Source organism: Vibrio frigidus (genome assembly GCF_042465995.1).
In the GTDB taxonomy this organism is placed as follows: domain Bacteria; phylum Pseudomonadota; class Gammaproteobacteria; order Enterobacterales; family Vibrionaceae; genus Vibrio.
In genome coordinates this window covers 1-230,686 of record NZ_JBCDMC010000004.1, presented here as the reverse complement: position 1 = coordinate 230,686, position 230,686 = coordinate 1, and the positions used below count along the sequence as shown (strand labels likewise).

General features: G+C 41.4%; 214 protein-coding genes and 1 tRNA gene (1 of these 215 cut by a window edge). 85 read left to right on the top strand and 130 right to left on the bottom strand.

Features of this window, described 5'->3' with window-relative positions:
• Positions 1 to 1,332 carry the end of a ribonuclease E gene (gene rne, locus AACW90_RS08730; RefSeq protein ID WP_390233262.1) on the top strand. It extends 1,782 nt beyond the left edge of the window, so only the last 1,332 of its 3,114 coding nucleotides appear in the window; the start codon falls outside the window, past its left edge; the stop codon is at positions 1,330 to 1,332.
• 96 nt (positions 1,333 to 1,428) lie between these two features.
• Here the strand turns inward: rne and AACW90_RS08725 are convergent, their stop codons facing one another.
• From AACW90_RS08725 to hutW, 5 genes are all read right to left on the bottom strand, one after another.
• On the bottom strand, positions 1,429 to 3,219 hold the full coding sequence (locus AACW90_RS08725; protein WP_390233260.1) for an ABC transporter ATP-binding protein: 1,791 nt from the start codon (positions 3,217 to 3,219) through the stop codon (positions 1,429 to 1,431).
• 78 nt (positions 3,220 to 3,297) lie between these two features.
• On the bottom strand, positions 3,298 to 5,436 hold the full coding sequence (locus AACW90_RS08720) for a TonB-dependent hemoglobin/transferrin/lactoferrin family receptor (RefSeq protein WP_390233258.1): 2,139 nt from the start codon (positions 5,434 to 5,436) through the stop codon (positions 3,298 to 3,300).
• Between the two features lie 122 nt (positions 5,437 to 5,558).
• Positions 5,559 to 6,077 carry a heme utilization protein HutZ gene (gene hutZ / locus AACW90_RS08715; RefSeq protein WP_390233256.1) on the bottom strand — a complete coding sequence of 173 codons (519 nt, stop codon included), beginning with the start codon at positions 6,075 to 6,077 and terminating at the stop codon, positions 5,559 to 5,561.
• The gene (gene hutX / locus AACW90_RS08710) at positions 6,067 to 6,597 is read right to left on the bottom strand and encodes a heme utilization cystosolic carrier protein HutX (protein WP_390233254.1); all 531 of its coding nucleotides are present in this window, start codon (positions 6,595 to 6,597) and stop codon (positions 6,067 to 6,069) included. Before hutX ends, hutZ begins: the two co-directional genes overlap by 11 nt.
• A gap of 15 nt (positions 6,598 to 6,612) precedes the next feature.
• The gene (gene hutW / locus AACW90_RS08705) at positions 6,613 to 7,965 is read right to left on the bottom strand and encodes a heme anaerobic degradation radical SAM methyltransferase ChuW/HutW (protein WP_390233252.1); all 1,353 of its coding nucleotides are present in this window, start codon (positions 7,963 to 7,965) and stop codon (positions 6,613 to 6,615) included.
• Between the two features lie 173 nt (positions 7,966 to 8,138).
• On the opposite strand from hutW, the gene AACW90_RS08700 reads away from it, so the two are divergent.
• The 7 genes from AACW90_RS08700 to AACW90_RS08670 all read left to right on the top strand — a co-directional run bounded on the left by AACW90_RS08700 (position 8,139) and on the right by AACW90_RS08670 (position 14,534).
• Positions 8,139 to 8,894, top strand: coding sequence for an energy transducer TonB (locus AACW90_RS08700; RefSeq protein WP_390233250.1), 756 nt, complete (start codon positions 8,139 to 8,141; stop codon positions 8,892 to 8,894).
• Positions 8,895 to 9,617, top strand: coding sequence for a MotA/TolQ/ExbB proton channel family protein (locus AACW90_RS08695; protein ID WP_390233249.1), 723 nt, complete (start codon positions 8,895 to 8,897; stop codon positions 9,615 to 9,617). It abuts the gene before it with no gap.
• On the top strand, positions 9,614 to 10,033 hold the full coding sequence (locus AACW90_RS08690; RefSeq protein ID WP_390233247.1) for an ExbD/TolR family protein: 420 nt from the start codon (positions 9,614 to 9,616) through the stop codon (positions 10,031 to 10,033). Before AACW90_RS08695 ends, AACW90_RS08690 begins: the two co-directional genes overlap by 4 nt.
• Positions 10,030 to 10,866 carry a heme/hemin ABC transporter substrate-binding protein gene (locus AACW90_RS08685; RefSeq protein WP_390233245.1) on the top strand — a complete coding sequence of 279 codons (837 nt, stop codon included), beginning with the start codon at positions 10,030 to 10,032 and terminating at the stop codon, positions 10,864 to 10,866. Before AACW90_RS08690 ends, AACW90_RS08685 begins: the two co-directional genes overlap by 4 nt.
• Positions 10,867 to 10,894: 28 nt before the next feature.
• The gene (locus AACW90_RS08680) at positions 10,895 to 11,950 is read left to right on the top strand and encodes a FecCD family ABC transporter permease (RefSeq protein ID WP_390233243.1); all 1,056 of its coding nucleotides are present in this window, start codon (positions 10,895 to 10,897) and stop codon (positions 11,948 to 11,950) included.
• On the top strand, positions 11,950 to 12,723 hold the full coding sequence (locus AACW90_RS08675; protein WP_390233241.1) for a heme ABC transporter ATP-binding protein: 774 nt from the start codon (positions 11,950 to 11,952) through the stop codon (positions 12,721 to 12,723). Before AACW90_RS08680 ends, AACW90_RS08675 begins: the two co-directional genes overlap by 1 nt.
• Before the next feature lie 251 nt (positions 12,724 to 12,974).
• On the top strand, positions 12,975 to 14,534 hold the full coding sequence (locus AACW90_RS08670) for a SulP family inorganic anion transporter (RefSeq protein WP_390233239.1): 1,560 nt from the start codon (positions 12,975 to 12,977) through the stop codon (positions 14,532 to 14,534).
• Positions 14,535 to 14,610: 76 nt separating this feature from the next.
• Here AACW90_RS08670 and AACW90_RS08665 read toward each other — a convergent pair whose 3' ends face one another.
• Positions 14,611 to 15,060, bottom strand: a complete 450-nt coding sequence (locus AACW90_RS08665; RefSeq protein WP_390233237.1) for a low molecular weight protein-tyrosine-phosphatase — start codon at positions 15,058 to 15,060, stop codon at positions 14,611 to 14,613.
• Positions 15,061 to 15,143: 83 nt separating this feature from the next.
• Here AACW90_RS08665 and cobO point away from each other — a divergent pair, with 83 nt between their 5' ends.
• Positions 15,144 to 15,749 (top strand): cob(I)yrinic acid a,c-diamide adenosyltransferase, encoded by a 606-nt coding sequence (gene cobO, locus AACW90_RS08660; protein ID WP_195702739.1) that lies wholly within the window; start codon positions 15,144 to 15,146, stop codon positions 15,747 to 15,749.
• Between the two features lie 147 nt (positions 15,750 to 15,896).
• On the opposite strand, the gene AACW90_RS08655 is transcribed toward cobO, so the two are convergent.
• The 3 genes from AACW90_RS08655 to apbC form a co-directional block, all read right to left on the bottom strand.
• Positions 15,897 to 18,053 carry an AsmA family protein gene (locus tag AACW90_RS08655; protein WP_390233234.1) on the bottom strand — a complete coding sequence of 719 codons (2,157 nt, stop codon included), beginning with the start codon at positions 18,051 to 18,053 and terminating at the stop codon, positions 15,897 to 15,899.
• Between the two features lie 172 nt (positions 18,054 to 18,225).
• Complete coding sequence (gene udk, locus AACW90_RS08650) at positions 18,226 to 18,867, bottom strand: uridine kinase (RefSeq protein WP_195702737.1); 642 nt, start codon at positions 18,865 to 18,867, stop codon at positions 18,226 to 18,228.
• Between the two features lie 159 nt (positions 18,868 to 19,026).
• A complete protein-coding gene (gene apbC / locus AACW90_RS08645) occupies positions 19,027 to 20,091 on the bottom strand; it encodes an iron-sulfur cluster carrier protein ApbC (RefSeq protein WP_390233232.1) in 1,065 nt (354 codons plus the stop codon).
• Positions 20,092 to 20,310: 219 nt separating this feature from the next.
• Here apbC and metG point away from each other — a divergent pair, with 219 nt between their 5' ends.
• Complete coding sequence (metG, locus tag AACW90_RS08640; protein WP_390233230.1) at positions 20,311 to 22,356, top strand: methionine--tRNA ligase; 2,046 nt, start codon at positions 20,311 to 20,313, stop codon at positions 22,354 to 22,356.
• 178 nt (positions 22,357 to 22,534) lie between these two features.
• On the opposite strand, the gene AACW90_RS08635 is transcribed toward metG, so the two are convergent.
• The 5 genes from AACW90_RS08635 to AACW90_RS08615 form a co-directional block, all read right to left on the bottom strand.
• Positions 22,535 to 25,087: a cadherin repeat domain-containing protein gene (locus tag AACW90_RS08635; RefSeq protein WP_390233228.1), complete on the bottom strand. Its 2,553-nt coding sequence runs from the start codon at positions 25,085 to 25,087 to the stop codon at positions 22,535 to 22,537.
• A gap of 255 nt (positions 25,088 to 25,342) precedes the next feature.
• The gene (locus tag AACW90_RS08630; RefSeq protein ID WP_390233226.1) at positions 25,343 to 25,642 is read right to left on the bottom strand and encodes a Dabb family protein; all 300 of its coding nucleotides are present in this window, start codon (positions 25,640 to 25,642) and stop codon (positions 25,343 to 25,345) included.
• A gap of 55 nt (positions 25,643 to 25,697) precedes the next feature.
• Positions 25,698 to 26,183, bottom strand: coding sequence for a GNAT family N-acetyltransferase (locus AACW90_RS08625; RefSeq protein WP_390233224.1), 486 nt, complete (start codon positions 26,181 to 26,183; stop codon positions 25,698 to 25,700).
• A 37-nt stretch (positions 26,184 to 26,220) separates the two neighbouring features.
• Positions 26,221 to 26,661: a hypothetical protein gene (locus AACW90_RS08620; protein WP_390233222.1), complete on the bottom strand. Its 441-nt coding sequence runs from the start codon at positions 26,659 to 26,661 to the stop codon at positions 26,221 to 26,223.
• 63 nt (positions 26,662 to 26,724) lie between these two features.
• Positions 26,725 to 27,627 (bottom strand): DMT family transporter, encoded by a 903-nt coding sequence (locus AACW90_RS08615; RefSeq protein ID WP_390233221.1) that lies wholly within the window; start codon positions 27,625 to 27,627, stop codon positions 26,725 to 26,727.
• A 175-nt stretch (positions 27,628 to 27,802) separates the two neighbouring features.
• Here AACW90_RS08615 and AACW90_RS08610 point away from each other — a divergent pair, with 175 nt between their 5' ends.
• Positions 27,803 to 28,699: a helix-turn-helix domain-containing protein gene (locus tag AACW90_RS08610; RefSeq protein WP_390233219.1), complete on the top strand. Its 897-nt coding sequence runs from the start codon at positions 27,803 to 27,805 to the stop codon at positions 28,697 to 28,699.
• 71 nt (positions 28,700 to 28,770) lie between these two features.
• Here AACW90_RS08610 and AACW90_RS08605 read toward each other — a convergent pair whose 3' ends face one another.
• Positions 28,771 to 29,688: a LysR family transcriptional regulator gene (locus AACW90_RS08605; RefSeq protein WP_390233217.1), complete on the bottom strand. Its 918-nt coding sequence runs from the start codon at positions 29,686 to 29,688 to the stop codon at positions 28,771 to 28,773.
• A gap of 163 nt (positions 29,689 to 29,851) precedes the next feature.
• Here AACW90_RS08605 and AACW90_RS08600 point away from each other — a divergent pair, with 163 nt between their 5' ends.
• On the top strand, positions 29,852 to 30,952 hold the full coding sequence (locus AACW90_RS08600) for an alkene reductase (protein ID WP_390233215.1): 1,101 nt from the start codon (positions 29,852 to 29,854) through the stop codon (positions 30,950 to 30,952).
• A gap of 164 nt (positions 30,953 to 31,116) precedes the next feature.
• A complete protein-coding gene (locus tag AACW90_RS08595) occupies positions 31,117 to 31,329 on the top strand; it encodes a YwbE family protein (RefSeq protein ID WP_390233213.1) in 213 nt (70 codons plus the stop codon).
• 63 nt (positions 31,330 to 31,392) lie between these two features.
• On the opposite strand, the gene AACW90_RS08590 is transcribed toward AACW90_RS08595, so the two are convergent.
• The 3 genes from AACW90_RS08590 to AACW90_RS08580 all read right to left on the bottom strand — a co-directional run bounded on the left by AACW90_RS08590 (position 31,393) and on the right by AACW90_RS08580 (position 36,789).
• Positions 31,393 to 31,659, bottom strand: a complete 267-nt coding sequence (locus tag AACW90_RS08590) for a DUF5062 family protein (protein ID WP_390233211.1) — start codon at positions 31,657 to 31,659, stop codon at positions 31,393 to 31,395.
• 188 nt (positions 31,660 to 31,847) lie between these two features.
• Positions 31,848 to 34,787, bottom strand: coding sequence for an EAL domain-containing protein (locus AACW90_RS08585; protein ID WP_390233209.1), 2,940 nt, complete (start codon positions 34,785 to 34,787; stop codon positions 31,848 to 31,850).
• A gap of 46 nt (positions 34,788 to 34,833) precedes the next feature.
• Positions 34,834 to 36,789, bottom strand: a complete 1,956-nt coding sequence (locus AACW90_RS08580) for a methyl-accepting chemotaxis protein (protein ID WP_390233207.1) — start codon at positions 36,787 to 36,789, stop codon at positions 34,834 to 34,836.
• 111 nt (positions 36,790 to 36,900) lie between these two features.
• On the opposite strand from AACW90_RS08580, the gene AACW90_RS08575 reads away from it, so the two are divergent.
• A complete protein-coding gene (locus tag AACW90_RS08575; protein WP_390233205.1) occupies positions 36,901 to 37,065 on the top strand; it encodes a hypothetical protein in 165 nt (54 codons plus the stop codon).
• A gap of 43 nt (positions 37,066 to 37,108) precedes the next feature.
• Here the strand turns inward: AACW90_RS08575 and AACW90_RS08570 are convergent, their stop codons facing one another.
• The 4 genes from AACW90_RS08570 to AACW90_RS08555 all read right to left on the bottom strand — a co-directional run bounded on the left by AACW90_RS08570 (position 37,109) and on the right by AACW90_RS08555 (position 42,142).
• Entirely contained in the window at positions 37,109 to 38,635 is a 1,527-nt protein-coding gene (locus AACW90_RS08570; protein ID WP_390233203.1) for a PTS transporter subunit EIIC, read from the bottom strand.
• 129 nt (positions 38,636 to 38,764) lie between these two features.
• A complete protein-coding gene (locus tag AACW90_RS08565) occupies positions 38,765 to 40,009 on the bottom strand; it encodes an ABC transporter substrate-binding protein (RefSeq protein ID WP_390233201.1) in 1,245 nt (414 codons plus the stop codon).
• A 2-nt stretch (positions 40,010 to 40,011) separates the two neighbouring features.
• Positions 40,012 to 41,448, bottom strand: coding sequence for an ATP-binding protein (locus tag AACW90_RS08560; protein WP_390233199.1), 1,437 nt, complete (start codon positions 41,446 to 41,448; stop codon positions 40,012 to 40,014).
• Entirely contained in the window at positions 41,438 to 42,142 is a 705-nt protein-coding gene (locus tag AACW90_RS08555) for a response regulator transcription factor (RefSeq protein WP_390233197.1), read from the bottom strand. The genes AACW90_RS08560 and AACW90_RS08555 overlap by 11 nt, the downstream gene beginning before the upstream one ends.
• A 288-nt stretch (positions 42,143 to 42,430) precedes the next feature.
• On the opposite strand from AACW90_RS08555, the gene nagB reads away from it, so the two are divergent.
• From nagB to AACW90_RS08520, 7 genes are all read left to right on the top strand, one after another.
• Positions 42,431 to 43,225 (top strand): glucosamine-6-phosphate deaminase, encoded by a 795-nt coding sequence (gene nagB / locus AACW90_RS08550; protein WP_390233195.1) that lies wholly within the window; start codon positions 42,431 to 42,433, stop codon positions 43,223 to 43,225.
• Positions 43,226 to 43,577: 352 nt separating this feature from the next.
• Positions 43,578 to 44,387 (top strand): hypothetical protein, encoded by an 810-nt coding sequence (locus tag AACW90_RS08545; protein ID WP_390233193.1) that lies wholly within the window; start codon positions 43,578 to 43,580, stop codon positions 44,385 to 44,387.
• A 204-nt stretch (positions 44,388 to 44,591) separates the two neighbouring features.
• Positions 44,592 to 45,992 carry an ATP-binding protein gene (locus AACW90_RS08540; protein WP_390233191.1) on the top strand — a complete coding sequence of 467 codons (1,401 nt, stop codon included), beginning with the start codon at positions 44,592 to 44,594 and terminating at the stop codon, positions 45,990 to 45,992.
• Complete coding sequence (locus tag AACW90_RS08535) at positions 45,970 to 46,620, top strand: response regulator transcription factor (RefSeq protein ID WP_390233189.1); 651 nt, start codon at positions 45,970 to 45,972, stop codon at positions 46,618 to 46,620. Before AACW90_RS08540 ends, AACW90_RS08535 begins: the two co-directional genes overlap by 23 nt.
• Entirely contained in the window at positions 46,617 to 47,447 is an 831-nt protein-coding gene (locus tag AACW90_RS08530; protein ID WP_390233187.1) for a DUF2861 family protein, read from the top strand. The genes AACW90_RS08535 and AACW90_RS08530 overlap by 4 nt, the downstream gene beginning before the upstream one ends.
• Before the next feature lie 75 nt (positions 47,448 to 47,522).
• Positions 47,523 to 49,799 (top strand): glycoside hydrolase, encoded by a 2,277-nt coding sequence (locus AACW90_RS08525; protein ID WP_390233185.1) that lies wholly within the window; start codon positions 47,523 to 47,525, stop codon positions 49,797 to 49,799.
• Positions 49,800 to 50,035: 236 nt separating this feature from the next.
• The gene (locus tag AACW90_RS08520) at positions 50,036 to 50,488 is read left to right on the top strand and encodes a DUF302 domain-containing protein (protein WP_390233183.1); all 453 of its coding nucleotides are present in this window, start codon (positions 50,036 to 50,038) and stop codon (positions 50,486 to 50,488) included.
• A gap of 141 nt (positions 50,489 to 50,629) precedes the next feature.
• On the opposite strand, the gene AACW90_RS08515 is transcribed toward AACW90_RS08520, so the two are convergent.
• Both AACW90_RS08515 and AACW90_RS08510 read right to left on the bottom strand, forming a co-directional pair.
• Entirely contained in the window at positions 50,630 to 51,109 is a 480-nt protein-coding gene (locus AACW90_RS08515) for a GNAT family N-acetyltransferase (protein ID WP_390233181.1), read from the bottom strand.
• A 62-nt stretch (positions 51,110 to 51,171) separates the two neighbouring features.
• The gene (locus AACW90_RS08510) at positions 51,172 to 51,780 is read right to left on the bottom strand and encodes a LysE family translocator (RefSeq protein ID WP_390233179.1); all 609 of its coding nucleotides are present in this window, start codon (positions 51,778 to 51,780) and stop codon (positions 51,172 to 51,174) included.
• A gap of 193 nt (positions 51,781 to 51,973) precedes the next feature.
• On the opposite strand from AACW90_RS08510, the gene AACW90_RS08505 reads away from it, so the two are divergent.
• The 3 genes from AACW90_RS08505 (at position 51,974) to map (ending at position 53,668) form a co-directional block, all read left to right on the top strand.
• A complete protein-coding gene (locus AACW90_RS08505) occupies positions 51,974 to 52,531 on the top strand; it encodes a helix-turn-helix domain-containing protein (protein WP_390233177.1) in 558 nt (185 codons plus the stop codon).
• Between the two features lie 134 nt (positions 52,532 to 52,665).
• Positions 52,666 to 52,890, top strand: a complete 225-nt coding sequence (locus AACW90_RS08500) for a ParD-like family protein (protein ID WP_390233175.1) — start codon at positions 52,666 to 52,668, stop codon at positions 52,888 to 52,890.
• Positions 52,883 to 53,668 (top strand): type I methionyl aminopeptidase, encoded by a 786-nt coding sequence (gene map / locus AACW90_RS08495; protein WP_390233173.1) that lies wholly within the window; start codon positions 52,883 to 52,885, stop codon positions 53,666 to 53,668. Before AACW90_RS08500 ends, map begins: the two co-directional genes overlap by 8 nt.
• 89 nt (positions 53,669 to 53,757) lie before the next feature.
• Here the strand turns inward: map and AACW90_RS08490 are convergent, their stop codons facing one another.
• Positions 53,758 to 54,231: a cupin domain-containing protein gene (locus AACW90_RS08490; RefSeq protein ID WP_390233171.1), complete on the bottom strand. Its 474-nt coding sequence runs from the start codon at positions 54,229 to 54,231 to the stop codon at positions 53,758 to 53,760.
• Positions 54,232 to 54,487: 256 nt separating this feature from the next.
• On the opposite strand from AACW90_RS08490, the gene AACW90_RS08485 reads away from it, so the two are divergent.
• Both AACW90_RS08485 and AACW90_RS08480 read left to right on the top strand, forming a co-directional pair.
• On the top strand, positions 54,488 to 55,195 hold the full coding sequence (locus AACW90_RS08485; RefSeq protein ID WP_390233169.1) for a COG3650 family protein: 708 nt from the start codon (positions 54,488 to 54,490) through the stop codon (positions 55,193 to 55,195).
• Positions 55,196 to 55,276: 81 nt separating this feature from the next.
• The gene (locus tag AACW90_RS08480; RefSeq protein WP_390233167.1) at positions 55,277 to 56,965 is read left to right on the top strand and encodes an amidohydrolase; all 1,689 of its coding nucleotides are present in this window, start codon (positions 55,277 to 55,279) and stop codon (positions 56,963 to 56,965) included.
• Positions 56,966 to 57,324: 359 nt separating this feature from the next.
• Here the strand turns inward: AACW90_RS08480 and AACW90_RS08475 are convergent, their stop codons facing one another.
• From AACW90_RS08475 to AACW90_RS08460, 4 genes are all read right to left on the bottom strand, one after another.
• Positions 57,325 to 58,884, bottom strand: a complete 1,560-nt coding sequence (locus AACW90_RS08475; RefSeq protein WP_390233166.1) for a putative bifunctional diguanylate cyclase/phosphodiesterase — start codon at positions 58,882 to 58,884, stop codon at positions 57,325 to 57,327.
• Positions 58,885 to 59,117: 233 nt separating this feature from the next.
• Positions 59,118 to 59,462 carry a DUF3316 domain-containing protein gene (locus AACW90_RS08470; RefSeq protein ID WP_390233164.1) on the bottom strand — a complete coding sequence of 115 codons (345 nt, stop codon included), beginning with the start codon at positions 59,460 to 59,462 and terminating at the stop codon, positions 59,118 to 59,120.
• 199 nt (positions 59,463 to 59,661) lie between these two features.
• Positions 59,662 to 60,174, bottom strand: coding sequence for a GNAT family N-acetyltransferase (locus AACW90_RS08465; RefSeq protein WP_390233162.1), 513 nt, complete (start codon positions 60,172 to 60,174; stop codon positions 59,662 to 59,664).
• Between the two features lie 74 nt (positions 60,175 to 60,248).
• Positions 60,249 to 61,274 carry a helix-turn-helix domain-containing protein gene (locus tag AACW90_RS08460; RefSeq protein WP_390233160.1) on the bottom strand — a complete coding sequence of 342 codons (1,026 nt, stop codon included), beginning with the start codon at positions 61,272 to 61,274 and terminating at the stop codon, positions 60,249 to 60,251.
• A gap of 188 nt (positions 61,275 to 61,462) precedes the next feature.
• On the opposite strand from AACW90_RS08460, the gene AACW90_RS08455 reads away from it, so the two are divergent.
• Positions 61,463 to 61,816, top strand: a complete 354-nt coding sequence (locus AACW90_RS08455; RefSeq protein WP_390233158.1) for a DUF805 domain-containing protein — start codon at positions 61,463 to 61,465, stop codon at positions 61,814 to 61,816.
• The gene (locus tag AACW90_RS08450) at positions 61,813 to 62,295 is read left to right on the top strand and encodes a hypothetical protein (RefSeq protein WP_390233156.1); all 483 of its coding nucleotides are present in this window, start codon (positions 61,813 to 61,815) and stop codon (positions 62,293 to 62,295) included. Before AACW90_RS08455 ends, AACW90_RS08450 begins: the two co-directional genes overlap by 4 nt.
• Positions 62,296 to 62,412: 117 nt before the next feature.
• Here AACW90_RS08450 and AACW90_RS08445 read toward each other — a convergent pair whose 3' ends face one another.
• Positions 62,413 to 62,955 carry a DUF3332 family protein gene (locus AACW90_RS08445; RefSeq protein WP_390233154.1) on the bottom strand — a complete coding sequence of 181 codons (543 nt, stop codon included), beginning with the start codon at positions 62,953 to 62,955 and terminating at the stop codon, positions 62,413 to 62,415.
• Between the two features lie 407 nt (positions 62,956 to 63,362).
• On the opposite strand from AACW90_RS08445, the gene AACW90_RS08440 reads away from it, so the two are divergent.
• The gene (locus tag AACW90_RS08440) at positions 63,363 to 63,692 is read left to right on the top strand and encodes an EF-hand domain-containing protein (RefSeq protein ID WP_195702701.1); all 330 of its coding nucleotides are present in this window, start codon (positions 63,363 to 63,365) and stop codon (positions 63,690 to 63,692) included.
• Between the two features lie 142 nt (positions 63,693 to 63,834).
• On the opposite strand, the gene AACW90_RS08435 is transcribed toward AACW90_RS08440, so the two are convergent.
• Positions 63,835 to 64,938, bottom strand: coding sequence for a methylated-DNA--[protein]-cysteine S-methyltransferase (locus AACW90_RS08435; RefSeq protein WP_390233152.1), 1,104 nt, complete (start codon positions 64,936 to 64,938; stop codon positions 63,835 to 63,837).
• A gap of 473 nt (positions 64,939 to 65,411) precedes the next feature.
• Between AACW90_RS08435 and AACW90_RS08430 the strand changes: the two genes are divergently transcribed.
• Positions 65,412 to 65,717: a hypothetical protein gene (locus AACW90_RS08430; protein WP_275136015.1), complete on the top strand. Its 306-nt coding sequence runs from the start codon at positions 65,412 to 65,414 to the stop codon at positions 65,715 to 65,717.
• Positions 65,718 to 65,813: 96 nt separating this feature from the next.
• Positions 65,814 to 66,503, top strand: a complete 690-nt coding sequence (locus AACW90_RS08425) for an MOSC domain-containing protein (RefSeq protein ID WP_390233150.1) — start codon at positions 65,814 to 65,816, stop codon at positions 66,501 to 66,503.
• Between the two features lie 131 nt (positions 66,504 to 66,634).
• Here AACW90_RS08425 and AACW90_RS08420 read toward each other — a convergent pair whose 3' ends face one another.
• Positions 66,635 to 67,429, bottom strand: coding sequence for a TSUP family transporter (locus AACW90_RS08420; RefSeq protein WP_390233148.1), 795 nt, complete (start codon positions 67,427 to 67,429; stop codon positions 66,635 to 66,637).
• 97 nt (positions 67,430 to 67,526) lie between these two features.
• Between AACW90_RS08420 and AACW90_RS08415 the strand changes: the two genes are divergently transcribed.
• Together AACW90_RS08415 and AACW90_RS08410 are read left to right on the top strand one after the other, a co-directional pair.
• A complete protein-coding gene (locus AACW90_RS08415) occupies positions 67,527 to 68,438 on the top strand; it encodes a LysR substrate-binding domain-containing protein (protein ID WP_390233146.1) in 912 nt (303 codons plus the stop codon).
• Positions 68,439 to 68,525: 87 nt separating this feature from the next.
• Positions 68,526 to 68,789 carry a hypothetical protein gene (locus AACW90_RS08410; RefSeq protein ID WP_390233145.1) on the top strand — a complete coding sequence of 88 codons (264 nt, stop codon included), beginning with the start codon at positions 68,526 to 68,528 and terminating at the stop codon, positions 68,787 to 68,789.
• Between the two features lie 44 nt (positions 68,790 to 68,833).
• Here AACW90_RS08410 and AACW90_RS08405 read toward each other — a convergent pair whose 3' ends face one another.
• Both AACW90_RS08405 and AACW90_RS08400 read right to left on the bottom strand, forming a co-directional pair.
• Positions 68,834 to 69,211 carry a VOC family protein gene (locus tag AACW90_RS08405; RefSeq protein ID WP_390233143.1) on the bottom strand — a complete coding sequence of 126 codons (378 nt, stop codon included), beginning with the start codon at positions 69,209 to 69,211 and terminating at the stop codon, positions 68,834 to 68,836.
• A 153-nt stretch (positions 69,212 to 69,364) separates the two neighbouring features.
• Positions 69,365 to 71,032, bottom strand: coding sequence for a methyl-accepting chemotaxis protein (locus tag AACW90_RS08400; protein WP_390233141.1), 1,668 nt, complete (start codon positions 71,030 to 71,032; stop codon positions 69,365 to 69,367).
• A 332-nt stretch (positions 71,033 to 71,364) separates the two neighbouring features.
• Here AACW90_RS08400 and AACW90_RS08395 point away from each other — a divergent pair, with 332 nt between their 5' ends.
• Entirely contained in the window at positions 71,365 to 71,685 is a 321-nt protein-coding gene (locus AACW90_RS08395; protein ID WP_390233139.1) for a DUF1840 domain-containing protein, read from the top strand.
• A gap of 303 nt (positions 71,686 to 71,988) precedes the next feature.
• Here the strand turns inward: AACW90_RS08395 and AACW90_RS08390 are convergent, their stop codons facing one another.
• From AACW90_RS08390 to AACW90_RS08380, 3 genes are all read right to left on the bottom strand, one after another.
• The gene (locus tag AACW90_RS08390; RefSeq protein ID WP_390233137.1) at positions 71,989 to 72,333 is read right to left on the bottom strand and encodes a DUF3316 domain-containing protein; all 345 of its coding nucleotides are present in this window, start codon (positions 72,331 to 72,333) and stop codon (positions 71,989 to 71,991) included.
• Positions 72,334 to 72,577: 244 nt separating this feature from the next.
• Positions 72,578 to 73,951 carry an MATE family efflux transporter gene (locus AACW90_RS08385; RefSeq protein ID WP_390233135.1) on the bottom strand — a complete coding sequence of 458 codons (1,374 nt, stop codon included), beginning with the start codon at positions 73,949 to 73,951 and terminating at the stop codon, positions 72,578 to 72,580.
• 177 nt (positions 73,952 to 74,128) lie between these two features.
• A complete protein-coding gene (locus AACW90_RS08380) occupies positions 74,129 to 74,746 on the bottom strand; it encodes a LysE family translocator (protein ID WP_390233133.1) in 618 nt (205 codons plus the stop codon).
• Between the two features lie 220 nt (positions 74,747 to 74,966).
• Here AACW90_RS08380 and AACW90_RS08375 point away from each other — a divergent pair, with 220 nt between their 5' ends.
• From AACW90_RS08375 to AACW90_RS08365, 3 genes are read left to right on the top strand one after another with little or no spacing between them, the layout of a single operon-like run.
• The gene (locus AACW90_RS08375) at positions 74,967 to 75,857 is read left to right on the top strand and encodes an AraC family transcriptional regulator (RefSeq protein WP_390233132.1); all 891 of its coding nucleotides are present in this window, start codon (positions 74,967 to 74,969) and stop codon (positions 75,855 to 75,857) included.
• A 47-nt stretch (positions 75,858 to 75,904) separates the two neighbouring features.
• Positions 75,905 to 77,308 carry an amidase gene (locus AACW90_RS08370; protein ID WP_390233130.1) on the top strand — a complete coding sequence of 468 codons (1,404 nt, stop codon included), beginning with the start codon at positions 75,905 to 75,907 and terminating at the stop codon, positions 77,306 to 77,308.
• A gap of 56 nt (positions 77,309 to 77,364) precedes the next feature.
• Positions 77,365 to 77,691, top strand: a complete 327-nt coding sequence (locus AACW90_RS08365; RefSeq protein WP_390233129.1) for a hypothetical protein — start codon at positions 77,365 to 77,367, stop codon at positions 77,689 to 77,691.
• Between the two features lie 130 nt (positions 77,692 to 77,821).
• Here AACW90_RS08365 and AACW90_RS08360 read toward each other — a convergent pair whose 3' ends face one another.
• The 12 genes from AACW90_RS08360 to AACW90_RS08305 all read right to left on the bottom strand — a co-directional run bounded on the left by AACW90_RS08360 (position 77,822) and on the right by AACW90_RS08305 (position 88,538).
• Positions 77,822 to 78,163 (bottom strand): hypothetical protein, encoded by a 342-nt coding sequence (locus AACW90_RS08360; protein ID WP_390233127.1) that lies wholly within the window; start codon positions 78,161 to 78,163, stop codon positions 77,822 to 77,824.
• Between the two features lie 61 nt (positions 78,164 to 78,224).
• Positions 78,225 to 78,887 (bottom strand): alpha/beta hydrolase, encoded by a 663-nt coding sequence (locus tag AACW90_RS08355; protein ID WP_390233125.1) that lies wholly within the window; start codon positions 78,885 to 78,887, stop codon positions 78,225 to 78,227.
• 82 nt (positions 78,888 to 78,969) lie between these two features.
• Positions 78,970 to 79,350, bottom strand: a complete 381-nt coding sequence (locus AACW90_RS08350; RefSeq protein WP_390233123.1) for a cupin domain-containing protein — start codon at positions 79,348 to 79,350, stop codon at positions 78,970 to 78,972.
• A gap of 69 nt (positions 79,351 to 79,419) precedes the next feature.
• The gene (locus AACW90_RS08345; RefSeq protein ID WP_390233121.1) at positions 79,420 to 79,614 is read right to left on the bottom strand and encodes a hypothetical protein; all 195 of its coding nucleotides are present in this window, start codon (positions 79,612 to 79,614) and stop codon (positions 79,420 to 79,422) included.
• 72 nt (positions 79,615 to 79,686) lie between these two features.
• The gene (locus AACW90_RS08340) at positions 79,687 to 80,475 is read right to left on the bottom strand and encodes a substrate-binding periplasmic protein (protein ID WP_390233119.1); all 789 of its coding nucleotides are present in this window, start codon (positions 80,473 to 80,475) and stop codon (positions 79,687 to 79,689) included.
• A gap of 219 nt (positions 80,476 to 80,694) precedes the next feature.
• Positions 80,695 to 81,624, bottom strand: coding sequence for a Gfo/Idh/MocA family protein (locus tag AACW90_RS08335; protein WP_390233117.1), 930 nt, complete (start codon positions 81,622 to 81,624; stop codon positions 80,695 to 80,697).
• 497 nt (positions 81,625 to 82,121) lie between these two features.
• Positions 82,122 to 82,730, bottom strand: coding sequence for a HutD/Ves family protein (locus AACW90_RS08330; protein WP_390233115.1), 609 nt, complete (start codon positions 82,728 to 82,730; stop codon positions 82,122 to 82,124).
• 96 nt (positions 82,731 to 82,826) lie between these two features.
• Positions 82,827 to 83,945 carry a DNA alkylation repair protein gene (locus AACW90_RS08325; RefSeq protein ID WP_390233113.1) on the bottom strand — a complete coding sequence of 373 codons (1,119 nt, stop codon included), beginning with the start codon at positions 83,943 to 83,945 and terminating at the stop codon, positions 82,827 to 82,829.
• Positions 83,946 to 84,008: 63 nt separating this feature from the next.
• The gene (locus tag AACW90_RS08320; protein ID WP_390233111.1) at positions 84,009 to 84,917 is read right to left on the bottom strand and encodes an RNA polymerase sigma factor; all 909 of its coding nucleotides are present in this window, start codon (positions 84,915 to 84,917) and stop codon (positions 84,009 to 84,011) included.
• Complete coding sequence (locus tag AACW90_RS08315; RefSeq protein WP_390233109.1) at positions 84,914 to 85,585, bottom strand: hypothetical protein; 672 nt, start codon at positions 85,583 to 85,585, stop codon at positions 84,914 to 84,916. Before AACW90_RS08315 ends, AACW90_RS08320 begins: the two co-directional genes overlap by 4 nt.
• 235 nt (positions 85,586 to 85,820) lie before the next feature.
• Positions 85,821 to 86,915 carry a glycerophosphodiester phosphodiesterase gene (gene glpQ, locus AACW90_RS08310; protein ID WP_390233107.1) on the bottom strand — a complete coding sequence of 365 codons (1,095 nt, stop codon included), beginning with the start codon at positions 86,913 to 86,915 and terminating at the stop codon, positions 85,821 to 85,823.
• 564 nt (positions 86,916 to 87,479) lie between these two features.
• Entirely contained in the window at positions 87,480 to 88,538 is a 1,059-nt protein-coding gene (locus AACW90_RS08305) for a bifunctional transcriptional activator/DNA repair enzyme AdaA (protein WP_390233105.1), read from the bottom strand.
• A gap of 194 nt (positions 88,539 to 88,732) precedes the next feature.
• Between AACW90_RS08305 and AACW90_RS08300 the strand changes: the two genes are divergently transcribed.
• Both AACW90_RS08300 and AACW90_RS08295 read left to right on the top strand, forming a co-directional pair.
• Complete coding sequence (locus tag AACW90_RS08300) at positions 88,733 to 89,362, top strand: DMT family transporter (RefSeq protein WP_390233103.1); 630 nt, start codon at positions 88,733 to 88,735, stop codon at positions 89,360 to 89,362.
• A gap of 16 nt (positions 89,363 to 89,378) precedes the next feature.
• Positions 89,379 to 89,657: an EamA family transporter gene (locus AACW90_RS08295; RefSeq protein ID WP_390233102.1), complete on the top strand. Its 279-nt coding sequence runs from the start codon at positions 89,379 to 89,381 to the stop codon at positions 89,655 to 89,657.
• Positions 89,658 to 89,837: 180 nt separating this feature from the next.
• Here AACW90_RS08295 and AACW90_RS08290 read toward each other — a convergent pair whose 3' ends face one another.
• The 5 genes from AACW90_RS08290 to AACW90_RS08270 form a co-directional block, all read right to left on the bottom strand.
• Positions 89,838 to 91,748, bottom strand: coding sequence for a methyl-accepting chemotaxis protein (locus tag AACW90_RS08290; protein ID WP_390233100.1), 1,911 nt, complete (start codon positions 91,746 to 91,748; stop codon positions 89,838 to 89,840).
• Between the two features lie 268 nt (positions 91,749 to 92,016).
• Positions 92,017 to 92,268: a DUF2999 family protein gene (locus AACW90_RS08285; RefSeq protein ID WP_390233098.1), complete on the bottom strand. Its 252-nt coding sequence runs from the start codon at positions 92,266 to 92,268 to the stop codon at positions 92,017 to 92,019.
• A 258-nt stretch (positions 92,269 to 92,526) separates the two neighbouring features.
• Positions 92,527 to 92,871, bottom strand: coding sequence for a DUF3316 domain-containing protein (locus AACW90_RS08280; protein ID WP_390233096.1), 345 nt, complete (start codon positions 92,869 to 92,871; stop codon positions 92,527 to 92,529).
• A gap of 293 nt (positions 92,872 to 93,164) precedes the next feature.
• A complete protein-coding gene (locus AACW90_RS08275) occupies positions 93,165 to 93,509 on the bottom strand; it encodes a DUF3316 domain-containing protein (RefSeq protein WP_390233096.1) in 345 nt (114 codons plus the stop codon).
• A gap of 257 nt (positions 93,510 to 93,766) precedes the next feature.
• Complete coding sequence (locus AACW90_RS08270; protein WP_390233094.1) at positions 93,767 to 94,669, bottom strand: LysR family transcriptional regulator; 903 nt, start codon at positions 94,667 to 94,669, stop codon at positions 93,767 to 93,769.
• A 93-nt stretch (positions 94,670 to 94,762) separates the two neighbouring features.
• On the opposite strand from AACW90_RS08270, the gene AACW90_RS08265 reads away from it, so the two are divergent.
• On the top strand, positions 94,763 to 95,038 hold the full coding sequence (locus tag AACW90_RS08265) for a DUF1330 domain-containing protein (protein WP_275135973.1): 276 nt from the start codon (positions 94,763 to 94,765) through the stop codon (positions 95,036 to 95,038).
• A gap of 142 nt (positions 95,039 to 95,180) precedes the next feature.
• Here the strand turns inward: AACW90_RS08265 and AACW90_RS08260 are convergent, their stop codons facing one another.
• The 4 genes from AACW90_RS08260 to AACW90_RS08245 form a co-directional block, all read right to left on the bottom strand.
• On the bottom strand, positions 95,181 to 95,636 hold the full coding sequence (locus tag AACW90_RS08260; RefSeq protein ID WP_390233092.1) for a GAF domain-containing protein: 456 nt from the start codon (positions 95,634 to 95,636) through the stop codon (positions 95,181 to 95,183).
• Between the two features lie 28 nt (positions 95,637 to 95,664).
• A complete protein-coding gene (locus AACW90_RS08255; RefSeq protein ID WP_390233090.1) occupies positions 95,665 to 96,117 on the bottom strand; it encodes a hypothetical protein in 453 nt (150 codons plus the stop codon).
• A gap of 15 nt (positions 96,118 to 96,132) precedes the next feature.
• Positions 96,133 to 96,570: a YHS domain-containing (seleno)protein gene (locus tag AACW90_RS08250; RefSeq protein WP_390233089.1), complete on the bottom strand. Its 438-nt coding sequence runs from the start codon at positions 96,568 to 96,570 to the stop codon at positions 96,133 to 96,135.
• A gap of 189 nt (positions 96,571 to 96,759) precedes the next feature.
• Positions 96,760 to 98,526 carry a methyl-accepting chemotaxis protein gene (locus tag AACW90_RS08245; protein WP_390233087.1) on the bottom strand — a complete coding sequence of 589 codons (1,767 nt, stop codon included), beginning with the start codon at positions 98,524 to 98,526 and terminating at the stop codon, positions 96,760 to 96,762.
• A 296-nt stretch (positions 98,527 to 98,822) separates the two neighbouring features.
• On the opposite strand from AACW90_RS08245, the gene AACW90_RS08240 reads away from it, so the two are divergent.
• From AACW90_RS08240 to ompV, 3 genes are all read left to right on the top strand, one after another.
• Complete coding sequence (locus AACW90_RS08240; RefSeq protein WP_390233085.1) at positions 98,823 to 99,536, top strand: response regulator; 714 nt, start codon at positions 98,823 to 98,825, stop codon at positions 99,534 to 99,536.
• Between the two features lie 24 nt (positions 99,537 to 99,560).
• Complete coding sequence (locus AACW90_RS08235) at positions 99,561 to 100,868, top strand: ATP-binding protein (RefSeq protein WP_390233084.1); 1,308 nt, start codon at positions 99,561 to 99,563, stop codon at positions 100,866 to 100,868.
• 82 nt (positions 100,869 to 100,950) lie between these two features.
• Complete coding sequence (gene ompV, locus AACW90_RS08230) at positions 100,951 to 101,727, top strand: outer membrane protein OmpV (protein ID WP_390233083.1); 777 nt, start codon at positions 100,951 to 100,953, stop codon at positions 101,725 to 101,727.
• A 90-nt stretch (positions 101,728 to 101,817) separates the two neighbouring features.
• Here the strand turns inward: ompV and AACW90_RS08225 are convergent, their stop codons facing one another.
• Positions 101,818 to 102,162: a DUF3316 domain-containing protein gene (locus AACW90_RS08225; protein WP_390233081.1), complete on the bottom strand. Its 345-nt coding sequence runs from the start codon at positions 102,160 to 102,162 to the stop codon at positions 101,818 to 101,820.
• 408 nt (positions 102,163 to 102,570) lie between these two features.
• Here AACW90_RS08225 and AACW90_RS08220 point away from each other — a divergent pair, with 408 nt between their 5' ends.
• Positions 102,571 to 102,954 carry a hypothetical protein gene (locus tag AACW90_RS08220; protein ID WP_390233079.1) on the top strand — a complete coding sequence of 128 codons (384 nt, stop codon included), beginning with the start codon at positions 102,571 to 102,573 and terminating at the stop codon, positions 102,952 to 102,954.
• Positions 102,955 to 103,069: 115 nt separating this feature from the next.
• Here the strand turns inward: AACW90_RS08220 and AACW90_RS08215 are convergent, their stop codons facing one another.
• From AACW90_RS08215 to AACW90_RS08205, 3 genes are all read right to left on the bottom strand, one after another.
• Positions 103,070 to 103,501: a DUF3010 family protein gene (locus AACW90_RS08215; RefSeq protein ID WP_390233077.1), complete on the bottom strand. Its 432-nt coding sequence runs from the start codon at positions 103,499 to 103,501 to the stop codon at positions 103,070 to 103,072.
• A 122-nt stretch (positions 103,502 to 103,623) separates the two neighbouring features.
• Positions 103,624 to 104,847 (bottom strand): hypothetical protein, encoded by a 1,224-nt coding sequence (locus AACW90_RS08210; protein WP_390233075.1) that lies wholly within the window; start codon positions 104,845 to 104,847, stop codon positions 103,624 to 103,626.
• 500 nt (positions 104,848 to 105,347) lie between these two features.
• Positions 105,348 to 106,262: a DMT family transporter gene (locus tag AACW90_RS08205; RefSeq protein ID WP_390233073.1), complete on the bottom strand. Its 915-nt coding sequence runs from the start codon at positions 106,260 to 106,262 to the stop codon at positions 105,348 to 105,350.
• Between the two features lie 150 nt (positions 106,263 to 106,412).
• Between AACW90_RS08205 and AACW90_RS08200 the strand changes: the two genes are divergently transcribed.
• The gene (locus AACW90_RS08200) at positions 106,413 to 106,868 is read left to right on the top strand and encodes an Lrp/AsnC family transcriptional regulator (protein WP_390233071.1); all 456 of its coding nucleotides are present in this window, start codon (positions 106,413 to 106,415) and stop codon (positions 106,866 to 106,868) included.
• Positions 106,869 to 107,176: 308 nt separating this feature from the next.
• On the opposite strand, the gene AACW90_RS08195 is transcribed toward AACW90_RS08200, so the two are convergent.
• The 3 genes from AACW90_RS08195 to AACW90_RS08185 all read right to left on the bottom strand — a co-directional run bounded on the left by AACW90_RS08195 (position 107,177) and on the right by AACW90_RS08185 (position 109,441).
• The gene (locus AACW90_RS08195) at positions 107,177 to 107,329 is read right to left on the bottom strand and encodes a hypothetical protein (protein ID WP_390233070.1); all 153 of its coding nucleotides are present in this window, start codon (positions 107,327 to 107,329) and stop codon (positions 107,177 to 107,179) included.
• A 566-nt stretch (positions 107,330 to 107,895) separates the two neighbouring features.
• Positions 107,896 to 108,240: a DUF3316 domain-containing protein gene (locus tag AACW90_RS08190; protein ID WP_390233069.1), complete on the bottom strand. Its 345-nt coding sequence runs from the start codon at positions 108,238 to 108,240 to the stop codon at positions 107,896 to 107,898.
• Positions 108,241 to 108,529: 289 nt separating this feature from the next.
• A complete protein-coding gene (locus AACW90_RS08185; RefSeq protein ID WP_390233067.1) occupies positions 108,530 to 109,441 on the bottom strand; it encodes a LysR family transcriptional regulator in 912 nt (303 codons plus the stop codon).
• Positions 109,442 to 109,542: 101 nt separating this feature from the next.
• Here AACW90_RS08185 and AACW90_RS08180 point away from each other — a divergent pair, with 101 nt between their 5' ends.
• On the top strand, positions 109,543 to 109,911 hold the full coding sequence (locus AACW90_RS08180; protein ID WP_390233066.1) for a DoxX family protein: 369 nt from the start codon (positions 109,543 to 109,545) through the stop codon (positions 109,909 to 109,911).
• A gap of 179 nt (positions 109,912 to 110,090) precedes the next feature.
• Positions 110,091 to 110,543, top strand: coding sequence for an AraC family transcriptional regulator (locus AACW90_RS08175; protein WP_390233064.1), 453 nt, complete (start codon positions 110,091 to 110,093; stop codon positions 110,541 to 110,543).
• Positions 110,544 to 110,680: 137 nt separating this feature from the next.
• Here the strand turns inward: AACW90_RS08175 and AACW90_RS08170 are convergent, their stop codons facing one another.
• Positions 110,681 to 111,316, bottom strand: coding sequence for an alternative oxidase (locus tag AACW90_RS08170; RefSeq protein ID WP_390233062.1), 636 nt, complete (start codon positions 111,314 to 111,316; stop codon positions 110,681 to 110,683).
• A 308-nt stretch (positions 111,317 to 111,624) separates the two neighbouring features.
• On the opposite strand from AACW90_RS08170, the gene ohr reads away from it, so the two are divergent.
• Both ohr and AACW90_RS08160 read left to right on the top strand, forming a co-directional pair.
• Positions 111,625 to 112,047 carry an organic hydroperoxide reductase Ohr gene (gene ohr, locus AACW90_RS08165; protein ID WP_390233061.1) on the top strand — a complete coding sequence of 141 codons (423 nt, stop codon included), beginning with the start codon at positions 111,625 to 111,627 and terminating at the stop codon, positions 112,045 to 112,047.
• A 38-nt stretch (positions 112,048 to 112,085) separates the two neighbouring features.
• The gene (locus AACW90_RS08160; protein WP_390233059.1) at positions 112,086 to 112,475 is read left to right on the top strand and encodes a DoxX family protein; all 390 of its coding nucleotides are present in this window, start codon (positions 112,086 to 112,088) and stop codon (positions 112,473 to 112,475) included.
• A 388-nt stretch (positions 112,476 to 112,863) separates the two neighbouring features.
• Here the strand turns inward: AACW90_RS08160 and AACW90_RS08155 are convergent, their stop codons facing one another.
• Both AACW90_RS08155 and AACW90_RS08150 read right to left on the bottom strand, forming a co-directional pair.
• Positions 112,864 to 113,103, bottom strand: a complete 240-nt coding sequence (locus AACW90_RS08155) for a hypothetical protein (RefSeq protein ID WP_390233058.1) — start codon at positions 113,101 to 113,103, stop codon at positions 112,864 to 112,866.
• Positions 113,104 to 113,236: 133 nt separating this feature from the next.
• A complete protein-coding gene (locus AACW90_RS08150) occupies positions 113,237 to 113,905 on the bottom strand; it encodes a hypothetical protein (protein WP_390233056.1) in 669 nt (222 codons plus the stop codon).
• A 226-nt stretch (positions 113,906 to 114,131) separates the two neighbouring features.
• Here AACW90_RS08150 and AACW90_RS08145 point away from each other — a divergent pair, with 226 nt between their 5' ends.
• Positions 114,132 to 115,322 carry a helix-turn-helix domain-containing protein gene (locus AACW90_RS08145; RefSeq protein WP_390233054.1) on the top strand — a complete coding sequence of 397 codons (1,191 nt, stop codon included), beginning with the start codon at positions 114,132 to 114,134 and terminating at the stop codon, positions 115,320 to 115,322.
• Between the two features lie 323 nt (positions 115,323 to 115,645).
• Here AACW90_RS08145 and AACW90_RS08140 read toward each other — a convergent pair whose 3' ends face one another.
• The 3 genes from AACW90_RS08140 to fadR form a co-directional block, all read right to left on the bottom strand.
• On the bottom strand, positions 115,646 to 115,795 hold the full coding sequence (locus AACW90_RS08140; RefSeq protein ID WP_390233052.1) for a hypothetical protein: 150 nt from the start codon (positions 115,793 to 115,795) through the stop codon (positions 115,646 to 115,648).
• Between the two features lie 285 nt (positions 115,796 to 116,080).
• Positions 116,081 to 119,416 (bottom strand): autotransporter outer membrane beta-barrel domain-containing protein, encoded by a 3,336-nt coding sequence (locus AACW90_RS08135; protein ID WP_390233050.1) that lies wholly within the window; start codon positions 119,414 to 119,416, stop codon positions 116,081 to 116,083.
• Between the two features lie 322 nt (positions 119,417 to 119,738).
• Positions 119,739 to 120,578 (bottom strand): fatty acid metabolism transcriptional regulator FadR, encoded by an 840-nt coding sequence (gene fadR / locus AACW90_RS08130; RefSeq protein ID WP_195704996.1) that lies wholly within the window; start codon positions 120,576 to 120,578, stop codon positions 119,739 to 119,741.
• A gap of 592 nt (positions 120,579 to 121,170) precedes the next feature.
• Between fadR and nhaB the strand changes: the two genes are divergently transcribed.
• Complete coding sequence (nhaB, locus tag AACW90_RS08125; RefSeq protein ID WP_390233048.1) at positions 121,171 to 122,760, top strand: Na(+)/H(+) antiporter NhaB; 1,590 nt, start codon at positions 121,171 to 121,173, stop codon at positions 122,758 to 122,760.
• 44 nt (positions 122,761 to 122,804) lie between these two features.
• Entirely contained in the window at positions 122,805 to 123,350 is a 546-nt protein-coding gene (gene dsbB / locus AACW90_RS08120; protein WP_390233046.1) for a disulfide bond formation protein DsbB, read from the top strand.
• A 194-nt stretch (positions 123,351 to 123,544) separates the two neighbouring features.
• Here dsbB and AACW90_RS08115 read toward each other — a convergent pair whose 3' ends face one another.
• Positions 123,545 to 124,141 (bottom strand): SEC-C metal-binding domain-containing protein, encoded by a 597-nt coding sequence (locus tag AACW90_RS08115; protein ID WP_390233542.1) that lies wholly within the window; start codon positions 124,139 to 124,141, stop codon positions 123,545 to 123,547.
• Positions 124,142 to 124,291: 150 nt separating this feature from the next.
• On the opposite strand from AACW90_RS08115, the gene dusC reads away from it, so the two are divergent.
• The gene (gene dusC, locus AACW90_RS08110) at positions 124,292 to 125,239 is read left to right on the top strand and encodes a tRNA dihydrouridine(16) synthase DusC (protein ID WP_390233044.1); all 948 of its coding nucleotides are present in this window, start codon (positions 124,292 to 124,294) and stop codon (positions 125,237 to 125,239) included.
• On the opposite strand, the gene malZ is transcribed toward dusC, so the two are convergent.
• From malZ to yfbV, 5 genes are all read right to left on the bottom strand, one after another.
• Complete coding sequence (gene malZ, locus AACW90_RS08105; RefSeq protein WP_390233042.1) at positions 125,231 to 127,090, bottom strand: maltodextrin glucosidase; 1,860 nt, start codon at positions 127,088 to 127,090, stop codon at positions 125,231 to 125,233. The genes dusC and malZ overlap by 9 nt on opposite strands.
• A 112-nt stretch (positions 127,091 to 127,202) precedes the next feature.
• On the bottom strand, positions 127,203 to 127,997 hold the full coding sequence (locus tag AACW90_RS08100; RefSeq protein ID WP_390233040.1) for an ABC transporter ATP-binding protein: 795 nt from the start codon (positions 127,995 to 127,997) through the stop codon (positions 127,203 to 127,205).
• A complete protein-coding gene (locus AACW90_RS08095; protein ID WP_390233038.1) occupies positions 127,994 to 128,938 on the bottom strand; it encodes an ABC transporter permease in 945 nt (314 codons plus the stop codon). Before AACW90_RS08095 ends, AACW90_RS08100 begins: the two co-directional genes overlap by 4 nt.
• 131 nt (positions 128,939 to 129,069) lie before the next feature.
• On the bottom strand, positions 129,070 to 130,035 hold the full coding sequence (locus AACW90_RS08090) for an ABC transporter substrate-binding protein (protein ID WP_390233036.1): 966 nt from the start codon (positions 130,033 to 130,035) through the stop codon (positions 129,070 to 129,072).
• Positions 130,036 to 130,274: 239 nt separating this feature from the next.
• Positions 130,275 to 130,727 carry a terminus macrodomain insulation protein YfbV gene (yfbV, locus tag AACW90_RS08085; protein ID WP_390233035.1) on the bottom strand — a complete coding sequence of 151 codons (453 nt, stop codon included), beginning with the start codon at positions 130,725 to 130,727 and terminating at the stop codon, positions 130,275 to 130,277.
• A gap of 339 nt (positions 130,728 to 131,066) precedes the next feature.
• Here yfbV and AACW90_RS08080 point away from each other — a divergent pair, with 339 nt between their 5' ends.
• Together AACW90_RS08080 and pta are read left to right on the top strand one after the other, a co-directional pair.
• On the top strand, positions 131,067 to 132,263 hold the full coding sequence (locus AACW90_RS08080) for an acetate kinase (RefSeq protein WP_390233033.1): 1,197 nt from the start codon (positions 131,067 to 131,069) through the stop codon (positions 132,261 to 132,263).
• A gap of 131 nt (positions 132,264 to 132,394) precedes the next feature.
• Positions 132,395 to 134,566: a phosphate acetyltransferase gene (pta, locus tag AACW90_RS08075; protein ID WP_390233031.1), complete on the top strand. Its 2,172-nt coding sequence runs from the start codon at positions 132,395 to 132,397 to the stop codon at positions 134,564 to 134,566.
• 107 nt (positions 134,567 to 134,673) lie between these two features.
• On the opposite strand, the gene AACW90_RS08070 is transcribed toward pta, so the two are convergent.
• A complete protein-coding gene (locus tag AACW90_RS08070) occupies positions 134,674 to 135,534 on the bottom strand; it encodes a Tim44 domain-containing protein (protein WP_390233029.1) in 861 nt (286 codons plus the stop codon).
• 267 nt (positions 135,535 to 135,801) lie between these two features.
• Between AACW90_RS08070 and AACW90_RS08065 the strand changes: the two genes are divergently transcribed.
• The 3 genes from AACW90_RS08065 to AACW90_RS08055 all read left to right on the top strand — a co-directional run bounded on the left by AACW90_RS08065 (position 135,802) and on the right by AACW90_RS08055 (position 139,395).
• Entirely contained in the window at positions 135,802 to 136,404 is a 603-nt protein-coding gene (locus AACW90_RS08065) for a TetR/AcrR family transcriptional regulator (RefSeq protein ID WP_390233027.1), read from the top strand.
• Between the two features lie 8 nt (positions 136,405 to 136,412).
• On the top strand, positions 136,413 to 138,302 hold the full coding sequence (locus AACW90_RS08060; protein WP_390233025.1) for an MFS transporter: 1,890 nt from the start codon (positions 136,413 to 136,415) through the stop codon (positions 138,300 to 138,302).
• 175 nt (positions 138,303 to 138,477) lie between these two features.
• Positions 138,478 to 139,395, top strand: coding sequence for a YeiH family protein (locus AACW90_RS08055; RefSeq protein WP_390233024.1), 918 nt, complete (start codon positions 138,478 to 138,480; stop codon positions 139,393 to 139,395).
• On the opposite strand, the gene AACW90_RS08050 is transcribed toward AACW90_RS08055, so the two are convergent.
• The 7 genes from AACW90_RS08050 to AACW90_RS08020 all read right to left on the bottom strand — a co-directional run bounded on the left by AACW90_RS08050 (position 139,369) and on the right by AACW90_RS08020 (position 146,914).
• The gene (locus AACW90_RS08050; protein WP_390233022.1) at positions 139,369 to 139,515 is read right to left on the bottom strand and encodes a hypothetical protein; all 147 of its coding nucleotides are present in this window, start codon (positions 139,513 to 139,515) and stop codon (positions 139,369 to 139,371) included. The genes AACW90_RS08055 and AACW90_RS08050 overlap by 27 nt on opposite strands.
• Before the next feature lie 95 nt (positions 139,516 to 139,610).
• Entirely contained in the window at positions 139,611 to 141,041 is a 1,431-nt protein-coding gene (menE, locus tag AACW90_RS08045) for an o-succinylbenzoate--CoA ligase (RefSeq protein WP_390233020.1), read from the bottom strand.
• A gap of 30 nt (positions 141,042 to 141,071) precedes the next feature.
• A complete protein-coding gene (gene menC, locus AACW90_RS08040) occupies positions 141,072 to 142,064 on the bottom strand; it encodes an o-succinylbenzoate synthase (protein WP_390233018.1) in 993 nt (330 codons plus the stop codon).
• Positions 142,065 to 142,204: 140 nt separating this feature from the next.
• Positions 142,205 to 143,071, bottom strand: coding sequence for a 1,4-dihydroxy-2-naphthoyl-CoA synthase (gene menB, locus AACW90_RS08035; protein ID WP_275135936.1), 867 nt, complete (start codon positions 143,069 to 143,071; stop codon positions 142,205 to 142,207).
• A gap of 30 nt (positions 143,072 to 143,101) precedes the next feature.
• Complete coding sequence (gene menH, locus AACW90_RS08030; protein WP_390233015.1) at positions 143,102 to 143,896, bottom strand: 2-succinyl-6-hydroxy-2,4-cyclohexadiene-1-carboxylate synthase; 795 nt, start codon at positions 143,894 to 143,896, stop codon at positions 143,102 to 143,104.
• Positions 143,883 to 145,610, bottom strand: a complete 1,728-nt coding sequence (menD, locus tag AACW90_RS08025) for a 2-succinyl-5-enolpyruvyl-6-hydroxy-3-cyclohexene-1-carboxylic-acid synthase (protein ID WP_390233013.1) — start codon at positions 145,608 to 145,610, stop codon at positions 143,883 to 143,885. Before menD ends, menH begins: the two co-directional genes overlap by 14 nt.
• Positions 145,607 to 146,914: an isochorismate synthase gene (locus tag AACW90_RS08020; RefSeq protein ID WP_390233539.1), complete on the bottom strand. Its 1,308-nt coding sequence runs from the start codon at positions 146,912 to 146,914 to the stop codon at positions 145,607 to 145,609. Before AACW90_RS08020 ends, menD begins: the two co-directional genes overlap by 4 nt.
• Positions 146,915 to 147,135: 221 nt before the next feature.
• On the opposite strand from AACW90_RS08020, the gene AACW90_RS08015 reads away from it, so the two are divergent.
• The 3 genes from AACW90_RS08015 to AACW90_RS08005 all read left to right on the top strand — a co-directional run bounded on the left by AACW90_RS08015 (position 147,136) and on the right by AACW90_RS08005 (position 150,223).
• Positions 147,136 to 148,350 (top strand): pyridoxal phosphate-dependent aminotransferase, encoded by a 1,215-nt coding sequence (locus AACW90_RS08015; RefSeq protein ID WP_390233011.1) that lies wholly within the window; start codon positions 147,136 to 147,138, stop codon positions 148,348 to 148,350.
• A gap of 161 nt (positions 148,351 to 148,511) precedes the next feature.
• The gene (gene yfbR, locus AACW90_RS08010) at positions 148,512 to 149,111 is read left to right on the top strand and encodes a 5'-deoxynucleotidase (protein WP_195702626.1); all 600 of its coding nucleotides are present in this window, start codon (positions 148,512 to 148,514) and stop codon (positions 149,109 to 149,111) included.
• A 146-nt stretch (positions 149,112 to 149,257) separates the two neighbouring features.
• Positions 149,258 to 150,223, top strand: a complete 966-nt coding sequence (locus AACW90_RS08005; RefSeq protein WP_390233009.1) for a transposase — start codon at positions 149,258 to 149,260, stop codon at positions 150,221 to 150,223.
• Between the two features lie 242 nt (positions 150,224 to 150,465).
• On the opposite strand, the gene AACW90_RS08000 is transcribed toward AACW90_RS08005, so the two are convergent.
• The gene (locus AACW90_RS08000; protein ID WP_390233537.1) at positions 150,466 to 152,952 is read right to left on the bottom strand and encodes a molybdopterin oxidoreductase family protein; all 2,487 of its coding nucleotides are present in this window, start codon (positions 152,950 to 152,952) and stop codon (positions 150,466 to 150,468) included.
• 409 nt (positions 152,953 to 153,361) lie between these two features.
• Between AACW90_RS08000 and cobA the strand changes: the two genes are divergently transcribed.
• From cobA to AACW90_RS07970, 6 genes are all read left to right on the top strand, one after another.
• The gene (gene cobA / locus AACW90_RS07995; RefSeq protein WP_390233008.1) at positions 153,362 to 154,174 is read left to right on the top strand and encodes a uroporphyrinogen-III C-methyltransferase; all 813 of its coding nucleotides are present in this window, start codon (positions 153,362 to 153,364) and stop codon (positions 154,172 to 154,174) included.
• Positions 154,175 to 154,231: 57 nt separating this feature from the next.
• A complete protein-coding gene (gene nirB, locus AACW90_RS07990; RefSeq protein ID WP_390233006.1) occupies positions 154,232 to 156,772 on the top strand; it encodes a nitrite reductase large subunit NirB in 2,541 nt (846 codons plus the stop codon).
• Between the two features lie 45 nt (positions 156,773 to 156,817).
• Positions 156,818 to 157,156 carry a nitrite reductase small subunit NirD gene (gene nirD, locus AACW90_RS07985; protein ID WP_390233004.1) on the top strand — a complete coding sequence of 113 codons (339 nt, stop codon included), beginning with the start codon at positions 156,818 to 156,820 and terminating at the stop codon, positions 157,154 to 157,156.
• Positions 157,157 to 157,408: 252 nt separating this feature from the next.
• Positions 157,409 to 158,311: a LysR family transcriptional regulator gene (locus tag AACW90_RS07980; protein WP_390233002.1), complete on the top strand. Its 903-nt coding sequence runs from the start codon at positions 157,409 to 157,411 to the stop codon at positions 158,309 to 158,311.
• Between the two features lie 170 nt (positions 158,312 to 158,481).
• Positions 158,482 to 159,201: an SDR family oxidoreductase gene (locus AACW90_RS07975; RefSeq protein ID WP_390233000.1), complete on the top strand. Its 720-nt coding sequence runs from the start codon at positions 158,482 to 158,484 to the stop codon at positions 159,199 to 159,201.
• A gap of 141 nt (positions 159,202 to 159,342) precedes the next feature.
• A complete protein-coding gene (locus AACW90_RS07970) occupies positions 159,343 to 160,002 on the top strand; it encodes a nitroreductase family protein (RefSeq protein ID WP_390232998.1) in 660 nt (219 codons plus the stop codon).
• 391 nt (positions 160,003 to 160,393) lie between these two features.
• On the opposite strand, the gene xylB is transcribed toward AACW90_RS07970, so the two are convergent.
• On the bottom strand, positions 160,394 to 161,845 hold the full coding sequence (gene xylB, locus AACW90_RS07965) for a xylulokinase (protein WP_390232996.1): 1,452 nt from the start codon (positions 161,843 to 161,845) through the stop codon (positions 160,394 to 160,396).
• A 240-nt stretch (positions 161,846 to 162,085) separates the two neighbouring features.
• Between xylB and AACW90_RS07960 the strand changes: the two genes are divergently transcribed.
• Positions 162,086 to 163,282 carry a XylR family transcriptional regulator gene (locus tag AACW90_RS07960; RefSeq protein ID WP_390232994.1) on the top strand — a complete coding sequence of 399 codons (1,197 nt, stop codon included), beginning with the start codon at positions 162,086 to 162,088 and terminating at the stop codon, positions 163,280 to 163,282.
• 223 nt (positions 163,283 to 163,505) lie between these two features.
• Here AACW90_RS07960 and AACW90_RS07955 read toward each other — a convergent pair whose 3' ends face one another.
• From AACW90_RS07955 to xylF, 3 genes are read right to left on the bottom strand one after another with little or no spacing between them, the layout of a single operon-like run.
• Positions 163,506 to 164,681 (bottom strand): sugar ABC transporter permease, encoded by a 1,176-nt coding sequence (locus AACW90_RS07955; protein WP_390232992.1) that lies wholly within the window; start codon positions 164,679 to 164,681, stop codon positions 163,506 to 163,508.
• Complete coding sequence (locus tag AACW90_RS07950) at positions 164,678 to 166,204, bottom strand: xylose ABC transporter ATP-binding protein (protein WP_390232990.1); 1,527 nt, start codon at positions 166,202 to 166,204, stop codon at positions 164,678 to 164,680. The genes AACW90_RS07955 and AACW90_RS07950 overlap by 4 nt, the downstream gene beginning before the upstream one ends.
• A gap of 54 nt (positions 166,205 to 166,258) precedes the next feature.
• Positions 166,259 to 167,251, bottom strand: a complete 993-nt coding sequence (gene xylF, locus AACW90_RS07945; RefSeq protein ID WP_390232988.1) for a D-xylose ABC transporter substrate-binding protein — start codon at positions 167,249 to 167,251, stop codon at positions 166,259 to 166,261.
• 821 nt (positions 167,252 to 168,072) lie between these two features.
• On the opposite strand from xylF, the gene xylA reads away from it, so the two are divergent.
• Together xylA and AACW90_RS07935 are read left to right on the top strand one after the other, a co-directional pair.
• Positions 168,073 to 169,392, top strand: coding sequence for a xylose isomerase (gene xylA / locus AACW90_RS07940; protein ID WP_390232986.1), 1,320 nt, complete (start codon positions 168,073 to 168,075; stop codon positions 169,390 to 169,392).
• A 197-nt stretch (positions 169,393 to 169,589) separates the two neighbouring features.
• Entirely contained in the window at positions 169,590 to 170,915 is a 1,326-nt protein-coding gene (locus AACW90_RS07935) for an anti-phage deoxyguanosine triphosphatase (protein ID WP_390232984.1), read from the top strand.
• Positions 170,916 to 170,922: 7 nt separating this feature from the next.
• On the opposite strand, the gene AACW90_RS07930 is transcribed toward AACW90_RS07935, so the two are convergent.
• Positions 170,923 to 171,552 carry a tRNA-uridine aminocarboxypropyltransferase gene (locus AACW90_RS07930; RefSeq protein ID WP_390232982.1) on the bottom strand — a complete coding sequence of 210 codons (630 nt, stop codon included), beginning with the start codon at positions 171,550 to 171,552 and terminating at the stop codon, positions 170,923 to 170,925.
• Between the two features lie 3 nt (positions 171,553 to 171,555).
• Here AACW90_RS07930 and rrtA point away from each other — a divergent pair, with 3 nt between their 5' ends.
• The gene (gene rrtA / locus AACW90_RS07925; RefSeq protein WP_390232980.1) at positions 171,556 to 172,116 is read left to right on the top strand and encodes a rhombosortase; all 561 of its coding nucleotides are present in this window, start codon (positions 171,556 to 171,558) and stop codon (positions 172,114 to 172,116) included.
• A gap of 154 nt (positions 172,117 to 172,270) precedes the next feature.
• Here the strand turns inward: rrtA and AACW90_RS07920 are convergent, their stop codons facing one another.
• The 7 genes from AACW90_RS07920 to tig form a co-directional block, all read right to left on the bottom strand.
• Positions 172,271 to 172,615: a ComEA family DNA-binding protein gene (locus AACW90_RS07920; protein ID WP_390232978.1), complete on the bottom strand. Its 345-nt coding sequence runs from the start codon at positions 172,613 to 172,615 to the stop codon at positions 172,271 to 172,273.
• A 129-nt stretch (positions 172,616 to 172,744) separates the two neighbouring features.
• The gene (gene ppiD / locus AACW90_RS07915; protein WP_390232976.1) at positions 172,745 to 174,610 is read right to left on the bottom strand and encodes a peptidylprolyl isomerase; all 1,866 of its coding nucleotides are present in this window, start codon (positions 174,608 to 174,610) and stop codon (positions 172,745 to 172,747) included.
• Positions 174,611 to 174,762: 152 nt separating this feature from the next.
• Positions 174,763 to 175,053: an HU family DNA-binding protein gene (locus AACW90_RS07910; RefSeq protein WP_322107880.1), complete on the bottom strand. Its 291-nt coding sequence runs from the start codon at positions 175,051 to 175,053 to the stop codon at positions 174,763 to 174,765.
• Positions 175,054 to 175,237: 184 nt separating this feature from the next.
• Positions 175,238 to 177,589 carry an endopeptidase La gene (gene lon / locus AACW90_RS07905; RefSeq protein WP_390232974.1) on the bottom strand — a complete coding sequence of 784 codons (2,352 nt, stop codon included), beginning with the start codon at positions 177,587 to 177,589 and terminating at the stop codon, positions 175,238 to 175,240.
• 194 nt (positions 177,590 to 177,783) lie between these two features.
• Positions 177,784 to 179,067 (bottom strand): ATP-dependent protease ATP-binding subunit ClpX, encoded by a 1,284-nt coding sequence (clpX, locus tag AACW90_RS07900; protein WP_390232972.1) that lies wholly within the window; start codon positions 179,065 to 179,067, stop codon positions 177,784 to 177,786.
• 99 nt (positions 179,068 to 179,166) lie between these two features.
• Complete coding sequence (gene clpP / locus AACW90_RS07895; RefSeq protein WP_195702606.1) at positions 179,167 to 179,793, bottom strand: ATP-dependent Clp endopeptidase proteolytic subunit ClpP; 627 nt, start codon at positions 179,791 to 179,793, stop codon at positions 179,167 to 179,169.
• A gap of 274 nt (positions 179,794 to 180,067) precedes the next feature.
• Entirely contained in the window at positions 180,068 to 181,372 is a 1,305-nt protein-coding gene (gene tig, locus AACW90_RS07890; RefSeq protein ID WP_275135909.1) for a trigger factor, read from the bottom strand.
• Positions 181,373 to 181,888: 516 nt separating this feature from the next.
• Here tig and AACW90_RS07885 point away from each other — a divergent pair.
• Both AACW90_RS07885 and AACW90_RS07880 read left to right on the top strand, forming a co-directional pair.
• A complete protein-coding gene (locus tag AACW90_RS07885; RefSeq protein ID WP_390232969.1) occupies positions 181,889 to 183,691 on the top strand; it encodes a sensor histidine kinase in 1,803 nt (600 codons plus the stop codon).
• A gap of 14 nt (positions 183,692 to 183,705) precedes the next feature.
• Entirely contained in the window at positions 183,706 to 185,049 is a 1,344-nt protein-coding gene (locus AACW90_RS07880; protein WP_390232967.1) for a sigma-54-dependent transcriptional regulator, read from the top strand.
• Positions 185,050 to 185,106: 57 nt separating this feature from the next.
• Here the strand turns inward: AACW90_RS07880 and AACW90_RS07875 are convergent, their stop codons facing one another.
• The 5 genes from AACW90_RS07875 to AACW90_RS07855 form a co-directional block, all read right to left on the bottom strand.
• Complete coding sequence (locus AACW90_RS07875) at positions 185,107 to 186,468, bottom strand: TRAP transporter large permease (RefSeq protein ID WP_390232965.1); 1,362 nt, start codon at positions 186,466 to 186,468, stop codon at positions 185,107 to 185,109.
• 3 nt (positions 186,469 to 186,471) lie between these two features.
• On the bottom strand, positions 186,472 to 187,110 hold the full coding sequence (locus AACW90_RS07870; protein WP_195702601.1) for a TRAP transporter small permease: 639 nt from the start codon (positions 187,108 to 187,110) through the stop codon (positions 186,472 to 186,474).
• A 65-nt stretch (positions 187,111 to 187,175) separates the two neighbouring features.
• Positions 187,176 to 188,171, bottom strand: a complete 996-nt coding sequence (locus tag AACW90_RS07865; protein WP_195702600.1) for a TRAP transporter substrate-binding protein — start codon at positions 188,169 to 188,171, stop codon at positions 187,176 to 187,178.
• Between the two features lie 252 nt (positions 188,172 to 188,423).
• On the bottom strand, positions 188,424 to 189,329 hold the full coding sequence (locus AACW90_RS07860; RefSeq protein ID WP_390232962.1) for a LysR substrate-binding domain-containing protein: 906 nt from the start codon (positions 189,327 to 189,329) through the stop codon (positions 188,424 to 188,426).
• Positions 189,330 to 189,475: 146 nt separating this feature from the next.
• Positions 189,476 to 191,101 carry a methyl-accepting chemotaxis protein gene (locus tag AACW90_RS07855; RefSeq protein ID WP_390232960.1) on the bottom strand — a complete coding sequence of 542 codons (1,626 nt, stop codon included), beginning with the start codon at positions 191,099 to 191,101 and terminating at the stop codon, positions 189,476 to 189,478.
• Between the two features lie 296 nt (positions 191,102 to 191,397).
• Between AACW90_RS07855 and AACW90_RS07850 the strand changes: the two genes are divergently transcribed.
• Complete coding sequence (locus AACW90_RS07850; protein ID WP_390233535.1) at positions 191,398 to 191,997, top strand: sugar O-acetyltransferase; 600 nt, start codon at positions 191,398 to 191,400, stop codon at positions 191,995 to 191,997.
• A gap of 26 nt (positions 191,998 to 192,023) precedes the next feature.
• Here the strand turns inward: AACW90_RS07850 and AACW90_RS07845 are convergent, their stop codons facing one another.
• Positions 192,024 to 193,253 (bottom strand): sensor domain-containing diguanylate cyclase, encoded by a 1,230-nt coding sequence (locus AACW90_RS07845; RefSeq protein ID WP_390232958.1) that lies wholly within the window; start codon positions 193,251 to 193,253, stop codon positions 192,024 to 192,026.
• Positions 193,254 to 193,474: 221 nt separating this feature from the next.
• Positions 193,475 to 193,551: transfer RNA gene (locus AACW90_RS07840), tRNA-Arg, on the bottom strand.
• Positions 193,552 to 193,738: 187 nt separating this feature from the next.
• On the opposite strand from AACW90_RS07840, the gene folD reads away from it, so the two are divergent.
• Entirely contained in the window at positions 193,739 to 194,596 is an 858-nt protein-coding gene (gene folD, locus AACW90_RS07835) for a bifunctional methylenetetrahydrofolate dehydrogenase/methenyltetrahydrofolate cyclohydrolase FolD (RefSeq protein WP_390232956.1), read from the top strand.
• A gap of 93 nt (positions 194,597 to 194,689) precedes the next feature.
• Here folD and AACW90_RS07830 read toward each other — a convergent pair whose 3' ends face one another.
• From AACW90_RS07830 to AACW90_RS07785, 10 genes are all read right to left on the bottom strand, one after another.
• On the bottom strand, positions 194,690 to 195,661 hold the full coding sequence (locus tag AACW90_RS07830; RefSeq protein WP_390232954.1) for a lytic murein transglycosylase: 972 nt from the start codon (positions 195,659 to 195,661) through the stop codon (positions 194,690 to 194,692).
• A gap of 45 nt (positions 195,662 to 195,706) precedes the next feature.
• The gene (locus AACW90_RS07825; protein WP_390232952.1) at positions 195,707 to 195,982 is read right to left on the bottom strand and encodes a YcgL domain-containing protein; all 276 of its coding nucleotides are present in this window, start codon (positions 195,980 to 195,982) and stop codon (positions 195,707 to 195,709) included.
• Positions 195,983 to 195,990: 8 nt separating this feature from the next.
• Positions 195,991 to 197,112 carry a ribonuclease D gene (gene rnd, locus AACW90_RS07820; RefSeq protein WP_390232950.1) on the bottom strand — a complete coding sequence of 374 codons (1,122 nt, stop codon included), beginning with the start codon at positions 197,110 to 197,112 and terminating at the stop codon, positions 195,991 to 195,993.
• Between the two features lie 123 nt (positions 197,113 to 197,235).
• Positions 197,236 to 198,951, bottom strand: coding sequence for a long-chain-fatty-acid--CoA ligase FadD (gene fadD, locus AACW90_RS07815; RefSeq protein WP_390232948.1), 1,716 nt, complete (start codon positions 198,949 to 198,951; stop codon positions 197,236 to 197,238).
• A gap of 176 nt (positions 198,952 to 199,127) precedes the next feature.
• Entirely contained in the window at positions 199,128 to 200,006 is an 879-nt protein-coding gene (locus AACW90_RS07810) for an alpha/beta fold hydrolase (protein WP_390232947.1), read from the bottom strand.
• Complete coding sequence (locus AACW90_RS07805) at positions 200,007 to 200,555, bottom strand: Slp family lipoprotein (RefSeq protein ID WP_195702589.1); 549 nt, start codon at positions 200,553 to 200,555, stop codon at positions 200,007 to 200,009.
• 33 nt (positions 200,556 to 200,588) lie between these two features.
• A complete protein-coding gene (locus tag AACW90_RS07800) occupies positions 200,589 to 200,885 on the bottom strand; it encodes a chromosome partitioning protein ParA (protein ID WP_195702588.1) in 297 nt (98 codons plus the stop codon).
• A 25-nt stretch (positions 200,886 to 200,910) separates the two neighbouring features.
• The gene (tsaB, locus tag AACW90_RS07795) at positions 200,911 to 201,612 is read right to left on the bottom strand and encodes a tRNA (adenosine(37)-N6)-threonylcarbamoyltransferase complex dimerization subunit type 1 TsaB (protein ID WP_390232944.1); all 702 of its coding nucleotides are present in this window, start codon (positions 201,610 to 201,612) and stop codon (positions 200,911 to 200,913) included.
• A 26-nt stretch (positions 201,613 to 201,638) separates the two neighbouring features.
• A complete protein-coding gene (gene yoaA, locus AACW90_RS07790; protein WP_390232942.1) occupies positions 201,639 to 203,552 on the bottom strand; it encodes a DNA repair helicase YoaA in 1,914 nt (637 codons plus the stop codon).
• A 109-nt stretch (positions 203,553 to 203,661) separates the two neighbouring features.
• Positions 203,662 to 203,862 (bottom strand): hypothetical protein, encoded by a 201-nt coding sequence (locus AACW90_RS07785; RefSeq protein ID WP_390232941.1) that lies wholly within the window; start codon positions 203,860 to 203,862, stop codon positions 203,662 to 203,664.
• Between the two features lie 220 nt (positions 203,863 to 204,082).
• On the opposite strand from AACW90_RS07785, the gene purU reads away from it, so the two are divergent.
• On the top strand, positions 204,083 to 204,916 hold the full coding sequence (purU, locus tag AACW90_RS07780) for a formyltetrahydrofolate deformylase (RefSeq protein WP_390232939.1): 834 nt from the start codon (positions 204,083 to 204,085) through the stop codon (positions 204,914 to 204,916).
• A 60-nt stretch (positions 204,917 to 204,976) separates the two neighbouring features.
• On the opposite strand, the gene motY is transcribed toward purU, so the two are convergent.
• Positions 204,977 to 205,858: a flagellar protein MotY gene (motY, locus tag AACW90_RS07775; protein ID WP_390232937.1), complete on the bottom strand. Its 882-nt coding sequence runs from the start codon at positions 205,856 to 205,858 to the stop codon at positions 204,977 to 204,979.
• Positions 205,859 to 206,077: 219 nt separating this feature from the next.
• On the opposite strand from motY, the gene rnt reads away from it, so the two are divergent.
• Both rnt and AACW90_RS07765 read left to right on the top strand, forming a co-directional pair.
• On the top strand, positions 206,078 to 206,734 hold the full coding sequence (rnt, locus tag AACW90_RS07770; RefSeq protein WP_390232935.1) for a ribonuclease T: 657 nt from the start codon (positions 206,078 to 206,080) through the stop codon (positions 206,732 to 206,734).
• Positions 206,735 to 206,761: 27 nt separating this feature from the next.
• Positions 206,762 to 208,084: a Na+/H+ antiporter family protein gene (locus AACW90_RS07765; protein WP_390232933.1), complete on the top strand. Its 1,323-nt coding sequence runs from the start codon at positions 206,762 to 206,764 to the stop codon at positions 208,082 to 208,084.
• A 106-nt stretch (positions 208,085 to 208,190) separates the two neighbouring features.
• On the opposite strand, the gene grxD is transcribed toward AACW90_RS07765, so the two are convergent.
• A complete protein-coding gene (gene grxD / locus AACW90_RS07760) occupies positions 208,191 to 208,514 on the bottom strand; it encodes a Grx4 family monothiol glutaredoxin (RefSeq protein ID WP_195702580.1) in 324 nt (107 codons plus the stop codon).
• 278 nt (positions 208,515 to 208,792) lie between these two features.
• On the opposite strand from grxD, the gene sodB reads away from it, so the two are divergent.
• Positions 208,793 to 209,377: a superoxide dismutase [Fe] gene (gene sodB / locus AACW90_RS07755; RefSeq protein ID WP_390232931.1), complete on the top strand. Its 585-nt coding sequence runs from the start codon at positions 208,793 to 208,795 to the stop codon at positions 209,375 to 209,377.
• A 280-nt stretch (positions 209,378 to 209,657) separates the two neighbouring features.
• Positions 209,658 to 210,833: a multidrug effflux MFS transporter gene (locus AACW90_RS07750; RefSeq protein WP_390232929.1), complete on the top strand. Its 1,176-nt coding sequence runs from the start codon at positions 209,658 to 209,660 to the stop codon at positions 210,831 to 210,833.
• 200 nt (positions 210,834 to 211,033) lie between these two features.
• Here the strand turns inward: AACW90_RS07750 and AACW90_RS07745 are convergent, their stop codons facing one another.
• From AACW90_RS07745 to sdhC, 10 genes are all read right to left on the bottom strand, one after another.
• Entirely contained in the window at positions 211,034 to 212,101 is a 1,068-nt protein-coding gene (locus AACW90_RS07745) for a TRAP transporter substrate-binding protein (protein ID WP_390233532.1), read from the bottom strand.
• Positions 212,102 to 212,260: 159 nt separating this feature from the next.
• Positions 212,261 to 212,827: an NnrU family protein gene (locus AACW90_RS07740; protein WP_390232927.1), complete on the bottom strand. Its 567-nt coding sequence runs from the start codon at positions 212,825 to 212,827 to the stop codon at positions 212,261 to 212,263.
• 182 nt (positions 212,828 to 213,009) lie between these two features.
• Positions 213,010 to 213,882 carry a succinate--CoA ligase subunit alpha gene (gene sucD, locus AACW90_RS07735; protein ID WP_390232926.1) on the bottom strand — a complete coding sequence of 291 codons (873 nt, stop codon included), beginning with the start codon at positions 213,880 to 213,882 and terminating at the stop codon, positions 213,010 to 213,012.
• Positions 213,882 to 215,048, bottom strand: coding sequence for an ADP-forming succinate--CoA ligase subunit beta (gene sucC, locus AACW90_RS07730; protein ID WP_390232924.1), 1,167 nt, complete (start codon positions 215,046 to 215,048; stop codon positions 213,882 to 213,884). Before sucC ends, sucD begins: the two co-directional genes overlap by 1 nt.
• Before the next feature lie 246 nt (positions 215,049 to 215,294).
• Positions 215,295 to 216,500: a 2-oxoglutarate dehydrogenase complex dihydrolipoyllysine-residue succinyltransferase gene (odhB, locus tag AACW90_RS07725; protein ID WP_390232922.1), complete on the bottom strand. Its 1,206-nt coding sequence runs from the start codon at positions 216,498 to 216,500 to the stop codon at positions 215,295 to 215,297.
• Between the two features lie 28 nt (positions 216,501 to 216,528).
• On the bottom strand, positions 216,529 to 219,348 hold the full coding sequence (gene sucA, locus AACW90_RS07720) for a 2-oxoglutarate dehydrogenase E1 component (RefSeq protein WP_275135882.1): 2,820 nt from the start codon (positions 219,346 to 219,348) through the stop codon (positions 216,529 to 216,531).
• A 119-nt stretch (positions 219,349 to 219,467) separates the two neighbouring features.
• Positions 219,468 to 220,181, bottom strand: coding sequence for a succinate dehydrogenase iron-sulfur subunit (locus AACW90_RS07715; RefSeq protein ID WP_390232920.1), 714 nt, complete (start codon positions 220,179 to 220,181; stop codon positions 219,468 to 219,470).
• Positions 220,182 to 220,196: 15 nt separating this feature from the next.
• Entirely contained in the window at positions 220,197 to 221,963 is a 1,767-nt protein-coding gene (sdhA, locus tag AACW90_RS07710; protein ID WP_195702570.1) for a succinate dehydrogenase flavoprotein subunit, read from the bottom strand.
• Positions 221,964 to 222,311, bottom strand: a complete 348-nt coding sequence (gene sdhD, locus AACW90_RS07705; protein WP_347997565.1) for a succinate dehydrogenase, hydrophobic membrane anchor protein — start codon at positions 222,309 to 222,311, stop codon at positions 221,964 to 221,966.
• Positions 222,305 to 222,697, bottom strand: a complete 393-nt coding sequence (gene sdhC / locus AACW90_RS07700; RefSeq protein ID WP_390232918.1) for a succinate dehydrogenase cytochrome b556 subunit — start codon at positions 222,695 to 222,697, stop codon at positions 222,305 to 222,307. Before sdhC ends, sdhD begins: the two co-directional genes overlap by 7 nt.
• Positions 222,698 to 223,108: 411 nt before the next feature.
• Here sdhC and AACW90_RS07695 point away from each other — a divergent pair, with 411 nt between their 5' ends.
• Positions 223,109 to 224,398: a citrate synthase gene (locus AACW90_RS07695; protein ID WP_390232916.1), complete on the top strand. Its 1,290-nt coding sequence runs from the start codon at positions 223,109 to 223,111 to the stop codon at positions 224,396 to 224,398.
• Between the two features lie 191 nt (positions 224,399 to 224,589).
• Here the strand turns inward: AACW90_RS07695 and AACW90_RS07690 are convergent, their stop codons facing one another.
• Positions 224,590 to 225,345: a Nif3-like dinuclear metal center hexameric protein gene (locus AACW90_RS07690; RefSeq protein WP_390232914.1), complete on the bottom strand. Its 756-nt coding sequence runs from the start codon at positions 225,343 to 225,345 to the stop codon at positions 224,590 to 224,592.
• A 60-nt stretch (positions 225,346 to 225,405) separates the two neighbouring features.
• Between AACW90_RS07690 and AACW90_RS07685 the strand changes: the two genes are divergently transcribed.
• Complete coding sequence (locus AACW90_RS07685) at positions 225,406 to 226,167, top strand: DUF1853 family protein (RefSeq protein WP_390232912.1); 762 nt, start codon at positions 225,406 to 225,408, stop codon at positions 226,165 to 226,167.
• 81 nt (positions 226,168 to 226,248) lie between these two features.
• Here the strand turns inward: AACW90_RS07685 and pgm are convergent, their stop codons facing one another.
• Both pgm and seqA read right to left on the bottom strand, forming a co-directional pair.
• Entirely contained in the window at positions 226,249 to 227,889 is a 1,641-nt protein-coding gene (gene pgm / locus AACW90_RS07680; RefSeq protein ID WP_390232910.1) for a phosphoglucomutase (alpha-D-glucose-1,6-bisphosphate-dependent), read from the bottom strand.
• 117 nt (positions 227,890 to 228,006) lie between these two features.
• A complete protein-coding gene (seqA, locus tag AACW90_RS07675; protein WP_390232909.1) occupies positions 228,007 to 228,585 on the bottom strand; it encodes a replication initiation negative regulator SeqA in 579 nt (192 codons plus the stop codon).
• A 164-nt stretch (positions 228,586 to 228,749) separates the two neighbouring features.
• Between seqA and AACW90_RS07670 the strand changes: the two genes are divergently transcribed.
• The 3 genes from AACW90_RS07670 to fldA all read left to right on the top strand — a co-directional run bounded on the left by AACW90_RS07670 (position 228,750) and on the right by fldA (position 230,440).
• Positions 228,750 to 229,514 carry an alpha/beta fold hydrolase gene (locus tag AACW90_RS07670; RefSeq protein ID WP_390232907.1) on the top strand — a complete coding sequence of 255 codons (765 nt, stop codon included), beginning with the start codon at positions 228,750 to 228,752 and terminating at the stop codon, positions 229,512 to 229,514.
• An 89-nt stretch (positions 229,515 to 229,603) separates the two neighbouring features.
• Positions 229,604 to 229,825, top strand: coding sequence for a DUF2788 domain-containing protein (locus AACW90_RS07665; protein ID WP_195702561.1), 222 nt, complete (start codon positions 229,604 to 229,606; stop codon positions 229,823 to 229,825).
• Between the two features lie 87 nt (positions 229,826 to 229,912).
• On the top strand, positions 229,913 to 230,440 hold the full coding sequence (gene fldA, locus AACW90_RS07660; protein WP_390232905.1) for a flavodoxin FldA: 528 nt from the start codon (positions 229,913 to 229,915) through the stop codon (positions 230,438 to 230,440).
• Positions 230,441 to 230,686: the final 246 nt, after the last annotated feature.

Genomic DNA, 230,686 nt, shown 5'->3' with positions numbered 1-230,686 from the left:
CGTAATACTCGTAATAATCGCAATAATCGCAATGACAACCGTCGTCGCAATCCTCGTGATGGTAATCGTGATCAACAAGGCACCCGCGATCAAAACAAAAATCGTAACAAGCCTGTTCGCAATGACCAGCAAGAAGAACAAGCAGAGACTAAACCAAATCAACGCAGAGATAACCGACGTCCTAAGCAAGACAAAAAGGTTATCAAGTCTAACGCTAAAGTCGCAGAGCAAGGCCAACAAATTGCTGCTGAAGCACAAGTTGAGGTTGCTGTTCCTGTTGTAGAGGAGAAGCAAACACAGGTTATTAAGCAACGTCGTCAACGTCGTCAGCTTAAGAAGCAGGTTAGAGTTAAAGACCAACAAGATACTGCCGCTCAACAAGAGAAAGTGACTCAAGTTGAAGCGAAGGTAGAGCAAGACGTTAAGGTGGCTCAAGAGGTTGTTGAGGCTAACATGCCCGTTGTTGCTGAAGGCGAAAACAAAGAAGAGACGAAACGCCGTAACCGTCGTACTCCTCGTCATTTACGTGCCAGTGGACAACGTCGCCGTCGTGGTCGTGACCGCAGACCTAACCCTTTCCGCCTACGTAAAGGTGGGGTTGCCTCTCCTGAAATGGCAATGGGTAAAGTGATGCCTAAGTACGATCTTGCGAAGCCAAGATATAAAGAAAGAACACGCATTACGCCTGAAGTAGAGCAAATCGCTCTGAATGGTTTCGCGTGCCCTGAAATGGCAATGGGTAAAGTCATTATCCTTCGCGATATTGTTGAAGACAAAGCGCCTACGATTGAAACTGCACCAGTTATTGAGCAAGCACCAATCGAAGCACCTGTTCAAAACGAAGCTGCTCCAGCGAACGATATAGCAGAAACAATCGTCACTGATGCACCTATTCAGAAGACGACTGAAATAGAAGCACCCGTTGTCGAAGAGTCAGTTGTTGAAACGGCGATGATGGAAACTCCGGTCACTGTAGAGCCAATCGTTGAAGCAGAGGCTGTGGAAACATCAGTCGTTGAAGAACCCATTGTTGAAGCATCTGTGATTGAAACGCCAGTCGTTGAAGATAATGCGGCGCCAGTGGAAGTGGCTACTCAGCAAACTGAAGTTGAAGTTAAGCAAAAGGCGGTTGTCGTCGCGAAAACTAAAGCGACCACTAAAAAGCTAAAAGCTCATGCAACATCAGTAATGACGAAAGCACCTGGACCTCAAGATATTAAAGAGATTGAAGTCAAGGCAGCGCCATTAAAAGAAGCGCGCTATAAACCTAAAGGTGCAGGTAGCCAATCAGCGACCAGTCAAGCATCGTCAGGTATGTCTAAGACACTGTAGTTTGTTTATATTACAACCTTAGCGTCCGTTGCTAGATAAAGCATAAATAAAAAGGTAAGACTTCAAAAGTCTTACCTTTTTTATTGTTTTTTGGTCCTACACTTGCGTGCCATAAAGCGTCTGATACAACCCTTCTTTTTGAACAAGCTCATGATGATTCCCAGATTGAATAACTTTTCCATCTTCCAGTACATAGATCAAATCAGCTTGTTTTACAGCCGATAATCGATGCGCTACTATCAACGTTGTTTTACCATCGAGAAACGTATTCAAGGCATAGTGTAAAGCAGATTCTGTCGACGTATCTAACGCCGATGTAGCTTCATCCAGCACCACGAAATCAGGGTTAACCAATACCATTCTTGCTATCGCTAAACGCTGTCTTTGCCCCCCCGACAACTTAACACCTTGGCGGCCGAGTTCGGAACTCAATTGTTCTGGTAGCGCAATCACAAACTCATACAGTTGAGCAACCTTAAGCGCGCTCCAAAGTTCTTCATCACTGTAATTCTCACCCAAAGTAAGGTTTTCTCTTAAGCTATCGTTGAAGATCATAGGATGCTGTAACACAACAGCTAACCTATCTCTTAAGCTTTCATAACCGACATCCTCTATAGGATGACCATTGATTAAAATATCCCCGCTGGTTTTTTGATAAATACCAAGCAACAGCTGAATTAGTGTCGATTTACCCCCTCCAGACGCACCGACCAAAGCAACTCGTTTTCCTCTAGGAATACATAAGCTCAGGTCATCGATAACCCGTCTTTCTGAGTCATAGGCAAATTCAATGTTCTTAAACTCTATATCAAACGACTGGTTTTTCTCAAAAGGAACAAGTTTTGGTAGGTATACCTTCTCCTCTTCCAGCATTAATAAACCATTTAAACGCTTCATTGCTGCTGATGCACTAAACCAAGAATATTGTATGCTAAGCAAATCCTGTATAGGTGAAAGCAGATACCAAAGGTAACCAAAGACGGCAAATATTTGGCCCACAGTAAGATCCCCCATCAGCACCATCACCATCGCTACTGCTCGAAATATTTCAAAACCAACGAGAAATAATAAAAAAGAAATTCGATTAGCTGCATCTGATTGCCACGCATAATTATCAGCGTCTTGCCTGATGCCATCGGCATCTTGCATTAATCTTTCTAGGTATTCTCGCTCTCGATTTGACGCTCTCAACTGATACAGGCCATCCAGTGTTTCGACTAATCGTTGCTGAAACCTTTCAAAGGAATGATTCTCTTTTTTCTTTAGTTCTTTTACTTTATGCCCCATCTTTTTGGACAACAGTACAATGACTGGATTAAGTAAAATGATGAAAAGCGCCAGTTTCCAATCTAACCAAAACAAGACCATCGAAATTCCGATAATCGATAGAATACTGACCACAAATCGACTCATAGTCGAACCGATAAACTTATCAACAGTTTCGATATCCGTGACGAGATAAGAAGTCAGAGCCCCACTTCCCCTCTCTTCGTACTGACGCATATTGATTTTGCCGAGTTTTTCTAAAAGTCTTTTTCGTAATGTGCAAGTGAGCGACTTAGACACTAAAGTAAACTGACGAGCTTGTAATATATTCAGCCCCTGACTGACTAGGCGCATCATAATAATAAGCAGTAAAACCATCGCTATGTAGCCTTGAGGACTATGTAATGATGGTGGTATTAATCGATTAAGGAATGCAATGCCAGAACCTGGTTGTTGCAGCAGTACTTCATCGACTAACAATGGAAGCATTAAAGGTATCGGTACACTGATAACCGCAGCCAAAACAGCAACACAATTTGCCACAACCAGTTTCTTCTTATGTTGTATGGCATGGCCATATAGCCATTCTATATTGATTTCTTTTATTGCTTGATTTGACACTATTTGATCCAAATTTAAAAAAACCGCCTTTTAGTGCAAAGGCGGCTTTTGGTTAAAAGAGTATAAGATAAGGGAAACCTAGAATTGGTAATCCACCGCTACACCCCAATTACGCCCAGGTTGCGATTTTATATCTTTGTTAAAGCTGTTCGTCGCTGTTCGTCCAGCGATGTCATCGTATAACCAATACTTTTTATCCAAAACATTAAACAAACCTGCTGATACTCTTACATCTTGGGCAGGTTGATAATACGTCGTAAAATCGACTAACGTATAACCCGAGACATTTTCATTATCATCCGTTTGCCAATCATTTTTAGCCGCAACCATTTTTACATTCAGCGCTGCACCATAAACATCTCTATCCAAACCCAAACCGATAACGCCAGTTAACGGTGCAACTGAATCTAATGCGTCACCTGTTTTCTTATCTTCGCCGTCTAAATAGGAAACACTGACACGGCTATACATCCCTTGAGGGGCGGCAAACATCTGGTCAAGGTAAATGGTTGAACTAAATTCAACACCATATATTTCAACCTCATCAAGATTCTTTTTGGTAATAACATCTTTACCGCCTCGTTCGCCCGTAACCTCTTGAGTAATAAAGTCTGTGTAATCATTGTAGAACATCGCGAACTCAAAGCGCGCTGAACTATTTTCACCACGTAATCCAAGCTCATAGGCCGTACTTCTTTCCGCTTTTAAGTCGGGGTTTGCTTCTATAATCGCCCCTTGATTATAGAAGTAATACAGATCGTAGACGGTTGGTGCTTTAAAGCCTTGGCTCACTTGACCAAATAACGAAAGTTGATCATTCAAATGATAAACCGATCCAAGCTTCCCTGTCACTGCACTGTCGCTATTTTTTGCATATTCTGTTGTATAGCCCGAGTCAGTACTTGGGTCAGCAGAAAAAGAATCAAAACGAAGGCCGGCGGTGACGATTAAGCGCTCTTGCATAAAGAAAGCCTGATCTTGAACAAATACACCCCACTGAATGACATTCGCATCAGGAATCCCCGTGCTTCCGGGCGTAACAGTGCCAAAATCATATTTATAGTCTGTATTGTCTAACGCAAAATCATTATTTAAAAACATAGCCCCATAGGTAAACTCATGTGCATTGCCATCAATCATCGTAATTTTAGACAATTGGGTATCCACCTGAATCGATTTGTCTGAAGCGTCTCGCTCCCGCATACGTTGACCAGAAAAGCCCGTCGTATCATAGTTTTTCGACAATGAACTCGAATCTTGATAATTGATTGACCAATCTAAAGAGTCCGCGAGCAATGCATTCATAAACATTTGATGCTCTAAACCGATACGAAAACGCTCATTTACATCCTTGTTATAACTATCAGTGTAGGTAAACCCCGGCATAATGCTATAACCGTTATAGTTCAATTCGTCTTCATCGTACTGCTGATTATAGTATTCAACTGTGAGGCCGATTCGATTGTCTTGATTGACTTGATAAAAGGCTTTTCCAAGAAGATTGCCTAGCTCTTTGTCTGCTGGGTTCGCAGCACCACGATCAGGGCCTTCAATCGCATCACCTGAACCGTGCGTTTCAGTTTCATGTCCATTGGCATAGGTTGCCATCAATAAGGTTTCGAGCTTATCCTTGCGCATCGCCCAGTTAACCGTTGTTTTAAATTCATCACTCGCCGAGGCGTAACCACTTTTTATACCAAATCGATGTTCGTCACCCGATGTGGTGAGGTAGTCTTGAGGAGATTTGGTACGCATTAATACGACACCACCCAAGGCATCAGAACCATATAGGGTAGAAGAAGGGCCTTTATTCACCTCTATTGATTGCAGTGTATCGACTTCAATCGTATTAGGGTATTTACGCTGTTCGCTTGAACCAGGGTTATAAGGCGTTGGTTGTTGAACACCATCCACCATCATTTTAACTCGGCTCTCCTCAACACCTCTGATATTGACACCTGAAACACCAAAACGACCCGAACCTTGAGCATCAACCCCGGGGGTATATTGAAACACCTCTTTCAAATCATTCACTACATTTTTGTTCATATCCTCTACGGAAATCACTTCGATCGAGGACGATACATCTTTCTTACTTTGTTCCGTACGTGTCCCCGAAACCACTACTTCGTCAAGAGAGTATATTTCTGCATTCGTCGTTGCTGGTAGCGAAAGCACACCCGCTATCGCCACCGCTATTCTTGTTTTATTAAGCATTTTTCATTCCTTTATCCATTTTTTAGGCGAACAAACTCACAGACGAGTTCTGATGTCTCATCCGGTCCTTTATATTTATCTGATTATTTTTTGATATTTAAATCGCGTACGATGATGCAGCTCTATTTATTATTTATATGGCCTCCATCTAAATGAACGATATCCACTCTATCACTTCCAGAGATATCAAACGCTTTGCCAAAACCTTTCACAAAACGCCCTTTTTCTGGGATAAGTTGATACATGTGGAAATCGCCTAGTTTGCTCAAATTACTAACAATTTCTCCAAATCGTTGTTCAAGTGCACTGATCGCCGTTAGCCAAGAATCAGACTCTCTGTGAACGAGATTTGCTTTGGTATCAAAACTCAAACGCTTTCGAGCATAGATACTTTTGCAATCTTGTTCGTCCTCTATCATCATGATTGAAACCTGTTGATGATTTTTTATATTCTGCCCATGCTTAGCGATATCACTGATTAAGATGTAGTAACCGTCAGGCAAATAAACAAATGGTGTATAACTGACATGCGGACGACCGCCATGGGTAAGTGTGGCTAATTGCAGTGTTTTTTGATGCTGGCGAAACTCTAAAATATCATTTCCAATCCGATTCTGTATTCGGAGTTGTTTATTTTCCATTGCTCAGATCCCTCTGTAAGCTTCTAAATAATTCTATTTGACCTGATAATATCTGGCGTTTTTTATCTCTACCTAAGTAGACTTTAAATACACAGTTTCCCGCTTGTTCATAGAAACCGATGAAATGGCTTTCCATTCCGCGAAATGGCTTAGACACAAGCGCAACGTCAGTAACAAGATCAATTTTCAAATGGCCATTCAATTCACCCTCTCTCCTGCCCATAAGGTTATAGTAACCATGCGAGATCTTCCCTTTAGGAAACGGGGCTTTAACCTCAAAAATTGACCCGTGGGAATGAACGATAGTGGTCACATTCCCCCAAGATGGTAATGCCTGCAAAATAGTGTTGGTACAACCTCCGTCAAACGAATAAACATAATGACTCGGCAGCGCTAGTGTCGCTTCTCCTTCCGATACCTCCAATTTACTTGCCATCTCCGCGACGGAAATGTTCGGTTCTTGTTCATTAAGTTCAAATATCCTTTTTCTGATCTCTTCTATTGGGCAAGATAGATTCATTGTTTTCTCTCCAGACTACGCAGCACGTACTAAATTATGATTATTTTCGATGACTTCAATAAGATTTTGAGCCAATGTGACGGACCAAAACTGCCCCGCGACCGTTAAAGTAAGGTATTCTTTTTCTAGGTTAACGAGACCATTGTTTTGCCATGCGTTAAACAAGGGTAGTAGCGCCTCAAATAACGTTTCACCATAGAGCGAGTCAAGGCGGTGTTTTGCTAATACACCTTGATCAAAAGCCGATTTTATTTCTGCACTAATACCTCGGGTAATGGGGGCCTCAAACGCCATCCCTGTTGGAAACTTCTGGTTGGTCACCGCCTCAATATAAGCGCCCATATCTCTCGTATGCATCATCTGAATCCCACCAACATTCCCTCCTGCGCCCGCACCTAGAGGTAATACTTCTGCGGTTGTTTTTGCCAGACTGTTATAAATACTTCTTTCTCTGTTAGAAGAAGCCCAATGGTTTACGCTCAATCTCTTCTGGTGATGTTGCCCCATGAATTGAACACCAAGTTGATACATTCTGGCTTTCAATGCGGTATCAGCAGGTGCGGGTAATTTACCTTTTTCGACCAGTTGAGCCATCGGGAATCCCTTCATTTCAATCAGCTGATATAAGTCGACTCCATGAGCCCCTGATACCACGTAGTCATTCAGGTCTTGTTCCCAAATATCTAATGTTTGATGAGGCAACCCATAAAGAAGATCAAGAACAATAGGCGCGGCGTTATAACGGACCAACTCTTGAACTCTGTTTAGTACGTATTCTCTATCATCCAGTCGCTTTGCTGCTCGTCTAACTTTTGAGTTAAATGATTGGATACCAAAAGAAAAACGATTGAATCCACCTTCTAACGCACGCTCGAATTTTTCTGAGTTAAACCCGTTCAATCTACCTTCAAGCGTAAGTTCACAATCCGATGTTAATGGGAATAAACGTCTAATTGTTTTGCCTAATATTTCTAGCTGCTCAGCACTCAAATCTGTGGGTGTACCTCCACCTATATATACCGCGTGAAACGGTTGCGATTGCGTCCAAACGAATTGAGATTTCCAATGAAGCTCTGCTATTAGCGCCTGGAAATAATTCTCTATCAAATTTTTGCTAGAGGCATATTGGAAAAAATTACAGAACGTACAACGAACTCGGCAGAAGGGAATGTGTACATACAGGCAACGAGAACGATTATTTTCCCCCTGCTGTTTTAACCTATGTGTTAACTCAAACTGAACGTTTGCTTCACTAATGGGCGTAGATTGCCCTCCTGCATGAGCACCAGTTTTTCTAACAAATGCCGTGCTTATCGGGTCAGGAGAATGGCATCCAACCAAATTAACATCGTCTAAATCAATAATCATGAGTGAGCATTAACCTTACTAAATATCTTATTTTAAAGCGTTCTTCGATTTCTAAGAATACTACCGTCAATTTCTACAAATGTAAATACGAATTGATCTCATTCGTATTTACATTTACAATCTACTCGGAAATTGATTATCTAGATGTAATGACATCATTCTAAGGGTCTACTTTGAACGGTAAACGATATGTGATATTTGGAAGTGTTTCTCTTGCACTGCATAGCCTTATGTTATTGGCTCAGCCGGCACAGAATGCGTTGACTGTCTCTCTGGATTCGACAACAGCAAACATGCATTTGCAATTCGTCGCGGCGCCTAAAAAAGCAGTGTCTATCCCACAGGAGAAACACGTTGAACCGCAAAATTCGCAGCCGACTATTGTCGAAAAACAAGAGCACTCGGTAAAAAAGGATACTGAATTAAAGAAACCTAGTGATCAAAAAAAACCAATCGTTCCTAACAAACCAATAGCAGAAACGGTGACAACCAAAAACAAAATGACGAAGAGTAGTGATACTAAAAATGAACGAGCGTTAACGGTTGATAAAAAACCAACCATTAAAGAAACGACAACCTCAACACGGGCTGACATACCGAGCAAACCCGTAGAGAGTGCCGTAAGTACACCTAGAGCATCCACACCCAAGCTCATAAAAAAGCCAACCTTTAAAGCAAGGCCAACTCCTGTCAGCTATCCACGCGTAGCAAAAAGACGCGGTCAACAAGGCAAAGTACTGATAGAGGTTTGGATCGACGATAAAGGGAAACAGATCAAGCAGTTTATCGTCGATTCTTCTGGTTTTTCGACGTTAGACGGTGCCGCATTAACCGCGATATCAAACTGGAAATTCGACGTTTCAACCGACCGGGGTCATGCTATCGCTCATCGAGTACAGATACCCGTAAACTTTAAATTGGATAGATAAATGAACACCTTAACGACGATTCATAGCCAGTTGGGCTTGATGGCTTTGCCGCTAACTCTACTCTCACTCCTAACGCTAATGCTGTTAATAGAACGCATTGTTTTTCTCAGTATAAATAGCAGAACATCCAGCCTTTACCTGATTCGAAAAATTAGAAGCATCGATATAAACAATAACGACGCACTCAATGAACTGATCCAAGAACAATCGGCGAAAAAAAATACATTATCAAAAGGGATCGCGCTGCTCCTCACACACAAAAACTTTGCTCAATCCTTAAGAGAACAAACCGTGAGTATTTGGTTAGCTAACATTCGCCAAGAGTACACATCAGGGTTGCGTTTTCTTTCAATTATCGGAGCAATCAGCCCTTTAATCGGCCTACTTGGTACAGTGCTCGGGTTAATAGAAATGTTTAAAGACCTTGCGGTGACAACGGGTCCTATTGCGCCTTCTTCACTGGCTAAAGGCCTAGGTCTTGCGATGTCGACTACCGCCGCCGGATTGATCATTGCGGTCCCCGCTATTTTGGGTAGTCAAATCCTTCAGTTATGGGCGGGACGTTCTATCGCAAAAATAGAACATGCATTGAATCATTGCAGCCTTTACCTCGAAGGCATCTCGTTAGAAAAATCGACCGCTGAAGTCATCCATTGCCAATCGTCTACCAAGTTGCACAGCACCACAAAGCCAACCAATGAATGTAAGGTCAGGACCGTATGATCACTTCAGGCGATCAACAACAAAATGCATTAACACCAGATTTAACCCCACTACTAGACCTTATTTTTATCGTTTTAGTATTCCTATTATTGTCGACCAACATTCAGATTAAAACGATGGAAGTGAACCTTCCTCAGACGCTAGACCACGAAATACTGGAAAGCCCTGATAAAGAAGTCATTACTATCAATATACACGCAAAGGATTCTCTTTGGGCTATAGAAGGAAATCGGTACTCGGATTGGGCTCGATTCACGCACGACCTTATGTCAGTAATCAAAAAACACCCGAACAAAACACTTGTCATCGCCGCGGATAAGTCCGCATCCGTAGAAGCCATGCTAAAGCTTTTGGCTTTTTTACAAAAAAACCAAATCAACGCCACCAATATAATTATGGATAACCAAGAATCATGAGAGTCTATTTAATCGGTTTGAGCTTACTTTTGTCCCATTTATCAGCTGCAGCGGAGGAGCGAATTATCAGTGCAGGTTCTGTTGTCACTGAATTAATTTATGCTCTTGGAGCCGAGCAACAACTTATTGCGGTAGATTCTACGAGTAAACATTTATTAACTGGCAGTAGCATCCCTCAGGTTGGCTACCACAGAAAGTTATCTTCTGAAGGATTATTGGCTCTGAATCCGAGCTATCTAATCGGTTCTAATGAAATGGGGCCTGATACAACATTAGCTCAGCTAAGATCAAGCAATGTGAACGTTTTGGTTGTCCCTTCAGGCGATTCAATCGAAGATTTATTTCATCGAATTGATATTCTTGCAGAACTCACAGATACAATCCATAGAGCGGTAAAACTGAAGCAAACGGTAAAACAAGATGTCGATAACTTGAATTCAACCGAATTGACACGCAGCCCTAAAGTCATCTTTTTAATGCTAAAAAAAGGCCGACCTGCTACGGTGGGTGGTAGAGAGACGACGGTCGATAAGATCATTGCATTGTCCGGCGCAACTAACCCAGCAAACAAAGCTGTGCGCTCTTATAAACCGCTTTCTATAGAGTCCGTAGTCGCATTGCAACCTGACTATATATTGGTTAGCGAACGTGCATGGAATAACCTTGAAGGCTATGACGGTATATTGGCTACTTTCCCTTTATTGGCCGCCACACCAGCGGGCCAACCGGGAAAAATCATATCTATTCCAAGCCATGCATTAATCGGTGGATTTGGTATAGCAAGCATTCGACTTGCTCAAAAGCTGCATGGTAAGTTCAAACAAAACGAATAATAAAACTATCGAGACGACATAATACAAAATGAATAATATGATCTCAGGGCGAATTTCCGTCCGATTATTAACACCTATAGGATTATCACTTCTATTTATCGCTGTGATTGCTTCGGTGTCCATAGGGCCGATGGATATTAGTTTTATAGACAGCATGCTCGCTATTCTGCCGGGACACTTCTCGTCGCAAAGCGCTGATGCAGCCTATATCGAATTAATTATTCAGCAGATCAGGTTACCAAGAACCTTGTTGGCTGTCGCGGTTGGCGCGATCTTGGCGTTATGTGGCACAGTAATGCAGGGCCTGTTCCGAAACCCTCTTGCCGACCCTGGGATTATTGGTGTGTCCGCTGGCGCCGCTTTAGGTGCGGCAATTGCCATCGTCCTTTTCGGAAGCCTTGCTGAACAATATCCCGGTCTATTATTATTTGGAACCGTGCCTTTATTATCTTTTATAGGCGGCACCATCACAACTCTACTTGTCTATCGTCTAGGGACCTCTCCAACAGGAACGTCTGTAACTATGATGCTTTTAGCGGGAGTCGCCATCAGTGCTCTAGCGGGAGCTGGCCTCGGTTTGATGAACTATTTTGCGGATGATAAAGCATTAAGAGATCTCTCCTTATGGACAATGGGGTCACTGGCCGGAGCAAACTTACAAGGTTTGGGCATGGCTTTTTCAAGTCTAATTATTCTCTTTATACTTTTTTATCGTGATGCAAATAAACTCAATGTTTTGCTACTAGGTGAGCCAGAGGCCAAACATATGGGCATAGAAACTCAAGCGCTAAAACGCCGACTTATTTTGCTTACCGCCGCAGGTGTCGGCGTGACAGTGTCTCTTGCAGGAATGATCGGTTTTATCGGATTAATCGTGCCTCATTTAGGTCGAATGGTCACCGGCCCCAACCATCGCACACTGCTCCCTCTCTCAATGATAATTGGGGCCTTATTATTACTCGTTGCCGATATGCTCGCCAGAACGGTAGTCGCACCACTCGATATGCCAGTAGGTATTGTTACTGCGTTAATTGGTTCTCCTTTCTTTATCTGGTTATTGGTGAAACAAAAGGGGCGCATTTAATGACGACAACCGCGATTTCTCTCAAAAATTTACATCTCAAGCTTGGTGGGAAAACTATTCTAGATGACGTCTCCGTTGATTTTCATACATCGGAGTTAACTATCTTATTAGGACCTAACGGAACCGGAAAGAGCAGTTTATTGAAACTGATCACTAAGGAGTGGCCTCTTAAAGGTAAAGTAAGTTATTTCGGCATCGACTCCGACAGTTGGAAAGCATCCACATTAGCAAGGCACATGGGCGTATTACCCCAGTCCAGTACACTCTCTTTTAATTTTTCTGTTAAAGAGGTCATTGAACTTGGAGGATTAACCTTACGTGCATCGCAGAAAGAGATTGCGTCTATCGCAGAACAATATATGCGAGAAACCGATGTGCTTCATCTCGCTGACCGTCTATACCCTAGCCTATCTGGTGGTGAAAAACAGCGTGTACATTTAGCGAGAGTATTGACCCAATTGGCACAGAGCCAAGACAAAAAAGTATTACTTTTGGATGAACCTACTTCTGCTCTGGATTTGTCACACCAACATAAAACGTTACAGCTAGCAAAATCATTAACCGATGAAGGGGCATCTGTCATCACCGTTATTCACGACTTAAACCTTGCTGCGCAATATGCCGACCGAGTATTGATTTTGAATGAAGGTAAACTTGTCGCCGATGGGACGCCATGGGAAACCCTAACAAAGGAAAACATTGCAGATGTCTACCATTGGCCTGTACAAGTTGTCCCGCATCCTGAACGGGGCCACCCCATCATCTTGACATGATAAAAAACGCCTCTGCTACGATGACGGTCAACAACAAGTTGTATGACCCAGGAATTGTTAAAAAATCATTAATTTCCGGGGTCAAAATAACAATTATTCTTGAAGTCAGTCACACTATTCTGTACGATTCGCCAGTCAAATTAGAATCCGATCACAATTGCATTTAAAGCACGCTTCTTGCTTAACCATTTGGCTTTAGTCGCAATATAGATTGGTACCACTTTATCTATCCGCAAATATACTGAGCTAAAATGTTTGAATTTCCACAATTTTCAGGGCAATCCATTAAAAATGATACGCTCTCGGGCCTTACTGTTGCTCTCGCCCTTGTGCCTGAAGCAGTCGCCTTCGCTTTTGTTGCCGGTGTTGACCCTATGGTTGGCCTTTATGCTGCCTTTATTGTTGGGTTAATCACATCTATCTTCGGCGGTCGTCCAGGTATGATCTCTGGCGCAACAGGCGCAATGGCCGTTGTTATGGTGAGCCTCGTTGCCACTCATGGTGTGCAATACCTATTCGCAGCAATACTACTTGCTGGTGTTTTACAGGTTTCCGCTGGTATATTCCGTTTGGGTAAATTTATCCGTATGGTGCCGCATCCCGTTATGATCGGTTTTGTAAATGGCCTTGCTATCGTTATTTTCTTAGCCCAGCTTGGTCAATTTAAAGCCCCCAACATTGATGGTGTGATGAGTTGGCTACCCGTCGACCAAATGTCCATCATGGCAGGGCTTATTCTGCTGACGATGGCAATTATTCATTTCCTGCCTAAGTTCACTACAGCAGTACCTTCGTCTTTAGTGGCGATTGTTTCTGTTACCTTATTAGTGCAACTTTTTGGTCTAGATACACGCACCGTTGTCGATTTCCTTAGGTCCATGTCAGGTGATGAAGCGGCAACGCTAGCAGGAAGCTTACCAAGCTTCTCAATCCCAATGGTTCCGTTCAACTTGGAAACACTTCAAGTTATTCTGCCTTACGCGATTATTCTAGCCGCAGTAGGCTTAATTGAGTCACTACTAACGTTAACCGTCATTGATGAAATGACGAATACCCGTGGTCAAGCCAACCGTGAATGTGTCGGTCAAGGTATTGCGAATATGACTTGCTCGGTATTTGGTGCGATGGGTGGTTGTGCGATGATTGGTCAGTCGATGATCAACGTTAACTCGGGCGGTCGTGGTCGACTTTCCGGGATCATGGCAGCATTAGCCCTACTGTTCTTTATATTGTTCGGCTCTTCATTAATTGAGATGATCCCATTATCAGCGCTTGTTGGTGTTATGTTTATGGTGGTTATCGGTACATTTGAGTGGGCAACGTTTAAGCTTGCTCGTCGCGTTCCGAAACAAGATTTCTTCGTTATTGTGTTGGTTACTATTGTTACGGTATTGACAGATTTAGCGGTAGCGGTAGCCGTTGGCGTTATTGCCTCTGCACTCATGTTTGCATGGCAACACGCGAAGCATATCTACGCGAGCAGCCGTCTAAATGAAGAAGGTTCAAAAGAATATCATATCAATGGTCCTATCTTCTTTGGGTCAGCAGCGAACTTCTTAGAGATATTTGACTCGAAAAATGACCCTGTTGATGTCATCGTGGATTTTGCTAATTCACGTGTCGCAGACCACTCGGCTATCGAAGCCATTGAAACAATTGCAGAGCGTTATACTTCAGTAGGCAAAACATTGCACTTGCGTCACTTAAGCCCTGATTGCCGTAACCTACTTGAAAAAGCAGGTAGCCTTGTAGAAATTAACGTAAAAGAAGATCCAAGCTACAAAGTAGCGACGGATTTATTGGCCGGTTAATTTACTCATCATTCGCTAAACATCAAAAAGCCCAGCGCCTATTACGCTGGGCTTTTTTACATTAATCACCGGTTAATTAAAGTTTCTTCAATAACCCTACGCTTGCTTCTTCGATTAAATCTAACACCAGCTCAAAACCACTTCCTCCGCCATAGAACGGGTCGGGAATTTCATTGTATTCAGACTCAGAGTGGCTGAGAAACAGACTGATCTTATGGGTATATTCTGTGGGACACATACCAAGCAGGTTACTCATATTGTCCATATCGGCAGCCAAAATAAGATCAAAGTATTCAAAATCTTTTTCTGTCACTTGGCGAGCGACAATATTGTCAAACGAGTAGCCCCTAAACTCCCCAGCCGTCCTCGCTCGATGATCAGGTTTATCTCCCGAGTGAAAATCAAGTGTTCCAGCAGAGTCAACCTCAACTGACAATTTCATCTTTTCGGCTGTCGCTCTCAATACGGCTTCACCTGTAGGGGAGCGACATATATTACCCATGCAGACCACGAGAATTTTCTTCATACTACCCTCCATAAATTAAGGTTTTTCCGTTGCCCTTATTCCTTTATCATAGTCGTTAACTCAGCATAATTAAAAGGGATACCATGAGTTCTAATCAATCAAAAGATGACCGATATAAAGCACGCCAAGAAAAGGTGAAGCAACATATCGATGAAAAGATAGAAAAAGCTCAAATAGAGAAAGGATTGCTGCTAGTTATTACTGGAAACGGTAAAGGTAAAACCACCGCTGGATTTGGTACTATCGCGCGCGCGGTTGGGCACGATTTAACCTGTTCTGTTGCTCAATTCATTAAAGGAACATGGGACAATGGCGAGAAAAATCTGCTCGAAAAGCTTGGGGTTGAATTTCAGGTGATGGCAACCGGGTTTACTTGGAATACCCAAGATAAAGAAACCGACACAATAGCCGCTCAAAGAGTCTGGCAAGAGTGTAAGCGCATGCTCAAAGATGATTCCATTGATGTCATTCTATTCGACGAACTCACTTACATGGTGACATATGGCTACATCGACCTTGATGAAGTGTTAGATGCTCTCCAGTCACGACCTAAAATGCAATCTGTTGTTATCACTGGCAGAGCGGCCCATCGCTCATTAATAGAGCTTGCAGACACGGTGTCTGAGGTTAAGAACGTAAAGCACGCCTTTGAATCAGGCGTAAAAGCGTTACGTGGCGTTGATTGGTAAACCTGTTGCCGTTTTTATTGTTTGGTTAACATCGGCCGAGTTTTTGGCCCTTCAAGGGTGGATAATAAAAAAGCCAACAGATTGATGATCATTCTCAATCGTTGGCTTTTTACTTAAATTACCGTTTCAAATTGCATTTATAGAGAATTAATTAAACAACCCTTTTAGCAACTTATCAGCAAGCTCTTTTGTCTTACCATCTTTTATCTTATCACCTAGAACGCGATTTAGTTCTTTCTCGGCTTTTTTCTCTAGCTCTTTCTTTTTCTCAGATTCTAGTTGTTTCCACAACTGGTCGAACTCAATTTTATACTTAGGATCTAACCACTTATTGTAAACACGAACAGGAATAGTGATGTCTTTCAAGTCATTGATATCTTTACCGCCTTGTCCTTTTAAGCTACCAACAACAGACGTATTTAGTAAGAAATCCATCGTCTCTTTAATGTAGTTCGCGTTCCCTTCACCATGGATTCGCAGCAGAGGCGATGAAATAGCCAAGTCATTCGTCGTCATCACACCTTGGTTCAGCTTCAACGTTGCTTTCATGGCGCTAAAGTCCGTTTTCTTCTCTTCTTTCTCTGGCTCATCCACCTTTTGGCCTTTGATCTTGGCATAGTTAACACGGATAAGTTGGGCTACATTTACGCCGTTAACGGCGCCATCAGCAAAATTGATTTTCACAGTGCCCGCAAGATTTTGCTTGATGCCTGTTGGTGTTAAACTTTTACCTTTAACGTCCACATCAATATTACCCGTGCCTTCTAACATATCGTTATCTGCCACATCTTTAAGTAACGATTGAACCTTAACGCCTTTGATCTGCTTTTTAGCCCAGTAACTTGCTGGTGTTTTTCGTGCATCTAACTGAGCGGAAGCCTTTATCGAACCCTGATATAGGTTAGAAGTAAACGAGTTAAGGTCCGCAACGCCACGATTTACCGTAAAGCTTGTCACAACAGCCTGCATCTTCGCATTGCTCGCTTTAAATCTGTCAATGGTGATTTTACCCTTCACATCCAAGGTCTTAAGGGCACTTAAATCTGGTTCAACTTCTTTCTGCACCCCACTGGATGTTGAAGCGGTTGACGTTTCGGTTGTTGCTGTTTTTTCAGTTGCAGATTTGTCTGTCGGTGATGATTTGTTCAAGCCTAAGAACTCATCTAAATCTATATTAGGGCTATGCAAGTTAAACCGAATCTGAGGGATATCCGTTAGCTTAACGGTACTTTTGCCGTCCAATTGAATCGCATTTAAGTTTAGCTTCTGTAGATCAAGAGATATAAGCGACTGCTTTATATCGAAACCAAACTCAGACTGACCCGTTACCTTCATTGGAGACTGAGGTAAAGTGTCACCGATAAAGGTTGAATTCAAGTCCATATTTTTAAGTAGCACCTGGCTAATCTCTTTATCAATAAACAGAGCAGAGGTCAGTTTTAGATCAATATCTAAGTCTGCAGCACGGCCTTTCACGCTCACTGAAAGTGGATTTTCTTTATCGAAGGCAAATGTACTCAGTTCAATTTTAGCTGCTGAAATCGTCGTCGAAGGATCACTAAAAGTAGAATCTAGTACTATGTCTCGTAATTCGTATGTCGCAAGGTCTTGCAAGAGCTTAAGTTCTGCTTGCCCTTCAGCTGAGAAGTTTTGCTGATTATTCTTGCCTTTCGCCGCGAATGTGGCCGTTGTCCATTGTCCAAAAGCGAATTCAGATACCGTTAAACCCACATCATATAGCTTGGTATAAGAACCTGTAGAGTCATCTTGTATTTCAAGCAGTGCATTAGTGATCGATACACCCGCAAGGTTGATTGTCCATGACGTCTGTTGCTCTGAAGGTACCGAAGGCGTAGTTTCCGATGTAGTTGGAGTGGATGAAGCCGTCGAATCAACAGGCTTCCCCTTATTTGACTGTGTTAGCGCATCAAGGTTACTCGCCCCGTCTTTTTTCGTTTCAAGATGGATTTCCGCGCCATCGAGAGACACATTCCCAATGTATAGCTCTTTGCTGAACAGAGGCATAACGGAAACATCGACACCAATACCTTCAATTTTCAATAGATTTTCATTTTTGAACCCTTCAGGGTTCTTAAGTTCTGTTTTTCCCAAACTTAACCCTAAAGACGGAAAAAGCTGCCAACCGATATCTCCATCTATTACAAGGTCCATTCCTGTCTGTTTTTTAGTCTGTTCAACAATCAGTGGCTTAAACTGATTAGGGTTAACAAACAAAAGCAATGCGGCTATCGCCAAGATAATAATCAGAACTGGGATGCCAACAATTAATAGAAGTTTTTTCATTCACTTTTCCTTTGCAAAAAAATGAGGCAGCAGCCTCGTCCTAGCAATAATAAATTATAGGTATAACAATATTGTTTTCTTAAGACAGAAAATGGCACATAAAGTGCCATTTATTCAACTACATATTATCATTTTAATGCAATAAGCCTGTTAACTGCTCATTATCTTAAAATTAAGAAGTCAGCAACTTACCAATATGAGCTTTCAATACATCAATAGCGATTCTGTTTTTTCCACCACGAGGAACGATGATATCTGCATATTGTTTCGATGGTTCAATAAACTGCATAAACATAGGTCGAACCGTCTTTTGATATTGTTTCAAAACTGATTCCATCGTTCTGCCACGCTCTTGCACATCGCGAGTCACTCGTCGAAGTAAGCATATGTCTAATGGCGTATCCATGAAGATAGAAGCATGCATTAAACTACGTAACCTTGGCTCTGTTAATAGCAAAATGCCTTCTAAAATAATTACTTTTTTCGGGGTAAACTTTGTTGTTTGCTTTACACGAGTATGCTCGGTATAGCTATATTCAGGAATCTCAACCGTTTCCCCTTTCATCAACGCTTCTAAGTGATCGCACAGCAAGTCATGATCGAGAGCATTCGGATGGTCATAGTTTGTTTTTACTCGATCCTCCATACTCAAGTCGCTTTGATCTTGATAGTAGCAATCCTCTGTTATCACACCAATTTGGTGATCGCCGACCTTGGCTTTCAATTCATTATAAATTGTACTTGCGATTAAACTCTTTCCGGACGCAGACGCGCCAGCAATACCTACGATGACGCAATTATTATTTTCAGACATGATCTACACTTGGGACAATGGAATAAACCGTATAATTATAGAGATTACTCTGGCCAGATACTAGGATTTGTATCAAGAGAATGCAGCTATACGATAATAAAGAAGCAAAACCGTACAGCTACCTATCAAAATTACTTAATTTTATTTACAAACGTCGCTTTAACTTAGATTTGTAAAAGGAATGCTTTTTGGTTTCGCACTCCCCGACCAATACATGCTGCTCGCTATTTTTTCCGCCAGTTGCAGGTATATTTGGGCGTGCTCACTATCTGGACGTGAATAAACGGTCGGTTTACCAGTATCGATATCTTCACGCATCGAAATATGCAGTGGTATCTGAGCCAATAAACTCGCACCAAACTCTTGTGCCACTTTTACTGCTCCATTTTGACCGAATATATGCTCTTTTTCACCACAATGGCTACAGATGTGATAACTCATATTCTCAATAACCCCAATGACAGGAACATCGACTTTCTCAAACATTGCCAACCCTTTGCGGACATCGGCTAATGCGAGATCTTGCGGTGTGGTAACAATCACAGCGCCGGTAACTGGGATACTCTGTGAAAGCGTCAGTTGGACATCACCCGTGCCTGGAGGCATATCGATAACAAGATAGTCTAGTGGTGGCCAATCGGTCTCATTCAACAGCTGTGCTAGCGCCTTAGAAGCCATTGGTCCGCGCCAAATAGCCGCCTCTGCCTTATCAACCAAATAGCCTATCGAATTGGTGTAAATACCACATGACTCAACCGGGATCATGAATTGGTTATCACGAACTTCCGGTGACTCATCTTCTTTACCAAGCATCATTGGTACCGATGGCCCATAGATATCAGCATCAAGTAAACCCACTTGGGCGCCTTGGGTACTTAAAGCCAACGCTAGGTTTACCGCCGTAGTTGACTTACCGACGCCTCCTTTCGCTGAGGTGACGGCGATGATGTTCTTTATGTTAGAGAGCTCCGATTTAACCACTGTTTCCAATGCGGCAACATTGATAGAAATGGACACTCTTTGCGCATCAACATCTTGGTTCTCAACCCAACGAATGAGTGAACGATGTAAATCTAATGAATAGAATGGTAATTCTATGCTCACGCTGCCATTTTTTAGCCGCTTTACAATGGACGAGTCTTCGGCCCAACGTTCGATGAGCAGAGGATGCTGAAATTGATTTAGCCAACCGACAAGTTCTTCTTTTGAATCGAATATAGACATGCATTTGCTCCTAGTAATACCCATCATGACAAACAAATTATTCGTTCTATTTGGATATCGAATTGAATTTTATTCATTTCTTACATGCTAACACTCGAACCTCCACAGCTAAACCCCAAAAACTTCGTGGAATAAATGTTTACATTCTTGGAGTAAAGCCTTGTATAAGGTAGTATTACAACCTGATTTTTATCTCCTAATTAAAGTGAATTATTAAGTATGGCAACTGATCCAAGAAAACTTTTGGTAACTTGTGCCCTTCCGTACGCTAACGGTTCAATCCACCTTGGTCATATGCTTGAGCATATCCAAGCAGATATCTGGGTTCGATACCAAAGGCTACGAGGCAACACAGTAAACTTCATCTGTGCTGACGATGCTCATGGCACACCAATCATGCTAAAAGCACAGCAGATGGGAATATCACCAGAAGAAATGATCGCTGCTGTAAGTGAAGAGCATCAAAAAGATTTTGCTGGCTTCGATATTAGCTTTGACAATTATCACAGTACTCATAGCGATGAGAACCGCGAGTTAGCAGGTTTGATATACACTCGACTTAAAGAGAGTGGCTTCATTTCTAGTCGAACTATTTCTCAGTTATTTGACCCTGAAAAAGAGATGTTCCTACCAGACCGTTTCGTAAAGGGAACCTGTCCGAAGTGTAAATCTGAAGACCAATATGGCGACAACTGCGATAACTGTGGCGAAACCTACAGCCCAACAGATTTGATAAACCCGAAATCAGCGGTATCTGGCGCGACTCCAGTGATGAAAGATTCTGAACACTTCTTTTTTGATCTGCCACAGTTTGAAAGCATGCTTAAAACGTGGACTCGTTCTGGTTCTCTTCAAACTGAAACCGCCAATAAAATGCAAGAGTGGTTTGAATCTGGACTGAAACAGTGGGATATCTCTCGCGATGCACCTTATTTTGGATTTGAAATTCCAGGTGAAAAGAACAAATTTTTCTATGTCTGGCTTGATGCTCCAATCGGTTATATGGGTTCATTTAAGAATCTGTGTGATAAAAGAGATGACCTTAACTTTGATGAGTATTGGGCCGAAGATAGCACGACCGAGCTTTATCACTTTATCGGTAAAGACATCGTCTATTTCCACAGCCTTTTCTGGCCTGCGATGCTAGACGGAGCAGGGTTCCGTAAGCCGAATAATGTATTCGTACACGGTTATGTCACAGTTAATGGTGCGAAAATGTCCAAGTCAAAAGGGACGTTTATTAAAGCAGCGACTTACCTGAAGCACTTAGACCCTGAATGTTTACGTTATTATTATGCCGCTAAGTTAAATAACCGTATTGATGATCTAGACCTTAACTTAGACGATTTCACACAGCGAGTTAACGCAGATGTCGTCAATAAGATTGTTAATCTAGCGTCACGAAATGCAGGCTTTATTACCAAGCGATTTGAAGGAAAATTGTCCGCTCAATTTGCAGAACCTGAATTGTACGCTGAGTTTGTCGCTGCTGCTGAGAAAATCGCGGGGTTATATGAATCACGTGAGTTTAGTCGTGCTATTCGAGAAATAACCGCGCTAGCAGATAAAGCCAATCAATATGTGGACGAAAAGGCCCCTTGGGTCGTGGCTAAAACAGAAGGTCAAGACCAAGAATTGCAAGATATCTGTTCTGTTGGTATCAACTTATTCCGCGTGCTTATTACGTATCTCAAACCTGTGATGCCGGACCTAGCCGCAAGAACAGAGGCGTTCTTAAACCAAGAACTGACTTGGGATGGCATTGCTGAACCTCTTGTTGACCATGACATCACAAAATTTAAAGCCTTATTCAATCGTATCGACCCTAAAAATGTTGAGGCGATGACCGAGGCGTCAAAAGAAGACGCCGCCGCGGAACAAGCAGCGAAAGAAAAAGCAGCCGCACCTGAGACCGAGCTCAGCAAAGACCCCGTCGCCGATGAGATAGAATTTGATGATTTTGCTAAAGTTGATCTACGAATCGCTAAGATAGTGTCTTGCGAAGCCGTACCAAAAGCCAACAAATTACTCAAGCTTGAGCTTGATATTGGTGGGGAGACGCGTCAAGTATTCGCAGGTATCAAGTCGGCTTATAAGCCTGAAGACCTTATCGGAAAACATACTGTTATGGTGGCGAACCTAAAACCACGTAAGATGAAATTCGGTATGTCAGAAGGTATGGTTTTAGCCGCAGGGCCGGGTGGAAATGACCTTTGGATATTAGAGCCGCATGAAGGTGCTCAACCAGGCATGCGTGTGATGTAATACCATCACTGGTTAATTGACATTGGTTAGCTAGTTAAATTTAACTACTCGTAAAAAGAGGTAGCCCATTTCCGGACTGCCTCTTTTTTTAGTTACGAAACTACGTATTTTTCTTGACCACAAACTTATATCAATCTAAGTAAATTTGTGACCAATATTAATGCTCGCCTACAGATCGTTATTCGTAAAATAATTCTATTGCTCTTATATAACGGTTTCCTGCGTATTGTTGAACATGAAACCGAATTTTTTCGACAGTATTAATATTGGAAATAGTTTTACCAGAGGTATTCATACCAACGGTGCCATCATTCCCTACTATCTCATATGATGTAGAATCATCTTTGTACTCCCATATGATTTTTTGTAGATTTAGTTGATACTCCACAGCTTGGAAACCAGATCGTCGAACATAACCTTGAATTTTATTCAGTTTTGTTAGGTCTATATGAGCACTCACAAAATTACCATTTGTCCCACCGGCTAATAATCCACCGTTTTCATAGACGCCATCAAGAATGGTATTCATATGTAGGTCAATTCCACCATTTGCCAAGTCGGTAACCAGTATCTCTACGCCACATTGCAGCGTATTACTGTACTCAATTTCACTTGGACACGGTCCTAAACTATTATTACCGGTACCAATAATGCCGCTTTTAAATTGATTGATGACGGTGATCGTCATTACTTTTGACTGGTTATTTCCATCGATATCGGTAGCTTTTACCGTAATGTCGTAAACATTATTTTTGTCACTGTCTAGTGGGTTTTCATAATCCATTGCCACCATACTGACTGCGCCTGTTGAGCTATTAATATCGACGTTTTTCGAATCGTCACCGCTTACTGACCATGTAATAGTGCCAAAGCCACCACTGAGTGACGGAATGGTTGATGTGAAGGCATTACCTTCCTCCACAGAACCATTCACGACATCCATTATCAACTCTGGTTTGTTTATAATAAATATATCCTTGGTTGCGATGAGCTTGTTGGTATGGTTGACCGTTTTAATAGTTGCCGTTCCCTCAGAATTCCCTTCTGCTTGGTCACCAATCAAGGTCACATAAGCATCACCGGCAGTAATAGACCATGTTAACGGTTTATTATAAGGATACTTGAGACCCAGAGAGGTTTCGAAAGATGCGCTGAGTGTGGAGCTAACATCGATATAGACGCGCTCATTATCTATCGACAAACTGACTGGCGTCATGTCAACACAAGAAACATAACCTAATGCGTTTTGGACGCTAGTTTGTGTGCTTAACGCCGGAAGACCGAAGGAATGGAAGGTGTACATATAGGTATTATCACCTGATACACTTTGCGTAAAATACGCTTTGCCAATTGGCCACTGCTTTTTGGTCTCACTCCATAGTTTATTTGTCGTCTCTTGTGTTACAAAGGCTTCCATCTCCTGCACATTAGGCAGTCGCCCTCCTTTAGATTTACAAATCGCATCAGCGATATCATACGTCACGAGCGCCATAACAAAACCTTCGGGGCCAGTGGCTTTCGTTTCTTTGTAACTCCCCGTATAAGCAAAGCCTGAATACTGCGCTTCAACAAAGGAAATAGGTGGCAAAAATAAGGTTTTGTCTACTGAGATAGGTGAAAACATATTGTTAACATTTATCTTTACAATACCGGTGGTATACCCACCATGATGGTCGGTAATCGTCACAGAGACATAATAAACACCCTCAAGATTAACCTTAAAATCAAATTTGGTTGGACTAGAAGGATCAGAAGCGGCGCTACTCAAGATAATGTTAAACCCTCTGTAGCCAATAATTTGAAGTGACTGTCCGCTGTCAGGATCTGAGATATAAGGCGCGACATCAATAGTGCCAGTCAATTCACTCTTTTCAAGATTGATACTCATCGTGCCGCTATACTCAAAATCAGTGAACACAGGATGAACATTGGCCGTCTGTGTCGAAGTCGTAATATCAATGACACCCAAATAAACCGACCCATCAGATGCAGTTAGGGAATAGATCAATCGCGTGATGCCCGCATTACCACCAGAAAATATAATGGTGTTATCCGTTGTATCAACACTGGCTACGCCAGTACCGAGTACCGTCACAGCCACATTTAGCTCGGCACCTGATGGGAAACTCGACCCAAGATCGTCTTCAATATCTATTACAAGTTCACCCGAGTCTGCGACAACGGAAAGAATAGGGAGAAGACTTGAACTTGTCACCGAAGCACCTTCAGGTTGAACAACAATATAGGCGTGTGCCGATGCCTTTGTATCTATTGAATCTGCTAGAGCTGCATCGGAATAAGGCGTGTCTGAATGTGTAGATGATCGGCTAAGCGAAGAGATTGGAGCACTAACTGAGTACTCATAAACACATACGCCACCAACGTGTGCGTTGAATTGCATTTCATCATCGGTAAAACTGACGTCATTACAATAGAGGCTATCGCTACCCACCACTTTAACATCATGTATTTTTACCGAGCCACCATCTGAACGAAATACACGCTGTCCAATGGGAATAGAGGTTTCATAATCTTGTAAAAGTTCAACAAAAATATCTTCGGCATAGATCTGCGTACTTGGAGAGGTAATCGTCGATCCACCTCCCAAGCTGGAACTTTGATCGCTACTGTCTGACCCACCATTACAACCAACGAGCAAAGTTAAGCCCACATATAAGCATACCAATGGTAACCACTTACATCGACTTAGTATGAATCTATCTACGCACATATTTGCCCCAATTAACCGACTAAAATCAGCCTAGCATCTTAGTTAATCGCTTTGTTTTAGCCATAGCATCGAGAGGGCATTAAAATTATAAAAATGCTAATTTCATGCTTTAAGGTACAGGTAACACCTGCTCTGAGGAAAGCGAAGAAGAGAGAACATATTATTTTGTAGCAAACCGTTAAGTGCCTTTGCTATAGATGAGTAAAGACACATTTAAATCTATCAACGTTATCGACCATATCGTAGATTAGCGACCTAACACACCGTATAGTCTAGAACAACGATGTCTTGGATTATCTTCCTAAAATGAACCTTAAGGGCATCATGCTCTCGATGAGTAAGATAAATATTGCGAGCACTTTCGCCCGTAAATGTCATCACAATCGCTAAATCGTAGGCCTTATTTTTACCTTCTGGGCTATTATTCATACCCCACTCTACGGCCTCAATACCGGCGATCTTAGTCGGAATATCGATAAAAGCCTGCTTTGCTACCTCAATGTCATTGGTCGTGGCTTCTGGTTTCATTTCCACCAGCATTAGATGACGAATCATTTTTCTCTCATTTCCTTATATCCTTTACTCTTCTCCGGCTGAAGGAACAGTCTTGTTACGCTTCAGGTATAATGTTTAATTGCCATAATTCTAGTTCTTCACCTTCTTCGTCGATTATCAATTTTTTATATGAAAAACCATTTTTTCGAACGACACTTAACGACGCTTTGTTGTCTGAGGAAATCGATGCAACGACCGTATTAACTAAGCCAGAGTCAAATGCTATTTGGGACATCTGTTGCACGGCAAAAGTAGCAGACCCCAACCCTCTTGCTTCAGGAGCTACATTGTAGCCAATCTCGATTTGGTTGTTCTTAGGCAGACCTTTAAATCCACAACATCCAATTATGTGTGATGCTTTTTGCATAAAATAAGGCAATGCCCAAAGCTCCTCTACCGCGTTGTGACAAAGATAAAGAGAACGATTCAAAACATGAGTTGGTGGAACTGAACCTTCAATAAAGATCAAATCTTTACAGCTTGTATCATGTTGGAATAGCGATTCAATCTGAAATCTATTCAATTGGATAAGTTTTATCATATTCTAACTGGCTCTTGTTATGCTCTAGGGTACTTCATTATTTTTTCTTGTGCGTTCTGGATGTACTGGGCAGTATAGCGGCCAATAAAATTCCGATGAAAGCACCTATAGCGATACCCATACCATGGTTATCAAACAGAAATTCACCAAATGTAACGCCTAATCCAGCGCCAAGCGCAATACCCAGACCCATTCTATTATTCTTGGTCATACACCCTCCATTCTTTGCCTCAATACGAGTAATACCGTAGCATTTAGTCAAACTAATTTCATAAGAAAAAGTATCATCCAAAATTTTCATTTCCGTTACCAAGGTTGAGAGTTCGTCTATAGTGAAAATGCACTCTAAAGCCGCGTTGGAAAAAGGTGAAACTTCTGAGCGGTTATTCTCCCTACCGGATTGGAAAGAGTCACCACTATTCACACCATAAGAACGAGCAGTACTCGCCTTAACAGAAGAAATTACACAGATCTCCAATTACGGTGTCAGCGATAGCACATATAGGCAACTGACTAAGTACTTTGAACAAGCACAAATTGCTTAGGTGAGGTTAGCATTATACCAACGTTTAATTGGCTCAGGTATTCCAAACACACGTAGATTACCCGCTAACACCAAGGTGACACCAAATGCCGATAGCCATGTCCATTCATAGCTTTCAAATAATGTAGATAATGATAGTGCAACGAGAGGGAATAGAACCGTACAATAGGCGGCCTTCGCGGCGCCGATCCTCCCCACCAAAGCTAGGTAAGTATTAAACCCAATGACTGACCCAATGATGGCGAGGTAAGCCAGTGCTGAAAGATACATTGGCGTCATAGTAATACCCAGAGGTAACCCGAACATTAGAGCGATAGCAAATAAATAAACTGAACCATAGCCCATAGCCCATGCAGTAGTTGGTAGCAATGGCATCTTCTTTTTTTGAGCTTGTGCAGAGACCATATTGCCTACTGAAAACAGACACGTCCCTACAAAGCTAAGAAGTAAACCTAACAAAATTGTCCAGTCCATCTCAGTACCTAAAAATTGAGAGACAAAAAGAAGGACAACGCCAATAAACCCCATCAATGCGCCTTGTAAAAACGGACCCGATGGGCGATGACTTTCCAAAACCCAGAGATTAAGGGCATTCAAAATGGGCGCGAGTGAGAACACAACTGCATTCAACCCACTAGGCAGATATTGTGTTGCAGCATAAAAGCAAAGAAAGTTGTTCGAAAATAAACATAGACCCAATAACGCCGCGATTTTATGATTTTCTATAGACAGTTTTGGTAATGCATTACGAAAAATCAAAATGGAAAATAAAATGATCGAAGCAAGACCAAATCTCCACGCCACAGACACCACAACAGGTGTATCACCAAGTTGATATGAAATAGCCAACCAAGTCGACCCCCATATAAAGACCGTTATAGTGTATAAAATGCTGTTCATCGTTTTACTAACCTTAGTTAAATTATTATCGTACCGATTCATCGTATCGGTCTGAAGTTAGGTATGCGTTTAGATTCCTGTTATTTTTATAGATTCTTGCGGTTTTCTTTTTTCATCTGTTTTTATAGAGAGCCCCAACCTGTATATTAAATTACAGATAGGTCAAGGAGTGTTGATGTACAAGGGATTGCCTTTAAGGCCAAAAAGCAAACAGGTCTTCAATGTGTTGACAAAAAATACCGCGACTCTGCATAAGGAGTTATGGCTAGACAATGGCATGGGGTCGGCTGTCTGGAGTAATAGTCATGGCAAGGCTAGTTATGACAAACCTGAACACCATACGTTAAGCTACTATTTGGAAGGCGGTCAAAATACCCAACGAATTATGAGTTCAGGTAACGCATTTGGAGGTGCAGATAAGTTGTGTTTAATGCCGAAAGGTCACCGGTCGAGTTGGTCGTTTTCCGATCCTTTTCGTTTTTTTCATTTCTATTTTGAACAAGATCATCTACGTAATTTTTCTGAACAGGTATTCGACAAAGAAGGTCGTCATATAGAATTAAAAGAACTTACCTATGTTGATGACCCATTTACTAATCAGCTGATCCGTGAGTCCATGCTAAAACTTAATTGGGAAAGTCCAACAGATAAACTGATGGTGTCTCATTTACAACAAGTATTGCTGCTTCATCTCGTTCGTCAGCATTGCCACCAACCAATAAAAACACCACTCAGCACCAGTGGTTTATCGCCTATAAATCAACAACGAGCAATAGATTTTATTGAAGAAAATGTGTCGCACTCTTTCACATTAAGTGGTTTGGCTAAACTCACTCAATTAAGTGATTTTCACTTCGCTAGAATGTTCAAAATAAGCTTTGGATGTTCCCCACATCAATATGTTCTATCTCGCCGTATTGTGTTGGCTAAACAATTACTTTCTCGTCAGACGATGTCTTTAATCGATATCGCGTTCGCATGTGGCTTTTCATCGCAACAACACCTATCTCAGCAATTCAAATTACGAGTTGGAATAACGCCCGCCGCGTATCGGCGAGAGCAATGCAAATAAACCAGAAATACGTCACTCTAGAGCGTACTCAATGATATATATCATCACCTGTAGCCTCATCTATCGCGCCACTACACTAACTCACTAAATCTCTCAAAAAGAAAATCCAAAAATAGTCTAATCCGTTTTGGTTGATATTTTTTGCTTACATACACAGCATGCAAGTCGGCACTTGACGCCAAAGTCGATGCACTGAAATTGGTCATATACCCATTGAGTACAACAACAAGACGCTGTTTATTAATATCATCTTGTACATCTAAAAGTGATTTAAGTGCTATCCCCGCGCCATCCAACGCCCATTGTCTAATGACCTCACCATCATCTGAGAATCTTTTTGCAACAACGGTCATTGACTCCTTTGTGTTTTGCTCCCGGAAGTGCCATGTCTTCAATTCTTCTCCATTGCGAACCATTGCTAGACAGTTATGATTGATCAGATCCTGTGGCTTTATAGGGGTTCCATGTTCAGCGAGATAAGCTGGTGACGCGCACAGAACTCTTTGGCTTGGTGATAGCCTTCTGGATATGAGGCTACTATCATCAAGCTCACCATAGCGAATGACAATATCGATACCAGATTCTGCAATATTTGATATATGGTCACTCAAGTACAGGTATGGCACGACCTCTGGATACTTTTCCGAGAACTCAGACAATATTTTCAAAATATATTGCTTTCCAATATCCTTCGGCGCAACTATTTTTAGTGGACCTTTAACATCATTAACGCCGTTTTGTATAAGATTCTCTATATCGCCTACACTATCGAGTATTTCTAGGCACGCCTTATGATAAAGCGCTCCCTCGTCCGTTAGCGACAAATGCCTTGTGCTCCGATTAAGAAATTTTACACCATACCGTTCTTCGAGCGCCTGAAGTCTTGCCGTCATCGTAGCTGGAGAAAGACCAAGACCTCGTCCAGCAACCGCTAACCCTTGATACTTAACGATGCTGACGAACATTTCCATATCAGAAAATTTATCCACCTCTGCCCCCATTATTCAGTTAAATAGAATTATAATTTCATATATTACTCAATTATCAAAATGAAGCGAATTATTATAATGTGAATAATTAAGCAGGTAACAGCACAAATTGTGAGTTTCTAAGAAACAATTTGTATTTAATTACTCAATAAAAGAGAACGACATGAGCAAATTATTCCAGAACACAACCCTAAAGAACTTGGACCTACAAAACTGTGTCGTGATGGCTCCGATGACGCGGGCCCGATCTAGCCAACCGGGGAATGTTCCAAATGAAATGATGGCCACATATTACGAACAACGTGCTACCGCTGGGTTGATCATTTCTGAAGCAACTCAAATTTCAGACGACTCACAAGGGTATTCATTTACACCTGGCGTTTATACTGATGACCAAGTGAATGGTTGGCAACGGGTAACAAGAGCAGCACAAAAACAAGGAGCGGCAATGTTCTGTCAGCTATGGCATGTAGGCCGTGTTTCTCACCCAACATTTCAAAAAGGAGAACGACCTATCGCGCCGTCTGCCTTAGCGCCAGTAGAGACGAAGGTTTGGATTTCCGATATCGAAGGCAACGGCAATATGGTTGAATGTATCCAACCACGTGAGATGAATAAAGCAGATATAGACCGAGTAATTAAAGACTTTGCCTACTCTGCACAACGTGCTGTGGAAGCCGGTTTCAATGGCGTTGAGATTCATGGCGGTAATGGCTATCTGATCGACCAATTTCTTCGTACAAACTCAAACAAACGCACCGACAATTATGGTGGCACCCGAACGAATCGAATTCGATTTCTTCTAGACGTTGTTGACGCCGTAATTGATGCGATTGGCGCAGATAAAGTTGGTGTCCGACTTGCACCATTCATTACATTTAAGGATATGGATTGTCCAGACATCGTGCCTACCATCTTAGAGGTGTCAAAAGAGCTACAAGCACGTGATATTGCTTACCTGCATTTATCAGAAGCGGATTGGGACGATGCACCCGTCATTCCTGAAAGTTTCCGCATAAAATTGCGGGAAAACTTTATTAACACCATTATTGTTGCTGGCAGTTATACACAAGAACGCGCTGATGAAATGCTGGATAAAGGCTACGCTGATCTTATTGCTTTCGGTCGTCCATTCGTTTCGAATCCAGATCTCATCTCGCGCTTAAAGAATGGAGATGAGCTCGCAGATCTGAATGCGGCAACTTTATTTGGTGGCAACGAATTGGGCTACATTGATTATCCAATATTAGATGAACATCAGTAAGTTCTATTACCCCTCACGAGGTTAATGCTAAGAGACGAATGGAAACTGATGAATTCGATAACCGAAGTTATCCATCTGATCTTAGATTGAAAGCCTAAGCCGGTTCGACTACCTCTCTATTTAGGTGTATCTTCAAGCAAAATCGGTACATTAAGGTAGAGACAATGAGTGGAACTAAACGCGCCAATATACATCCAGGGTTAGAAGTGCAAATAGTACTTAAAAAAGATCAACGTAGCGGTACACTAACCTCAGGGATTGTGAAGGATCTCTTAACCAAATCACCAAACCACTCTCACGGCATTAAAGTTCGTTTAGAAAATGGGGATGTCGGTCGAGTGAAAGTCATATCAAATGCAGCAAGTTTAGAATCATAATCCATCGTTAATTGATGGCGTTGAACCCAAATCAACCACACGTTGATTTGGGTTCAATTAAGATTATTTCAAAGGGTCTTCTTCTGGCAGTGCGTTGTGCATCCACAGTGCTATTCGCTTTTTAATATTTTGCCCATCTAATTTATCGGCAGGCAGAGGGGTAATTTGACGCACTTTGACTAAGAATAAGTAAAGCGCTTTAATCTTAATTGATTGAGATGCACTTGGGCTAGTAAGTTCGTATCCCTGCATTTCGGCAATCTTACTACCAACTTCCAGAGCTTTTTTGAGTAGTTTATCTTCATTTTTTATCTTAGCTATTTTCGACATAGGATTCCCATCGTTCACACTAAACCGTTCAGTTAGTATATATCAAACAAGGTACACAACTTCCCGAGCTTGAATACTCTCTAATGTATAATGAAAAGTACCACCTTTTTTGTATTCAAACCAACCACCATTGACAACACCTACCCAACTTCACGTTTATATGTGATGCAAGAAGTGAAGAAGAACCCTTATTGCTTTCTATTGATAGCGACGACGTTTTCAAGAGAATTATTACTCTCAATAACTTGCTCTAGAGGTTTTGGTTTGGAGAAATAGTATCCTTGAAGAAAGTTACATCCCATATCAAATAAAGCATCCGCCTGCTCACGCGTTTCGACACCTTCTGCAACCACTAAGATATCAAGAGTGCGGGCCATTTTGATTATCGCTTCAATAAAGGTTCTATCTTGATGATTAAACTCTATATCGTCCACAAATGCCTTATCAATTTTTAGAATATCAACCGGAAAATGCTTTAGATAACTCAAACTTGAGTAACCTGTACCAAAATCGTCTATCGCAATTAAAATACCAAACTTTTTTAAACGACTTAACACTTTCAAACTCTCGTCGGGATTTAGCATCAAACTTGTCTCTGTAATTTCAAAGATAAATTTATCTGGTTTCACACTCTCTTCACGCATGATGCTAATTGTGTTTTCAACAAAGTTGGGTTTGGATAGTTGAACGGCACTAATATTGACAGATAACTTTCCAAAAACACCAGACAACAAAGACATAGATTGGCACGCCTGCCGCAGCAACATATAGCCCATATCAACAATGATTTGGGTCTCTTCTGCAATCGGGATAAACTTGTCAGGAGCAGTCATGACACCGTCTGATGAGATCCAGCGGCACAGCCCTTCAGCATAAACGACACGTTGATTACCCGCTTCAACAATTGGTTGATAGAAAAACACAATCTCTTTATTCTCTACCGCATATCTAAGTTTTTGCTCTAAATGTAATCGCTCAGTTAGCTCTACTTCCATTTTCCGGGAATAAAGACTGAACGCGTTACGTCCAAGATTTTTGGCCCGATACATTGCGACATCAGCTCTACGAAGCAAGGTTTCAGGATCTTTCGCATCTCGTGGGCACGATGATACACCCACGCTCCCCGTTATTCTAAACTCACGGTCCCTTACTATTATTGGGGTCGCTATGCTCACCAAAAATTCAGTACACCATTTTGATAATTGAACCAAATTAAGGTCACCTTCCAAAATAATGACGAACTCATCACCACCTATTCGTGAAACGGTATCGGTTTCTCTTGTGACTGATTTGATTCTTTTAGCAATGCATTTTAATACATCGTCACCAAAGCTATGACCTAAGGAATCGTTGATAGTCTTAAAGTTATCTAAATCCAAAAACAGCAAAGAAAAGCCAATTTTATGTCTGTTGTAATTCGCACATGCTATGGTTAACCGATCCATTAATAACACTCGATTGGGTAAATCTGTGAGCATATCGTGTTGTGCGAGATAGGACATTCTTTCAGATATTGCCCGCGTTTCGGTGACATCTTGAAAAACCATTACCGCGCCACGAACATTCCCTTGTTTATCAATTATCGGTGAAACAGAATCTTGAATCAGGAATTTGTCGCCAGTCGTGCTTTTCAAATAGGCGGTCTCAGGGATCCCCATACGACAATTATTTTCGATCGCTAGTTCCGCTGGATTGTATAAAGACTTACCAGAACTGTCGGCATAGAGGTGAACCACATCTTCAAACGGTTTACCTTTTGCATCAGCAAACATCACTCCAGTTAGCAATTCAGCGACTGGATTCAGATACGTAATATACCCATGTTCGTCTGTCGCGATCATGCCGTCGCCCATGGATTGAAGTGTAATTTCTAGTAACTCTTTCTCTTCATACAATTGTTTCGTTAGAATTTTCTCCTTAGATACGTCATATAATACCGCATAAGATCGACTCTCAGATTCATCTTTAATGAGTATTGCGGATAATTCGATATCTAATGTTTCATTGTCAGATCTAACGAATTCGTAATTAACCTTATCAATTCGTCCTGTTTTAAAAAACTGTGGGAGGGTCTCATTGATGGCTATCTCCGCAGAAGCTCGAGTCAAAAAATCACTGGATTTTTTACCAATGACGTCGTCTCTGTTATAACCAAGTAACTCCAACCATTTATCACTGACAGCAACAATCACACCTTCATTATTAATTGAATGCATTGCTGCGGGTGTTTTTTCATACAATTGTGTTGCTTTAAACGAGACACTTTCTAATGTTCTGTTATCGATTCTTGCTTTCCTCAATGTGATTGAGTAAAGCAATGAACAGAGAATAATCATCAATAGATAACCATAAAGATAAACCAGATCATTGCTTTTAGAGTACGGAAACTGCTCGAAATAAATTAAAACGGGGATGAGTAAACTCAGATTAAATATGGTAAATGAGAGCCTGAAAAATGACTTGGACGCAATAAGGATAAGTAATATAAGCACAATGACAAATGGTTCGGTCGAGTATCTACTCGCGGTATATGTCACAATAATTGAAATGGCAAAATATAATAACGAAGTTGGTGTCAAAGATAACTCAAGTATCTTTTTCCTATCAAAAGCCATTAGGCACAATGATATTGGTAGAATACTCACACTTCCTAACATACTGCTTATTGTCCAATGAAACCAAAGTGAAGGAATACTGACTTGCCCCATTAGGAAAAAAACGAAAGAACTGACTATTGCACCTATTGTTGGCGGAATAAAACACACGTAGATTAGAACTTTTAAGAATTCATGTCTCGATTCAAGTGCTTTGTTGATATTACAATGATACTTACATAAATAAGCCACTAACATAACCTCTATTATGTTAGAAGGAAGGTAGGCCATGGTCTGAATAAAGCTAAAAGAATGAGGTAAATTCGCGGACAAATTTGCTAGCACTAAAGTAATCGAAAGTGAGCCCCAATGCTTAACAAGTTGTGTCGTTAATAAAAGGCCATAAACGACATTTGGGTACCAAATCAATGCAATAGAATGGCTATCTCTCGTTAATAATATTGAAAGGCTCGCTAAGAAATAGTAAAGAACAAAAGCGAATACGTGCCATTTAATTCTATCTAGATTATCCATTCGAACCCCTAACAATATATTCAAAAAGTAGCCATTGATGTCCTTTTTATACTTTAAACATACTTATCGCATCACTTAGGCGATTCGCCATGACTTGTAGGGAATCCGCTGTTCTCACGTTCTCTTGAACATCCTCAGCTGTACTTGCCGCTAAGTCATTAACATTCACGACATTTTCATTGATCTCTGCTGCTACACTCGACTGTTCTTCTGCTGCCGTTGCAATTTGATTGTTCATGTCTTGAATAGTACGTATCTCACGTTCAATCAATACAAGGGCACTACTCGCTTCATCCGATTTGCTTAATGTTAGTTCTGCACTTCTCGAGTTCTCACTCATTAAGCTCACGGATTGAGAAGCTTGCTCTTGAAGAACCTGTATCATCGATTGTATTTCATTGGTACTTTCTTGTGTTTTTGTTGCCAGAGTACGAACTTCATCGGCAACAACGGCAAAGCCTCTACCATGCTCACCCGCTCTCGCTGCCTCAATAGCGGCATTCAAAGCCAATAGGTTTGTTTGATCGGCTATCCCGCGGATAACATCCAATATGCCGCCAACATTTTTTGTTTCATTTTGCACGTTAGTGATAGCAGAATGGACGCGACTAATATCACTGACCAACTGATTTATATCTTTATTCATTTCACTTACCACGTGCAAGCCTCTCCCTGACTTGTCGCTTGCGTCATTCGATGAATTTGATGCTTCAACTGCGTTTTGAGCCACTTCAGAAACGGTTGCCGTCATTTCATTCATCGCTGTTGCTACCTGCTCTAATTGCATCATCTGAGATTTAGAAGAGTTATCTACTTTAGTCGATGAACTCCCTAACTGGTTCGATAAATCTAATAGTTGATTAGACGACTGATTAATGTCAAAAATAATTTCTTTAAAATTATTTGCCATTACTAATGTGGAACGATAGACACCCACACTATTATTATCTAATTGAGGAACGTTGGTTAAATCGCCATTAGCAATGGTATTTACAAGTTCTTCTATCTCTTTGGGTTCCCCACCAATAGGTTTCTTTATTATTCTAGGCATTACAACTGAAATAATAACCCCTAAAACAACCGCTATTAAGGCAACGACTATAATAATAGTCAACCCAGTTTCAGTATCGCTTTGAACTTTGGGCCCTAATGTATCTTGATCTTTTTTAACCGATAATTTTACTTTCTCAATCTGCTGTGCAACACGAGGTCCTATTGTATTTAAGGTATTTTCAATATAGTCATTTCTTTGCGTTATAACCAATTCCACATTATTAAATGCGGCCACATACAAAGTATGCCCTTTATTAATACTTTCTAGTAACTCTATTCTCGTTTTATTATTTAATCTTTTATCCAGCTCTTCTAAAAATAAAGGCATTTTTTCCGTTAACTCATTCTTTGCTCTTTCCGCATCTTCAGAATTGTTGGAAACCAAAAATTTATTCACATATAGGCGAGCAAGCAATAAGTGCTCTTGCAGTTGTGCCGCTAGAAATGCAGCCTCGTTATCCTTGTCCTCATATGCTGATACAATAATACTTGACAACGCCTCCCGCATTTCCAAGCCATTAGGATTAAGCTCTTCTTCAACTATCTGATTTCTTTGATTGAAAAGGCTACGAACCTGTTCAAATCCTTCTTCATAGTCTCTAATCTCAGAAACTATGCTACTCACAGCGGCCGCTCTTTCTGGCTGTTGAATTTCCTTTTTAGCCTCATCTAAAAATTCTTTCATCTTGTTACGACGTTCATTGTATTGTGTAACAGACTCATCAGACTGTGTATTAATATAGCTAAGGACTGACAACCTCATTGTCAACATATTGGCTTGAACGCGCCCAACAAGGTTTGTATCTCTTGCTAACCCTCTATAATCCACAAAACCATCGTGCGTCCTATTGAATCCGACGTATGACGCTATAGATATAACTGATAATAAGAGCAATATAAGCCCAAAAGAGACATACAGTTGAGTATTAAGCTTCAACTTACTTATCATAAAAACCTTCTTAATATTGTTGGTATTGAACTTTACAATTATTTAACCTTTGATTAAAGATTAAACCAAAAATATTAAAAATAACACACCAAATCCCAAATATATTCTCAGATGATATCATTTCTTGCTGATACGTTAGACATCACAAGGGACGGTAGACGTCGCTATCAATTTTGGGATGCGGGCATTGAAGCACCTCTATCACCTCAAGATGTTTACAATAGGCCACTTAACAAAAAAGGCGCACCAACTGTTGTTGGTGCGCCTTTATATTAGTAATAACTGGTTAACGACGTTATCTATTCGTGGTAAACGTTAACTAGTGTTGGTTGATACGCTCAGCTATAAATTGTGCTTTTGCACCATACACAATCTGTATTCCGTTTGAGCCAACCTTAATAACGCCCATTGCTCCGATATCTGATAATCCTTTTTCATTAATTAACGATGTATCTTTAACTTCAAGGCGAAGTCTCGTGATGCACGATGTGACGGATGTTAGGTTGTCGTGGCCACCGACGAAATCAAGCGTTAATTTGGTAAGCTGTTCATCACTTAGGGTAATTTCTTCTTTTATTTCATCAGTGCGACCGGGTGTTTGCACATCAAATTTCCGAATCACGAAACGGAAGACGAAGTAGTACATAAACGCCATTGGTACACCAACAAACACTGCTGCGAGGTAGTTTGTCTCGAAACCATTAAATGAAGGGATGATACCCAAAGTAATATAATCGATAAACCCAGCAGAAAATGATTTGGCTAGGTGAGCGTCAAGTAAATACATAAACATGTACGCAAAACCGGTACTGACGGCATTAAAAATGTATAGCAGTGGGGATACAAAGATAAAGGTGAATTCAACAGGTTCGGTTATACCTGTGATAAAACAAGTGAGGGCAGCGGAGAATAAGATACCAGCCGCGTACTTTCTGTTTTGTGTTTTAGCTTCATGATACATCGCTAGACAGGCTGCTGGTAAAGCAAATAGCATCAGAGGGAACTCACCTTGCATGAATTTCCCTGCACCCTGATAGGTATCAGAGCTAAAGTCTTTTACACCTTCCGCAAACATTTTGAACCAAATTGTCTGATCACCATTAATGACAGCCCCTGCTTCATTCGTATATTCACCAAATGAAAACCAGAATGAAGGGTACCAAATGTGATGAAGACCAAGAGGAATCAACGCCCTTTCTGTGAAACCAAAAATGAAGGTAGAAAGTGCTTGGTTATCACCATTTACGATATTTGATAGTGCATCAATCCCTGCCTGAACATGCATCCATATACTCGGTAGAATAAGACCAAGTAAAAAAGCACTAACTGCGGTAACAATAGGGACAAATCTCTTTCCAGAAAAGAAGCCTAAAAAAGCAGGGAGCTGGATTTGGTGAAAACGGTTATACATGGTTGCCGCAAGAATACCGGCAATTAACCCACCAAAAACACCCATTTGAAGGCTAGGAATACCTAACACCAAGGCGTAAGCTCCTCCAGCGAGCGCCATTTCCTGAGTTACCCCAGCATGAACACCAATTGTCATGTTCATAACCAGCATCGCGACGACGGCGGCCAATCCTGCAATACCAGATTCTTTCGTTAGACCTACTGCGGCGCCGACGGCAAATAATAAAGGTAGATTGCTAAAAATAACATCACCGGCACCAACCATTAACGGAATATCTAATTTGTCCCCGAACGCCAACAAAAGTCCAGCGGCTGGCAATATCGAGATAGGTAACATTAGCGCCCGACCAACGGTTGAGAGCTTTGTTATGCCTTTCTTCAGAATAGAGAATAAAGACGTACCTTGTTTCGGCAACGTCGAAGTTTTTGTGCTCATAAGAATACCTCATAGCTATGTTATATATGGAAGATGAATCTCTTCCATATATAAGCTACAGAGTTTGGTATCGCTTAAGGTTAAATAATGTTGGCTTTTTGTAAGTGTTCTATTACAAATAGAATACAGTTAATTGTATCCAGAGCGGCTACTTGATATAGCAATTAATCGAGAGATCAACTGCTCAGGCGTTTTCGTAGAATCATTAAAGAAGCGATAAAGCTCTTCAATTATGGCGTTCTGAACAATAGGAGCGACGGCCATCGAGTCAGTCATACTGGGAACTAGAGCGTCATTTCTTTCAGATATATCGAAGTCTCGTCGAGATTGTTGCGAACAGATATTGAAGTCATTTAGTGGTATATCTCCTCGGGCAGGAATGGACCCTTTCTTTTTACTAAATTCTTTCTGGAATAAAACGCTAGACAACGTTTTGCCAAGGCCATCAGTCTCTGATTTTTGAAACCCAAAACTCTGGTTAAATATGACAAAGCTATCCATATTGTATATATAAACCCCCTCTGTTTGAGGCGATACAAAGCAAGAAATATGATCGGGTATTTGCGCATCATCAGAGATTAATTCACCTATAACCCAGTCACCCAATATTTGAAAAGCAGCTTCATTATTTATTAACTCATTGGTTGCTTCATCCCAACGTTGCTTAGTCAGGCTACCTTTAGTGATATCCCCTATTTGACGAAACACATTAAGGATATCGACCATTTCTTGACTATTTAATGCCTCAGGAGACATCTCTACTAACGCTTTTTGATAGTAATCTTGACCTCCTATTCCGAGAGCAATGTTTTCAAACAACATAGATATCTGCCATGGTGAGTTCCCCAACGCAAGCGGTTTAATCTCTTTTGTTTTGAGAACTTTTAACGCTGCAATAAACTCCGACCACGTTTGTGGCACTTCTAAACCCGCCTTCGCCAATACCAAGTTATTAACCCACATCCAATTTACGCGATGGATTGTAATGGGCACAGCAACATAATGCCCTTCAAACTTATTGATGCTGCGTGCCGTGGGCAGCATTACTTCATCCCACTTTTCAACTTGAGCGACGGTGTCTAATGAGGATAAAAACCCCAGTTTAGCCCATGACTTAATCGCCATGCCTTCAATTTGCGCAAGCGTTGGAGGGTTTCCGGCTATCGCCCTTGCTTGCAATACCGCCATAGCGGTATCGCCGCCGCCCCCTTTGACCGGTGTACTCTTCCATATGTGGTCTTGAGCGACTAATGCATCTTCCATCACTTTTAGCGCGGCGACTTCTCCCTTTGATGTCCACCAGTGAAGGAATTCTACTTCCTTAGATTGCGACTCAAAACTGAGTAGCGCGATACAAATCATTAATAATTTCATTCTTAATCTCTACTTAGTGTTAAGCAGACCTCAAAAGTTTGACTTTCTGGTTGGTTAATGAGTACAACATCTCCACCGTGGGCCCTAGCGATACTCCGTGCGATGGTTAAACCTAACCCACTGCCACTGCTGTCAGAGGCTTCTCTAAAATAGGGTTCAAATACCTTCTCCGTTAGTTTTTTATCGATTCCCGGCCCTTTATCAACAAATGAAATAACGACTTCTTCGGAGCTATCTTTCACTGTAATTGAAACGGATTTTCCATATTTAATGCCGTTATCTACGAGGTTCTGAATACAGCGTTTAATGGCTAAAGGTTTGCCGTAATACAGTTTTATATTGGGCCCATATACCGTTACCTTTTTCGCATAACGATTATATAATTCTGTACTCATTCCCAGTATTTCTATTATGTCTATCGCCTCAATTTCTTCATGGATATCCGTATCCCGAATACACTGAAGCGCCCCCTTTACCATCAGATCGATTTCATTTGTGAGTTTTTCAAATTTCGCTCGCGTATCATCATCATCTAGCATTTCTGTCCGCAATTTCAAGCATGCTAATGGCGTTTTTAAATCATGCGAAATAGCGCCAAATAACATTTCTCGTTCTCGTAAATACGATTTCACACGACGATTCATTTTGTTAAAAGCGTGCACCGCGGCCTTAAGTTCCGAACTTCCTTCTTCCTTGACTTCAGGAATAGAAAGCTTGTTACCCATTAACGTTGCGGCTTTGGCAAGGTTTTTGATTGGTCTGAGTTCTGATCGAACAACAAGCCAGGTAAAAACAAGCAATACGATGGCGGATAATGCCAAAAAGAAAAGCTGCTTACTGTCCATAAAGGAACTTTCAAGATTGACATAAGGGGCCGGTAATACCGCCGCCAAATAGAACCATTCTTGCGGCGACACTTCAATTTGAATGACTAATATCGGCGGACTAATTTCACCAAAAGATAAGCTATAGTGAGCCCAAAGTAGTGGTAACTCGTCTATGCTGATACCGGTACTAAATACCTTAAGCTCCTCTCTGGTAGTAAACTCAACAACAATGTTATTATCGCTACCAAGCTCCTGATTCAATATCCTTTTCGCTTCATTTAGTACGAGTTGCTTTCTTGAAGAATCCGCTATTGGAACGACCGGAAGTTCCCGGTTATTTAGCGACACGAAGAATCGCGTACCTCCCATACTTCTCAATTGGTCGAGTACGAGATGTCGATAATCCAGAGGAAGTGTACTAAAAAAAGAGATGGTGGATGAGGCACTTAACACTAAGCTGCGTACCGTGCTTTTTAACCCCTGCTCTTCATTCTCAGAGCTGTGAGAAAACCATATTAAACCGGCAAGTAATTGTGATGCGATGATAACAATGAGTAGCATAGTGCTGGTACGTGCGGCTAAAGATTGAGGGACAAACCTCTTAAATTTCATGCAATGTTTCCACCGCTAGCATATAACCTTTATTACGAACGGTAATGATGGTATTTCTCTGTTTATCATCTAAGTGGTGGCGTAACCGGCTGATCTGTACATCAATCCCTCTTTCTAGCGGTTCAGAATCTCGCCCCCATATCGCCTGTGCAATGGCGTCTCTAGAAAGTATCTCATTGGGCTGACGTAAAAAAAGAGCGAGCAGAGAAAAGTCCGCACCAGAAAGCTGTTTTGCTGGTTTATCATGGCACAATAATTGTCGAGTTATTGTATCTAACGTCCAACCAGAAAAGGTGACTTTTCTAGCAAATGGGGCTTCTGGGCTGTGGGTCGCCCGCCTTAAGATAGCTTTTATTCTCGCAAGAAGCTCCCGGGGGCTAAACGACTTGGTGATATAATCATCGGCGCCCATTTCTAATCCTGCGACACGATCAGCCTCTTCTGTTACTGCTGTTAGCATGATAATTGGCACACTAGAATTACGTCGAATTTGTGAGCACAACGTAAATCCATCATCTCCAGGCATCATGATATCCAGTATTATCAAATTTGGCTCATGGGTTTCGAGTACCCTCCACATATCTTCACCATCGCTAGCCGTGAGTACAGTGAAATTGCTACGCCCCAAGTATTCACTAAGAGCATCTCTTAACTCCTTGTTATCATCGACGACCAATATAGTTTTATTGTTCAATTCTAAGCGCCTTTACTTAATAACGATTTCAATGATAATTTCGATCTTAACTATGTATCCATTTGACAATAATCACAATAGTCGTGTTCTCTATTTAGCCACTTTTCCTTGTTCTTTTTGTAAGTAATCACTTACAAATTAATTACCAATAGCAACCTTCGCCAATACCCAATGAATTAATATCAATCGTGATCAATTTACGGACAACATTAATAATTATCGAGTTCGCACAGATATCAAACATATCGTTATTAACTAATTAAATTAAAAGGTTGAAGGGTACTAAACATGAGGCTGATTCCGCTTGAAAGTAGTTCAGATGTGGGTATTTGGAGTGCTCACCACATAGCAAAAAGAATAAAAGCATTTGAGCCAACAGAGGATGACCCATTTGTACTTGGGTTACCGACTGGTAGTACACCATTGTCTACCTACCAAGAGTTGGTAAAACTGCACAAACAAGGAGAGATTAGTTTTAATAATGTGGTTACTTTTAATATGGATGAATACGTAGGAATTAACCCTGAACACCCCGAGTCTTATCGTTCTTTTATGTATAAGCATTTTTTTGACCATATCGACATCCAAGAAAAAAATATCAACCTTCTTAACGGTAATGCCAAAGATTTAGTCAAAGAATGTAAAGATTATGAAGAAAAAATAGTGTCGTATGGAAAAATACATTTGTTCATGGGTGGTGTGGGTAGTGATGGTCATATTGCCTTTAATGAACCCGCGTCTTCTCTTTCATCTCGAACACGAGTAAAAGTGCTCACAGAGGAAACTCGTCGAGCAAACTCTCGATTTTTTAACAACGCGATTGATCAGGTGCCTAAAAACGCGATGACGATCGGTGTCGGAACGCTACTAGATGCAAAAGAGGTGATGATACTTGCCATTGGTCATGGTAAGTCGCAAGCCGTACAAGCCGCTGTTGAAGGCGCAATAAACCACCTTTGGACAGTAAGTGCTCTTCAACTGCATCCAAAAGCTGTCATTGTCTGTGATGAAGAAGCCACTTATGATCTCAAAGTAAAAACCTTGAAATATTTTACAGAATTAGAACAGAACAACGCAGGATAGCGCCTATTTAACCCTTTCCTTTACGACCACACTCATTCCTTCGCCGTCTATATTTAGTGTGGTCGTACGCCAAACACACATTTTTCGACCTTTGTACCTAGCGTGTAGAACCGTTCATCGCTTTATTCGCGTAACAATGACAATAACAGCAATGACACATTCAAATTGAAGCGTGTCCTCCCTCTATTACTCTCTTTTATTCTATTTAGCCTCACCATCCCGGTGCGGCTCGCACCATTTTACACACAAAACTCAGAGTAATAGTTCGTAACAAATTGAATTTAAAGTATTTTACATATGGCACTATCCCTGCTTACTACTTAAGAGCCAAAACAAATTAGAGGGGGCTTTTATGTTTGTATTCATCGCTGTTTTATTATCGCTTTTTATCTGTTTAGTCATGCTATATATATCTTCAAAGCGTAAATCAAGTTACCAACAAAAATATGAGCTCATCACTGATTTGAGAAACCTCATAACGTTATATCGGCAACATCGAAGTGTTAGTCATTATCTACTCTACTACGGTACCCCCAAAAGCAATGAAGTTCTTCTGCTAGAAAAAGGCATGTCGTCCACAATAAAGGCACTAATTAGCAAAGCCCATTTCGACAATAAACCCCTCTATCGAATATTGAGTTCAAAGATAACCCAATTGATTGATGAATGGGAACATATGACGATCAGTCAGAATCAGATGAATCACGGGAGAGGAATTCGGCACTGCGTATTTTTGATTGACGAGGTCATTCTTGCGTGGCTAGTCGAGTCTCAACGCGTTGACTTAGTAGATGAATATAACCTGAGCTGGCATCAGATAAATGATAGCTTGGAATCATTGACTCAATTAAGAGTAGCAATTCAAGATGTAAATACAGACGACGGCATTGTAAAGCTAAAACCTCACGCTAAATTAATGGTCAGTCGACTCAATCAACTCGCACTTATTAATCCTTTAGCCGTTGCTTCACCTGCCTGTTCACTACTTTGCAGACAGCTAGAAGACATATCCGAATCAAAGGAACTCGAATTCACTCAAGAACAACTTTATAAAATGTCGACAGAGGCATCGCTTATCATCTTCAACACCTATGATTTTCTGCTCTCAAACATTGCTGAATCTATCTATGTGCCTTTACCTACACTCGTGGTTTCTATTTAGCCTCGTTAATAATAAAATGCGCGTTTAATCTATACTGAAAGTATAATATAAATACGGTCTGTATTTTTATTGGATAACACAATGTGTCGATTAAATAAGCTATCAGAATTCTCTAAACCGCTCTTAATTTGTTGACATATAGGTTACAAATCTTCACGAAAAACCTCTAGAATGTGCCTGACTACCTTCTACGAGAACAATTAGATGCGCCGATTCACCTTCGCCCTCTGTTTTATATTGTTGTTTCCCGCAGTGGTCTACGCCAAAAATTTAGAGAGTAAATGGCAATCCCTATATCAACAAAGCTGGCACACTTCTCCGCTCACTGTCTCGCAACAAGCGTTAAGTCAGTACCCTATCAAGCTATTAATCGACAGCTCACGCTATCCAAATTTCAAACAATTCCGTTGGCAAGACATCGCATTACTGTCTTCAATAAAGCGAAACTGTCAGGCTTATGAGACGGAAAACACAAACTTGTCCGATGCGATAGCGTTTGAACTGGCGCTGTGCAACGGAAAGACTCTGGATTATGGCTGGTTTTCCACACACTCCTTATTGCATGTCGCCGGAGGAAGTTTTGCTGATCGTTATCTCGAAAGGTTCCCATCGGAATACAATAAAATCAAAGACTATCTGACTATAGCGAACCCACAACATCCGCTCTATCCAACGCTTTCAAACTTGTCATCGGAAGGGCGACAGGCTCTGCTCGATGGTTACCGCGCATGGCAGGAAGGAGACACATTGTGGCTTAGTGGAGAACAAGGATGGAAGGCAATTACATCCTCAAATTGGTTACCTATAGCGGGCAGAATGAACATCACTCTTCAGGGTGATAGTTGCGTACTTCGATACAGTAACCTATGTATTAATGAGCGAACTGAATACCAAACAATATTACGTACTCTGATAGCAACCTTATTGATGATATTAATCACAGTTTTAGTTAGAGGGAGGTACTTAAAGCGTAAACAGGGAGAAGAGAAGAAATTCATTTTACAGTTGCTTACGCACGAACTCCGAACGCCAATCACCAGTATTGGACTCACAGTCGAAATGTTCCGAGACGAGTATGATAATCTTTCTAAGGAAGTTCAAAGTGCGGTATGGCGCTTAATATCCGACTATCAGAGGCTGTCTCAGTTGACTGAAAACAGCAAAATCTATTTAAGTTCGGATAAGTCACAACCTTTGTTAAAACAAAGAGCATCGCTAGAAGAGTGGCTCAGCTATATATGTACAAAACATCGTGTGACTTATGAACTTGATCAAGATATTGAACTTAATCAGCCCTATTACTGGCTATCAATTTGTCTCGATAACCTAATTAAGAATGCTAAGCAGCATGGTGAAGGCGATATTACTGTCAGAGCAAAACTGACGGATAAATTAATCATTGAAGTAATAGACTGTGGGGAATTCCCATCTCCACTACATCAGTTTATCTCTCGCTTAAAACCAAAGAACAATGATACCAATATGGGCATTGGATTGAGTATCGTAGAGCATCTTATGAAAAAAGCAGATGGGAAATTGATCATTTTACGCAACCCTACTCGATGTATTCTGGAGCTTCCATATGAACACAATTCTGCTGATTGAAGATGATGCGTTATTGGGACAAGGCTTAATTGTTTTCTTTCAGACAAAAGGATACCAATGCCTTTGGGCACAAAGCACCTCTTCTGCTGAATCGTTATGGTTTAAAGCTGATCTCGTTATCCTAGATCGTCAGTTGGATGATGGCGACAGCTTACAGCATCTCCCCCACTGGCTTTTACTAAAAGCACTTCCCGTTATTGTACTGACTGCCAAAGTTGATGTTAACCAACGAATCGAAGGTCTGATGGCTGGCGCTAAAGATTATATGACTAAACCTTTCTCTAACGAAGAGCTACTAGCACGAGTAGTCACTCAGCTCCGCCCTCTCGGCATTTGCAATCTCCATTACTCTAAGATCAAGATTCATATGGCTGAACGCCAAGCTCTCTCAGAAGACACGCTAGTAGCGCTAAAACCAAAGGAGTTTAAGCTACTGGTTCTGTTTGTACAGAATCAGGGCCGTGTTTTTCACCGAGATGAACTACTAAACAAAATATGGGGTTATCAAGCATTCCCAAGTACACGCACGGTGGACAATCACGTGTTGCGCCTGCGTCAGAAATTGCCTCTATTGAAAATAGAAACACATCGGGGTGTAGGTTATCGCTTAATTGAGGAAAAAAATTGAACATCAGACCACTCTTTTTTATTATTGCCATCGCTTTTCCTAGCGTATCTCAAGCCGCTTGGTTCACAGATACTCCATTACAGCGTACCTATCAGGCACTTATTGACCAGCAACCAATATTGGCATGGCAGGAGCTAAAAATTGCACTGAATCAGAATCAGCTAGACAGTCAATTTTGGGTCCCAGTAAAACAAGAGGTCCTTAGCCAAACTGAATGTGGCCAAGACCTATCAAATGACTTCAATTCTATTTCGAACATTCAGGTTAGTTTTATTCGCCGTTTTGGCCTCTCATCACAAGGCTATCAACTCAAGATATCTTCAAGGAGAAACACCTCCGATCAAGATATTGCTCTGGTGTCTCCTAGCGGCAAAAGGCTACTCAGTGGAAAGCTCATCGCACACGCCCAGTATCAAGAAATTGAAACTGAAGAAATGCTTCTTAAACCACCGTCTGGAGTGTATCAATTAGAGATTGGTCAAAACAGCTATCCAATTATCGCTTCTATGGACAATAACAAGCGCTGGCTTAAGCTGGAACACAAACTTCATTCTCCAAGTATACTGATCACACCACCAAGAAACGTAATAGGCTGCCCAGAGGTAAACGCAAGTTGGCAATGGTTTGATGAACAATACAACATGCTAGGAAACAGAGTACCAATTCAAAATAGTAACCTTTCGGTGCCAAAGGAAAGTCCATACTCGTACAAGGCAAAACATCTGAGCGCCGCTGTTGAGTTAACAGAATATCAGAATGGTACTAAAATTAATTATATTCAAAGAGTTGCAATTCCATTCTCCCCAGAAAATGAAGCCAAACAATAATGGATACAAATAGGTGACAAACCATGAGCAGAAATTAGATGTAATAGCTGAAAACGTTATTCATGGAGTCTAAAAATGCTTAATAAAAGTACAAAGTCTAATCAGAGTTTCCTCTTCGCCATATCGCTAACCTTGCTTTCAACAGCAACACATGCAACGGTCGTAAAGTTAAACTCCCCTAATAATCATGTCACCATTTCTCCTCAAAGCTTTGAAATTAAGTGGAATAATCTGATGGTTAATTCACCCTCTCTCAGAGTGAATAACCAAGATCAAACACTCACTGATCTTAAGGTTAATTCTGTTACTAATGCAAGTTGGTTGCTGAGCCCCAGTAAAATATCCGTCAATGCAACGTTACAAAAGAATGCGCTCACCGTCAGCTTTGCTGCCTCGTCTGATATGAAAATCAAACGAAATCAGCCTGTTGTTTTAGAGTGGTTCAATCTAGATGAAGAGCGTACAGATACGTTATTTCTTCCTTTCAGTGAGGGGATGCGCGTTCCTGTGAAAGATGAAGTTTGGGCCAGCTACTTAATGACTAATTATTCTGGTGCTAATACCACTCAAGATCTAAAAATGCCTTTTTGGACCGCACAACAAGAAAATGCATATATCAGTTACCAACTAATTGAAGCGACGAACAATCAACTTAACTTCTTAAATTCAAAATCTAAAGTGGACATGTATGCAGCGCATCGCTTTACTGTTTTAAATCAGCTACAACCATTTACAGTGCGTATTACAATTGGAGATAACTGGCTTGACGGCGCAAAAAGCTATCGTCAGTGGAGAGTTGAAAATAACATTTCTGATCCACTCTCCCAAAAAGTCCAACGTAATCCAAACGTAAGAAAACTAATAGGTGCAAGTCAAGTCTACCTATTCGGCAAGGATCTTATCAGTACTGAGGATGTGATTGACTGGTGGGGCCTAAAAGGCTGGTACCTCCAACAAACCAAACTCTCTCTACCAAAAGAAGCAAAAAAAGAACTTCAACCCTTGTCTAAAGGTAAGGACTGGTTCAGCCAGTATCATAAACAGCTATTACTCGATTCGATTAGCACTTCTTTAAGCATTAAATATAAAGTACCTAACCCTACGCTGTCGGATAATACTATTGCTTCTCAGTATCTGGCGGCTCAAAACAGAAAAAGCTGGCTTGAAGAAAACGCCTCACCTTTTTTAAAACCTTCCGAAAGTTGGGGGCAAGCCTTGTCATTAGATATGATCACTAGCTTAAAAAAAGCAGGTCTCGATAAATTATGGTTGGGTTTTGATAACTGGATGCCCGCTTTTTATCAGCCTGACGTGGTAGATATGGCTAAGCGCGCAGGATACTTGGTTGCGACTTACGACTCATACAATACTGCCATTCCCGCCGGAACAAATGATGGTTGGTTAACCGCTAACCTACCCGAATCAATGCGCAATAAGTGTGCAATTGAGCTCGCCGACAAAAGTAAGAAAAAAGGGTTCAGAGGAAATGGTTATTACCTAAATCCTAACTGTCATCTGGGTTACGTAAAGAAACGCGTTCTTGATATAGTAAAGTATGGTCATTTCAATAGTTTATTTATTGATGTTGATGCTACAGCCATGAGTAGAGAAGACTATCGAGATAAAAGTACAGAGACTGACATGCTTGATGCTTTCAACGAAAGAATGGAATGGATATCTAAACAGGATCAACTGGTACTTGGGTCTGAAGATGGTAACAGCCTCACAACTCGAGGAATCGCATTTGCTCATGGGCTAGAGTCTGTTGGATTTGGTTGGACAGATAAGGACATGAAGTCAAACCGGCAGTCACCATATTACCTCGGCCGTTGGTATCCAGATCACAAGCCCGATTTTTTCTTCAAACCAGCAAAGGTGAAAGAACCGTACAAATCTCTGCTCTTTTCTCCTCAGTATAGAGTTCCGCTATATCAAACGGTATTCCACGATGAAGTGATTAACAGCCATCACTGGCATACCGACAGTCTCAAGTTTACCGACGTAAAAGCTTATAGAGACCTAACGGCCATGCTTTACAATACACCGTCAATGGTCCATCTCACTAGAGACGAGGCGTCGTCGAATCAAAGCTCACGGGTTCAAGCCTTAAAGCACTATCAGGATGGTTTTCAACCCATTCACGAACAGCTTTGGGACAAAAAATTAATCGACTTTAATTGGCTTGATAAGAGGGGACATATCCAACAGACCAGCTTTGATGATGGTAGTAAAATAGTTGCAAATTTCTCAAACAATCTATTTAAAAAGAATGGCGTTGAGGTAGAACCATTATCGATAAAGGCAATCCTCAGTAACGGTAACGTCGTTCTGTGGCGTTCAATAACCGAGTAAAAACCGCCACATTAAATAAGAGCCGCACACGCTGCTCATATTTAATGTCCAATCAACCTCACCACTCAGACAACTATTAAAATCGAGATATTACAGGGAATTTTACTATCAGGTGAATATTAACCGAAGATTCAATTAAGACCATATCTCATGATTCAATTTGCAAATAGTGAATGTAAAAACTACGCTTTTATGACGTGCTACACCTCAACCTCAACTACGTAAGGATCAATACCATGACACTTAAGACTCTGGGATTAATAGTGATTTTTTGCATAACATCAACCGCTTATGCAGAAAATGGATTAATAAGTGTCAAGAGCACATTCGATGTTAATACCACGACGGATCGATTGGAAAACGCTTTGACAGCAAAAGGAATGACTGTTTTCTCACGTATACGCCATTCTGATGCAGCTATGAAAATTGGCGTCACCATTCGCCCTACTCAACTTCTTATTTTTGGTAACCCAAAGGTAGGTTCCCCTTTAATCGCCTGCAAACAAAGCATTGCGATTGACTTGCCTCAAAAAGCGCTCATTAGTCAAGACGAAAACAATGTCGTTTGGCTTACCTATAACGATCCAAAATACCTCGCTACACGCCATAACATTTCAGAATGCAAAGATAACGTTATGAAAATCGAAAAAGCGTTGGCTAATTTTGCTCAGAAAGCAACGCAACCTTAATGTCCATAAGATCGCGCTTATCATTGATATCAAGGTTTAGTCTCGACATCAATGCCTTGAATCAAGAGAGCGCCGATGTAAAAAAACACAGCGATCCCATTTGGGACTTCAGCTTCGGCCGTATACGTGTAGATATTGAGGCTATTCATCACCAACATCTTTGGACATGTTAATACCCGTTATTACGAAACCAACGTCCTGATACAGTTTTAGAGCGCGCTTGTTTTGATATGCCACTCTTAGCTTTATCTGCTTAATACCAACAGAATGTAATTGTCTTTCTAACGCTGACATTGCTTGCTTACCAAGTCCTTTGCCTCTGTACTCATCAGCAATGAAAAAATCGTAAATAAAGGTCGATCCATCCGCAGTATTGATTGAGTGCCATAGATACCCAACTAAGCATGGCGTTCCGTTAATATCGGCATCAATACATAGCAATGATTGATTATTATTATCTAACCCTGTGGGGAAGTTTTTATTTAAATCTTTTTTGGCTAGTTCAATGGAGACATCCATCGAATGACCATAATTGAGCGCAATTTCTTGACTATAATCGTCAATGAAATACTCGCAATATACCGGGTATTCCTCTTGGCGCATTTCCCTAAGTACCACCATTTTTCTTTCCTTATACGATGAACATTTTTGCACAAAAAGATTCTAGTGTTTTCGTTACCAATTTAAAACTGATACCAAATATCTTTGACGACAGGCAACACCGATCCCACCAACAGAAGCGACATCGTGATGTTAAACCAACGTAAGTAAGCAGCATTATCTAAGAATTGACGTAATATGGACCCAAACATCAACCAGATACCAACACAAGGGAAAGAAACAATAAAAAAGGTGGTTGCTATCGTCATATTCTGTGAGAAAAAGCTTTCTCCAATTGTGGTAAATGCTGATATAGCCCCAATGGATACGACCCAAGCTTTAGCATTCACCCATTGAAACAAAGCACCTTTTATGAACCCTATCGGCTTAACTTGCTGGTTAGTTACCCCTACGTTACTGGACCTAGCAATCAACCACGCCAAATAAAGCAAGTAGGCGGTACCAACAACTTTAATGATCAAACTTAATTGAGGGAATAATGTAAATAACTGACCAAAACCTAGCCCGACCAACAATAACATCGCCGTAAAACCGACACAAATCCCTATAAGCAATGGCATACTTCTGCGTATACCAAAGTTAAGCCCAGACGTCATCACCATGATGTTATTTGGACCTGGTGTTACAGAGGATGAAATTGCAAATAATACAACAGATATCAAGTAATCCAAGTTCTGTCTCCCTTAGTGCTATTGATGTAATTCCGAAGGGTTCTTAAACCAAGATTTGCCTTCCATATCGCCGACAACTAAATAATATATTGAACGATTGGTTTTTATATTGAACGATCATTTTTAGTTTGTCAAAAAAATCGATCGTATTATATAATGAACAAGTTATTCATAGAAAAGACGTCCATTCATCATGACCAAAAATAAACCACCTATCGCACAAATCGCCACAACATTGAATGCTGAAAGACGGCGTTCAAATCTCAGCATCGCCGAAGTTGCCCGACGTGCAAATATCGCCAAGTCAACCTTATCGCAGTTAGAAAATGGGGTCGGTAATCCAAGTATCGAAACGTTATGGTCCATCTGTGTGGTACTGGATATTCCCTTCTCGCGTCTAATCGAGACACCAAAACCAAAGACCAATATCATTCGCCAAGGTGAGGGAGTATCTGTACTTACTGAACGCAAAGACTATCAAGCGACTCTGCTGGCTGCATGTCCACCTAATAGCCGCCGTGATATCTACTGGATCGAAGTTAGCCCAGGAGAACCTGTTCACTCTAAGCCTCACAACTCTGGAGTGATAGAACACGTAATCATCACCAAGGGACGAGCCAATCTTGGTTTAATATCAGAACCTTACGAGCTCAACGAAGGAGACTATATTTGCTACCCCGGAGACTTGCCACACGTTTTTGAAGCGCTTCAAGAAGGCACGTCAGCCATTTTAATTTCGGAATACCGTTGAGCCATTTAAAAGCTAAGAATTTTTTCAGATTGAGCGACATCAAATAACAACGATGATTTCCAAATTATTTATCTTGACTATTCACTCTCTGCAAATACAATGCGCATACGAAACATGTATGGAACATATATAAAATGGGTATTGTGAAAATTTCCGAAGAACTTCATGAAGAGATAAGAAAAGCAAGTTCTGTTATGTCACGCTCTATCAATTCACAAGCTGAATTCTGGATAAAAATTGGTATGTTAGCCGAGCTTCATCCACAACTGTCATTCAATCAAATAGTCGCAGATCTTATGAAGTCAGCCGATGTATCGGCAGCGAAAATAACGGTAGTAGAAGGAAGTACCAATGAATAAGAGCGTCAATATAAAATCTGCTTCTGAAATTGAACTGATGCGCAATGCTGGGAAATTACTTGCGCAGGTCTTTCATATGTTGGACTCATATGTAAAACCGGGCGTATCAACCATGGATATTAACAACAAAGTTGAACACTTTATTGTTAATGAGCTGAACGCTAGACCAGCAAGCAAAGGTCAATATGACTATCAGTATGTTTTAAACTCGTCGATTAATGAAGTCGTGTGTCATGGTGTACCCAACACAAATCAATTATTAAAAATCAAAGACATTATTAACCTAGATATTACTTTGGAAAAAGAAGGGTTTATTGCTGACTCTAGCAAAATGTATGTCATGTCAGAAGCCTCACCTTTGGCTAAAAAGTTGGTTGACGTCACGTATGACGCTATGTGGGCTGGAATTAAACAAGTCAAACCTGGCGCTAGACTTGGAGATATAGGTCATGCAATCCAGAAACACGCTGAGAGCTATGGCTACAGTATCGTAAAAGAATACTGCGGCCACGGTATTGGTCGAGAAATGCATGAAGAGCCACACGTGCTTCATTACGGATCACGAGGAAAAGGTCTTAAGCTAGAAGAAGGGATGGTGTTTACGATAGAGCCGATGATTAACCAAGGTACTGCAAAAATCAAAACAAAAAAAGATGGTTGGACCGTCATTACACGGGACAGAAAATTATCAGCTCAATCAGAACATACTATATTGGTTACAACATCTGGATATGAAGTACTTACACTTCGCAAAGATGAGAAACACAATCATCACTAGTTCATAACCCATTAATAGGCGTAAACACAGGGGGTATGGTTTATTACTGCCTAAGTAAGGTGAAGTGATAAACACTTACTTTTCATGTATTAATAAGTAGAGCCATCCTTATGTAGGACAGACCAAGACCCATTTATTTCTTGAGTTAACGCTAAATCATCGTCCGGATACGTAACGCTTTCGTTAGGGCTTCTATCACCAACTTCGATAAATATGACATCCTCTGACGTATTGTTCACTAGTTGATGCCCGACACCACTATTGGCTTTAAAACCCATACAGTCGCCAGGGTTCATTTGAATTTCATCTTCACCATAAATGAGCGTTGGGTTGCCCGCAATGACATAGATAAACTCATCCTGCATTATGTGGTGATGCTTTAGTGCAGACATCGAATTTGGCGCTAAAACCGTATAATTCACACCAAAGTTTTCTAACTGAAAAAAGTCACCTAACTTTCGCTTAGTACGATCCTTTACTCTATCGGCAAACGGTTCCGGATAAATTGATTTCGACATATTTACTGGAACGAGCTCAACGTTTATTGGGGGTATTTTTTTCATTCTTTTCACTCTCTATACAAGTAACAACGTAACTATCGATATGAACACACTTTGCCAAATACATACTCAGTATTTATCGCGATGATATTTATTGCAAATAACAACCTTCATCTAGTCAATTTATAATGAAGAAAAACAAGTTTATTTGAATTTAAAATGACAGGCACTTTACTGATTTTAATCATTTTATTACATCATCGCTTCCGGTAGTGCGTATACTAATAGACAACAAATAAATACAGCAGAGTAAGATAAAATGAATAATCGCACACTAGGTGGACTTTTTCTTCTCAGTTCACTCACTTTAGTCGGCTGCTCAACTTCCGAGAATATACCTAAAAGCACCTCATCTTCCAGTCCAACTGTTAGCACCAGCGCAAACACGATCGCCACTTGGGTAGACGCTAATATTTTGGCACCCGAAGGGCTTTCCTTAGCACAAGATAAAGTAGGTTACTTAACAGGTAGCGCCGATCTGAATGGCGATGGCATCGCCGAACATATCGTCTTAATGCAAGATCTCTATTTCTGTGGCAGCGGTGGTTGTACCGCTGTCATGTTCGATAATGAGGGCAACGTCATCAACCGAATGACTGTGGTGAAAACCCCTGTCGTTTTGGCAGACAGTTATCGCAACGGTTGGCAAGACTTTATAGTATGGAGCAATGGCGCTCATCGCTTAATGAGCTACAACGGCGAATCCTACCCTAGCAACCCTTCACTCGAACCAACCGTGAACAGAAACGCAAATAGGCAATCGGCTATCGCTAACGTAATGGCGACAGAACTTTATCAGCAAGATGGCTACGGCATTATGCCTTCAGAAGCAAAAGAGCTATGGACACCTGCCAACGTTTACCATTTCACTTTTAAACATTATGGTGATCCAGATAATATTTACCAAGCGGTAGTAGATATGACGAATGGCGATGTTGATATTGAGGCCGTTGAGTTACCGCAATAGCTCATCATCTTATGGTTGGAATATCCGCACTTGAGAAGAGCGATTGCTAGCAATGATTATGGAGCAAAAAAGGAATAAAAAATGAGTCGAGTTTATCCTCTAACAATAATCACGAGCCTACTAATCAGTTCTCATGCACTGGCTTTAACACGCTCTGATATAATCTTAACAAATGCAATAATTTACGGTCACGAGAATGCCAATACGATCGTCATTCGCGATGGTAACATTGCTTTTGTCGGTCAAAAACAATCAACGGATGCATATCGTAATAAAAACACGACCATTCTCGATCTTGAACAAGCCTATGTATTACCGGGTTTTATTGATAATCACAACCATGTATTTGAGGCGGCTTCAGAAGTCGGCGGTAATTGCGAACTAGGCATGGATGCATCACTTGAAGAACAGATCCCCTATCTAACCGCATGTAAAAAATTCGAATCGGATAGCTGGCTGATAGGGTATGGCTTTTCTTTAGAGGCCATCTTGAATGAGGACGGTCATAGCACGCCATTAGAAGTAATTGATCGCATTTTCCCGACACAACCTGTCATACTTATGGAGCAAACCTCACACTCAATGTGGGTTAACTCCGCAGCGCTCAATTTAGCGGGTATCACCAAAAATTCTCCCGAGCCCCAGGGCGGAAAGTTTCTTAAAGACAAAAACAGCGGTGAACTAAACGGCATTCTATTTGATAACGCAGGCGATATCATCATGGAGATGGCTTGGAATAACTTAGAGAATCGGTTCGACCAGAGCTACCAAGGTTTAATGATTGGTCTTGAAGAAGCTTCAGCACATGGCATTACCACCATAGGTGATGGGCGGCTTTATTGGAAACGCGGATGGTATGACGTATGGCAACAAGCCGAGAAAAACGGTGACTTAACCGCCCGTGTTTCTCTGCGTCCTTGGATCTACCCTACCGACTCGATGGCACCCCAATTGGCATTTTTGAAGAAAATACAATCGAACGATAATTCGCGTTTATTATTAGTAGACCAAGTAAAAATGTATAGCGATGGCATCATTATAAATGGCACGGCGAAAACGTTAGCACCATATTTAGACACCTATATTCCAGACGATCCTTATGGCATCAACTATATTCCACCACATCAAATGAAAACTTGGTTGGATGCACTGAATAACATTGGTTACAGCGCCCATATCCATGCCATTGGTGACGGTGCGGTTCGTGAATCATTGAATGCCATCGAGCATGCTCGCAATCAAGGTTCTAAAAAACCATATACGCTTACGCATGTCGAATTAGTGAACTCAAAAGACGTTCCTCGTTTCGCAAAACTCGAGGTGACCGCCGATTTCCAAGTAGGTTCTGAATACGTAGCACTACATGACCACCAATGGGCCGAAGCCTTCATAGGAGTTAAACGGACACATTCATTGATGAACCCAAAAGCCATATTCAATACAGGTGCTAATGTTACGTTAAGTAGTGATTGGAATGTAAATGAAATCAACCCATTAGTTGGCATTGCAAATAGCCTAAAAATGGATAGTACGGGCTTGCCGAACGTGTATTCCGCGATAAATGCCTACACAATTAATGCGGCCAAAAGTTTAGGGATCAATGATATTACCGGTTCGATAGCCGTTGGAAAATCAGCCGACTTAGTCGTTTTAGAGAAAGATATTACCCGTTTACCGGTCAATGATATCGCGAAGACAGAAATCCTAATGACAATATTACAAGGTGATATCGTCTTTGGTTCAGAATCACTGCCTAAATCGGAAATATAATCCCAATATGCATTTATGCCCCAAAACTAACTTATTGGCATAGTTTCTAGACGTTCGATTAAAACACCATAGCGTGATCAACGAGGAATCGACCGTTTTTGTGTATTAACACAATCTCAGCGACAAACTCGCCTTCGGCTTTTGTGCAGAATTGTTTCCAAATAATTGCCTCCGAATCAGGCCTTCTGAATACGGTTACGGACTCTCTATACTTCCAAAAACCTTTCTCAGACTGGTATCTAGCACACACTCATAAAATAAACTTATTGTTAACTATTTTTAACTCTAGTTATTGCTCATAAAAAGCGTGATAGTTGTCGTTGTTGTTATCTGGGAACATATCTATCATCGATTGGCTTTTACTCAACACTCGTTAACTCAGGGCTGTGAGACTCTATTGCTCTAGCTGGTTTTTGAAAGTAGTCACCTTGCATATATAACGTTCCGAATTCACGTAGAAATTCAGCTTGCTCCTTTGTCTCAACACCTTCAGCCACAACGTCAAAATCAAGAATTCGAGCTAACTTGATAATTGTCCTATATATTCCATTACTTTTCTTATCTCTTAGCGCATCGACTAAGAAAGAACGATCGATTTTCAACCTATCAACGTGTAAATGTTTTAAGCGATATAACGACGAGTAGCCAATACCAAAATCATCAATCATAATTTTGATACCGGACTCTCTTAGTTGTTTAATTTTACGAGTCGACCCTTCAAAGTTTGTTATTATCGAACTTTCGGTAATCTCAAGCTCTAGGTTTGCTGGGTCAAAGTCGTATTTTTTGGTTAATGCCTCGACGCTTGTGACGAACTCTGGCTCAAGAAACTGCTTGGCGGATACGTTAATAGCTAAAAATTGAAGGTTTTTAAGCAAGGTTTTACTTTCTTTAAATGTTGTTTTCATTACCCATCGCGAAATAATATGGCTCAATCCAGTCTCTTCCCCTAACTCAATAATCACTTCAGGGTTCACCATCTGGCCATCTAACTTCCAGCGCATCAATGCCTCATAACCTTGTATTACACTAAACTCATTATAAATGGGCTGGTAAGCCATATATAATTCATCATTCTTTAATGCATGCTTAAGGCTTAAAGATAACTTATTCCGTTCAGTAATTTTTTCGCCTAGATTTTTCGTATAAAAACAAACGTTGCCAGTCCCAATGCGTTTGGCCTCATACATTGCTATATCTGCTGCGCCAAGCAAACTTTGAGAAGAATCACCGTCTTGAGGATAGATGGCAACACCTATACTAAAATTCGTACTTACTGCGTTATTTCCTAATAGAAAAACATCATCTTGACACCGCTGAATGCGTTCAACCAAAGACACTAAATCCGAATCCTTCCCGGAAATTTTAGCAACAATCAAAAACTCATCACCACCTAGTCGGGCAACAATCTCATCGCCTTTACTATACTGATTCAGTTTTTGACTAACCAACATTATCAATTGGTCACCAGCATCATGACCATATCTATCATTGATGCCTTTAAAATTATCAAAGTCTAAGAAGATCACAGCAACACTATGCGAAAAGCAACTCGCTTTAGCCAGTTGTTGCTCAAGATAGTACATTGCCAAATTTCGATTAGGCAGTTCGGTTAAGGCGTCATAGTACGCGCTACGAGTAATATCCTGATTAAGTGTTCGGATGTCCAATAATCGCCTTGCACCATAAATAATCGAAACAATAGCAACCCATAAAACACCGAATATGATTTCATCAAGTTCCCACTCTTCATAGTCTCGTGTGAAATTATAAAACGATTCTACTAACTCAGTATTTGACGAAGAGGACAAAAAAATTAGAAATATGACAATAAAACTACCAATCAAAAACTCATCGCGTGCTCGTTTTTTGATTCGAATACTTGTTGGTGTTTCTAGTAACTTATTGTCTTTCCCCATGCCCTACCCCTATGCCTAAGAAACACTAGAAGATTACACTCCAACAATATACATCTAATTTATACAAATTATATATTAGTCAATAAGAAGACTTTACACAAACTGATGAATACCCCATCAACACACTTCTAAGAATTTGGTCGACCACTACCAACAAATGTATAGTGATGGACAACTAAAAAAGCCAACAGATCGAGACCTGTTGGCTTTTCAAATTCTAAAACAAAAGGATATCAGTCGTTGTTGTTATCGCGGGTGTCGAAATGATAATCAACATTTACGATCGCGCGGTAAGAGATTTCACCGCGAGCTTCAGAGAACTCTTCAATCGTCACAACCGTGTCGTCCAACTTAAGATTAGAGACGGTATTTTCTCCAATGGGTGCCAATTTGAAGCGCAATTCGGTATGACTCGCCGCTTCCAACGCATCTACGTAATCAAAACCCGCCTCATACGCGGCGGCTTTAGAAGCGAAACCGGCTGTTGATAGATTTGCTTCGCTATAAACCGTTTGAGTACCTGCAAAGGCGGTTGCGCTAACGAATAGAGTTGCGGCTAGAACTGTTAATTTTTTCATCTGATTTACCCTTAAAGTGTCTGTTAAAAATGAGTGACTACTTGTTGGGGTAACGGCCCCTCTCACTCGATAACGCTATTATTCATTATTTATATGTGACGTACATCACACATATTCACCATTCATTATGGGCAATTTAGCATCAATAACATGAAATTTTTTAAAGGTTAGTGTAGTTAAAGAAGAAAATTTGAACGTACTACCTTACAGCGAATGAATATATATAATCATCATATCGCTTATTTCCAATGCTATATGCTGCGGGATCAATTCTAGTAAGTGAAAAACCACACTTTATTAACACCCTTTCTGAACCAGTATTCCCTTTAGTTACAATAGCTTGATACCGACGAATATCGAGAGAGTTAGAAGCCCAATGAATCAATGAACTTAAAGACTCGGTTCCATAACCTTTTCCGTGAAACTCAGGCAAAAGCAGGTAACCGACTTCAGCGACACCTTCTATCAATTGAAACCCCGTAATACCAATTCTACTACCTGAAGACTTTTCTCTGATCACTAAACATAACCAGTTTTCAGAGTCTATGTCCCAATCAAGTAATCGAGACTCAAATTTGGCTTTGATTTCTTGTAAGCTTGGCGGATCAAAACATAAGCTAATGACCGCTGGTTTAGTGTGTAATAGATGGAATAGATCTCCATCCTTTTTCGTTATCTGAACCATCTCGAGACGCTCTGAAACTAACTGCATTTTTATCCTCATAACCTATTCATTAGACATATAAGGTCATATCAACCAAACATAGACGTTTTTGCTTATAACTATCACGTATCTATTTTTCGATACTCACTTGGCGTCATCTTTGTTACCCGAAAAAACTCTCGGTTAAAATTTGATTTAGTTTGAAACCCTGAATTCATAAACACCTGAGTAATCGTATTACCAGTATAGGTAAGCTCTTGTTTTGCATGCTCAATTCTATATTCATTAATCAATTTCGATATGTTCTTTCTATGAACCATATTCACTGCGATTGAAATCTGTTTAGCCGGAATACCCAGCTTCCTAGACAACTTTGAGAGGGTTAAATCTGGGTCTAGGTAGATGGCCTTATCTCGAATTTTTTTGTCTAATAACTCTACTATTTCATTAATCCTGTCATCTGAAATTAGTGGAGGATATGTTTTTTTATCGTCTATACCGCTGAGTTTCGATGTTGTTTCAGTTAAAGGCGTATTAACGCCAACAATCACCACAGCAAACGACAACACGGGCAACAATATTAGGTGACCAACCGTCAAAATATATTGTGAATATCGACCTTGGTTGACAGAAAAATCCAGAGATAACAACATATCGATCAGGGCCGAAAACAATAACATCCAACCAGCGACTTTCTCCGCTCTTTTTACACCTTCCCAATTACTCAACGTAACGTTAATCAGCGATGTATCTTGAAAAGAGTACCGAACCAACGTTATGCCATAAAACAGGTACGTACCAGAAAGAAAACCATCGAGAGGTAAACCCAAAACCGGTTGAGTTATGACACTAACGATCACCAGTGTTGGTCCCAATAAGTGCACATATGAAATGGCATTAAAACCGGAGCTCGCACGGGTAAAAGTGTACCAAGCAAAAACAGGAATAAGAGAGGCTAATATTGGTTGAGCGTAATTAAATGCAGCCACATCAAATGTCCATCGCAATCCAACCATTGTTGTTGTAGATGCACACAGAGCTAAAAAAAGGCACACCGTTTTCGCTTGCTTCCCAATCCGCACATACAAAAGCACAGCAAGTAAAGTAAGCATCATAGAAACAACAAAAGGAACGGGAATCGCCAACATAAATAGTCCTGATTAAGCAAAGTAGATTCAACAATAACCTATCAACAGCATATCCGTTTGAATCCGCACACTAAAGCATTCTGTAACAAATACTGGTTTCAGTACGTCCTTAAACCTGTTTAAGGACGTTTTTAGACTCCATCTGCACCAAGATAATGTCATTCAGCGATATTAAGAAAGGTGGACGAATGGTATTTAACTTAATTGCGTTTTATCTAAATGCTTGGAGGCACTATTTTGATTTCTCAGGTTGCTCGTCCAGACAAGAATTCTGGATGTTCATGTTGGCTCATTGTTGTGTGACTTTAGTATTTATATCGGTAGACATTTGGCTGAAAAATTCAGGCTGGTTAGATGTGTCTTATAGCATCGTTAGTTTGATTCCTATGTTGGCGATAATACTTCGGCGCTTACACGATATCGGGCGTTCTGGTTGGTGGAGTTGGGTGTTTATTATCCCTGCTATCGGCCCTTTCTGGCTGATCTACTTATTAAGCCAGAAAAGCACGTCAGCTTATTGCAATGGAAGGAGGACAGAATGAAATCACTTGCTACTTTACTTACCTTAATAAGTGCATTCGCTATCGCTCAGGCAACCGAAATAAGAAACTTACCAGAAGGAACAATGGGAATACTAACTGTCAAGAATATGACCGAAGGCCAACTACTTTGGATGAAAGGACGGGTTGGAGAAGGAAAATATACAAGTGTCGATGCACAAAATCGCCATTGCTCAATTACAGTACCAATAGCGATTGGCGGATTTACTGATACTCGATTGGGCGTTCACTCGGTACAAGGGCTAACGATTGCTATCATTAACCAGGAGCTAAGCGATGCTCTTATGAGTGGGCAACGTATTCATAGCGAAGACTGGATAATTAAAGCAGCAATGGGAGCTGGGCCTATAGATGGTTATATCATTAGTGGTCTAGAACCTACTGAACAGTTTATATTAAATTCGCGAAGGCGCTGGATATCTTGGTTGTTAGATGACTCACCTAGATTAACCTGTTTGTAAATATCACAGATAAGAAAGCGCCATGGTGAATGACTGATGAGAAAAGCAATGCATCACCACTAGTGTCAACTGGCATTTCTCCCTGTTTACACTAATGATTGTGCACAATCGTCCAATTTAAGAATCTACAAATTCTCTCAATTGTGTCATAGATGTTTCGCTAACGATTACACCGTCAATATAGTACGTAATTGATTGCCCACGTCTTACGCCAGTTAGCATTGACACATCACCATTGTTGTATGTGATCTTCATCTCTAATGTATTATCGTCCACTTGTTTCATTACACCTGTATCAATAAACCGTAAATTAGTCAGTGGTTCTACTGGAGCATCCGTCAATGAAGAGTCCAGATCATCATTTATTTTGAAATCTGTATCTACTTTTGAATCAAATATATGCGGGCTTCCATTGAGTGGGTTTTTTCCTGTCCAAAACTCAAGTGAATTAAATATTAAGTAATCGACAGCTACTGATATACCATAAACAGGCGCCATTAATATATTCAACCCCCCTCGAGCATATCGATTGTCCACAACTTCCACATTAAATTTCATTACACTTGCGGTTACTGCATTACTACCTACACATCCTGTTATGCCAACTAATGAAGACGCCACTGCAGTTGCTATAACAATTTTTTTATACTTATTATTCATTATAATTCCTTTTAATCAGTTACTTGCATGTGTTATTTCCAAAAACTGCACAATTAAATTCACCTTAAGGGATTTCATCAGCAGTTTAGAGCGTTTCAGTAAAACATAGACGTACCTCTCTATATCCTTACATATTAACAAAGGCTCATATTTAACTTAGGTTAGATAACCGATCTCTGCAAATGTAAGGAACCCATCAATGTGTACCATTTCGTAATGACTTACGTGAAGGTCACACCCTGAAATAGGCAGAACTTCTATCAGGGCAGATACTTTGAAGGAATTCGTATAGCCCTTTCCCTTAAAAAAGCTAACTATACCAATCGATATAATCTTTACATAACCTTACATTTATAGTGGTTAATTGGGTGTATAATTTGGTTGAGAAGTTGACAAAGGAGAAAACCATGAATCGCTATTTTCTATCGATATTACTAGGTTGTCTCACTATTTCTCTGTCAGTTGATGCTATCGGAAGAGGAAATGGAGGAATGGGTATGTCCCAGATGCCTGTATTTTCTGATTTTGATACAAATCAAGACGGACTAATATCTGAGGAAGAGTTCGATTACTTTCAGAAAACAAGGCAAGAGCAGCGTAAATCTGAAGGTCGTCTCTTAAAAAATTCATTCAACAGTGATGATATGTTTGAGCGTATCGACTCTAATGATAATGCATTTATTGACGCAGATGAATTTCAATCTCATCGAGGTGCTATGAGAAATCCCAAATCATAGGTCTCATCGAAGAGAGGTGATATCTACTGCCTCTCTTTTTCATTGTCATCTCTCTATGCAGCAGAATAATTTTCCGTGTTGCCTCGTAATCGACTCATTGATCTGAACCAGTCGTTTTTGTCATATGGGACCTCGCTATTTCTTAGTTAGTATGTAGCGTTGTCGATTGACAGATATTTTTTATTGGACAGCTAAGACATCTAGCTTTTGATTTGAGGCAAAAGGCCTTGGCGTGTTCAACCATGAGGCCATGAAAGTAGGCGTACTTCGAGCCGTCATCTGTTATCGCATTTTCTATCTTAGCTTTAAACTCATCATAATCTTTTGGAACGTTAAGCCCTACTCTAGAAAATATTCGACGGGTATAAGCATCGATAACAAAAGATGATTTTCCAATGGCATAGACCAGAATAGAGTCTGCGGTTTCGCCACCAATGCCTTTTATCGCTAGAAGTTCATCTCTCAAATTTTGTTTGTCTTGTCTGCGTACCTTTTGGATGTCGAATTGATAGTGCTGATACCATTTCGTCATTGCTATAAGTTTGGTTGCTTTCTGGTTGTAGTAACCGCTAGGCTTAATTAATTCTGCAAGTGAACTTTCCGACATCGCCAATATCTTTTTAGGACAGAGTTGACCTTCTAGATTAGTTAATGCTTTTTCTACATTTTTCCAGTTGGTATTCTGAGTCAGAATGGCCCCCACCATTACCTCGTAAGGATTGTCTGAATGCCACCAAGAAAACTCACCGTAATGTTCGGCTAATCGCTGAAATACCGTATTTATCTGCTCCAAATCAATCAGCCTGATCTTAATATCTAACCCTAAGGCGTATCCCATCAGCTTGCGATTACTACCGATAACTCGGTGGCAAGGGATGATAATCGGCAATGGGTTTTTATTATTCGCCATGCCGACGGCTCGGCTCGCTTTTCCATTACCTGTCTTTTCTGCAACATCTTTATAGCTTTCTGTCTGAGCATACGGAATGGTTGTTAGAGCTTGCCATACCTTTTTTTGAAACTCGGTTCCTTGAGGCGATAGTTTAAGATCGAAATGACAACGAATACCGCTAAGATATTCGTTCAATTGTCGTCGTACATCATCAAAGTTATCCGGGTTATGCTGCCAATCTGATGGAATTGAAAGATCTTTACTTCCGTTATCTATGCAAAGATGTGTCAGCCCATTTTTATCGCCAGCAACTATAACGCTGCCAATACGGCATTCAAATCTGTCAAAAAACATTGTAGTCGATCCTTAATGTCATCTGTTGCGGAACCGGAGAAACAACCCATCACCATAAAGAAGCCGTTAGATGCGATATTCCGCCTAACGAAGGCACTTCTTAAAACTTGTTATATTTAGCAATCAAAGCTCGGGTACTAATACTCAATTTATTATTTTTTTTGAACCATACACTCGGCTTACGTACATCAGACTTATCAGTTTCAATGTTGGCTTAATAAGCCGTTGTTATAGCTTGAAAGACAAGGATAAAAGACCAATGAACACACATACGGTTTATAACGTGAATTACCTCTCCCTTTATACGTTTCTTCTGTATTTCAGGTAAACTACACGTATTACTAAGTATATATAATTTATCGACGCAACGATGGTCATGTCTCAAATGGATGCCTTTTAAGTTGATAACATTTAAACTGAATATATTAAGTAAGTTGATAACCTCGGTTGACTAAAGATTAAAGGAATTTTTTATGGCGATTACATATGAGTTAGTTCGAGACGCAATAATTAATAAAAAGCAGATTTTTGCCACCTACCAAGGGCACGAAAAAGAAATGTGTCCTCACGTTATAGGGAAAAAAAATGGACGACAGCAGGTCTTGTGTTATCAATTTGGTGGTACTGACAGCAAGGGAATCGTGGCTGGTGATTGGAAATGCATCCAAATTGCACTATTAGCAAATGTTAGAACAGTAAATGGCCAATGGCACACTGATAACACTCGTTCTAGACCTCAGAATTGTGTTGATTTAATCGATGTTGAAGTTTCATTGTAAAAACTGGCAACCACCAATTCCCGAGTAAATGGGTTTACACTGAAAGGCAGAACTTTTCGTGTTGATGCTATTCGAAATGAGGACTAGAAAGTAAATATGACAACGTTAGGAATAGTAAATGCGGTTTTGGTTGGTAAAACAGTGCCATTTGCTAAAGGATCGCAAAGCGCAATAAATAAAAAACCAACGACTGGGCGCCAACAAGTTTCAGCATTAGGTTTAACTGATGATGAACAAGGCGATCCGCGTTTTCACGGAGGGGTAGAAAAAGCACTTCATATCTATCCGACCGAACACTACCCAGAGTGGCGTAAAGAGCTCGGAAAAAATCCTGTCCTTAAAACTGTCGGAGCTTTTGGGGAAAACATTAGTTCAATCGGTCTAAATGAATATACCATTTGTCTGGAAGACAAAATTCGTATTGGGTCAACGCTTCTTGAAGTATCACAAGGACGAATGCCGTGCTGGAAATTAAACGTAAGATTTGAGCAGCCGGATATGTCGCTTAGACTACAGAACACACTACGAACTGGTTGGTATTTTAGAGTATTAGAAACAGGCGAGTTAGGCGAAGGTGACGAAATTATTCTCTGTGATCGACCTTATCCAGATTGGCCCCTATCCAGAATAATGAGGCTAATTTTTGAAGGCTGCCTAGAGGAACAAGAACTCCGACAACTGTTAACTTTGCCTCTCGTTGACTCGTGGAGAAGGCTAGTCGAATGTCGTTTAGACAAGCACTTGGTCGAGGATTGGTCTTTACGGTTATTGGGCTCAAAGAAGTAAACTTACTTCTTTCTTTAAAATAAAACGAACTAGAACCATGCCAACTGTCACGGTTCTAGACATTTGATATAGTTTATCTTCTTATCCTTTTACTACCGAATAACGTCGTAAATGCTCCCCAGGGCAAAGAGCTAAATAAATAATTTGATGGGCAAGTTTTCGTATATCAACTTGGCCGTCATCGCTATACTCACAGATATGAACACCGGACGAACAAGCCTAGTGCCATACGCAATGACAAACTTACTGCCAATGACAGAACCTACTATCTGCCCTGCTCCCATAATCAAACCCATTGTGTAGTCTACATGTCCTAATGCAATAAAAAGTATCAGTGACGCCATGTTTCCAACAAGATTTAGCGGTTTAGTAGCCATTGTCGCTTGTTTAATGGTGTAACCCAGTAATATCACAAATGCCAACATCCAGAATGACCCCGTTCCGGGACCAAAAAAACCATTATAAAAACCAATAAACAGTCCGTTTAATACCATAAAATTGGACATAGATAACTTAGCTTCGGACGCATCCGTTGATTTAAGCTTTTTTGAGGTTATCGAATAAATCGTGATGCCCGCCATCATGAATGGCAACAGTACTTCTAACGATTCTTTATCAACAAGACTCACGGCAATGGAACCTGCTATCGCACCTATTGAAGTAAAAATAATCCCTAATACTATTCCTTCCATAACCAATTGTTTGCTGAAAATAAACATAAGTGACGCCGTCAACTCTCCAATTACGGCTTGAAGCTTATTCGTGCCGAGTGCAACCATTGGAGGCATTCCAAGTAACAATAAGCTCGGTATCGTAATAAGCCCACCGCCACCCGCTATTGCATCGACAATACCTGCAACCACAGCAATGGTGAACAGAAAGTAATAGACCCATTCAACACTGTGAACGTTTAACAAATGTTCCATTTCGTATCTCGCATGACGTTTTTGTTTTGATATTTTACAAGCGAGCAAGATAAAGTTAAATTAACGACGACTAACTTTATGATTAAGGTTCAACCTAATGGTGTCATCTCAAGATATTGAGTTTTTTATTACCATTGCAGCGAGTCGTTCGTTAGCTGCTGCCGCTAGAAAAATGAATGTCACTCCACCGAGTGTTTCTCAACGGTTGCAAAACATTGAAGGTAAACTCGGAGTTAAACTGGTAGAAAGAAACGCTCGCTCAATATCGTTGACCAATGAGGGGGAGATCTTTGCTAGAAAGGGACAACAGATCTTATTGGAATTAGAACACCTACAACAAGATATTTCGGACAAGAAGTTAGCCATTTCTGGTGATTTAAAGTTAGTTTCGCCCATTGGCTTTGGAGAGCAGCACATTGGCCCAATCGCGGCGGAGTTTCAAAACCAATACCCGTTGACAAAAATTGAACTTAGCCTCTCTGATATCCCTAAATGGTCAGTACACAATAGTCCCGATATCATGTTTTACATTGGTCAATTGGATGATTCTTCCCTTAAAAGAGTTGTTTTGGCCAAAAATAGAAGGTTTTTACTGGCTTCTCCTAGTTATATCCAATCCGCACAACCATTGAAAACACCTACAGACTTAGGAAATCATCGATGTATTGCGCTTAGAGAGAATAATGAAGATGCCACTATGTGGCGATTCACTGAAACAACGACTGGTCACGTGAAAAATGTCAGAATCTCTCCCGTTTTATCAAGTAACGTCAGTCAAGTAACAAAGGATTGGTGCGTTGCTGGGCAAGGGATCATTCAACGTTCTGAGTGGGATGTACAGCAAGAGCTTGAGAGCAGAAAGCTGGTACAAGTCCTCCCTTCATACGAACTCGCTAGCGCAGACATCGTCGCACTCTTATCTTCAGAGCGCTTTAACCGTTCAAGAAAAGTCACCGCTTTCCTTGATTTTATGCAAAAACGGTTACCTGATAGATTAGAATATAAGTAACCTAAGACGGACAGCTTTGTTGCTTGCATCTACTGTCGTTATCCCTTTAAATACCTAACCTGTTACCCCCACTTTATGGACCATAACATGTATCTTGTATTGTATTGTCACAACATAGGTATGACGGATTTCTCATTTTTTGAAACTGAAGATTTCGATAGAGAAGAAGGTTACATCGTTCGAGGTAAATGGCCGAACCAGCAGGCTTTTAGGGACTATTTAAAAACAGAATTCGGTGACATGGCCGAGTTTCATGTTCTCGATTTAATCGCCAAAGGTCAAGGAGCAGAAAGTTACTCACAATCAGATTTAATGCAGTTAGTTTTGTCTTTATCATTAAAAAAACCGTGAGAGAATATCTGCTGTAGATGACATTGCCCTATATGCGGAAAATATTACTCGTTGATTAAGCAAAATCCATTACCGAAAGGGTCAGCACAATGAGCAATAGAACCCCACTCACCGCTCTCTCCTCCCTCATGCGAACCACCCAATTCTAGTATTTTTGAAACACGTTCATTCACATTAGTACAAAGAAAATCCAAATGAACTGGAGTCCAATGGCGTTCATAATCACGGACAACATTACTCGATACAAGTGGCTTTGACCCGACTTGTTTTTCTTGCAGATATATCTCGGCATTCTCAACAGAAAGAACAACCATAATCGCCCCTTGGTCCCGAACCTTTTTACAACCAAGTGCTTCAACATAGAAAGTCTCTGCGTTCTTTAAATCTGATACATCAATGCTCACTGAAATTTTTATCATCATAAAAACTCTGGCCATGGATAGAACCAATAGACTAGATTGTAACTGTACGTATGTACAGTTACTTGAACGAGACAAATTTAAGCAGTGCGTCTTGAAAGCCAACTAATAGTTGGCCCAATCTGACGAGTGCGGAGCATAAATTACAGTCATTGTTTATACGACAAACTGACTCACTAGTGCACTTAAGTCCTGTGCTTTGGAGTTAAGTTCTCCGCTTGCTACCCTGTTCATATTCGCTACGTCTGCCGTTTCACTACTGGTATCCGAGATAACGACAACCCTTTGAGATATCTCCCTTCCTACCTGACTCTGCTCTTCGGTAGCGGTTGCTATCAATGCATTCATATCCATAATGGTCGCTATAGCGGTTAAAATTTCTTGTAAGGCAGAACCCGCTTGCGTTGCTTGTTCAACCGTCAGTTCACTCTGGCTGTTACTATTATTCATCGCGGAAACGGCTTCCGTTGTTGAAACTTTAAGTTCACCGATAACTTCACTAATCTCACGCGTACTTTGCTGAGTTCGACTGGCTAACTGTCGAACCTCATCCGCCACGACCGCAAACCCTCTACCTTGTTCTCCCGCTCTTGCCGCTTCAATAGCAGCGTTCAAGGCCAACAGGTTCGTCTGCTCTGCAATTTCCTCAATCACATTAAGAGATGTAGAGATATTGACTACATTGCTTTCCAGTTTTCCCATAGAAATCGCGGCATCAGTAATGATTTTTGCTAGTGATTCAACCGACACGACGGCAGTATCAACCGTGGTCACCGCTTCTGTCGCTTTATCTTCTGCAATATGGGCGGCCTCGGCTGCATTAACAGCATTACTTGAAATTTCTTGAGCTGTTGACGTCATCTCTGTCATCGCGGTGGCAACTTGTTCGGTTTCTTCTCGTTGTTGCATAGATAACGTATCGACTTTGTCTGCCCGGCCTCGCATATTTAACGTTTCTTCGCCGATATCGGTACTTACGTGCGTAACATTTTTGATAATAGATTGGAGGTTGGACACAAATATATTGAAGTTATCACTTAATTTAGCGAATTCTGGAACCTTAAATTGGTCCATACGAGCAGTTAAGTCACCTTTACCGTTAGCAAAATCAGCGATCGATGAATCAAATTGATAAAGAGGCTTAAGAATGGTTCTCGTCACAAAAAAAGCGAACATGGCTGAAACCAATATTGTTACTACACCGATGATTACTATGGTCGTGAAGCTCTCGGCAGTCTGCTCATTGGTCATGGCGCTCATATTAGAGACTGTTTCTTCTACATCATCCAAATAGAAACCCGTTCCTATGACGAGATCCCATTCTGGCTCATATACAGAGAAGCTCATCTTTTCCAAAGGTTCATTTTGTCCAGCTTTAGGAAAATAATAAGACGTATATCCTTCACCGTTTTTTGCGTCGTTTATGATGTCCTGTATAAAGGAATTACCGTTGGAATCTTTGCTATTCCAAAAAGAATCCCCGAGACCTTTAGAACTACTGCCACTAAATACTCGAACCCCTTTGCTTGTATAACCAAAGAAGTAACCCGTTTGTCCATATTTGATTTTTGAAAGCTCTTCGACAACTTTCTCTATAGGTGCATTACTCTCTTTAAGAGGTAATAGAGTAGAATCAACAATTTCTATATATGCCTTCAGTTGATCTCTTTGCATTTCAAGCATCTGAGAACGAACCATTTTCATTTGGGAATTACTTAGTTCCGTCATTTTCAGATAGGTTTCTAGCATCATGCCCGCGGCAAGAAGTAGTAATGGAACAATAGACAGCAGGTATAAACGCGCTTTGATAGATAGGGTAGGCATTGTAAGCTCCTTTAAAAGATTCAAGAAGCCAATCAGACGCATAGATTATTATTTTTATAGTTATTATTGTTGTTATTCTATTAATTTATATAGCACAAAAATCAACTACTTTCTACGAAGAAACTTAACATGTGCGCAACCATTACTTCACGAAAAAGCTTATAGTGAGAAGACATAATCTCGTTACCCTTAACATTTTCACTCGCGTTATTGGGGGATAACAAAAGTTCAATATGTCGAATATATGGTATGGTTTGTTTACTTTCTAAATATGTTGCGTTTTGTTTGAACTGCACGATACAAACTGACGATTATCTAAAAGGCCATTCAATATGTTAATAACATTTAACTGTATCGCTTATGCTAACGTTACTATGTTTGGTGATGTTGGGTTGCAAATGCTAAAAATGCTCGGCCACAGCGGCACGGTTCCGGGGGCCATATTAGCCGCAGACATTCCAGCGGCACTAACCCAGTTAAAAGCGGCCATTAAAATCGAAAAAACGACCGTCACTCCCAATGAAGAAGAAGACGACTTCTCTGATACACCTGTCAATTTAGCTAATCGAGCTTTTCCTTTAATAGAACTATTCACTGCTGCTAATAAAGAAAAATGCAACGTGATGTGGGATTACACAGACGCGACATCGTAAAGTGACACAGTCGACTTATTCTACTGTGTCATAAATAAAATGCTCGCACAGGTAGAATAAGAGTTACGCCATTTGTAAGGCCTGCATTGTGCAAGGTTGTGCAAGGAAGGTTAACAGCGGCTTACCTCTAATATCTCACCACGTTTTATTGACTGCATTAATAATATGAAACGTCCATTCAACCAAGCGCTATTCGACCTTTCAAAATCCCTATTCTAGCTTCTTGTTTGATCTATACGTGAAATGACAAAAAGCCAACAGACCGTAGCCTGTTGGCGTTTCAAATTCCAAAACAGCGTAATATTAGTCGTTGTTGTTATCGCGGGAGTCGAAATGATAATCAACATTCACGATAGCGCGGTAAGAGATTTCACCACGAGCTTCAGAGAACTCCTCAATAGTAACAATCGCGTCATCTAATTGAATGTTCGACACTGAATTTTCACCAATGGGGGCTAGTTTAAATTGTAATTCAGAGTTGGTTGCTGTCTCTAACGCATCAACGTAATCAAAACCTGCTTCATACGCGGCCGCTTTCGAGGCAAAACCAGCTGTTGATAAATTCGTTTCGCTGTAGACCGTTTGAGTACCTGCAAATGCCGTTGCGCTCATCAGTAATGTTGCTGCTAGAACCGTTAATTTTTTCATTTTATTTACCCTTAAAGTGTCTGTTAATAATGAGTGACAACTTGTTGGGGTAACAGCCCCTCTCACTCGATGACGCTATTATTCACTTTTTATATGTGATGTTCATCACATATAAATGCCATTCATTATGGGAAATTTAGCATCAATAGCGTGAAAGTATTATGAGAGATACATTTTGAATCGGAAGACTAGCGAGGTACACACCTTAATCCTTAAGTGTGTGCCTCGCTAGTTTGTTGCAATGTTATGCATTATTAACTATTTCTTCAGCAATGGCTCGGGCTGGTTTATGGCGAATGAAATAAGCTAGAGCAATGATAAAGGTCAAGCATTCTCCAATGGGCAGCGCGATGACAAATCGATTATCGTCAAATAACACAAACAATAAGATCAACAGCGACGCAGGAAAAATAAGGCTACGAGACAACGAAACGATACCGGACTGGAATGGCAAGTGAATAGCGGTGAGGTAACCGGATATTGTCATGTTAGCACCGGCGAATATAAATACGGGCCAAACGTAATAAACGAATTCAATCGCCATTGCTACTGTCCCTTCGGTACCTCGATCATCTAGGAACATATAGATGAGTGATTCGTTAAACAACAACAAAATCAGAATAGTTAATATACTGACTAAGCTGGTCATAAAAAACGTAATCTTTAAGAATTCTCTTAGCCGCTGTGCATTTTGTGCCCCGAAATTTTGACTTATCATCACCTGTGCAGTATCAGCAATTGAGAAATAAACCATAAAACCAATCATCAACAGATAATTCAGTACCGTGATGGCGGCGACACCTTCAACGCCGGCGCGGGAGATCAGCATCAAGTTGAAAATAAAAGCGATAATGCCGCCGGAGATTTCATTAATAAACTCAGACAAACCGTTATAGGCGGCTTGAAAAACTTCCGACCAATTTTTTTGCCACAAAGAGAAACGTAGCTTTCGCTTACGGCTCAAAAAATACATTAATAACGTCAATAACGGCAATAGCTGTGACAAACCAGTGGCCCAAGCAGCGCCACTTAAGCCCCAATTGAACACCGCTATAAATAGGTAGTCCAGACCCACATTAAGTATGGCACCAATCACTAAGGCGGTAGCGGCAAGTGAGGGGAATCCGTCAAGCCTAACAAAGAAGTACAGTACAATAGTCATCAGTTGTGCCAATAGAAAAGGCATAACAACGCGATAGTACTCGCTCATTAACGGCGCTAATGTTTCACCAGCCCCAAGCAAGCGAAACAGGAAAGGCTCAAGCACTAGACCAATCGAGATAATAACAATCGCATAAAATACGACAGCAATCAGGGTTTTACTAAATATCGCGGAAGCGGCCGATCTATTTTTTTCCCCCAGATATTTTCCCGCTCTTACCGACCCACCAATTGACAACATCAAACCAACGCCAAATAGCACCGACAGTATTGGGATGATCAGATTGACAGCAGCCAGAGCAGGTACACCAACAAAATTACCGATAAAGATACCATCGACAAGAGAGGCAGAACTCATAGCCAGCATGCCGACTATAGAGGGCAGTAAATACTTTAAAAACGTGGTCAAGATTGGCCCATCGAGGGCACTGTCTTGTTGACTGGATGTAGCTTCCATTAAGGACTCAAATTGATGAAAAACGCAAAATTCAGGGTAACAAACATTAATAGCGAACAGCAACAGTCACTGATTGATAATATTAGCCATGCGAGCAATGTCATTCAGTTGTAGATACTAGCCTGTCAAAGGTAACGCTCTAGTTATAGTGTTTTAACGTTACTCGTTATTACACGGTTACTCGCGTGAAGTAAGAGCAAGTTTTAATCCTAATAAGGTAAAACTACCTGCAAATATTCGTTGCACGATAGTACTTACCTTCTCGGAATGAATAATATAATTCCGAACGCTCGTCGCCAAAATGCCATATATAACAAAAACAAAAAATGTCATGACCATAAAAATCGCGCCGAGCAACAGCATATAATTCGTAGGATCCGACACTTGGGTAGGGATAAATTGGGGCAAAAACGCAAGGAAAAAAATAGTCAGTTTAGGATTTAAAATATTTATTAAAAAGCCTTTAAACGCGACAGCAACTAGGCTTTGTCTATCTTGACCTTCATTTAAAGTTAATGAACCACTTGCTCGCAGCATAGACCAAGATAGAAACAGTAGATACGCGACCCCTATGATTTTTATCACTTGAAAAGCTAACGCACTGGTATGGATGATAATCGCTAACCCCATGATACTTGCAATCAAAGACGGAACGATGCCAAGAGTGCACCCAAAAGCAGCAAAAACACTCGCCTTTTTCCCTGAAAACAATCCAGTTGCAATCGTATAGAGAACCCCGGTTCCGGGAATCAAGACAACCACTAAAGAGGTAATTAGAAACTCAATACTTATCATAGGACACTCTGTTTAAATGTTCATATTGCAGTTTATTGAACTTACCACTGCCTCATTATTTCTTTCAAACAACTATAGTCAGTCGTCAATAAGAACACAACTTGATCTCTAATCGCCCAAATTGTGTTTTATATGAATTGATGGAATAACGGCAACTTCATAGAATAAATATTGAATCATGATATTGTCTTTTCAACGTATTCTTCGACTCGAGGCCAACATGAGTGATATAACCCGGCATAGGTTAGAAAAAGCCCTATTATTTATCGAACAGAATTTAGAGTCGAAAATTTCCGCAGAGCAAATTGCCCTACACGCGAATCTATCCAACTTTCATTTTCAACGAATGTTTAGTGCGTATCTAGGCGAGTCTGTTAGTCAGTACGTATTGCACCGCCGTTTAGAGCGAGCAGCGAGTAACCTATTGACCCAAAACGAATTCGGAATACTCGATATAGCTCTGAAATCGGGGTTTGAAACCCATAGTGCATTTTCTCGAGCATTCCGGCAGCATTTTGCAATCAGCCCAAGTAATTTTCGTACACAGTCAAAACACGCCAAATTGGGCCCAGATGAATCACGACCTTTTTTGAGTACCGTCGCGGCAAAGAATTTAACACCAAAGGTCGAGATTAAATCTTTGCCTGATCTTTTCTATCATTACAAGACGACAAAAGGCACGGTAAACGGGACATTTCTCACGCAAGTACAACAAGATGTGTCTTGCGAATTTCAACGCCTAAGTCAAGAACCACTGCTCTATGGGTTGATTAGTGCATTCCCTGCAAGCCCTCAAAGCCTCAACGACGATCATGTCCTCGTCTTATACGGGGCTCTTTTTCATGAACCGAGAACGCATTTACAGACGTCAGACTGCCTTAAAATAGAATCAGGCTTGTGGGCCATATTTGAACATAAAGGGCATTATGATTATCTATATCAAACATGGAATCATGCTTTTCGTGCTTGGTTATCAAATTCAGCTTACGAGCTAAGAGATACTCTGCCTTTTGAACTCTATTTAACCTCTCCGGCTGAAACACCCCCAAAAGATTGGCTAACACATATCTATATACCGATAAAAACAGCAGAGGTTGAACAGCATGAATAGTTGAATACTGTTGCAATTAGGCATGGACATTAAACAAGGAGCTATCTATGCCTATTCATCATTTATCTGCAGTTCAAGCCTGTAAAAAGCTAAAACAAGGCACTCAAACACCACAAAAAATCAAAACACATCTGTTAAACCGAATAACCCAATTGGATGAAGAACTTGGTGCTTTCATATACCAAGATCAGACGCAAGTATGTGAGAACGCTTCTCTCCTTGCAGGTCTGCCCATCAGCTTCAAAGACCAGTTCCATATCAAAGACCTACCTTGTAGTTTCGGTCTCGATCAAGCAACACGATGCGAAACCACTGCGCCAGTTGCAGAAAAACTGTTTCAACAAGGTGCTAATTTGTTAGGGAAAACAAGTCTCCCTCCTTTAGCTATGGATTTTCAAACAAACAATAAGATTCGTGGTTATTGCAAAAACCCTTGGAATCATGAATATACCAGCGGCGGCAGCAGTGGCGGCGGATGCACTGCAATCGCATCAGGAATGAGCTTTATTGATATCGGAACCGACCTCTCTGGTTCGTTACGAATCCCAGCAAGCTTTTGTGGTGTCTATAGCTTGTTACCTAGTGAAGGCGCTCTGAGCAGCATCGGGATACTGGTAGAACCTAAATTATCCCTACCACATTTTGCTCGTCCTGGGCCGATCGCTAGAGCACCCCAAGATCTTGCTTTAATCTGGCAAGCGCTGAAAGGTGAAAATAGACCAAATATTGCCGAGCACTTGAATTTGGCTTATTGGCATCAAGCAGACGACTTTCCGCTGGACACAGATATCAAGGATCGGATAGATCAAGCCGTAAGCCGTTGGCAGCAAGCTGGACATCAATGCGAGTACTCAAAACCTAAGCATTTCAGTTTCACCGAGTGTTGGCGAATTTTTGGAAACATCATGGGGTCTGAAACGTCTGCTCTAATGAATCCTTTTATTCGATGGATCAGTATATTCTCTGGAAAGGATAGCCGAAAACGATCGCCTAACTTTCTCAACAATGTAATTCAAGGTTATCGCAGAAGCCCGAGTGAATATTCTAATGCTCTTAAAAAACGAGACGATGTCATCCATGACTGCCAAGCGTTTTTTAAACAATTTGATGCTTGGGTATTACCTGTAACATGTTGCCTTGCTTTCAAACATATGCCACCAACTCTAGAGCGAGGGCCGAGTAGAGACTATAAAGCACCATTGATAGTCAATGGCTTAGAGGTGAACTACTTTGATGCGTTGACAGCCTATACCACCCCAATCAGCCTGATAGGTCATCCCGTCGTTACAATGCCGATAGGTTTAGACAGAAATGGGCTACCTATTGGCATTCAGCTTGTTGGTAAAATGAATGGCGAGGCCGAATTACTGTTGATTGCTGAAGTACTGTCCAAACATATTACGATGCCAAGCTGTCCTGCATTCGAAAATGACAATGGTAAATCAAGCTAAGTAGAGGTTACGCTACATGTGTACAGTTATAATGACCAATAAGAATAAGGGTATATATGCAATACGATATCGACATAAAGTCTGAGCATAAGTCGTTGTTTGTCTTCACTAGAAAAATACTGATCGAGCACTATCGGCTGATAGAAACGAGAAAACAGCGGATAACCAGTTATTCAGATGCTAATGGTGGAATCTGCCATATGAGAACGACAAAGAATGGTGTTGACATAGGGTTTCTAAAAGGAGTGCACATGATGGACACGTATAAAATGCTAACAGGATCAGGGAAAGTTATGAGGGTTCTTTCTATGGATTCTCCAGACGTTGACTGCATAAGCTATTATCTTGACCAAGCGATTAAAATAAACTCACCGTTACTCTAGCTCAAGGGTATCTCCACTTTAACCATCATTAAGGGGTAGATAAATAAAACTCTACCCCTAGATTACGAAAGTACATTGTAACTATCGCTAGAATAATACTGTCCAACTCTAACCGCATACGAATGCGATGTTAGTCGACGGATAGGTATTCTTCTCTAATGATCTTTCCATTCTTCCAAGTTTGAATATGTTTACCTGTGAATTCATTTACTTGGGACTGGGCATCTGTCATTTTATAGTGGAAAGTAAGCTCTGCAGTATTCTCAGATATAAGCGTTGATATGAGAGAAACGTCAAAATGTTCGACTGATTCAATAAAGCCCTTTTGCTTGTCATAGGATTCTTTCATCGACGACGCGAAAACTGAGCCATTATTCAGCATAACGACGTTCTCATCATAATATTTTTCACATAATTCTAATACAAGACCCGCCTGATTCATCCGTACAAAATCATCTATCAATTTTTGCATATCTCAATCTCCCATAGTAGAACACAACGTTACCTATACGGCGTATATCCTTTCGGCTCTTTTACACGATTAGACGTTCTTGCAACCAATCAGAAATATCAGAGATTTGCTCTGCACACACGTTATGTTGCATCACATACTGCTTATACCTTGGTTCAAAACCAATATTAACGAGTGCCTTTAGCGCTTGTTCGCCCAATACAGGGGAAACAACCGGATCTAGGCTACCATGCATGATATTGATGCTAATTTTCTTATTGCTGTCATGTATTTGAATCGTGTCTTTAGTGGCAAAATAAGTCGACATCACTAATAACCCCGCTAATGGTTGGCTATAGGTTAATGTGGCTTGATAAGCAACCGCCCCACCCTGAGAAAACCCAGCGATGATAATACGGCTAGCGTCAATTCCTCGTTCAACTTCTCGGTCGATTAACGCCTGAACGGCACTTGCTGAGATATCTAATTGTTGTAAGTCTACCTTTCGTTCAATGCTCATATCCAGGATATCGTACCACGCAGGCATAATCATACCGCCGTTAATCGTCACGGGTATCGAGGGAGAATGAGGGAATACAAAACGAATCGCTAAATTCTTTGGGAGGTTTAATTCCGCGACTATGGGTTCGAAATCGTGACCATCGGCCCCTAAACCATGCAACCAAATTACAGAAGCCGTTGCCTTAGTGTTTGGCTCCACTTCAACGCTCGACAAGTAGTTCATAAATAATATCTCGTATGTGTCCGTAGGTAATACAGTATGGATCTGGCCATAATCTATGATTTATTAATTATTGTGATTAAGGCTATTGTCGTGTGATAGAGACACTTTGGCTTGGAAATGAAACCTCCATAACTAAGCAATCTTCCTCACAAAGGAACGGTCCATGCACTTCACCAGGAGGGCGACTTGCAAAGTGTCCTGCTTCTAGCCATTGTTGAAAAGCGGCATCATAAAGCCGACCTGAAATAATATATATTTCCTCGGGATAATCATGAGATTTACCACCAAATTCTTTTGTGTCTGCGCCAGCTCTAAAGCGGGTTAGCCGCGTATAATCACCTGTTATCTCATCGTGAGCAAGGGTAAGTTGCTCTAACATTCCAGAGCTACCTTCTATAGACTCCCACCGATTGCTGTTTTCAGTAACGAGCACGTTCCAATATGTTGTTGTACTTTTCGACATTGCGATCTCTCTATATCACATAACATTTGAATAATGGCATGGTCGTTAAATTGGTTTATGTTCTCTCTATTATTCCGTAGCGTCGTGTATCGTCTCTTTAGTATCATTCCAAATTGTAGATGAATCTTCTTTTACACCATCCCATGTATTCGAACATCCAATAAGGAAGAACGTAATTACAACAGCAACAAGTGATGCCTTCATTTTATTTACCTCAACGTCTGTATTGCCTTGTATCATACAAAAAAAGGAGAAAGTTGACATCCCTTTCTCCCTGTCAAATTTAGGCGTATATATCAAATTTCCAGACGAGATAGGCCATCGATTTACCCGGTTCTACTCTTGGTTAAGGTACTTACCCATAGATTGAGACATGACCTCGTCTCTGGTATCACCAATAGAATTCCAAATCAATTCAGCCAAATCAGGCCTGAGTTGAACAAATTGGCTACTGAACACCAGATAATAGTCTTTTTTTATAATAGCAGGCATCACTTTTTCGACATTAGACCAACGTTTATTTTCGAGAAGCGTCTTAATCATGTTGTCTTGGATTGCAATGGCAGAAATTCGATTATTGCATAACATATCTAACAATTGTGGCGTGGTTCTTACTTCATCCACCCTGATATTTTTGGTCTTCAATTCTTTAACAATTGAGAACCCTAAATGAGCTCCAACAACTTTATTGTTCGAGTCAATAAGACTTGTTCCATCCCAATCAAATGGCTGGTCTTCTAGTTTATAAAAGTAATATTCTAAGGTCGCCATTCGTTTGCTGCGATCGGGTATATCGTCGACCATAGGGTAGCGAGCGTATAGAGCGCGCTGAGCGTTGTAGGAAAAAATAAAACCACCGTCTACTTTTCCTTCTTTAATGTACTCCAATACCCTTTTGCCTGGCAGACGAACAAATTCAACCTCTATACCAAGGGTATTAACAGATTGATTGATTACATCTAACGACAAACCAGGAGGATCGAATACCTTATGACCATTACCTAGCTGGAATGGATAGGACTCAATATCTGAATAGGCGAGTCTAAGCGTAACAGGGGCTGCTAGACTATAGGGAAAATAAGCTAGGCTTAGAAAAATGCCGAGTAGGGAATATGTTATTTTCATATACAATTCCTTCTATTCAACGATACATACCTTCGCAGCCACATCGTTAAAATTCCAGTGCTAACATGCTGACATAATTTCATGCTAATTTTTCATATTTATGACAGGTAAGGAGAAACCAACGAACACCATTACATACCCTCATGATCAATATTTTGACCATAGTCTCTTTTCAGCGTAATCACGACTAACTTAACGTAAGTTATTCCTTGGTTGTCTCTAAATCTGAGACGTAATTTTTTGGCATAAGCAATCAGCTAACTGATGCGATGCAATATTTCTTGATACTATTTTGCTGTCCAACTTACCTTTTTCTACCACTTGTACCCAATCATCTATCATCGCCTCAAAGCCTTTACTGGTTAACATTGGTGTCCAATCTTTGAGAGTAAGTTTCGTTTGAGTACTTTCTTGCCATACACAACCTTGATAGAAAGAATCAAATCTATACGATTTCCCTGCATAGTCTGCTGTCACTATTTCGTTCGTCGTTCCGTGTTGTCTGTTCATTGAGGCATGCAACAATATTCCATTTTGCTGCCACTGAATATCCAGCCGTGCCAATAAACCATCTCGAGATTGATGAGTTACATAGGCATCAAAAAGATCAGATTTCGCATTCAAATTAATGCTATCTAAAGGGTGAATAAAATCATCAAATATAAAATCTCTTATATTTCCTAACTGATTATATCGGTTTTTTTCCCAACGTAGTGACGATAATTGTTCATGATTAGAATCATTCTGTATGCCAATTAAATGCTGATTATAGAGGGGGATATGACGCCGATTAAACCCAATGTAGAGAGGTTGAGCCTTTTGCTCCGCTATATCATAAAGTTTCTCACAATGCTCAACACTATTGGCCAAAGGCTTGTCGACAAAGGTAGCGATACTTTGCTTTAAAAAAAATTGCGCTATTTCTGGATGAACGACCGTTGCAGCATGAATCATCACAGCGTCAACGTTAAATCGAATCAATTCTTTATAATCTGTACAATATTCAGTGACTCGATACTTATTCGCTAAAGAAGATAATACCTTCGAGTTTCTTGTACAAAACACCAGTTCAATGTCAGGCTTTTGCGCTAAAACTGGCAGATATGCTTTTTGTGCAATATCACCCATTCCAATTATGCCAATCTTCATCTTAATACATCCATTTCGACCATCAATTAAAGCTAGTATGTATTGATGTTCTTAATAGGTAAAGCAATAGCAATATCATCTATTTTTTATCTTCAGATGGCACAAAGAATGAACAAACTACCCGATTTTAACCTTAGAAACCACGCAGGTCTAATGCCACAACGTCTCCCAACCAGTATGCATTGATCGTATGGTCCGCTAAACTTTTTCCCCACTTTAGTGCATAACTCAGATGCAAAATGCAATGTATCTTCGTCAAAATATACATGTGAATGGTATTGCTGATGAACATTGATGGATCTTTTTAGGTTATCCATGTCGCTTACATCTAATTTTACATGTTGAGTGAAGCCTAACACCCTACTATTCCGGCAAAGATGTTAGGTTATCTTGGTCTAATAATAACTTTTAGTTTGGGCTCTGGTTGAAATAATTACCGCGTAAACATTTGCAATTACTCTATATTAATACGTAGAGCAATGACGTCTGGAAGCGTTTCATTTCCTAGATATTTCGATAAGTACGCCGTTGCCATCTGTGACCAAAAAGTCTCTTCCCCATAAAGCTTTGTCATCTCTTAAACAAAGCAAGCTACCTGTTGGTAGATAAATGGGCTGTATTTCGACCGTGTTGCCATTCGGACGGATCGTACAAGCGTTATTCGCATAAAACGCACTAAATACATGCTCATCCGAGTCGAATAGAGTCAACGATTGCCCAGAATTAACGGCAGAAACCTTAGCTTGTGTGTCCACCTCACGAACCATAATGTTGAGATCTTCAATCGCCTCATTTTTTAATGTGGCGTAGGTTTTGTCACCACCAGAGAAACGCGCGATATCTAACGGTTTATTCAATGTATAAGAATGGTTATGGGATTGACTCTTATGCTCTAGTGTCATGCCATTACCAGACAAGAGAACCAAAGTGCGGTGTAACCCGCTAAAGTCCGAAAACAGTCCGTTGTCTACGACACGCGCTTGGCTAATACGAAAGCGTAGTCCGTTTTGATCGTCACTGCGTTGGATTTCAAATGTTTTACCAAGGCCATTTTTCCATGGCATACATTTGTATTCACTCTTCGTAATTATTTGAAAATTAGGCATCAAACATCTCTTTATTTTGAATGGCGATAACGCCGACATACACTTCAGAACCTAAGGTGTCAGAAGCTGGGGTGTATGTCGCGTTTATGTAACCTGTCAGGTTTCAGCATTTGGCGTTAATAAATCAAACGATAACCTATGGCTTTCTTGACCATTTAAAATAATCGATAATTCGTGAGCACCAGTGTAGAATTTTCTCGTCGTTATGATTTTAAAGTTTTGTTTTCTGTTTATATCATAACTACGGTTAGGCTCTACTTCGCGCTCACTAATTTTGAACACTTTTTTAGAAAGTTCACCATTATTCTTCTTATAATAGAGCCCATATTCGAGCCTTAACATTTGGGTCTTTTTACCCGTATTCACAATAGTAAAAGAGAATGCCAACTGGTCACCAATATAAACAGTGGGCGTCAATATCTGAAAATTAGACATCTCGATATCCCGGCTATCAAACCCAAACAATTCAAGAACCTCTGGCACACCTTGTTTCAACATCGTTCTGCAAGCATGCTTGATAAGGGCATCTGTGGACTTGTTTTGACCATGCCATTCTTTAGCCAACTGAATCACTGTCGCCGCATTATCTTTAGAGATATCGTTAAGGTTATTCGCCACACTGCGCCTGACGATTTCACATGGATCATTCTTTAGATTTCTTAGGATTGACAATATTGGTGCCGGATCGATTTTAAAACTAGGCAGAGCCATCGCCCAAGGCAACCTAGGCCTTGAGCCTTCACTCGCTAGCCTTCTCACCATGTTATTTTCGTGTACGGTCCATTGCTGCATCTGCGCGAGCATTCGCTCTTCGTATTTTATGATGAACGGTCTTACTGCAAATTCGCAACTGGTAAATTGAGTGACGACTTCAAACGCTGAAATAGCATGCTCATAATTATCGAGTCCATACATCGAAATGTATTCAGGTAGAAACATATATTCAATGCTTTCTTCCTTCATACCTGCAGCACGTAAATTCTCGATCAATTGTTTTAGCATCGAGCTAGACTCAACAAAGTCATCAGAGAGAAAATGGTGCAATACCTTAGCCGTGTGAGTCATCCTTTGCTTCAGTTCATAGCCAGCGAATTCATTGCTGAATATCAACTGCATAAACTCATCTTTATCAAAGACAGGAATGGTCAATGCTAAAGTCTCAGAGAATTTGTTATAAAATGATGCTGAATATATGTCTTTAAATAGGTTACTCATAACGTCCTGTTTCATTTAAGTTAAAGGCACTAGTAAGTTTGGGTTACGTTCACTCTGTCCGCTTCAAGAGCCCGACAACCCAAAGATACGGTGGCATTCAGAACTATCTAGTAGCCGAATGAGAATACGGTCTACTCCCTCTCCAGTGCCTTCTAATGGCTCTTGCAGTGGATGTTGGCGATACAACTGCCCGTAGGCATTATCTGCAAATTCATCCAGTGGTTGCGTTTCTAATTCAGCCTTGTCTTTCATATTTTTCAAATGAGTACCGGTAAACTTTAGTTGATTGGGGTCAAGCCAACCTTCTTTCATAAAACCAGAGGCTTTACGTTCACAGCGACAAGGGTTAGAAAGATCAACCAACCCACATTTATTTTGCATGAAACTATGTAAATCTCGGCGTGCACGAGATAATTTTTGTCTGAAATTACCGGGGGTAATAGCAAGTATATCGGCAGCAATCGGTGCGCTAGCTTCAAATATATCAGCGAGAATATAAACCAATCGTTGCTCTCTAGTTAAGCACAACAACATGCCTAACATACAACCAACTTTAGCTTCTTCAATAATTAACACACGATCGGGCTCATCCTCTATTGTCAGTTGTAAATCCTCGTTCTCAATAGCATCTAGGTCATCTCCATAGGCTTCAAAACCTGAAAAAACACTTTCTATCGGGCCTCTTTTGCTATCCAAAAAACAGTTCGTCACAATCCGGTATGCCCAAGTACGGAAGGAGGAACGACCTTCAAATTGAGCGATTCTAGTAACAATCTTGAGCAACGCTTCTTGCGTAATATCTTGCGCATTTTGAGGGTTAAGAACCATGCGGACAGCAATATTATATATCCATCCCTGATGACGACGGATCAATGCTTCCAACGCTTGCTTATCCCCCGCAGCAGCAGCAATAGCGAGCTCTCCATCTTCTTGATTATAATGAGTTTCAGCGGTAAAAGGGTTGTATGTCATTCTGTTTCCCCATCTTGTTCATACACAGTAAAGAAATCAAACAACCTTATTTCAGCCGTATTTTGGAAGAAAGCTTGATGCTCTGGCATTAACATTATTTTTGCCGCGGTTTCTTCAGCAGCTTGCTGAGATGACCATGCAATAAAATCAATATAGTCTCCCCCTGTGTTCACTGGAGATAATGCCATGCCCGCATATAGGTTTGAACTGTTTTCTAATTCTAGATAAACGGCTGAACGAGACTCTTCCTGTATTGCTATCTCTTTTACCGAATAGGCCGCTAATTCAATCACGGCCTCAGGTCGCATGAATGATTCTAACCCAATAATAGATGACGCTGATTGAAAATAGCCAAAGAGCTCTAATTCTTGATCCCTACCTGAAAATGAATCACGGACAGATTTGGTTGTCCGAGTGACATTGATTTCTTCCCACAGACTAATGTCCGCAAATAAAAAAGGGTCAGCCAAAGATTGCAAATGAATACTGCGAATGAAGCCTGGTAGCGCTTTTACATCCTCAGCTAAATGTCGAGATAATTTTGGATGTTGTACTGATGGCTCAACCCGATATATTACAACCTCCACAAACGGGGTGACTTGAGGTGCGGCTACTGCAGCCTCCATAACGGCAAGAGATAGACCCATTGTAGCGATAGTTTTTTTCATTGTTTTCCCTATATTTTTCTTAAGATCACCTAAAAGATTTAGGCTCTATAGGGTTAGACGCAGTACAAGAAAGGATTGTTACAGTTTGCCGATGATTTTATGAAATTATTTATCTCTGCTGTCTATTTATCTCTGTTTTCTATTTATCAAATGATGTTAGTGACATCCAGAAAAAAACCAGCGCACACCAGCACTGGTTTTCCAATTTATAGTCGAATTAAATACGTAATCTATATTACTTTGTATCTAAGAACTGAACCGCTTTATCAGTGAAATCAGTAAAGACGCCGTCAACGCCTACTTTGAAGTAAAACACATCTAACATGTCATCAAAGTTTTTTGCGTAGGAAGGAATACGACCTTGATCCGCTCTGAACGTATAAGGATGCACTTCTAACCCTGCCGCTTTGGCTTCGGTCATTAATGGTTTAACAATGATATTGTCATTGGTCGACTTGTCGTCAACCAGCATCGGTTTCCATGGTCCAATACCATCCGCATACTTTGCCACTTCTGCCATAGCACCTGGCATGAACATCCAATCATAGTCATAAGGCGTGACTTTTCCTTCCTTATCAACAACCATGGTTTCATTCCAACTGGTTTCTGCTAAAAGCTGCACAACTTTCAGATCGATATCCATCTTCGGCATCAGCACCTCAGCGATACGCTTGGTTTCGATAGGGTCAAAACACTGAACATAAACCATGTCGTCTTTGCTGTCGTAACCATACGCCTTAAGCGTTTCTAGCACGGCCAATGAAATGTCTTTCCCTTCCTTTTTATGAAGCCATGGTGCTTTGATTTCCGGATAAATACCGACGCTACGCTTAGTGGATTTATTAAGCCCCTGAATGAGTTCAATGGCCTCCTCAAAGGTAGCTACTTGGAAGTTTGACTGCCACAATGGGAAGCGATCTGGAAAGCCTGCTTTTGAAAGATCCTGCACTTGATCAGGGTCTGAATTATCCGGTATTTTGAATCCTTCTGTCACACGCAAAGTTTTGATTTCGGCTAACGTAAAATCAATAGCGTACCAACGCTTTACTCCATCAATTGTGCGAGATCGTTTTGGGTATTTACTCATTACATCGGTCGTGCGATCCAAGGTATGATCATGCAGAACAACCAGTTTATTATCTTTGGTCATCACCACATCTTGTTCTATATAATCGGCCCCCATAAAATAGGCAGCAGAATACGCCTCAAGGGTATGTTCAGGAAGGTAGCCACTTGCACCTCGGTGCGCTATAACAAGTTTATCTGAATTGGCAAACACCGATCCCGCAATGGAAGCCAGTATCGCGGCAGTAATAAGTTGTTTCTTCATTCTTTCGTCCTTTTTTGTAATCACTATTTTTATATCTAATAAACAAAACGGATTTATTACTTCCTGTCAAAACTGACGCAAACAACGACCAACCTAAAATGAATCGAACATTCGATTCTCACTACCCAAAAGCCTCTTACATAAGAGGATAAAAACAGCAAAGCAATACCATTCATGATTTTACACCTAGGAAACGAACATAAAATCAAATATTTTCGAGCAAATAATGCTCAAATGAACATTTAGTTACCGTGACAAAGTCCTAATAAATGGTTTTATGTGGCGTAAACAGGAAATCAATGGAAGCAGTATCACCATATATATTAGTATGTTAAATGAATTTATAACCAACTAGATTATAGAAATGACAAAGTAGTATCGCTTGAAGTCTAAAATAGTCGACGTGTGATTTACCTATAAAACATAGCATAGCCGCCAATACGAGCATTAAACGAAACCTCCTTGTGCGGCCAATTCTTAGGCAATAGAGTTCATCATCTCTTTAATCTTAATTGCCGATTTGCTGATTGCCGCGTTCAATGTTGGTAGATAGGTTTGACGCTTTTACAACCCTGCTCTTTCCTTATCTAACAGTGTTCGTTTGCGTTCCAAACCCCATCGATATCCTCCCAAAGAACCGTCACTCCTTAAGACACGGTGACACGGAATTAATACGCCGATAGGGTTTTTTCCGCAAGCAGTTCCTACCGCGCGGACCGCTTTAGGGTTATCGATTTGTTCTGCGACTTCACCATAACTCACTACATCGCCTTCTTTGATGCTGAGTAAAAAATGCCACACTTTTATCTGAAATGCCGTCCCTCTAATATCGAGAGGTATATCAGGTCTAGGGATGCCTTGATTGACATGGTTGTCTAATGCATCCATCCAATTATCTAACTCCAGTGCATTTTGTGCCGCAGACAGGATCAGTTCTGCGTTTGGAAATTCTTTGGACAACAGAGAAAGCAAAAAATGTCCATCGTCACCAAACTGCACAGAACAAACTCCCTTGTCTGTGGCAGCCATCATCATGTAACCAAAAGCCGTTTTTCGACAAGCATAATGAATAACTTCGCCGCCTCCACCCGCACGATAAACCTTGGGTGTCATTCCAATATTACGTGCAGCCTCACCGTATATTCGACTTATAGAACCAAACCCTGAGGAATATATTGCATCGGTTACATTATTTCCCTCTTTTAGCGAACGCTTGAATCTACGCATTCGAATCGCGTCCTGATAGTGTCTTGGGGATACGCCAAATACATTTTTGAATACCCTCTGTAATCTGGACGGAGAAAGACCCGCTATGTCGCCTAGTTGCAACAGTGTTATTTTATCTTCTATATGCTCTTCAATATAACGAACCACTTCGACAATCTTTTCTGTTTTTGCATTTTTTCCTGCAGGATAGCAACGTTTACAAGGCCGATATCCCGCTTGAATGGCAGATTCAATATCAGGTAAAAACCTTATATTTTCTGGATGAGCAGATTTGCTCGAACATGAGGGCATGCAAAACACACCGGTCGTAATAACACCATAGTAGAATTGTCCATCATAGGACTTATCTCGGCTTTCTATTGCCTTTTTCATCAGGTTTTCAGACGGCATTGCCATGGCTGCACTCTCTTTATAGCGAATAACAAAACCATATCACCATATTTTCATTTACGCTTCTATCTGATTCTTGCCGAACAATGTTAGATAGCACATTAAGAAGAGAAATGAATATGACGCAATATTCGGATGTTTTCGTCATTCAGGGTCAACTAGTATGAATTTACACATACCAATACAAAATGGAATCAACGATGACATCTTCTATCACTCATGCTATGAATTCGAAAGTATGGTTCATGCTCATTTTACTGTCTATCTTATGGGGCGGGTCGTTCTTTTTCGTTGGCATAGCGGTGAATGAACTGTCTCCGCTTACCATCGTCACTCTTAGAGTGGGTATTGCTGCGGGAACATTGTGGGCTATCGCACTGATGATTGGACTTCGTCCACCAAAAAATCTAAAAGTATGGGGCGCTTTTTTGACGATGGGATTATTAAACAATGTTGTCCCATTTGTTCTTATCGTATGGGGACAAACTCAGATTGCATCTGGACTGGCATCGATACTCAATGCAGCGACACCTATATTTACAGTCGTCGTTGCCGGGCTATTGTTGGCAGATGAACGTCCAACGCCACTCAAGTTATATGGTGTTAGCCTTGGTTTTATCGGAGTCGTGATGATGATAGGCGTGCCAACGTTGAATGGTGGAAGCAATCTACTTGCTCAACTTGCTATTGTTGCGGCCACCTTATCTTATGCCTTTGCAGGGGTGTATGGCCGAAGGTTTAAAAGTTTGGGTTTAAATCCAGTGGTAACGGCAGCAGGACAAGTCACCGCCTCAACAACTGGTATTGCTGCCTATCGCTTTAACTATTGACGGTCCAATTGAATTATTGAGCACCAGTACTAAGACATTGGCCGCCATTACAGGGCTTGCCGTTTTTTCAACTGCTATTGCTTATGTTCTCTATTTCAAGATACTTGAACTGGCGGGAGCAACAAACGTATTACTGGTAACGTTGCTCGTTCCTGTCTCCGCCGTTCTACTTGGCACATTGTTTCTCAACGAATCATTGGCGTTGATTCACTTTTTAGGCATGTTATTGATTGCACTCGGATTATCAGTTATTGATGGCCGCCTATGGCTTCACGTCAAAAATGCGCTTGCTTAGTATCCATTCCACTAAATAACTGGTCAGACGAAATATGTTCGATGGATCGGACATATAAACAAAAAGGGACATCCACAAATCATAGGTGAATATCCCTTCTATTTTTGCTCTTATTTTAAGGCGCAAATACCAAAAAATAAGAGAATATCGCTAATAACATTTTACGTTTTTCGTCTAATACTAAATCTTGAAACGGTTAACGATCGCGACTAATTGATTGTTCACTTCAGCAACATCTTCAGCATCCTTCAAAGACCGTTGACCGTTCTTGTCTAGTTCATTAACAATCTCGCTAATCGACGTCATGTTTTTACTTAGTTCTTGCGTGACACAGCTTTGTTCCTCTGCGGCAGTTGCAATTTGTGTACTAAGATCATGGATATCATCCACATAATTGCTCATCGTTTCTAGGCTGACCGCAACCTCTCCTGCTCCATCAGCAGTATCCTGACAACGAGATTTGGTATTGGCCATTGAACTCACTACCGCATCGGTTCCTTTCATCAGGCTGTCTAAAGCCGATTCAACTTCTTGCGTGCTGTCTTTCGTTCTACTTGCTAGGTTTCGGACTTCATCAGCTACGACAGCGAATCCACGGCCTTGTTCACCTGCTCGTGCTGCTTCAATAGCCGCATTCAAAGCCAGTAAGTTTGTTTGCTCCGCAATTTCACTAATGACACTCAAAATACCATTAATACTGTGTGTCTCTTTGTTCATGTTCTGCACATTGTCAGCAGATACATCAACATCCGCGATTAAACCCGAAACAGTGTCCTGAGATAGCGTCGCAATTCGTTTAGATTCAACACTCGTCGCATTCGCTTTTTCGGTTAAACTGGCCGTGTTTGCCGCATCACTTGCCATTGAATCTGCTGTCGCATTCATTTCTTCAATAGCGGTAACGACCTGCTCTGTCTCAGAAACATGACTCTGTAAGATATTACTATTTGTTTCAGACTGTTCCCTCATTCTCCCTACATTAGATTGCAACGTAGTGGTTACTTCCCGAATTTCGAGCATCATATTTTGTAAATTTCCGATGAACTTATTAATACCCTGAGAAATATCTCCAAGTTCGTCGTTCGTTTCTACTGTTAGTCGCTGTGTTAAGTCTGCATCACCACTAGAAAGGTTCGCAATAGTTTTTCTTAATACCAAAATAGGCTTATACAATATTTGAATCAGCAGATAACTTAATATCAAACTCAGAATGACGGCAATCACCGATACATAAATAGCCTTGTTTCTCGACTCTTCAAGTTTAGCAAATGCAACCGACTTATCTAGGCCAACAGCAAAGTACCAATCTTTGTCGCCTGCATTAATTCGATGAGTAAACAGAACTTTCTCTTGCCCATTCAATTCGTATTCAGTTACAGAGCTCTCTTTGGTCACCGCGTCAAGCGCTGCATCCTTAAACCATGCGAATTCAGTTCCTTTTTGACCAGCCTTAATCGCGGAAGATGACGAAGCCAAAAACATGGTGTCGTGATTTAAGATAACAGCGGTTGCACCAGGAATATCATTAGACTGCTTAACCAAGGCATTCAAAAAATCAAGTTTCATATCTACCGAGATAGTTCCACCTTTGATTTTTTCTATAATCGTTAACCAATACACATCTCCATCTCGATATGGTTCTGTTACCGTTGTCCCTGAAGAGTTTCTGCCGTCTTGATACCAAGAACTCTGTGTCACATCACCATCAAACTTGTTATTTGGCCAACTGTCCGTGATCTGATTCCAATAAGCATCACCAGATTCAAAGGCCAATACTGCACTATTTAAATTCATCGCGTTTGCTAAGAAAAATGTTTGGTCAATTATCTCTTGTTCGCTACCTTCAAATTTTTTGTTTTTGTAGAGTTTCGCTAGCTTATTAATGCCGCCCACTTTTTCATTAATTAGAGTCTCGATAACTCCAGATTTTGCTTCAACGTAGTTTTTACTTTCGTTGATAACGCTCTCCGTTAGCGCCTCTTTTTCTTGAAGATAAAGAACAAAACTTACCCCAGATACAGAGAGCCCAACCAAGAGCATTACGGATACAAGCAACAGTTTTTTAAGACCCAGCTGTTTGAAATTCAACATATACACCCTACTTCATAATCATTTAACACTCGGAAAAAACCGCGTTCATTTTTTGCTAATTGTAATTAGAATATCGGCAGCTACACCATTTTCCTTAACATTATTTTTACATGGACTGGTATCGAATAACATCTGGTTTCACTTAGCGTCTAAGTGAAAATTCCGAACTGAAGGGGATGTCGCATTAATTTTCTTTAAGATCAAAAAAGGTCGTCAAAAGAGTTCAACCTAACCCCCTTAAACGACCTTTTGAAATTCACAGGTAAATTTATTTCTGAAGCTGTTCTTTTGCTGCTTCTACTTTTGAAAAATCTAACCCTAACTCATTGACTGCTTCTTTAAGCAAAGCGGGGTTTTGCATCACCTGACCCATCAAAAACTGAAGCTTATCCTGAGGTAAACCCAGTTGACCGATTGATGCCATTGCCGCTAGAGGGTTTTGTGTCAGCACTTCAAAAAGTTCACGGATCTGTTCGTCGCTAATATTATTCTCTTTCAACATTGCAAGAATTGGGTTCATCACACTACCTTTTAAACACTAAATGAAATAGACAGACAGTCTAGCATTTGACTCAATATGATGACACTCAGAACCGCGGTTTATAAGTGCTTTTCTATATATAACTTCACATCGTTCAATCGAGTAATGACATTGGGTTCACCTTGAAAACTAACGAGGACACACACCTCAAAAATTGTATTACATTGAAATCTATAGTGACAAAAAAGCCAACAGACCGAGACCTGTTGGCTTTTCAAATTCTAAAACTACATGATATTAGTCGTTATTGTTATCGCGGGCGTCGAAATGATAATCAACATTGACGATAGCGCGGTAAGAGATTTCACCGCGAGCTTCAGAGAACTCTTCAATCGTCACAGCTGTGTCGTCCAGCGTAAGGTTAGAGACTGTATTTTCTCCGATGGGTGCCAATTTGAAACGTAATTCAGAATGGTTCGCCGTTTCCAATGCATCAACGTAATCAAACCCAGCTTCATACGCGGCCGCTTTAGAAGCGAAACTGGCTGTTGACAGGTTTGCTTCGCTATATACCGTTTGAGTACCTGCAAATGACGTTGTGCTGATTAGGAGAGTTGCGGCTAGAACAGTTAATTTTTTCATCTTATTTACCCTTAGAGTGTCTGTTAAAAATGAGTGACTACTTGTTGGGGTAACGGCCCCTTTCACTCGATGACGCTATTATTCACTATTCATATGTGATGTACATCACACATATTCGCCATTCATCATGGACGATTTAGCATCAATAGAATGAAAGTTTTAAAACAGAGGTGTTTTGTGACAAACTAACGAGGACACACACCTCAAAAATTGTATTACATTGAAATCTATAGTGACAAAAAAGCCAACAGACCGAGACCTGTTGGCTTTTCAAATTCTAAAACTACATGATATTAGTCGTTATTGTTATCGCGGGCGTCGAAATGATAATCAACATTGACGATAGCGCGGTAAGAGATTTCACCGCGAGCTTCAGAGAACTCTTCAATCGTCACAGCTGTGTCGTCCAGCGTAAGGTTAGAGACTGTATTTTCTCCGATGGGTGCCAATTTGAAACGTAATTCAGAATGGTTCGCCGTTTCCAATGCATCAACGTAATCAAACCCAGCTTCATACGCGGCCGCTTTAGAAGCGAAACTGGCTGTTGACAGGTTTGCTTCGCTATATACCGTTTGAGTACCTGCAAATGACGTTGTGCTGATTAGGAGAGTTGCGGCTAGAACAGTTAATTTTTTCATCTTATTTACCCTTAGAGTGTCTGTTAAAAATGAGTGACTACTTGTTGGGGTAACGGCCCCTTTCACTCGATGACGCTATTATTCACTATTCATATGTGATGTACATCACACATATTCGCCATTCATCATGGACGATTTAGCATCAATAGAATGAAAGTTTTAAAACAGAGGTGTTTTGTGACAAAAGCTAACAAGGAGATACATCTTGAAATCTGAGGTGTATGTCTTCGTTTGATCTTCTTCTCGTTCGTTCCCTTTTATATACTGGATTTACTAAAATAGTACTTAAATAATTGGTAGAAGCGACTGACATGTATTGGTTTTTCATTTCTATACTGATGTAAAAAATAAAAGTGCCAGGCTCTTCCTTGAATCTCAGGTAATACTCTAATAATCCGTTCGTCAGAAAGCGCTGGTTGAATTAAGAATTCAGGAAATAATGCGACACCCATATCATTCAACACCATCTCCAGTACGGTTGTTAGCGTGTTTGCTTTCGCACTATGTTCGACATTTATAAATAATTTATTCACGTGTTTATGATTAAATAACTGCAACTTGTCGTGCTGCCAAGGAGTCGCTATAAATTTGTGTTCACTTAATTGTTCTATGTTCTTTATATCCCCATATTGTTTAATGTATCGAGGTGATGCACAAAATATTTCTGATACTTTCCCTATTGATAATGCGCGATAGTTACAGTCGGGTATGTCACCACCAAAAATCGCTGCGTCTAAATTGTGCTCTATCAAGTCCTGCCATTTTCCTGTCACAACCACTTCTAGTTTTATTTTGGGAAACTCCAAGCTCAATTGTCTCAATACAGGAATGATAAAACTTTTTTCAAAAAAAGGAGGAATGGAAACTTTGAAGCTACCGCTAGGTTGGACTTTTGCACTATCGAGCTCAGTTAGCGTCATACTCAGTTGTTCACTCAATAATTCACTGCGTGCCAGTAACGTTTCCCCTACTGCAGTCAGTACAACGCCGCGAGTATTACGTATCAATAACTGCTGCCCCGTCGATTCCTCTAAGCGCTTTATTTGCTGACTAACGGCTGACTTACTTAAACCTAATTTTTTAGCTGCCGCTGTAAAAGAGCGTCGATTGGCCACTTCGACGAAAATCAAGAGTAAAGGAGCCAATTTCACACTGTTCATATTATTAAACAACACGTTCATTTTGAAGTTATTGTTTAATATTCGCTAAACTCTTAGGCTGTGTCAACTCAATCAAACAAGGCCATAGTGCAAATGAAAAGTTTAGTTATAGTCGACCTGACACCGATAGATAAAAAACAGATCTCAGAATACAGCGCGCAAGCGGCAGAAACATTGAAACCTTTTAATGGTCAATTTATTGCCAAAGGTGAAGTAGAAGTGTTACATGGTGAAGCGATTCACCCAATGAAAGCCATCATCCAGTTTCCAGACAAAGAAAGTGCACAAAACTGGTATAACAGCGCTGCATACCAAGCCATTATCCCGCTACGTGAGAAAGGTATGCAAAGTCAATTTCATTTAGTGTAAGGCGATTTTTAGATCAGCAATGTATTCCCTTCATCTAAGAAAATACATTGCTGAAGCAAGCTAACTGTTGTTCAGTCCGAGGTGTGTGTCCTCGTTAGTTACTTACTTTATACATAACGGTTTTATGAAACAGAACTGCTATTTATAGGTGTTTTTCTACATCTAACTTCACATCGTTCAATCGAGTAATGACATTGGGTTCACCTTGCATAAAGTCGAAGGGTTTGTCATTTAATGCACACACGGTTCCAACCGCTTTGCCTTTATGCATAATTGGAACACCGTAATAGACACCTAATCCAAATTCAACTAAGTCTGCGTTGCCTTTCCACTCTTCATCGTGAGAAGCATCTGAGACTAACAACGGTTTTTCCGTATCAACGACACGTTCACAATACAGTTCATGGCAGCCTTTTTGGTTGCTTTTAGGCCCTGCATCACCCGCGCTATAAATAGGTTGTTCGTTAGCAGCAAACACGACCATTGTCTCTGGCGTCGACTCCATGACCAACAATGAATGCAACTGATATTGCTGAGCAATTTTATTGAGTTCTAAGGTCAATACCTCGCGATACTCGACTAACTTTTGAAATCCCATATTAACCTCTATAAGTAAACTAACTACACTAGGCTTTTTTGACGAGAAGGCGATGCGTCAATGTACCTTCTGTTTTCACATCACGGACAAATAGCAACATGCCACAGCTCCACACAATACACGCCATACCAAACAACAAACCACCATCATTGCCAACCACATCACCCATCGCGTTAAATTCTGGCATTACGACGCCTAGCGGTGTAAACAGATGGAAAACAATCGCACCAGTCATAATACCCACACTCATTGCAGCACCAAAACCGTGTAAACGAGTAAGCAGAAGAGTTGCCGCAATCAACTCAGCAAAACCAATTAGGTAGCCACCGTAAACGCCAAACCATTCAATACCCGACCACTCACCTAGAGTGCCAAAAATATGCTCAGTCTCGTAAGAGCCCGAAAACTTAAAGAACAATGACTGAACAAATACAAATACGATAAATGCTGATGGAATATGCTTTAGCGGAACAAACTTCATTTAATGGATTCCTTGTTATTTAATTAGATTTGGCCAGTTTTGGTCCGCCGTCGATATATGACCTGCACGGTCTTCGTCCCAACGCCTCTTCACGCCAGCATCGTAATTTAAATAAAGCTTACCATCGACAATTGCCCATAAATTCGGCTCGGCAGAAGCAAAATCGTTTTTGGCAGAAATCGCCCATGCACAGTAACCACCGTATTGTGGGGCGTAGCTTTCTGGGTCTGCTTTAAACTTACTTAGATTCTCTTCTGAAGAAAAATACCAGTCAGCACCTTTGTACTCTACTTGCCATTGGCTATCGCCTTTAACAGGTTGGCCTTTCGTAAAATATGCCACGGTGTCATAACCACTTACCGCTTTGTTGCTGAACGTTCCTGTGTAGATCTCGTCAGCGGCGAATGAAGGGAAACTTACGAGCATAATTAATAGGGCGAATAACTTCTTCATTTGAAGACTCCTGATTTGAAAACCGACGTTATGTTGATCGTCGGTAGATTGATAATTCATTTATTGTTTAGCAGAAGACACGACAACTGAGATAAAAATTTCAGTTGTCGTCTTATTTTTTCTATTAAAGGGGCTGAAGGACTAACGAGGAGATACATCTGGATATCTGAGGTGTATTTCCTCGTTAGTTTAAGTATTTGTTTTAAACTGTGCTACTGCATGGTCCATATCTTTTGCTTGCGCTTGTACACTATCAACCTCTTCAAGGCATTGTTTAGCCGACACCATATTGTCATCTGAAATCATTTGCAGCTCCGTAATGGACTCATTGACTTGATTCATTACAATTCCTTGCTCTTCAATGGCCGAAGCGATACGTTCTGAGTTACTTTGAATATTACTCATGTCGGTGATGATCTGGGAAAAACTTTTATCTAAGGTTTGTGAAAATTGCTTGGTTTCTTCGCCTTGTTTATTACAGGTTTCAATATCAGCAACCACTGCCGACATCTGACTTTGAATTGCTGTCACTACCGACGTAATTTCTTGAGTTGAATCATGAGTGCGGCTGGCAAGATTGCGGACTTCATCAGCAACCACAGCAAAACCACGTCCTTGATCCCCTGCTCGTGCAGCCTCAATAGCGGCATTCAGAGCCAATAGGTTTGTTTGTTCTGCTATGCCCTGAATCATCTCTACGGCTCCTCCTATTTGAGCAACACGCTGGTCTAGTGAACTTATTGATGCCTGACTGCGAGATAGCGTTGATGATAATTCGTTAATATTATCAACCGTTGCACTTACCCCTTCTCGACCTTCATTAGCATTATAAGACGCTTGTTGAACGCCTTCAGTTGCAACGGCTGTACTTTCCGAAATCTCGCCAATAGTCGATACCATCTGTTGAACAGATGTCGCCATTGAGCTCGTATGTTGAGCTTGAATATTGAACTGTTCGATCACACCTTGAAGTTGACTATGCATACTTTCAGTACTGCTATAGAGCCCTTTGGCTTTAATCTGAGAGCCAGAAACCAACTCTCCGATGTTCGCCAACAAATTGTTGAAGTACCGACCCAACACTGCCAACTCATTTTTGCCAGAAATATCAATTCGCATCGCCATGTTGTTAGTTTCTAAAATCATTTGAATCGTCTTTAGCAGTTTGTTCATGATGATGTTTATAGACCAAACTATTTGGACAATCACTAATACAATGACAAGGATGATGACACTTGTAATGCCCCATTGAATTGTTGTCAGGCGTTTTTCATAACTGCTAACGCCAGATTGCAATGCTGTAGCGGCTTGCTCGAACTGTTCTTCAATTTGATGCGATGCTTGCCGAACTTCTCCCATCAAACCCTGATCATGTTGAAGACCAATAATTTGAATTTGATTAATCACTTCCTGACTGGCTGTAATCAGCGCTGGAAAACTAAAATCTTGTAATATTTGAGGTTCAAAACGGCCTTGTTTAACCGCATTATCGAAGTTATTTAGAGCCAACCCTCCTTTTGCAGAAGTTGAGTCCATGGTTTTCTCATATTCAGAGTGATATTCTCCTAACAATCCTTGATCTCTTTTTAACCCCAAAGCTTGCGAAGCAGAAACTAAAGAAGAGAACTTATTTATATATATATCAAGGTCAGAACTTAAACGATCTGGGTAGGCAATATCGTAGTCTAAAAGAGTGGCTGCAATGTTTTGATTAATGTCCACAAACAGTGCAGCATTGTCTTGGAATTTAGATAAATACTTGGCATCTTTCCGCAACAAAAAATCTTTTTCGTTACGACGTAAATTAAGTAACCTAACCTCAAGCTCAGAGAGTTGAGTTTTTGCATTCGCTAGCTCTCCAACGGAACCGGAGAAACTAATCGAAATACCAAGAATAGCTGCAATGCCAAGGATAGAGGTAAACCCAAGGATGACTAAACGAGATTTGATATCCATAATTCGCATTTTCTGATGAAATTTGTAGGAGTATAGTTACAATATTAATTACCTGTAAGCCAATCTCCGCTATTTAGATTGCGACTTTGGTTCAGCATAATAATTTTATCTTGTTTAACAACATCAACAATTAAATCAAATTCTGTTTAAAACCACCCCTTGTGGTTATCTCTATCTTCGTGCTTTTTTGGTTTTCAAGCATTCATATAAGATCGCTTATTAGAGGTAAAGTAATTTACGTTGCTTTGCGATACTATGACTTCATTTCAATCTCAGAACTCTGGTTAAATATCTCGATGAACCCTTTGCAATCCCTATTTATAATCGAAGATGACGCAAAGCTTCGCTTAATGTTGGAAGAGTATTTCATTAAACAAGATTTCGAAGTGACCGCATTTGAAGATGGTACAAACGCAATTGATGCCATTGTCGAACAACAACCCGATATCCTTTTACTTGACCTTATGTTGCCTGGTATGGACGGTCTGACAATTTGTAGACAGATCCGAGCCAAGTATTCAGGTAAAGTTTTAATGTTGACGGCAAGTGATGACGATTTTGACCATGTGGCGGCACTTGAGATTGGTGCCGACGACTTTGTAAATAAACCGATCAAACCGAGAGTCTTGTTAGCACGTATTCGTATGTTGCTCAGGCGTAACTCGGCAGTTGGACAAACAGCCAAAGTGGCGTCGAAGTCGACGAATACTTTAGCCTATGGTCAACTAAGCCTGAACCAGGCACGTAAAATTTGCTCACTTGATGGCGTTCAGGTCATCATGCCTGACAGTGATTTCGACCTGTTATGGATACTGGCAAGTTCTCCTGATGAAGTATTGTCACGGGAAGTGCTAACACTGGCATTAAGAGGTATAGAGTACGATGGCCTAGACCGTACTATAGACAACAAAATAGTTAACCTGCGAAAAAAACTTGGCGATAACTCTTCTACACCTAAGCGCATCATCACAGTAAGAGGCAAAGGGTATTTGTTCGTACCAGATAGTTAAAAGAAAACGTGAGGATAATGATGTATGCGCCGGTTCTATTTAGAGGCATTTTTCGGCTTATTGGTGTTGTTCTTCGCGAGTATCATTGCGTATGACACCATAGTTAATCAACTCAATACCGACAATGAGTATGTACTTGAAGATCTGGAAGGCGCCGCATTTCGAGACATGCTAATGACAATCTCGGATAGTCAGGGACAAGATAAAGCCCTCATTGTCCTAAGCGATTATGTCAACAATACCATCAAGACTCTCACCGAATTTCCTCGTTCAGACGTTCCTGATGAAGTAAAAAACCATTTGAATAATGACAGAGCGTATCCGTTTACTTATTACGATGATGAACGGGACTTCTGGTTTATGCTCTCATCTCTCGACACTGTCTATCATATTCAACCTGATGAAGAATCGTACCTTCGTAAAGCGATTGAATTTGATGATGTTATTCTTCTTGGCTTTATCTTAGGCGGTTTTTTTATTTACACATCCTGCATGATCTGGTTTCTCAGTCGCAGAATCAACTCACTTGAACTTGCCACCATGAAATTTGCCCAAGGTGATTTTAATTTCAGAGCACCTACAAGCAGTAGACATAGAGTGGGTTCGCTCAACGAGAGTTTTAATTACATGGCGAACAAAATCTCTTACTTAATTACGAGCAACCGCTCACTGACTAATTCGGTCGCGCACGATTTAAGAACGCCGATTTTCAGGATTCAATGGCAAGCTGAGATGCTACAAGACGAGAACTTAACTCAGCAACAGCACGAGAAAATCGCCAGTATTATCGAAGATACCGAAGAGATGGAACAGATGGTCGATGACCTGCTTTACTTCGCCAAAGTTGAACGTCCAGATTCTGTATTGAACATAGAAAGACTTGAATGTAACCCTTACCTCAAAGGTATAGTAAGCAAATTACCGAAAAAAAACACAGTGATAGTGGACCTTCGCATTGCTGAAGATTTTTTTGTCGAAGCCGATGGAGCCTTACTCAAACGTGCCATCAATAATTTGCTCTCTAATGCTCTGCGGTATGCAGAGCAGAACATTCAGTTGTCCGCGACGATGGAAAATGAAGAAGTGGTGTTTATTGTCGAAGACGACGGTCCGGGGATACCTAGCGATCACTGGGTTTCCATTTTCGACCCTTTCTATAGTGCGGACCCATCCCGAAACAAAGCCAACACGGGATTCGGTTTAGGCTTGGCAATTGTTAAACTTATCACTGAACGACATGGTGGTCAGGTGGAAGTTGGAGACAGTATATTGGGTGGTGCGAAATTTACTCTGCGGCTCGATTGTTTGTCGGATGAGTCTGACAAACAGTGACAGATGATTGACAAGGTCAATATATTGTCAGGCCAACTTATTCTGTACAGTGTTCATAACCAGTTAACACAAGGACAAAATTATGAAACAACTGACCATTCTTATCTCTACTCTTGTTGCCGCTACTGCAGTACATGCGGCCGGTGATACATACATTCGAAACGGTAACATCTATACCAAAGAAAACAGCTGGATTGCTGAGTTAGGTGCTGCGGGTGCAAGTGATTTGTTTAAGGATCAAAAACACAACGCAACCCTACTGGGCAATTTTGGTTACCAGGGTGAAGACTTCAATGCGACACTGCAAAGCATTAACTACCGTTTCCTTGGTAACACTGGTGACATGTTCAACATGAGTGGCTACATAGGCACATCTGGTCTGGCATACGACCAAGATACATCAAATTTTTTGAAAGGAATGGACAAACGTAAAGCCAGTTTGGATCTGGGTATCAATGCTGACTTTGCGCTATCTCAAGGTACAATTTCTACGTACTTCCAACAAGACGTGACAGACACATACGATGGTTACTTGGCAGGTGTGACATATTTCCTTCCAATGAGTGTTGGACGTATGGATCTGGTTCCATTTGCAGGTTTGACATACCAGAGTGAAGATTACGTGGATTACTACTTCGGTGTAAAAAATAAAGAAGCGACTCAAACACGCAAGGCCTACAAAGGTAGCGCTGATATCTCTTACAACCTTGGTTACAAGCTAATTATGCCAATCAGTGATAGATGGGAACTAACGCAAACAACGGCTTACACTCATCTTGGTGACAAAATATCCGATTCGCCAATTGTAGACAGTGCCAATCAGTGGGTAGTTGGTGCAACAGCCGCATATCGTTTCTGATAACACATAAGACTCAATCAAAATACGTAATGACAAAAAAGCCAACGGACCGAGACCTGTTGGCTTTTCAAATTCTAAAAAAACGAGATATTAGTCGTTGTTGTTATCGCGGGCATCGAAATGATAATCAACATTGACGATAGCGCGGTAAGAGATTTCGCCGCGAGCTTCAGAAAACTCTTCAATCGTCACCGTTGTGTCGTCCAGCATAAGATTAGAGACCGTATTTTCTCCGATGGGTGCCAGTTTGAAACGTAACTCAGAATGGCTCGCCGTTTCCAATGCATCAACATAGTCAAACCCTGCTTCATACGCGGCGGCTTTAGAAACAAAACCAGCTGTTGATAGATTTGCTTCGCTATAAACCGTTTGAGTACCCGCAAATGCCGTTGCGCTGATTAGGAGAGTTGCTGCTAGAACTGTTAATTTTTTCATCTTATTTACCCTTAAAGTGTCTGTTAAAAATGAGTGACTACTTGTTGGGGTAACGGCCCCTTTCACTCGATGACGCTATTATTCACTATTCATATGTGATGTACATCACACATATTTGCCATTCATCATGGACGATTTAGCATCAATAGGATGAAAGTTTTAAAGGCAATAGGTTTTGCGGTGGAAGTTAACGGGAACATACGCATTGAAACCTGAGGCGTATGTCCTCGTGAGTTCTGTCAACGTTTACATTCGGATAAACCCTTATCCAGCACACAACATCGTTTCAGTCTGTGCTTTATACTCAAGAAGTATCAGTGTGACATCACCTCTACCAAACCATCTGGGCTCGGTAATTATCTAGTCGTGAAGTATTCACTCGATTATAAACCCACAGAGGATGCCATTATGAAATATGAACATACGATAGGAATTTTTGCCGTTGCGATTGTTGCCACCGCATTTGGTGTCCTTACTGTCATCTCTGGTGGTTCCGTCTTATTTATTGAAGAGAAGGCCCAAGCAGCTGGTCACTATGTTCCGTTTGTCGTTTGGTTCAATTTTTTGGCAGGATTTATTTATGTTATAGCGGGCATAGGGATAGGGTTTCGTCAACGTTGGGTGGTATGGATGTCAGCTAGTATTGCCATTCTAACTGTTTTAATTTTGGGGTTATTAGGATTGCACATTATGAATGGAGAAGAATACGAACTTCGCACCGTTCTTGCTCTTATTTTTCGAGCGATGGTTTGGGCTAGCGTCGCATTATTTTCGTATCGTAGGCTGAGTTAGCTAAAAATAGCGGATTACTTTTATAACACTAACGAGGACATACGCCTTGAAATTAGAGGTGTGTGTCCTCGCTAGTTTCTCGTTAGTTTTTCTTAACTTCAGGCAGCAGCAACGATCACTCGTTTGAATTCATTATGCATGCATAGGCAACAAAAAATGCGGGCTCTTGATATTGCTTTAGACCTGTCTCTTTAAACGGTACCGCAAGTGGGTTTCGTTTCAAACGCTCTTTAATTTCGCTAGCCGCAACGACATCGACCGAAAGATCTTCGATCAATTGGATGGCCGCTTCCAACTTAAAACCGACCGCACCACCAGCAAACTTACCTTTTGCTTGGCGTTGGCGGATCACCACACGATCAATCTTGTAATCTTGCATCAATTTAGCGAACGAAAACTGAAAGTCTTTCATTTTTTGAGTGTCGTTTGCATCGCCTATGGATACCTTAGCCACTCGGCAATCGGGAATAGTAAACACCCCATCGGATAGTGATAGCAGGCTTACAATCGCGTCATTTCCACTAATTTCAACACCACAAATATTCATTTCATTACCTTGTCTTTGATGAACCTGCGATTATACGGTGCGTTGTCACGATGCACCAGTGCGAGGTTTGATTCTGTCAATTAGGGTGGCACGTAAATGACGAGCGCACCCACCTCAAAACGCTACTCTCCATAATAACCGAGCATCATCATAGTGAAATGACAAACGGGTTTACCTTCTATAACTATCCACTCATAAGATTCGATTTTAAACCGTGTATTCGGCGGAAAATTTACTTCAAATGTATCAGGGTTCAGCGAAAAATCGGTGATATCTGCTCCACCTGGCCACTCATCGTATTCTTCTGGAGGCTTGCAAGTAATTAGCACCCCTCTTTGCCAAACTTTCGCTCCATTTAAGTCGTTTGAAAAACTCCATGGTGTTTTGAGTGTAATAATAGAGCCCGGTTTCAACATGTCATCTAAAGCATCTTCAAACGGATAAGTAAGTGGTTCTGTAATCGGTCCTGCGTTGCCCGGATACTCACGCAGTGAAGGGGCAAAATCTTTTAATGTATTACCCGATATTGCCATGCCTCCTCGATACAAAAGTGGGTATTCTTTTGATGACACTTTAGGTAATTTAAGGAGTGCATTAATCTGAAGTGTGGTCTCGGCAATGGCATATTTTTGAATTTGTGTGGCGACAGGTTCAAGTTGTTTACGAACGTCTTCTTCTGATTTTGCTGGTTTCATCAAGAACATGTTCATGAAATTAGCATCTTTTGCTGTACAGCTAGGATAATCACACGCCCAAATCGTTTCTGCCAATGAACCAAGATCTAAAGGGAAACCTTTTATTGCGCTATACGCAAATTGGTTAAACGCATCTGTCCGAATAAAATCTGGACTGGTCCAGTCATATAAGCACATGGCAAAATCAAAGCCGTTAGGATCACCTGGGTAATTTTGTTTACCTAACATCTTTAATTCTTCAATTGATTTAGTCGTGCCCGATGGAGGGTTCTGATAAGGCACTATTTTCTTATCCATCATTTCCTTAAATAAGGCCACAACTTCGGGAGTCACAGCAGGCAATGCTTGTAGCTGCCCTGAGGTGTTATTTCCGTGACCAGTTGCCAGAAATGAACCATCGTTTTCAATCACAAATTCAATATTTCCTTGATCACCGTACCAATAACGCTGCCCATTCAAATCGAGAGCCCAGTAGTGTTCACCATCAGGTTGATGCCCTATATCATTAATGTCGACAAAACCCAGACCATTGATCATCAGGCGAAAACTCCCCCCTTTTTCTCCTCTTGCCTCACCCAATGGCAGACCATCACAGACGTAATAACATGTTGTGCGTTTCGAATTTACTTTTACAGATGAAATAGACCACATAACTACTTCCTTTATTAATCTACGCGCCCCCTTCACCGATCCATTGTTGGATACTTAGGAAACCAAGCAACCTAGATAGCAGGAATCCATCACAAATGAGGAAAATGGCGCGAACCAAAAAAAGCTGATATTAGCGCATACAAAGGCAAAACGAAGAATAAATCTACTAAAAAAGCTTAATGAGGACATATATTTCGAAATATGATATGTAAGTCCTTAGTTGTTCTACCAAGTGAACTAGGCAATACTCAAGGTTCCAGCATTTCTGTTTTAATGAGAAAGCAGCCTTCATTAATAAGGCTGCTTTGCACTTGCGGGAACATCATGTTCCTGAAGCAATCATATTAAAATATACTGAAACTTGAGGTATGTAATGAGACTGTCACCTCTTCCTTGGTATCGAAATGTGCCGTGATTAAGGTTACTCAGAATCAACAACAAAGGTAATCATATATGTCCTCTGTAACTCTCATATTTTTATTTTTCCTTAAATAAAACCTCTAAGAGCGATTGGATAAGATGACACCCGTTATTGTGAGACCTATCCCGCATAGAATAACTATTGATAACGGCTCATCAAAGATTGCAACGGCAAGTAAAGCGGTTAATCCCGGTGAAATAGAACCTATAATCGAGGATCTGTCAGAGCCCAATTGATTCACGGCATACGAGTAACCAATCGTCGCCAGAATACCAACGCCCAGCCCTTGAACTAATACAAATGGGAGCGCTTCTTGAAAAGAAAAAGAACCAAAATGGGTTGTGACTAACTCAAAATAGATTAATCCCAACGTAATGAAAAATGATAAGTAGGAGAGGATAATTGCTACCGTAACCGGGTTCAGACCTGCACGCTTTAACCCCATTGTGTATCCAGCCCAAATCACAGCAGCGCTCAGCAAATAAAAGATACCTCCCGTTATATCACTTGAAGTATTGATGGTGCGATCTAAGACCATTGTTACAATGCCTGCAAGTATGAGAGACAATGAAAAGACTTGAGTCATTGAGATCTTTTGACGATAAAAAACGTAAGAGAGCAAAGCAACAAAAAACGGTGGAGTCCCCGCCAATACTGTTCCAACATAAGCGGCAGGTGTCGTTTTTGCCCCCAAAGAAGCCAAAAAAAGAAATGGTACTCCTCCAAGTAAAATCAATAGTACATCTGAGAAACGGATTTTTTTTATTGCCTTCAGATGAGAAGGAACCAACGGAGCCAAAAGTATTAAAGGCACAGCAAACCTTATCAACGCGACGTCGGCGATACTGAGAGGTGAGGCACCTATAGCACGAACGGTAAGTGAAAATCCCGACCAAATCAGCAAAACCATAATCATAACTATATACCCATTTTTTAATGGTGATATATCGTTGAGACTCAATTTACTCGTTTCTGACTGAATAACCTTTTCCATTTACAAAAAACCTGCTTTCTTGAATCTGTTATCAGATTATCCATCAAAATTGACGCATTTATTAGGCAATCATTTTGATAAAATTGGCCATCATTAGCTAATTCAACTACATTATATTTAATTATTGCTTTAAATCGCCAAGGATCGAGTATGGATAGAATAGATCGTCATATGCTGGAAGTGCTTCAAAAAGAGGGGCGTCTTTCTACAGCTGAATTGTCAGAGCGAGTTGGGCTCTCTCCTTCTCCTTGTGCAAGACGTTTAAAGCGCCTTGAGGATGAAGGTTATATTGAGGATTATCAGGCGAATTTGAACAAAGGTCGAGTAGGAATAGCGATGACTTTTTTTGTTGAAGTGAGCCTAAGCAATCACCAGGAAGAGTCGATTAAAAATTTTGAATATGTGCTTTCTGACATGAAAGAGGTTATCAATGGGCATATCGTTTCTGGAGGATATGACTACCTGTTAGAAGTTGCCACACCAGACTTGGCAGGTTATGAGGCATTTACAAGGAAGTTACATAAAATAATCAGCGTAAAAGATATCCATACTCATTTATCAGTAAGACAAGTCACGACTAAAAAGTCATTGCCAATATATCTTTAACGCTGTAATCACAATAGATATTTTAATTCGCTAAAACAAAAAAGGGTATAAACGAGTTTACTTAAAATTTCGTTCAATTCATTTTTGGACAAATGTGAGTCAGTAACTTTGTTAGTTTAGGGACTCATGGATTAAATTAGGTAGAGTAAAGTAACGCCCTGTTAAGTTGCAGACAGACGCAATGCTTAGCCTGAAGCAACGCGTCGATTACACCAAACTAAACATGCCACACGTTGTCTGCCTGCTTAAACAGTCTGTTATGCGACTTTTATCACTTTATCTCATTCATTTTGTAGTCACCGACGGCCTTAGTATATAAAAGCAATCAAGATGGCTGAAAACAATATGCCCGAGAAAAAGCTAGGCGTATGGAAACTTCGCTGCTTAGCACTAACACACACTACTTCAGGCTCTTCTTGGTATGTTTTAATTGCGAGTTCTTTTACATAGTTATTTTGCATATTAAGCTTCCTTTTTGTCATTAAAGAAAGCTTAATACCTCAAGTTAAGTTGAAGTAAAGTGAAAATGTACTTAAGTCTCAACTTATTTATCTGTCTCTAAAAATAGCCACATCTGATTATATTAACTGTCGCATAACAATTCAATACCGTGCAGCACGGACCTAGCCATTCAATACACCTACCAACACATCCATAAATAACTGAATAATATAGCTTTATAGAAATATAATTCTACCTTTCTAAGGTAAAGTCGTGTTAGCACATATTGCCCATCATCCTCCGCGTGTTATCCGATTTTTTTTCATTTTGTACTGATTGATCAAGGTTTAAAAGAGGGTTTAAAATAGTATTCATGCATATGTAACCCTCCTCGAATTCTATTAAACACCCAATAAACTGTATGAGTATACAGATTGAAGGTATGACTATGGCCGGTAGGTTATGACAAGTAGCTTACTGAAACTTGAGGCGTGTGTCCTTAATGACATCCTTAATGACACACTCAATGACAAAAAGCCAACATACCGAGATCTATTGGCTTTTAAATGGTTAAAACAGCGTGGTATTAGTCGTTGTTGTTATCACGGGCATCGAAGTGATAATCAACATTGACGATAGCGCGGTAAGATATTTCACCACGAGCTTCAGAGAACTCTTCAATCGTCACGACCGTGTCGTCCAACTTAAGATTGGAGACGGTATTTTCTCCAATGGGTGCCAATTTAAAGCGCAATTCAGAATGGGTCGCTGTTTCCAATGCATCAACGTAATCAAAACCTGCTTCATATGCGGCGGCTTTAGAATTAAAACTGGCTGTTGATAGGTTTGCTTCACTATAAACCGTTTGAGTACCTGCAAATGCCGTTGTGCTGATTAGGAAAGTTGCGGCTAGAGCTGTTAATTTATTCATTTTATTTACCCTTAAAGTGTCTGTTAAAAATGAGTGACTACTTGTTGGGGTAACTGCCCCTTTCACTCGATGACGCTATTATTCACGATTTATATGTGATGCGCATCACACATATTTGCCATTCATCATGGACAATTTAGCATCAATAAAATGAAAGTTTTAAAGGAGAGGAGTTCAGTGACAGAAGCTAACAATGACTTACGTGAACATGAGGTGTGTGTCCTCAGTTATTTCTGAGGTGTGTGTCCTCAGTTATTTCTTGAGGTGTGTGTCCTCAGTTATTTCTCAGTTATTTAGTACTCTTCTGTCTTTGTTCATTTTGAAAGAAGTAATCAGATAGGAAGTCTATAAAAGAACGAATACTCTGAGGTTGGTGTTCAACATCTTTATAAATCAGATACATTGGCAATTTAGCGGGTTGATACTGCCCCAATACTATTTTTAGCGTATTTGACTTCAGTTCTTCTTCTATCATCCATCTAGGCATTGCAGTCACACCCTGACCAAGCTTTGCCATCTTCACCAACATTTCAGGATTATCACTCCTAATACACTCATGTACTTTTAATTTCAACTCGTCTGTTCCGTCACTAAATCGCCACAAATTTGATGGTTTCGATAAAGCATAAGTAAGGCACTTATGCTGCTCCAAATCACTTACTTTGACAATAGGTGGATGGTTGGCTAAATAATTAGGAGATGCAAAATAGACAAGTTCATTGTCCATTAACCACTTGGCTTTTAATCCAGAATCTTTGAGGTAGGTTGCTCGAATTGCAATATCAATATCATCCTCGACTAAATTAATAAACTTGTCTGACACTGACACATCAACGGTTAAGTTTGGATTCAAGTTCATAAAATCATTGAGTGCAAAAGAAAGTAATCGCACGCTAAATCCACTGGGTACTGAAAGTTTCAATGTACCCGTTACAAATGTTTGCTCTTGCCTTAGTTGAGATTCGAATGTACTTAACTCTTCAGTCAACTTTGTTGCTAACTTCAAATATTGTTTCCCACTATTTGTAAGACTGATTGCGCGAGCATGGCGGTGAAATAAAGTGATGCCAATATCTTGCTCTAACCAAGCAATCTTCTTACTAACAGCACTTTGAGTGATATTTAGTTCATTTGCAGCAGCAGTGAATGTCCCATGGAAAGCAACACGGATAAAAACTGTTAGGCATTGGATCTTATTCACTAGCATTCCTTTTTGGAATCATAATAAGTCAAATAATAGTCTACTAATAACGTAATTGGAATGCTTAAATGACCATACTAAATTGATGAGGAGATAAAGTTATGTGGATTATTCAAGCGGTGCTAATTGCATTTTTTCTGTTTGCAAGTTCCATTAAAATATTGGGATGGGTTAAGGTCATATTTGAACCGCAGTTAGCTTTCTTTCATAAGTATGGCCTCAATCGAGCTTCAATGGTTGTTGTTGGGCTAATTGAAGCTACTGGTGCGATAGGAATGCTAGTGGGTATGATTACGGAAGAATTATTACTAAGCGCTATAGGTGCGGGTTTAATTACATTGACTTCTGTCGGAGCAATGTACTTCCATTTCAGATTCGATACTTGGAAAGATGCCATTCCTTCGATGTTAACATTATTGCTTTCTCTGCCGTTGCTTTCACCATTACTAGAAATGATTATCAACCGCTAACATGAGAAAAAGCAGGCCAAGTTCACTCAACAACTACAATAACAATAATACTACAGGGAACTGGTACGGGCTTTATATGCTAAATCGCCAATCCACAAAGAATAATGTGTAAACGAAAAAGCCTAAAAACTAACCTATACTTTTAACCTCGACCGCTGATAAATATAGGAAGTAATTTTATGGAAACTCAACTTTTTAAACCATCAGCACTCGCTTACAAGCGTGTGACTGGCCCCTATGGTGAAAATTATGAATTACCTTGTGAGCAGTTGTACCAATGGTCCGAGGAAAAGGGAGTGGCGGATAGCCAATGGATATTTGTTTACAGAGATGATCCTCAGGTAACATCCCCACAGGATTGCAGAACGGATATATGTTTGTTAGTTCCAGATGACACTGAGATTACCGGTATCGTGAGTAAAGCGCATTTTGATGGAGGGCGGTATGCATTTATTCGGAAAGTTATTAATGATAAATCTGAGTATCCGTTGATGTGGCAGCAATTACTTAGAGAAGCGGGAAAGCAGTTCGAGTGGGATGATGATCGAACTTGTGTCTGTTTTGAGCTTTATCATAGCTATGATATGGAAACGCACATAGCGGATGTGAGTTTTTGTATTGCAGTGAAGTAAGTAGCGCGATTATTGACTGGTGATAAGACAACTATACTGTTCATTCTTAGTAAATGTCGATTTATAAAGTATCCACGATATTAAATATCATTCAAAAGACACTTATTATCGTGGTACTTACTCAATACAGATAACCGTTAGTATTGATGTGCAGGTAAATCTCTTTTTTCATAAGCATCTGCAAATGAATGATTTTTATCACGATGCTTGGCTTCATCCATACGGATCCTCAAAATGACGTCGTATAACGTTGCGTCTGTTGAAAGCTGGTAATAGTCGATAGCAATTTGAGGGGCTGTAATATTTTCGACCTCTCCGTCATCAATTTTACCAAGATACTCCGTATAGCTTTTACAAGCCTCTTCTTCAAAATAACCGACGACTCTGTGAGCAATTTTTGAGGACAATAGGTAAATTACAGTGTAAACCAATATAAATACACCTTGGCCAATAAGAACCAGAGCTCTTTCAATCCAGCTCGGTTTAGCAACATCCAAAAATATCATTAAATGCATTCTTTCATTTTCTGCTTCATCTAATAATTCTCGGATCCAACCTTCATCGTCTTTCATGCGCCTTAAAGCTTTCATATGGTTGAACATACCAGCGACCATGCCGGGAACAGCAGCGATGGTTTCTAAAATGACAGCACGCTTGGCATACTTGCTTCCGTAGAAAATGTTGAGCGTAAACTTCAGTATCTGAGTGATTTTATAGGCCACTTTCTCAGAAATTTTGGTGGCTGGTTTATGACTTAATTCAAAATGTGACATAGGAAACACCTCTTATTCTCAATAACAACTTCAAGATACAGTTTTTTTGGAAAAAAACTCAATTATTTTTTAATTTATCAAATTTATTTGTAAGTAAGTATGTTTCAAAGGCAGTGTAAAGACGCGTTGAATTACGCCTTTTTGTATTGGTGTCATTAGAAGGATTCACCTTGTTAAAAATATATTGCACACAATGTACTTGTGTTTTCCCTTTTGTTTGAATTATACTTGCGGAAAATAAATTGCACGCAATTTAATTGCTAGCTATTAATATATTTATTACCGTATTCAATCTGAAGGACATCATCATGACAACTCTATATACAACGAAAGCAACAGCATCAGCAGGACGTAATGGTCAAGTAACTACAGATGACAACATGCTTGATCTCGCATTGAGCTACCCAAAAGAAATGGGTGGAACGGGCGAAGCAACTAACCCAGAACAACTATTTGCCGCGGGCTACTCTGCATGTTTCTCAAATGCGATCATTCACGTAGCTCGTGAAATGAAAATCAAATTAGCTCAAGCACCTGTTACGGCTGAAGTTGGTATAGGTCCAAACCAAACAGGCGGTTTTGCATTAACAGTTGCGCTGGCTGTAACGTTAGAGTTAGAAGAAGAACAAGCACAGCAATTAGTCAAAACAGCACACCAAGTTTGTCCTTACTCAAATGCAGTTAAAGGTAATATTGATGTAAAAATCACTGTGAATGACAAAGCATTATAATTAGTTCGTTTTTATCACTGTAATTAGGAACAAATAACGTGAATACTCTATTGTTGACCGCTGGCCGCGTACTTTTAGCATTGTACTTTTTGGTTCCAGGCATTATGAAATTTGTGTCGTGGGATATGCATATCCAATTGATGGAAAAGCATGATATGCCATTCGTTCCTGTGTTATTGGGGCTTGCTGGTATCTTTCAGATTGGCGCAGCCGCTTTATTAATTGCAAACCGATTTACATGGCTTGTTGCGTTGTTGCTAGCAGGGTTAGTGCTAGTGATTAATGTATCGTTGCATGATTTTTGGAATTATTCAGGCTTAGAAGGGGCGCATGAAATGCAAAACTTCATTAAGAACTTGGGTATACTTGCTGGTCTTTTGGTTCTATCTGGTTGTTCAGCACCTGAGCGCTTCAAGGCAAAGTCGTAGTCACTGGAGCTATCGCTTAAGTTCCTGATATCGATATCTAAAAAAAGCCACGTCTAAAAAACGTGGCTTTACATATTCATCCCATGGCGACAATCTCAAGCGTAACTTCCTACGCTTAAATATCTTAACCTACACCTCTATACTCCATCATTGTGTTTCTATAGCTACGTCTAATAGTGAAGATATCTACTTTAAGTGGCTTCAAGAAATAAATGAATCGCTTGGTGATCACAGTTTGCAGATGATCTCATCAACACACTTCTGGACAAATGCGAGTCAGTTATATTACTAAGTTAGAATGTAACGGATTAGGTGAAATATGGGAAGGCAAAACTTACAGCAAGCACGCCACTTTTTTGCGTCGCCTTGACTGTTTTTGTTATGGGAATTATTTCTGCCCATATAAGAACGCAGCAGCAGCCACACCCATTTCTTTATAGTCATGCCCTACGCCCTCTACCAATTTTAGCTGCCAATGAAAAGGGGTCTTAGCTGATTTTGCCATCTTACGACTATGACTATAAAAATATTTACCACGCTCAAAACGTCCAAAACCTTGCGCATCTGCGCCTGGAGTATGAAGCATGGTACCTAGCTTTTCGATTTTATCATCAAATTCACCAAGCAAAATCACTAGCTTATTAGTAAATGACCTATGGGTTTTTTTTGAGATACCGAAGTCCCCCCCATGCCAAATGGAAATCTAACAGATGCATCCGGTAAAGTATAAAACCCTGAATTAGCTGCTACGATTCAAATAGTTAATCTAAGTTTAAACTCTCTGTGAACTCTGAAGGCTCTAACAACATTATAAGCCCCAGCCAAACGAACCAAATGGTCTGACTTAAACCAAATATTTCTGTCAGTATGTCAGCAGGGTAAATGGTGAAAATTCCAGCAAGTCCGACAAATAAACCTAGGTAGTTTAACTTTTTAGATAGAACATTGTTTTTTAAAGCTGCGATACTTAACAATAGAACCCACAGGCCTCCCACTATCTCGTTTCCACCACCTATCCCTTCCGCTACAGAGTCAACGGCTAACCAGACTGACCTAGCTTGCTCTGGCTCTTTTTCTGAGAGTTCGATAACTGTTTTTAACCCTATATTTGCGATCATTCCACTCGCAATGACAAGACCAACCCATATAAAACCGAATACTGAGGCAGTTTTTGAAAGCGCCGGAGCATAGCCTTTCAAATGCTCATGAAGGGCAAGCACTAACAAAGCTAAAAAAATTCCAAATACTACGTACAGAAAAATATTTAGGATAGTTAAGGTAACTTGATTTTCCTTTAGAAAAGCTAATTGCTGTGCAACACCAACCTCCGTAGGAAAGTCCCAAAAAGCACCAAAGAAGATAAAAGCCGACATGTATAAAATAGCCTCTAATAGTGCGGCAACACCACCCAATTTTTGAAGAACAATCACTGTAGAATTTCCTTGTATATTATGTTGACTTTTACTTTGAAAGCCACCAACATTTTCTTGCCGCGCTGTTGCAACTGTACAAGACTGAGTCTAATTCTCGCAGTTATAGGCGTTTAAGTCGTCCGAGACTATAAGGACGGACACATTTTCGTATTTTAATAGAGCGAGAGTCAGTACAATCATTTCGCTTTATCACAAACGAAAACATAAATGAGAGGAAGTGGTCTTGGAAGATCTTGTTGTGCTTGCAGTTGCAATGATAACACTTGGGCAAATTGGCTTTTGTCTGCCTCAATTCTTATTTCGCGCGTCCCTTATCCGAACCTATTTCCCTCTTGCGATTTTCTTTGTTGCTAGTGGTGTTATCACGCTAGGACCCGTAGTTTTTTTATTAACTCCATCATGGGACACGATTTATATCGCGTCAATATTTCCGGCATGGCTTCTCCTTGGCCCGACGTTTTGGCTTTATGTAGAAGGACTCACATCAGAGATACCTTGGCGCATGCAACCTAGGCACGCTATTCAGTTCGTTCCCTTCATCTTGGGCCTAACTGTCGCGGGATTAATAATTAGTTTACCGCTGGAAATGCGTAAGGCTATATTTAGTGATGGCGCGGATATTGATGCCGGATTTTCACTTGTTGTAGTCGTAAGTATGTTTTTGGCAATGTTACTTTGGGCTGTGCAGTCTGGATACTATGTTATCCGGATAATCATTCGACTCTCTAAATACAGGAAGCAACTGAAGGACTTGTTCGCTAGCAATGAACAGCGAGAACTAGGTTGGTTGAGTTGGCTGTTGTTTATAATCGCAGGCACTTGGTTCTTTGCCTTTACAAGCTTGATGTCAACATTAGCTCAAGACGATTCTTTGTTTGGATATAGGTTTGGTTTTACATTATTACTGATTCTGGTTTGGACATTGGCTTATTGGGGACTACGACAAAAACCTGGTTTTGAAGGGCGATATATAAATGATAAATCTGATGTATCTACACCTGTGAACTCAGATTCAGCCATTGATAGAAAATACGAGCGCTCTGCCCTTAGTACAGAGCAGGCTCAGCGTATTGCAGAGAAAATTAACGCTACTATGGCGCAAGAACAACTACATTTGGATTCAAGCCTAACGTTGCATAAGCTTGCGCGGCATGTTGCTATTTCCCCGAACTATATATCCCAAACATTAAATGAAACCATGGGAACAAACTTTTTCGATTTTGTAAATAAGTGCCGCATTGAAACAGCTAAGCCAAAAATAATCGCTAATGAAGATACCGTGTTAAACATCGCTCTGGAAGTTGGTTTTAATGCGCGTTCCTCTTTTTATAAAGTATTTAAAAAGGAAACAGGCAAAACTCCCACTGAATTTCGCAAGTCGCACCCTACTCAAACAAACGCGAATGTCGAGTAAAGGCCAGTAATGACAGCTCTCTTTGATATCTTCGCTGTTGTTTGTGTATTTGTATTTAGTATGTCCTTTATGGAAAAACTATCTTTATCAAATAGCTGCCCAGCGACCATTTCTAGTCCTTGATTCTTCGTGCGCTCAACTGAAACTCAGGGTCAGCGGGCCGTTTACCGGCACATAGCTGGCACTTATTTAATTTTCATCCCACAATGAGGCAAATTTGACACACAGCTTTTTTTCAATAAACCACGCTAGTCTGATTTATAAGGAACACTAATATGCAGAATCATATAAAAGGAATGTTCTTCAACATTGTCCACGCATTACTACTTATGATCTTCATGGTCACAATCAAGATCCGCTTCCGTTACTCCATCTACTTCACTTCTATGAGACAACCTCTTCTGTTCTTCACCCATTTTATGAGCGGCCCATAACAATCCAATAACAGGCACCATGAAAACTGCTTTTAACATTATCAAATCAAACATCATTTGAGATGCCAATTAAAGTTGCCCTAGAGTTGTCAATCGAGATTTAATTGTGCACCCGCTTTAAGTAGATTCCCTTTTTCAAGGGAATGACGCTATTGTTGGCTTTGGCATAGCGCGCCAACTCGCACATTTCGAAGCAAAAATACCCATCATCACCACACACAACAAAGCCCCTTTCCAAAAAGAAAAGAGGCTTCGTTTTTTTACTTATTAATCACTCCATCCAAAAGAGCCATGGTGGCTTTATCAGATGAAGTGCACTCACTCTTACTTTTTCCTATACTTACACATAATCTTCATTGGGGTGTTGGTATAGGTGGAAGAAGAATGGCCCGCTGTACTCAGAGTAAACTGTCCATATTTGTAATAATAGATCTTATTCCCAGTATCATGCATCAGAACTGGCATTTTAAATCCGGGGGCTCCTTCATCAAACGTTGCTTGTAATACATGCCTTGGCGGCGGATTACTAGTTAATTCAGATAGGCTAACTTGCCATAAATCAATACTCTCATTTTTCGCTCTGTCACAATACGGAGCATTAAACTCTGGACCATAGGCGTCGGTGTACCATAGCTCGGGGGTGTAGTTACCCCTACCCTCCCCAGAATAACCCCCGTCACCAAGCTGGTTAACCGTAATCGTCATGTATTTACCGCCAACATTACCATCAGCATCAGTGGCCCTTAACTGAATATAGTAGGTGTTGTTATTACCATAGTCGACTGGGTTGTCATAGTTTCTTGGCACCATGGTCACCACACCCGTAGAGCTGTTGATGCTCACATGGCTTGCATCACTGCCGCTTACAGACCACGTGACTTTACCAATATTGCCACTGACGGTTGGCGTTTTTGAGGTAAATGCAGTCCCTTCATCAACCGATTCGTTTTGAATATTACCCAAGGTAATGGTTGAACTCTCTTTAACATCCTTAACGGTAATCGTGAACGCTTTGTCTGTGTTATTTCCGTCGTTGTCGGTCGCTCTTAACGTAATGTTATAAACATTATTATTACCATTATCCTCCGGAACTTCATAATTCCTCCCGATCATCGTCACCACACCCGTCGAGCTATTTATAGTCACCTTGCCCGCATCGTTACCTCTTACCGACCATGTAATTGCACCATTCCCACCCGTAGCGGTTGGCTTAGGTGACGTAAACGCCGTATTCTCATTAATGCTTCGGTTGGAAACATTGCCAATAATAATCGTTGCGTTTTCATCGACATTCAGAACCGTAATGTTGGCTGACGTCGACTCGCTATTACCATCAGAATCGCTGGCCGTCACTGTTACCTTATAAGTGTTGCTTCCATCACTAGAAACCGGATTTTCAAAGTCTTTTGCCCCCATTTTCACCACACCGGTTGAACTATTAATAGTCACTTGGTTGGCGTCGCTACCACTTACCGACCAAGTAATCACACTAACGCCCCCCGTCGCCGTTGGGATAGGTGATGTAAAGCTGTTATTTTCATTAACCGTACGATCCGCCACGTTGTCTAGGACAATGGTCGAGACTTCTTTCACATTATTAACGGTGATCGTCATTGCTTTTGACGCACTTTCATTACTTGATGTGGCTGTTGCTGTAACGTTAAAGCTATAGTCATTATCGCCGTTATCATCGTCTGGGTATTCGTAATTACGAGCAATCATCGATACCACACCGGTAGACGTGTTAATGGTCACCAATGCTGCGTCAGTCCCCGTAACACGCCACGTTACCTGTTGGTTAGCAGTAGGTCTAGCCGAGGTAAACGGAACATTTTCATTCACGATGCCATTCACAACATCGGTAATCAACACCGGTTGGTCTGTCACCGGAATCGCTTTAGTTGCGCTAAGGTCATTGGTGTAGTTGATTGTTTTAAAATTGGTTATACCCTCTGACACGCCGGTAACTTGATTAATATTTTCCAAGGTCACATACGCCTGGCCAGAGGTGATAGACCATGTTAACGGTTTTTCGTAAGGGTATTTAAGACCAAATGAAGTCTCGAAAGACGCGGTAAGCGTGTCGGTCACATCAATATAGATGCTGTCATTGTCTATCGACAAACTGAATGGCGTCATGTCAACACAAGACACATAACCAAGCGCATTTTGGACGCTGGTTTCCGTGCTTAACGCAGGAAGGCCCGCGTTACTAAAGGTGACCATGGTGACGTTATTACCGGATGTACTTTGGGTAAAATACGGTTTTCCAATTGGCCATTGCTTTTTGCTGGTACTCCATAAATTATCTGTCTTCTCTTGTTCAACAAATGCTTCCATCTGTTGTTCAGTAGGTAGTAGCCCACCTTTTGATTTACAGATCGCATCAGCAATATCATACGTCATCAACGCCATCTCAAAATCTTTAGGCCCTGTTGCGGTGGTTTCTTTATAGCTGCCTGTATAGGCAAAACCAGAATATTGCGCTTCCACAAAGGAAATAGGCGGTAAAAACATCATGTTATTTACCGTGATAGGCGCGAACATGTTTTTGGCATTTATCTCGACAAGACCGGTGGTATAACCGCCATGGTGGTCGCTAATGGTCACAGAAACGTAGTACACACCCGCAAGCTTCACCTTAAAATCAAACTTTGTTAGGCTAGACGGTTCGGAAGCCGGTGCTGTTAGGCTAATATTAAACCCTCTGTAGTCAATAATTTGAGGCGACTGTCCACTGTCAGGGTCTGAAATATAAGGTGCGACATCAATTGTGCCCGTCAATTCGCTCTGTTCAAGGTTAATGCTAATTGACCCGTTAAATTCAAAATCCGTGAACACGGGGTTTGAATTGGCACCCGGTGTCGAGATACTGATATCAATAACCCCTAAATAGACAGAACCGTCCGTTCCGGTCAAAGAATAAATCAATCGAGTCACGCCCGTATTACCGCCAGAGAACGTGATTGTTTTATCCGTCGTATTGACACTGGCTACGCCAGCGCCGAGTACCGTCACGGCAACATCAATCGTGGCCCCCGTAGGAAAACTGGACCCAAGCTTGTCTTCAATATCGATCACTAGGTCGGCGCTACCTGCCACCATAGAAATAATAGGAAGAGGGCTTGAACTTTTCAACGCAACGTCTTTAGGCTGAACCACAATATAGGCGTGAGCTGATACCTTAGAATTGACCTCTGTATCATCGGAACGGGGCGAATCTGAACCAACCGCATCTGAATGTGTCGATGATAAGCCAGATGATGACGTGACGGCGTTAACCGAGTATTCATAAACACATACGCCACTGGTGCGCGAGCTAACATAAATCTCATCATTGGTGAAACTGACGTCGTTGCAATGGAGGTTATTATTATCCACCAACTTAACATCGTCTAATTGAACGGGTTTGCCGTCTGAACGGAATGCGCGCTGTTCAATAGGAATAAGAACGTCATTATCTTGTATGATATTAACAAAAATATCTTCCGCATAAATCTGGGGGCTTACTGGGGTAACAATAAGATCCCCTTCCGAACCGGAAGAGTCGTCACCACTGTCCGACCCACCATTACAACCGACAGCAAACGACATAAAGCCAATTAAGAATATTGACCCCAACCATTTTGCTCGACTTAACATCAATTTATTTCCCAACACGCATTCACCCATTTAAGATTTATACAATTAGTTTCATTCTAAATAATTAAAATCTTTTCGGTATAGCAGGGAAATAAAATTAAGCAGACTATATGCTAAGCACGCCAAATAAATATAACGGAGAGCAAATACGCACAGTATTTCTCGTTCTTATGTTCCGCGTGGGAATGCAGATATGAGTTAATATACATGAATTTATTTTTGGCGATTGCAGAGGTGACTATCATATTAATAATTATTTTTATGATAAATGCTAATAAAAAACGCCTAGTTAAGTAGACGTTTTTTATTATATGGCGACAAACGAAGCAAGGTTACTTCATTAATGATCGTCTTCCGTAAAATTGGATGGCAAAGATGTTTTCATCTCATTCCAGATCTGGCCACTTTCTAATCCATAGTTACGGATGAGTAAAGGCAGCTCTTCTTTTGCTCCACTTTCGCAGTTTTGCAAAAGTTCACGATAGAATTTTAATGCCAACTCTCTCGATTCTGAGTGTGAAAAATAGAAGTTACCTACTCGGTTATACAATTTCTTCAAACCGTTGAATATAAGCCCATATATTTGATTTCCCGAGTGGAAAGCCAATCGTTGAAAAAGCATATAGTCATAAAAATTAAATGTTTTTGCTATCAATAATGCTTGGCGCAGTTCTGGATTTTTTTCACCATCATCTTTAACCGCTTGTACGATCTTGTCACCATAAGGAGAGGCAGCAATAAACGCTTCCCAACTTTCTGCGGCAAGCAAGCTCTCACATGATTCGATTACGCCTTTAATCGTTTTTTCTGAACTTTCTTTATTTGCTTTAAACGCATAGCGCATAAAAATAGGGCTAATATTAGAACGAGCCGCTAATAAATCTTCTACAATACTGTTGGCATTGTCAGAATCCAGCGTCATCAATGTATCCAAAATATGCAGACTGGATGTCTCCATAAACTGATTCACTTTCGTTGGTTTCCCATGCTGAATGGTCAACCATCCGTCTCTTGCGAGGCGCTGTAAAACTTCACGCAAAGTCGTCCTAGTTACTCCGATGAGTTCTGACAATTCGCGTTCCGCTGGTAAGATCGACCCCGGCGCAAAGCGACCATTCCAAATACTTTCGATTATGTATTTCTCAGCAAAACCTGCTGGACTTTTTGCCCGTATAACCATGTTGTAGTTTGTCCGATTCATTATTGTTAGGTCGAATGACTCATCATACCACTACTTGCACTCTGAGCGAAATCTGGTAGCCGTACCTAGCCAACGACTTTAACTTTACGTTAACACTTAAGCAAATACACATTAACAAGTCGTTGGCTCTAAGTTTTGTTCGAAAACGTTTTCGTTATCACAAAACAAGCAGTTTCTTGTAAAATTATTGTCCGTCAACTTTACAAAGTCGATTTAATATCTCGTTGTAAAATATAGTGATTATATAAAAAATTTCCTCTTTTATACCTGCAATTCAACATATCAATAAAATTGTAAAAATTCGTAACTTACATGCTATGCTGTGCGAGGTTTTGGACTGACGATTTCATCCCCATTGTGGGATAACGTATTAGTTATTATTGCACTATTGTGTAAGGTTATCTAATGAAAGGTCTCCCAGTTCAGGATAGGAAGTGCTTGTAATAGTTAGCGGTTTTTTATTGGTGTGGAAACAACCCCATTCACCCAAAAATACATCGCCGTTAACCGTACATTTATAGTTACCGATACAAGCATAGAAGAATATTTATTAACTTGTAAGAGTATTAACATGCCGATTTCACTCGGGAACGCTTTGATCAAAAACTTCCTTGGCAAAGCGCCAGACTGGTACAAACTAGCCATTATTTCTTTTCTCGTCGTCAATCCAATCGTATTTTTTTATGTCGACCCCTTTGTAGCGGGTTGGATGCTTGTCGTTGAATTCATATTCACACTAGCGATGGCTCTAAAGTGTTACCCTCTCCAGCCGGGTGGTTTGCTTGCTATTGAAGCGGTCGCAATTGGCATGACGTCACCTCAAATGGTGATGCATGAATTGGAAAATAATTTAGAGGTATTGTTGCTACTTATCTTTATGGTTGCAGGTATCTATTTTATGAAACAGTTATTGCTGTTCATATTCACCAAGATACTGTTAGGTATACGCTCAAAAGTACTGCTTTCTATGGCGTTCTGTTTCACCGCCGCTTTCTTGTCCGCATTCTTAGATGCACTAACGGTTATCGCCGTTGTTATTAGTGTCGCGATTGGATTTTACTCTATCTATCACAAGGTTGCTTCAGGTAAAGGAACCCAAACGTCACACGATCATACAACAGATGACCATTTCTCTGAATTGACCCGTGACGATTTAGAAAACTACCGTTCATTCTTACGTTCACTGCTTATGCATGCAGGTGTTGGTACGGCTTTAGGTGGTGTAACTACCATGGTGGGTGAACCACAAAACCTTATCATCGCTGATCAGGCTGGGTGGATGTTTGGTGAATTTATTGTACGGATGCTACCGGTAACCTTACCTGTGTTTATCTGTGGCTTGATCACCTGTGCGCTTGTCGAAAAGTTCAAAGTCTTTGGCTACGGTACGGAATTACCAACCCATGTACGCACTATCCTTAACGACTATGACCAAGCTGAGAAGAAGAAACGTACGAAACAAGACATGGCTAAGCTTTATGTGCAGGGTATCATTGCTGTTTGGCTCATCGTTGGATTGGCACTGCACCTAGCATCCGTTGGTTTGATTGGCTTGTCTGTTATCATTCTAGCCACTGCGTTTACTGGTGTTATTGAAGAGCACTCACTTGGGAAAGCATTCGAAGAGGCATTGCCTTTCACCGCATTACTTGCGGTATTCTTCTCTATCGTGGCGGTTATTATTGACCAGCATTTGTTTGGTCCAATTATCGACGGCGTATTGGCAATGGAAGGAAGTCGACAGCTAAGCATGTTCTATCTTGCAAATGGTGTGCTCTCTATGGTGTCCGATAACGTATTTGTTGGTACTGTATACATAAACGAAGTGAAGACAGCATTAGACAACGCTGTTATTACCCGTGACCAGTTCGACCTATTGGCCGTTGCTATCAATACAGGTACAAACCTACCTTCTGTTGCAACGCCAAACGGGCAAGCGGCATTCTTGTTCTTGCTGACGTCGGCTCTAGCCCCACTCGTACGATTGTCATACGGACGTATGGTCATCATGGCATTCCCTTACACAATCGTACTTGCGATAGTCGGTTTGGTCGGCATTACATTCTTGTTAGAACCAATGACGGCATGGATGTACGATATGGGTTGGCTGACACACCATATCGCCGATGCTATTGGCGCTGCGGCGACAACGGGTCATTAATAATTATTATTGACCATTGAACTTATTCGGTATAAAAAGCTCTGATGATTCAGAGCTTTTGTTATTTAGGATGTTATAAAGTGAACCCTCTTTCTTCTCTCCATGCTTTCTCTCGCACTCGACTTTCTTGGCTGCTACTTTTCTGCTTCGTTGTTTTTTTTAACGCCTGTGCTTACACCTTTCAACACGCTATGAAGCTCGACCCATGTGTTATGTGTATCTACGAACGTGTGGCAATGATTAGCATTGGTGTCGCGGCATTATTGGGCGCTATCGCCCCTCAGGTACTCGTCATTCGTTGGGTGGGCATTTTGGCTTGGGCCTTAACATCATTAAAAGGTTTGATGTTGGCTTTGGAACACGTTAGCTACCAAAACAATATATTCGCTACCTGTTCACCCCTTGTTTTTCCAGAATGGGCTCCGCTTAACCAATGGTTGCCTGCCTTTTTTGAAGCGACAGGTGATTGCAGCGAAATTGTATGGCAATTCTTAACGCTCTCTATGCCGCAATGGTTGGTTATCATCTTTGCCGCGAGTTTGGTTGTTGCAATGGTTGTTGCTATTTCTCAGTTCTTTAAGGTTAAGTAACATCATCGGTACCGTATTTTCGCGAAAACCAACGTCATCCCCATGAAAATGGGGATCTAAACCCACTAAGATTCCCGTTTGCACAAGAATGACGAAGCATTTAGGCACGAACCAAACAGCATCACACTTCTGTAGGGATGACGGAGGCTGTCAGGATGGATGTCGAAGGTTTTGAAGATAACAAGCGTACAGCCTTACTTACAACAACACTGCTTAAATTTTTTGCCACTCCCACATGGGCAAGGATCATTTCGCCCTATTCCTTTGTAAGGATTTACACTCTGTCCTTTTTGACCCACCATCAGTTCATCCGCGGCCAAAGCGACTTCGGTTATCATGATGTCGAGTTGAGGCAATAGATCCTGCAATTTGGGTGGCTGTTCTATGCCTGATGCCTTCATCTGCTGTTGGGTTTGCTCTTCATCTATCGCTAGCATGAACGTCGTTAGCAACGCTTGCAGCATGCGTAGTGTACTGTCTAATATCTCCACCTCTTGGTATTGCGCTTCTACGATTGGCCATACCGCCATAAAACCTTCCGACAAGTCAGCAAGTTGCTCTGCTGTTAATTCCGACAGTGAGTATTCACTTCTGCGTAAGACATTATGTTGAGCATTAATATGGGGGACTAAGAGGTTATCTGATTCTTCTTGCTCTACGCCGACAGCACCGCACCAGTGTTCAGGTTCTAATGGTTTCACGGTCAAATTAGACGCTAAAATAGCACCCTCTAGAAAATAACAAGATTCGCCTTGCCAATCTTTCGGTAGTTCGATGGTTTTCATAACAATTTTTCATGGTTTGTTTTCGTTGCGTAAGAGTATCTGAAAATGACGAAATTAATAAGGTGCAGTCGTGATAAACCCGTATATAGATTATGTAGATGTATGGGTGAATACCAGATAGAATGCCGGCTCATTTATTATCGGTAAATTGGATATATGCGTGTAATTCTGGGCCCTATGGAGGGCGTACTAGACCATTTAATGCGAGAAATGCTGACAGATATCAATGACTATGATCTCTGCGTTACGGAGTTTGTTCGTGTTATTAATCGAAAATTGCCTGAACACGTATTTACTCGCTTGTGCCCAGAACTAGAAACCGATTCATCGACAAAATCTGGCACACCAATCCATATCCAATTACTTGGCCAAGAACCCAATTGGATGGCAGAAAATGCTGTTCAAGCTGAAAGCTTGGGCGCAAGAGGCATTGACCTAAATTTTGGTTGCCCTGCTAGATTAGTCAATCGAAGCAGAGGCGGCGCAGCACTTCTCAAAGATCCAGAACAGATCTATAAAATAGTGAAGGCGTGTCGCGAGTCAGTATCGAATACCATTTCTGTCAGTGCCAAAATTCGGCTTGGTTGGGAAAACCCAGAGGATTGCTTTGAAATTGTTGATGCTATTGAACAAGCAGGCGCAAACGAAGTAACCATTCACGCCCGTACCAAAATGGGTGGCTATAAGGCCAGTGAGATAAAATGGGACTATATTAAGCAAGTCAAAGAACGAAGCACGATCCCTATCATCGCTAACGGTGAGATCTGGAACTATCAAGACGGTCAAGATTGTATTGAAACGACCGGTATAGATTCACTGATGGTATGTCGTGGTGCGTTTAACATTCCCAATCTAGGCAACGTGGTTAAATTCAATCATCAACCAATGTCATGGGAAGAAGTGGTGATGCTGCTACTCAAATATTCTCAATATGAAATGAAGGGCGACAAAGGCCTTTACTATCCAAATAGGGTTAAACAATGGCTTAGTTATCTTCGCAATGAATATGACCAAGCCGATACCTTATTTAGAGAAGTGAGAACCTTTAAGACTGCCTCTCCTATCATTTCTTGTATCGAAAAGTACCAATCTGAATTAGGTTAGCAACGACACCTTTATTATTTCACACTGCCACTGTGTCATAGACAGCGTAAACTCGCCGTGTTTAATCTCGTGCGAGTTATCGTCAAAATAACATTGTGCTTTGGCGTTTTCGATACCCAATTTCCAAGCGGGTATCCTGCACTCATTGTCGGCAAAGCTAAGAACGATAATGGATATCTCTGCACCAAGTTTGCGAGCATAAACGATATGCTCATCCGAATCGCTTAGTATCTCAAATGCGCCTTTCTGCCACTCGATGTTCTCTTTACGAGCGTTAATCAGACCTTTATAGAATGGCAACCAGCTAGACGTCGCGACGCGTTCCCATGGAAAACAACGACGATTATCTGGATCAAGCTCACCTTCCAAACCCACTTCTGTTCCATAATACAAGCATGGCGTCCCAACAAATGTCAGTAGCATAACCGCTGCCATCCGCATCTTTTGTTCGTCACCCTCCAACATGGTTAAAAAACGTGTCGTGTCATGGCTGTCCAGCTGATTGAGCTGCGTAAGCTGATTGGCCCAAGGTATCTTCGCGTTCGCCTCTGTTACCCAATGCGCAAAACCTGACGGCGTCAATGAAATAGGGTCGTAGGTGATATCTAATCCGGCAAGTAAGGCTCGTATAGGGTGAGCAAAGCCAAAGTAGTTCATCGATCCATCTTCTTGGTCCCCTTGAAGCCACTGCGTTGCCTCAAAGAAATGCTCGCCTAACACGTAGGTCTCTGAAGAGACAGATTTTGCTGCTTCACGAAACTGACGCACGTAGTATTCATTGTTCTTTGCGCCATCCCCTTCACCAAGCATATGGATCACATCAAATCGCCAACCATCTATCGCATAAGGTGCGCGCAACCAATGCTTAATTACCGACTGTTCAGATTGATAGATATAGCTTCTGACCTCTTCATTTTCGAAGTTCAATACTGGTAGGGTCGCCACCCCGTTCCAACCAAGGTAGTTTGTTGTTTCACCCTCAAATAGATAAAAATGTCGATACGGGGAATCAACGTTGTGGTAAGCACCTGCGTCGTACTTACCATTTTTATCAAACCAAGGGTGTTCTTCAGATGTGTGATTGAATACCGCATCTAGGACGATTTTCAAACCCCGGTTATGAACATCCTTACTTAAATCGGCAAAGTCTTGATTGGTTCCCAGATGAGGATCGACGTTTAGATAATCTGTCGTGTCGTATTTGTGGTTACTATTTGATTGAAATATTGGATTGAGATAAAGCGAGGTCACCCCAAGATCTTGCAGGTAATCCAGTTTGTCTTTTATTCCCTGTAAGTCGCCACCATAAAACTCAACGCTAGAAGCGCGCTGATAACGCCCAATCTCACTGCCCCACACTTTCGCGACCACATCTACCGTCCCACCTCGGATTTGATACTCACCGCTTTTTACGCTTATCTCCGGGTTACCGTTGTAAAAACGGTCGGGGAATATTTGATAAAATATTTGTTCGGAGACCCACTCAGGGGGTTGATGGTTCACGTTATATTTGAAGTGGTACTCTTTACTTGGAATTCGGGCTTGAACCCCTCTTGCATCCAGCCAAAATTGATGGTTACCCAAGATTAACTTGAATACATAGTGGGTCGTATCTCGGTCGCTGTTGGTTGGAATAGAGGCTTGCCATAAGACCAAACGCCCCTCTTTTCCCACCGGCTTCATTTCAACCAGAGACTCTTCGTTATCCGGTTCGTGACGAACCTGAACCTTGTCGAATGGAAGATCTTCTGTTTTTAGGGTAACAACCAGTACACTATTTTTGAACGGTGATCCGTTTTTGAAGAGCAACCCGTCCGTCGTTTGAACGTGGCATAAATAAGGGCGATTCATAGTCTGACTCAGCATTGGAGATTTGATGCCAGTCTAGACCATTAACTGTATTGAAAAATCCCCCTTCAGAAGAAGGGGGATCACATTTTTAGGGGTGAGAGAAAGGGCGTAGTCAGCTCAATAATAAACTGTCATCCGTTAACTCTTCTCCGCGCACTTTAGAGAACATCTCCAATAAATCTGGTACCGCCATGTTCGCCCTTTGATTGCCTTCAACATCCAATACAATCTTGCCTTGGTGAAGCATAATAGTTCTGTCTCCACAGGCTAATGCATCTTTCATTGAGTGCGTAACCATCATGACGGTTAGGTTAAATTCTTTCACTACCTTTTTGGTTAGGTCGAGAACAAATGCCGCCATTCTTGGATCTAATGCCGCGGTGTGCTCATCGAGCAACAATAGCTTGCTATCAGAAAGGGTTGCCATCACAAGGCTAACCGCTTGACGCTGCCCTCCAGAAAGCAAACCGATGTTATCGCTTAACCTGTCTTCTAGGCCTAGGCCTAAAATACTGATGCGTTCTTGGAATATTTTTCTACGCTTAGACGATATTGAATGATGCCAACCTCTGCGCTTTCCTCGCATATAAGCCAGAGCCATGTTTTCTTCAATCGTAAGGTCACCGCAGGTACCTGCAAGTGGATCCTGAAATACGCGCGCGCATTGGCTGGCACGTTGGTCAACGGATTGACGAGTCACGTCTAGATCATCGATACGAACCTTTCCGCCAACCATAGGCGTTTCACCCGTAACGGCACCGAGCAAGGTAGACTTTCCTGCACCGTTTGAGCCAATTACCGTCAAAAACTGGTGTTCTGGCACTTGAACTGAGACACTTCTCAACGCTTTGTTTTCTAAAACAGTTCCAGGATTAAAGGTAACCTGAATATCTTCTAAATGAATCATGCAACATCTCCTGATTCTTTGTCTGGCTTAGGTGCTGCAACGCCCTCAGTTGGCGTTAGCGCCTTTTTTGCCTTTAGATTTCCTTTCACTTTTGGTGCGATCAACGCCGCTGCGACCAATACTGCCGTGACTAAATTCAAGTCAGAAGCTTGCAAACCAAACATGCCTGAACTCAACGCAAATGCGACGGCAAGTCGATACAAAACTGAACCAATAATTACCGCAGTGACCGCTATCCAGATCTTTCTTCCCGGGATAAGTGTCTGCCCAAGAATAACGGCCGCTAAACCGACAACAATCGTCCCCGTACCCGAGGTTACATCAGCAAAGCTGTTGGTTTGGGCAAATAACGCGCCTGCGAACCCCACAAAGCCGTTTGATAACGCTAAACAGAAATAGGTATAGAAAGCCGTGCTTCCGCCCTGAGCTTTAACCATACGAGCATTCACACCGGTTGCGCGTAGCCCCAAGCCAAAATCACTGTTTAAAAGACGAACCACAAACCAAGCGGATAAAAGAACCAAGGTGCCAACCAATAGGGGTCGAATATACATCGAGTCCCCATATGCTTCGAATGGCGTCAAAATAGTATCCGAACCTAAAAGCGCGATGTTTGGTCGGCCCATTATTCGAATATTGATGGAGAAGGCTGCAATCATGGTCAATATTGAGGCTAGCAGATGCAAAATACCACAACGTACAGCTAAAAATGCCGTCACCCACCCTGTTGCACTTGCCGCAATGACGGCTAAAAATGTAGAAAGCCAAGGGTCTAATCCTGCAACAATACCTGTCGCGGCCACAGCAGCCCCCATAGGGAAACTACCATCCACAGTAAGATCAGGAAAGTCTAGTACCCTAAACGTCAGATAAACGCCTAAAGCAACGAGACCATAAATAAGCCCTATTTCTAGTGCTCCAAAAAATGCAAAAGCAGACATACATACTCCTTCTCTGCTTACACTAACGTTATCGTTCTTCGTCAGTATAAAAACTCTCGACCAACCTTGCATTGATTGGCCGAGAGGTATTTCTTAATCTTCACAACATCACAAACGTGCTGTGGTAGGGTTTACTTAATTTCCGTCGCGCGGTCTAGAACAGACTGTGGAATCGTAATACCAAGTTTATCCGCTGCTGTTTTATTCACGATAAGGTCAGAACCTTTTGCCACTTTCACTGGAAGGTCACCCGGATTAGCACCTTCAAGAATAGCAACGACATAATCCGCCGTTTGCACACCAATTTGGTAATAATCGAAGCCTAGCGCTGCGAAAGCACCACCTTCAATATAGGTTGTTGTTGCGCCAAATACTGGTGTGTTCGCTTGATTAGCCGCAATCGTCATGCCTTCAATAGCACTTGCTACTGTATTATCAATCATCGCATAGAGAACATCCGATTTAGCCGAGATAGCTTGAGTAGCACTCTGCACGTCTGCACTCTTAAGTGCTGTTGCTTCTATCAGCTCTAGTCCATTTGCCTCTAGACTTTCTTTTAGCAATTTCATTAAGCTTACAGAGTTAGATTCACCGGGGTTATAGACCACACCAACTGTTTTTGCATTTGGAAGCAATTCTTTGATTAACGCTACGTGCTGTGCAATTGGAGACAGGTCAGAAAGCCCAGTAATGTTTTTACCTGGTTTTTCTTCGTTGCTTACGAGTTTAGCCCCAACCGGATCCGTCACCGCTGTAAACACGATGGGAAGATCACGCGTTGCCGCTGCAAGCGCTTGAGCCGACGGCGTCGCAATACCGACTAATACATCCGGACGGTCACCAACAAATTGACGAGCGATTTGAACTGCGATAGCTGGATTACCCTGCGCCGTTTTAAAATCAAACTCGAGATTTTTTCCTTCTTCATACCCTTTCGCTTTTAGTCCATCCAAAAGACCCTGGCGAGTGGCATCCAATGCTGGATGCTCAACAATTTGAGAAACAGCAATTCTAGCTGTTTTCGCAATAACGCCTGTAGAAGCGAGTAGTGCTGCTCCGGCAATAACCGCAGTAGCAATAATTTGACTTGCCTTCATCTTAACTCCTTGATTAGCAATTTATTTGTTTCAATGTCGTACTTGAATTTTTTTATTTTTTAACTTGTACGTATTTCTTTACGCTACGTAAACATTTTTACCAGTTACAAGGCAGGAATGGAAGAAGAGTTTTTATTTATTGAGCTAATTAATAGAAATGAGGGGGTTGAGAAGCGACGCGCTCGAGCTTCGAAAAGAAGACTTGTCTATATTTTAAACCGCGCCGCGCTACTCGATGTTTAAAACCAACGCTCAAGCGCTGTCTTGTCCAGTTGCCTAAATGCACGATTTAAAAGTACGGCAAGTTCTTTATAACGGGGCTTAGCCTTGGCAGGCTCTAATGCGAATCCCGATTCTTGTATTTTTTGATGAAGCTCGCGATACCATCCAGCAAGGGCCGGTGGAAGTTTGGTATTGGAGCGATTACCTAACCACCATATACCTTGCAAAGGCAAACTGATTGCAAATAGTGCGACAACAACGGCCTGTGGCATTGCTTGCATGTTTTGAAAGCTCAATTGCATAAGTAGGCTGATCATCGCCACCGCCGGCATCACTTTAATACCAAAGCGAGTCGCTTTAATAATGCGGTGTTCTGGAAAAATGGGCGATAACTCCTTTCGCATCGGCCAGATATCCATATACTTTTGCCCGCTTCTTAGGCTATGGATTAGTCCAGGTTTCGTATTCATTTCGACCTCGCGCTAAAAAATATTTGAATTATTCAACATAATTTGTAAAAACATTGACTAAAATTAAAAATTGCTCGAATTTTTTTTGTTATCTTAGGCTATTATCGCTATCCTTTGCGCACCCTCAATGTCATTGTTGCTCTAATTTACAAAATAGGCAAATTTATGACGTTGCAAAGCAAGGAATGCTCGCATGGTCACAGAAGTTTGATCGTGTCTTTATTTATGGATAATGACGTTTTTTTGACCAAAGATAGTGCATGACCAGACGAGTCCGCTATCCTTGAGATTATTTTTCAACCAAACTGATATTTTCAGATGATTAACAGGTAGTCACTCATGTCTAAGCTAGTTTTAGTTTTAAACTGCGGTAGTTCTTCTCTTAAATTTGCTATCGTTGATGCCGATAATGGTAACGAGCATCTAACCGGCCTTGCAGAATGCCTTCACCTTCCAGACGCTCGTATCAAATGGAAGTTAGACGGTAAGCACGAAGCTCAACTTGGCGATTGTGCAGCACACGATGAAGCACTTTCATTTATCGTAGACACTATTCTTGCTTCTAAACCAGAACTTTCTGACGCTTTAGGTGCTATCGGCCATCGTGTTGTTCATGGTGGTGAGAAGTTTACGAAATCTGTATTGGTTGACGATTCAGTTACCCAAGGTATTGAAGACTGTTCAGCACTTGCTCCTCTTCATAACCCTGCGGCAATCGTAGGTATTAAAGCGGCTCAGAAAGCATTCCCAACACTACCAATGTCCGTCGTATTCGATACGGCTTACCACCAGACAATGCCTGAAGAAGCATTTCTATATGCATTGCCTTATGACCTTTATACAGAACACAGTATCCGTCGTTACGGTATGCACGGCACATCACACCTATATATCGCTCGCGAAGCTGCAGAGCGTCTAGGCAAGCCAGCCAGTGAACTTAACATTATCAACTGTCACCTAGGCAACGGCGCATCTGTATGTGCAATTAAAGATGGTAAGTCAGTAGACACGTCTATGGGGCTTACTCCTCTTGAAGGCCTTGTAATGGGCACACGCTGTGGTGATATCGACCCTGCGATCATTTTCCACTTACATGACACACTTGGTTACTCTTTAGATAAAATCAATACGATGCTAACGAAAGAGTCTGGCCTACAAGGTCTAACACAAGTGACGTCTGACTGCCGCTATGTTGAAGACAACTATTTAGAAAAAGCAGATGCTGCACGCGCCATGGGTGTGTTCTGTCACCGTTTAGCAAAATACATTGCAGGTTACACTGCAACACTTGATGGTCGTTTAGACGCAATCGTCTTTACTGGTGGCATAGGCGAAAACTCTAGCCCAATACGTGAACTCGTCCTAAACCGTTTAGGTGTATTTGGTATTGAAGTAGATAGCGAGAAAAACCTTAAAGCACGCTTTGGCGGCGAAGGGGTTATCACTACTGAAGAAAGCCGTATTCCTGCGATGGTCATCTCTACAAATGAAGAGTTGATTATTGCTGAAGACACTGCGCGACTAGCAGGTCTTTAAAAAATAAAACTGGCTAACAAACGTTAGCCAGTTTTGATCTGGGCCTCAGAAAATATCGACCGAATGCGTTACTCGCTATAATGATAGATAATTGCTGAGCCTTTTCTCTTAAAATCAGAGGTATTCTACGAATGTCCCGTACTATTATGCTTGTACCTATTAGCGCTGGAGTAGGTCTTACCAGTGTTAGCTTAGGTGTCATCCGCACAATGGAGCGTAAAGGTGTAAATGTTGCGTTCTTTAAGCCGATTGCTCAACCACGTCACGGTGGTAACCAACCCGATCTAACGTCATCTATTATCAACGCAAACAGCAATGTCAAAACGTCTCAACCGATCCCGATGCATGAGGCTGAGTCTCTTATCGGTAACGAAAAGATGGACGAATTACTTGAAACGATCGTTGGTCGTTACAATGATTTAAGTGACGCTGATGTTATCTTGATTGAAGGGTTAGTTCCGACTCGCAAGCACCCATTTGCAAACCAAGTAAACCAAGAAGTTGCAAAAACACTGGGTGCAGAGATTGTATTTGTTGCCACTCCAGGCACATACAATGCGTCTCAACTTAGAGAGCGTATTGAACTGGCGGTTTCTAACTTTGGTGGTACGAAGAACAAGAGTATCTCTGGTGTTATCGTTAATAAACTTAATGCCCCTGTCGATGATGCAGGCCGAACTCGCCCTGATCTTTCAGAAATTTTTGATGAAGCAGATGCGGCTAAGCAAGCAAACATCAAAACGATGGAGATCATAAGCACCAGCCCAATTCGTGTTTTAGGTTGCGTTCCTTGGAGCATTGATCTTATTGCCACTCGTGCTATCGATATGGCGAAACATCTTGATGCTGAGATCGTACACGAAGGTGATATGTACAACCGTCGTATCAAGAGCATTACTTTCTGTGCCCGTTCAGTTCCACATATGATTGAGCACTTTAAACCGGGTTCATTACTCGTCACGTCTGCCGATAGACCCGATGTTATCGTTGCGGCTGCACTTGCTGCAATGAATGGCGTTGAGATTGGTGCTTTACTATTGACTGGCGGCTATGACCTACCAGAACAAATTGTTAAGCTTTGTCGACGGGCATTTGATACTGGTCTGCCAATTTTTAAAGCACAAGGTAATACATGGCAAACATCGCTGAACCTACAAAGCTTTAGCTTAGAAGTACCAGCAGATGATAAAGATCGTATTGAATTTGTTAATGATCACGTTGCAAGCCACATTGATGGACCTTGGATTGATTCGTTGACTGAAGGTACTCAGGGTATTCGTCGCCTAAGTCCACCAGCATTCCGTTATCAGCTGACAGAGTTTGCACGCCGCGCAGCCAAACGTATCGTTCTTCCTGAAGGTGATGAACCACGTACCGTAAAAGCGGCCGCTATTTGTGCCGAACGTGGCATCGCAACTTGCGTACTTCTTGGTAACCCTAAAGAGATCCGCCACGTTGCTGAACAACAAGGTGTAGAACTTGGTGCCGGTGTTGAGATTATCGACACAGACGCTGTACGCGAAAAATACGTTGCTCGTCTTGTAGAATTGCGTTCTAAGAAAGGCATGACCGAAGTGGTTGCTCGTGCAAAACTGGAAGACTCTGTATTCTTGGGCACGATGATGCTAGAGAACAACGAAGTTGATGGCCTTGTATCTGGCGCTGTACACACAACAGCGAACACTATTGTTCCGCCATTCCAGATAATCAAAACGGCACCAGATGCTTCTATCGTATCTTCCGTATTCTTTATGCTGCTACCTGATCAGGTATTGGTTTATGGTGACTGTGCGATTAACCCAGATCCTACCGCTGAGCAACTGGCTGAAATTGCGATTCAGTCTGCTGATTCTGCTAGAGCATTTGGTATTGACCCTCGCGTTGCTATGATTTCATACTCAACGGGTGAATCTGGCAAAGGCGCAGATGTAGATAAAGTTCGTGAAGCGACTAAACTGGCTCAGGCGAAACGTCCTGACCTCGTTATTGATGGTCCACTTCAGTATGACGCTGCAATTATGGAAAATGTCGCCGCTTCTAAAGCGCCAAATTCTCCAGTAGCAGGTAAAGCAACTGTATTTGTATTCCCAGACCTCAATACTGGTAACACAACGTATAAAGCTGTACAGCGTTCTGCTGACCTAGTGTCTATTGGTCCAATGCTTCAAGGTATGCGTAAACCAGTCAATGATTTGTCTCGTGGTGCTCTAGTAGACGACATCGTTTACACCATCGCACTAACCGCGATTCAGGCTGACCAAGCTGATCAAGCTGAAAAAATCATTCAAGCTGAAAAAGCGTAGTACTCGCTGCAAATAAAAACCCCCAAAGATAATCTTCGGGGGTTTCTTTTTTTGTCACTGGCGGTAATACCAAATACATTAGTTAGTAAAATTGGTATAAAGTTACTTTACGCTTGTATACCGACGATAAGCCATGGTGCATTATCTACGGTTAGATCGCGTTCTAGGTGCCAAATATCCGTGATATCTTCTTCAATCGCTTCTACTGAATCCCGATATCGACCACTGAACTGAAGGCTAAGCTGCGCTTTAGACGCATCGTAATTTGCACGAACAATTTCCGCATCAACATACATAACATCCGTATGCTGATCACCCTCAAGTTTTGCTCTCTCCGACTTCAAATCATCAAACAAACTTGAAGACACGTACTCTTCAATTGTATTCAATTCATTATGATTCCATGCACCTTGAAGAATGCGGTAATGTTCACGAGACCCATTAATAAACGCCACCTGATCGAATCCTGGTGGGTAATTATGAGGAACATCGCTGTGCCCTGCAGACCCAAACCCCGTCGCAGGTTGAGCTTGTTCAAAGCTTTGATGAGTAGGCTGTTCTTTTTGGTAGTGATTTCCCGCGCCTGAGTACGCTTGCTGATTCATGCTTCCAGCCTTTGCACCCAACATGGCACGTAAAAACTTAAAGGCAAAGAACGCCACTAATCCTATGATAAGGATATCCATAAACTGGATACCTTCAAATGCGCCACCAAAAAATGCCGCTAATAAACCGCCGGCAAGAAGCCCGCCCATCAAACCACCCATTAAACCTCGTTTGCTACCGGCTGGATTCTGTGTCTGATCTTTTTTAACAGAACTCGTGTTGGTCTGACCCTTGTTTGTCGCGGGTGCTGTCTTGAACATCTTACCAAAAGACTTACCACCACCAAATCGTTTGGCTTCGGCAATCGGTGACGTGGTCACTGTAAACATGATGAGTGCGACCATAGCTAAGATACGTTTCATTTTTTCCCTTTTGTTTGTCTCACGAAACTCTTTTTATTGGATTAAATATTATAAAAATTTAACTTTATATTACCGCATGATATATGGATATCCCTTACATTTATATCCTTTGTGCAAGCTTGTGTGTATCGAAATATTGCAAAGCCCACATTACGACAAAATAGCACGCATTGTTCTTGACCTTTTTGGGGCTCCACATAGAATAATGAACAATGTTCATTTTATAGATCTTATTTAGTTACATAAATGGGAATGGCACAAAAAAGTATGGCACGCAGAAACGATCACACTCGCGAAGAATTGGTAGAATTAACTTTACAGAAGGTAAAGGAGTTCTTGGCGGATCAGCCCCATCATAATCTTAGTCTGAGAAAAATTGCTACTCAAATTGGTTATGTACCCAGTACTCTTGTCAATATATTCGGCAACTATAATTTATTGCTATTACAGGTTGTCGCTCAAACGGTTGACGAACTGCGAATAGAAGCTTCCACTGCACTTGAGAGCTCAAACAGCACTGAAGAAGCACTGTATAATCTCGCGTATTGTTACCATGACTTCGCTCAACAAAATCCCTACCGCTGGCAACTAATATTCCAACATACGATGAATGGTGAAAACCTACCCGATTGGCAGACAGAACGCATCGATAATATGACGAGTATGTTAGAAAAATTGATCGCTATTCTGTCTCCGACCAAGTCTGAATACGAGATTGTAGAGGCCAGTCGTGTCTTATGGGCAGGCGTTCATGGCATCACCGTGTTGAGTGTAGATGATAAGTTTTTCACGTCATCCCCTATCGACGGTAAAGCACTGATTAAAAACCTGCTTTCCAACTATTTACAGAATTGGCATAAAAATGAATAAGGTTTTGCATGTCTGAGCTAAACCCCTCTCCAACAAGCAGCAGTTCATTGCTGACTCAAAGACGTTTTTTACCCTATTTTATTACCCAATTCTTTGGTGCATTCAATGATAATATTTTTAAAAATGTCTTACTCATATTGGTCGCTTTCACCGCGAGTGGCACCCTCTCAATTTCTTCAAGCCTTTTTATAAATATTGCTGCGGGACTGTTTATTCTTCCTTTCTTTTTGTTCTCGGCAACCGCAGGTGAATTAGCTGACAAATATGATAAAGATTGGTTTATACGAAAAGTTAAGTTGGCAGAAATTGGCATTATGACTTTGGGCGCTATCGGCTTTATTACTCAAAGCTATGAGGTGTTGCTTCTATTGCTCTTTCTTATGGGTACCCAGTCTGCATTCTTTGGCCCGGTTAAATATGCATTATTGCCACAACACCTGAAAAGCGAAGAGCTTTTAACTGGCAATGCTTTGGTTGAAACCGGTACCTTTCTTGCTATTCTTTTGGGCACCTTAGCCGCAGGTATTATTGCCTCAAGCGATAATGCTACCCATGTCGCCGCTCTTTCGGTAATGCTTTTCTCTATAATTGGTTATATCGCGAGTCGATTTATCCCAACAACACCCGCCGCTAATCCAACGGCAAAGATACGTTGGCAGCCGATAAAGCAGACAAAACACACATTAAGCATTGCAAAAAAAGATAGTGTGACGCACAAGTCCATTTTAGCGATCAGTTGGTTTTGGTTTTTAGGCGCCAGTTACCTTACTCAATTTCCAAACTTTACCCAAATCTCTCTTCACGGCAGTGAAAGTGCGGTGTCTTTCCTTCTTGCTCTGTTTTCCGTCGGTATCGCCATAGGTTCACAACTATGTGATAAGTTGTCTAAAAACCGAATAGAGTATGGGCTCGTCCCTGTTGGAAGTATGGGCATTACTTTGTTTGGTATTTTGATGGCTTACTCGGTACCCGATAATCTACCGTCACTTACCTCTTTCGCAGACTTTGTTGGTTACAGAGAACTTTGGCCAACCTTTATTTATTTGGCTCTGTTAGGTATCTCTGGTGGGCTATTTATAGTGCCACTTTATACCGTGATGCAATTAAGAGCGAAAAAAACAGAATGCTCGCAGGTTATCGCCGCAAACAATATCTACAATGCGCTTTTCATGGTTGGTAGCGCCATACTTGGTATCGTATTGCTCGGCATTCTAGAGATGCCTATTCCTGAATTCTTCATCTTTCTTTCTGTCATTAACTTTGTCGTAGTGCTATACCTTTTTACACAGGTTCCTGTGTACGCGGTTCGATTTGTTGTATGGATAGTTACCCATATTATCTACCGGGTAAAGCATACTAACTTGCATCATCTGCCTAAAAACGGAGGTGCTTTATTGGTCTGTAACCATGTAAGTTATATGGATGCATTGTTGTTGAGTGCCGTCTGCCCTCGTTTAATACGATTTGTAATGGAAGAAGATTACGCTAATCTTAAACCACTTCGGCGCTTTTTATTTCGTGCTGGCGTTATCCCCGTTTCAGCGGCGAACAGCAGATCGATTCGCAAAGCGTTCAAAGAGGTTGAACAAGCACTGTCAGATGGTGAGATTGTCTGTATTTTCCCAGAAGGTCGATTAACTGGAGATGGTGAAATTCAACCCTTTATGCGTGGCATCGATATCATCATTAACCGCTCACCTGTCCCCGTCATTCCTTTGGCTTTAAAAGGTATGTGGGGAAGTTATTTTAGCCGACATAAAGGACGAGCCTTTAAAGGCTTCCCTAATCGGTTTAGGGCAAAGCTAGAGATAGAAGCAGGAAGGCCTGTTTCGCCAGAAGACGCCAACTCGGAATATATGCGTGAACAGGTGCAAAAGTTACGAGGAAGCTACAGATAGCTTTTTAGCCTGAAGGCCATTTTTGCCAAAATGACACTTTTCATCTAAACAGTACTTTGGTTTAGAGAGCATTTTCGTTTAATTAAACTTAACGGTTTGTTAAGTAAATTAAGACATACTAAACGTAAATATCACGTTATGATCATCGTGACTTTTACGTAATACGGCAGCAACAATGAACAGTAAAAAACTCCTTTTTTTCATCGCAGCAGCAATGTGCTTAACACCTTGGGTTTCTTCACCTACCGCTTTGGTTATAGGGTTTGTGCTATCGAGTTTGGGCTTTGTACCCCAAGACTTACCTGTCAGTAAGATAACCAAAAAGTTACTGGCTTACTCTATTGTGGGGTTAGGTTTTGGTATTCATTTTCAAGAAGCGCTTGCGGTGACTGGAGAGGGTATCGGCCTTATCGTTGTTTCCATTTTTGGTACATTAATCATAGGTACCTTGGTCGCAAAACAGATAGGTTTAAATAAGGAAGGCGCGTATCTGATCTCTGCCGGCACTTCTATCTGTGGTGGTAGCGCTATAGCGGCTGTTTCTCCTGCTATTAGGGCCTCTGATGAACAAACAGGCTTGGCCTTGGCGGTTGTCTTTGTTCTGAATTCTGTTGCGCTATTTGTATTCCCTTTAATCGGACACGCGCTTAATCTAGATCAGCATACATTTGGTACCTGGGCGGCTATCGCAATTCATGATACCTCTTCGGTGGTCGGTGCTGCTTCCGCTTATGGCGAAGAAGCCTTAAAAACGGCCACTACTTTAAAACTCGCACGAGCACTTTGGATTGTCCCCGTCGCATTTATTAGTGCCATGTTGTTTAAGAATGGCAGCAATAAAATAAGCATCCCTTTTTTTATTTTGTTTTATTGTGCGGCAATATTGATAAGCGATTACTTACCACAGTTTGAGGTTATATACGGAGGAATTTTTGCTATTGCAAAGCAAGCATTGGTGGTCTGCTTGTTTCTTATCGGTTCAAGTATTTCTCTGGAAAAACTGAAAGCGGCAGGTGCTAAGCCTCTATTGTTTGGTGTTTTCTTATGGGTAATGGTTTCAAGCTTATCACTTGCTTGGTTGACGCTGGCGTGAATACAGATAACCTACAATAGTCAAAAAGGCACCCAACTCAGCTAAAGACTTAACGACGCCTTGGCTAAATAGTGCGGTCGCAATTAACAGCACCGCTGTGGTAATCAACACAATCTTCATTATAAAAGCTCTCTAATAACTAATATGGTTATTATTGAGCTTTCTTATAAGAAAACAAAATTCAGTTTTGGACTAAGACATAACCAATTGGTTCGTTAAATGGCTTTTTTCCTGCTCACTTGAGAGCTTATAAACCACGCCTTTACCTTTGCCCTAGACAGTTTGATCGATGGCCCTTCTAATAGAGTTTCGGGCATAGCGATATATTCAACAGGCCATTTGAATTTTTCTAGTCGCTGTGACAAAAACTGCTCGACTTCTTTTTTCTCTAAAGCATGCTCGCATTGAATAATGGCGACTGGTCTTGCTCCATACTCTTGATCTTGTACTGGAAGTACCACCGCATTGTTGATCTTTGCATGTTGGGTTAAGACAAATTCGATCTCTTCACAATGGATATTTTCGCCACCTGAGATAAATAAGTTATCAACACGCCCGAGGATTCGTAATTGATCCCCTTCCCATTCGCCCAAATCTTTACTATCAAACCAATCATTATTAACAATTGGGGTTAATTTACCTCGATAAAAATACCCTGAAGCCAGCGTTTCTCCACCGACATATATTCGTTGTTTTTCCACTTTGAGAAGCCGATTAGGTAACAAGTAACCCACACCTAGGTGTTCATCCACTTGCTTAGCCATTACGGTAGAAGCTGATTCAGTCATACCATAACCTAGCCAGGTATCTATTCCTCGACGATTCGCTTCTTGTGCTAGCGCCAATGGGATGTGGCTTCCGCCCAATAACACTCGAGAAAGAGTGATCCGCTTTCCGCTGTCAATTAAACGTTTGAGTTGTGTAGGAACAAGGGAGGCATGAGTTGCCCCCTGAAGATCGGTAAAAAGATCCTTTCCCCCACCTATTTTTAGGCAAGCACCCACCGTTAACCATCGCCAGATAATGGCTAAACCTGATACATGGTACATCGGTAAGCTCAGTAACCACGTATCGTTGGGCTTAAAACCAAAGCGAGCCAACAACCCATGCGCGGAAGCTTCATGTTGTTTGTTCGTGTGTGCAACAGCTTTAGGTGCCCCTGTAGAACCGGAGGTAAATACAATGCTGACAAGGTTGTCTGGGTGAACATTTGCAGGGGTTGCTGAGTCTGACTCTACGCAACATCCGATAGATATCGGTAGAAACGAGTAGAGCGCACTGAGCGATGCTTTATCGACAAGTTTGTTGGTCCCTTTGCCAAACCAGACATGGTTACAACCTAACGTATCAAGCTTTTGTACCAGTGGTGTATTCGTACTCGGTGCGATAAGTGCAGGAAGCGCACCCAGATGAATACAAGCCAAGTAGGCAAGTACCAGTTCCATGCTGTTCTTAGAAACAAGAGCAACCACATCACCTTGACCGATATTTTGGCCACGCAGCGAAACCGTTACTCCGTTTAGCAAGGAGCGGAGATGAGCCCATGAGTACGTATTGTTTTCAAAAACCAACGCGCACTTGTCAGGCTCCCTTTCAGACCATCGTGATAACCAATTTTGTACGCTATTTTCCAATTGGTTATTCATTAAAGCCCGTTCCCAAAGTCTTTAATCTTATTACTTACTTTGCCAAACAATTTGTTGTTCGCTTAATGGAATAATAGGAAGGTCACATTGTGGCCATTTCACTTCAAGTTGAGCCCCAAATAGTTTAATTGTATCTAGGCCGGGCACAGACTCTGGTGTAAGCCATTGCGCAAGTCTAGCAAGTTGATTTAGACCCAAACTCGATTCTAAACTCGAACTGATCACGACCTTTATTCCATGACGATTGGCATCTTCAATAAGCGACTGGCAACGATAAACAGAACCAATTAACGTCGGCTTAACAATAATAACCTTCGCACCCGTCAGTTTTCCTAAATCAAAATCAGGCTCTGAAACGGCGTCCTGTAACGTTTCGTCCCACGCAATTGCAATGCCCGTTTTAATAGCAAAGGTAAAACTCTGACCCGGCTCTTTGCATGGTTCCTCCACAAACTCTATGCGATGGCGGCGGGACGAATTAATATAAGAAGCAAATTTTTCTGCCTTTTCTGGCGTCCAAGCACGGTTCGCATCTAAACGAACTCTAAGGTCGGGAATTGACTCCAAAAATAGGTTAACCAACATTCCATCACGGATAGGCTCATAGAGCCCTACTTTAATCTTGGTCACTTTTTTATCTAATGGAAGCGCATCTAAAATTGGTAACATTGCATCGGGATCACCCGTGCATAAAGGCGCACTGTCATAATTACCCGCCATTGGTAACTCGCTAGCAAGTTCGATCTCAGCAAAGGACAACCCACTCGCCACAGAAGGACATAGTTCATCATAAGCAAATGCATTGCCGTTAACCCAAAGCTCTAGTTGCGCCTGAGCCTGAATACCTGCCTGTTCGGTGGTTTCTTTACTGAAACCGACCAGTGGTGCAATTTCACCATATACCGTTTTGCCTTGCTCTGAGAGCTCGGCTATCCACCCGACTCTTTCTGTCAGCTTGCTGTCTCGGAGAATCACTCCACTGTCCATCGGGAGTTGGTATTTATATAGTTTAGCTTGACGCATGAAGGCCTCGGTATGGTGACATTGAAAAAGTTTGCAATCTAAAATCTACTCATAATGAAAACGAGTGTAATGAACGCCTTTATGTCGCCTAATTTTCAATTCAAAAACTAAGCGACGTAAAGCGCGGTTAAAAAACGAGATTATGGGTTTCTTGGGAATTTAGAAAAGTCTGGACGGCGTTTTTCATTAAACGAGTTACGCCCTTCCTGCCCTTCTTCTGTCATGTAGAACATCATCGTCGCATTACCTGCTAGCTCTTGAAGTCCCGCTTGACCATCACAGTCTGCATTTAACGCTGCTTTCAAACAGCGTAGAGCCATTGGGCTATGTTGTAGAACTTCACGACACCAACGAACGGTCTCTTTTTCAAGTTCGACCACAGGTACTACTGTGTTAACTAGGCCCATGTCCAATGCTTCTTGTGCATCGTAAAAACGGCAAAGGAACCAGATTTCACGAGCTTTTTTCTGACCAACAATGCGAGCCATATAAGACGCACCCCAGCCTCCATCAAAAGAACCGACTTTAGGGCCTGTTTGACCAAATTGAGCATTCTCAGCCGCAATCGTTAAATCACACATCATGTGCAGTACATGACCACCGCCAACAGCATAACCGGCAACCGCGGCGATGACTGGCTTAGGACAAGTACGAATTTGACGTTGAAAATCAAGAACATTGAGGTGATGTGTACCTTCTTCGTCTCTGTAACCACCGTAGTCACCACGAATTTTTTGGTCACCACCTGAACAGAAAGCATCTTCACCTAAACCAGTAAGAACGATGACACCAACCTTCTCGTCATAGCGAGCGTCGGCTAATGCTTTCATCATTTCATTAACGGTTTGAGGGCGAAAAGCGTTACGAACCTGAGGGCGTGCGATAGTGATCTTAGCGATACCATCAGCGGATTTATGATAATGAATATCTTCATACTCAGAACTACAATCAGCCCAAGTTACTGGTGCGTAAAGTTCTTCTTCTGTCATTCCAATTGTTCTTGCCATGTTTTGGTCCAATTTATTTTGTTGATCTTGCTAAAGCGTCTGCTCTAGCTGTATAAGTTTGGTTCGAATTAACTGTGCAAATTCTTCAGGTTGTTCCTTATGAACATTATGCCCTGCCTCTTTTATTGAAGTAAAAGATAGCTTACTTTGCTTGGCTAATTCAAAAAACTTCATGTCTTTTTCACCACATATGTAGTGAACAGGCTTACCAATGCGCACTATTTTATCCAACAGGTAAGGTTGATTGCCTAGGGACGTAGTAACTAACATTTCTGCAATCGCGCTCCCTTTATTGTGCGCTCTTCTCGCTATCAGTTCATCTCTTTGCTCGCGATTTAGAGAACTAAATACCGCTTGCTGGTACCAATCGCTTAAAACTTGTTCAATTGGTTCACACTTAAACCTTTCTGCCCAGCGCCTATCATTAATCCGACGTTGTTGCCGTTCATTCTCATCAATAAGTCCAAAATTACCTCCTTCGAGAAAATAACCAACGATATTTAGCCCATCAAAAGTGCCATTGGCTAATCCAAACATGGCCAGTCTTGCCCCTAAAGAGTAACCAACAATGATAATGGACCTATTTGATCCTACTTGAGACAAAATTGTGTTAAATATTAACTGGCAAGTATGAGAAAAACTGACAGGATGCCTATTGCAACTATAACCATGGCAAGGAAGGTCTACCGCCAAACACGGGTATTGATCAAGGCGATTAATCACCTCCTGCCAATCACTCCCATTGCCAAGTAAACCATGCAGAAAAACCAAAACAGGTTGCTCGCTATTGGTGCTCGGCTCTTGAAATTGGCTAATGTGCAGCATGGATTCTTTGTATTAAATTTTTAATATCATCAGAGGCTTGTCCTGAAGGTGTACGCATCTCAATGAGCAATGCGCCTTTACCTGAGTCAAGGTGTTCCGTTGCTACACCAATCAGCTCATTCATATTATCTGGATCGAGATATTTAAGGCCAAACTGTTTGGCTGCGTATTTGAATCGATAGCCATGAGGCATTTGGTATAATGCCGTTTTCTTTTCCTGTGGCACCGGCAAGAGATCAAATATAGCGCCACCATCGTTATTGGTCACCAAAATAATAATTGGCTCTATTGTATGGCTAAATAATGAAAGTGAGTTGAGGTCATAAAGCAGTGAGGTGTCGCCCAATAACGCCAGCATCGCTTCTTTATTGATTCGCTGAACTCCTGCCGCCGTGGCTACCAATCCATCGATACCCGATGCACCTCGGTTAGTATAGGCTCGGTTTCCAAGCAGAGCGGTGACCATATCCAACAACCTTACAACTAAGCTGTTACCAATAAATAAATCTTTCTTACCTACTATTTTAGGAATCGCGATAGCAACACCCAACTCAGAAAATTCATCACATTCAAGCGCTAGATTTTTTGCTTGTGAGGCGCACAACTTCAACTCATCTGCCCACGATTTATGACGGCTGATTAACGGTAACTTAAGCAACAACTGTTCATTCACCCACGCGACAATGCAAGAGCAGATATGTGTTTGGGGTAAATGGTCAGGATTTGATCGAGTTTCTTCATTATCGATCAGATAATATTTAGCAGCATAATGAGTACACTGCTTCTTAATAAATTCGTTTAACGTTTTGGATACTAACCTAGACCCAAACTGCAGAATAAGATCGCATTGTTCAAGCTTGGTTTTACCATTCGTTGTTCGTAACCAGAGATCATAATGCTGCCATTCACTCGATAAACCTGATTGAGGGTCGCACAATACTGGCCAACCTAAGGCAATAGCTAATGCCTTTGCTTTCTCTGCATCGGCAACATCAACATTACCGATTACGACTAAGCCCTTGTGCGTTTGCAGTGAAATCATATCATTGATATCACGACCATCCCTTCGAATCTGTCGAGTGTAAGGCGTATCCTTGCTTTTCCAAGCATCTACACTCAGTAAATAGTCATCGTAAATAGACTTGCCTACATCAGAATACAAAGGCTCTGGAAATGGGCAATTGATGTGAACTGCACCACCGGTGCGCTTCTGCTGATGCATCAGATTATCGACAGATGAGAGCAACCAAGTAATCGGTATGTTTTCAGTTGGACTTGGCAAATTAAGGCTGCCATTTACATGACTCGAGTAGATACCAACCTGATTTATCGCTTGGTTAGCACCACAATCGATCAACTCTGGTGGTCGATCAGCGGTTAATACCACCAGCTTCTCACCCGTGAGCTTAGCTTCTGCAATAGCTGGCAATAGATTCGCGACAGCCGTGCCTGAAGTGACGATGATAGCGACAGGAGACAGACTTGCTTTTGCCATACCTAAAGCAAGAAAACCTAAACCACGTTCGTCAAAATGAGTATGAATGGTGAGTTCTGGGTTGCTATCGGCTTCTAAGGTAAGCGGAGTAGAACGGGAGCCGGGGGCGATACAAACATGATGTACACCTAGTCTAACCAGCTCTTCTAACATCACTTCAGACCATATACGATTAAGCACGGCCTGATCTGTTTGGCGACTTAACGTATTTTGACTCATAGAGCGACTCCCACAGGTTTATTTTCTTCCAATAAACTCAACAAGGTTGCCATTTTTTTGTCGAGTTCTAACCACTCCACATCGGCTTGAGAACCTTTAACAATGCCAGCCCCAGAAAACAGATGCAGTTCATCACCACTGACCAGTGCACTTCTTATCGCGACACAAAATTCTGCCTTTTGGTGGCTGATATACCCCATAGAGCCGCTGTACCATCCACGAGAAAAAGGTTCATTCTCTTGAATGTAGTTAATCGCCTCTTCCCTTGGTAATCCAGCAACGGCCGCTGTTGGTTGTAATGCTGCGAGCAACTGCACACCATTTATTCCTTTTTTAAGGTGGGCATGGATCTCACGTTTTAAGTGCTGCACCTTTCTAAGGCGTATCAACTTTGCATTATTTTGCAACTCTATATCATCCGTGAATGGTGTTAACCTATCCACAATATCATCCACAACATATTGGTTTTCTACAATGTTTTTCTTGTCATGCGTCAGCCAGTTAGCAAACTCCAGATCTTGTTGAGCATTGTCGCCACGTCCAATAGTCCCTGCTAATGCTTCCGTTTCTAGCTCCTGTCCGTTGCGGCTATATAGCCTTTCAGGAGTGGAGCCGATAAAAGCTTGCTTGTCATTTAATGCGAATAAGAAATGAAAACTGTTTTTATTCTGTGCCCAACTTGATTTTAGTAGCTGCGCTGCAGAAATAAACCTATCGAGTTTAATAAGGCTTTTTCTCGCTAAAACAACTTTTTTAAATTGGTTCCGCTCAATCCTTTCTAAAACGTCTTCGATCTGACAACGCCATTTTTGCTCGCAAGGAACATGAACGATAGATTGGATTTGTGACGAGATAGGTAATAATGGCGTTACCTCAGCAGATAACATCGTTAACGCAGCGATAATCGCATCTTTATCATCCGCTAAATTCACGCAAAGCGACCAGTTGTCATCAAATCTAACCAGTTCAATTTGTGGGAGAAAGAAATACGCCGAAAGACCGCTACCGTCTTTTTCTGGTAGGTTGTCAAAAGACTTTCCACCCCAGATACGCTGATTCTCGCCCAAAATTGTATAGGCTGGTGCAGGCTCAGAAAAAGTGTGCACTTTTCCTAGTGCAACAACCTCTTCACGGGTATCGCGTGACTGCCAGTAAAATTTAGGAAAATGAGGCTGAACCTCAAGCCAATCAATACATGCTGCACTTGGTGCGCACGTCAAAGGTTGAGCAATTCTTATGTCTTGCTCTTTAGCGTTGGCGACCTGATTAACAAGTTCATCGATGGCTTGACTAAAATGAGACAAATCTACCTCTAAGTGTTTCATAGCAATATCTAATATTATGCACCGCACTCTATTTGCTGACTAGCTCCAAATCAAGTTAGATCCTCACTTTTGAGTGAGTCGTAAAGGAATATAGCCCAAAAGGAGTAACATCCTGTTAATTCATAACAGATTTTTATACTATGGAACGACAAAGTGGTGTAATTTGATAAAGTAAAATAAGAATTAAAGGGAATAGAACCATGTATAATATCGGGATGTCATCAAAACTCGATAATGTCTGCTACGACATTAGAGGACCAGTGCTCAAACATGCTAAACGCATGGAAGAAGAAGGTCATAATATTCTAAAGCTTAATATTGGAAATCCCGCCCCGTTTGGATTTGATGCCCCCGACGAAATTCTTGTTGATGTGATTCGCAACTTACCGACTTCCCAAGGTTACACCGATTCGAAAGGTATCTACTCCGCTCGTAAAGCCGTAGTGCAACATTATCAACGCCGCGGTATTCACAGCTTAGACGTAGAAGATGTCTATATTGGCAACGGTGTTTCAGAACTTATCGTTATGTCTTTGCAGGCGTTACTGAATAACGGTGATGAGCTTTTAGTACCCGCTCCAGATTACCCATTGTGGACAGCAGGTGTATCGCTTTCAGGCGGAACACCGGTTCACTACATATGCGATGAAGAATCTGATTGGTACCCTGATCTTGATGATATCAAAAAGAAAATCAACAAAAAGACACGCGGAATTGTTCTTATTAACCCAAATAACCCAACGGGTGCTGTCTATAGCCGAGATTTTTTACTCGAAGTGATAGAAATCGCTCGTCAAAACAATCTGATCATCTTTGCTGACGAGATCTACGATAAAGTCCTTTACGATGGAGCTACACATACCACCATGGCGAGCCTAGCCGATGATGTTTTAATGGTGACCTTCAACGGCTTATCTAAAGCCTATCGCGTATGCGGATTCCGTAGTGGCTGGATGTTCTTAACCGGTCCAAAACATCTCGCTAAAAGCTATATTGATGGTCTAGACATGCTCGCATCTATGCGTCTGTGTGCCAACGTGCCAATGCAGCACGCCATCCAGACAGCGTTAGGTGGTTACCAGAGTATTAATGAATTAATACTACCCGGTGGACGTTTACTAGAGCAAAGAGATAAAGCCTTCGATCTTATTACTCAAATACCGGGAATCACCTGTGTCAAACCAAAGGGCGCAATGTATCTGTTCCCTAAAATTGATACCAAAATGTACAACATTAAAGATGACCAAAAAATGGTTCTCGATTTCTTGGTCCAAGAAAAAGTACTCTTGGTACAAGGCACTGGCTTTAACTGGCCTAAGCCGGATCACTTTAGAATCGTCACCTTACCGCACGTCGAAGACTTAGAAATAGCCATTGGTCGATTTGAACGATTTTTAACTACCTATAGCCAATAAAAATATTTATGATTGAAGGCTCCTTATTGGGAGCCTTTTTCGTTTTAACTCAATTAAACGAGATATCTTTGGAACAGGACACACACCTGATTAGGATAAACATTGATACAAATATTAGAATGGAACACACACTAATTCTGTAACGGTTAAGGGAATCATCAATGAAACCACAGCAAAGTACATTCATGGCATGGGTAACTCGTATGCCTTTAATAAAACGCTGGGCATTAATGCACTGTTTTCAGGAAGAAAACGTCTCTGAACATTGCCATCAAGTATCGGTTATTGCCCATTTGTTGGTCGTCATCAAAAACAAACGTTATGGAGGAAACTTAAGTCCAGAGAAAGCGGCGGTGGTCGCTATTTATCATGAAATTTCAGAAACAAAACTTCAGGACATCAACTCCAAAACCAAATACCATAATCCGGAATTTACTGCTGCTTTCAAAAAGCTCGAAGATATTGCAGAACAAGAATGCCTAGAAACCTTACCCGAAGACCTACGTGACGAATTCTCTGATCTTCTTATCCAAAAAAATGTAGATGTTGAATACAAGGCGATTGTTAAAGCCGCCGATATCCTCTCTGCCTACATTAAAACCATGAATGAACTTAGATTTCATAATGACGAATTTTTACACGTAAAAGAAGGCCTTGACCCTCGTATAGAGCAACTTATTGAAACCATGCCCGAAGTAAAAGACTTTATGGATATATTTTGTGATAGCTGCACAACAACTTTGGATAAGATATCGGGTTAATTTTCATCAAGGACATACACCACAAGAACTATTAAAGAATGATGCTTTGATCTATCTGTGGCATTAATGTACCAAACACCTGAATAGTATCTTTAATTCGCATAATGTTTAACTTCAATTGTAATTTATTATATCTGGAGTTAATTATGACCACGGCCAGAAATCAACTCGTTTGCTTAGAATCAACTCAATATTATCATTGTGTATCACGCTGTGTACGGCGCTCTTTTCTTTGTGGCGAAGACTCAATATCGGGGAAAAGTTATGAGCATCGTAGAGGATGGATCGAAGAAAAAATCAAGACACTGGCATCGATATACTGTATTGATATTTGCGCTTATGCTGTGATGAGCAACCACTACCATCTAGTTTTGCATGTAGACGAAAATGAAGCCAAAACTCTTACTATGCATAAAGTGGTAGAACGTTGGTCCAAAGAACACAAACTCCCACCATTGATATTGAAATGGCAGCAAAATCAGCTGTTAAGTAAAGCAGAGAGCGAGATCTGTGAAAATATCATAGGAACTTGGCGTACTAGGTTATGCAATTTGAGTTGGTTCATGAAAGAGCTAAATTTTGATATCGCCTGTAGAGCCAATGAAGAAGACCATTGCAAAGGTCACTTTTGGGAAAGTCGATTTAAGAGTCAAGCTCTAATGGATGAGCAAGCTCTTATTGCGGCTATGGCTTATGTTGACCTAAACCCAATCAGAGCAGGAGTAAATAAGACGCTAGAAACGTCCGAATACACATCCATTAAGACGAGGTTAGAGGCATTAAATAATCAACAGGAAAAGGCTCTGGGGTTATCTGTTTTCATAGGCAACCCAAACAACGAAATGCTCAAAGGTATCCCGTTTAGACTTATAGATTATATAGAGTTAGTCGATTGGAGTGCAAGACAGCTTAGAGAAGATAAAGCAACGATTTCCGCAACACTACCCCCGATACTTAAACGACTTAATCTAACCCAGACTAATTGGTTGAGAGCTTGTACCAGTATTGAAAATAAACGAGTCACATTGGTTGGAAGTTATTCAGGTCTTAGAAAACATAATCACCTGAACAAACGAAAACGCACATGCGCTTTACAACTAGATATCAATTGATACAGCGCGCTAATCACACCACTACCACAACGCTTAATTCCTATGTAACCTAACTCGTCCAAAAAACCTTCATTTTTACTTGTTTTAACAAATAACGACAATACGTGCTGTTAGCCAGCTAAAACAAACTCAAATTAATGCTGCTACATGTTTGTACATATGATAAACGTGTAGGTTTTCTGCGGTGTATGTCCTTAAGAAAAAGGTATGGTCTGCGGTGTATGTCCTTGAGGGAAATGCCTTTACGCACTCTTTTTCCCTAGAAAAGCTAATTCAGCTTCTGTATCGAATGGGTTGTTAAAATCCGATACTAGATTGTTTATGTGCCACTCTTTTATATCCGCTTGAATCAGGACCAATTGGGATAACCCATATTGGCTAGTAGTAGCAAATTTATGTTGTGTACCAACAATGCCCGTCTCAACGCTTAGCGTTCTCCCACCGACATCAATTAATTTTTCTTTTAAACACTGGGAGAGCTCATAAACAGAAAGTGAAGACTCTATTCTGTACAGGTATCCCCCTTCAATTTTTTGCCTCGACCAATAATCAAGTTCATTAAAGTCGGTTGGCTGCTTTGAAGCGAATACCGCTCCGCTTTGGTATTCGCAACCGCAAATCGTAACGGGTGTATGTTTGAATTCAGGTTGGCCTGAAAAAGAATCAGTATGAGGTGAGATGAGGTCGCACGGTTTGCTATTTTTTGCGGTAATGCTATTCCAATGAATGGGAATGAAAAGATGTTGTAACGCCATATCGTCCGTAACTTCAACCTTAACCTGGCACTCTCCTACGGAGTTAGATACCTTAGCTAACTGTCCATTTTTGACACGAAATTCCGCCGCGGTAGTTGGATGAACCAACACATAGGGTTCTGGTCGATACTCGGACAATCGCGCGGATAGACCTGTTCGAGTCATCGTATGCCATTGATCTCTCGAACGTCCACTGTTCAACAGCAATGGAAATGCTCTACTGGTACTACTTTTTGGGAAAGCATGTTGAACCGGAATGAACCTCGCACGTTTATCAGCGGTAAAAAACTGAGCATTGGAAAAAAAACGTTGGTCAACAATCTCTGTCTGAAGCGTTTTTACTGGCCATTGTTGTGGTGCAAGACGGCTATAGCCTTCATCATCCAATTGGGTTAGTCCAATCAGGTCAAGATCTCGCTGACCAGCTCTATTTCCCTGCGTAGTTAGCTGAGCATGTTCACGAAACACTTCTCCCTCATGGCGATAATTGAACGCCTCTTGAAAGCCCATTTTCTGCCCTACTTGGCTTATTATCCACCAATCTGGTTTTGCCATACCAGGGCTTGGCAATAGTCGACGTTGACGAGATATCCGTCGTTCCGAATTGGTGACTGTCCCCGATTTTTCACTCCAACCTTGGGCGGGTAAAACCAGATCGGCAAGCCTTGTGGTTTCCGTGTCGGCAATACAGTCGGAGACGACGACAAACGGGCAGGTTTCTAATGCTAGTTTGATTTTTTCACTATCGGGTAGGCTAACAACAGGATTGGTTGCCATTATCCATACGGCCTTAATTTTTCCTTCTGCCATCGCGTCAAACATATCCACTGCTTTTAGTCCCGGTGTGGTTGCTAACGCGTCGGTTTGCCAGAACTGTTTTACCGTAGCGAGATGTTCTGGATTCTCAAACTCCATATGTGCGGCGAGAGTATTGGCTAACGCCCCTACTTCCCTACCCCCCATAGCATTCGGCTGCCCAGTCACTGAGAAAGGACCACTACCTACTTTACCTATTTTACCGGTAGCAAGGTGACAATTAATAATACTGTTTACCTTATCTGAGCCAAAACTCGATTGATTTACGCCTTGGGAATAGACAGTGACGACTTTTTTAGAGAGCGCAAACTGCCGATAAAAAGAGTCTAATTCCTCTCGTGTTAAACCGGTAGTCCGTTCGATATTTGTCTCTAATTTAGCCAACTCAAGTGCTTGAAAAAAACCGTTAGTGTGAGTATTAATAAAGGCAGAATCGAGGTGATCATGTTCGGATAAAAAACGGAGTAGACCATTAAAAAGAGCGACATCTGAGCCTGATTTAACCGCCAAATGTGCATCCGAAATCGAACATGTGTCCGTTTTTCGCGGATCGACCACAACAATTTTTAGCGATGGGTTGTTCTGTTTTGCTACTCTCAAACGTTGAAATAAAACCGGATGACACCACGATAAATTTGATCCAACAATCACTACAAGTTCTGATTTTTCGAGATCGTCATAACAGACAGGTACAGTATCCGATCCAAATGCTCGTTTGTGACCCACTACTGAAGAGGCCATACAAAGACGTGAGTTACTATCTATATTCCCTGTCCCCATAAATCCTTTTACAAGCTTATTGGCAACGTAATAATCTTCAGTAAGTAATTGTCCTGATACATAGAAAGCGACAGAATCCGGGCCATACGTTTCAATTGCCTGTGCAAATTTAGCCGCTACCAGAGATGTAGCCGTATCCCAATCCAATGACTTTCCACCTTCAACACTATTATCAATCGGAGTTAGTAAGCGACCATCTTGTATTACCGTGTCTCCAAGTGCGATACCTTTTGTGCAGAGTTTCCCGAAGTTAGCGGGGTGAGCTTTATCTCCGCGAACTTCCAATTCCCCAGATAATTTTGGTCGAGCTTCGATACCACAACCGACCCCACAATACGCACAAGTAGATTTAATCCAACCGTCATTAACCTGAGTCATCATCGCCCCTAACCTTAATAAAATTACTTACTATTAGTCATTACGTAGCAACATACGAACCAACTACACATATCGCGTTATTTTAAATTTTTTATTCTATATTATTAATAAGTTATACCAAACAATACCTCTAAAGTAGTAGTCCTATTTTTGTAATAGCAATACACTTTTCAGTATCTTTTGCACTACTACACAGCCTTTTGCACCATAACGAATCAATTCATAGAAAAAAAACAGATAACACGTCTATCAAATCAGACATGACAACTGAACTAATTGTTAATAACTATTTGTTTAATATGAATTAAAAATATTTATTAACAATTCCGCATCATTCGGGCACCCATATTGCAGTGGGCTATTCACAAGGTTCTAAGTTATGTATGAATTTAATGTGGGAGTCAGGATAATGAATAGACATTGCTCAAAAATAGGCACGGTAACACTCGTTGGAGCTGGCCCAGGCGACCCTGATTTGTTGACGGTAAAAGCCGCACGAGCGATTGAGCAAGCGGAGCTGATCATTTTCGACAATCTCGTCAGCGAAGCTATTCGGGCAACATTTCCTCAGCATGCTGAAACCCTTTATGTCGGAAAAGCGAAAGGTCTGCACAGCGCAACTCAAAACGACATAAACCAGCTTTTAGTCGAGCACGCTTTACAAGGTAAAAACATATGTCGCATTAAAGGTGGCGACTCATTTATCTTCGGCAGAGGTGGCGAAGAGATGCTACTACTTACTCAAAAAGGTATCCAAGTCAACGTGATACCCGGTATTACCGCCGCCTCAGGATGTGCTACTTACGCAAACATCCCCTTAACTCACCGTGGATTAGCACAAGGTTGTACATTCATTACCGCCCATGCCGACAAGCAACTTGATTTAAATTGGTCTGCATTAGCAAAACTCAATCAAACACTCGTTATTTATATGGGCTTAAGCAAATCCAGACTGATAAGCAACCGGCTGATTGAAGGAGGGTTACCAAGCAATACCCCTGCGGCCTTTATTGAGAATGGTTGCACTCCTAAGCAGCGAGTCTTTACTGGCGAACTTGGTGAGCTTGAGCAAATGATGCAGAACAATCAAATCCAATCACCGGCCTTGATTATCATCGGGAAAGTGGTCTCTATAAGCCAGCAAATACAATGGCTAGAACAGCGAACAGAACGGGTTATTGATGAAGATAACTCTGAAGAAAATTTAAAACTATCCGCGTAGTTTACAACATCGCAATAACGGTAAGTATTTAGTAATTTTTGAATCAGGAATGTAATTATGAGCAAGCAAAGAATTATCGTTGTAGGCAACGGAATGGTTGGCCACAAATTTATCGATACCCTCATTCAATCTGAGCGAAGAGACGTTGAGATCATCACTTTTTCCCAGGAGTCTCGCCTTGCATACGATCGAGTACAACTGACTTCCTATCTAACGGGTAAAACAGCACAAGATCTTGCGATGACAGACGAGTCTTATTACCAAGAAAACGGTGTCAGCTATGTCGTCAATGAAAAAGTGACCAAACTGAATACCGTTGATAAACAGGTTATTACTGCCAGTGGTCGCATTGAAGCTTACGACAAACTTGTCTTAGCAACAGGCTCTTACCCTTTTGTACCGCCTATTCCGGGTAATGACCAAGAGCACTGCTTTGTATACCGAACTATTGAAGACCTCGATGCTATAGAGCTATCAAGCAAGCAGAGTAAAATTGGTGTGGTTATTGGTGGTGGCCTACTTGGTCTTGAAGCGGCCAATGCGATTAAAAATCTCGGACTAGAAACACACGTTGTCGAATTTGCCCCAAGGTTGATGGCCATGCAACTTGACGATGGCGGCGGTGCGCTACTTCGCCGCAAGATCGAAGATATGGGTGTCATTGTTCATACTGAGAAAGCAACCACTGAGATTGTCGACGGTGAAACGGCTCGTTATCGTATGAATTTCGTCGATGGTACGCATGTAGAAACCGACATGATTGTTTTCTCCGCGGGTATTCGCCCACAAGATGAGCTCGCAAGAAGCGCTGACATAGACATAGGAGAACGTGGTGGAATCACGATCAACAATTTTTGCCAAACTAACTTAGAAGATGTCTACGCCATTGGTGAATGTGCACTTTGGCAAAATCAAATTTTTGGTCTGGTCGCCCCGGGTTACCAAATGGCCAAAGTCGCCGCGAATCATTTATTGGCAGAAGGTGGCCAAACTTCTCCGTTTCTTGGGGCAGATATGAGCACCAAGTTGAAATTGCTTGGTGTTGATGTGGCTAGTATCGGTGACGTACACGGTAAGACAGAAGGTGCACAATCTTTTACTTATAACGACGAAATAGAGCAAGTGTATAAACGCCTAATCATTTCAGAAGATGGGACAAAAATCGTTGGGGCCGTATTAGTGGGAGACGCCAATGCCTATGGCACTCTATTACAAATAAAACAAAACGACATGTCATTACCTTCAAATCCTTCTGTGTTGATTTTACCTAATGTTATTGATGATGGGTCACCGGCTATGGGTATCAATGCATTACCGGATACCGCGGTTATTTGTTCCTGCTTTGATGTCACCAAAGGCGATATCAAAGCAGCGGTGTCTTCTGGTTGCGTGACCATGGCCCAGCTTAAAGAAAGCACCAATGCATCAACGGGTTGTGGGGGTTGTGCGACACTGGCTAAGCAGGTCTTAGATAGTGAATTGGCTCAATTGGGTGTGGTCGTAAACAACAACCTTTGTGAACACTTCGCCTACTCTCGTCAGGAATTAAGCGATATTGTTCGAATTAACAAAATAAAAACATTTGACGCACTACTTGAAAGCCATGGTGGTGGTTTAGGTTGTGCTATCTGCAAACCAACAGTCGGTTCAATCCTTGCCTCTTTTTGGAACGACTATGTACTTGAAAATCGTCACATGGAGCTCCAAGACACGAACGATATTTACCTCGGTAACATGCAGAAAGATGGCACGTATTCTGTTGTGCCTCGTATCGCTGGCGGAGAAATCACACCGGATGGGTTAATAGTAATTGGCGAAGTTGCCAAAGAGTTTGACCTGTATACAAAAGTGACCGGAGGTCAACGTATCGACTTATTTGGTGCACAATTGAACGACCTACCTGCCATATGGACGAAACTGGTTGATGCTGGATTTGAAACTGGACACGCCTATGGAAAGTCTCTTCGAACGGTTAAATCTTGCGTTGGCAACACGTGGTGTCGTTACGGAGTCAAAGATAGCGTTGGCTTCGCTATTGACTTAGAAAACCGCTACAAGGGATTGCGCGCACCACACAAAATCAAGTTTGGGGTTTCTGGTTGTACTCGAGAGTGTGCAGAAGCTCAATCAAAAGATATCGGTATTATTGCGACAGAGAATGGTTGGAACCTTTATGTATGTGGTAATGGCGGCATGCGTCCACGCCATGCAGACTTGTTCGCAACAGACCTCGACGACAGTACACTAATTAAATATATCGACCGAGTATTGATGTTCTATATCCGTACAGCCGACCGTCTGCAACGCACATCCGTTTGGTTAGAAAACCTTGAAGGTGGTATCGGCTACCTCAAACAAGTGGTTATCGAAGACAAAATCGGTGTGTGTGATGAGCTTGAAAAAGAGATGGCCTATAGCGTTGCAAACTACCAGTGTGAATGGAAAACCACCTTAGCATCGCCACAAAAACTTAAACGATTCAGCCATTTTATTAATAGTGATCAACGAGACGAGAACCTTCAATTTGTTTCTTTACGTGCGCAGCGATTCCCAAAACCTGTCGTTGAACAAAAAATAGAGATAGTGGAAGTGGAATAACAACCATCATGCTAAGAAAGAATCCAAAATGTAAGGAATTGAGATATGAGTAACTGGAAATCTATTTGCAAAGAACAAGATCTCCCGCCAAATGTTGGTAGCTGCGCACTAGTAGACGATAAACACGTCGCAATTTTTAATTGCAAACGTACCAATAAGCTTTACGCAATAGCCAACTATGACCCAATTGGCAAAGCATCTATTTTATCCCGAGGCATTATTGGCTCGATTGAAGGCCAACCTTATGTCGCATCGCCATTGTATAAACAACATTTTCACCTAGTAACCGGAGAATGCCTAGAAGCGCCCGAATATCAACTTGAAACCTACCCAGTTCGATCCGTAAATGGCGAGATACAGGTTCAATTGCCGGGTTGTGTATAATTAATACCCATCTGTAAAATTAACTGACCCTTGATATGGTTGCCATGGTAGCGACATCAATGGGCAAAGAGGTTCGACATTGAGGCGTGATTTTTTTGTGCTTCAATGTCGACTGTCAGGCTACCTTCTCTTTAACAAGACACTTTTAACTCTCAATATTTCCTCTCGCCAGAGACTTTCTGTTGATATATAGCGCCAATACTGAAAAACTATTTCCTCATGGCAACAATACTCTTCAAGGTTATCTTCCTTATGCTTAATAACGTGAATCTTTCAGATATTCGATCTTTCGTGCTCATTGCTCAATTAGGTAATTTCACTAAGGCTGCAGAAGCACTGCAAGTCTCTCGATCACATGTATCACGACAAATTAGCGCACTAGAAGCTAAAATTGGCGTGAGCTTACTGACTAGAACGACCAGAACCCTGCGCTTAACTCAGGCTGGTGAAGCCTTTTTCGCACAATGTGAAGGAGCACTGAATGAAATTGACCAGGCGCTGATTGCTGCGGTTGATGATACCAATGATGTACGAGGGCTGATCCGAGTTAACTGCGTTGGCGGATACATTGGTGAAGAAATCATTGCACCCTACATTAGTGAATTCATGGCGTTGTATCCTGAGATCAATATACATCTTGATTTTAGTAGCCATCGAATTGACTTAATCGAAGACCAATTTGATATCGCTTTTCGTATGGGACAATTAGAAAATGCAGGGTTCGTAGCAAGAAAGCTCATGAATATCAATATGGTAACTTTAGCCAGTCCTAAATATGTACAAAATCATGGCTTACCTTTGCACCCCAAAGATCTTAACCAGCATAAATGTTTAACGGGTTCAGTGAAAAAATGGCGTTTTCTATCGTTAGATGATTCAACCCAACACTATGAGGTCACTATCGACGGCAATTTGTTGTGCAAAAATGGCAAAGTGTTGATAACAGGCGCACTACACAATAACGGGATTATTCGAGTGCCTGAAATGTATTGTAAGCATTCCATTGAGTCCGGTGAATTAGTCGAGATATTCCCCAATTGGAAGGTTCCAAATTCGCCTTTTTCTGCCATTTTCCATAAAGACAAATATCAACCCAAAAGACTTAGGGCCTTAATTGATTTTGTGTTAACAAAGTTTGAACACGATCATCACTAAAACGCCATCATCGTTCTTTGCCTAACCGACAAAAAATTGTTGCACACATGCAACAGTCTTTAAACCTACGCCCTATATATCAACAGTACCAAATGGCCTAATATAAGCCCATCACAACGAGGAACTTGTTGTTTCTCAATGTCTATTAACTCATTGCCTTGGAGCAAATCATGAAAAAATTAGTCGTTATTACAGGTGCAAGTTCTGGTATTGGTGAAGCAATTGCTCGTCGTTTAAGCAACTCAGGCCACCCGTTATTACTGATCGCACGCCGTATTGACCGTCTAGAAGCCCTTGGGTTACCTAATGCATTATGTGCAAAAGTAGATGTGACCGATAAAGCCTCTTTCGAAGCTGCTATAGCAAAAGCGGAAGCGATATATGGTCCAACAGATTGTATTGTTAACAATGCAGGCGTAATGCTATTGAGCGAATTAGATGTGCAAGACCCGGCAGAATGGAAAACCATGTTTGACGTCAACGTCATCGGCCTAATGAATGGCATGCAAGCGGTTCTCGCACCAATGAAAGCCCGTCAAAGTGGGACAATCATCAATATCAGTTCCATTGCTGGTCGCAAAACATTTCCCAACCATGCCGCGTATTGCGGAACAAAATTCGCGGTTCACGCCATTTCAGAAAATGTTCGTGAAGAAGTATCGAACTCAAATGTTCGTGTGACGACTATCGCTCCAGGCGCAGTAGAAACTGAATTGCTTTCTCATACTTCATCGACTGACATCATTGATGGATACCAAGACTGGAAAGAGTCTATGGGGGGCGCACTTCAAGCTGACGATATCGCTCGTTCTGTTGAATACGCTTATCAACAGCCACAAGGTGTATGTATTCGTGAAATCGTCATCTGCGCGACACGTCAACCAGCATAATTGAACAAAAGAACGTCATATATAAACGCTAAACATCATTATGGGTAATTATGCCCATAATGATTGGAAAGATGAGCACTGTTTTTCTATGGCTGAACTCATTACGATGCACCCATCAAATTGCTTAACGAGAAGCCGAACATGACTCACCAAATTATTACTGATCTCAACAGCCGTTACACGGCTAAAAAATACGATGAAGCAAAGCGCATTTCATCTGACGATATGACCGTTATAAAAGAGGCGATTCGTTTGTCTGCTTCTTCGATAAACGCTCAACCTTGGAAGTTTATTGTTATTGAAAGTGACAATGCTAAGCAACGTTTCCATGATTCATTTGAAAACAACTTCCAATTCAATCAACCACACGCTAAAGAAGCGTCACACACCGTATTGTTCGCCTACAACCCTCGTTTTACAAAAGACCAGTACCGTAAAGTAGTGGATATAGAAGTGAGCTCTGGTCACCTACCTGCAGAAATGTATGACAACATGCTAAACGGTGGTTTCACATTTGCAGAAATGAACACAGATGAAGCAGGCTTTAACGGTCATTGGACCAAAGCGCAGACATATATTGCTTTAGGTAATACTTTGCACACTCTTGCTCGTTTAGGTATCGACTCTACACCGATGGAAGGGGTTGATGCGCAACTTATTGGTGAAATATTTAAAGACGAACTGGATGGCTTTGTAGTAGATGTCGCTCTGGCGATGGGCTATCACAAAGATGTTGAAGACTATAATCACAGTCAGCCTAAAGCACGCCTTGCAACAACAGATGTCATCACCGTTCTATAACGATATCACTTATTTGAAAACGCTCAGGTTTATCTGATAAATGCCAGATAAACCTGAGCGTTTTTTGTTTCTAAGGATAAAAAAAAGCAAAGCGTTACCATCAATAATCGCCCCCCGATAACGAATGGTCCGCTTTGCCAATCTGCGCCTTAGCGCAATTACCTTTTGTTGTTATTTAAATATTTAAGGCGTCGACATAATGCTTTATTTTTTATTTCGTTACTTCGATGCCATTCATGTTTTTAAACATTTATTTTAAAAAATACTCTTCTGATAAGTTCTTCAATTTCATGTAGTTGAATAGCATTTAAAACACCACCCATAATGGCATTTAGTCGATATATGTTCCCTCTCTCATGGACTGAAAAACAGAACATTCTGAAATACAACCTTAAAAAAGCGTTTTCAATTGCTGATATAGTTCTTTATACGTTTCTCGCCTTTTCTCATAAAGATTATGTTTTTCTAAATCCGGTTCGTGGACTTGTACCAGCTCTGGCACAGGGCAAACATCGGCTATGTTGACGTTCTTTGCAGTGCCTAAACGCGCTAAACGCGCCGCACCAAGCGCAGGCCCTACTTCACCACCAGAACGATAAACCAATCTCATCCCAAAAATATCTGCAAGCATTTGACGCCAATAAGCACTTCTCGCACCACCACCAATAAGAGAAATTTCTTCCGGTATCAAATCGGTTGCATGAAGTGCATCCAACCCATCTTTGAAGGCAAACCCAACCCCTTCCAGAACAGCAAGTGCAAGCTCTGATTTAGTGGTTGAATGCGTCATTCCGAAGAATACTCCTTTGGCATTTGGATCATTATGAGGCGTTCGTTCACCAGATAAATAAGGTAAGAAAATAACCTTAGAGCCTACGTCCGCATTAGCTTGCACGTCTTCTAACATGACGCCAACGTCCGCTTGTCCTGTTAGTTTCGCAACCCAATCTAAACACGAAGCGGCACTTAAAGTGACCGACATAGAATGCCAGGTATTAGGCAATGCATGGCAGAAACTGTGTAATGCGGATTCAGGGTTAGATAAAAATCCATCGCTAACAGCAAAATAGACACCGGATGTCCCTAACGACAACATCGCTTGACCCGGTTCAATAATCCCTACGCCAACAGCACCTGCCGCATTGTCTCCTGCACCTGCTACAATAGGAACGCAAGGCATATTCCAACGCTGTGCCAACTCGTTTAACAACATACCCGTCACTTCGCAACCTTCATACAATGTGGGCATATGCTCTCTAGTAAGACCGGTCGCCTCAAGTAACGCATCGCACCAATCACGATGAGCAACGTCTAGCCACATTGTGCCCGCCGAATCCGACATATCTGAAGCGAAGTCACCAGACATCTTGTAACGTAGATAATCTTTAGGTAACAACACTTTATCTATCTTGCTAAATATTTCGGGCTCGTAATTTGCTACCCATTTCAATTTAGGTGCAGTGAACCCTGGCATCATAATATTTCCGGTAATGTCGCGACTATTTGGCACCAATGTTTCAAGCTGTAAACACTCCTCAAAACAACGACCATCATTCCATAAAATGGCAGGCCTTAACAACTCACCTTCTTTATCAAGCAAGGTCGCACCGTGCATTTGCCCTGATAACCCAATGGCTTTGACTTTAGTAAGATCCGTCTGCTTCTGCAGCTTTAACATGGCAGTATTGGTTGCATCCCACCAATCCTGAGCATTTTGTTCCGACCATAGATCTTTAGGCCGAGAAACGGTCAACGCCTCTGTTTGTGATGCAATAATGACGTCATTGTCGTCAAGGAGAATAACTTTAACTCCAGATGTACCCAAATCAATTCCAATATACATATGTTCTGCCTCTGTTTACGTTCACTCGATATAGCCGTCTTCACCGTTGTGATTATTCGCGTAGATTTTTGTTTAAAATAACGTTTTTCCTACACTCATCATGTTCTTGAAGCGAGGTTCCCTCAATTACGTTTTTTATTAGTTATGTTCTCTGATTTAACGAGTGAGTTGTAGATCACACGCTAATGAGAATTTGCTTGTTACACTCATCATCGTTTTCAATAACGGTAAAGATAACTTATGGATAAGCGCTTTAGAATTACACTGCTTTTTAATGCCAATAAAGTTTACGATCGTCAGGTCATTGAAGGCATTGGAGAATACCTGCAAGCTTCACAGTGCGAATGGGACATCTTTCTTGAAGAGGATTTCGTCACCCATCTCGATAACTTTGAAGCATGGAGAGGCGACGGAATTATTGCAGATTTTGATAATCCTGATGTAGTGGACAGACTCAAAGGCACCGATATTCCAGTTGTTGGCGTAGGCGGCTCCTATACTGAACCATCCCAATATCCCAATATCCCTTATGTGGCTACCGACAACAATGCGCTTGTAGAGCTGGCGTTTCAGCACCTGCGTGAAAAAGGATTAGAGAATTTTGCTTTATACGGAATTCCCACAAATTCAGGAAAACGGTGGGCACAAGAGCGTGAATTATCGTTTAAAAAGATCGTAGAAAGAGAAGGTTATAGCGGATCAATCTATCGCGGAAATGAAACCTCACCAGAGACTTGGCAATACGATATGAATCGCCTCGCAGATTGGTTACAGAGGTTACCTACCCCAACGGGTATTATTGCCGTTACCGATTCTCGCGCTCGTCATCTATTACAAGTATGCGAACAATTGAACATTATGGTCCCGGATAAAGTCTCCGTGATTGGCATAGACAATGAAGAGTTAGCCCGCTATTTAACAAGAGTATCCCTAAGCTCCGTCGGTCAAGGTTGCAAAGAGATGGGCTATCGTTCAGCGAAGATACTGCATAAACTGTTATTGGCAAAAGATAAAGAAAAACCCGTCAATCAAGTTCTTAAACATGCTCGGGTTTTGATTCCACCGACCAAGGTATTCGAAAGACAAAGCACTGACTTTCAAGCACTAAAAGACCCATATGTCATTCAGGCTATGCATTATATTCGTCACAATGCCTGCAAAGGTATTAAGGTTGATCAGGTACTCGGTTGTGTGGGTATTTCACGCTCTAATATGGAAGCGAGGTTTAGAGAAGAGCGAGGCCACTCCATTCATCAAGAGATTCATAATTCAAAACTAAAGAGGGCCTGCAACTTATTGGCGGAGACCACTCTCCCGATACTAGAGATCTCAGAGCTATCTGGTTACCCATCTTTACAATACATGTATACCGTATTTAAAAAGAACCTAGAGAAGACGCCAAAAGAATTTCGGGATAATGCAATAACAGCAGAATAAAAGAAATACGTTCCACTCTAAATTAAGTTAATATTATTCAATAGAAGGCCAAATGCTAATCACATTGGCCTTTATTTTTGGGAAAAAGAAAGAGTCGGTAGGAAAGAACCTATTAATACAAGAATATCGTATGGAATAAACCGCCTACCCACCCAAAGAAAAGAAATTGAGTGGAGAGGCGGTAAAAAGAGTTAAGGGTCGTTCACTCTTTCATTATAGATTATTAACGTTTTTGCTTGGTGGCACTATCCATCCAAACCGCAAGTAATAAGATTCCGCCTTTAACGATATATTGCCAAAAAGTCGGAACATCCATCATACTCATACCGTTATCAAGTGATGCCATAATAAAAGCACCAATAACCGCACCAATAACCGTACCGACACCACCCGCCATGCTAGTACCACCGATAACGCAAGCGGCAATCGCATCTAATTCAGCAATGTTCCCAGCAGATGGCGAACCAGCGCCCAATCGAGAACTCAAGATCAAGGCAGCAACCGCAACCAGAAGACCATTCATTGCGTATACAGATAATTTCGTTTTCTCTACGTTGATACCGGATAAACGACTCGCATCAATATTGCCGCCAATCGCATAGATACGACGACCGAACCGAGATTTCGTCGCGATGAAAGTCCCCACAATTAAGAAAAAGGTCAGCATTAATACTGGTGTTGGAACACCACGGTAATCATTCAATAAGAAAATAATCGTAAGCACTGCAATACCAATTAACGCACTTTTTGTTACCGTAGATTGAGTACTCGCAACCGCTAGGTTGTACTTCTTGCGCATTCCGTTGTGCTTTTTTTGCCAGGCAAAATACGCCGATAAACAGCCAATACCAATGATTAAACTAACCATATTCGGTAGATAGCTCTGACCGATAATAGACATGGCATCAGAGGTTGGTGCGACGGTTGTACCATCGGTAATACCAATTAAAATACCTCGGAACGCTAGCATCCCAGCTAAAGTAACGATGAACGAAGGCACTTTTCGATAAGCAACCCACCAACCATTCCACATACCCAATGCAAATCCGGCAACAAGCGTAATCACAATGGTGATCGGTAACGGCAGTCCAAACCAGACATCTAGAATAGCGGCAACGCCGCCCAACAACCCCATCATGGAGCCAACAGAAAGGTCGATTTCACCACTGATAATAACGAACACCATACCAATGGCAAGGATGCCTGTAATGGCTGTTTGTCTAAAAAGGTTAGATATATTACGTGGGGTCAGATAACTCCATTCCGTCATCACACTAAAGAACAACATAATAAACACGATAGCCGCAATCATAACGATTAGCTGTATATTCATGGTCTTAAGTTTCGCTATTACACTCATACCGTTCTCTTTTTTCAGTTCACTAGATTGCTCAATCATGCTGCTACTCCTTCTGATAAAGCACAATCCATAATAATTTCTTGAGTTAAATTTTCGTTGACCAAATCACCCTTGATAACACCTTCATGCATAACAAGAACTCGATCACTTATGCCCAATACTTCAGGCAGTTCAGAAGAAACCATAATGATACTAATGCCGCTCTTAACCAGTTTAAACATCAGTTTATAAATCTCATATTTCGCGCCAACATCGATGCCACGGGTGGGTTCATCAAGAATGAGAACGCTCGGGTTAACCATCAAAAATCGCGCTAAGATAGCCTTTTGTTGATTACCACCAGAAAGGTTTTTTATCGCCGTATCGGTATTCGGTGTCTTAACCGTCAGCTTTTTAACCGCCTCTTCAATTGCAATCGCCTCTAAGGTGTCATCAACCATACCGCCAACACTAAATTGATCGATGGCAGCCAATGATATGTTCTGGCCTACACTCATGATAGGAATGATACCGTTACGTTTTCGATCCTCCGGTACCATTGCAATTCCGGCCTCCAGGGCGTCACGACTGGTCGATGTTTTAAGTCGCTCTCCATTGAGAAAGAACTGCCCCTCATGCTTACCTAAATAACAACCGTATAAGCATTCCATCAATTCGGTTCGACCCGCGCCGACCAAGCCAGAAACGCCCAGTATCTCGCCTTTTCTTAAATTAAAACTGGCGTCGCGTACTTTAGGGATGCTGGAGTTCGCTTTATCCCACGCCTTCACATTCTTGACCTCGAGAACCACCTCACCAATGTCATGCTCTTCTCTTGGGAACAACTGCTTCATTTCGCGTCCCACCATCATAGTGATGATATCGTCGGTGGTCATATTACTCGCTTCTCGTGTACCAATATGCGTCCCATCACGAATCACACAGATGTGATCGGATATCGCTTTTACTTCGCCAAGCTTGTGGGATATGTAGATGCAACTTACACCGGAATCGCGTAGGTCTTTAACCAAGTCCAATAAAATTTCAGTTTCAGATTCGGTCAGTGGTGCTGTTGGTTCATCAAGCACAAGTAATTTAGCGTTTTTAGACATGGCCTTAGCAATCTCAACCAACTGTTGCTGCCCTACCCCTAAGTCGCCCACTTTTGTTTCTGGCGAAACAGACAACTTTACTTTCTCTAGCAAAGTTTCTGCTTCAAAATGCATAAGTTCATAATCCATCACACCATACTTACAAAGCTCAGAACCTAAAAAGAGGTTTTCTAAAATGCTTAGCTCTTTAACCATGGTTAGTTCTTGGTGGATTATTGCGATACCTAAGTCTTCGGTATCTGAAATGTTTTTGGGTTCTAATTTTTCGCCTTGATAAATAATTTCGCCTTGGTAATCACCATGAGGGTAGATACCACAAAGCACCTTCATCAATGTCGACTTTCCAGATCCATTCTCACCACACAGGGATAAAATTTGACCTTTTTCTAAGCGAATGCTTACCCCGTCTAACGCCTTAACAGGGCCAAAGCATTTTACGATACCGTGCATCTCTAGTAATGGAGAAGACATACAAATCACTCCTAATGGAAGAAGCGCTAAGGTAACCCTTAACGCCTAAGTCGATTATTGATAAACATCTTTTTCTGCGTGGAAACCATCGGCAATAACGGTTTGCTTAAGGTTTTTTGCATCAACTGCAATAGGGTCTAATAACCATGCGTCTACCTCTTTCATTCCATTGTTTAATTTAGAATTCATACGAGGCGCATCGTCATTAGCCAGAACAACCGCGATTTCTGCCGCTCGTTGAGCTAACGCGACGATAGGTTTGTAAACCGTCATTGTTTGCGTACCGTTTGCAATACGACGAACGGCGGCTAAATCAGCATCTTGACCAGAAATAAGTACTTTTCCTGCAAGGCCCTGTGCATCTAGTGCTTGAATCGCGCCACCCGCTGTTGAGTCATTAGAAGCCACAACCACGTCAATATTATTATCATTTGCTGTTAAAGCATTTTCCATTATTTTTAACGCGTTCTCAGCTAGCCAGAAGTCAACCCACTGGTCACCAACAACCTTGATATCGCCTGAATCAATGCTAGGTTGAAGAATATTCATCTGACCTTTACGGAATAACTTCGCGTTATTATCTGTTGGCGCGCCACCCATTAGGAAATAACGACCCGTTGGTTTAGCCGCTATTAGTGCTTTAGCCTGCATTTCACCTACTTTTTCGTTATCAAATGACAAGTAGAAATCGATATCAGCGTTACTAATTAGGCGATCATATGCCAGCACTTTAATACCATCTCGTTTAGCTTCTTTAATAACGTTTGAAAGTACTTCACCATTGGTTGGAATAATGACAAGCACATCAACACCGCGAGAAATCATATTCTCTATCTGTGAAATCTGAGTTTGCTCATTACCATTTGCGGATTGAACATAAATTTTGGCACCTAGTTTTTCGGCTGTCTCGACAAAAATATCTCTATCTTTCTGCCAACGCTCCAAACGTAAGTCATCGATAACCATACCGATTTTTACAGATTTTGCGAATACTGGCGCGCTGATTATTATTAACACTGCGCATATAAGGGTTATTATCTTTTTCATTCTACTGTCCTTTGTATCACGTTAGATGTAGGTAAAATCCACAAGTACTGGTGAATTTAACTAGACTTTAGAACAACTCGTTCTGGACTTCTTTTGGCAGATTTCTTTTTGTTTTTATGTTTTTTGGTTTTGTTAATCTATTGTGATCCAGCTTAAAAAAACAGACTAAATATAATATTGATAAATGAGCATCACACTTATATTTAATTAAAACATGTAATAAACACGTTAGATTACACCTATTAATGTCGTATACACGACCTTTCGCCGTTATTGGTACGGTTTTTTTAACTTTGATACTTTTACGACTTCGTCTTATATATTTTTACTGCCTTAGAGGTCACACTTCTAAAAATTTGCAATATTCATTATTCGTTTACCTTATTTCATTTTTACACAGCATACGCTAATCCTAATCAAAATAGTGCTAATACTGCCTATACGAACCGTTGCATTAAAAATGTATTTCTGATGAAGGTTCCCCGATAATTAATTCAAATTATCTTAATTCAGCATATCAACCCACCATTTATCAACCTAAAATCCTGTTCCTTTATTTATTTATACGCATTTTATAATACTTTGCTTATGTGATGAGGTTCAAATTGATAGCAACTGATAGATATTGTCAGTTTCTCTATGTCAATAAAATATGAACATTCTTATTAAATTTATCGATAAATATGGCCGATATTTTGAGAGGTAGCCCACACAAAACAAATAGCTGAATTTTACTATCAAATATCATAATTGAATGAATTCAGTAAAAAGCCAATGATTAACTGCGAACATGGTTCACTATTATATTGGAAATAAAAGCTATGACTGAATTCTTTAAAAATGTAAGTACAATTAAATTCGAAGGAAACGAAACATCGAATCCTCTCGCTTTCCGCCATTATGACAAAGATAAGATGATTCTCGGCAAGTCCATGAAAGATCACTTACGCTTTGCAGCATGTTATTGGCATAACTTCTGCTGGCCAGGGTCTGACGTTTTTGGCGCTGGCACATTTGATCGTCCATGGTTAAAAAGTGGCGACGCGCTAGAAATGGCAAGAATGAAAGCGGATGCCGCGTTTGAATTTTTCTCAAAATTAGATGTGCCGTATTACTGTTTCCACGATACTGACGTTGCACCTGAAGGTAATTCAATCAAGGAGTATGTAAACAATTTCGCGCAAATGGTAGACATACTAGAACAAAAACAGTCTGAGACTGGCCTAAAACTACTATGGGGTACGGCGAATGCCTTCTCTAATCCGCGCTATATGGCAGGAGCGGGGTCAAACCCTGACCCTAAAGTCTTTGCTTATGCTGCCACTCAAATATTCAATGCAATGGCTGCAACTAAGCGATTAGGTGGTGAGAATTATGTTCTTTGGGGTGGCCGAGAGGGTTATGAGACGTTACTAAACACCGACCTTCGCCAAGAACGCAAACAGCTCGGTCGTCTAATGCAAATGGTTGTTGAGCATAAACATAAAATTGGCTTTAAAGGCACTATCCTTATCGAGCCTAAACCTCAAGAGCCAACGAAGCATCAGTATGACTACGATACAGCCACCGTTTATGGCTTCTTAAAGCAGTTTGGCTTAGAGAATGAAGTCAAAATGAACATCGAGGCAAACCACGCTACATTGGCGGGACATAGCTTCCAACACGAAGTTGCAACCGCAACCTCTCTTGGACTTTTCGGTTCTATCGATGCAAACCGTGGTGACCCACAGTTAGGTTGGGATACAGACCAATTCCCAAATAGTGTGGAAGAAAATACCTTAATTGTGTATGAAATTCTAAAGGCTGGTGGATTCACAACCGGTGGTTTGAACTTTGATGCCCACGTTCGCCGTCCATCAATTAACGGTGAAGATTTGTTCCACGGCCACATTGGAGGCATGGATACAATGGCGCTTTCACTAGAGAAAGCCGCGGCTATGATAGAGAATGATGTTCTGTCTGAAAATATCGCTAAGCGTTATGCTGGATGGAACGATAACCTAGGTAAGAAGATACTTAGTGGTGATCTATCGCTAGAAGCATTGGCACAGTTTGCCGTTGACAATGATATTTCTCCAACAAAAGAGTCTGGCCGTCAAGAACACTTAGAAAATATTGTTAACCGCTATATCTTCAAATAACAATTAAATAGTACTCGCTAATATTTCCTTTTATTCTTCCCTCTTTGGGAAGAATAAGGGAGATCACATCTTCCTTTCTGATACGTAAGAATAAGCTGGTTTATTCGAAGCACTTCAAATAGTTATCACACTCCCTAGACTCGTTCATTATTTCAGCGCATTATTAAAATACCAATGGGGTTTTGCATGGAGTGATTATGGATGACAAGCAGCATGTACTTTGGCAACAACGTATAAACATTGAACATAAACTGAGGCGAAATGATCACCGTGATCCCTTTCAGCGAGACCGAGCAAGAATATTGCACTCGGCTGCGTTTCGTCGTTTGCAGGCCAAAACACAAGTACACGGCACTGGCGTCAACGACTTTCATCGCACTCGACTGACTCACTCATTAGAAGCCGCTCAAATTGGTTCGGGTATTCTGGCTCAAATTGAAAATAAGCAACCCGAGCTTTTACCTATATTGCCCTCTGCAAGTTTGATCGAATCACTCTGTTTAGCCCATGATATCGGTCACCCACCCTTCGGTCATGGTGGTGAAGTCGCACTCAACTATGCAATGAGAGAACACGGAGGGTTTGAAGGCAACGCTCAGACCTTTCGCATCGTCAGCCAACTAGAACCTTATACAAAGTCCCATGGCATGAACCTATCGAGACGAACCCTATTAGGACTTATGAAATATCCCGTGTTATTGAGTAAAGTTCGTTGTGAAATCCTCCCAGAGGCGGTTTCTCATCAACGTAGGCTAAAAGCGAAAGATTGGAGCCCCGCAAAAGGAATCTATAACTGTGATGAGATCGATTTCGATTGGGTTTTAGAACCATTATCCGCAAGTGATATGACCCTTTTTTCATCTCTGCGTGAACCGATTGTTGCACCTGACAAACACAATAAAACGCGTTTCAAATCATTAGATTGCTCCATTATGGAGATAGCCGATGATATCGCTTATGGTGTACATGATTTAGAAGATGCCATTGTTTTAGGGATGGTCAATCGCCAACAATGGCAGGAGTCAGCGGCTAGCCAATTGGCAGAATGCGGCGACCCGTGGTTTGAAGAAAACATAAACGATATTAGCGACATGCTGTTTTCTGGAGAGCACTATCTACGAAAAGATGCCATTGGCGGCATCGTCAATACGTTACTAACCAGCGCCCAAGTTGAGGCAGTGCCCAACACGCACTTTCATAATGAGTTGCTTAGCCATAATGCCTACCTAGAGCCGCATCTTGCCATCGCACTTGAGGTATTCAAAAGCTTTGTCAGTGAATTCGTTATCCAGATACCTGATGTGCAGATTATTGAGTACAAGGGCCAACAGATTATTATGGATCTATTTGAAGCGCTGAGTGCTGACCCTGAAAGGTTATTGCCGGAAGCGACTCGAAAAAAATGGCAACATGCCGACACTGCAAATGGTTCAGGTATGAGAGTTATTTCTGACTACATCGCTGCAATGACGGACGGGTATGCCCAGAAGCTTCATCAACAACTGTTTTCTGCTAATAACTAACTGAGGTCTAAGAAGGTGACGAATCATCACTGGTATAATTTTGCTGATAAACCCCTGCTGGAAGCTGTTGAATATAGAATTCGACCATAGCATTAAAGGCAACGATCAACGGTTCAAAATCGTGCTCTGGTTGTAGAATTTTAAGCGCTTGATATCCAGCTTCGACGGTAGAGAGGCTGTTTTTCTTCGGTGCTTTTCTAATTTTATAGTTACCATTCATGCTTTGCGGCAAGCGTAAACAAGGTAGCGCGTGTAGATTTTCCGAAAGTTGGTAGATCTTAAATGCCTTTTTCCACGTGCCGTCCAACAGAATAATTCTGATCTTATTATCCAAGCACCTATTTTCAGTCAACTTTGGCGATACTATTTCTGAATATTCAGAAGGAAAAAGCACAAACGTACTAACCTGATTTTCCGCTAACAAGTTGTTAAGCTGATTATGTTGTGAAAAGTCTTCTCCGACAAAGCAATGACTATTAGCAAGCGACAGGCTCAAGATTTTTGCGGTGCCTTTTGCCCGATTAACTTCAGTAGGGTGTTGAAGGATGATAAGCTCAATATTCGTGTTTATGGTTTTAATCCAAGAACAGATACAAGCCTTTTTCGCTTTACCACATTTTAAGCAATATCGAGACATTGATTGAAATTATCCTACTTTCTTATTTTAGTTACCGTTATAAGTGCTTTATTTCAGTTGCCTTACTTACAGAATCTCGTCGTATGGCATCACGAACTGATTCAGAACGGGCAATGGTGGCGGATCCTATCAGGAAACTTCACTCACACCAACACCATACACTTCTCTATGAATATAGCGGCGATGTGGGTGATTGCTTATCTGTTTAAACCCGCCGTTAAAAGTTTACTTGGTGCACTTCTATTTTTATCAACTTCTGTCGGACTAGGCTTACTTTTTTCGACTTTACATTCTTATGCAGGTCTATCAGGCGTATTACACGGTTTATTCGCCTTTTACGCACTCTCAGAAGCACTATATGGTCGTAAATCAAGTTGGTTGCTTGTTGTTGGTGTAATTATAAAGATCGCTCATGAACAGCTCTACGGCGCGTCAATAAGCACTGCCAAGCTAATCTCAGCTGAGGTTGCCATTGATGCACATTTGATAGGCGGTGTAACTGGCTTGTCTCTAGCTGCTGTGCTTTACGTATTGGTTAGGTTTACTACCCATTCCACCACATAACTGATCAGGCGAAATGTGTTCAATGCAGCGAACATAAATAGGCGTAGATGTAATGATACAGTAATCAATGGGCAGAGGAGCCCATTGTCAAGCGTACAAGATCATCTTGAATCGCCGACGCCACCTATCAAAATAGATGGCGTATTTCTGACTGCTACAATCTTATTCTCTTGCTGTTTTTCTCTATTGTAGAAGGTCCGATCCCTTTCACTTGCATCAAGTCTTCCGCTGATTGAAATGGTCCATGCTCATACCTGTAATCAATAATCAGCTGAGCTTTCTTTTCTCCAATTCCGAGTAAAAGTGTAGACAGCTCTTCAATGGTGCCAGTATTGATGTTGACCGTTATTTCGATACCTTCATATTTGTCGCCTACCACAGATGTTACTTGCTCTGTCAGTACTGGATTAGTCGACGATTTGATATCGGGTTCTGATGCAGAGGCGAGTGCCGTATACGAATATAAAGTGGCTAGGATAAAAACAGTAAATGGATTCATAGGAATTCCCTTGAGGTTAGTTAGGAACCCATATAATTAAAGATGCAGAGTATATTGTCTTTATCTTTGAACTAAAAATAGAACAGGCCGCAAAAGCGGCCTGTTTTTGTATCATTTCAATACATTTAATTACGGTTGAGAATCCACCACGTAGTACTCAATATCAGCCTCTTCACGCAGCGTACTCACGACTGCGGCGAGATCTTGCTGAGAACCAGTGCGAACTAACTGAGCCGCAATTTGAGTATTGAAACTATCGTCTTGGTTTACGTTGACTTGACTCAATTCAACAATAACGATGTTTCTTTCCAAGTCCGTCGTTTGAGCGTAAGTCTTATTGCCCTCTTCCGGCTTCGTCAATGCAAACACCGTTTGAGCAAGTGGTGAGCGACGGTCGATTGTTTCAATGTCACCAAACTCAAGGTCATTTGAACTAACGGCAGATTCATCACCCTCATTCAACGCTTGCATAACCGAGTTAGCAACGTCTAACGCTTTTTGTTCACCTTTAACGAGTTCTAACTCTGATTCGACTTGCGCTTTCACTTCATCAAATGGCAATACCGTTTCGTCTCGAGTATCTTCTACACGAACCACAATCACATGTTCTGGTGCAACTTCGATAACTTCTGAATTAAGTCCGTCATCTTTCACATCAGCACTAAGAATTGCTTGCATTACCGCAGGGGTAAGCAGAATTTCTGGCGCATCTACACGTGAAATGAAATCTGTGGTTTTGATTGGTTGATTGACCGCTTGAGCAGAATCGTCTAAAGAATCAGGGTACTCAAACGCGACTTTCTCTAATTCGGTTTGCATTGCATAGAAACGTTCTACTGCTTCTTGCCCAGAAATTTCGACTTTTATCTCGGCTTCAACATCAGCAAATGGTGTTGCTTCTGCACTTTTCAGGGCATCCAGTTTGATAATATGATAGCCAAATGCCGATTTAACTAACCCTGTTGTGTCACCCACATTTTGTAGAGCAAACGCGGCGATTTCAAAATCGGGGTCCATCACATCTTTTTCAATCCAACCGAGTGAACCACCCTCTTCTGAACTACCAATATCTTCAGATTTGGTTTTGGCTAACTCAACAAAATCAGCACCGGCATTAAGTTCATCAAGAATTGCCTGAGCTTTTGCCTCGTCATCACCTTGAACCAGAATATGGCTAAGTTGACGCTGCTCGATAGTGGAATACTTATCTAAATTGTCTTGATAGTAAGTTTGAGCTTGTTCTTCAGATACCGTCACCTGAGATTGAAGTTCTTGTGCAGACAACTCAACGTAGGCAACTTTGACTTGCTCTGGGCGAGTATAGTTACGTGAATTTTCGTTGTAATACGCTTGCAGCTCTTCGTCCGTAAACTCAACACCCTTAGCATACTCTTCGATACTTAATAGAATCGAACGAATATCTCGGGTTTGAGTTAACAATTGGCTCTGAGTAGCGACTTCACTTTCAAGTGAAAACTCGCTGCCTTGTAGGGCAAACAAAACCTGTTGACGCGTCAGGTCTCTGCGCAAGTACTCCGCAAAGCTATCTGCGTCGTAACCAGCACGGCGTAGCGTAGCAGCGTACACCTCTTGATCAAATTGACCGTCATTTTGGAATTCCGGCATATCAATTATCTGCTGGCGAATCTGCTTATCACTAATACGCAAACCTAAAGAGTCGGCATACTGTTCTAAAAGCAACTCATTTACCATGCGATCGAGAATTGATTTACGGAAAGACTGAACGTAAGTTGGGTCAGCTAATAAGCTAGCAAAGTAATCACCCATTTGTGATTGCATACGGTTACGTTCATTTGTGTAGGCTTGTTCAAACGCACCACGACCAATCTCTGTATTATTCACTTTAGCAGCAGCATTGTTGCCACCGCCTACGATGTAGCTACCTACACCCGCAAATACAAAAGAAAGGATAATTAGACCAAGAATAATCTTAACCGCGATACTGTTTACGCCTTCGCGTAATCGCTCCATCATAATCTTATTTTACTCCGCAGATTGAGCAGGAAATATTACCTGTGCCCAGTATGAAAATTGAGATGTTCGATGATATCAGAAAAAGAAATGCGCACCAGTGTTGAGATGCGCATATTTAAGAGTCTTGTATAGAAAAGAGTAACGAATCGTTTTTAGTTACAAGCTTCTTTAAGAGCTTTACCTGCTTTAAAAGCGGGTACTTTAGCTTCTGCAATTTGAATCTCTTCACCAGTTTTAGGGTTACGACCAGTGCGAGCAGCACGTGTACGAACGCTAAAAGTACCAAAGCCAACTAGAGCAACTTGCTCATCAGCTTTAAGTGTTTCTGTCACTGCTTCAATTACTGCATCTAATGCACGGCCAGCTGACGCTTTTGAAATATCTGCATTTTCTGCGATTTTTTCTACTAATTGAGTTTTGTTCACTTTTTTGTTCCCCTTAATGCGTTACCAGTTATATTTTTAGTTAGGTAACATTCGTTCCATTTGATTATTTTAAATTTTATCTCTAAGCCTTTAGGAATATAGCTTAGAGTCACAGGTTGTAACGTTAGCCTCCAAAAAAAACGCTGACAAGTATTTTTATACCTTGTCAGCGTAATTCTTTACTTATTTTTGCTACACGTCACTATTTTGAGGACTCAACCGTAAAACCAGAAGGGGCATTCTCTAATGCAATGGCTAAAACTTCATCAATCCATTGCACTGGCTTAACAACCAAATCGGCAATAACGTTGTCAGGAATCTCTTCTAGATCACGTTCATTGTCCTTCGGAATGAGAACAGTTTTAATTCCACCTCGATGAGCAGCAAGGAGTTTTTCCTTTAATCCACCAATTGGAAGAACTTCACCACGCAGCGTAATCTCGCCAGTCATCGCCACTTCGGCGCGCACTGGGTTACCTGTTAAACTAGAAACAAGCGCAGTACACATTGCGATACCCGCACTTGGGCCATCTTTAGGTGTTGCACCTTCTGGTACGTGAACGTGAACGTCACGTTTCTCATAAAAATCTTCGTTAATACCCAACCTACTCGCACGAGAGCGCACTACGGTCATCGCTGCTTGTATAGATTCCTGCATTACTTCGCCAAGAGATCCCGTTTGAGTGAGCTTACCCTTGCCTGGCATCGCCTCAGTTTCGATAGTAAGTAGATCACCACCGACGGATGTCCATGCAAGACCGGTCACTTGACCAATGCGGTTACTTTCGTCTGCTTTGCCATAATCGCAACGCTGCACGCCTAAGTAATCTTTCAGGTTATCTATATTAACAACGACCTGTTTTATTGAGCTATCTAACAAGATATTCTTCACCGCTTTACGGCAAATTTTCGAAATTTCTCTTTCTAAACTACGAACACCCGCCTCGCGAGTGTAAAATCTGATAATGCCTACGATCGCAGAATCTTCAATGGTCACTTCGTTGGTTTTAAGCCCATTTCGCTTCATCTGTTTTTCAAGTAGATGACGCTTAGCGATATTCAGTTTTTCGTCTTCGGTGTAGCCAGAAAGACGGATCACTTCCATACGGTCTAATAGCGGTCCAGGTATATCCATCGAATTCGACGTTGCAACAAACATCACGTCTGATAGATCATAATCTACTTCTAAATAATGATCGTTAAAGGCGTTGTTTTGTTCCGGGTCTAATACTTCCAACAATGCTGACGACGGGTCGCCACGCATATCTGAAGACATTTTGTCGATTTCATCAAGCAAGAATAATGGGTTCTTAACCCCTACTTTCGACATCTTCTGTATTATCTTACCCGGCAGAGAACCAATGTAGGTTCTGCGATGACCTCGAATTTCCGCTTCATCACGAACGCCACCGAGCGCCATACGCACGTATTTACGACCCGTTGCAGACGCAATAGACTGACCTAGAGACGTTTTACCAACGCCCGGAGGCCCCACAAGACAAAGGATTGGGCCTTTTAACTTGTTGATTCTAGTTTGAACCGCCAAATATTCGAGAATACGTTCTTTTACGCGCTCTAGACCATAATGGTCTTCATTAAGCACTTCTTCCGCTTTGGTTAGGTTTCTCTTCACTTTAGATCGTTTTGCCCAAGGAACGCCAACCATCCAATCAATGTAACTTCTGACCACTGTCGCTTCTGCCGACATTGGAGACATCATCTTCAGTTTTTGCAGCTCTTGCTCGGTTTTTTCACGAGCTTCGGTTGGCATCTTAGCTTCTTCAATCTTTTTCTTAAGTGTTTCAAATTCATCCGGAGCATCATCCATGTCGCCAAGTTCTTTCTGAATCGCCTTCATTTGCTCGTTCAGATAGTACTCGCGCTGTGATTTCTCCATCTGCTTCTTCACGCGGCCACGAATTCGTTTTTCTACCTGAAGCAGATCAATTTCTGACTCCATTTGACCCATTAGAAATTCCAGACGTTCATTAACATCTATAATTTCTAAGACTTGCTGCTTTTCTGTCAATTTTAACGGCATGTGTGCGGCAATAGTGTCGGCTAAGCGTGTCGCTTCTTCTATCCCATTTAATGACGTCAGCACTTCTGGTGGAATTTTTTTATTCAGTTTAATAAAGCCTTCAAACTGATTAATTGCACTACGTACTATCACTTCCTGCTCTTTTTCATCAAGTTCAGGTGTCGTTAAGTACTCAGCATCCGCAAGAAAGAATTCGTTTTCTTTAAATTGGTGAATTTTAGCTCGCTGCTGTCCTTCAACGAGCACTTTTACTGTGCCATCAGGTAGCTTAAGCAGTTGAAGAATCGTCGCAACAGTTCCGATATCAAATAGATCATCGATAACGGGTTCATCGGTATCCGCTTCTTTTTGTGCGACCAATAATACTTGTTTGTTGTTATCCATTGCTGATTCTAAGCAACTGATCGACTTTTCACGACCAACAAACAAAGGAATAACCATATGCGGATATACCACAACATCACGCAGCGGTAATACTGGAATCTCGATACGTTCGGAACGCTCCAAGTTCATATTTTTCTCTCTATCCGTTTTTCTTATGAAAAGTATATGGGGTCTAATTGATTGGATTCAACAAGTGATCAAAAAAAAGAGGCATTTTAAAGGCTTCGGGCGATTAAAATGACGTTTTATATAAAAAATGGGTAAAAAAAGGGAGATACAACGTATCTCCCTTTTTAAATTTTAATGCAAGTAAATCGTGATACTTATGACTCAGCACCGGCCGCTTGATTCTCTTTTCCGTCATAGATAAGCAAAGGCTCAGATTCACCGTTAATAACCGATTCATCTATTACAACTTTACTTACATCTGTAGACGATGGCAGCTCATACATTGTCTCAAGCAATACACCTTCAAGAATAGAGCGTAGACCACGTGCACCTGTCTTACGTTCCATCGCTTTTTTAGCAATCGCTTTAAGCGCATCTTCACGAAATTCAAGTTCTGTGTTTTCAATCTCAAATAGTGCAGCGTATTGCTTAGTAAGCGCATTCTTAGGCACACACAAAATTTGAATCAACGCCTCTTCATCAAGCTCAGTAAGCGTCGTAGTCACTGGTAAACGACCTATGAATTCTGGAATTAAACCGTACTTAACTAGATCTTCCGGTTCAACTTGTTTAAACAATTCACCGACCGTTTTAGTCTCATCTTTTGAACGAACTTCAGCGCCAAAACCAATACCTGAACCCGTTGAAACACGTTGTTCGATTACTTTATCAAGGCCTGAAAACGCACCACCACAAATAAACAGAATCTTAGAGGTATCTACCTGCAAAAACTCTTGTTGTGGGTGCTTACGTCCCCCTTGAGGAGGAACGGAAGCAACGGTACCTTCAACCAGCTTTAGAAGTGCTTGTTGAACACCTTCACCAGAAACATCACGTGTAATTGACGGGTTCTCAGCTTTACGAGAAATCTTGTCGATCTCGTCGATATAAACGATTCCACGCTCTGCTTTAGCAACATCGTAGTCACATTTCTGTAACAGCTTCTGAATGATATTTTCAACATCTTCACCAACATAACCAGCTTCGGTTAGTGTTGTTGCATCAGCCATAGTAAACGGAACGTCTAGGAAACGAGCAAGCGTTTCTGCTAGCAATGTTTTACCGCTACCTGTCGGGCCGATAAGCAAGATGTTACTTTTACCCAATTCCACACCTTCTGCTGTGGTATCGCCATTACGTAAACGTTTGTAGTGATTATAGACCGCAACTGCTAACACTTTCTTAGCGTAATCTTGACCAATTACATAATCGTCAAGGTGTTCACGGATATTGCGCGGAGTCGGTAGTGCTTCTGACTCTTTCTTCGGCAGAACATCTTTAATCTCTTCACGAATGATATCGTTACATAAGTCGACACATTCATCACAGACGTAAACCGAAGGACCTGCAATTAGCTTGCGAACTTCGTGCTGGCTCTTACCGCAGAAAGAGCAATACAGTAATTTTCCGCCGCTGCTCTCTTTGCTTTTATCTGTCATTCGCTAACCTCTTAGCCTTTACCTTATAGATTGAGTGTATATCAAATCTCATCGATTTTCTTGTAAAACATAAGTCTACTAATTGTAGGTACTTAAGTTCTATTCGCCTCGATGATTGAGTACCGCATCCACTAATCCGTATTCAACCGCCTGATCCGCAGACATAAAGTTGTCACGGTCAGTATCATTTTCAACCACTTCAAGGGGTTGACCTGTATGTTCAGCAAGTAACTTATTCAGCTTTTGCTTAATTGTTAGGATTTCTTGTGCGTGAATCTGAATGTCTGATGCTTGACCTTGGAAGCCGCCAAGTGGTTGGTGAATCATCACTCGAGAGTTAGGCAAACAGTAACGCTTACCTTGTGCCCCACCGGCGAGTAAGAAGGCACCCATAGAGCATGCTTGCCCCATACATACTGTACTAATGTTTGGCTTAATGAACTGCATTGTGTCGTAAATAGACATGCCTGCTGTAACACTACCCCCTGGCGAATTGATATATAGAAATATATCTTTATCTGGATTTTCCGACTCTAGGAACAATAGCTGAGCCACAACGAGATTCGCCATATGGTCTTCAACTTGACCCGTAAGGAAAATCACTCGTTCTTTAAGTAGACGAGAATAGATGTCATAAGAACGCTCACCACGGGAAGTTTGCTCAACAACCATTGGAACAAGTGCATCAATAATCGGAGACATTACATTTTTTTCTTGGTAGCTCATTTGATATCCCTAAAAAATTACCGCTTTATATAAATATCTAAATCAATATTAGAGAATAAACAAGAATAAATTAACTATTCTTAAGTGATTGATTGACAATTGTACGTTTTCGCATGTTTTCTGTTACAGAATGATAACAATGCAACTTAGTCACTCGCAAAAATACTTATATAAAATAGTAAAAATATGGTCCGAATGAATGCACAAACGGACCACAATTAATTACTTAGAAGCGAACATCTCACAACATTGCTTCTACCAAACAGACCTAAAATTAAGCAGGTTGTTGTTGGTTCATTAGTTCGTTGAAGCTTGTCTCTTTATCAGAAACCTGAGCTTTAGCGATGATAGCATCAATAGCTTGCTCTTCTAGAGCAACGTTACGCATGTTGTTCATCATCTCTTCATTTTGCTCGTAGTAAGAAACAACTTCTGTTGGATCTTCGTACGCCGTCGCCATTTCAGAGATAAGTGCTTTCACTTTTTCATCGTCAGCTTTTAGTTCTTCAGCTTTGATTACTTCACCAAGAAGAAGACCAACCACTACGCGACGCTTAGCTTGTTCTTCGAACAATTCACGAGGAAGTTGCTCAGCGGCTTCTGGGTTACCACCAAAACGCTGTGCGGCTTGCTTACGTAAAACACCAATCTCTTGGTCAACAACAGCAGTAGGAACATCAATGTTGTTTTCTTTTACTAGGCCATCAATCGCTTGTTCTTTGATTTTGTTTTTGATTGCTTGCTTAAGCTCACGTTCCATATTTTTGCGAACTTCGGCTTTAAGTGCATCAACACCACCTTCAGAAACACCAAACTTAGCAACAAATTCGTCGTTGATTTCAGGTAAATCCTGAGTTTCAACTTTGTTCACTTTGATTTGGAACTTAGCTTGCTTACCTTTTAGGTTTTCAGCGTGATAATCTTCTGGGAAAGCAACGTCAATTTCAAACTCAGTACCTTTGACTTTACCCATAATTCCATCTTCAAAACCTGGAATCATACGACCCTGGCCCATTTCTAGAGGGAAGTTATCTGCTTTTCCGCCTTCAAACTCTTCACCGTCGATAGAACCAATGAAATCGATAGTCGCACGAGAACCTTCCTCTGCAGCGGTATCAACTTCTGTCCACGAAGCTTGTTGCTTACGTAGAGTTTCAATCATTTCATCAACATCAGAGTCGTTAACGTCCACGGTTGGTTTTTCAACAACAATGTTCTCTAGGCCCTTAAGTTCTACTTCAGGGTAGACTTCGAAAGTCGCAGTAAATACCAGATCTTTTCCTGCTTCATTCTCAACAGGAGCAAAAGTAGGTGCGCCCGCTGGGTTGATTTTCTCTTTTACGATAGCTTCGATGAAATGGCGTTGCATAACTTCACCCATAGCATCTTGACGTACAGCTTTACCGTACATTTTTGCAACCATCTTCATAGGCACTTTGCCTTTACGAAAACCATCGAAACGACGATTTTTAGCGATGTTGCGAAGTTCCGCTGTTACTGCATCTTCGATGTTTGCAGCAGGAACAGTAATATTTAGACGGCGCTCTAGGCCTTCAAGAGTTTCAACAGTAGCTTGCATTATATATAAACCTCAAAACTAACTCAGATTACTGAGTATTTTAGCCACCAACCGTCTTTAGGTTATGACCATATCCGTGTGTCGTACTTCATTGAAGTACAGATTTAAATCGAGAATTGATGCAAAACACACTCGTAAGTATTCACTCACGAAAGAGATGCATCGGACTAATTAGCGATATCTTTTCTCACACTCTGACGAGTCAAAATAACGAGCAAGGTATCTCCGATTAGTCTCAGAACCAAAATTTTAGACGCGACATTCTAGCGATATGACGAATAGCTGTCGAGAGAAGTTCTGAATTCTCACTAGAAGTTGACGACAAATCGGCAAATTTACAACTTATTTTACCATGTCGCATCAGAAATGGGGACAATAACTGTTTTTTCAATAGAGAGAGATGATTTTTTTCCTAAAATGACTAAAAAGAGATCTTTGTCTTGTTTTAACCCCTTAAATTGGTAAGTTTTCTGGGAGCCTTTAACCTAGAACTAATTGTTCATTAGGTAAACTTAGATGGTTAAACCAAGACGCATATCCTCAATTATTATTATTTTGTATTTACTTACCATCTTAATTGGAGGCAAGGCGTACTGGCATACCGCTTACGAAGACCAAAATGAAGAAAATTTGATTCAATTAAATCGCTTTACGAGTCAGTTATCTAGCCAGCTCGACAAATACGCCTATATTCCTCAGTTATTATCAAAAGATAGCGAGTTGATCGATGCATTAACCAGCCCTCAAAACGGTGCGCAGATAGATATTACCAACCGATACCTACAGAATGTGAATGCGATTATTGGTGCGTCTGATACCTACCTTTTAGATAAAGATGGTACAACTATCGCCTCAAACAATTGGCATACAGACACATCTTTCGTCGGCAGAAATTTTGCTTTTCGCCCCTACTTCCAACAGGCTATCAACGGTCAGAGAGGGCAATATTTTGCCCTTGGTTCCACATCAGGAAAACGGGGATTCTATTACTCATATCCTATTGTTTTCGCAGCAGAACGACTAGGCGTTGTCGTAGTAAAAACAGACCTCAGCGATATAGAAGAAAACTGGTCCAGCGACAACAGTTACTTTATTGCGACCGACCCTAACGGCGTCATATTTATGTCGAGCAATGAAAAATGGCTCTATCGAAGCCTGTTCTCTATCTCTGACACCCTGAAAGCCGAGATTGCAGATGATCGTCGCTACCTTGATAAACAGATAGAAAGTCTTGGGTTCTCTACAGATCATCCAACGCAAATGGGTGAAATTAGAAAAAACACATCGGTCTTTTTTAGTCATCAGTATCTTAGTGCTAAACAACCCCTAAATTCCCAAGAGTTGGAAATCAGAGTACTGGCTCCAACCCTTCTTCTTTTTTGGCAACTATTCGATTTCTTCATGATAACCACGTTAGTTTATGCGCTAGTTTTTGTGATCTGGCTGCTGATTCGAAATCGGCAAATTAAACAGCGTCAAATTGCCCAAATAGAAATGGAAGCAAAGCAAAAATTGGAGTTTCAGGTTATGGAGCGTACTGCTGAACTTCAAATGGAAATTGACGAAAGAGAAAAGACCGAAGTTATGTTGATGCAAACACAGGAAGAGCTTATTCAGGCTGCTAAGCTAGCCGTTTTAGGCCAAATGTCTGCCAGTATCAGTCATGAACTGAACAACCCCTTAGCCGCCATCAGGAGCTTCGCGGAGAACGGCAAACGCTTTTTAGATAGAGGCCAACCAGAAAGAACAACGGATAACCTCACCCGAATTTCCGCATTGACGGATAGAATGGCGAATATTAGCCAACAGTTAAAATCATTCGCGCGGAAAACATCCAGCAATGAGCTTGTTGTTGCTCAAATATATCCCATTATTATTTCTTCTATGGAGTTAGTAAAACCCCAATATAGAGCACATCAAATCCAGCTCGCTACTCATATCGAAAACGAAAAACTGGTTGGTAAGGTTAATTTGATCCATCTAGAGCAAGTGTTGATTAACTTAATGACCAACGCCATGGATGAGTTAACCAACGCAGAAACAAGGAAGGTTGAAATAACGCTTTGCGAAACAGAGACAGAAATACTTATCCATATTGATGATTCAGGCCGAGGACTAAAAATAAAAGACCAACAACATCTTTTCGAACCTTTCTACACAACAAAGAAGAATGGGTTAGGCTTAGGTTTATCTATCTCTTTGCAAATAATGCAGACTATGGGTGGCGATCTCTGTTCCGGTGTCGCAGAGCTAGGAGGTGCAAGATTCACAATTACTCTAAAAAAGTCAATATCGAAGAATAAGCAGAGCTTGCTGTAAATGAGGACATAACCATGTACGACGTATTTTTCATTGATGATGAACCCGATATGAGACTTGCCCATGAGCAAAGCTTTGAACTAGAGGATATTTCTGCTCAGTTTTTCCCCGATGCTGAGTCGGCATTAATCGCAGCCAAAAACGATGGTTTACCTTATGTCGTGGTTACCGATATCTGTTTGCCAGGCATTTCGGGTCAAGCGCTACTGAACAGTTTTAAAAGCCAAGACACTGACTTACCTGTAATCTTAATCACAGGTCACGGAGATATATCGATGGCCGTACAGTCGATGCATGACGGCGCATATGATTTTATTGAGAAACCTTTTTCAAACGATAGACTGATAGACACGGTTAAAAGAGCCATCGATAAACGCCAACTTACGGAAGAGAACAAACAGCTAAAACAGGCATTAAAAGCGAATAAAACATTAGGACCTCGTATTATTGGTGAGGCCGACAGCGTCCAAAACCTTAGGAAGACCATCACCCATGTGGCAGATACCAACGCAGACATATTGTTGTTTGGAGAAACCGGTACGGGTAAAGAGTTAGTCGCCCGGTCTTTGCATGAACAGAGCAGCCGCCGGAAAAACAACTTTGTCGCGGTAAACTGTGGAGCGGTACCAGAGAATTTAATCGAGAGTGAGCTCTACGGACATGAAAAGGGAGCCTTTACCGGAGCGGAAAGCAAGCGTATCGGTAAGTTTGAATTTGCCCAAGGTGGCACACTGTTTTTGGATGAGATCGAATCCATGCCTATGCAGGCACAGATAAAGTTACTTAGGGTCCTTCAAGAAAGAAACATCGAACGTGTCGGTTCTAATCAGATGATACCTCTCGATATTCGAGTGATTGCCGCAACGAAAATCGATCTAAAACAAGCGGCTATCAAAGGGATATTTAGACAAGATCTTTACTATCGCCTAAACGTCGTCACTTTGGACTTGCCCCCTCTTCGAGAAAGAAAGGAAGACATTCCTGCTCTATTCCACCACTTTTTATTGGTCGCGGCGGCTCGCTATAAAAAAGCAGCGACCACACTGCCTCAAACAGAGCTTCAGACGTTGCTATCTCATGGTTGGCCGGGCAATGTAAGAGAGCTTCGAAACGCAGCAGAGCGATTTGTTTTACTCGGTAAGTTAGTACAACTTGATCAGGATTCAGACAATGCACCCACCGCGTCGAGTCTTGCCGAACAGGTCTCTGAATTTGAGCGTTCCGCCATAGAACATGCACTGATTGAATCGGGAGGCAGTATCAAAGATACGATGGAAATTCTAAACCTTGCCCGCAAGACACTATATGACAAAATGCAGCGTTATGAGTTGGACAAAGATAACTATAAGTTAAATTAAAAAAATGCAGCGCCAGAGCGCTGCATTTTGATTCTATAGAACTAAATTGACACATTACTATTTAATAATAATCTCAGGGCCCATCAGGGATGTCGGTAACCACGTTGATACCCATGGTACGTACGTTACGATGATCAAGAACAAAAACATAACGCCGACCCATGGTAACGCGGCTTTCACAACGCCTAACATCGACATCTTCGCTACCCCCGCAGTAACAAAGAGGTTGAGGCCTACGGGTGGCGTTATCATCCCTATCTCCATATTCACCACCATAATGATACCAAGATGAATAGGATCAATACCTAATGCGATAGCTATTGGGAAAACTAAAGGTGCCACGATAATCAACAACCCTGATGGCTCCATAAACTGGCCACCAATCAGTAACAAGACATTGACCACAATTAAGAAGGTGATCGGTCCTAGACCCGCCGATAGCATGGATTCTGTAATCATTTGTGGAATGCGTTCTTCAGTCAAAACATGTTTTAATATCAAGGCATTAGCAATGATAAATAGCAACATAATGGTTAACTTACCAGCGTCATATAATGTTGCGTGGGTATCTTTGTGTACAAACGCTTGGAAGATTTTGATGAACCAAGGTTTCTTATTCTCCTTGTCCGCAAAAGGCCCCATATCTTTGTAGATAAAATTAGCGATTAAGAAAGCGTATACCGCCGCGACAGCCGCCGCTTCGGTAGGCGTAAATATGCCGCCATAAATACCACCTAAAATGATGACAATAAGTAATAAACCCCAACTTGCATCTTTGGCGGCTTTAAATGCTTCAGACCAACCAACAAACGGTTGCTTAGGTAAATTTTTAACACGAGCTGTAATGTAAATGGCAATGATAAGCATCAGACCAGCAAGCAAACCAGGTACTACGCCAGCTAAAAACATACGTCCTACAGAGACATCCGTTGCTGCCGCATAGACCACCATCACGATTGAAGGCGGAATTAAGATGCCTAGCGTCCCTGCATTACAAATAACACCTGCCGCAAATTCCTTACTGTATCCATTTTTCACCATACCGGCGATGACGATACTCCCAATGGCAACTACCGTAGCGGGAGATGACCCCGACAGCGCCGCGAACATCATGCAGGCCACAACAGATGCGATGGCAAGGCCACCACGGAACCAACCTACCATCGCAATAGCAAATCGAATAATTCGACGCGCAACGCCACCGGTAGACATGAAACTCGACGCAAGAATAAAGAATGGAATAGCTAAAAGGGTGTAATGTCCTGCAAAAGCGTTAAACAATGTTTGAGCAACCGACGCAAGAGAAGCATCTGAATGAATCATCAAGAAAAACATGCTCGCTAAACCAAGAGAAATAGCGATTGGAACGCCAACAAGCATGAAAGCGATAACCATTATAAATAGAAATAGAATTGCCATAATTTACCCCTCCTTCTCGTCATTTTTAAGAACGTCAGCTTTTAATGCTTCGAGGTTTTCTTCTGCCTCATGGCTGGCAATCAATCTATCCAGATCACCCACTATAATTTTATAGGCGGCTTGAAGAAATCTTGCAGTAAGCGTTGCCATACTGATTGGTAGTACTGCATAGGGTATAAATCGAGGCAGCTTTTCGTAGCGCTCACCTTCGTTGAGAAGGTCCGCTAAAAATTGCAACATTTCTGGCATAGGAATGTCATCCGTTTCATACCACGCACGTTCAGAAATAAACGGATACCAGTAATTCCAAGAACCAATGAGCAGCATGACCGAAAAACAGAGACAAAGAGACACAGCGATAATCGCATATACCTTTTGTAGTCCCTTTGGTGCCATGTTAATCACAACATCTACACCGATATGAAAGTGCCTTTTTACACCGTAAGAAGCACCAACTAACACCATCCATGCAAACATAAATACTGTTAATTCAAGAGCCCATAAAATGTTGTCGTTCAGTGCATAACGAAATACAACATTGGTGAAAGTCAGCAAGGTCATTATTCCAAGGAAACCAGCGATTAAGGTTTCTTCAAGGAGGTCGGTTGCCCTTTCTACTTTAGAAAAAAACGTCCGTATCATGAGGATTCTCCGCTATCATTATTATTGTAAATTGCATGGGTAGATTCCTACCCATGCTTTGCGGATTACTTATTTGATGCCAAGGCAGCATCGATTAACTCAGAACCAATATCTTTTTCATATTTGCTCCAAACGGGTTTAAGTGCATCAACCCAAGCTTGACGCTGCTCAGAGGATAACGTTCGCACTACTCCACCTGCATCGATGATGTTTTGCTTATTGGTTGCATTCACTTTACTTGACTCAGAGTTACGAGTATCGGTTACTTCCATTACGATCTTGCTTAATTGATCACGAACATCTGCAGGTAATTCATCCCAGAAATTATTCGACGTTACCACTAGGTAATCTAGAATACCGTGGTTGGTTTCGGTCACACCATCTTGTACTTCAAAGAACTTCTTACCATAGATGTTTGACCACGTATTCTCTTGCCCATCGATAACTTTAGTTTGCAAGCCGCCGTACACTTCTTTGAACGACATTTTCTGCGGATTAGCACCCAATTGCTCAAACTGTGCAACTAGAACATCAGAAGCTTGTACACGAAATTTGAGCCCTTCAGCATCCGACGGAAGCATCAATGGCTTATTCGCAGACATTTGTTTCATACCGTTGTGCCAGAATGCAAGACCTTTAAGGCCGCGTCGTTTCATCGCATTTTTAAGCTTGTCACCGGATTCAGAGTTTTGGAAACGGTCTACGGCATCTACATCTTCAAAAAGGAAAGGAAGGTCGAAAATACGATATTTCTTAGTAATTTTCTCAAATTTTGATAAAGATGGAGCGGCCATTTGAACATCACCATTTAACAAGGCTTCTAGTACTTTGTCATCATCATACAAAGTAGAGTTAGGGAACACTTGCATACAAGCTTTTCCATTCATCTCTTCATTTACGCGTGTCTCTAGTAAAGAAGCAGCGATACCTTTAGGGTGTTTATCTGTATTGGTCACGTGGCTAAACTTGATGACGATTTCACCAGGATCACAGTTAGCAGCAGCATTGAAACTCGTTAAGGCAAGTGCAGACACAGACAGTAGGGTAAGTGGCTTGATCATTTTTATTCTCCATATGATTTAAACAGGCCCATCTTTGGGCTCTGCATGGACTACATAAGGCAATAAGCAAGCCAACTATTAACAATAATTTTACATCCCTTGCCGCACGGGCTCTATTGCCGCTTTATCAATGTATTGTGTTATAGCAGGAGTTATCGAGGGAGTCTAAATGGGTGGGAATTGACACATAGAAAGAGTACAAATGTGTCATTTATTACATACTGGTAACATATAAATGAGCGCTTTCAAATTTCAGCTCACAAATTCTTCTCTTTTCAATTCTGATAGCTTTTCTATAAACCAATTGAGCGCTTTTCCTGTGTTATCTTTGCGCCATCCTATTCCTAAATTATTGCTTCGATTCGTTAGCGGAGACGTATCTAAAACAACAAGTTCACCTGAATCTAGTTCTTTTTTTATTCTAAACAAAGGTAAATACCCCACACCTAGCCCTAAAAGATGCAGTGTGATTTTTTTGTCTACTGTTGGGACGGTGAGTCTTCGTTGGCCTTCAAAGATACCCGAAGATTTTGCAGGTAGGTTCTTAGAGCTGTCAGAAACGACTATCGAAGGGTACTGTTTTACTTCTTCTATTGTGATCGGCTGGCGTAACGCCGTCAAAGGATGATCGCTGGCCACAGCGAAAACAAAGTCGATTTTACCTATTCCTAAACATTGATATTTGATGGTATCAATGTCTAAGGGTGTACCTATCGCTAGATCAACGCGCCCGGAATCTAGCGCATCAAAAGTGCCACCAAATACCTCTTCTATCAGTTTTATCTCTACTTGGGGATGAAGTTTTTGAAATTCACCTATTAGTGCATAGATAAGCTGACAGTTAATAATATTGTCAACGCAGATCCTGAGTTCTGGCTCCCACCCACTTTCAGCTTGGATAACCAGTTTCGATAGATTATCTGTTGCCTGCAATATAGATCGCCCATGCTTCAGTAACAATTGCCCCGTCACTGTGAACTCGGCTTTTCTTTTGCTTCGATCAAATATGACGACACTAAGATCCTCTTCCAGTTTCTTTACGGTATAAGAGACCGCCGATGGTACTCGGTAAAGTTCTTCAGCGGCGGCAGCGAAACTTTCCTTTCTATCTATCGCATCTAAAATACGCAGTGCATCTAGGGTAATAGGATTGGTCATGATTAAATAATTTTCACTCTCTAGAGTTAGCTAAAGGGGCGTTTTCCAAGGTGCATTGTTATCTACAATATCATTACAGCATTAAAAAGAAACCGCCAATCAATTTGACGTTGATTGGCGGTTAAACAAAGCTAGGTTTCCTTATTTCATCTTCTCGAGATGGCATTATTTTGATTGCCTAGATCAAAGTCACTCATCAGATCTTGCAAGTGAACAGCGCTATCGTTTAATTGAGAGGCTTTATCTTGAAGTTTTCTCGCCTCCTCTTCCGTTGATACGGCTTCAATGCTAATAGTCTCAATACTGCTGCTCATTTCAACGGCAACTAAACTCTGCTCTTCTGCCGCGGTAGCTATTTGAGTTGTCATATCATTAATAAGTTCCATACCTTGTGCTACTTGGGCAAAGATATCCCGCGACGACGCCACTTTTTCTAACGCATTTTGAGCTTCTTGGTTATTTCTTTTTATCGTCTCAGCGGAATTTTTAATACCGCTAGATAAATCACCTAACATGGTTCTTATCTCTTGGGTTGCATCTTGTGTACGAGATGCCAAATTTCTCACCTCATCAGCAACAACAGCGAAACCTCGACCATACTCCCCGGCTCTTGCCGCTTCTATTGCCGCATTTAGCGCCAATAGATTCGTTTGGTCCGCTATTTCACTGATCACGTTAGTAATCTGGCTAATCTGTTCGCTATTGGCAGAAAGGGTATTGATTTGCTTGGTGGTATTGGTTAATTCTAGTGAAAATGCTTCCATTGAATGTAAAGCATCCTTTACGACGCTGTCACCATCAACCACCGTCTGCTGAGCGGCGGTAGTGGTATCAGAAGAATTTTGTGCATTGCTTGACACTTCATCAACCGTAGAGCTCATTTCACTCATCGCCGTCGCAACTTGAGTAGTATGATTAGACTGATTAGCCATGGTTTTCGTCATTGAATAACTGGTGCCAGAAAGCTGCTCAGCAGATATAATCAAATCACCCGCAGCACTAGCCACCTGACCTAAAACGGTTTTACTCCTCGCCTGTAGAAGTTTTACTGCCATCATGGCGCGTCCTACTTCATTCATCGATTCAAGATGAATTTGTTGATTGTAGTCGCCGCTGGCCATCTCTCGTAATCTGATGCGAATCTCATCCAATGGTTGAATTAACCCGACGATGGAGCGCCACCAATTAAACAACGTCAGCAACATTGAAACGCCAAGTAGCATCAATAACGCAGGATGTGCATCTTGATAGGCCATGAATATGGCGAAAAGTAAAATCAATAGATTCACGACGGATGTAAAATTGAAGAGACTCTTAAAGGTTAACCGATGGATAAACTTAATCTTTGGTAGTTTTAACGAATCATTGTTTCTCAGTTTTTTATATAACTGATCAGCCTTGCTAACTTGCTCCCTAGAAGGCTCTGAACGAACGGATTGATAACCAATTACCTTGCCCTGTTTCATCACTGGAGTAACAAATGCGTCGACCCAATAATGGTCACCATTTTTACAACGGTTTTTAACAAATCCACGCCAGCCATTGCCTGTACGTACCGTCTTCCATAGGTCTTCAAACGCGGCTTTCGGCATATCAGGGTGACGCACTATGTTGTGGTCCTGCCCAATCAATTCTTCTAGCGTAAATCCACTCATTTCGAGAAACGCTTGATTCACATAACGAATCTTTCCATCCAAATCGGTTACTGATACTAGGTCTTCCGAAGAAGTGAACCGTTGCTCTTTCTGTGTGACAGGCTGATTATTTCTCATATGGTCTTCCATTCTAAATTAATTTTAGGTACACCTAACCTTCTTCCCGAGGTTCAACTCCATACCTAGCATTTTTGGATCTACATAATTATCGGCTGAAAACCGTAATAGTTTAGGGATGTTTGTCACCATTAATAGCCAGTGCATAACCGTCCTTGCTTTGTGGTCAGGATAGCCCGTCTACTAAAAAGGGGACGTAGGTCTACGCTTGATGAAATACCGTTTAATTTTAGAGAGGAATTCGTTAATAATATTGGTATCGACCGCATCGCAGATCATTAACTCAAGGGCAGATGATGGACATTAAAGAAAAAATGCACGCACAAACCGTCTATTTCTTCGAAGATTCAATATTGCAAGAGCAGACGAAATGCTTAGAAACTTTGTATGACTTCAATCATACCCGTCCATCCGAATCAGATAGACGGCAAGCATTACTTTCTGAACTATTTGCTGAGGTTGGGGACAACTGTTATATAGAACCACCTCTTCGTGCGAATTGGGCCAAACATACTCATCTAGGTAATCATGTTTATGCCAATTTTAACCTCACCTTGGTTGATGATACCCATATATATATTGGTGACTATGTAATGATCGCGCCTAACGTGACCTTATCAACCGCCGGACATCCGATTGAACCGGAGATGAGAAAAAAGGTAGCGCAGTTCAATATACCCATTCACATAGAGGAAAATGTATGGATTGGTGCGAATTCAGTTGTACTCCCGGGAGTAACGATAGGTAAAAATAGTGTTATTGGTGCGGGCAGCATTGTGACAAAAGATATTCCAGCGAATGTGGTTGCAGTGGGAAACCCGTGTAAAGTAATGCGTGAAATATCTGAAAGAGACAAAGAATTTTATTACAAACAAATGCGATTCAATAACCTGTAGTCGAAAAATAACTTAGAGATTAAGGACTAGGTGACCCGATTTTTACCCGATTGTTTAGAGATATACATTCTTTCATCGGCGATACGAATAAGGTCTTTTGGTATTGTGTTAGAAAAATCGTCAGTAAAACTAACACCGATACTAAGTGTGTTTTTTATGTCACCAAACTGGCTGCTGAGTATGGAAGCTTCACACGATGAACGTATTTTTTCAGCGAGTTCATAGCTGGACTCTTGCGTTGATTCAGCCAAAAATATTATAAATTCTTCTCCTCCCCACCGTCCTACAACACCGTCATCGCCTACCTGCTTTTTTATAATAGAGGACAAATGTCTTAGCACAGAGTCACCAACTTCGTGCCCATAACTGTCATTAACATTCTTAAAATTATCAATGTCAAAAAGGATGCAGCTCATCGACTTTACATCAAGACAATGCTCTTTAATCCATTTATATAACGCATCACGATTGAGTAAATCAGTAAGAGAATCATGATCGGCGCGATAAGCCAGTTCTTGTTGGGCGACAACCTTGTCGGTCACATCAACCGCGACAACTTCAAGGGCTGGCTCTCCTTCCCAGTTAATCGCATGATCATAGATATTGAAGAATCGCTTTGTTCCATCTAAGCGAATGTTTTCAATGATGTGGCTTTCCCCGACGGCTTCACCACGCAATACCTTCTCACACCGATCCAATGCGCCTTTATGATGTATTTTGGGTATCACATCAAGAACGCTGCCATTTTCCAAAAAATCATCTTTAGAATCCACACCCATCAAATCAGCCCATGCTTGATTTATAAGCAAGGGTTTAAAGAAACGGTGAATAACAACACCTTGAACGGAATTTTTGATTAGGCTTTCATATTTCGGCCTATTAATAAGTTGATGAGGACTGACTTTCGATGAAATGTCGAATAATAATATTTCTAGCGCAGATTTTTTATTCCATGTTGTTTTTTGCATAAATGAAAAAACAGCGATCGTTTTACCAAATCTATTGGCGGTAAAAAAAATCTCCCCATTAGGATCCATCGAATCTGACGCAAATGAAGTCGACATGCTTTTTGACAGCACTTTTTGATGAAAATCGTGGGAGATTAAATGTAGAGGGGTTGATATGAAACTTTTTAGATCAACGAGCGAGGTAAAACCGAACAATGACGCAAATGCTTCATCAACATGAACAACTTTATTCTGCAAAACAATCGCGGATCCAAAGGTTAAACCACGGCTGATATCAGGTACATCCATAAAATAGGTACTTTATCTGGTTTATTCATCTCAACTACGTGAGACATGCACTTCATTAAACCACTAGGAATTTATCGTTTCTAGTGGTTTATTGCTCACACTTGCTTCCAGTCACACTATTATTCCAAGAATTCTAATAATACCGCACATAATCTGCTTATCTTATTGCAAGAAGCAAAAAGCCCTTATTACTCAATGAGCAATAAGGGCTTTTTGAAATTTGGTACTCCGTGCAGGATTTGAACCTGCGACCACCCGCTTAGAAGGCGGGTGCTCTATCCAGCTGAGCTAACGGAGCGTTGAGGCTGTGAATTATACGAAAGAACTTGCTCAGGTCAATGCCTTTCTCAAACAATATGTTTTAAGTGACCAAAAAAGAGTCAGAACAATGAAATTACGTAATAGCAAACGTTTGCTCAATAGACCTCGATGGAAATTTTTGCGACAATGCGCACGCTATATTATTAATCAGATCAAGGGACCTTATGACCGCTCAAAATATCGATGGAAAGTTAATTTCTCAAACCGTTCGCTCAGAAGTCGCAGCTCGAGTTAAAGCTCGTACTGAAATTGGACTACGTGCTCCAGGTTTAGCAGTGGTTTTAGTAGGTGAAGACCCTGCTTCTCAAATTTACGTTGGAAGTAAGCGTAGAGCTTGTGATGAGGTAGGGTTTGTCTCTAAGTCGTTCGACTTACCGGCGACAGCAAAAGAGCAAGAGTTGTTAGATCTAATTGAACAACTCAATAACGATGATGACATAGATGGCATACTAGTCCAATTACCTCTTCCTGCAGGTATCGATACGACGAAAATCCTTGAAAAAATTCTTCCTGAAAAAGATGTGGATGGCTTTCATCCATATAATGTTGGCCGATTAGCACAACGCATTCCTAAGCTTCGTTCTTGTACACCAAAAGGCATCATTACTCTTTTAGAACGCTACAATATCGAATTACGCGGTAAGCACGCTGTGGTTGTTGGGGCTTCTAATATTGTTGGTCGTCCTATGACTTTAGAACTGTTACTCGCAGGATGTACAACGACCACCTGCCATCGATTTACTAAGGATTTAGAGTCCTATGTGCGCCAAGCCGATATTATTGTTGTCGCAGTAGGTAAGCCCAGTTTTATTCCAGGAGATTGGATAAAAGAAGGTTCAATCGTTGTTGATGTAGGTATCAATCGATTAGCGAATGGTAAGTTAGTTGGCGATGTGGAATATGATGCGGCTAAGAAGCGAGCTAGCTTCATTACCCCCGTACCGGGTGGTGTGGGGCCAATGACAGTTGCAAGCCTAATTGAAAATACGATGATAGCCTGTGAGCAATATAAAAAGAACTAGGCTAACGAATTTCTGATTTGAGGACCCACCTAATCGAAACAGAAATCGCCATCGTGTAATCCCCACTTATACGGGGATTACACGATGACTGATTTACCTAATTTGGTCTGCTAAGTGACTAACGGCCAAACCAAAATAATAAGATCGATTCCATTTCATCAATACTTGGTAATTCTCGTATATCAGATACGCCCGACCACCTTCATCATCTGGCATAATCAACCATGCATCAATATCTTCGCTGGTTTTTGGTAACATCGAACCATTGCGTTTTCGAACACCAAGATCATTCCAACTCTGTAGCGTTTTAGCTTTCTCTTTTTGACGGCCTTCTAAGTCAGAAGATAGACCTTTAGGTACGTTAACCTGTCGCCCCCACGTATAGGTATCATTCCATCCGTGGCTTTTCAGATAATTAGCCGCCGATGCAAAAACATCTGCCTTAGTATTCCAAATATCTATTTTTCCATCGCCATTACCATCGACAGCATAATGAACAAAGGAACTTGGCATAAACTGACTTTGTCCCATTGCTCCAGCCCAAGAACCTTTCATCTTATCAATAGAAATGTGCTTTTCTTCCAGAATAGTTAGCGCTGCCATCATCTCCTTCTTGAAAAAGGCTTCACGTCGACCATCGTAGGCTAGTGTCGCGAGAGCATCGATTACATTATATCCACCTGTTAACTTGCCAAAGTTGCTCTCTACCCCCCAAAGGGCCACAATAAAGCGGGGTTGCACACCATATTCTTTGCCAATTCGAGATAGATCCGCATAGTGTTTTTTATACAAAGACTTGGCCTGTTTGATTTTCCATTCGGGCACTGCTCTTGGGATGTATTCATCTAAGGTGAGTTTTTTCTCTGGTTGGTTTTTATCTGCCTTTATCGCTCGAGGTTTATAGTCGACATTGGCAAATGCGCTTTCCAGTGTTTGTTCTGATATACCCAGCGCTCGGGCTTCCTGTTTTAGTTCCTTAACGTACGCACTGAACTCGATTTTATCTTCAGCAAATACGCCAAATGTTAGGCCTGCGCCTAACATTAACGTGACGAATTTTTTCAAATCTAACCATCTCCTATAGCAAGCTGACTTTTTGCATAATAGAGCTTATTTTTGTTTTAATTTTTGCTCTTTATATTGCTCCAACAAATTTACTTGTGGTGGCGGAAGCTGAAGAAAGAAACCATCTTCTCGTATCGATTCCACTACTTTACTGACATCTACTTGAGCCAATTTACGCCGCTCTAATTTAATTACCATCACAAAGTGTGGCACACCAAACATTTCCATCAACTCTTTTGGCACTTGCGAGAAATCATCCTTCTTCGCAATGTATAAATAAGCACCCTCTTTCTTCTTACTTTTGTATATTGAACACAACATAACTATCATTAACCTTTTAATAAACTATACAGCTTTTCACCTAAAAGTGTCTTTCTCCATCCCGTCATTAAATCGGGTAGATATTCTGGATCTTGTTGAGCGTTCCAAGTCCAACTAATAAGTTGATTAAGCTGTTTTTTCGAAGCAAGAAATTCGCTAGCTAAACCAGACGAAAGAGAAACCTGTTTAACCTCATCTTTAATCGTTTTAAAGATCTGTTTGTAACCGGGCTTGTCCATTAAACGTTCAATTTTTGCTGGCCATTCATCTTCGTTTGTCATCTCAGCTTGTTTTACAATCGTTATCACCTTTTCACCGTGACGACGAATCTCTCTCTGATCAAAGCCTTCTTCGTCCATTCTCTTGAAGGACGTGATACCAAATCGAGCGACAGCCCAAAGATCTTGCTCTTTAAAGACAAAGTTAAGGGCAATATCTCTTGTTATTGCTTCTTTCAATCGCCAAGTTGCGAGAGGCTTAAGAATAGCCAACTGTTTAGGAGTCAATTGCCATGAGCCTTTAATGTCTTTAAATACTTGCTCAGGGTCTGACTCACTGCTCCGTTTTTCAATAAGAAGTTCGGATTCTTGAAGTGCCGCTTCTCGCCAACCCGCTTGATCCACTTTTTGATACAGTAATTCAAATAATGGCATTAAATAATAGACATCCGCAGCCGCATACTCTAATTGTCTTAGGCTCAATGGGCGAGCAAGCCAATCGGTTCGAGATTCGCTTTTATCCAGCTCAACCTCTAGATATTCATTCACCAATGTCGCGAACCCAGTAGATAGACCATGCCCTAAAAATGCCGCCATTATCTGAGTATCTAACATGGGAAATGGTGTACAACCAAAACTCTGTTTAAATACCTCGAGATCTTCACCACATGCATGAAGCACTTTTAGGACCGATCCGTCCTTTAAAAGCTTTTCAAATGAAGACATATCGTCAATGCAGGAAGGGTCAATAAGTGAAAGGTTTTCACCATCGTAAAGCTGAATAAGACCAAGCTGTGGGAAATAGGTTCTAGTACGTACAAACTCAGTATCCAACATAACGCAATCCACTTGACTGGCTAAGGTACACACCTCTTCAAGTGCTGGAGTAGTATCAATTATTTTGTAATTCACAAAAAAGTCTCTATTAAAAATGCCGACTGTTATAGTCGGCATAGTAACATTGGATGGTACCCAAGTAACCTCAAAATAAAGCGATGCCCACAAGGGTACTTTTTCCGTTAGGTATTTAACACGCTATGCAACAGCATCATCGGTATTAAGCGCTTCTGCTGCTTTACGTTTTGCTATATCAGCATCACGTAATTCACGGCGTAATATCTTACCTACTGCGGTTTTTGGTAACTCATCTCTAAATTCAATGATTTTCGGTACTTTGTAACCCGTTAGGTATTTGCGGCAGTGTTCAATGATTTCTGGCACCGTGACACTAGGATCTCGTTTCACAACAAATATCTTAACAATCTCACCAGTGACATCATGGGGTTCACCAATTGCAGCAACCTCCAATACTTTACCGTGCAATGCCACCACGTCTTCAATTTCATTTGGATAAACGTTAAAACCAGAGACCAAAATCATATCTTTCTTGCGATCGACAATCGTGATGTAGCCTCTTTCATCAATTTTCACTATATCACCAGTAGACAACCATCCATCTTCATCAATAGTGCTACGTGTTGCTTCCGCTCTTTGCCAATACCCTTGCATGACTTGCGGGCCTTTAACCTGCAACTCACCAATTTGATCCATCGGTAGTGGTTTACTCTCATCATCAACAATACGAACGTCTGTTGAACATACTGGCATCCCTATTGACCCATTATATTCAGAGAGATTATATGGGTTTACAGAAACCAACGGAGAGCATTCCGTCAATCCATAACCTTCCGCAAGAGCGACCCCGGTTACCTTTTGCCATTTATCTGCTACCGCTCTTTGCACCGCCATGCCACCACCTATAGTCAATTTCAGATTACTAAAATTGAGCTCGTGGAAATCTTCATTATTAACAAGCGCATTAAACAGGGTATTCACACCCGTTAAGGTAGTAAATTTGGTGTTTTGCAGTTCCTTAATGAAACCCGGAATATCTCTTGGGTTTGTAATCAATAGGTTTTTTCCACCAAACTCAATAAATAGCAGACAGTTCACGGTTAATGCAAAGACATGATATAGAGGCAGAGCAGTAACCACTGTTTCTCTACCATCTTTAAGGACAGCACCATACACACCCTTTGATTGCATAACATTCGCGACCATATTACGGTGTGTTAGAATTGCCCCTTTAGCGACGCCCGTTGTACCACCGGTATACTGCAAAAATGCAATATCTTCACCTGACATAAACGGCTTAACGTATTGTAAACGACGCCCTTTATACAACGCTTTTCTAAATGAAATTGCACCTGGAAGATGGTATTTAGGCACCATGCCTTTCACATACTTCACCACAAAATCAACGATGGTTCCTTTTGCTCTTGGTAACATTTGACCAAGGCTAGTAAGTACTACATTTTTAATCTGCGTATTATCAACTATCTGTTCAAGCGTATTGGCAAAATTAGAGACAATAACAATCGTTGTTGCCCCTGAATCATTCAACTGATGCTCAAGCTCACGCGGTGTGTATAGCGGGTTAACGTTAACGGCAATTAACCCCGCTCTTAAAATACCAAACAGAGCTACTGGGTATTGCAATAAATTGGGCATCATTATCGCTACACGTTCACCTTTGCTTAACTTAAGGTCATTTTGTAGATAAGCAGCAAAGGCGCGACTTCGCTCTTCTAGCTTACGATAGGTCATGATAGACCCCATATTTTCGAAAGCTGGTTGATCGGCGTAATTACGTACCGCATTTTCGAACATCTCGATTAATGACGGATATTCGTCTGGATTTATCTCTTTAGGTACGTCAATTGGGTAATGTGAAAGCCAAGGTTTCTCCACGATTACACTCCTCGTTATTGGCAAATTTTCATCCTGAGAATGGCAACTTTAAGAATACTTAATCACTGCAGCGATAAATATTACGATTAGTATTAGTGCACTCTTTATTAGTTTTATTAACATTTCCATTACAACACAGCTTTGCATGCATGGACACAAAACTATCAAACACTTGTTTAAATTTTGTTAACTAAACCAAAAATCAACTCTGATGTTAACTGAGTTTGTTGAATATGGCAGTGGTGACCACCGGGAATATATTCAACACTAAACTGCTCATTTTGTGCGGCCAATGGATGTTCAAACTCTAGCTTCGCTTGTGATAATAGATAATCAAACCCAGACTGCCCAAGTATAACTAAATGTGGGCACCGGACTTCTTTCATTATGGTTTCTGCATTTTTACGTGACATCCGAACAAGAGAATCAGCGTTTAGTTTAGCGTCATGCCGCCATTTCCATACCTCACCATCAAAAATAGACCCTCGCTTAACAATAGGCATCACTTCAAGCCTTCTTAGATGATTTACTTTGGCACGAATATCAACCATCTCATCAATACTAAAAAAATACCGCTCTCGCTTTTCTCTTATCTGTTGCCTGCTCAATATCCCTTCACGCAATCTTTTCACGGTATTATTGGGTGATTCAGCCAAGGGACCAAAGCCCTCAATTTGAACCAACCCTGCCACATTTTCAGAAAACGCGGCACTGTAACAAGTTGCAAGGAAGGCACCAAGTGAATGACCCACCAACAACAGTTTTTTCGGCGATAATGCCGTCAAAAATTGGTGAATATCATCTATATAGTCATGAAAAAGGTAGTAGTTGTCATCTCTACGGTGGGTAGACAACCCATGCCCTGGGAGATCAACCGCAACAAGGTGTACATCAGGCATCACTTGGTGGCATTCTTTCATTAGCTTGATAAAGCTTCCTGAGTTATCAAGCCAACCATGGATAAAAACGATCGTCAGTTCGGCCGTTTCAGGATCACCGAGTTCCATTGTCGCAAGTTCATTGTGTACTAGTTTAAATTTATTTTCGGTAAACATTTATTTTACTTCCTGTATGACCTTCCCCTTACTAGGTAGACCTCTAGATCCACGGCAATAGAGCCCATAACAAGGTGAAAAATGACTTTCTATGTCATTCACAATAACCGTTTCTTCTATACGCCATAGATGAAAGCCTTTTATATTCATTACTTTAAATGTCATATCGAAATCATCTACTTTGCCTTGTTCCTCTCCGTCGCTCACACCTAACAACGTGACAAGGCGACCTTTTGCAAACGACATGGATTCTAAATAGCCATTGTAGTAACCAACATAACGACCCGTTGGTTCAGAATGTAAGCTGGGTTTGCCAACGCTGTTAATCGGCATGTTGACAACCTCAATTCGAGTCTGGTTTTCTAGGTTAGTCACATTCGCAATAATACCACCAAGCCGGACTTCATTTTCTTGGTCTACTGGGGCATCTACCCACTGTTGATAATCGGTTAATACATTCTCGTTTGTCGTTGATAACGAATCAGGCAGCGATGAGCAAGCCGATATTAAAGCCGAACAGATGAGTATGCTTATCGTTCTAAACATCATCTCTAACTCCTTTATAGACAAAAAGGAACAGCGCTAAATATAGATATCGACTCCGATTAATCTAGCAAGTTCCTCTTTCTTAGAGCGATTAAAAATATCCATATACTCTTCCATCGCTTTACGGGATTGCCCTTCAGGAAGATCATACTGAACCTGAACTCTTTCAAGCTCAGATTCACTTAACTGTCTTATGGACTGAGATACGGCAGCAGCAACCTTGGTTGTTTGCACAACACCGTCACTCGCTTGCTCTTTCTTCAAAGCGCCTTTCTTAGCCGCTTTTTGATTTCTATTAATTACCGTTGGTGTTAAGCCATTAATTGTCACCATCTAAAGACCTTTATACATTCTACCGTTACTCTCTACCTGGGAGCTTTTTCCACGCAACTTTGTCACGAAGGTAAACTGGGCTCGCTTCCTCGGCGTTTGTAGTATTGCCTTTTTCGAGTTCAAATTGGGCCAAAAATGCAATATCTACTGCTTCGGGATAGAGAACCTCACTTTGAGCCCCAATTAATTCTAGCGCAATAAGCTCTTGTTGATACGCCGTCCATCCAGTTCCGGCCAGTGACCAAACCAAATCATCAGCTTTCACATCTTTAATTAAGTTTTCTGGTGATATTACACACTCTTGACCAACACTTAACCATTCGCCATTTTCTTGGCGGCAGAAACGTCCCCAATAGACTTCACTCATGCGCGCATCTATTGCGCAGGCCGCGTATTCTGCTCCATTTACCCTATATGTTGCCTGTGCCATTGCCGCTAAGGTGGACACACCAATCATCGGCAAATTAGCGCCAAACGCGAGCCCTTGTGCAATACCAATGCCTATTCTGACACCCGTAAAGCTACCAGGACCTCGTCCATAAGCTAGCGCATCAACGTCGTGCAAACGGATACCTGCTTCATTGAGAACCTCATCAATCATAGGTAATATTTTAGTCGTGTGCCCTCGCGGGGACACTTCACTACGGAAAAAAGTTTGCCCATCCACAACCAATGCTACTGAACAGTTTTCGGTGGATGTATCTAAGGCAAGAATTTTTGCGCTCATTTACGCCTCAATTTTTAATTGTTTGATTAAGATAGTTGTTCAAGAAAAGTGGTCACCTGTTTTAAATCTCTTGTTCTAGGAAACGGCGGTAGACTTTGTAAAAAGACGCCACCGTAATCTCGAGTGACTAAGCGATTATCACAAATAATCAACACACCTTTATCTTTTCTATCTCTGATTAATCGTCCGACCCCTTGCTTTAATGTGATCACCGCATCTGGTAGCTGAACTTGCGAAAAAGGTTCTCCTCCGCTTAGTTTACAGTCTTCAATACGTGCTTTTAACAGCGGATCATCCGGGGCAGTAAATGGTAATTTGTCGATAATAACACAGCTTAACGTATCGCCTCTAACATCTATCCCTTCCCAAAATGCACCAGTGGCAACCAATAATGCGTTACCCAATTGCATAAATTCGGCGAGAAGCTTCTGTTTACTAGTTTCGCCCTGCATCAATACAGGAATAGTTAACTGTGTTCTAAACCCTTCGGTGAGTTCTTTCATCATGCTATGCGAAGTACAGAGAAAGAAACAGCGACCGTTATTTTTCTCTATAACTGGCGCTAACATTTCAACCAACTTATGAGATAAACCGGGGCTGTTTGGTTCTGGAAGATATCTTGGCACACAGAGCTTAGCCTGAGTTTGGTAATCAAAAGGGCTAGGTAGAGAAAACTGCTCTGTCGGCTGCAAACCTAGACGATGGGTAAAATGACTAAAGTCATCCGATACCGCTAACGTAGCAGAAGTGAAGATCCAACTCCCCTCTTTCAACTCTACCTGTTCTCTGAATTTCTCAGCAACAGAAAGTGGGGTTATATGCAGAGTAAAGTGACGCGGTGACATGTCATACCAATAGGAGTACCCAGTAATGGAGACATCACATACTCTGTTTAATCTTGCCTTTATTGCATTCGCTCGTTCAAATGCAGTATCTAATAATTGACTGCGACCAAGCGCCAATTTCAACACGTCTATCGCCAGATCTAACCCATCTAGAAGTCTATTGAGTTCTCTCGCAATAGGTTCCGATTTCAATGCTTCTCGCCAGTTACCTCTAAAACCGGTATCGCCCAAAGCAATGCGCATATCCATGGCTGATTGACTCAACCTTACCGACACTTTTTGTAACTGCCTCATGTCACGCGCTTCGGTCCGATAACCAATTTCAATATCCTTAGAAAGCTCTTGTATTTGCCTACTTGATATTGATTGTCCGAAATACTGGCTGGCGATATCTGGTAACTGGTGGGCTTCATCAAATATGAAAACATCGGCATCTGGGATTAACTCACCAAAACCGGTCTCCTTGATGGCTAGATCGGCCAAAAAAAGATGATGATTGACAACGATCACATCAGAATCCATTGCTCGTTTTCTCGCTTTTAGAACAAAGCAATCTTGAAAACTAGGGCATTCCTTACCTAAGCAATTGTCATTGCTTGATGTAATGGTTGGAATTACAGGGCTATCCTCTGCTATCTCTTCACATTCACCTAAGTCTCCACTTTTAGTCGCAGAAGACCAACTGCGTACTTTGACAAGCTGCGTCAACAAGGTGGGATCAGCTTCGTTAGTATGACTTTCAAGCACCTGACGGCTAAGTCGATCTAAACACAGATAATTAGAGCGCCCTTTCAGCAACGCCACTTGGCCATAATAACCAAGTGCATCCACCATCAATGGCAGATCACGATGAAATAGCTGTTCTTGAAGGTTTTTGGACCCAGTACTAATGACAACTTTTTTACCACTGAGCAGCGCTGGCACTAAATAAGCAAATGTTTTGCCTGTTCCAGTACCCGCTTCAACCACAAGTTGAGACTTGTTTTTTATTGCTTTATCAACGGCCTCAGCCATATCTAACTGGGCTTTCCGTGCAGAAAAACCAGGTATAGCTTTGCCAAGCGCGCCATCAGCGGAAAACGTTTTGCGTATCATTTCATTACAAAGGAAGAGAAACTATAACAAGATTATGTCAGGTTTGAAGAGTTGGTGCGAATAGAGAATCTATCCACACCAAGAAACTGGATTGAGTAATAAAGGGGATTTATTTACGATGTAGGAATCTGGACAGCCAAACTGGGCCTTCAAACTCATCATGTTCAGACATGATGCTTCTCGCAGCGTCAGCGGGTGTTGTTCTGCTTTCCCAAAGCTCTGACATGGTTTCTTCATCAATTTTTTGAGAGCCAACCATGCTATTAATTCTTTTTCCATAAAGTTTACGAGCAAGTAGTTCTTTATCCATTACATAGTACCTCATGATAAATTGGGTCAAACAACGCTTAAAAAACTAACCAATAAGATGCATACTGCGTTAAATACTATTTTTATTTTGTTGAAACAATAACAAGAATAGATTAACTATAGAGTTATTATTGTGGCACCAGTCACTATTTATAAAAGCCATGAGCTTTTAAAGCTATTTTTATATTTTACATAAATTGTACTTTCGGAAGTAAAAAAGAATGGAAAAGAAGACCTTACTCACCCATTGCAGCGACGCACCGGGTTTGATAGCAAAAATCACCAACATCTGTTACAAGCACCAGTTGAACATTATCCATAATAATGAATATGTCGATAATGCAAGTGGTCATTTTTTTATGCGTACTGAACTTGAAGGCCATTTTAACGATGTGACTTTCCTTGCGGATCTTGACCAAGCCCTTCCTGTAGGCACAAAACGCAAATTAATGAGCTCGCTGCGAAAGAAAGTCGTTATTCTGGTCACAAAAGAATCCCACTGTTTGGGTGATATTCTTATGAAATCATATGACGGAAGCTTAGGCGTCGATATTGCTGCGGTTGTCGGTAACTATGATTCACTGCAAGGTTTAACTGAGAAGTTCGATATTCCTTATCACCATGTTTCACATGTGGACTTAACCCGTGAAGAACATGAAGCGAAAATGCTTAACGTTATCGATAGCTATCAAGCGGACTATTTAGTCCTAGCCAAATACATGCGTGTACTTACACCAAGTTTTGTCGAAAACTATCACCACAAAATCATTAATATTCATCATAGCTTCCTGCCTGCATTTATTGGTGCGAAACCTTATCAACAGGCCTATGATCGTGGTGTAAAAATCATCGGTGCGACCGCGCACTTTGTCACCAATGATCTGGATGAAGGTCCTATCATCAAACAAGACGTTATACCTGTCGACCATAATTTTAGTGCCAATGATATGGCCCAGGCTGGACGAGACGTTGAAAAAAGTGTTTTAAGCAAAGCATTAACAAAAGTCGTTAACGACCATGTTTTTGTCTATGGTAATAAAACCGTTATTTTATAATGACAGCACAGAATACTAAAAGGCAGCCTCGAGGCTGCCTTTTTTATCACTTTCAAATAACTAAACCTGACTTCTACCCAGAGAAATAACGACTCGTCTGTTCTGGTCTTTTCCTATTGGCGACGCATTATCTGCAATTGGTCTACGTTCACCATAGCCTTGAATCTGAATCCGTTTATCCTTCATCCCTATCGATTTAAAATAGTCTTTAAGCACCACCGCTCGTCTTTCAGAGAGTGATTGGTTTACGTCTTTTTCACCACTAGAATCGGTATAAGCAGAGACCAAAACAAGGTCTATATCTTGATTGTATCTGACGTATTCTGCTATCTGAAATAGCCGCTTTTGAGACGCCTTATTCAGTTGATCGCTGTTTCTATCGTAATGCAAAATGGTAAACGAAATATCTTCAAAACTGTACGGCAATAACTGACTCAAACAAAAAGTAAACGCATCATATTTTTGTCGAAAAGTAACGGCAGATAGCGAAACCTCAACTCTTTGGTTTCGACTCAGCCAATCCGCATAACTAAAAGTGGGATACCGGCCTTTTTCTAACTCCGATAGTATTCCCCACGCGGCTTGTCCACCCACATAGCCATCAAATTGTTTGAAGAATTTCATGGTATTCATTCTATCGGCACTCTCACCTGGTCGCCAAGCAGGAGGCAATGAGACTAAACTGACACTGCGAGTTTCTCCCATTGGACGACGCATTTTTAGTTCAAAGTCGAGGTTGATTTTTTTACTGGCACGAGACGAGAATTCCGCCTGACCATAATGAGGGATGGGGTGTACCAAACGACACTCCAAAGGACTATTCGCCACCATTTCCCATTTTGATTGCTCTGGCGATGCCGCATAGCGGACAGCCGTTGCCTCTGAAATTGGAGATATCAGAGTAGAGGTAACAAAGGCACATAACGCAATCCGTTTTTTCATAACCATTAAAACTCTTTATTCAGAAACGGCAAGTTGCTGCCGTTTTACTAGGAAAACCAGTCCATTTATTTGCTAACTTCTTCTATATTGTAATCTCTATTGCAAAAACTTAGCCAAGTTATAGAAAGAGAATTGATTTTAGCCATTTTGCTTACGCTTAGAATCTGTAATAATGCTTTCCCTATCGCACTTATCTGTTTATCAATATAAAAAGTACCCATGACTGTAGAAAACGAAGAGTTCACCCTTAAAAAACGCTTTCGCGGCTATTTTCCAGTCGTTATTGATGTAGAGACTGCTGGTTTTAATGCAAGAACCGATGCACTTCTGGAGATCTGCGCAATAACGTTAAGAATGGACGAAAATGGAGACCTTCATCCTGCTTCAACGATTCACTTTCATGTCGAACCTTTTGAAGGGGCGAACATAGAGAAAGAAGCATTAGATTTTAACGGCATTCGCGACCCATTCAGTCCACTGCGTGGCGCGGTACCTGAGTCTGAAGCGTTGAAAGAGATATACAAGTTAATCAGAAAAGAACAAAAACAAGCCGATTGCAGCCGTGCAATCATGGTCGCTCACAATGCGACGTTTGATCATAGTTTTGTCATGCAAGCTAGCGAGCGCGGTAAGTTAAAAAGAGTCCCATTTCACCCCTTTGCTACTTTTGACACGGCAGCATTAAGTGGATTAGCTTTTGGTCAAACCGTTTTGGCCAAAGCTTGCAAAACCGCAGGGATGGAATTTGATAGTAAAGAAGCCCACTCAGCCTTATACGACACAGAACGAACGGCTGAGTTATTTTGCAGGATCGTCAATAAGTGGAAAGCCTTAGGAGGCTGGCCCCTTACCCTCGACGAGACTGAACAACAATAATACAAACACAACTCAAACGAGAATAATATGAATCCTGTAGTTATTTCAGTATGTATCATGCTGTTGCTAGCACTAATGAGAGTTAACGTCGTCGTTGCTCTTACCTTTAGTGCTATCGTTGGAGGCCTTGTTTCCGGCATGAGCTTGAACGATGCTGTCGCCGCCTTTGAAAGTGGTCTTGGTGGCGGTGCAACCATTGCCTTAAGTTACGCCATGTTAGGAACCTTCGCGGTTGCTATCTCGAAATCTGGTTTAACCGACTTACTAGCACAAAGCGTGATTAAACGAATTCACGGCAAAGAAAATGGGGCCGCAACTACTGGGCTTAAATACGCCGTTATCTGCGCGTTAATTCTTGTAACGATGTCTTCACAAAACGTTATCCCTGTCCATATCGCCTTTATTCCAATTTTAATTCCACCTCTTTTGGGCGTATTTGCAAAATTTAAGCTCGATCGCCGCCTCATTGCCTGTGTGCTCACTTTTGGCCTTGTAACCCCATATATGGTGTTGCCAATCGGGTTTGGTGGCATTTTCTTAAACAATATTCTGCTTAAGAGTTTACGTGACAACGGGTTACCCGACGTGGTCGCGAGCCAAGTACCGACAGCAATGATGTTACCTGGTTTAGGTATGATTTTTGGTCTGCTTGTCGCTATCTTCGTTACCTACCGCAAACCTCGTGAATACAACGAAACCGAACTCACCACGGTTCATACTGATGTTCAAATAGATAAAAAGAACATCGCTATCGCGGCCTTAGCGATTATCGCAGCACTTGGAGCACAACTCTCCACTGGCTCCATGATTATTGGTGGTTTAGCCGGCTTCATGGTATTTACTTTCGGTGGGGTTATTGCTTGGAAAGAGACGCACGATGTGTTTACACGTGGCGTCCATATGATGGCGATGATTGGTTTTATTATGATTGCGGCTGCGGGTTTCGCCGCGGTGATGAAGCAGAGTGGCGGCGTCGAAACATTAGTTGAATCTCTTTCGACAAGTATTGGTGACAATAAGGCGTTAGCTGCACTGCTTATGCTTATTGTTGGCTTATTGGTTACAATGGGTATCGGGTCTTCTTTTTCTACTATCCCGATCATTGCCACCATTTATGTACCGCTTGCGATTGCATTTGGCTTTTCACCTATGGCAACCATTGCTCTTGTGGGTACAGCCGCAGCATTAGGTGACGCAGGTTCACCGGCTTCTGACTCGACCCTTGGGCCAACATCCGGTCTAAATGCCGATGGACAACATGAACACGTGTGGGAAACCGTTGTACCAACCTTTGTTCACTATAATATTCCATTGATTATATTTGGTTGGGTTGCGGCCATGGTACTTTAGCCGACCTTTTAAGTTTCAATACGAAAATAACATCAAAAAAAACCAGCCATTGTGAAATGACTGGTTTTTTTATATTGACGCTAATTTCACAATAAAAAGAGAAAGCTTATTCTGCTTTTTCAACCGCTTCTTTAATAAGAGGTTGAAGCTCTCCTTTTTGGAACATCTCTAGGATAATATCGCAACCACCGATAAGTTCACCACCAATCCACAATTGTGGGAAAGTAGGCCATTGCGCATAAACAGGTAGTTCTGCGCGGATATCTGGGTTTTGTAGTATATCTACATAAGCAAACTGCTCGCCACACGCCATTAGCGCCTGTGAAGCTTGAGATGAAAAACCACAACTAGGTAGTTTAGGTGAACCTTTCATATAAAGTAGAATCGAATTCTCTTCGAGCTGCTGTTTAATTTTATCGATAGTTTCCATTGTCTTCTCACCGTACTTTTTATGGCTTAACATTATTGATACATTCTACTTGTTTGCACAAGAATAAAAAGCACAATATAAATAGGGTTTTTGAGCTATGCTTACTTTTTAGAATCTAGTTTTAAAAGTGACATTTTTGAGTTTTTTTTGTTAATAAGCTTTTAATAAAGTAAAAACTTGATAAACTAGTTGGCAAGTCAGTCAATTTGACGAAATAAAAATAATTATTGGAAGCAATCGAAAGAATTCGTTCTTTCAAATCAATGGAGAATCCGGCAATGGCTTTTGAATTACCAGCACTTCCTTTTGCAAAAGATGCATTAGAACCACACATCTCTGCAGAAACATTAGATTTTCACCACGGCAAGCATCACAACACTTATGTTGTTAAGCTTAATGGCCTAATCCCTGGTACTGAATTTGAAAACAAATCATTAGAAGAGATAATCAAGACTTCTTCTGCTGGTATTTTTAACAATGCCGCTCAAATTTGGAACCACACGTTCTACTGGCATTGCCTGGCACCTAACGCTGGTGGCGAACCAACTGGCGCGGTAGCGGATGCTATTAATGCATCATTTGGCTCATTTGAAGCATTCAAAGCAAAGTTCACTGATTCTGCAATCAACAACTTTGGTTCTTCTTGGACTTGGCTTGTTAAAAAAGCTGACGGTTCTTTAGATATTGTAAATACTTCTAATGCTGCGACACCGCTTACAGATGAAAGCCTAACGCCTCTACTGACTGTAGATTTATGGGAGCACGCTTACTACATCGATTACCGTAACGTGCGTCCAGACTACATGAATGGTTTCTGGTCTCTCGTTAACTGGTCATTCGTAGCGGAAAACCTAGCTAAGTAATTTAGCGTCTATTAAGTAAAAAGCTGGCCTATGCCAGCTTTTTTTAGTTTTAAACAAACCAAAAATGGAAAATAAGATTACCTCTTTAAGGCAATTAAAATATCCATCGACAACGTTTGATTCTCAGACAATAATTACGCCAACAAGATACATCAATAATCTAGATTATCTCTATTGCACAAACCTCTATTTGATGGCGTTATCCTCTCTTTCGTCGCCATAACTTATGTCTACGTCGCCTAGGTCACTATCAACATTGTGATAGTTATTGGACACATTAATGCCTACTTCTTTTCTATGGAAACCTGTCTTACTTGCCGGTTTGATCGTTAGTATCGGCCAATTTAGTATGGGATTGGTCTTCCCATCCTTGCCTTGGATAGCCCAAGACTTTGCTATCTCATCCGACGATGCTCAGCTATTAATTTCTATCTATCTACTTGGGTTTGGTCCTTCACAATTAATATATGGGCCAATATCCGATGCATTGGGACGAAAACCAATACTTATTGCCGGGTTAACTTTAGCTCTCTTAGGCTTATCACTCACTGTGACGTCAAGTCACTCTTTTGACATGTTAGTTATTGGTCGTTTTATACAAGGATTAGGTGCAGGATGTTGCGCCGTGTTAGCCAGAGCATCACTACGGGACTCTTACGATGGCCCCAACTTACCTAGAGCATTGTCATGGGTGACAATCGTTGCATCATTCACACCGATTATCGCGCCAGTACTCGGTGGCTTTATCAATCACAGTTTTGGTTGGTTAGCGGTATTTATCGCCCTTCTTTCTTATATCGCTATCGTGCTCCTATTATTGATTTTTCTTTTCTCCGAAACCTTACCTAAGAAAAAACCATTGCCAAATGTTCGGGCTATGCTGAGTACCTATAAAAGCCTTATAAAGTCGCGTTATTTCTGCAGCTTTGCAAGTATTGGTTGGTTCAACTTTAGCCTGATTGTTGTCTCTATCTCTGTGATGCCTTTTATCATGCAGATTCAGATTGGCATGACATCGGATCAATATGCATTGTGGGCATTAATTCCAGCCTGTGGTCTCTTAGTTGGCGGGACAATATGTAATCGTATCCGTCCTATTATTGGCACAAGGAAAATGCTCTTCTGCGTACCTGTGATTCATTTAAGCGCTGGTCTATGGTTGATATGTGCTCCCTTGACTCCTTTGGCTATGATGTTTGGTCAGTTTCTTCTTACTTTGGGAAATGGTATTGCTTTTCCTTGCGCTCAAACTCAATTACTTGTCCCATACAAAGAAAAAGCGGGCTCAGTTGCTGCTCTTTCAGGTGCGGGTCAGATGACATTCTCAGCACTATTTAGTATGTTTCTGATGAACCTTGGTATTCAAGAGGCGTGGCATTTGGGTTTGGTTATCGGTTTTCTAGCGTCGCTTAGCGCTGTTAGCATGTGGTTTGGTTTCAAATCTAAACCAGTGTGATCGAGAAATTATAAAAAAGCTCGGTAAACACCTAATACCGATCATTTAAGACAAAGTAGTCATCGTCATTCCCGTGAAAACGGGAATCTGTGTGAGTTTAGATCCCCACTTTCGTGAGGATGACGGAGTTTGATGTCTTAAGTGAACAGCATTATCGGTAAACACCGAGCTTTTTACACTACCTATTTCTAATCTTAAAACTATTTAACGGCGCTGCTTTCCAAATACGCTTTCGTCGAGATATCCGTCCATGCTCGAACTCTTTTCAAATAACTCACTTGCGAATCGATGATTTTTTTCGCCAATGGGTCCTTAGCGGCAAACTCTTCAAGAAGGGTATCTTTTTCTTTACGCATTCTCTCGAGAACCGCTGGTGGGAAATCACGTACTTTAATATCCGGATTATCAATTAACATTTTTTCCCAGCTCGTTGCATTCGCATCTATCGCTTGGGTGTACATGTCAAAAGCCGCAACACGGAACGATGTCTCAAGAATGATTTGCAGATCCTTCGGTAATTTATCCCACGATTTCTTATTGACCAAGAACTGAGTCTCAGAACCTGGCTCATGCCACGCCGTATAATAGTAAGGTGCGATATTTTGGAAACCCATTCTCAGATCAAATGCAGGACCTACCCACTCGAGAGCATCGATTGTACCGCGCTCTAACGAGGTGTAGAGCTCACCCGGTGCAATATTCGTGGGCTTAGCACCGACACGCGCAAAGACCTCACCAGCAAACCCTGGAATACGCATCTTCAAACCTTGTAGATCGTCGATAGAGTTGATCTCTTTTTTAAACCACCCACCCATTTGAATATCTGAGTTACCACCAGGAAAAGAAAGCAGGTTATGAGGGGCATACACTTCTTGCATCAGCTCTATACCACCACCACGGTAGAACCAAGCGTATTGTTCTGTGGTCATCATGCCAAACGGCATTGAGGAGAAATAGAGTGTGTTAGGCACTTTACCTTTCCAATAATAAGAGCTTGAATGGCCAAGATCATATTGACCTGATTTCACCATATCAAATACACCGAGAGGAGCTTTATGCTTATTCGCTGAATCTATTCGAATTTGAAGACGTCCATTTGACATTTCGTTGGCTAGCTTTGCCATGTTTTTACTGGCATCACCTAAAATAGGTGTATTAGGGCCCCACGTTTCGGCAAGCTTTAGTCGATACACTTTTTCTGCTGCCTGAGCCGAAAGTGAAAAAATGGCAATCGCTGTAACCGCGACTGTTTTTAACAACAACGTCATTCTATTTTGGGGTTCCATCCGTTCCTCTATATTTTTTATCCTTAATATGTATAGATAAATTTACGGTATCTGCTACCAAGGTCAAGTAATATTTACGCAATGGATAAAAAAACGATGCTTTCACATCGTTTTTTCGATCTAACCCCTAAAATAGGCAGTTTACATTAACGGCATACCGATCAATTTTCCATGTAAGAACATGATAAATACACCGGATAACACAACACCAAGAACGACACTAATGATGTCATTTAGTCCTGATGGTTTCAGGCCTGGAAGTGCGCGTTGTTCGCGTTTCTTCATTGAGATTCTATCTAACACTGCCCACGCTAAGAAAGCCCCGAATAAAATGACATCGGCTAGCATGCCATTCACCATTAAGTGGCTTAATGCCCAGAGTTTTACCGCAAGCAACTGTGGGTGTTTAGTAACCTGTTTTATCTTACCGGGAAAATAAGGAGCCACAAAAAGGATCATGGCTGCTAGCATTAACAGGTAAGTCACATGACGGAACCAGAAAGGCGTTGTATAGAGAAGTACCGGCTCCATTCTAAGCGCATTGTAACCAACCGCTATAAAGTATATTCCTGCAATTGAAGCTAAAGAGTAAATCGCTTTCCAACCCAATTCACTTTTCTTCACCAGTTGTTCTCTAACCGATGGAAAAAAGATAGACGCACAATGCATCCCTAAAAATAGAAAGAGTCCTAACAGTAAACTAAACATGACAATGCTTCCTTGTGATGAGCAAAAAATCTTCACTACGGTGGTGAGATTTCCGTTATTTTTCAATAACCAATATATCGTCGAATGACATGAAAATGGCTTTGTTTATACTAATTCCAAAACAAAAAAAAAGCCCGAACAATCGTTCAAGCTTCTTATCATTTATGAACAGTAGGTAACGATTACCAGCCCGTCACTTCGCGAAGAGCGGTTCCGATATCGGCCAAGCTTTTCACCGTTTTAACACCGGCTAACTCTAGTGCAGCAAATTTGTCTTCAGCCGTACCTTTACCACCAGAGATAATAGCGCCAGCATGACCCATACGCTTACCGGGAGGAGCCGTAACACCGGCAATGTATGACACAACAGGCTTTGTAACATTTTCTTTAATAAATGCTGCGGCTTCTTCCTCTGCTGTTCCACCGATCTCACCGATCATGACGATAGCTTCCGTTTCTGGATCTTCTTGGAACAGCTTAAGAATGTCAATAAAGTTTGAACCCGGAATAGGGTCGCCACCAATACCAACACAAGTTGATTGGCCAAAACCTTCATCTGTTGTCTGCTTAACCGCTTCATAGGTAAGCGTGCCCGAACGAGAAACGATGCCCACTTTACCTTTCTTATGGATATGGCCCGGCATGATACCTATCTTACACTCATCTGGAGTAATGACGCCTGGACAGTTAGGACCAATCATACGTACACCTGATTCATCTAAACGGACTTTAACATCGAGAAGATCAAGCGTTGGGATACCTTCTGTAATCGTTACGATTAGCTTAATTCCAGCATCGATGGCTTCAAGAATGGCATCTTTACAAAAAGGTGCAGGTACATAGATAACCGACGCAGTCGCGCCAGTTTTTTCTACTGCATCACGCACTGTATTAAATACAGGAAGGCCTAAATGGGTTTGACCTCCTTTACCTGGAGAAACACCACCGACCATTTGTGTGCCGTAATCGATCGCTTGCTCTGAATGAAAAGTACCTTGCCCACCAGTAAAACCTTGGCAGATAACCTTCGTGTTTTTATCAATTAATATAGACATTATTTGCCCTCCGCTGCTGCAACTACTTTTTCCGCTGCTTCTTTTAGCGAGTTCGCGGCAATGATGTTTAATCCACTTTCAGCTAATTTCTTCGAGCCTAGTGGAGCGTTATTACCTTCAAGTCGAACAACAACCGGAACCTTCACACCAACTTCTTCCACTGCGCCGATAATACCATCTGCGATTAAATCACAGCGTACAATCCCACCAAAGATATTAACGAGTACAGCTTTGACGTTATCGTCAGACAAGATAATCTTAAATGCTTCTGTAACGCGCTCTTTCGTTGCGCCACCACCGACATCCAAAAAGTTAGCTGGTTGACCACCGTGTAGGTTTACAATATCCATTGTACCCATTGCTAGGCCAGCGCCGTTAACCATACAACCTATGCTGCCATCAAGCGCGACATAGTTCAGTTCCCATTGCGCTGCATGTGCTTCACGCTTGTCTTCTTGAGATGGGTCATGCATTTCTCGCAGCTTAGGCTGACGATACATTGCGTTTGAGTCAATGGTGATCTTGCCATCTAAACAAAGAAGATTACCATCGCCAGTAACTACTAATGGATTGATTTCTAGTAGTGCCAAGTCGTACTGAGTAAACATATTACCTAAACCCATAAAGATCTTAGTAAATTGCTTAATTTGATCGCCCGCTAACCCAAGTTTAAATGCCAGCTCGCGGCCTTGGTAGGCTTGAGGGCCGACAAGTGGATCGATAGCCGCTTTGTGAATAAGCTCTGGTGTTTCTTCTGCCACTTTCTCGATTTCAACACCGCCTTCTGTCGACGCCATAAATATGATTCGACGTGACGAACGGTCAACAACGGCACCAAGGTATAACTCATTATCGATGCTAGAAGCTTCTTCAACCAAAATTTTAGTTACTGGTTGGCCGTTTGCATCGGTCTGGTAAGTAACTAAGTTTTTGCCTAACCATTTTTGTGCAAATTCTTTTACACCATCTTTGGTGTCATGCAGCTCTACGCCACCTGCTTTACCACGTCCACCAGCGTGAACCTGACATTTAACCACTTTTTTCTCGGTAGAAATGCGGCCTGCCGCTTCGAATGCTTCTTGGGCGGTATCACAAGCGTAGCCTTCTGGTACTGGCAATCCGAACTCAGCAAATAGCTGTTTCGCTTGATATTCATGCAAATTCATTGTGCTATTCCATTTTTCTATCCCTTAAGGGATTATTATTTCCATAAGGTGCTCAATATTATTTATCGTATCAAACAACATTGGGGCTGCCTTCACGTAGGGTAAGGTACTTTTCAACTCATCGTTATTGGATTAACTCCGATTAAGATAAAAACTTACTCAAATAAAGAACGGTTTGTATCCTAAAATAACTCTAGTTACTAAAAGAGTCAGACGTTGAGCTGCCTGACTCCATTTTTTTAACGCTTATACATCAAGTAACAAGCGTGCAGGATCTTCGAGTAATTCTTTTATTGTCACTAGGAAGCCAACGGATTCTTTACCATCAATTAAGCGATGATCATAAGATAACGCTAGGTACATCATTGGTAAAATCTCTACTTTTCCATTAACCGCCATCGGACGATCTTGAATTTTATGCATTCCTAAAATCGCGGCCTGTGGCGGATTGATAATCGGCGTAGACATTAACGAACCGAAAACACCGCCATTCGTGATAGTGAAGTTACCACCGATAAGCTCTTCAACTTTCAGTTTTCCATCACGACCTTTGATAGCCAGCTCTTTGATACCTTTCTCAATATCGGCCATGCCTAGCATGTCACAATCTTTAAGTACTGGTGTAACTAAGCCACGAGGAGTAGATACCGCCATACTGATATCGAAGTAGTTGTGATACACAATCTCTTCACCATCGATAGATGCGTTTACTTCCGGATAACGTTTTAGCGCTTCAGTTACGGCTTTGACATAGAAGGACATGAAACCTAATCGTGTACCATGGCGCTTCTCAAACTGTTCTTGATACTGCTTGCGAAGTTCCATAATTGGCTTCATGTTGACTTCATTAAACGTAGTCAACATTGCTGTACTGTTCTTAGCTTCTAACAAACGTTTAGCGACAGTTTTACGAAGGCGTGTCATTGGAACGCGTTTCTGGCTACGTGCTACGGCAGGCACTTCAATCGCAGGTGCCGTTGCTTGAGGAGCAGCCTTAGCGTTTGCTAGATATGCATCTACATCTTCACGTGTTATTCGACCACCAACACCAGTACCATTAACCTTACTCGCTTCTATGCTGTGTTCAGCCAGTAGACGTCTAATCGCAGGACTCAACGCATCGTTAGACTCTTCGGTAAGAGAGGCTTTATGGCGTTGATCTGGCGATGCTTCTGTTGTCGTTGTTGTATCAACGGTTGGTTCACCAGCAACTGCACCCGGTTTGATTTTGGCAATGAGCTGCTTAGAAAGTACTGTTGCACCTTCTTCTTCAATGATAGCTTCTAACACACCCGCTTCTGGAGCAGGTACTTCCAAAACTACTTTGTCCGTTTCAATATCAACAATTACTTCATCACGAGCTACTGCGTCACCAGGTTTTTTGTGCCATGTAGCAACCGTTGCGTCTGCAACGGATTCAGGCAAATCTGGAACCAGAATTTCAATTGTCATAGTTTATTCTTCCTTTAACTTCTAGTTCTTAACCAAAATCTAGATTCAAAGCGTCATCTACCAACGCTTTCTGTTGTTTCATATGTACCGACATGTAGCCAACCGCTGGTGATGCAGAAGCAGGTCGTCCTGAATATTTCACATCACTACCACGGACCGCATTACGGAAGTTATGTTGGCTACAATACCAAGCGCCTTGGTTCTGTGGCTCTTCCTGGCACCAGACGAAATCTTGCGCATTCTCATACTGCTCAATTAGATCTCGTACCTCAAATAGAGGGAACGGATATAGCTGCTCAATACGGATTATGGCGACATCTTCTTGTTCGTTCTTACGTCGTTGATCAAGCAAGTCGTAATAAACCTTACCAGAGCAGAATACAACGCGTTTCACTTTCATAGGGTCGAATTCATCTATTTCGCCTATTGCTGGCTGGAAAGTACCTTCAGCCAACTCTTCAAGTGAAGAGGTACACATAGGATGACGAAGAAGTGACTTCGGCGACATGACCACGAGAGGACGTCGCATTGGGCGAATCACTTGACGACGAATCATGTGATACACCTGTGCTGGTGTCGACGGAACAACAACTTGAATATTTTGTTCAGCACACAACTGAAGGTAGCGTTCTAAACGAGCAGATGAGTGCTCAGGTCCTTGACCTTCATATCCATGAGGTAGCAGCATGGTTAGACCGCATAATCGACCCCATTTTTGCTCACCAGACGAAATAAATTGGTCAATAACAACTTGGGCACCATTCGCAAAATCACCAAACTGAGCTTCCCATAATGTTAAACCACTTGGTTCTGCTGTGGCGTAACCGTATTCAAATGCAAGCACCGCTTCTTCTGAAAGAACCGAATCAAACACTTGGAAAGGGCCTTGTTTAGTATGAACATTCTGCAATGGAATATAAGTGCTCGCATCTTCTTGGTTATGAAGTACTGAGTGACGGTGGAAAAAAGTACCACGCCCTGAGTCTTGACCAGAAATACGAATACGCTTGCCATCATCTACCAGCGTGCCATACGCCAATATTTCTGCCATACCCCAATCGAGCGCCTTTTCACCGCTGATCATGGCACGACGATCATTATAAATTTTATTAACACGACTTTGTAATTTATGACTTTCTGGATAATCGCACAGCTTTTCACCAAGCGCTTTAAGGCGAGTCATTTCATAACGACTGTCCCATTCTATATTCCAGTCATGACCTAGATAAGGATTCCAGTCTACAGAGTGCATTTCCATCGGACGCCACTCTTTAACAACAACTTCACCATGATCTAACGCATCACGAAAATCATTTACCATTTCTGTCGCTTTACCAATATCAAGCTCACCACGCTCAATCAACACATCCGCATAAAGCTTACGTGGTGTTGGGTGCTTTTTGATTTTTTGATACATCAAAGGTTGAGTTGCACTCGGTTCGTCGGCTTCGTTATGGCCATGACGACGATAACAAACCAGATCGATAACAACATCGCGCTTAAAGGTATTACGATAATCCAATGCTATTCGAGTGATAAAGGCAACGGCCTCTGGATCATCGGCATTAACATGGAAGATTGGTGCCTGCACCATCTTTGCAATATCAGTACAGTACATCGTTGAACGGGTATCTTTCGGATTTGACGTCGTAAAACCAACTTGGTTATTCACAACAATTCGCACCGTACCACCGACTTGGAATCCGCGAGCACGTGACATGTTAAATGTCTCTTGCACTACGCCTTGACCAGCAATAGCAGAGTCACCATGAATGGTGATTGGTAATACCATGCTGCCATCTTTATCCGCTAAACGGTCTTGCCTAGCACGTACCGAGCCAATAACTACTGGGTTTACAATCTCAAGATGAGATGGATTAAATGCCAGCGCTAAGTGAACATCGCCACCCGGCGTCGCAAAATCAGCAGAGAATCCTTGGTGGTACTTAACATCGCCAGTGCCCCAAGTATTATCATCACTTTTTTTACCAGCAAATTCATCAAATAAGTCTTGTGGTTTTTTACCCAACACGTTGACTAGCATATTAAGACGGCCACGGTGAGCCATACCAATGACCACTTCACGCATTCCTGACTTACCAGCGTGACGAATTAACTCTTTCGTCATCGGTATTAGCGCATCACCACCTTCTAGTGAGAAACGTTTCGCTCCAGGGAATTTAGCACCCAGATAACGCTCCAAGCCTTCTGCGGCAGTGAGTTCATTTAGGAAGGTTTCTTTTTCTTCGGCGGTGAATGATGGCTGACCTAATACAGACTCTAAACGTTGCTGAACCCAGCGTTTCTGTTCTGTATTAATCATGTGCATATATTCTGCACCGATTGAACCACAATACGTTTTCTTAAGGGCAGAATAGAGGTCACCCAACTGCATTGAATCTTGTGCTACTGCAAAAGAACCAACGTTAAATGTCTCTTCAAAATCATCTTGAGTAAGGTTGTGGAATGCAGGCTCTAGGTCCGGACCGGGGTCTCGTTCCCATATGCCTAGTGGATCTAAACTTGCTGCTTGATGCCCTCGAAATCGGAAGGCATTGATAAGTTGCAATACTTTTACTTGTTTAGCATCGACATCAGGATCACTAACTTGGACATTGTAATGCTTTGTTTCTTGAGCGAGTCTCCGGAAGTAATCACGGACCCGTGAATGAGGCTGTTCTACAACCTCAGAAGATTGCGCAGGCAAGTCTTCAAATACACGTTTCCACTCCTCACTTACCAGATCGGGGTCACTTAGATACAGTTCGTAGAGTTCTTCTACGTAAGTTGCATTGGCGCCAGCCAAGTGTGAAGACTCGAGCCATGCCTTCATCACGCCGTTGTGCATATTTTCCCTTAACCAGTAGTTTTCACTTTTCTTCCCGATCCATTCGGGCTTTCCATTCACAGCCAGCCACTGTTACCTATAAAAAGTCTATATTCACAGCGCTGGCAATTTTTATACTTTTAAACCGACCGGCTAACTAACATGGTCTTGATATGACCAATCGCTTTTGTCGGATTAAGTCCTTTAGGACAAACACTTACACAATTCATGATGCCATGGCAACGAAAAACGCTAAATGCGTCATCAAGTTCAGACAATCGTTCATCAGTCGCCGTATCTCGGCTATCAATTAACCAACGATAGGCCGCCAATAAACCAGCCGGTCCAATGAATTTATCCGGATTCCACCAAAACGATGGGCATGCTGTCGTACAGCATGCACACATAATGCATTCATAAAGACCATCTAAATGCGCTCGTTCTTGCGGCATCTGTAGGTTTTCTCTAGAAGGTGGCAAATTACCATCTGAAATCAGATAAGGTTTTACTTTTGCATAATTGTCATAAAATTGCGTCATGTCTACGATTAAATCGCGAACAACAGGTAATCCTGGTAATGGTCGAATGACGATAGGGCTCTTATCCATAAGTGCAGACAATGGAGTAATACACGCTAGGCCATTTTTACTATTCATATTCAAGCCATCAGAACCACACACACCTTCACGGCATGAACGGCGGAAAGAGATAGAGGCATCTTGTTCTTTTAACAGAATCAACGCATCTAACACCATCATGTCTGTACCTTCATCCACTTCGAGTATGTAGTCCTGCATATGAGGCTTACTGTCTACATCTGGATTGTATCGGTAAAGAGAGAAATTCAGTTTCATCTTGTTATGCTCCCTTTAGTAAGTACGTACTTTAGGTGGAAAGGCTTCTCGATGCACAGGTTCCATGTTCACATCACGTTTTGACATCTCTTCCGTTTCTGGATTGTAGATAGAGTGACATAGCCACTGCTCATCATCACGGTCAGGGAAATCAAATCGAGCATGTGCACCTCGGCTTTCTGTACGGTAGTTTGCAGCTACAGCAGTAGAAAATGCAGTTTCCATCAAGTTGTCTAACTCTAAACATTCAATACGTTGTGTATTGAATTCCGAAGATTTGTCCGTTAGGTGTGCGTCATTGAGACGTTCACGAATAACTTTCAATTCCTCTAAACCCGTCGCCATTGCATCTCCTTCTCGGAATACAGAGAAGTTGTTTTGCATGCAAGCTTGAAGGTCTTTACGAATTTGAACAGGGTCTTCACCACGGTTACTATTTTCCCAGCGCATTGTGCGCGCCAAAGAAGCTTCGATATCAGACTCAGTTGCTGGGCGAGCTTCAGATTGAGCAGCCAACGTTTCACCAAGGTGTAGGCCAGTTGCTCGACCAAATACAACCAAATCAAGTAGAGAGTTACCACCTAGGCGGTTTGCACCGTGTACAGACACAGATGCAATTTCACCACAAGCAAACAAGCCTTGTACTTCAACATCGGCACCATTTGCGTCTTGTTTAATCGCTTGACCTGAAACCTGTGTCGGCACGCCACCCATCATATAGTGACAGGTTGGAATAATAGGGATTGGTTCTTTCACTGGATCAACGTGGGCAAAGGTACGAGATAGCTCACAGATACCAGGTAAACGTGATTCCAGTACATCTTTACCTAAATGATCGAGTTTCAGTTTAATATGTGGACCCCAAGGACCATCACAGCCACGGCCTTCACGGATCTCAATCATAATTGAACGAGCAACTACGTCACGGCCAGCCAGATCTTTCGCATTTGGTGCGTAACGCTCCATAAAGCGCTCGCCATCTTTATTAAGAAGATAGCCACCTTCACCACGACAACCTTCTGTCACCAAGACACCCGCTCCAGCAATACCTGTTGGGTGGAATTGCCACATTTCGATATCTTGCATTGGAACGCCTGCGCGTAACGCCATGCCAACACCGTCACCAGTGTTGATATGTGCGTTAGTTGTAGAGGCATAAATTCGACCTGCACCACCTGTTGCTAAAATAGTCGCTTTAGATTTGAAATAATTTATCTCACCGGTTTCCATACAGATTGCTGTGCAACCCATAATGGCCCCATCTTGATTCTTAACAAGATCTAATGCATACCACTCAGAAAAAATGGTGGTTTTATGTTTGATGTTTTGCTGATAAAGCGTATGAAGAAGCGCATGACCAGTACGGTCTGCCGCTGCTGCTGTACGAGCAGCTTGCTCACCACCAAACTCTATAGACTGTCCACCAAACGGACGCTGATAGATTGAACCATCTTCAAACCGAGAAAATGGTAAACCCATTTTTTCAAGTTCAATAACAGACTCAGGGCCATTTTTACACATGTACTCAATGGCATTCTGATCACCAATATAATCAGAACCTTTCACCGTATCGTACATATGCCACTGCCAATTATCTTTATGGGAATTACCTAACGCAACGGTAATACCACCTTGAGCAGAGACGGTGTGGGAACGGGTTGGAAATACTTTGGAAAGCAAGGCGCAACTAAGGCCTTGCTCAGAAATTTGTAGTGCTGCGCGCATACCCGCGCCACCAGCACCGATAACAACGGCATCAAATTCACGAACTGGAATAGTCACTTATGCACCCCACAGAATAAATAGGCCAGAGAAGAAATACACCAATAGAATGGCCACAATTACGAATTGTAATAGGCCACGTATTAGCGTTGGCTTGATATAATCAGTTAGAACTTGCCATAGGCCTATCCATGCATGAACGAGGATAGATGTCAGAGCAAGCATGGTAAACGCTTTAGTGAAAATACCACCAAAGAAAGCGGTCCATGTGTGATAAGTTATGTCGCCACTGAAAGCACAAAACCCTACAATGTATATCGTATACAGAGTAAGGATTATTGCCGTAGCACGAATAAGTAGGAAGTCATGGATACCATTACGACCTACTGAAGATACAGAATTTACCATACCAGGATTCCTCCAAGTACTGACAATACTGCTGTTGCAGCAAAGGTTACCTTGGCAGTCATAATGCCAGATTCGAATTCTTCATAATGGCCTAGGTCCATTATTAGGTGACGAATTCCACCAACAATATGGTAGGCAAGTGCGGTTAATATTCCCCACAGAATAAACTTAACTAAAAAATTATCTATTAAGTCAGCGGCTTGCATGAAGCCTTGAGGGGAGGACAAAGATATTGATAACAGCCAAAGCAGGATACCAATTGCCACAAAAGTAATCACACCAGAAACACGGTGAAGAATGGATACTATTGCAGTAATCGGAAAGTGTATGGTCTGTAAATCGAGATTGACAGGTCTGGACTTTCTTTTATTCACGGGCTTGCTCACTCAGCTCCATTAAGCGTTTATTGTTATTAGGAATTTTGGTAGATCGGGAGATCTTTAAGTGTCAACCCCACAAAATTAACATCTATTTAACGATTTTTCGCCTAAAACCGAGCCAAGAATGTTAATAAAATGTTAACCAAGCACCTAGATTTTAAAGCGTTTATTTCTTTCTAGGCTTGAATTTATAAGGTCTCAACCACAAACTTCCTCGTCACTATACGTTTGGCAACAAATTAATACAATTATCGTAACAAAAAGTGCTACATGGGACATGTTTTTAATTTTTTAAATGTGGAAAATCTTAACAAGTGCACACAAAAACTTAGAAAAATTGACTTTACTTACGATCCTGAGTAAAAAATGTCTCAGAAGAAATCCCGGACGGATTAAATTATAACAAAGGAGAATGTAATGGCAGGTAAGAAAGCTACTCTTCACATAGAAGGTAAAGCTCCCATTGAACTGCCGATTATGGATGGCACTTTAGGTCCAGAAGTAATCGATGTTCGTAAATTAGGTTCAAATGGATATTTCACATTTGACCCTGGTTTTCTTGCGACATCATCTTGCGAATCCCAAATCACATTCATCGATGGTGACAAAGGTGTGTTACTACACCGAGGCTTCCCAATCGACCAATTGGCCAACAATGCGGATTATTTAGAGGTTTGCTATATCCTACTTTATGGAGAAGCACCAAACCGCAAACAGTACGATGAATTTAAGAAAATAGTTACTCGCCACACCATGGTTCATGAGCAAATTGCGAGCTTCTTCCATGGCTTCCGTCGTGATGCGCACCCAATGGCCATCATGGTAGGTGTTGTAGGTGCCCTAGCGGCGTTCTACCACGATTCGCTAGATATCAACAACGATAGTCACCGTGAAATTGCTGCATTCCGTCTGCTCTCTAAAATGCCGACTCTTGCTTCAATGTGTTACAAGTATTCTATCGGTCAACCGTTTATCTATCCTCGTAACGATTTAAGCTACGCAGAAAACTTTCTACACATGATGTTTGCCAACCCATGTGAAGACTATGAAGTTAATCCTGTTGTCGCTCGTGCGATGGATAAAATACTTACTCTTCATGCTGACCATGAACAGAATGCGTCGACATCTACCGTTCGTTTAGCGGGTTCTTCTGGTGCGAACCCATTTGCATGTATTGCCGCAGGTATTGCATCTCTTTGGGGGCCAGCACATGGCGGCGCTAACGAAGCTTGTTTACGTATGCTAGAAGAAATTGGAAGTGTTGATAACATTCCTGAATATGTCGACCGTGCGAAAGACAAAGATGACCCGTTCCGCCTAATGGGCTTTGGTCACCGTGTTTATAAGAACTACGATCCACGTGCCACTGTAATGCGTGAAGCGTGCCACGAAGTTCTTAAAGAGCTAAGCATTGAAGATCCATTGTTAGATGTTGCTATGGAACTAGAGCGTATCGCGCTGTCTGACCCATACTTCGTCGAGAAGAAACTTTACCCTAATGTTGATTTCTATTCAGGTATCATTCTTAAGGCTATTGGTATTCCTGTCTCAATGTTCACGGTTATCTTTGCGATGGCTCGTACTATCGGCTGGATTGCACACTGGAATGAAATGCATGGCGACCCAGACAACCGTATCGGTCGTCCACGTCAGCTTTACACTGGTAAGAAGATGCGTGACTTTGAACCATTGCATGAAAGAGAATAGTTAATTAATACAGTCTATTGGGACTCTATTCGTTAGAAGCGTTACGTTCTATGAGCATAGCGCGCTATAACGTTCGTTAAAATAAACATCGTCATTCCCGTGAAAACGGGAATCTTTGTACACTTTATTTAGATCCCCACTTCCGTGGGGATGACGAATTTTTTAACGAAAGAGGTGATCATAATTCAATTCTATACTGGATTATCGATGTCAATAAACTCAACATCTAGCCCATGCTCTACCGCCAACCACTCACCTAATGCTTTCACACCATAACGCTCCGTTGCATGATGGCCTGCGCTAAAATAGTGGATGCCCTGCTCTCTTGCAGAGTACGTAGTACGCTCAGAAATCTCACCAGAAATAAATGCATCCAACCCTTTGGCTGCAGCCAATTCAATATAATCTTGTCCTCCACCAGTGCACCATCCGATTGTCTTAATTAATTTGTCGATTTCAGGCATGATATGGAGTGGTTTTCTGTTTAAAACAGTTTCAATTTTTTTAGCCAATTCTCGACCAGATACAGGTGTGGCCAACGAACCATGCAACGCGACTGATTGAGCTGACGGTTCCAGCCCCCCGTCAACGTTAATTTCTAATAACTCAGCAAGCTTAACGTTATTGCCGATTTCAGGGTGCACATCTAACGGCAAATGATAGGCATATAGATTGATATCGTTTTTTATCAGCGCTTTAATTCTCGCCCCTTTCATACCTCTAATTACTTCGGCTTCACCTTTCCAGAAATAACCATGATGAACCAATATAGCGTCCACTTTTAGCGCTATTGCTTTGTCAATTAATGCTTGCGAAGCCGTCACACCAGTAAGCACTTTTTTTACCTCACTCTTCCCTTCGATCTGTAATCCATTTGGGCAATAGTCTTTAATAAGTTCCGGTGAAAGCTTTTGATTTAGCAATGATTCTAATTGCAAGTGATCCATTTTATGTTATACCAATAAGTAGAGTTAGCATTCTTTTCAGAATACCACAGGATGTGAATAATGCAGGAGAGACTTGCAAAAATTACCCATTGGATAATCACTAATCCTCCAATATTTAAGACAGATAAACCGCCAGCGGCGGAAAACCCCTTTGTCCTCAATTATTTGCCAGAAAGTAGGGATTATCGCGGCAATACTCGCCTTGGTTTTATCTATCAGGAATTATGCAAAAGACTTTTTATATCTCATCCTGACTATGAAATTTTAGCCGAAGAGGTTCAACTGTTTAGAGGAAAAGAGACCATAGGTGCCATTGATTTTCTTCTTAAGTACCAAGACCATATCGAACACTGGGAAGTCGCTATCAAGTTTTATCTTCTCAAAGATGGGCTTTGGTACGGACCAGATAGTCGAGATAGGCTCGATATAAAACTTCATCGCATGCTTAGCCACCAACTTAGAATGTCAGATCGTGAGGAATTTCATCAACGATTCGGTAATGTTGACGTTGTCACACCTAAAATGTTGATTCAGGGGCGTCTTTACACCAATCCATTTGAGAACGAAACGATTCCTACACAATGTTTAGGTTATCAGTTAGACAACGCAACGATTGTTGGTCATTGGTGTTACCAACATCAAATATCACTGATTAAAGAGCCTCTGTTCAGGCTACAGAAGCTAGATTGGATACCCGGCACTCGACAGCCATACGAAAAGCTAACGTCGTTGACAAAGTATTCCACGCATTGTCAGACCGAATCGGGTCAATTTTGGATAGTCGTGCCCGACACCTGGCCGGAGAATGAAGATATGCGCTAGATCCCCACTTTCGTGGGGAAAACGAGATCTCATGGAAGAGACCTCGTGGGATGATGATACTTGGTTGTTTTAAAAGATAAATTACAAACCAGCGTCTGCAAACACCTGATTTACAATCTCTTGAGCTTCTTTTTCAATCGCTTTCAGGTGTTCTTCACCTTTAAAGCTCTCACAGTAGATTTTGTAGATATCTTCTGTACCTGACGGACGTGCAGCAAACCAGCCATTTTCAGTCGTGACTTTAAGGCCACCAATAGCAGCACCGTTACCAGGTGCATGTGTTAATCGTGCGGTGATAAGCTCGCCCGCTAACGTCTCTGCTGAAACCATCTCTGGCGATAATTTAGACAGTACATTTTTTTGCTCAGTGTTCGCGACGGCTGAAATACGATTATATTGAGATGCACCATGTTTAGCTGCAAGCTCTTCATAATATTCTTGCGGGTTTTTACCCGTGACAGCAGTGATCTCCGCCCCCAACAAACAAAGAAGGATACCATCCTTATCTGTAGACCAAGGTGACCCATCTTTACGTAAGAAAGACGCACCCGCGCTCTCTTCGCCACCAAAGCCAAATGTCCCGTTATATAGGCCATCAACAAACCATTTGAAGCCAACTGGCACTTCACACAGCTCACGACCAAGGTCGGCAACAACACGGTCAATAAGGGCACTTGATACTAACGTTTTACCTACCGCCACATCTTTACCCCATCCTTCGCGGTGACGGTATAAGTAGTCAATACAAACAGCCAAATAATGATTCGGGTTCATCAAGCCTTTCGGCGTTACGATACCGTGGCGGTCATAATCTGGGTCATTACCAAATGCAAGATCATAGTCATCTTTAAGTGCTAAAAGATTAGCCATGGCATAAGGTGATGAGCAGTCCATACGGATCACGCCATCTTTATCTAAAGACATGAATTGGAATGATGGGTCAATTGCTTCATTTACTAATGTTAAATCTAGGTTGTAAGTTTTGGCAATCTGACGCCAGTATTCAATACCTGAGCCACCTAAGGGATCAACGCCTATTTTAATGCTCGCGTTTTGAATCGCTTTCATATCAACAACATTCACCAAGTCGTCGACATAAGGTTGCACTAAGTCTACTTCAGAGACGACTTGCTTAGCGGCGCCACTCGACATCGCTTTAACGCCATTCATTTCATTTGCAATAAATGCATTCGCTCGGTCTTCAATCGCTTGCGTCAATTGACCTTCAGCAGGACCACCATGTGGGGGGTTATATTTGATACCACCGTCTTGTGGAGGATTGTGCGAAGGTGTAATGACAATACCATCCGCTTTTTCATCGTGCTTCAGATTGTAAGTCAAAATAGCGTGAGAAATACCGGGGGTTGGTGTGAATCCATTGTTTTCTTGGATAATGACTTTAACACCATTCGCGACAAGTACTTCGATCACACTACAAAATGCAGGCTCAGAAAGGGCGTGAGTATCTTTGCCTAAAAATAAAGGTCCTGTCGTACCCTGCTCTGCACGAACTTCTGAAATTGCTTGAGCAATTGCTAGAATATGATTCTCATTGAAGGTTTCTTTTTCAGAACAACCGCGATGACCAGACGTACCAAACGCAACGCGTTTAGATGGATCTTCACTGTCTGGTTGTAGCAAGTAGTAGCTTGATACGAGAGCGGGAATATTGGTTAGATCTTCTTGGCGGGCTTTCTGCCCAGCTCGGGGATGCATTGCCATGTTGTAATCCTTTAAAAATAAAGCCTAAAAAAATAAAAAAAGCCTCATAACGACATCTGAGGAACAGGTTCATTATGAAGCTTATATTCTGTTAAACACTATACTGTTAACCAAAAACTATATCGAACTGCACACTTTTTCTATCAAATCTGACTGGAAATTCATTCGAGTCATGAGCTGGTCGACCATTTGACGTTTTCTGTTGGTGTTATTGTTCGTAATAACCCAAAACGGAGTGTTCGGGATCGAACGGGGTTTGGTTGTCTTCCCACTTGCCAATAATACATCTTCATTATCGGCAAAATAGACGCGAGTTCGACCTTTTACCTGGGTCGCTTCTGCAAAACTCGCATTATTTACTTGATAGAGTGAAGAAAGCACCTGCATGAAACGATCAATCGCTTTATTGCTTGTGGCAAATTCATCCGAAATAAGCAATGTACGCATCGACTTAACACCATCGACTTTCTCTACATTACCGGCATCTTTACTTACTACAATACCTATAGGCTCGTCAGCAACAGGAGCAGGAGCAGCCTCTTGAGACACTTCAGGCTCTGCGATCTGAGGTGAAACTTGCTTGTCACCGCTAACCATTAGGAGACGCCTTAATATATCTGACGCGCTTTCCCCAATATGTTCGGTCTGACTCGCAATGTAACGGTATAGATCCTCATCAACTTCAATTGTTTTCATTCGCTTTTCACAATCTCACTGTATTAATATCTAGTCGATTATACTCATTAGACAACAAGAAGCGAGTTTCCAAGATCGTATTTCTTAATTTTTGAGTTGCACACCAACATTCCTATTACTACCATAGGGATCTATATCCACCTTCAAATTGAATAAAGATCAAAATGTCAGAGCTACTCAATTACAAATTACGAGGCGAAGGAGCAACCATTGTTCTTATACATGGTCTATTTGGTAATCTTGATAATTTGGGCCTGTTAGGTCGAGACCTCGAAAAAGATCACCAAGTGCTGAGCATGGATTTACGAAACCATGGGCTCTCGTTTCACTCTGACGAACACACATATCAGAGTATGGCGAACGATATTCATCAACTGATTACTTCTTTAGGTTTAACGAAAGTCAGCTTAGTGGGCCACTCTATGGGGGGGAAAGTAGCCATGAAACTCGCCAGTGAACACCCAGAATATGTCGATCAACTCGTTGTACTAGACATGGCCCCCGTCGCCTATACAAAAAGAAAACATGACAACGTCTTTGCCGGGTTACATGCTGTCTTATCAAACCCTCCGGCTAGCAGAATTGAAGCGACAAAATCACTCGCAGAACACATAGAAATGGATGGGGTTATTCAATTTTTAGGTAAATCTCTTTATCGCTCTGAAGCGGGTTTGACTTGGCGTTTCAACGTAGAGTCAATTAGCGACAATTATTGGAATATTCTTGGCTGGGAGGCTATCTCAAAAATCGATATCCCAACCTTGTTCTTAAAAGGGGCCGATTCCGATTATTTAACCCAAGAGCATCAAATACAAGTTCAAGCGCAGTTTTCAAATGCGAAAGCACATGTTATTGCAAATACAGGGCATTGGCTTCATGCCGAGAAGCCACAAGAAGTACTCAGGGCTGTCAAACGTTTTATCGACTAAAAATAGACAACTAAACTGTGTTGCTCCACATTAACTTTAGATGTTAACAGTGGTATAGTTCACGCACAAATTTGGCATAAAGGACAACTATGCTTTACTACTATTACGATTTATTGGAATCCATTGGATTAGATCTACTCTTCGCTTCAATATTTTTCCTTATAGGAATGGCGATAAAGGATGTACTCAAACAAGGTAACGTTCCGGTATTTGGTCAACGTATAGTATGGATGGTTCTATTTTTAGGCTGCGCTGGCTTTATTGCTAAAGGCATAATACAAATTAGCTGGGAAGGCACAGGTTTGGGTTAACCTAGACCGAATAAAGTTAAGCGGTAAATGATTACCGTTATTAGCGCGTTTAGCCAACATCAACAAATTATTAGTAGGTATTCAAATATGGCAAGTGTAGGTCTCTTCTTTGGTAGCGATACTGGGAACACAGAAGCTGTTGCTAAGATGATTCAAAAACAATTGAGTAAGAAACTCGTTCACGTCCAAGATATCGCAAAAAGTAGTAAAGAGGATTTGGACAACTTTGATCTTTTGATCTTAGGTATTCCTACTTGGTATTACGGTGAAGCACAATGTGATTGGGATGATTTTTTTCCTGAGTTAGAAGACATTGATTTTTCTACTAAACTTGTGTCTATTTTTGGTTGTGGCGACCAAGAGGATTACGCTGAATATTTCTGTGATGCTATGGGTAATATTCGCGACATCGTTGAAGCAAAAGGCGGAACCGTTTTGGGTAATTGGCCAACTGAAGGCTATGAATTTGAAGCTTCTAAAGCACTTATTGACGATGCTACATTTGTCGGTTTATGTATCGATGAAGACCGCCAACCAGAATTGACTGATAAACGTGTGTCAGCATGGGTCAATCAAATCTATGATGAGATGTGTCTTGCTGAATTAGAAGATTAATTAGCCTGAGAACGGCTCGGTACAGAATCCATCAGATATTCTATAAAAAAGCGACTCGCTTAAGATAAAATCTATTCATTGGCCGTCATTCCCGTGAAAACGGGAATCTGGTGGTATTAGGTATTGACCGCCCACATAGGTAACAGATCTGACCGGGCACATGGGTAACAGGTGTTAATGTGTAAGCTTCATAGAGGAGAAGCTTATGCCTTGGAATGAGACCTGTATCATGAGTCAAAGAACACA

Coding starts and splice junctions, on each gene's coding strand:
- AACW90_RS08720 (WP_390233258.1), bottom strand. CDS start 5,436: ATGCTTAATAAAACAAGAATAGCGGTGGCGATAGCGGGTGTGCTTTCG.
- hutZ (WP_390233256.1), bottom strand. CDS start 6,077: ATGGAAAATAAACAACTCCGAATACAGAATCGGATTGGAAATGATATT.
- hutX (WP_390233254.1), bottom strand. CDS start 6,597: ATGAATCTATCTTGCCCAATAGAAGAGATCAGAAAAAGGATATTTGAA.
- hutW (WP_390233252.1), bottom strand. CDS start 7,965: ATGATTATTGATTTAGACGATGTTAATTTGGTTGGATGCCATTCTCCT.
- AACW90_RS08695 (WP_390233249.1), top strand. CDS start 8,895: ATGAACACCTTAACGACGATTCATAGCCAGTTGGGCTTGATGGCTTTG.
- AACW90_RS08690 (WP_390233247.1), top strand. CDS start 9,614: ATGATCACTTCAGGCGATCAACAACAAAATGCATTAACACCAGATTTA.
- AACW90_RS08685 (WP_390233245.1), top strand. CDS start 10,030: ATGAGAGTCTATTTAATCGGTTTGAGCTTACTTTTGTCCCATTTATCA.
- AACW90_RS08680 (WP_390233243.1), top strand. CDS start 10,895: ATGAATAATATGATCTCAGGGCGAATTTCCGTCCGATTATTAACACCT.
- AACW90_RS08675 (WP_390233241.1), top strand. CDS start 11,950: ATGACGACAACCGCGATTTCTCTCAAAAATTTACATCTCAAGCTTGGT.
- AACW90_RS08670 (WP_390233239.1), top strand. CDS start 12,975: ATGTTTGAATTTCCACAATTTTCAGGGCAATCCATTAAAAATGATACG.
- AACW90_RS08665 (WP_390233237.1), bottom strand. CDS start 15,060: ATGAAGAAAATTCTCGTGGTCTGCATGGGTAATATATGTCGCTCCCCT.
- cobO (WP_195702739.1), top strand. CDS start 15,144: ATGAGTTCTAATCAATCAAAAGATGACCGATATAAAGCACGCCAAGAA.
- AACW90_RS08655 (WP_390233234.1), bottom strand. CDS start 18,053: ATGAAAAAACTTCTATTAATTGTTGGCATCCCAGTTCTGATTATTATC.
- udk (WP_195702737.1), bottom strand. CDS start 18,867: ATGTCTGAAAATAATAATTGCGTCATCGTAGGTATTGCTGGCGCGTCT.
- apbC (WP_390233232.1), bottom strand. CDS start 20,091: ATGTCTATATTCGATTCAAAAGAAGAACTTGTCGGTTGGCTAAATCAA.
- metG (WP_390233230.1), top strand. CDS start 20,311: ATGGCAACTGATCCAAGAAAACTTTTGGTAACTTGTGCCCTTCCGTAC.
- AACW90_RS08635 (WP_390233228.1), bottom strand. CDS start 25,087: ATGTGCGTAGATAGATTCATACTAAGTCGATGTAAGTGGTTACCATTG.
- AACW90_RS08630 (WP_390233226.1), bottom strand. CDS start 25,642: ATGATTCGTCATCTAATGCTGGTGGAAATGAAACCAGAAGCCACGACC.
- AACW90_RS08625 (WP_390233224.1), bottom strand. CDS start 26,183: ATGATAAAACTTATCCAATTGAATAGATTTCAGATTGAATCGCTATTC.
- AACW90_RS08615 (WP_390233221.1), bottom strand. CDS start 27,627: ATGAACAGCATTTTATACACTATAACGGTCTTTATATGGGGGTCGACT.
- AACW90_RS08610 (WP_390233219.1), top strand. CDS start 27,803: ATGTACAAGGGATTGCCTTTAAGGCCAAAAAGCAAACAGGTCTTCAAT.
- AACW90_RS08600 (WP_390233215.1), top strand. CDS start 29,852: ATGAGCAAATTATTCCAGAACACAACCCTAAAGAACTTGGACCTACAA.
- AACW90_RS08595 (WP_390233213.1), top strand. CDS start 31,117: ATGAGTGGAACTAAACGCGCCAATATACATCCAGGGTTAGAAGTGCAA.
- AACW90_RS08590 (WP_390233211.1), bottom strand. CDS start 31,659: ATGTCGAAAATAGCTAAGATAAAAAATGAAGATAAACTACTCAAAAAA.
- AACW90_RS08585 (WP_390233209.1), bottom strand. CDS start 34,787: ATGGATAATCTAGATAGAATTAAATGGCACGTATTCGCTTTTGTTCTT.
- AACW90_RS08580 (WP_390233207.1), bottom strand. CDS start 36,789: ATGATAAGTAAGTTGAAGCTTAATACTCAACTGTATGTCTCTTTTGGG.
- AACW90_RS08575 (WP_390233205.1), top strand. CDS start 36,901: ATGATATCATTTCTTGCTGATACGTTAGACATCACAAGGGACGGTAGA.
- AACW90_RS08570 (WP_390233203.1), bottom strand. CDS start 38,635: ATGAGCACAAAAACTTCGACGTTGCCGAAACAAGGTACGTCTTTATTC.
- AACW90_RS08565 (WP_390233201.1), bottom strand. CDS start 40,009: ATGAAATTATTAATGATTTGTATCGCGCTACTCAGTTTTGAGTCGCAA.
- AACW90_RS08560 (WP_390233199.1), bottom strand. CDS start 41,448: ATGAAATTTAAGAGGTTTGTCCCTCAATCTTTAGCCGCACGTACCAGC.
- nagB (WP_390233195.1), top strand. CDS start 42,431: ATGAGGCTGATTCCGCTTGAAAGTAGTTCAGATGTGGGTATTTGGAGT.
- AACW90_RS08545 (WP_390233193.1), top strand. CDS start 43,578: ATGTTTGTATTCATCGCTGTTTTATTATCGCTTTTTATCTGTTTAGTC.
- AACW90_RS08540 (WP_390233191.1), top strand. CDS start 44,592: ATGCGCCGATTCACCTTCGCCCTCTGTTTTATATTGTTGTTTCCCGCA.
- AACW90_RS08535 (WP_390233189.1), top strand. CDS start 45,970: ATGAACACAATTCTGCTGATTGAAGATGATGCGTTATTGGGACAAGGC.
- AACW90_RS08525 (WP_390233185.1), top strand. CDS start 47,523: ATGCTTAATAAAAGTACAAAGTCTAATCAGAGTTTCCTCTTCGCCATA.
- AACW90_RS08520 (WP_390233183.1), top strand. CDS start 50,036: ATGACACTTAAGACTCTGGGATTAATAGTGATTTTTTGCATAACATCA.
- AACW90_RS08515 (WP_390233181.1), bottom strand. CDS start 51,109: ATGGTGGTACTTAGGGAAATGCGCCAAGAGGAATACCCGGTATATTGC.
- AACW90_RS08505 (WP_390233177.1), top strand. CDS start 51,974: ATGACCAAAAATAAACCACCTATCGCACAAATCGCCACAACATTGAAT.
- AACW90_RS08500 (WP_390233175.1), top strand. CDS start 52,666: ATGGGTATTGTGAAAATTTCCGAAGAACTTCATGAAGAGATAAGAAAA.
- map (WP_390233173.1), top strand. CDS start 52,883: ATGAATAAGAGCGTCAATATAAAATCTGCTTCTGAAATTGAACTGATG.
- AACW90_RS08490 (WP_390233171.1), bottom strand. CDS start 54,231: ATGAAAAAAATACCCCCAATAAACGTTGAGCTCGTTCCAGTAAATATG.
- AACW90_RS08485 (WP_390233169.1), top strand. CDS start 54,488: ATGAATAATCGCACACTAGGTGGACTTTTTCTTCTCAGTTCACTCACT.
- AACW90_RS08480 (WP_390233167.1), top strand. CDS start 55,277: ATGAGTCGAGTTTATCCTCTAACAATAATCACGAGCCTACTAATCAGT.
- AACW90_RS08475 (WP_390233166.1), bottom strand. CDS start 58,884: ATGGGGAAAGACAATAAGTTACTAGAAACACCAACAAGTATTCGAATC.
- AACW90_RS08470 (WP_390233164.1), bottom strand. CDS start 59,462: ATGAAAAAATTAACAGTTCTAGCCGCAACTCTATTCGTTAGCGCAACC.
- AACW90_RS08465 (WP_390233162.1), bottom strand. CDS start 60,174: ATGCAGTTAGTTTCAGAGCGTCTCGAGATGGTTCAGATAACGAAAAAG.
- AACW90_RS08460 (WP_390233160.1), bottom strand. CDS start 61,274: ATGTTGGCGATTCCCGTTCCTTTTGTTGTTTCTATGATGCTTACTTTA.
- AACW90_RS08455 (WP_390233158.1), top strand. CDS start 61,463: ATGGTATTTAACTTAATTGCGTTTTATCTAAATGCTTGGAGGCACTAT.
- AACW90_RS08450 (WP_390233156.1), top strand. CDS start 61,813: ATGAAATCACTTGCTACTTTACTTACCTTAATAAGTGCATTCGCTATC.
- AACW90_RS08445 (WP_390233154.1), bottom strand. CDS start 62,955: ATGAATAATAAGTATAAAAAAATTGTTATAGCAACTGCAGTGGCGTCT.
- AACW90_RS08440 (WP_195702701.1), top strand. CDS start 63,363: ATGAATCGCTATTTTCTATCGATATTACTAGGTTGTCTCACTATTTCT.
- AACW90_RS08435 (WP_390233152.1), bottom strand. CDS start 64,938: ATGTTTTTTGACAGATTTGAATGCCGTATTGGCAGCGTTATAGTTGCT.
- AACW90_RS08430 (WP_275136015.1), top strand. CDS start 65,412: ATGGCGATTACATATGAGTTAGTTCGAGACGCAATAATTAATAAAAAG.
- AACW90_RS08425 (WP_390233150.1), top strand. CDS start 65,814: ATGACAACGTTAGGAATAGTAAATGCGGTTTTGGTTGGTAAAACAGTG.
- AACW90_RS08420 (WP_390233148.1), bottom strand. CDS start 67,429: ATGGAACATTTGTTAAACGTTCACAGTGTTGAATGGGTCTATTACTTT.
- AACW90_RS08415 (WP_390233146.1), top strand. CDS start 67,527: ATGGTGTCATCTCAAGATATTGAGTTTTTTATTACCATTGCAGCGAGT.
- AACW90_RS08410 (WP_390233145.1), top strand. CDS start 68,526: ATGTATCTTGTATTGTATTGTCACAACATAGGTATGACGGATTTCTCA.
- AACW90_RS08405 (WP_390233143.1), bottom strand. CDS start 69,211: ATGATGATAAAAATTTCAGTGAGCATTGATGTATCAGATTTAAAGAAC.
- AACW90_RS08400 (WP_390233141.1), bottom strand. CDS start 71,032: ATGCCTACCCTATCTATCAAAGCGCGTTTATACCTGCTGTCTATTGTT.
- AACW90_RS08395 (WP_390233139.1), top strand. CDS start 71,365: ATGTTAATAACATTTAACTGTATCGCTTATGCTAACGTTACTATGTTT.
- AACW90_RS08390 (WP_390233137.1), bottom strand. CDS start 72,333: ATGAAAAAATTAACGGTTCTAGCAGCAACATTACTGATGAGCGCAACG.
- AACW90_RS08385 (WP_390233135.1), bottom strand. CDS start 73,951: ATGGAAGCTACATCCAGTCAACAAGACAGTGCCCTCGATGGGCCAATC.
- AACW90_RS08380 (WP_390233133.1), bottom strand. CDS start 74,746: ATGATAAGTATTGAGTTTCTAATTACCTCTTTAGTGGTTGTCTTGATT.
- AACW90_RS08375 (WP_390233132.1), top strand. CDS start 74,967: ATGAGTGATATAACCCGGCATAGGTTAGAAAAAGCCCTATTATTTATC.
- AACW90_RS08370 (WP_390233130.1), top strand. CDS start 75,905: ATGCCTATTCATCATTTATCTGCAGTTCAAGCCTGTAAAAAGCTAAAA.
- AACW90_RS08365 (WP_390233129.1), top strand. CDS start 77,365: ATGCAATACGATATCGACATAAAGTCTGAGCATAAGTCGTTGTTTGTC.
- AACW90_RS08360 (WP_390233127.1), bottom strand. CDS start 78,163: ATGCAAAAATTGATAGATGATTTTGTACGGATGAATCAGGCGGGTCTT.
- AACW90_RS08355 (WP_390233125.1), bottom strand. CDS start 78,887: ATGAACTACTTGTCGAGCGTTGAAGTGGAGCCAAACACTAAGGCAACG.
- AACW90_RS08350 (WP_390233123.1), bottom strand. CDS start 79,350: ATGTCGAAAAGTACAACAACATATTGGAACGTGCTCGTTACTGAAAAC.
- AACW90_RS08345 (WP_390233121.1), bottom strand. CDS start 79,614: ATGTCAACTTTCTCCTTTTTTTGTATGATACAAGGCAATACAGACGTT.
- AACW90_RS08340 (WP_390233119.1), bottom strand. CDS start 80,475: ATGAAAATAACATATTCCCTACTCGGCATTTTTCTAAGCCTAGCTTAT.
- AACW90_RS08335 (WP_390233117.1), bottom strand. CDS start 81,624: ATGAAGATTGGCATAATTGGAATGGGTGATATTGCACAAAAAGCATAT.
- AACW90_RS08330 (WP_390233115.1), bottom strand. CDS start 82,730: ATGCCTAATTTTCAAATAATTACGAAGAGTGAATACAAATGTATGCCA.
- AACW90_RS08325 (WP_390233113.1), bottom strand. CDS start 83,945: ATGAGTAACCTATTTAAAGACATATATTCAGCATCATTTTATAACAAA.
- AACW90_RS08320 (WP_390233111.1), bottom strand. CDS start 84,917: ATGACATACAACCCTTTTACCGCTGAAACTCATTATAATCAAGAAGAT.
- AACW90_RS08315 (WP_390233109.1), bottom strand. CDS start 85,585: ATGAAAAAAACTATCGCTACAATGGGTCTATCTCTTGCCGTTATGGAG.
- glpQ (WP_390233107.1), bottom strand. CDS start 86,915: ATGAAGAAACAACTTATTACTGCCGCGATACTGGCTTCCATTGCGGGA.
- AACW90_RS08305 (WP_390233105.1), bottom strand. CDS start 88,538: ATGGCAATGCCGTCTGAAAACCTGATGAAAAAGGCAATAGAAAGCCGA.
- AACW90_RS08300 (WP_390233103.1), top strand. CDS start 88,733: ATGACATCTTCTATCACTCATGCTATGAATTCGAAAGTATGGTTCATG.
- AACW90_RS08290 (WP_390233100.1), bottom strand. CDS start 91,748: ATGTTGAATTTCAAACAGCTGGGTCTTAAAAAACTGTTGCTTGTATCC.
- AACW90_RS08285 (WP_390233098.1), bottom strand. CDS start 92,268: ATGAACCCAATTCTTGCAATGTTGAAAGAGAATAATATTAGCGACGAA.
- AACW90_RS08280 (WP_390233096.1), bottom strand. CDS start 92,871: ATGAAAAAATTAACTGTTCTAGCCGCAACTCTCCTAATCAGCACAACG.
- AACW90_RS08275 (WP_390233096.1), bottom strand. CDS start 93,509: ATGAAAAAATTAACTGTTCTAGCCGCAACTCTCCTAATCAGCACAACG.
- AACW90_RS08270 (WP_390233094.1), bottom strand. CDS start 94,669: ATGAACAGTGTGAAATTGGCTCCTTTACTCTTGATTTTCGTCGAAGTG.
- AACW90_RS08265 (WP_275135973.1), top strand. CDS start 94,763: ATGAAAAGTTTAGTTATAGTCGACCTGACACCGATAGATAAAAAACAG.
- AACW90_RS08260 (WP_390233092.1), bottom strand. CDS start 95,636: ATGGGATTTCAAAAGTTAGTCGAGTATCGCGAGGTATTGACCTTAGAA.
- AACW90_RS08255 (WP_390233090.1), bottom strand. CDS start 96,117: ATGAAGTTTGTTCCGCTAAAGCATATTCCATCAGCATTTATCGTATTT.
- AACW90_RS08250 (WP_390233089.1), bottom strand. CDS start 96,570: ATGAAGAAGTTATTCGCCCTATTAATTATGCTCGTAAGTTTCCCTTCA.
- AACW90_RS08245 (WP_390233087.1), bottom strand. CDS start 98,526: ATGGATATCAAATCTCGTTTAGTCATCCTTGGGTTTACCTCTATCCTT.
- AACW90_RS08240 (WP_390233085.1), top strand. CDS start 98,823: ATGAACCCTTTGCAATCCCTATTTATAATCGAAGATGACGCAAAGCTT.
- AACW90_RS08235 (WP_390233084.1), top strand. CDS start 99,561: ATGCGCCGGTTCTATTTAGAGGCATTTTTCGGCTTATTGGTGTTGTTC.
- ompV (WP_390233083.1), top strand. CDS start 100,951: ATGAAACAACTGACCATTCTTATCTCTACTCTTGTTGCCGCTACTGCA.
- AACW90_RS08225 (WP_390233081.1), bottom strand. CDS start 102,162: ATGAAAAAATTAACAGTTCTAGCAGCAACTCTCCTAATCAGCGCAACG.
- AACW90_RS08220 (WP_390233079.1), top strand. CDS start 102,571: ATGAAATATGAACATACGATAGGAATTTTTGCCGTTGCGATTGTTGCC.
- AACW90_RS08215 (WP_390233077.1), bottom strand. CDS start 103,501: ATGAATATTTGTGGTGTTGAAATTAGTGGAAATGACGCGATTGTAAGC.
- AACW90_RS08210 (WP_390233075.1), bottom strand. CDS start 104,847: ATGTGGTCTATTTCATCTGTAAAAGTAAATTCGAAACGCACAACATGT.
- AACW90_RS08205 (WP_390233073.1), bottom strand. CDS start 106,262: ATGGAAAAGGTTATTCAGTCAGAAACGAGTAAATTGAGTCTCAACGAT.
- AACW90_RS08200 (WP_390233071.1), top strand. CDS start 106,413: ATGGATAGAATAGATCGTCATATGCTGGAAGTGCTTCAAAAAGAGGGG.
- AACW90_RS08195 (WP_390233070.1), bottom strand. CDS start 107,329: ATGCAAAATAACTATGTAAAAGAACTCGCAATTAAAACATACCAAGAA.
- AACW90_RS08190 (WP_390233069.1), bottom strand. CDS start 108,240: ATGAATAAATTAACAGCTCTAGCCGCAACTTTCCTAATCAGCACAACG.
- AACW90_RS08180 (WP_390233066.1), top strand. CDS start 109,543: ATGTGGATTATTCAAGCGGTGCTAATTGCATTTTTTCTGTTTGCAAGT.
- AACW90_RS08175 (WP_390233064.1), top strand. CDS start 110,091: ATGGAAACTCAACTTTTTAAACCATCAGCACTCGCTTACAAGCGTGTG.
- AACW90_RS08170 (WP_390233062.1), bottom strand. CDS start 111,316: ATGTCACATTTTGAATTAAGTCATAAACCAGCCACCAAAATTTCTGAG.
- ohr (WP_390233061.1), top strand. CDS start 111,625: ATGACAACTCTATATACAACGAAAGCAACAGCATCAGCAGGACGTAAT.
- AACW90_RS08140 (WP_390233052.1), bottom strand. CDS start 115,795: ATGTTAAAAGCAGTTTTCATGGTGCCTGTTATTGGATTGTTATGGGCC.
- fadR (WP_195704996.1), bottom strand. CDS start 120,578: ATGGTTATACGGGCAAAAAGTCCAGCAGGTTTTGCTGAGAAATACATA.
- nhaB (WP_390233048.1), top strand. CDS start 121,171: ATGCCGATTTCACTCGGGAACGCTTTGATCAAAAACTTCCTTGGCAAA.
- dsbB (WP_390233046.1), top strand. CDS start 122,805: ATGATTCAGAGCTTTTGTTATTTAGGATGTTATAAAGTGAACCCTCTT.
- dusC (WP_390233044.1), top strand. CDS start 124,292: ATGCGTGTAATTCTGGGCCCTATGGAGGGCGTACTAGACCATTTAATG.
- malZ (WP_390233042.1), bottom strand. CDS start 127,090: ATGAATCGCCCTTATTTATGCCACGTTCAAACGACGGACGGGTTGCTC.
- AACW90_RS08100 (WP_390233040.1), bottom strand. CDS start 127,997: ATGATTCATTTAGAAGATATTCAGGTTACCTTTAATCCTGGAACTGTT.
- AACW90_RS08095 (WP_390233038.1), bottom strand. CDS start 128,938: ATGTCTGCTTTTGCATTTTTTGGAGCACTAGAAATAGGGCTTATTTAT.
- AACW90_RS08090 (WP_390233036.1), bottom strand. CDS start 130,035: ATGAAGGCAAGTCAAATTATTGCTACTGCGGTTATTGCCGGAGCAGCA.
- yfbV (WP_390233035.1), bottom strand. CDS start 130,727: ATGAATACGAAACCTGGACTAATCCATAGCCTAAGAAGCGGGCAAAAG.
- AACW90_RS08080 (WP_390233033.1), top strand. CDS start 131,067: ATGTCTAAGCTAGTTTTAGTTTTAAACTGCGGTAGTTCTTCTCTTAAA.
- pta (WP_390233031.1), top strand. CDS start 132,395: ATGTCCCGTACTATTATGCTTGTACCTATTAGCGCTGGAGTAGGTCTT.
- AACW90_RS08070 (WP_390233029.1), bottom strand. CDS start 135,534: ATGAAACGTATCTTAGCTATGGTCGCACTCATCATGTTTACAGTGACC.
- AACW90_RS08065 (WP_390233027.1), top strand. CDS start 135,802: ATGGCACGCAGAAACGATCACACTCGCGAAGAATTGGTAGAATTAACT.
- AACW90_RS08060 (WP_390233025.1), top strand. CDS start 136,413: ATGTCTGAGCTAAACCCCTCTCCAACAAGCAGCAGTTCATTGCTGACT.
- AACW90_RS08055 (WP_390233024.1), top strand. CDS start 138,478: ATGAACAGTAAAAAACTCCTTTTTTTCATCGCAGCAGCAATGTGCTTA.
- AACW90_RS08050 (WP_390233022.1), bottom strand. CDS start 139,515: ATGAAGATTGTGTTGATTACCACAGCGGTGCTGTTAATTGCGACCGCA.
- menE (WP_390233020.1), bottom strand. CDS start 141,041: ATGAATAACCAATTGGAAAATAGCGTACAAAATTGGTTATCACGATGG.
- menC (WP_390233018.1), bottom strand. CDS start 142,064: ATGCGTCAAGCTAAACTATATAAATACCAACTCCCGATGGACAGTGGA.
- menB (WP_275135936.1), bottom strand. CDS start 143,071: ATGGCAAGAACAATTGGAATGACAGAAGAAGAACTTTACGCACCAGTA.
- menH (WP_390233015.1), bottom strand. CDS start 143,896: ATGCTGCACATTAGCCAATTTCAAGAGCCGAGCACCAATAGCGAGCAA.
- menD (WP_390233013.1), bottom strand. CDS start 145,610: ATGAGTCAAAATACGTTAAGTCGCCAAACAGATCAGGCCGTGCTTAAT.
- AACW90_RS08015 (WP_390233011.1), top strand. CDS start 147,136: ATGTATAATATCGGGATGTCATCAAAACTCGATAATGTCTGCTACGAC.
- yfbR (WP_195702626.1), top strand. CDS start 148,512: ATGAAACCACAGCAAAGTACATTCATGGCATGGGTAACTCGTATGCCT.
- AACW90_RS08005 (WP_390233009.1), top strand. CDS start 149,258: ATGACCACGGCCAGAAATCAACTCGTTTGCTTAGAATCAACTCAATAT.
- AACW90_RS08000 (WP_390233537.1), bottom strand. CDS start 152,952: ATGACTCAGGTTAATGACGGTTGGATTAAATCTACTTGTGCGTATTGT.
- cobA (WP_390233008.1), top strand. CDS start 153,362: ATGAATAGACATTGCTCAAAAATAGGCACGGTAACACTCGTTGGAGCT.
- nirB (WP_390233006.1), top strand. CDS start 154,232: ATGAGCAAGCAAAGAATTATCGTTGTAGGCAACGGAATGGTTGGCCAC.
- nirD (WP_390233004.1), top strand. CDS start 156,818: ATGAGTAACTGGAAATCTATTTGCAAAGAACAAGATCTCCCGCCAAAT.
- AACW90_RS07980 (WP_390233002.1), top strand. CDS start 157,409: ATGCTTAATAACGTGAATCTTTCAGATATTCGATCTTTCGTGCTCATT.
- AACW90_RS07975 (WP_390233000.1), top strand. CDS start 158,482: ATGAAAAAATTAGTCGTTATTACAGGTGCAAGTTCTGGTATTGGTGAA.
- AACW90_RS07970 (WP_390232998.1), top strand. CDS start 159,343: ATGACTCACCAAATTATTACTGATCTCAACAGCCGTTACACGGCTAAA.
- xylB (WP_390232996.1), bottom strand. CDS start 161,845: ATGTATATTGGAATTGATTTGGGTACATCTGGAGTTAAAGTTATTCTC.
- AACW90_RS07960 (WP_390232994.1), top strand. CDS start 162,086: ATGGATAAGCGCTTTAGAATTACACTGCTTTTTAATGCCAATAAAGTT.
- AACW90_RS07955 (WP_390232992.1), bottom strand. CDS start 164,681: ATGATTGAGCAATCTAGTGAACTGAAAAAAGAGAACGGTATGAGTGTA.
- AACW90_RS07950 (WP_390232990.1), bottom strand. CDS start 166,204: ATGTCTTCTCCATTACTAGAGATGCACGGTATCGTAAAATGCTTTGGC.
- xylF (WP_390232988.1), bottom strand. CDS start 167,251: ATGAAAAAGATAATAACCCTTATATGCGCAGTGTTAATAATAATCAGC.
- xylA (WP_390232986.1), top strand. CDS start 168,073: ATGACTGAATTCTTTAAAAATGTAAGTACAATTAAATTCGAAGGAAAC.
- AACW90_RS07935 (WP_390232984.1), top strand. CDS start 169,590: ATGGATGACAAGCAGCATGTACTTTGGCAACAACGTATAAACATTGAA.
- AACW90_RS07930 (WP_390232982.1), bottom strand. CDS start 171,552: ATGTCTCGATATTGCTTAAAATGTGGTAAAGCGAAAAAGGCTTGTATC.
- AACW90_RS07920 (WP_390232978.1), bottom strand. CDS start 172,615: ATGAATCCATTTACTGTTTTTATCCTAGCCACTTTATATTCGTATACG.
- ppiD (WP_390232976.1), bottom strand. CDS start 174,610: ATGATGGAGCGATTACGCGAAGGCGTAAACAGTATCGCGGTTAAGATT.
- lon (WP_390232974.1), bottom strand. CDS start 177,589: ATGAACTTGGAGCGTTCCGAACGTATCGAGATTCCAGTATTACCGCTG.
- clpX (WP_390232972.1), bottom strand. CDS start 179,067: ATGACAGATAAAAGCAAAGAGAGCAGCGGCGGAAAATTACTGTATTGC.
- clpP (WP_195702606.1), bottom strand. CDS start 179,793: ATGAGCTACCAAGAAAAAAATGTAATGTCTCCGATTATTGATGCACTT.
- tig (WP_275135909.1), bottom strand. CDS start 181,372: ATGCAAGCTACTGTTGAAACTCTTGAAGGCCTAGAGCGCCGTCTAAAT.
- AACW90_RS07885 (WP_390232969.1), top strand. CDS start 181,889: ATGGTTAAACCAAGACGCATATCCTCAATTATTATTATTTTGTATTTA.
- AACW90_RS07880 (WP_390232967.1), top strand. CDS start 183,706: ATGTACGACGTATTTTTCATTGATGATGAACCCGATATGAGACTTGCC.
- AACW90_RS07875 (WP_390232965.1), bottom strand. CDS start 186,468: ATGGCAATTCTATTTCTATTTATAATGGTTATCGCTTTCATGCTTGTT.
- AACW90_RS07870 (WP_195702601.1), bottom strand. CDS start 187,110: ATGATACGGACGTTTTTTTCTAAAGTAGAAAGGGCAACCGACCTCCTT.
- AACW90_RS07865 (WP_195702600.1), bottom strand. CDS start 188,171: ATGATCAAGCCACTTACCCTACTGTCTGTGTCTGCACTTGCCTTAACG.
- AACW90_RS07860 (WP_390232962.1), bottom strand. CDS start 189,329: ATGACCAATCCTATTACCCTAGATGCACTGCGTATTTTAGATGCGATA.
- AACW90_RS07855 (WP_390232960.1), bottom strand. CDS start 191,101: ATGAGAAATAATCAGCCTGTCACACAGAAAGAGCAACGGTTCACTTCT.
- AACW90_RS07850 (WP_390233535.1), top strand. CDS start 191,398: ATGGACATTAAAGAAAAAATGCACGCACAAACCGTCTATTTCTTCGAA.
- AACW90_RS07845 (WP_390232958.1), bottom strand. CDS start 193,253: ATGGATGTACCTGATATCAGCCGTGGTTTAACCTTTGGATCCGCGATT.
- folD (WP_390232956.1), top strand. CDS start 193,739: ATGACCGCTCAAAATATCGATGGAAAGTTAATTTCTCAAACCGTTCGC.
- AACW90_RS07825 (WP_390232952.1), bottom strand. CDS start 195,982: ATGTTGTGTTCAATATACAAAAGTAAGAAGAAAGAGGGTGCTTATTTA.
- AACW90_RS07810 (WP_390232947.1), bottom strand. CDS start 200,006: ATGTTTACCGAAAATAAATTTAAACTAGTACACAATGAACTTGCGACA.
- AACW90_RS07805 (WP_195702589.1), bottom strand. CDS start 200,555: ATGATGTTTAGAACGATAAGCATACTCATCTGTTCGGCTTTAATATCG.
- AACW90_RS07800 (WP_195702588.1), bottom strand. CDS start 200,885: ATGGTGACAATTAATGGCTTAACACCAACGGTAATTAATAGAAATCAA.
- tsaB (WP_390232944.1), bottom strand. CDS start 201,612: ATGAGCGCAAAAATTCTTGCCTTAGATACATCCACCGAAAACTGTTCA.
- yoaA (WP_390232942.1), bottom strand. CDS start 203,552: ATGATACGCAAAACGTTTTCCGCTGATGGCGCGCTTGGCAAAGCTATA.
- AACW90_RS07785 (WP_390232941.1), bottom strand. CDS start 203,862: ATGGATAAAGAACTACTTGCTCGTAAACTTTATGGAAAAAGAATTAAT.
- purU (WP_390232939.1), top strand. CDS start 204,083: ATGGAAAAGAAGACCTTACTCACCCATTGCAGCGACGCACCGGGTTTG.
- motY (WP_390232937.1), bottom strand. CDS start 205,858: ATGAAAAAACGGATTGCGTTATGTGCCTTTGTTACCTCTACTCTGATA.
- rnt (WP_390232935.1), top strand. CDS start 206,078: ATGACTGTAGAAAACGAAGAGTTCACCCTTAAAAAACGCTTTCGCGGC.
- AACW90_RS07765 (WP_390232933.1), top strand. CDS start 206,762: ATGAATCCTGTAGTTATTTCAGTATGTATCATGCTGTTGCTAGCACTA.
- grxD (WP_195702580.1), bottom strand. CDS start 208,514: ATGGAAACTATCGATAAAATTAAACAGCAGCTCGAAGAGAATTCGATT.
- sodB (WP_390232931.1), top strand. CDS start 208,793: ATGGCTTTTGAATTACCAGCACTTCCTTTTGCAAAAGATGCATTAGAA.
- AACW90_RS07750 (WP_390232929.1), top strand. CDS start 209,658: ATGCCTACTTCTTTTCTATGGAAACCTGTCTTACTTGCCGGTTTGATC.
- AACW90_RS07745 (WP_390233532.1), bottom strand. CDS start 212,101: ATGACGTTGTTGTTAAAAACAGTCGCGGTTACAGCGATTGCCATTTTT.
- AACW90_RS07740 (WP_390232927.1), bottom strand. CDS start 212,827: ATGTTTAGTTTACTGTTAGGACTCTTTCTATTTTTAGGGATGCATTGT.
- sucD (WP_390232926.1), bottom strand. CDS start 213,882: ATGTCTATATTAATTGATAAAAACACGAAGGTTATCTGCCAAGGTTTT.
- sucC (WP_390232924.1), bottom strand. CDS start 215,048: ATGAATTTGCATGAATATCAAGCGAAACAGCTATTTGCTGAGTTCGGA.
- odhB (WP_390232922.1), bottom strand. CDS start 216,500: ATGACAATTGAAATTCTGGTTCCAGATTTGCCTGAATCCGTTGCAGAC.
- sucA (WP_275135882.1), bottom strand. CDS start 219,348: ATGCACAACGGCGTGATGAAGGCATGGCTCGAGTCTTCACACTTGGCT.
- AACW90_RS07715 (WP_390232920.1), bottom strand. CDS start 220,181: ATGAAACTGAATTTCTCTCTTTACCGATACAATCCAGATGTAGACAGT.
- sdhD (WP_347997565.1), bottom strand. CDS start 222,311: ATGGTAAATTCTGTATCTTCAGTAGGTCGTAATGGTATCCATGACTTC.
- AACW90_RS07695 (WP_390232916.1), top strand. CDS start 223,109: ATGGCAGGTAAGAAAGCTACTCTTCACATAGAAGGTAAAGCTCCCATT.
- AACW90_RS07690 (WP_390232914.1), bottom strand. CDS start 225,345: ATGGATCACTTGCAATTAGAATCATTGCTAAATCAAAAGCTTTCACCG.
- AACW90_RS07685 (WP_390232912.1), top strand. CDS start 225,406: ATGCAGGAGAGACTTGCAAAAATTACCCATTGGATAATCACTAATCCT.
- pgm (WP_390232910.1), bottom strand. CDS start 227,889: ATGGCAATGCATCCCCGAGCTGGGCAGAAAGCCCGCCAAGAAGATCTA.
- seqA (WP_390232909.1), bottom strand. CDS start 228,585: ATGAAAACAATTGAAGTTGATGAGGATCTATACCGTTACATTGCGAGT.
- AACW90_RS07670 (WP_390232907.1), top strand. CDS start 228,750: ATGTCAGAGCTACTCAATTACAAATTACGAGGCGAAGGAGCAACCATT.
- AACW90_RS07665 (WP_195702561.1), top strand. CDS start 229,604: ATGCTTTACTACTATTACGATTTATTGGAATCCATTGGATTAGATCTA.
- fldA (WP_390232905.1), top strand. CDS start 229,913: ATGGCAAGTGTAGGTCTCTTCTTTGGTAGCGATACTGGGAACACAGAA.